The sequence below is a fragment of the Polaribacter marinaquae genome (genome assembly GCF_038019025.1).
Classification (GTDB): Bacteria; Bacteroidota; Bacteroidia; order Flavobacteriales; family Flavobacteriaceae; genus Polaribacter; species Polaribacter marinaquae.
Map to the genome: position 1 here is coordinate 1,610,687 of NZ_CP150496.1, position 230,686 is coordinate 1,841,372.

Genomic DNA, 230,686 nt, shown 5'->3' on the forward strand with positions numbered 1-230,686 from the left:
TGGTGTATTATAAACCAATTGGTAGTTTGTATGATAGAGTTATTGGTGTTGGCAAAGGCTATTTTAATCAAAATAACTAATTTGTAAATTGATTTGTAAAAACAAATCAAAAAAACTACTTTTACTATGTATGATAGAATTAGTAACAAAAGGCATAAAAATTTCTGTAAAAACTAACTACAATGGTTCTAGTTATAGAAACAACAGGCTTCATCATGTTTTTTCTTATACTATATCGATTACAAATCAAAGTGAAAACAAGGTAAAACTAACAGATCGATTCTGGAAAATTTTTGATTCACAAAATCAAACTGAAATAGTTAGCGGAGAAGGTGTTGTTGGACAAACACCAATTTTAGAACCAAACGATCATTACACATATAAATCTGGTTGTTTTTTAACATCTAATATCGGCGCAATGAAAGGTTTTTACACAATGATTAACTTAGAAACTTACGAGCAATTTAAAGTATATATCCCAACTTTTCAACTAACAACTACCGCCTTATTAAACTAGCTAAAAAAAAGAATAAAGTTGCTAAAATTCAAGATCCTGCTTGTTTAAATTGCGGACATCCATTTAGCGGTCACGAAAAATTTTGCCCAGAATGTGGACAAGAAAATAAAGGAGATAAAATAACTTTTGTAACTTTTGTTTACGAAATGTTTAATGGTGTTTTTAATTTTGATGCAAAGTTTTGGAAAACTTTAATTCCGCTACTTACCAACCCAGGTAAAGTTTCTAAAGACTACAAAGAAGGCAAAAGAAGTAGATATTCCAATCCTTTTAGATTTTACATTACCGTTTCTATAATTTCATTCTTAATTTTAGGTTTAAAAATTAATTACAAAAAATATCAGGCTTTAGTTAAGGCTGATGTTCAAAAAGAATTAAGTATTAACGAAAAGATTAACAATACAGAAATAGAAAGAGACTCCATTACTAAAATTGTGCAAAAGGAATTGGATAAGTCTATTATTCCGATTTCTAAAAAACAAAAAAAAGAAATTCTTGATGACATAGAAAAGGAAGAAAATGACAGTATAAAAAAGAAAAAAGCGAAAAAAAGAAATTTTAGTTTTGGAAAAGGAACTAGAATAGAAAAATTTTTAGAATTTCAAAAAGAACATCCAAAAACAGATGTAGATGATGCACTAGATTCTTTAAAATATAGTAAAAACTTTAACAATAGATTTCTATATCAAAGAGTAAAAGTGATGAATAAAGTAATGGACGACAATGATAGTTATGATAAGTTTGTTAACGAATCTCTGTCTTACATCTCTATTTCTTTATTTATATTTCTACCATTATTTACGCTCTTTTTAAAACTTTTATATGTTAGAAGAAAATTTACATATGTAGACCATCTAATATTTGTGTTTCATACACAAACTGTTTTTTTTATGCTGCTAACAATCGTATATATTTTAAGTTTTTTTATGAAAGTAGAAAACGCTTCTATTTTTATATTGATATTCTTAACCTACTTGTTTTTAGCGATGAAAAAGTTTTACAACCAAGGTTATATAAAAACACTATTTAAATTTCTAATGTTGAATTTTGTCTACATGATTATGGCAGTTTTAGGAGTAGTTTTAGTTACTTTAATCTCTTTTGCTATTTATTAATTTACAAAATCTAAATACAACATATTTACAGAAGAACTTTCTTTTTTTACTGAAGTTACACTTACTGTTTCTACAATATCACGTTTCATTTTTAAAGATATATCTGCAGTCCCTTTACTTTCATTCTGATGAAATTGAAGAATATTATCTTGCTCAAATACCGTATTAATATCCAACCACTCAGAAAACCAAATACGTCTTTGCGTTTTCATTTCATCAGTATATAATGTAGAAGAAGACCAAATTTTTGGCTCTTGAGGTAATTCTGTAAAATGTTTTTGTTCTCCGTCCCAAACCAATTCAAAAGTTTTTAAACAATTTTCCCAATCTACAAGAATCAATGTAAATGGCTCAATTCCTTCAAAATCAAATTGATTAATAAAAGAAACAGCATTAGCGTCTGTTAATATTTTTTTAACGATTACACCTCTACTCATCTTGTAAGAATCTTTTCTTTTATGAATCGTAAAACCGCCATTTAACAAACAAACCAATCGTTTTTTACCACTTAAACCAATCCATGTTCCGCCAGCAACTTCATCCTTAGGATATGTTAAAACCACACCATCTTCTACATAATCTTTAGGTGGTAATGTTTTTCTTAAAGGTGTTTCGTCTCTATTAGATGTTAAAATAAAATTCTTATTACCTAAAGGAAGGTACGTAACTGTGCACATATTATAATTTAAATTTAATTATTAAAATTTTTACATTGACGCTCTAAAATTAAATTATTCTCAATAAAAGAGATTAAAAATCGGCTTAATTTATTGAAACAAAAATTGTAACTTTGAAACTCAAAATTAGTAGATTAAAACTTAAAATCATACAATATGGCAAGAGGATTTTTTAATGTTCCAAAAGCAGTAAACGAACCAGTAAAAAGCTATGCTCCGGGTTCTCCTGAAAGAGAAGAATTATTAGCAACTTACAAAACCATGTTTAACGACAATATTGATGTGCCAATGCATATTAATGGAGAAGAAGTTAGAACTGGTAACACAAAAAACATTACACCTCCGCATGATCATAAACATGTAGTAGGTCAATATCATACAGCAGACAAATCTCACGTAGAATCTGCTATTTCTACAGCTTTAGCTGCAAGAGAGGCTTGGTCTTCTGTTTCTTGGATGGAAAGAGCTTCTATTTTCTTAAAGGCTGCAGAATTATTAGCAGGACCTTACAGAGCAAAAATGAATGCTGCAACAATGATTGCACAATCTAAAAACGTACATCAAGCAGAAATTGATGCTGCTTGTGAAATGATAGATTTCTTTAGGTTTAATGTAGAATATATGACTGATATTTTTAAAGATCAGCCTGCATCTGCACCAGGAATCTGGAACAGAGTAGAATATAGACCATTAGAAGGTTTTGTGTATGCAATTTCTCCTTTTAATTTTACTTCTATCGCTGCAAACTTACCAGCATCTGCTGCCTTAATGGGTAATGTTGTTGTTTGGAAACCTTCTGATCACCAAGCATATTCTGCACAAGTAATTGTAGACTTATTTAAAGAAGCTGGTTTACCAGACGGTGTAATTAACGTTGTTTATGGTGATCCTGTTATGATTTCTGATACCGTTTTAGAGTCTCCAGATTTTTCTGGATTACATTTTACAGGTTCTACTTTTGTTTTTAAAGAACTATGGAAACAAATTGGTACAAACATTCATACATACAAAACCTACCCAAGAATTGTAGGAGAAACTGGTGGTAAAGATTTTATCTGGGCACATAATTCTGCAAATCCGTTACAAATTGCAACAGCAATTACAAGAGGAGCATTTGAGTATCAAGGTCAAAAATGTTCTGCAGCATCACGTGCTTACATTCCTACTTCTATTTGGGGAGATGTTAAAAAACATTTAGAAGCACAAATTTCTGAATTAAAAATGGGTACTCCAGAAGATCCAACTAACTTTGTAAACGCTGTAATACACGAAGGTTCTTTCGACAAAATTGCTAAGTATATCGATATCGCAAAAGAAGATAAAGATGCAGAAGTAATTATTGGAGGTAACTACGATAAATCTGTTGGATACTTTATAGAACCAACTGTTATTTTAGCTAAATCACCAACATTTGCAACTATGACAACAGAGCTTTTTGGTCCTGTTATGACAATTTATTTATACGAAGATGCAGAATGGGAAGCTTCTTTAAAACTAGTTGATGAATCTACAGAATATGCTTTAACAGGTGCAATTTTATCTACGGATAGATATATTGTAGAAAAAGCATCGAAAGCTTTAGAAAATGCTGCAGGTAACTTCTATATTAACGACAAGCCAACAGGTGCTGTTGTAGGACAACAACCGTTTGGAGGAGCAAGAGCTTCTGGAACAAATGACAAAGCTGGTTCTGCTCAAAACTTATTACGTTGGACTTCTGTTAGATTGATAAAAGAAACATTTGTAACACCAACAGATTACAAATATCCTTTCTTAGGATAATATATTTTAAACAAAAAAAGCCTCATCAAATTGATGAGGCTTTTTTTATTATCTTTTTTTAATTTACAGAAAAAGTAGCAATCTGACCAATAGAAGTTGCACCTGAATTATCTGTAACATTCACTTTCCATGAATATGTTTTACCAGAAGCTACAGAAACATCATACATTTTTTCAGAGAGAGATTTAGTCACGGAATTAATTACATCATCTTCACCAAAAAACACTTCGTAAGTTAAAGTATCGTCTGTGTTGATATCCGAAGCATCCCAAGTTAAACTTAAATTACCAGCATTTACTGTTGCATTATCTGTTGGTGTTTTTAAATCTGCCATAAAAGGAGCATAATTTGTTACACCATCACCTTTGGTAAAAAAAGCAAAAACTTCTGATTTACTAGATAGATTATTGGTAACATCAATAGCACTTACTTGCCAATAAAAAGCTGTTGCCTTTTCTAAAGTTATGGTTGCACCTGTAGAAGAAATAGTTCTATTTTCTATTACTTCTACTAATTGCCTGTCTTTGGCAATTATAAGATTATATTCTAAATCGTCATTATCAGGATCGATAGCAGCACTCCAATTAAATGCAATTGTATTGTCTGTGCATAACAAATCTTTAGAAGGAAATGTTAATTGAACAATACTTGGCGCTTGATTAGCGGGTTGTTTTTTAGAACACCTTACCAAAAAAAAGCTAATGCAAAATGCGCAAAAAATAATTATTGATTTTCTCATTCTTTTAATAATTTAATTGGTTTCGCATCTATTGATAATTTTAAAATATAGATTCCTTTTGCATAATTTTTAAACGGAATAGTCACAGAATTATCTTGCACCTTTTCTGTATTCTGATATACCTTCTTACCTTGAACATCAAAAATTAAAACATCTATTATACTTTTTTCGGTTCCTATTGGAAGTAATAACTCTACAGCATCTACAACTGGGTTTTTCAACAATAAAACATCTTCTATCGTTGTCTTAAAAACGCCCTCACATTCTTTAGCCGTTTTTATTTCTAGTTTACCACCTTCTTTAAATTCAACTTCAAAATTAGTATCGTTAGAAACTCTAACAAGTTTTTCATTTAAAAACACATTGTAAGGCGCAGTACCCTTTGCAACGTTAAAAGTATATTTTCTTAATCCGTTTTCTGCAGTTGCTTTTAAAGAAATTTGTTGCGCTGCTACAATTTCTACTTCAAAACATTGTGTGTATTCTAGTTCTTCTGTTTCTATACAAACAGTGTAAATTCCTAGATTTAAATTTTCAAACATTGTTGAAGAACCGCTTATTTGAGAATTTAAAAGTGTTGAACTACCCGTTACAGTTACATTATAAGTAAAAGATGTTTGTTTTACATCAACTTTAATTATTCCGTCATTTTCACTTACACAAGTTTCTGACGTCGTCTGTACAGAAATATTACTTGTGTCTATTTCCGGCTCTGTTACTGTTATCGAGTAATCTTCTACTTCTCCCCACTCGGTTTTTTGATCTGCATCACATGGTCCGTCTCCAAAACCGTCATCAGGATCATCATATTCTATCAAAACTCTCATTGTTGTTTTACCAAACTTAGCATCCGAAGGAACATTTATACTAAACGTAGCCGTAGAAATATCTTCTAGTTTTGTACCTAAATCATATCTTTCTGTTTCTTTATCAAAAATAAAATCTCTATTCCAATCGATAAAAACATAACAGTGATCTTGAAAACCTGCCGTATCAAAAGTTACTGTAATTGTATAAGTTTCATTTCTAAAAACGTTGGTATTTATAGCAGTAAAGTCTTGGTAACCATCTACAGTATCGTTGCCAGAAGTGTTATTTATAGAATTAAAAGTTACGTTTGTAATATGTTCTGAACCACCTGCTTCATCTGTATAAGTAGCAGCACAATATTCTGGCGTTTCTGTAGTAAACCTAAAAGGAGTAGAAAACGCCCCTTCGTTACAATTGTTTACACCTTTAACTCTCCAATAATATTCTGTATTAGGATTTAAATTATTAACTTGATAGTTATTAGTGCTTGAAGTTCCTGAAGAAACTATATCTGTAAAATTAGAATTAGACGAAACTTCTACATTATAAGAACTTGCATTCACATCTTCTTGCCAAGTTAATATTTCTATTAACGAAACTTCCGTCGCCTGATTAGTTGGTGTTAACAAAGTAGTTACAGCCAAATTAGCATCAGTAATATTTAAACTTAAGTTTATTGTTTGATTAACACTTGTGCTATTTGCTGCTATATTAATTTCATAATCTCCTGCTGTAATTCCGTCTAAATTAGAAACAGACAATGTTACATTACCGTCGCTATTTATAGAAGTCGGATTAAAACTAACTACAGAACCAGAAGGATTATCGGTTGCTGCAAATGTTACGTTTTCTGAATATCCATTGATAAAATCTAAATTTAGAATATAATCTACTGTTTGATTTCCGGTGTTACAAACAGACAATTCTCCGCTGGTATTTGTAATCAAAAAAGAAGGCGTTGTAGATTCTATTTCGAAATTTACTGCGTTTACATTATAAAATATATTGTCTGCAGCTTCTACCAATATTCTAGCTTGTGTTGTAACATTATTGGGCACAGAAATCACTTCTGAACCATCGTTTGCTGTATTTGCTGCTAAAATTATTGGAAACGTTAATCCGCCATCTATTGACAGTCTTATATTAACGTTAGCACAATTTATTGGCGCAACATCTGTTGTCCCCTTATTCCATGTTATTGTTTGAGAACTACCAGCATCCCAAACAGTTGTAGTATTTTGAGAGGTAACAGTAAAAGCCTCTGCATCTTCAACAGTTACAATCATATCATCTCTAGAAGTTCCGCCACCTGTATTGTTGTTATCTCTAACCAATAAAGAAAAATTCATTTCTCTTGCTACGCTTGGTAAAACTTCCCAAGTAGAAGAAACGCTACCAGAAATAACTGTTGCTAAAGCAGGCATGTATCTATCCGAAGAAACCTTAGAAGGTAAAGACCTAAACATAGGACCTACATTGTTGGTGCTATTTGGTGGCATTGCACCAACCTCGTTATCTGTTTGTTCCCAATTATAAGTTAAAGAAGAAACGCCGTCTGCATCTGTAGCATTACCTCTTAATACAAAAGGTGTAGATTTAGGAATACTATAATCTAAACCTGCACTAGCAACTGGTGCACTGTTGTTATTACTTGTTAAAGTGGCACAACTTGCAGTAGAAGCAATTACATTTTGCATTTGTTTTATACTAACTGCATGAAAATAATCATCACTTTGATCTTGTACATTTGGCGCACAAATACCAGCATACCCCATAATTGTAGAAGCACTTCCTGGTTCTACAGCAGTGGTATTTGTTCTTTGGCAATCGTTATTTTGTGTATGAGTTGCACCAAATTGATGCCCCATTTCGTGTGCTACAAAATCAATATCATAAGGATCTCCAATAGGCGAACTTCTTCCTGTAACTCCTTTTGCTTTTTGACCAGTAACACAAACAACCCCTAAACCAGCTAAACCATCTCCGCCAATACTAAAAATATGCCCAATATCGTAATTGGCTGTTCCTATTCTAGCATCTGCAATGGTTTGTACTTCATCAATCATTTCATCAGGATCTCCATCTGTAATGTTATCTGTATCTGCATCTAAGAAAATTACTTCATCATTATTTTCAACAATAACCATTTTAACGGCTAAATCTTTTTCGAATAACCCGTTAACCCTTGTCATAGAAGTATTCATAGCAGATAAAACTGCCGCCTTTTTTTCTGAATCTGATGCAGCAGTAGAAATACCTTGATTATTTAAGTGAAACTGCGCATATTCTCCGCTACAAACCAAAGCCAATCTAAAAGTTCTTAAATTTCCATCGTTTAAAGATTTTGCAGCAATTTCTGGTGAAACTTGTTTGCTTGCAACTTCTTCTACATCACATTTAAAATGATGATCTTCTTCTTTTAAATCTGAGGTTTTATATACAATATATTTTTTATTATCTTTTGAATATGGATCTACGTATATCGTTTTACCGTTTGTAGAAAATATTACTGCATGAAATCCATCTAAACCAACACTTACTTTAGCAAAAGAGGTTGGATTTGTAATACCGATTGCTGTGTACGATTTTATCGAAGGAAACTTTTCGGCTAATCCTTTTTCAAAATTTGAAGATTCTTTTAATTTAAAAAGCTCTAGATCTCCTTCTGAATTGGGTAATTTTATGGTAGCAAAAGCCGTTTTAGCTTTAGAATTTAAATTCGTTTTTATCTGGTTTACATCTAAATTATACAGAGAAAATTTATCTGGAAAATTTTTAAAACTTCTTAACTCTTTCTTTTGTAAAGTACTGGTATTTTGATCTATTTTTTGCCAAATTTCTTGACCTTGTACACCAAACGATAAAGATACTAGAAAAGCAGTTATTAATAATTTATTTAGTTTTATCACCATAATAATATTTTGAAGATTAGGGGTTTCCAAATATAAGGAAATATTTATCTTTGTAGTCGATAATATGAACAGAAACATACTACTTAAAGACTTAAAAGTCAAAGATTACAAAGATACTTGGGATTATCAAACTAAACTTTTACAAGATATTGTAGATGTTAAAATTGCTAATCGAAGAAAAAACCTGAACCAAACTACGGATAACCACCTACTTTTTGTAGAACATCCGCACGTTTACACTTTAGGTAAAAGTGGAGATTTGAGTAATTTATTATTAAACGAGAAACAATTAGAAGAAAAAGGAGCTACATTTTATAAAATAAATCGTGGTGGCGATATTACGTATCATGGACCAGGGCAAATTGTAGGTTATCCTATTTTAGATTTAGAGAATTTTTTTACTGATATTCATAAATATCTACGTCTTTTAGAAGAAAGTATAATTTTAACAATTGCAGAATATGGTTTAAAAGGTGAAAGAAGTGATGGCGAAACCGGAGTTTGGTTAGACGTTGGAACACCGTTTGCACGTAAAATTTGCGCAATGGGAATTCGTTCTTCTCGTTGGGTTACCATGCATGGTTTTGCTTTAAACGTTAACACCAATTTAGGTTATTTCGACAATATTATTCCGTGTGGAATTAGAGGAAAAGCAGTTGCTTCGATGGAAGCAGAATTAGGTGAAAAACTAGATTTAGAAGAAGTAAAATCTAAAATTTTAAAACATTTTAAAAATCTTTTTGAGGTGAATGAGTTTGTAACCGCAGATTAATTCTTTTAAAATTAATTACATCTCTTTATCTAAGTCTTTGTTTAAAGACTCGACAATAGCTTGTTCTGTTTTTTGAATTATTTCTTTAATAATTAGCGTAAATTCTTCTAAAGTTTTTTCTTTAAAGTTAAAATACGGATCGTTAATATGATCAAATACATCTTTAACTTGGTGCTCTGCAATTAAAGAGTGTTTTGTATTGTCTGCAAACAAACGAACACAAAAACACTCTTCTAAATACCTATCAGTTTTCCAATTTATAGACCAAAATAGTTTTGGCTCGTGTATTTTTAACTGAAAATCTTTATTTGTATTACTTTTATTTAATTGTAAAACCAATTTTTTAAATTCAGTAGATAAATTAGACGCAAGTATGTTTTTCTTATCATTCATTGGTTCTCTTATTTATCTAGAAATTTAACAAATACAAACATTTTACAAATTTTACTTTTCTTCGTTAAAGTACACTTTGTAATATTTCATTTTTTTCTCTTCGTCGTAACCTCTTTCTATATATTCTGATGCTGCTTCTGGCGCATCTACATCTAATTTAATATTGATGTTAGTATCTAATTTTATTTCTGTTTTAAGTTTGCTTTTTTCTTTCTTTAAAACAACCCCAGAAACATCAAAATTATTTCTTATTAATACATCGTTTAAATTTTCGAAGTGTTTTTTGTAATCATCAAACTGCTCTTTGTGTTTTTCATCTGTAAAAACTTCGTCTTTAAAAGTAGCATAATCTACAGATTCATTTTCTTTGAAATAATCTACAGTATTTGCAAGAAAATTACCTTGCTGCTGCATACCTAATTCTGGTTTTATTACTTCTTCTGAAAACTCTTTACACATTTCTAAATAACTTTGCGTGTGCGAATTGTAATCGTCTGCAAGTTTTACATTTAAGAAATTATTGATCCAATATTGAGCATCGTAATTATGATTGTCTACAGAAAAAACCACGGTTCCTTCGGCGTCTGCAGTGTTTAAAACTAAACAACCTTTGTCTATTCTTTTTGTAGAAATTCCTTTTTGTACAACTACATCAAAACTCTCGTTATCGTCTAAATAGGTTTGAAAAAAGTCTACTTTATTTTCTATCTTAAAAACACCTACAGCTTCTGTTAAAACATCTTTATATTCTATACCTTCTATAAAAACTACAATAACGTCTCCTGTTTTTATTTGTGCCGAATTAGATTGTTCGAATAAATGATTTACAATACTTTTAGAGTAATCTACAAAAGCAGCTTCTTCTTTAAAAATTTCTGATGTAAAGTTATTTAAAGGATCTAAACGTGCATCTTCATGATTTACAAAACGATAACTTTGGGTTAAATTACCAAATGGTTTCATTAAGAAATTCTTCATTAAATCGTAACTTTCTTGATCGAAACGAATTAAGTCTTCTGAGAAAACATTTTGACCGCTATTAAATTTATTTGCTACTTTATGAAGAATGCATTTTGTAATTTCTGCTCTTGTTTTTTTAATCATCACTTAAATTTTGGAGCGTAAAAATAGAAAAACTTTGCCTATGATTAAGATATAAATTACGTTTCTGCAAAAAATTAGTTGGCAAAAATTCTTAGCCCTGATTGAGTGGCGTGTTTGAGCTCTTTTTTGTTTTTCTCAAAAAAAGCGAGTAACGAAAGCAGGAAATAGCTTCTAAAAAAATTAAAGATCTAATTTTATTTGTTCTGGCAGAAGTTTGAACGTTTTTCTGTGGTAATTTGTAGCGCCAAATTCTCTAATTGCATTTCTGTGCTCTTTGGTAGGATAGCCCTTGTTTTTTTGCCAATTATACATAGGAAATTCTTTATGAATTTTTGCCATATAATCGTCTCTATAGGTTTTTGCTAAAACAGATGCTGCTGCAATACTTAGGTATTTAGAATCTCCTTTTACAATTGTTTTATGCGGAATTTCTTTATAGTTTTTAAACTTGTTGCCGTCTACAATAATAAACTCTGGTGTAATATTTAGTTTTTCGATTGCTCTGTGCATACCTGTTATAGATGCTTGAAGCACGTTAATTTTATCGACTTCTTCTTGCCAAACAAAAGAAACGCCAAAAGCAATTGCATGTTGCTCTATAAACGGTCTTACTTCTTCTCTTTTTTTTTCTGATAATTGCTTTGAGTCATTTAAAAAAGGATGCGAAAAATTATCTGGTAAAATAACTGCCGCAGCAACTACTGGACCAGATAAACAACCTCTACCAGCTTCGTCTGTACCTGCTTCTAGGGCAAAACCACTATAATTAAGTTCTAACATAATGCAAAGAAAAGCAATTTTATTTTAGCTTTTTAAAAGAATGGTTTACTAGATTTTTATTGTTAAAAAAGTTATTTGGTAATTAACGTTTATAGAGATAATTAAACATTTAAATTTTCGTTTAATTATTTTACATTTGTTCACGAAGAAATTCTATATGAAAAGTAACATAATTTTCTCTTTTTTAATCTGTTTTTTACTAACTCAAAATCTATTTTCACAAGGTTTTGGACAAGGTGGTTTAAACGGAAACGCAGTTATATTAAGAGATTCTACAAATACAAGCCCAATTAATGTAACTTTATCGGGCAAAACAAAGTATACAGATTATAAGATTTTTTCTCATAAGAAAGACACCACTTATATTGATACTACATTAACGTTACAGAAAGAATATAAGTTTAATTACCTTAGAAAAGATTTATTTGAGTTTATAGAATTTCATAATCAAGGACAAACTTTAAATAATTTAGGTTATTCTTTTGATAACATTTACAGGTTTCCAGACCTTGGTTTTACCGCAAAACAAATAAGCTATTTAGATATAGACGATATTAAATATTACGAAGTACCAACACCAACTACAGAAATACTTTATAGAACTGGTTTGCAACAAGGGCAAGTTTTAGACGCGCTTTTTACACTAAACTTCTCTAAGAGATTAAATGTTTCTTTGTCTTACAAAGGCCTTAGATCTTTAGGTGCTTACAGGCAAGCATTGGTTAGTAATGGTAATTTTAGAGGTGCTTTTCATTACACAACAAAGCAAAATCAATACGAAATTAGAGGGCATTTAACAACACAAGATTTTTATCATCAAGAAAACGGTGGTTTAACAACGGCTTCTTTAGAAAATTTTATTACTGATGATGAAAATTTTCAAACAAGAGCTCGTTTAGACGTTAATTTAACCAATTCTGAAAGCGAGTTTGATGGCAATCGAGTGTATGTAGAACACAGTTATAAGCTCATTTCTAGCAAAGACTCTGTAAACAATAAAGATTTTAGCAATTTAAAAATCGGCCATGTTTTTACCAATGAAAATAAAAGTTACGAGTTTATACAAAATACATTAACAGAAGATTTTTTTGGTAGTGCAAGCTCTTCTAATCCTGATGACAAAAAAGCAATTAGCAAACTCACAAACAACCAATTAAATTTAGAATTTAACTCTAAATATGTTTTGGGTAAGTTTAAAGCGAAAGCAGAACTAACTAATTATTCTTATGGTTATGACACCATTTTAAACAGTAATAGTAACATCAATAAATTAAAAATAGAAGGTAACGCTATTTCTTTTGGTGCAGATTGGAATGCTAAAATTAAAAACTTTAAACTAAATGCAGATGCTTCTGTAACACCGGGTAACGGTAGACTTTCTGGTAATTATTTAAAAGGGGAAGCTGTTTTTGAACAAGATAGTATTTTTCGTGTGAAAGGAACCTTATTATTAAGCTCTAAATCGCCAAATTTTAACACATTATTGCATCAAAGTGAATATGATGCTTACAATTGGCAAAACGACTTTAGTAATGTAAACACAAGAGATTTAGGTTTTGATTTTGCTTCTAAATGGGGTAATGCCTCTTTAAACTTTACCAACATAGACAATTACACTTATTTTGATGAAGATAGCAAACCACAACAATTTGCAAATCAAATTACCTATCTTAAAGTAAAGGCTAACAGAGAGTTTAAGCTTGGTAAATTCGCTTTAGACAATACATTAATGTATCAAAATGTTACAAGCGGAAGTTCTGTTTTTAGAGTGCCAGAATTTGTTACTAGAAACACTTTTTATTACACAGATTATTGGTTTAAGGGTAAACCAATGTTGGTAAATATTGGTATTACTTTTAAATACTTTACAAAGTATAATGCAAATGCTTACAATCCGCTTTTAGCAGAATTTAGACTGCAGAATGATGAACAAATAGGTTTTCCTACTTTTGATGTATTTTTTAATGCTCAAGTAAGAAGAACTCGTTTGTATTTAAAAGTTGACAATGCAACGTCTAGTTTTACCGATAAAAACTATTTTTCTGCACCTAATTATCCGTATAGAGACTTTACTGTTCGTTTTGGTTTGGTTTGGAATTGGTTTATTTAATATAAGTATTGATGAAAAGCCAACTTAAAAACAATTGGAAACTTTTTCTTTTAGCTAGTTTAACATTAGGTTTAGCTCCTTTTAATCCGCCACATATTTGGGGGAAATTACAATGGATTTTAGGTGGAAATGCATTTTCTTCTGACACGGGAATGCAAGCTAAAGATTGGTTTGACGTACTTTTACACGGAACACCGTGGATTTTATTGATAATTTCTGGTGTTTTAAATATTCCGAAGAAAAAATAGCTTTTCGTATTTTTAACGAAGTTGTAATTCCATTTTTGGTAATAATCTCCCTGGAATACTACTTTTTATGTTATCAATAACTTTAAAACCATATTTAGTATAAAATGCTTCTGCATTAGGATCTGATAAAACTTGTAGTCTTTTTGCCTTTTTAGAAATAGCTATTGCATGAAGTAATAATTGATGACCGATTCCTTTTTTAATATAATTTGGATCAATGAACAAAAACTCTAAAATATATACATCTAAATTAGAACTATTTAAAACGTAAAAACCTACAATTTTAGAATCCAATACATATTTACAAATATAATTTTCATCAAAAATTTTAGGTGTAATTGTTAAGTCTTCTCTCCAAGTTTCTAAATCATCATTAGAATAACCCCAAACTGCTTTAGATTGCATTGCAATTTCTGATAACCTTTCAGCATCAGAAATAATGGCTTTTACAATCATGTTTTAAAGTCTATTTTTTAACTAATTGTTTAATTTTGATGTTAAATGCAGCAAATAACAACGTCATAAAAGGACTTAACCAATTAAAAATTGCAAAGAAAAAGTATTCTGCTACAGAAACACCCAAAACACCAGATTGGTATGCACCACAGGTATTCCAAGGAATTAAAACAGACGTTACAGTACCAGAGTCTTCTAAAGTTCTACTTAAATTTTCTGGCGCTAAACCTTTTTCTTCGTAAGCTTTTTTAAACATTTTACCAGGAACCACAATTGCTAAATATTGATCTGAAGCTGTAACATTTAAAGCCAAACAACTTGCTACTGTACTCGCAAAAAGTCCGAAAACAGAAGAAGCCAAACTCAATAACGCTTTGCTAATTCTAGACAAAGCACCTATTGCATCCATTACGCCACCAAAAACCATTGCACAAATTATTAACCAAATAGTTCCTAACATTCCGCTCATTCCGCCGGCAGTAAATAAATCATTTAACTCGGCACTTGTAGTTTCTACCGCAGAATCTACAGTAATTGCGTTCATAACACCTTTATAAGCCGAGTTAAACGAAAGTGTATCTGCACCTGCAACATTTAAAACAATTTCTGGCTGTGCAATAACTGCTACAACACCAGCTAGAAGTGTACCAACCAATAGTGCAATTAAAGGTTCTGTTTTTTTAACAATCATAAAAATTACAATTGCTGGCACAATAAAAAGCCAAGGCGAAATATTAAAAGCTGCATCTATTGCCATTAACTTATCTGACACATCTGGAGACCCTGTAGTTTCTATAGAAAAACCAATAATAATAAACACCAAAAGTGTTACCAAAATTGTTGGTACCGTTGTTAAAGACATGTATTTAATATGAGAAAACAAATCTCCACCAGCCATTGTTGGTGCCAAGTTTGTTGTATCTGATAATGGTGACATTTTATCACCAAAATAAGCACCCGATAATACAGCACCTGCAGTCATACCTGCAGAAATACCTAATGTGTTACCAATACCTATTAAAGCAATACCAACCGTTGCAGAGGTTGTCCAAGAACTACCTGTTGCAATAGAAATTATTGCACAAATTATTACAGAAGCTGCTAAAAATATCGTCGGATTTAAGATTTGTAATCCGTAATAAATCATAGAAGGAATAATACCACTTATTAACCAAGTTCCTGCCAAAGCACCAACCATTAATAAAATTAGAATAGCACCCGAAGTAGATTTTACATTTTCTGCAACCTCTTCTATCATTTGTTTGTAAGACACTTTATTTTTGAAACCAACTATAGCTGCAACTGCTGCACCTAATAATAATATAAATTGATTACTACCACTTAAAGCATCATCACCATACACATAAAAAACATTATAAAACAACATGCCCACCAAAGCAAAAACAGGTATTAAAGCTTCCCAAATATTGAGTTCTTTATTTTCTATAATGTTTTCGTCTTGAGGATTTGTTGGTTTGATATTTTGGCTTTCCATGTACTATAAATTTTGATGTGTAATGTTACGATTTTGTAAAGAATTACACAAATCTAAATTCTTGCTAAAACTGTAATTTAAAGCCTTTTTAAGATATTTTTTACTAATAAATTAAATTAGCTTTAATTACAGTTTACTATTTTAAAGAATTCGTTAAATATTTATAGAATACCAACTTCTTTCATACAGGTTTTCATCATTGCATATGTACGCTCGATATCATTATCTAAACCAATAGAAAAACGTATCAATCCGTCAGACAACCCCATTTCTTTTTGTTCTTCTTCGGGTATTTCTGATGATGTAGAGCTGCCTGGTGCAGAAAACAATGTTTTATAAAAACCTAAACTTACAGCCAAATACCCTAAGTTTTTGTGTTGCATCAACTCCATTAATTCATTCGCTTTTTCAAGAGAACCTGCATCAATAGTTAACATTCCACCAAAACCATATTCGGCATTCATCATGGACTTAAATAATTCATGTGACGAATGCGATTGTAAACCCGGATATACTGTTTTTAAGCCATCAGTCTCAAATTTATCAGCTAAAAAAGCAGCATTAAAGCTGTGTTGTTTCATTCTAATATGTAAAGTTCTTAAATTTTTAAGAATAGAAGAAGCTCTTAAACTATCCATAGTAGAACCTAGCAACATGCTTGCGCCATCATTTACGTTTCGTAAATCGTTAATAAAATCTTGCGTACCACAAACTACGCCACCAACAGTATCTGAAGAACCATTGATAAATTTTGTTAAACTATGTACTACAACATCTGCACCTAATTTAGCCGGAGAAATAGATAGTGGAGAAAATGTATTATCTACTACTAATTTTAAATTATACTTTTTTGCCAAAGCAGATAAACCTTCGATATCTGCAACCTCTAAAAGCGGATTACTTACAGATTCGCAATACAAAACCTTTGTTTTATCTGTAATTGCAGCTTCTACAACATCTAGCTTAGTGATATCTACAAATGAAGTATCTATACCTAATCTTGGTGTAAAGTTCTTTAAAAAAGCATACGTTCCGCCATAAATTGTTCTACTTGAAACAATGTGTTCTCCGGAGCCAACTAACTGCAATAAAACAGGAGTGATTGCTCCCATTCCGGATGCTGCTACATTTGCAGTTTCTGTACCTTCCATAGCCGCCAAAGCTTCTCCTAAATACAAATTACTTGGTGTAGAATGGCGAGAATATAAATAACATCCGTCTGCATTTCCTTCGAAAGTATCGAACATCGTTTTTGCTGATAGGAATGTATAAGTAGATGAATCTGAAATTGAAGGGTTAACGCCTCCAAACTCTCCGAAATATTGTAAATCTTGAATTTTATCTGCTGGATTGAATTTCATAAGTATAGTTTTATTTACACAAAAAGACGGTTTTTAAGAAATAAAAACAATTTAATATTCAAAATTTAGATTTTTTTTCTATTTTTAAATCAATTAGTAATTTTAATATCTAAAAAAAATTTAATTCATTTAAAATTTTAGAAAATTATATGTTAGACACGATAGACAAAAAACTTATAAATTTATTACAAGTAGATAGTAAACAAACTACCAAACAATTATCTTTACAACTAAATCTATCTATTACAGCTATTTATGAAAGAATAAAAAAACTAGAAAATCAAAATGTAATAGAAAAGTATGTTGCAATTGTAAATAAAAATAAAATTGATAAATCTTTTTTAGTGTTTTGCCATGTAAAATTAATTCAGCACTCTAAAGAATATGTACATACTTTTGAAAATGAAATTTTAAAATTAGAAGAAGTTTCCGAATGTTTTCATGTAAGTGGAGATTACGATTATATTTTAAAAATCTATGTTAAAGACATGGAAACTTATAGAAATTTTATGATAACAAAACTTACTGCTATCAAATACATTGGCAGTACGCATAGTACTTTTGCAATCGAGCAAGTTAAAAATACAACAGCTATAAATTTATAAATATGCAGACTAAAAACTACAAACTATTAGAGCTATTAATTTTATTTTTAATGATTCCTATTAGTTTTGTTTTTACTTATAATGCTATTATTAAACTTACAATTGGTCTGCTTGTTTTTTTTTACATTTTATACATTCTACTTAAAGTTGAAAACGTAAAATTAAGAATTTCGAAAAATATTGATTGGAGATTTTTTTGGAAATCAACCATGATAAAGCTGTTCTTGATAGCAATCATCACCTCTTTTTATGTTTACTTTACAGCTCCTAAAAACCTCTTTATAGTTGTTTTGAACAAACCACTTTTATGGATTTTAATACTTCTTTTTTATTCGGTTTTTTCTGTATACCCGCAAGAATTACTTTACCGAAATTTCTTTTTTAAACGCTATCTAGAATTGTTTAAAAATGAGAAATTATTTCTTTTTATAAATGCTTTTTTGTTTTCTCTTGCTCATTTACTATTTAAAAATACATTGGTTTTAATTTTAACTTTTATTGGAGGACTTCTATTTGCATACACCTACAATAAAACAAAATCTACCTTTTTAGTTAGTGTAGAACATAGTATTTATGGCTGCTGGCTATTTACTGTTGGCATGGGAAACATGTTAGGGTTTCCTTCTTAAAAAAACCATAAAAAAAGAAAACCCAAAACTTTCGTTTTGGGTTTATATAATTAACTTTTTAGCTTAAATTTTTATCAAAACAATTTTTTCAGTTTGCTTTTTCACTAAATCACCATAAAACTTTTTTAAACTTTCGTAATACTGCGGAGATACAATTGCTGTATTAAATTGCATACTACTAATCGTACTAATTTTACCTGCATTCTCTTGAATCTGATATTTAAAAACTCCTAAATTATCTGGTAAGCCAATCGCAAAACTTTCTGGTACAGCTTCAACCTTATAACCTTCGGGTATTTTAATTGAAACTACATTTTTCACTTTCCATGGTGTTGTAAAATCAACCGGAAACTTTCTTTCTTCTAATTTAAAAGGATTTCTACGTTCTGTTAAAAATAATAATGGTTCTATATATAATTTACCATTTATACTTTCTATCAATCCGTCGCTATTAAATTTTATAGTTCTTGTAGGTATCTTATAAATGTTTTTATCATTTAAAATTTTAATATCTTCTATTTCTACATTTGTTTTTTGCTCTAAACCTGTTACAACAGCTTCTTCTGTTAAGTGATTGTGGTTTTTTCTATAAGTTAAAGCACTTAAATTACTAAACTTTGTTCTGTAAAGACCGCTAATCATTAAATCATCAGAAATATTAACCATTATATTATTATCTTCTGTTGCGTGTTTTGTTGTAGCTAATTTTACCCAAGATGAGTTACCATCTTTTGTGATTCTTCTACCATTCCAATTCAATGCTCTTCTAGGTAAAATATTTGGCGTACTATATGGCTCTGTAGCATCAAGTAAAACTATACCTCCAGAATTTAGTTCTACAGCAGAAATAACATAATTAAAACCGTCTATTGTTGGAAAAAAAGGCACTCCGTTTGCCCTTGTACTTACTAAAACAGGGTCTGCATTTAAGCCAGAAGTACGCAACATAGATGTTAGCATTAAATTAATATCTGCAACATTACCTACTCTATCTTTAAAAGCTTTCCTTACACCTTTATCAGAATAAATACCATAATATTCATTCCATTTAACTCTTTGTTTAACAAAATTGTAAATATTCAATAATTTATCTACCTCTGTTTTACTTTCTGCTAAAATCTTATTTAAATCGTCTTTATAATAACTCGATTTTGACAACTCTCCTCCGAAGCTAGAAGATTTATAAATTTGCTTTGCGACTTGTTCCCAAGAGCTTGAGTAAGATTTAAAATCTCCACCGATACTAATAAAGTTTGTTTGAGTTAATTCGAATTTTAAACCAGATCTATAGTTTTTTACACTACTAACAAATGGTTCATCATTTTTTAAAGCCGGTATGTTTTCTTCCACGAAACTTGTAACTTCAATCTTATAATTGGTATCTCCAATCTTGCCGTTTTTAGAAGTTTTAATTTGTTTTACAGGATAATAACCAATTGTATTTTTCTTAAAAATATAATATTCTGGGATTTCTACACTGTAATCTAGTTTTTTAACTGGTATATGATACTGCAGTTTTAAATCTGATATTGATTGTACATAAGGCGAATAAACTTTATATCTTAACTCTATTATAGACCCCTCTTTAACTTTAGGCATGCTAATCTTTTTAACACTTCTAAATTTGCTAATATTTTCTGTAAAAATACTTTTGGTAGATAACTTTTCTTTTTCAATTTTATTACCATTTAAATTAAAAGTATATCCTTTAATAGAACTTACAGATTCACTTTCTCCAGATTCTGGTTTATAATAAACAACTTCTTTGGTTGCCATGTTAAAGCCTTCTTTATTATAAACCTTTATTCTTTCATGAAACTCTGTTACCAATTGAAAACCATTATTAGTTATATAATCATAATAAGTTCTTCTTTTTTTAAAGAGGTAAGCAGCATCTGCTGTAGAATCTAGAGGATAAAATTTTTCTTCTAGTTCTTCTTTACTCACTTTACCAAATTTATAATCTTGGGCAAGTATAGATAGTTGGGTTGTTAATAATAATAGTAGAGGTAATACTTTTTTCATTTTCATTAATTTTTATTTATTGCGATTCTTAAATTTTCATATTTGGCAATACTTCTTCTAAAAGTTCTGTAAGATTTATAATCTTCTTTAGAATAAGTACCTTCTTTTATAATTAGTGTTTTGTTATAGATAAAAGATTTTTCATTAATCTTTGTAAATGAAACTTTATACGTACCAAACTTTGAATTAATTATTTTTTCTGAAGGAAGCACGCTCAATACGTAATTTTCTGGCAAGGTTATTTTGTATGTGTCTTCGTCTTTATAGCCTCTATAAATTTTAAGTGGTAATTTTCTTTTTCGGTACCTTTTTGGCACATAATTATTTCTGTTGAATACATTTACTCTAAACAAATATTCAGATTGTGATGTAGATGCATAATTTTTTACATTTAAAATTATATCCTCTTCAAATATTATCTCTTTTTTATCATTCTTAAGCTTTACAGATTCTATATCAGTGTTATTATTATAAGACCAAATATTAGATTTATAAATTTTAATTAACTCTTCGTTCGTGTAAGAATCAAAATTTTGTTTATCATCATATTGTAATCCTTTTGAAACAATATTTAATGTAGCTTTTAAAGATCCATCTTTATTTAACTGAATATCAGCAGAAGTTACTTGTAAATTTTTTTCATCCTTATAAGAAGCTGTTCTTTTAATAACACCACCTTCTGGTGTTACAACTAGCACGTTTCTATCATGTGTAAAATCGCCTAAAAAACCAAAAGGCATATCTTGACTTGTACATTCTAACCAAACATCTTTATTTTTGGTAGGAATATTTAAAATCACATGATTTCCTTGTATAGATGTAAAATCTTTATCAATGTCCCTTTTCTCATCAGCATAAACAACTGTATAGTAAGATGTAACGCCAGCAACATTTAACAAAGCCTTTGTGTAATTGGTTAAACCCTTACAATCTCCATAACCGACTCTGTCTACTTCTTTCGCTGCTATTGGTTCCCAACCACCAATACCTACTTGTACACTTATGTATCTTGTTTTGTTTTGCATATATTGATACACTAGTTTTGCCTTTTCTATAGGATCTTCGATATCTTTTACTAAGTTTTTAATTATTGTAACTGTACTTTGGTCTAACGCATCTCTACCATTTAATAGTTTTGAATGCATCCATAACCCAAATTCTTGCCAATTCTTATAAGACCCTGGCACACCTTTTAAATAAAAATTATTTAATGCAATTAAAGCTTTTGGTAATATTTCTCTGTAATGAACTGCTGAATTTTCTTGTTTATAACCTGGTTGATTTTCTAGTGTAAAAAGTATTTCAGAATCATTTTCTAATTCTTTTACTGCAAAATCTTTAAAGTTTGTTTTTTTTGTTCTCCACGGAATTTTCTTTGGATTATTAATTTTATACGAACTTTTTTCGACTGAAACATAATAACCATTTATAGGTTGCCACCAAGGTATAAAACCCGTTGTTGATGTTTTATATTCGGATTCGAAAACAATTGTATAAGGATAAGATATTGGTGTATAATCTATGTATTTTACTCTAGAGTCTGAGTATAATGTACCGCCATCAACAGCACTTACATCTGTAAAATCTCTTTTTTTATACTTTTTGATTTCTGTACCATTAGCATCAAAAACTTTTACAGATAAATCTGTAATCTTTGTGTCTTCATCATAACCTTCTACTAATCTAGCATCTACATTACCTAATTTATTTAGAACAGTTACAACTTCTCTTATATGAACAGTCATTCTATCGAAATCTTCTATTGTAATTTCTATAGAATTATCTCTTACAACTGCATTTGCATTTTCTAATAAATTAACTGGTATAGATTGGTAAGAGTAATCAGTTTCTTGGGCCTTAATTATGTAAAAGGTAAAAAATAGGCAAATGAATGCCAGGTAAGAACTTTTTTTCATGCAACATTTTTTTATAGCGATGCAATATAAAAAGAAAACCCAAAACTTACGTTTTGGGTTTATAATTTTTTCGATTTAAAGTTTAAATCAAATTATGCTTTTGTGTTAACTGTAAAAGAAAACTCAATCATATCATCAATAAACTTATCTTTTAAGTTATCGAAGAATTTTTTAGAACCGTATTTTACATTAAAATCTGCTCTATCTACATTAAATTTTTCACTTTTAAATGTTGTTACATTTCCTTCTGTAGTTAACGTAGCAGGTATTGTTATACTTTTTGTAACATCTTTTACTGTTAAATTACCAGTTACAGCTAATTTACCTTCTGCTTCTTCTACATTAGTAATAACAAATTTAGACATTGGGTATGTTGCAACATCAAAAAAGTCTGGCGCAGATAAATGCCCAACTAATTTTGCACCACCTTCTGCATCTAAATCTTCGTTTTTCATAGAAGACATATCAACAACAAAAGTACCACCAACTAACTTACCTTCTTCTACGTTTAAAGAGCCTTCTTTTAACATAATTGTACCGTTGTGTGCACCTGTTGGCTTTGTACCTTTCCAAGTAATTACAGAACTAGCAACATCTACATTATTTAAATCTTGCGTAGCTTCTACTTTTACTTCTTCTTTAGCTTCTACTTTTTCTTTCTTTTCACTTTTACATGCAGTTAAAACTGATGCTACTAATACTAATGATAAAACTACTTTTTTCATATTACTTTAATTTAATTAGTTTAAAATATTTTCCATGGCAAATATACAACGCTTTTATTTTCCTTGGAAAATATTTTTTACTTTTTTATAATAAAATTAACAACATGTGCTGCTGCTTGCAAACCAAACGCTGCAGGCATAAAGCTTATTGTACCATAGTAAGATTTCTTAAAGTTGGTTCCGTCTGTAATTTTTACACTCTCCGGAATTTGAACTTCATCAGAAAAAACAGCTTTAACACCCTTATCTACCTTTCTTTCTTTTAGTCGTTTTCTTAAAACTCTTGCCATTGTACAATTTTTAGTTTTAGAAATATCTTTTACCTTAATTTTAGTTGCATCTAATTTACCACCGGCGCCCATAGAAGAAATAATTTTAACTTTTTTTCTTCTAGCTGCTACAATTAAATTAACTTTTGGTGTAATACTATCTATACAATCTAATACATAATCAAAATCTTTAGATACAATTTCATAAGCTCTTTCTGGAGATAAAAATTCTTGCAAAACTGTTAATTCTATAGTAGGATTGATATCTTTTAATCTTTCTGCTAAAACCGTTACTTTTGGCTTACCAATTGTAGAGTTTAAAGCTGGTAATTGTCTGTTTTTATTTGTTTCATCAAAAACATCACCATCTACAATTGTCATTTTATTTACACCTGCTCTAGCTATAAATTCTGCTGCATAAGAACCAACACCACCTAAACCAACTACTAAAATATTGGCATTTTTTAATTTTTCTAAACCTTCTTTTTGCACCAATAACTCCGTGCGCTCTAACCAACTCATTAAATAAATATATTTTTAAAATTTTGCTCTACTTGCTTTTGAAGTTCTGTTACTTCAATATTTTTAATTTCTGATGCTTTTTTGTAAACATCAAAAATAGTTACATCATTATTATCTGTTTCTAAAAGAATAGCGTTTAATGGCAATTTTTTAAAAACCTCTGCTACTTTATTTCTATTGATAATTGCCTTTCCAAAAGACAATATAATTCCGTTTTTAAGACAACTTTCTGCAAGTTGCAAGCTTTTATTAAATCCGTGAAGCACCCAAACCTGTTTAGGTTTTAATGTTTTTTTAAACTCAATTATTTCTTGATATGCTTTAACACAATGAATTATTAAAGGCTTTTTATATTTTTCTGACAATTGAATTTGTGTAACAAATACTTCTTTCTGAGTTTGAAAATTGACCTCTGTTAATTTATCTAAACCGCACTCTCCTATAGCTAAACAATTTTTATGCTGTATCTTTTCTTCTAAAACGGTAAATTCTGTATTAAGTGTTTTTACTTTAATAAACCAAGGATGAATACCAATTGAAAATGGATGCGAAAAATTTTCTGATACAGGAAATTTATTTACAACAGACAAAACATTTTCTTCTTTAGAAAAAGTATGCGTATGTGCATCGAAATAATTCATCAAAACTATTCTTTGTTTTTAGAATCTATGATAATTGTAACTGGACCATCATTTAAAAGTGCTACTTTCATGTCTGCACCAAACTCACCTGTTTGCACTTGTTTATCGATATTTTTTTGAAGAGTTTTTACAAAGTTTTCGTACAACGGAATTGCAACATCTGGTTTTGCAGCTTTAATATAACTTGGCCTATTTCCTTTTTTGGTCGAAGCATGTAAAGTAAACTGACTTACAACGATTACGTCGCCTTTAGCATCTAAAAGAGACTGATTCATTACACCGTTTTCATCATTAAAAATTCTAAGGTTTGTAACTTTACGCACTAACCAATTGATATCTTCTTGCGTGTCTTCGTTTACAATACCAACTAGAATTAAAAGTCCTTGGTTAATTGCTGCTACTTTAATTTTATTTATGGTTACACTTGCTTCTGTAACTCTTTGTATAACAACTTTCATAAGAATTTAAATTTTACAAAACAGCTATTCGTTGTCTTCTTCATTCCAAACATCTGTTCTAAAATGTTCTTTTTCTTCTTCTCCGTTTAATATTTGAAGGTAACTTTTATAGCGAGACCACGAAATTTCTTCATTTTCTAGAGCATCTTTTACCGCACATTGCGGCTCTTTAGTATGTATACAATTGTTAAATTTACAATCTTGCTTTAATGCAAAAAATTCAGGAAAATAATCGCCAAGTTCGTATTTGTCTATATCTACAACTCCAAAACCTTTAATTCCTGGTGTGTCTATAATTTTTGCATTGAAACTTAAATCGAACATTTCTGCAAATGTTGTAGTGTGTTTTCCTTGACTATGTTGATCGGAAATTTCTTTAGTTTTTAGGTCTAAAGTTGGTTCTACAGCATTTACTAATGTAGATTTACCAACACCAGAATGCCCAACAAACATAGATGTTTTGCCTAGCATTAATTCTTTTACTTGATCTACATTTTTGTTTTCGGTTGCAGAAACCTCTATACAAGTATAACCAATTGCTTGGTAAATGTCTTTTAAGTATAAAATTTCTGCTCTTTCTTCTATTTCGTACGAATCTATTTTATTAAAAACTAAAACGGTATCTATTCTGTAGGCTCTTGTAGAAACCAAAAAACGATCTATAAAAGTTGTGAAAGTGGGCGGATTATTAATTGTAATTAACAAAAAAACCTGATCTACATTAGCGGCAATAATATGTGTTTGCTTAGAAAGATTCACAGATTTTCTAACTATAAAGTTATCTCTGTCTAAAATCTTTTTAATAACACCTGTTTCTTCGTCTCCTTTTTTTTCGATATCGAATACAACATTGTCTCCTACGGCAATAGGATTGGTGCTTTTAATTCCTTTGATTCTAAACTTTCCTTTGATTCTACATTTATAAAAATCTCCTTCTGTAGATTTTACTTGATACCAACTTCCTGTAGATTTGTATACGATTCCTGTCATTAATACAAAGATGCAGAATTTTAAATTAATTTAGTTATCAGTTCTTATGATTTTCGAATTTATAAGATAATTGTATCGAGAACTTTAAGTTAAGTGTAAGTTTTTGATCTTTATTTTTAAATACTTAAGAATTTTAGATTGAATAAATCCATAAAAAAATCCTTCAAGTTTTTATGCTTGAAGGATTCTAATTTTTATGAACTTACTTTTATAGTTTGCGCTACGCGTTAAGGATTGAGTGGTTTGTTTGAGCTCTTTTTTGTTTTTTCTACAAAAAAAGCGAGCAACGAAAGCCTGACCCTTGTGGTAACGCCCAAAAACTATCCTTTAATAATTTTTTCTTGATGATTGATAGATTCTTGATGAATTGCTTTAAACATTTTTAAAACAAACTCTTCACTTAATCCTTTACTTTCACCTTCTAAAATCATGTTTCCTAAGATTTCGTTCCATCGTTTCGATTGTAAAACTGCAACGTTTTTATCTTTCTTTAAAGCACCAATTTGATCTGCAATTTTCATTCGTTTTCCTAAAGTTTCTACCAACTGGTTATCTACCACGTTAATTTGCGCTCTTAGGTTATCTAAACTGCTTTTGTATTCTGCTTCTGTGTTTGTTTCTTTTCTAATTTTTAGATCTTCCATGATTTGCTTTAACTTCGTTGGTGTAACTTGTTGTGCAGCATCTGACCATGCGTTATCTGGATCGAAATGTGTTTCTATCATTAAACCATCGAAGTTTAAATCTAAGGCAGTTTGAGAAACATCAAAAATCATTTCTCTGTTACCTGTAATATGAGATGGGTCGCAAATTAATGGTAAATCTGGAAATTTATTTTGAAACTCGATAGCAATTTGCCATTCTGGAACATTTCTATATTTTGTTTTTTCGTATGTAGAAAAACCTCTATGAATTGCTCCTAAATTTTTAATATCTGCTGTATACAAACGCTCGATACCACCTAACCATAAAGCCAAATCTGGGTTTATTGGGTTTTTTACTAAAACAATTTTATCTGTACCGTGTAAGGCATCTGCAATTTCTTGCATAATAAATGGTGATACAGCTGTTCTTGCACCAATCCAAAGTAAATCTACATCATGTTCTATGGCTAATTTACAGTGCGCTGCATTGGCAACTTCTGTACAGGTTTTCATGCCTGTTTGTTCTTTTACTTTTTTAAGCCAACCTAAACCTAATGCACCAACACCTTCAAAATTTCCTGGTCTTGTTCTAGGTTTCCAAATTCCTGCTCTATAATAGTTTACATCAGAATCTTTTAATTCGTGTGCGATTTTTAAAACCTGTTCTTCGGTTTCTGCACTACAAGGCCCTGCTATTACTAGTGGATGATCTAGTTTCATATCATCCAACCATGTTCTTAATTCTTTTGTATTCTTCATTGTTCTACTTGTTTTGGCTCTTATTTTATGCCGTTTAAAATTTGTTTTATATAATTTGTATTCTCCATTTCGTTAAAAATTTCAGAGAAATTATCTTGTTGCATCAATTCTTTAAATTTTTGTAAATTATTGATGTATTCTTCTAACGTTTCTATTACGTTTTCTTTGTTTTGTTTAAAAATTGGTGTCCACATTGCTGGCGAACTTTTTGCCAAACGCACTGTTGATGCAAAACCAGAACCTGCCATATCAAAAATATCGCGCTCGTTTTTTTCTTTATTTATTACTGTTTTACCTAACATAAATGCGCTAATGTGAGATAAGTGCGAAACATACGCAATATGCTTGTCATGCGAAACAGGATCCATGTAACGAATACGCATTCCAATAGCTCTAAAAAGGTCTAATGCTTTTTCTTGCAATTTAAAAGTTGTTTTTTCTACCTCGCAAATAATGTTCGTTTTCCCTTTGTATAAGCCAGAAATTGCTGCTGATGGCCCTGAATTTTCTGTTCCTGCAATTGGGTGTGCTGCTAAAAAATTTCTTCTTTTTGGATGATGTTCAACCACTTTACAAATTGCTTCTTTTGTTGAGCCTGCATCTACAACCAACGTATTATCAGAAATTTTATCTAAAATTATTGGTAATAATTTTACAGTTGCATCTACCGGAATCGACACAATTACCAAATCGGCATTTTCTAAATTATCTAAAGTTGCTTTTTCTTCTATTACACCTAATTTTAGAGCTTCGTCTAAATGGTTTTCATTGGCATCAATTCCGTAAATTTTAACTTCTGGATTGTTATTTTTTATATCGACAGCAAAACTACCGCCAATTAAACCAATACCAATCATGTATATATTTTTCATAATCTATAATCTTGATATTGCTTCTTTAATTATATCTGTTGTTACACACAATGAAAAACGAATATATCCTTCTCCTTGCGAACCGAAAATGGTTCCTGGTGTTATAAAAATATCTTTATCGTATAAAACTGCATCTGTAACTTCTTCAGATTTTTTTCCTTCGGGTATTTTTGCCCAAACAAATAAGCCTGTTGCATTTTTATTATAAGTAGCATCTAATTTATCTGCTAATTGCCAAATTAGATTTCTGCGTTCTTCATAAATTTTATTTTGATCAGAAAACCAACTATCAGATAATTGTAAAGCTTCTATTGCTCCTTTTTGAATTCCGTAAAACATACCAGAATCCATGTTCGATTTTACTTTTAAAACTTCGTCGATATATGTTGCATTTCCTAACAACATTCCAACTCGCCAACCAGCCATATTAAAAGTTTTACTTAAAGAATTCAATTCTAAAGCAATTTCTTTTGCGCCATCAACTTGTAAAATACTAATAGGATTATCATTTAAAATAAAACTATACGGATTATCATTTACAATTAAAATATTATGCTTTTTACCAAATGCTACTAATTTTTGAAAAGTTATTAATGTTGCATCTGTACCTGTTGGCATATGCGGATAATTTACCCACATAATTTTTACATTAGATAAATCTAGATTTTCTAATGTTTCAAAATCTGGTTGCCAATTAGTTGCATCACTTAAATTGTAAAACAATGGTTCTGCACCCACCAATTTTGTTACAGATGTATACGTTGGATAACCAGGATTCGGAATTAAAACTTTATCGCCTTCGTTTAAAAAAGCCATAGAAATATGCATAATCCCTTCTTTACTTCCCATTAAAGGCAAAATTTCATTTTCTGGATTTGCATCTACAGAAAACTTGCTTTTATAAAAACTTGAAATTGCATTTCTTAATTCTGGTAAACCTTGGTAAGATTGATATTTATGTGCACTCGAATCACCCAAACTATTAGAAATTGCGTCTAATACTTTTGTTGGCGGTTGTAAATCCGGAGAACCAATTCCCATATTAATAATTGGTTTTCCTGCAGCAGCTAAACCTCTAACTTCTCTTAATTTTTTAGAGAAATAATATTCTTGTACTGTATCTAATCTTTTGGCAGCTTTAATCATTTTCTCCCATTTTTATACGTTCCTAATATCTTAAATTCTTCTGCCATTATTTCTATAATAGCTTTTGCTTTTTCGTAATCTTTGTAAGCATCAAAAGTAACATCAACAAAAAATGAATATTTCCAAGGAGATTCTATAACCGGTAAAGATTGAATTTTAGTTAAATTCATTTTACAATCGCTTAACACATTTAATATTGCCGCTAAACTTCCTCTTTTATGATCTAATTGAAATTTTAAAGATGCCTTATTAACTTTTTCGTTTATTTCTGGCGCTGTTGTTTGTACAATTACAAATCTTGTTGCATTATCTTTTATTGTTTGAATTTCATCTTCTATTACCTCTAAATTAAAAATTTCTGCAGCAATTTTTGGAGCAATAGCTGCAATACCCACTAAATTTTCTTTAGAAATTCTTTTTGCTACTTCTGCAGTATCTACATCTTCTACTAATTTTATCTGCGGATATTTTTTAAAGAACTCCTTACATTGTAATAACGCCATCGGATGCGACCAAACCTCTTTGATGTCTTCTATTTTCTGACCTTCTAAAGCCATTAAATGGTGGTGAATATTTAGATATTCTTCACCGGTAATATGTAAATTATTTTTATCAATTAATGCATAATTTGGTATAATAGAACCTGCAATTGTATTTTCGATAGCCATAACACCAAGGCTTGCTGTTGCATCTAATAAGTTATCTACCAAAGTATCAAAAGACATGCATTCTATTAAATCTATAGATGCACCATAAAAGTCTCTTGCAACTTTATGATGATTTGAACCTTCGGCTCCTTGTATGGCGATTACTTTTTTCATGAATTGATATCAAAAAAAAAGTCTCGAATTAAATTCGAGACTTTATATATTTTTTATTCTGTTTAATAACATGATACAAAGTCTCTCCTCTTACTAAAAAAGTAAAAGTAAAAATAGAAACGTGCCCAAGTGTTATTTAACATATTGATTCTCTTTATTAATGTGACAAATCTAAAGATTATATTGAGACAAACAAATTATATCGCATTTTTTATAAAAGAATTGACAATTTGGTAAAATATACTTAATAAAAAGTACTGGTTTTATGAATTTCTTTAATAATTAATCAATGTATCGTAAAGTTAATATCTTAATATATTATTATCCTATTAAGATATAGGATATCAAGCCATTAAAATGAGATTACTGTATTGCAATTTCTTTATACAAGATTTATTTTTATCAGAAAAATAATAGTATATTTGCACCTTCAATGAAAAAATTTCGTTGATATACATAATAATCATTTAAATAATATTGGCATGTACTTAACTAAAGAAGTTAAAGAAAGCATTTTCGAAAAACACGGTAAAGGAAAAAACGATACTGGTTCTTCAGAAGGGCAAATCGCGTTATTTACGCACAGAATTAACCATTTAACAGAGCATTTAAAAAGAAATCGTAAAGATTTTAATACAGAGCGTTCATTAGTAATGATGGTAGGTAAACGTAGAAGTTTATTAGATTATCTAAAGAAAACTGAAATCAACAGATATCGTGCGATTATCAAAGAATTAGGAATTAGAAAATAATTCTTACAAAAAAGAGGCTCTATAAACGTGCCTCTTTTTTATTACAATAAATTTAAAAAGTCTGATGCTAACTACATCAGCAACAATATAAAAAATCAAAAATAGTAACAGCATTTTTGAATTTCCATTGCAACAACAAACAACAACACAACAACACAAAGTATTAAAAAATTAGAATTAAAATTTTATGATTCCAAAAGTATTTAAAGAGGTTATAGACCTTGGTGATGGAAGAACCATCTCATTAGAAACCGGTAAATTAGCAAAACAAGCACACGGTTCTGTTGTTGTTCAAATGGGAAAAGCAATGTTATTATGTACAGTAGTATCTAATTACAAACAAGCAGATGTAGACTTTTTACCTCTTACGGTAGATTATAGAGAAAAATTTGCAGCTGCAGGTCGTTATCCTGGTGGTTTCTTTAAAAGAGAAGCAAGACCAAGTGATGGTGAAGTATTAACAATGCGTTTAGTAGACAGAGTTTTACGTCCGTTGTTTCCAAAAGATTACCACGCAGAAACTCAAGTTATGATACAGTTAATGTCTCATGATGAAGATGTTATGCCAGATGCATTAGCAGGTTTAGCTGCTTCTGCCGCTATACAATTAAGTGACTTTCCTTTCGAATGCCCAATTTCTGAAGCACGTGTTGCAAGAGTAAACGGAGAATTCGTTATCAACCCAAGTAGAGCACAATTAGCAGAATCTGATATCGATATGATGATTGGTGCCTCTGCAGATTCTGTTATGATGGTAGAAGGTGAAATGGATGAAATTTCTGAAGAAGAAATGGCAGATGCAATTAAATTTGCACACGAATCTATTAAAGTTCAAATTAAAGCACAAGTTGCTTTAGCAGAAGCTTTTGGTAAAAAAGAAGTACGTGAGTACGCTACTGCAGAACAAAATGAAGAATTAGCAAAAAAAATACACGATTTAGCTTACGATAAATGTTATGCTATTGCAAAACAAGGAACTTCTAAAGCAGAACGTGGTGCTGCATTTGCAGAAGTAAAAGAAGAAGTAATTGCTACTTTTACAGAAGAAGAATTAGAAGAGTTTGGTGGTTTAGTATCTAAATACTACAGCAAAGCAGAAAAAGAAGCAGTAAGAGAGTTAACTTTAAGTGAAGGAATTCGTTTAGACGGAAGAAAAACTGATGAAATTAGACCAATTTGGTGTGAAGTAGATTACTTACCATCTACTCACGGTTCTTCTATTTTTACTCGTGGTGAAACCCAAGCATTAGCAACAGTAACTTTAGGAACTTCTAGAGAAGCTAACAAAATAGACATGCCATCTTATGAAGGTGAAGAATCTTTCTATTTACACTATAACTTCCCTCCTTTTTGTACAGGTGAAGCTAGACCATTAAGAGGAACATCTCGAAGAGAAGTTGGTCATGGTAATTTAGCACAACGTGGTTTAAAAGGAATGATTCCTGATGATTGCCCATATACAGTAAGAGTTGTATCAGAAGTATTAGAATCTAACGGTTCTTCTTCTATGGCAACAGTTTGTGCAGGTACAATGGCTTTAATGGATGCTGGTGTAAAATTAACGAGACCAGTTTCTGGTATTGCTATGGGATTAATTTCTGATGGTGATCGTTATGCAGTTTTATCTGATATTTTAGGTGATGAAGATCATTTAGGTGATATGGATTTTAAAGTAACTGGTACTGCAGAAGGTATTACTGCTTGTCAAATGGATATTAAAATTAAAGGATTAAGTTACGAGATTTTAGTAAATGCTTTAAAACAAGCTCGTGATGGTCGTTTACATATTTTAGGTAAATTAACTGACACTATTGAGGCGCCAAGTGCAGAAGTAAAAGCTCATGCACCGAAAATGGTTAACAGAAGAATTCCTAACGAATTAATTGGTGCATTTATTGGACCAGGTGGTAAACACATTCAAGAATTACAGAAAGAAACTGAAACTACAATTGTAATTACAGAAGACGCTGTAACAGAAGAAGGAATTATAGAGATTTTAGGAACAAAACCAGAAGGTATAGAGGCTGTTATTTCTAAAATAGAATCTATGATGTTTAAACCAGAAAAGGGTTCTGTTTACGAAGTAAAAGTAATTAAAATGTTAGATTTTGGTGCTGTTGTAGAATATACAGAAGCTCCAGGAAACGAAGTTTTATTACACGTAAGTGAACTTGCTTGGGAACGCACAGACAATGTTTCTGATGTTGTAAAATTAGGAGACATTTTAGATGTTAAATATTTCGGAATCGACCCAAGAACTAGAAAAGAAAAAGTTTCTAGAAAAGCTTTATTAGAAAAGCCCGAAGGTTATGTTGCTAGACCACCAAGAGACGATAAGCGTTCTGGAGGTAGAGACAACCGCGGAAGAGATAACAGACGTGATGACAGAAAACCTAGAGAAAATAAAAAAGATTAATTTTTAAACTTTTTTATCTAAATACTAAAAATCGCCAAAATTATTTTGGCGATTTTTTTTTGTTTAAAACGTAATAATCTAAATGCTTTTATTTTCTTTGTACTCTCTATATGAAAATTCAACGTATTACATATTTATCTTTAGGCACAAACCAAGGAAATAAGCTAGAAAACCTCCAAAAAGCGATCAACTTAATTGGAGACAAAATTGGCGCAATTCAAAAAATATCATCAATTTATAAAACTGCTTCTTGGGGTTTTGAAGGTAACGACTTTTACAATGTATGTATTAAAGTCTCAACATATTTACCACCAGACACTTTACTTAAAGATGTTTTATCTATTGAACAAGAGCTAGGTAGAGAGAGAAAATCAACAGAAAATTACGAAAATCGAAATATCGATATTGATGTTTTATTATTTGAAGATGAAATTATATTTTCTAAAAATCTAATTGTACCACACTATAAAATGTTACAAAGAAAATTTGTAATGGTTCCTTTGGAAGAAATAGCATCTAATGTAATTCATCCAATAGAAAAAAAACAAATCAATGTATGCTTACAAGGTTGCACCGATCAATCTGAAATAGAAAAAATAAGCGAACAATTGGTAAGACCAATACCAATTACAGAGAAATACAATTACATTGCAATAGAAGGTAATATTGGTGCTGGTAAAACTTCATTAGCTAAAATGATGTCTGATGAATTTAATGCAAAATTAGTATTAGAGAGATTTGCAGACAACCCGTTTTTACCTAAATTTTATGAAGATAAAGATAGATACGCTTTCCCTTTAGAAATGAGTTTTTTGGCCGACCGATATCAACAACTTAGCGATGATTTAGCACAATTCGACTTATTTAAGAACTTCATTGTTTCAGATTATTATATTTTTAAATCTTTAATATTCGCGCAAGTTACTTTATCTAATGATGAGTACTTATTGTATCGAAAAATGTTTAATCTAATATATAAAGAAATTACTAAACCAGATCTTTATGTGTACTTATATCAAAACACAGAGCGACTTTTAGAGAATATTAAAAAAAGGGGAAGAACATACGAGCAAAATATTGAATCTGAATATCTAAAAAAAATACACGACGGTTATAAAAGCTTTATATCAACGCAAGAAAACCTGAACTTATTAATTATAGATGTGTCTGAAATAGACTTTGTTAACAACAAAAAAGATTACAATTTTATCATAAATAAAATAAAGTATAATTAAAAAAAATATTATACTTTTGCACCGATATTAATTCCCCCCAAATTTGTTAAATATTATATACTATACCCACAATGAGGAGAATTTTTTTAATTGCAATTTTAACTTGTTTATCGAGCACTGCAATATTTAGTCAATTTACTACAGACGAAATTACTTACGGAAATAGAATAGATTTAGAAAACTCTAACAGTTGGGCTGTTGGTGGTGGTTTCAGTAACTTTATTATGCACGGAGATTTGCGTTCTATTGGTACAGGAGATGATACCAACTACTTTAACTTTGGTGGTTATGCTTATGTAAATAAAATGTTTAACCCACTTTTAGGTTTAGAATTTAAAGTTTCTTACAATAAAATTTCTGGTGGAGCTCAATATTTTTCTAATGAATCTAACTACTTTGTACTTTATTCAGAAAACAAAGTAGTAAATCAAGATAACTTAAACTTTGAAGGTGCAGCTTATGGTGCAGAACTAAATTTAATTTTTAGTTTTACAAACTTATATCAAACAGCAGCTTCAAAATGGCACGCAGCAGGATACTTTGGTGTTGGTTATCATCAATACAACTCTACATTATATGAAAGATTTTCTGATGGTAGAAATGTAGAAATTGTAGATTTCGGATTTAATCCATCAAGAAATAGCCAAAATGCAGCTAGTTCTATTTATTTATCTGCACAATTTGGTCTTAAAAGAAGATTAAATAAAAAACTAGATTTAGAATTTAGAACAGGTATGTACTTTAACTACGAAGATCATTTAGATGCTGCAATATCTAATAAACAAGATTGGGAAACATTTTTTGTTTCTAGTATAGGTGTATCTTTTAAATTAGGAAAAAAGAAAGTATTTACCATTTGGGGTGACGAAAACGGAGACAATAGAGGTAAATTTCAAATTGTTGATACCGACAAAGATGGTGTAATGGATGAATTAGACATAGAACCAAATACGCCTGCAGGTGTAATGGTTTATGGTAATGGTAAAGCTGTAGATTCTGATAAAGATGGTTTACCAGACCACAAAGACAAATGTCCTTTAGAATATGGTCCTGAATCTAACGAAGGTTGCCCATTAAATGTAGATTCTGATGGCGACGGTATTATGGATGGTAAAGATCTTTGTCCTGCAACTCCAGGAACTGTAGAGAACAGAGGTTGTCCTAAACCAGAACCAAATACTAACAATGCGTCTAACATTAACAATCAAATTGCATTATTAGCAACTAGTATATACTTTGATACTAACAGTGATAGAATTAAAACTATATCTTTTAGTACTATTGATAAGATTGTTAAATTAATGAAACAAGTGCCAAATGTTAAGTTCCTTATTGAAGGACATACAGATGACAGAAACAGTGATAGATATAACTTGTACTTATCTCAAAGAAGAGCAAATGCAGTTAGAAAATACATGATTAAAGAAGGTATTAGTAGTGATAACCTTAGCGCAAAAGGATTTGGAGAATCTAGACCTAAATTCTCTAACGAAAACGCTGGTGGTAGACAACTAAACAGAAGAGTAGAGATTAAACCTTCTGGTTCTTTAGAGTAATCTAAAACCATAAAAATTATAAAGAGAGCATATATTTTAATATATGCTCTCTTTTTTTTTTGAAGAAACTCCAAAAAAAAAGGATGTAAATAAATACATCCTTTTTAAATTAAAATACTTTTATAAAGTTACTACTTTTTAAGCTCTAATTTTTCTGCAAAATATTCACAAAAATCTCTCATTGTAGCACTCATTTTTTGATCATCTGTGGCACGTTCAAAAGTATCTGCCATTGATACCAAAGTTTGATGATAAAACTGTTTCATTTCATCTACAGGCATATCTTTTGTCCATAAATCCATACGTAATGTATCTTTCTTTTTATGATCCCAAACAGATATCATAATAGATTTAGAAGTTTCATTTTCTATGCCACCATCTTTGGCTGTCCAAGAAATTTCTTCTGGCACTTTATTTTCGTCTAAACCAACGTTAAATTTAATTTCTGAGTTATGTTTTACTGACATTATTTTCTAGGCTTATATTTAGATTTTTTATATAAATCTAATTCGTTAATTTCTAAAAGTTCTTGCAAAGATACATCATTCTGTTGCATATAAGAACGAACAATTTGCCAACCTAACCAAACACCAGCTCTACCAGGAGATAAATTATCTTGCCCCATATAAAACTTAGAAAAAGGTGCTACCTCTATAAAACGCTTATTCAATTTTGTATCGGTACTAAAAAGTAGTTTCTTTTCAATAAAATACGCCCAAATTTGCTCTTCATTTTCTTTAATCCACATAAATTTATCTTCTTGATATCCTATTTTTTCGATATCAGAAATATTTGGTAAATAAAAATCTAACAAGTACATTTTTTTTCCTTCATTAATCATTTTAGCAATAAAACTTCTTTCTCTAGAAGGTAGAACTTGCCTTTTGATTATCTCGTTAGCAACATCTACAATAATATGATTTTTAGTATTATTCGCTTTAATATAAGTTGGATAATCATTATAGAACCTGTGATTTTTGCCTAGATAAACATCTAAAGAAATAATAAGTAAACTATCTGCATAAATTACTCGACTATCATAATCTATGTTGGTTAACATCGTAACTACATTTGGCGCTTCAAATTTTGGATTGTAGTATTTTACATGCTTAAACAAAGAGGTTAGTTGCCTTTTAAGTGGATTAATATCTTTATAAAAAAGTTGAGTTTCATTAAAAAGTTCTAACTCTTCTTTATTTTTCATTTTTGAAATTGAAAGACTATCTGAAATTTCTTCTGGAAAAAAATAAGGATATGTTTCTTTTAATTCTTTTAGGTTTTCCTTTTTTGATGTGTAAAAATCTACATCAAAACGCTTCACATCAAAATTAACAGTAGTGTTAGAAACATCTATTTTATTTATACTATTACTAGTGTTACATGAATAAAAACTAAATAAAACCGCTAAAATCACTAGAAAAAATCTCATAAACTTTGTATATTGCTAATAGAATTATAAACGTTAAAAATACTAAAATAGTTTATCTAATGAATACAGAAAAAGTAGCAATTCATATTATTTCTTGGTTAAAAAGTTATGCTGAAAAAGCTGGTGTAAAAGGTTTTGTTGTTGGTGTTTCTGGCGGAATTGATTCTGCTTTAACATCTACACTTTGTGCCAAAACCGGCTTACCTACTTTATGCGTCGAAATGCCAATACACCAAGCAGAAAGTCAGGTTTCTAGAGCCGAAGAACATATTAAACAATTAAAAGAAAAATTTTCTAATGTTTCTGAAGTTAGAGTGAATTTAACATCAACTTTTGAAGATTTTAAAAAAGTTGTACCAAACACAGAGAGTTCAGCTAAACTAGATTTAACTTTAGCAAATACCAGAGCAAGGTTGCGAATGACTACTTTATATTATTTTGCAGGTTTACACAGTTATTTAGTTGCCGGAACAGGAAATAAAGTTGAAGATTTTGGTGTTGGTTTCTACACTAAATATGGTGATGGAGGCGTAGATTTAAGTCCTATTGCAGATTTAATGAAATCTGAAGTCTATGATTTAGCAGCTTATCTAAATGTACCAGAATCGATTCAAAAAGCGCAACCTACAGATGGCTTGTTTGGAGATAGCAGAACCGATGAAGATCAAATTGGGGCTTCTTATGATGAATTAGAATGGGCCATGAAAATGCAAGATCTACAAAAAAATGAAGATGATTTTACAGGAAGACAAAAAGAGGTTTTTAAAATATATGAAAGGTTAAACAGAATTAATCAGCACAAAATGGTACCGATACCAGTATGTGAAATTCCAGAAAATTTAAAATAAAAAAAATCCCGTAATTAAATTGCGGGATTTTTTTTTGCATTTTAGGGTAAAAATTACAGCAGATTTGCCGCAATCATCATTTTTTTAATTCTCATATACGCTCGTCTTTTAGAACCTTTAGAGATTTCGAATGGAAGAAGAATAAAAAGTTGAACAATTTTTAATAGTTGTAATACTCTTTTCATAATAAATTATTTTTCTTTAGCACGTGCAATATACAAAAATTCTATTCTGAAAAATGATACCTTAGTAGGGGAAAACACCCAATTTTACAATTTAATAACTTTAAACAACTCTATTTAACTTTTCGAACAACCTTATTTTTAGACCCGTATAGCTTTTTATTGTCTCTAAATCTATAGCGGCATCTTGACTTCCTTCTTTTATTAAGTCTTCTATTTTCTTCCCAATTAAAACGCGTCTTAAATTAAAAACAGCATCACTTACTAATTTCGGTAAAATATCTAAAGCACCTTTAACCTCTATATTTTGACCTTCCCAATCACTTAATTGGTGCTTTTCCTCATCCATAATAATAGAGGTAACAGTAGAAGAAATGTCTGAGTTTTTATGGTTCACCAAAGCATCTATTTCTAGTTTTTCATACTGATTTAATTGATAAATAACTTCTGTATAAATTTCTTGAAAAATAACATTTGTAAACTCTGTTTCGTCTTCTTGTAGATGCAAATATATTTCTGCAGAAACATTATTATTATATTTTCTTTGTGTTACAGTTATTCTACCCTCTTCATCCTCATTCTCAATTTCTTCTAAGAATTCAGCTTCTTCATTTCCAAATAAAAGTAAGATTCTAATAATTTCTTTTTCTAAAATAGAAAGTTGATCTATCTTTTCTGCAGCAGTTTTACCTTTAACCAAGCCCATAGGAGCCTTTTCTTTATTTGCAAAATATTCTGCTGGTGGTTCGTTGGGATCTTGCTGAGAATTGTTTTGTTTTCTATTTATCTTATTTCTGTCTTGAATTCCTTTTTTTAATAATTGCGCTAATTCACTAAAAAGCACTCGTTCAGAAATATCCATAATTCGAGCACATTCCTGCACGTAAACTTCGCGTTGAATACCATCTGGAATTTTAGAAATACTTGTTACAATATCTCTAATTACACCCGCCTTTTTTACAGGATCGTTATTAGATTCTTTTAACAGCAAAGAAACTTTAAACTCTATAAAATCTTTAGACGATTCTTCTAAATAGGTTTTTAACTCTGTTGTTGAATGCGATTTTGCAAAACTATCTGGATCTTCTCCATCTGGAAACTGTACAACTTTTACATTCATACCTTGTTCTAGAATTAAATCTATACCTCTTATAGAAGCTCTAATTCCTGCCGCATCACCATCAAAAAGAACGGTAATATTTTTTGTAAGTCTATTTACAAGTCTTATTTGATCTGGTGTTAACGCTGTACCAGAAGACGCAACTACATTTTCGACACCAGATTGATGAAATGATATTACATCTGTATAACCTTCTACCAAGTAACAATTATCTTGCTTTGCAATTTCTTTTTTTGCTTGATAAAGGCCATATAAAATTTTACTCTTGTGATAAATATCGCTTTCTGGTGAATTTAAATATTTAGCCGCTTTTTTATCCGCAGTTAAAATTCTACCACCAAAACCTAAAATTCTACCAGACATAGAGTGTATAGGAAACATAACACGACCTTTAAATCTATCGAATTGTTTTGTTTCTTTAACAATAGTTAAACCTGTAGAAGCTAAATATTTAAGATCATATCCTTTTTTTAAAGCTGCTTTTGTAAAACCATCCCACTCGTCTAAACAGTAACCAAGTTCAAAAGTTTTTATAGTATCATCTCTAAAACCTCTTTCTTTAAAATAAGAAAGCCCAATAGCTTTCCCTTTATTAGTGTTTAACATGATGTCATGAAAGTAATCTTTGGCATAATTAGATACCATAAACATACTTTCTCTTTCGTTCATCTGAGCTTTTTCTTCTGATGTTTGCTCAGTTTCTTCAATTTCTATATTGTATTTTTTTGCGAGCCATTTAATAGCTTCTGGATACGAGTAATGCTCATGTTCCATTAAAAATGATATAGCATTTCCTCCTTTTCCGGTAGAAAAATCTTTCCAGATTTGCTTTACAGGAGAAACCATAAAAGATGGTGATTTTTCATCTACAAACGGACTTAATCCTTTAAAATTACTTCCTGATTTTTTTAGCTGAACAAACTCACCAATAACCTCTTCTACTCTTGCAGATTCAAAAACGCGGTCTATGGTACTTCTAGAAATCATTTCTTTTAATTAATTAGTGTAACAAATATAATAAGAAGTTATTCTTATAAAAAAAGAGATCTCACAAGTTTAAAATAACTTGTGAGATCTTAAGTATAAAACAATATTTTTTAAGAAGCTGCTCTTAACTTTTTTAATGTTGTATTTGTCAATTTTGCTTCTGCGTACTCTTTTGTAACATTAAATTCTTTATCGTCGGAACTTGGTAACTCAAACATTGCATCTGTAAAGATAGCTTCACATAAAGAACGTAATCCTCTAGCTCCTAATTTATACTCTACAGCCTTTTCTACAATGTAATTTAAAGCATCTTCTTCTATTGTAAAAGATACATCATCCATCGTAAAAAGCTTAGAATATTGCTTAATGATAGAGTTTTTTGGCTCAGTTAAAATTGCTCTTAACGTTTTTGCATCTAAAGGATTCATATAACTTAATACCGGTAAACGACCAATAATTTCTGGTATTAAACCAAAAGATTTTAAATCTGAAGGAATAATGTATTGTAATAAGTTTTCTTCATCTACCTTGTCTTCATCTAAAGAAGCTCCAAAACCAACAGCTTGCATATTTAAACGCTTGCTAATTATTCTTTCTATTCCAGAAAAAGCTCCACCAGCAATAAATAAAATTTCTTTAGTATTTACTTCTATAAATTTTTGTTCTGGATGTTTTCTACCTCCTTTTGGCGCTACATTTACAACTGTACCTTCTAATAATTTAAGTAATGCTTGTTGTACTCCTTCCCCAGAAACATCTCTTGTAATTGATGGATTATCACCTTTTCTGGCAATTTTATCTATTTCATCAATAAAAACGATACCTCTTTGGGCTTTATCTACATCGTAATCTGCTGCTTGCAATAGTCTACTTAAAATACTTTCTACATCTTCACCAACATAACCCGCTTGCGTTAAAACTGTTGCATCTACTATAGAAAACGGAACATTTAACATTTTGGCAATTGTTTTTGCAACCAATGTTTTACCTGTACCGGTTTCTCCTACTAAAACAATATTAGATTTTTCTATTTCTACCTCATCTTCATCATCTTTGGTTTGTAATAATCTTTTGTAGTGATTATAAACCGCAACAGACATAGAACGTTTAGTTTCATCTTGACCAATTATATATTGATCTAAAAACTGTTTAATTTCTAAAGGTTTTTTTAATGTTAAATCTTTAGAAAGTCCGCTAGATTTTGCTTCAGTAATTTCTTCTTCTACAATACCATGAGCTTGTTCTATACATTTATCACAAATGTGCGCATCCATACCTGCAATTAACAAGTCTGTTTCTGCTTTTTTTCGTCCGCAAAACGAACACTCTAAGTTTTCTTCTTTCGACATTATATCAGCTTTTGATTCAGCTTAAAAATAAGCTGAAATTCTTTATACTTTTCTTGCTAAAACTTCATCAATCATTCCGTAAGCTTTCGCTTCATCCGCTTTCATCCAATAATCTCTATCAGAATCGTTGTGAACTTTTTCTATTGTTTGTCCAGAATGGTTTGCAATAATTGCATACAATTCGTCTTTTAATTTTAAGATTTCTCTTGCAGTAATCTCAATATCAGATGCTTGCCCTTGAGCACCACCTAAAGGTTGGTGAATCATAATTCTAGAATGAGGTAACGCAGAACGTTTACCTTCTTGACCTGCACACATTAAAACGGCTCCCATAGAAGCTGCCATACCTGTACAAATTGTAGCAACATCTGGTTTTATAAACTGCATTGTATCATAAATACCTAAACCTGCATAAACACCTCCACCTGGTGAGTTTATATAAATTGAAATATCTTTATTAGCGTCTACGCTTTCTAAAAATAATAATTGTGCTTGTATAATATTTGCAACTTGATCATTAATACCAGTTCCTAAAAAGATAATTCTATCCATCATTAAACGAGAAAAAACATCCATTTGAGTAATATTCATTTGGCGTTCTTCCATGATATATGGAGTTAAACTACTTGTAATTTTTGTATAATTTGTACTGCTTATTCCGTGGTGTTTTGTTGCGTATTTTTCGAACTCTTTTCCGTAATCCATTTTCGTGATTTTGTTTTAAGTTTAATACTGTAAATATAAGAACTATTTCTTACTCTTTTGCTTTGCGTTAGTTGCTAAAAAAACCTGAATAAAATAATTCAGGTTTTTTGTATATAATTATGCTATAATTTAAATCTTATAGTAAGATTCAAATGCGTTATAAACTATTATTTGTATGCTTCTTTTACAAACTCTTCGTAAGAAAGTTCTTTTGTCTTAAAAGTCATGTTTTCTTTATAAAAAGCTAACAATTTCTGACTAATTAATTGTGTTTGTAATTTTTGTGCTTCTTCTTGGTTTTGTAAAATTCTACCAGCAATTTCATCCAATTCTTTTTCTTCTGGATTCATGTTACCAAATTGAGCCATTTGCGTACGGATAAATCCTTTTGCATAGTCTACCAATTCTGCATAGTCTAATTTTATATCGTTATCTTTCATAATCTTACCTTCGATTAATTGATAACGTAAACCTTTTTCTGATTTTTCGTATTCTGCTGCAGCTTCTTCTTCTGTTAAAGGTTTTTCACCTGCAGTTGCTAACCATTTCTTTAAGAAATCTGCTGGTAAATCGAATTTAGTATTTTCGATTAAGTGCTCTATTACAGAATTTAATAAATGTTGATCTGATTGTTGTAAGAATTGCTTTTCTGCGTCTTCTTTAATTTTTTCTCTTAATTCTGTTACAGAAGAAACACTACCGTCTGCAAACAATTTATCAAACAATTCTTTGTCTAAATCTGCTGGTTCTGTTTTAGTAATTTCTTCTACAGTTAAAGTTACTTTAATATCTAAATCTTTAATTTCATCTGCAGAAACACCTAAAATATGTTGCAACTTGTTATTGTCTTCGAATAATTTTTTAGTTTCTAATTCGATTACATCACCAACTTTAGCACCTATAATTTTCTTTTCGTTTTTCTTTCCTTTAAGATCGTTTACTAAGAAAGTACTCTTTTTTTCGATTCCTTTTTCTTCGTTTACAAAAGTACCAGTTACATTAGAGTGCTCTGTTGCTTCTTCTAACGTAGACATTTTACCGTATCTAGTCTGAATGTTTTTTACCTCTTCATCTAACAAATCTTCTGTTGCAACAATGTTGTATTGATTAATCTTTTTCTTAGATTTTAAATCAACATCAAATTCTGGTGCTAAACCTAATTCGAATTCAAAAGAAAAAGTTTCTGCATCCCAGTTGAAATCGTCTTGTACTCTTGGTAAAGGATTACCTAAAATATCTAACTTTTCTTCTGTTAAGAATTTATTTAAAGATTCTTGTAAAAGCTTGTTAACCTCATCTACCATAATAGATTGACCATATTGCTTTTTTATCATACCCATTGGCACGTGTCCTTTTCTAAAACCAGGAACATCTGCTTTTTTACGGTAATCTGATAAGATATTATCTACTTTTGCTTGATAATCTTCTGCAACAATATCAACTTTTACAACTGCGTTTAACGCATCTATGTTTTCTTTTGTAATATTCATTTATTTGTTCTTTTATCTTGAAAAAATCGAGTGCAAAATTAATTATTTTTTTTTACTTAACAAGTATTTAAGTACTTCTATTTCAGTAGAAAAAAATTAAAATTACCTCTATAACTTATTATGTATTAATTTTTATTGTTGTCTTTTAATAAAGAAAATAATGCCGATCTAAAAATGGATAGTAAAATACTGAATAACAAGGCCGAAAAGAACCCAGAAACAGCAAAACCAGACACTAACTTATCTGCAAGTAAAATTATTATGGCGTTAATTACAAAAATAAACAAGCCAAAAGTTACAAGTGTGGCCGGTAAAGTAAAGAAAATTAACAATGGTCTAACCACCATATTTAACAACGCAATAACTGCGGCTACTATTATTGCAGACACGTAACCAGAAACCTCTACTCCTGGTAAAATATTTGCTAGCACTATTACAGCTAAAGCGGTTAGTAAAATTTTTAAAAATGTTTTCATCTAATGATTTTATATTATCAAAATAGCGAAAACTATACCAAATGTAAAAGACTGCTTTTTTGTCAGTAAAAAGTAAAATTTATACTTATTTACTTTTTTGCAACTCTGTAGCTTTTCTTTCTAATTCTGCCTGAAACTCTTCCATTACAGGCTTTACAGTACTTTCTGGAATATCAGAAACCTTAATATACATTAAACCATCTACAGCATTATTAAACTTAGGATCTACATTAAAAGCAACCAAACGTGCATTTTGCTTAACATACTTTTTAATTAAAACAGGTATTCTTAAAGCACCTGGCTCTATCTCGTCTATAATTTTATCAAATTTTTGCATATCAGATTTTGTTGCATCAAAAACAAAATCTTTATCACCATCTTTTAATTTAACCTTGTATTCTTTCTTCGGATAAATGTATTGTGCAATGTAAGGATCGTAATAATGAGATTTCATAAACTCTATCATTAACGATTTTGAAAAATCTGAAAACTGATTGCTAATAGAAACTCCGCCCATTAAATATTTATACTCTGGATGACGCAAGGTAACATGTACAATTCCTTTCCATAATAAAAATAACGGCATTGGTTTTTGCTGATATTCGCCAATAATAAAAGCTCTACCCATTTCGATGGTATTTTCCATCATTTGATGCAGTTCTGGCTCTACTCTAAATAAGGTCTGAACGTAAAAACCGTTAATTCCGTACTTTTTATAAATTTCTTTACCAAGACCCATTCTATATGCTCCAACCAAAACATTCGCTTCTCTGTCCCATAAAATTAAGTGATGATAATACCTGTCATATTTATCTAAGTCGATAGATTTATTTGTTCCTTCACCAACAGCTCTAAAAGTTATTTCGCGTAATCTACCAATTTCATGTAATAAATTAGGTACTTCTTTTGCACTTGCAAAAAACACTTCGTAGTTTTTACTTTCTAATAATCTACCGCCATTATCTCTAATAGCATTTACTTCTTTTACAAAAAGATCTGTGCTTCTTTGTGCTGTTATTTTTTTTGCTGGCTTTTTAATTTTGATATTCTGTGCAGAAATTAACTTGTGCGCTTTTTCAAAAGGATTCGCCAACATGTAGGTTTTCTTCCTTATAAATTCATAAAACGCAGGTATTTCTTTAAACTCGTTTTGATCTTTTACAGAAATTGGTTTTCCTATTCTAACTTTTACAACTCTACCACCTTGATTCATTACTTCCGAAGGTAATTTTGCTGTTCTTAGCGTATCAGATATTTTAGAAAGAAAGTAAAATAATCTACTATTTTTTGCATGAAAATAAATCGGAATAACTGGTACGTTTGCTTTTTTAATCAATCTAACAGCACCTTCTTCCCATGGTTTATCTACATTTAACTTACCGTCTTTGTATGTAGAAACTTCTCCTGCAGGAAAAATCCCCAATGGCTTTCCTTCTTTTAAATGTAATAAAGCACTTTTAATTCCGGCAACGCTAGATTTTGCATCCTTTCTAGTTTCAAAAGGATTAACAGGCATTACGTAAGGCTTTAATGGCTCTACTCGGTGCAATAAAAAATTAGCGATAATTTTGTAATCTGCTCTTTTTTCGATTAATAGTTTTAATAGTAAAACACCATCAATACCACCTAAAGGATGATTTGAAACAGTTATAAACGGCCCATCTTTAGGTATACGTTTTAAATCCTCTTCCGGAATTTCGAATTTTATATTACAATCATCTAAAATTCCGTTTAAAAAATCTAAATCAGATTTATTTTTGTTGTTATCGTAGATTTTATTGATAGCAGAAATGCGAAGAATTCTTAACAGAATCCAACCAATAAAAGTCCCTAAAAATCCAAACTTTTGTAAACCAATTACTTGCGCAATTTCTTTAGATGTTACTAATGCCATAAATTATAATTAAAGCGAACTGCAAACATACTAAAAAAACAGATATTGTCTTATTAATTTGTTGCCAAAACAATCTGTATAGTCTCTTTGTTTACCTGTGTTAATAAAGACGATCCTTTTTCTTCTATACTTGCAACGGCTTTATCATCAAAATGACGCACAGTAAATAAATCTACGCCTTTTTGAACATCAATTTTAAACTCGTTTTTAAGTTCATTGTAAAACGCCTCGAAGCCATTAAATTTATTATCAATACAAACAGAAAAACTAATTGCAGAGTTTTGTATTAAATTAACTTTTAATTGATAATCGTGTAATTTCTTAAATATATAACTAATGTTATTTTCTACCATAAAAGAAAAATCTAATGCTGAAATAGAAACTAAAATCTGATCTTTCTTAACAATAAAACATGGTATTAATGGTTCTAAATTAGATCCTTTAGAAATTCTGGTTCCAGCTTCTTTAGGGTTCACAAAAGAACGTACCAATAACGGAATTTCTTTTCTTTCTAATGGCTGTAATGTTTTTGGATGAATTACAGATGCACCATAAAATGCCATTTCTATAGCTTCTTCATAAGAAATTTGTTTTAACAAAGTTGTTTCTTCAAAAACTCTTGGGTCTGCATTTAAAACTCCTGGTACATCTTTCCAGATAGTTACATTTTCTGCATTTAAACAATAAGCAAAAATTCCTGCAGTATAATCAGAACCTTCTCTACCTAAAGTTGTAGTATTTTCTGTATCGTTTGCCGCTATAAAACCTTGTGTTATATTTAATTTGGTAGCATCAACTTTTTCTGTAATAATTTGTTGCGTTAAAGTCCAATCTACTTTAGCATCTCTATAATTACTGTCCGTTTTAATATAATTTCTAACGTCAAACCAATTATTTTGAATACCCACTTTTGTTAGATAAGCACTTACAATTTTTGTTGATAAAAGCTCTCCGAAACAAATAATTTGATCGTACACATAATTATACCTTTGTGATGTATTTCTGGCTAAAAACCAACTTAACTCACCTAATAAAATATCTATTTCTTTAAAAATAGCATCATCTTTATCAAACAAATCAGACATTAGATTTTTATGAAAATCTTCTATAACCCCTAAGTTTTCAGATAATTTATCTGTTTTATTATAGTAAGCTTCTATAACCTCTTCAAAAGCATTTGTAATCTTACCCATTGCAGAAATTACCACTAATGTATTTTCTGTTCCTTCGTTTTGTAAAATACTTGTTATATTTTTTACACTTGCGGCATCTTTTACAGAAGCTCCTCCAAATTTAAAAATCTTCATTTCTAATTATTTTGAATAAATTTTGCTAAATTTTCTTTGTTCATTTGTACTACAGACCAATCATTTAAATAAGTAGCACCTGTGCTTTTGTAGAAATCGATGGCATTTTTGTTCCAATCAATTACTTCCCAAGCAACTCTATTAAAATTATTATCAAACGCATATTTTAAAACTGCTTTATAAAGTGCTTTACCTGCGCCTATTTTTTGCTTGCTTTTAGTTACAATCAAATCTTCTAAATGTATTGTTCTTCCTTTCCAAGTAGAATATCGTTCGTAAAACAACGCAATACCGATAATAGTATTTTCTTGTTCTGCCACATAAATCTTAAATTTAGGATCTTTAGAAAAACCATCATTTATTAAATCTTCTACAGTTATCTCTACAGCATCTGGTTCTTTTTCAAAAACAGCCAATTCTGTAATTAAATCTAATACAGCTTGCATGTCTTCTTCTTGCCCTAATCTTATTTTAAAGTCCATGTTTCTAATTTTTTGTCAAAGATAGTCCTTTCGTTTTCGCTTAAAAATAATTAAATATTTTGCACAGTTATTTTTGATTTGTTTAAATTTTAAAATAATAAATAGTTAATATGCAAAAAACAAGTAAGATTTTTACCAAAAAAAAGCTGTACGAAAACGGTGTAGTTGTCTAAATTTTAGCATCTTTGTAACATTAACTATACACAACAACATGTTACCAAAAAAACAGACTTTAGGAGAATTTATTATTGAAAATCAGCACGCTTTTAAATACAGTTCTGGCGAACTATCTAGTTTATTAAACTCAATTAGATTAGCTGCAAAAGTTGTAAATCACGAAGTAAATAAAGCTGGTTTGGTAGATATTATTGGTGCTCATGGAGACACAAACATTCAAGGTGAAGACCAACAAAAATTAGATGTTTATGCAAATGATAAATTTATACAAACACTAACTAGAAGAAATATTGTTTGTGGTATTGCCAGTGAAGAAGAAGACAGTTTTATCTCTATAAATAGTATCGACGAGAACAATCAAAATAAATATGTTGTATTAATAGACCCTTTAGATGGCTCTTCTAATATTGATGTAAACGTTTCTGTAGGAACAATTTTTTCTATTTACAGAAGAGTTACACCAACAGGAAGCCCAGTACAACTAGAAGATTTTTTACAAAAAGGTATTGAGCAAGTTGCAGCTGGTTACGTGGTTTATGGTACATCTACAATGCTAGTTTATACTACCGGAGATGGTGTAAATGGTTTTACCTTGAACCCAGCAATTGGTACATTTTATTTATCGCACCCAAATATGACGTTTCCAGAAGATGGAAATATCTATTCTGTTAACGAAGGAAATTATTTCGATTTTCCAGAAGGTGTAAAAAAATATATAAAATACTGTCAAGAAGAAGAAGGAGAAAGACCTTACACAAGTAGATATATCGGTTCTTTGGTTTCAGATTTTCATAGAAATATGATAAAAGGAGGTATTTACATGTACCCAAAAGGTTCTAGAAATCCGAACGGAAAACTACGCTTACTTTACGAATGTAATCCTATGGCTTTTTTAGCGGAACAAGCAAATGGCTATGCTTCTGACGGTTACACTAGAACCATGGAAGTAGAACCAACAGAATTACACCAAAGAGTACCTTTTGTTTGCGGAAGTAAAAATATGGTAAACAAATTAGAGGAATTTATGCAGAAATACGGCGAATAAATCTTATTTATACTATTATAAGTTAACAAAAGGCTAATATTTTGTTCAACTGCATCATATTGAGTAAATTTACAGTATTAAAATAATACGAACTTTAAAACTTAAAAAAATGGCTTTTCAATTACCAGAATTAGGATATGCATACGATGCTTTAGAACCTAATATAGATGCTAGAACTATGGAAATTCACCATACAAAACATCACAACGGATATACAACAAAATTAAACGGAGCAATAGAAGGAACTGATTTAGAAGGAAAATCTATCGAAGATATTCTTGCTAATTTAGATATGAGTAACGGCGCTGTAAGAAATAACGGTGGTGGATTTTACAATCACTCTTTATTTTGGACAGTAATGAACCCAAACGATAGAGGTTATTTATCTGGAGATTTAAAAGACGCTATTGAAAGCGCTTTCGGATCTAAAGAAGCATTTATCGACGCTTTTTCTAAAGCAGCAGCTACTCAGTTTGGTTCTGGTTGGGCATGGTTATGTGTTTTACCAGGTGGTAAAGTAGAAGTTTGTTCTACACCTAACCAAGACAACCCATTAATGCCAGGTGTAAACTGCGAAGGAACTCCTATTTTAGGATTGGATGTTTGGGAACATGCATATTACTTAAACTACCAAAACAGAAGACCAGATTATATTAATGCATTTTTTAATGTAATTAACTGGAATGAAGTTGAGCGTAGATATGCTGCAGCAAAATAAATAGAAATCTTACTAATTAAGATAAAAAAAGCATCCTTTTTAAGGATGCTTTTTTAGTCTATATAATAAGGATTTAATCAATAATAATCTTTTTATTGAACAATCCCTTTTCTGTCTTAATAACTAAAATATATACCGCTTTAGACAGTTTGTTTAATTTAAAGTTTAACTCACTTTTATTACTATTTATATCCTGATTAAAAACTTCAGCTCCCAAAATATTAAACAACTTTACAGTTTCTATCTGATAATTAGATGTATTTTTAATTAAAAACTCGCCATTATCACCTCCTTGAATACTTAATAAAAATTCATCCTCTTTAAAATCTTCATTAGTTAATGTTTTATCTGTAAAAGTGATAAAAAACCTATCATCATAAGTACCCGATGCTAAATTTAGAGATTTTGGAGCTTCATCTAAATTATAGAATTTATTTAAAACTCTATCATTTAAATACACAGGTGTGTTAATTTTTATCTTTTCGCTTATAGAAAAAGTAACTTCTCGATCTTGATCTAACTGAACTACCATCGGTATTTCTAAAGATTCATCAAAATTAAACGTACCAGTAATAATATAAGGACTAGTAGAACCCTTAACTTTTAAATACAAATCTGTTGGTTGCAAGCCCCACATAACTGCATCGAAACCAATATCATACTCATCTGTTAAACCTCTAAACACTGTTGCTACTGTTCGGGTTCTAACTTCACTTTCAGATAAATTAAATTTAAAATCAATCTTTATGGTTGAAAAATCTCTAGTACTTTTTTGTTTTGATGATGTTTTAGCAACTATTACACCAGTATCAGATAAATCATTTAAGGTTCTTTGTGAATTTTTAAAAACTAAAGTACCAGAACCTGGTGTTTCTTTTGTCACAAAAAATCCCTGCCCAATCGGTAAATATCTTCCTCCACCGACTGTTACCCCACTAACAATAGTATTATAAGTTCCAGAATAATCTCCTCTAACATGAGTATTATCAGAAGAACCGTTATAAATATAAATTACACCATTAAATTCTGATGAATTATCATTTATAAATGCTTCTGCATCTAGTGCAGAAGGATACGGGTTACCTATTAAATTAAATTTATTTTGATCTAATGTAAAAGAATAATCTCCATCGTTTGGTATACCAGAAAAAGTAAATGTAGCACCAACACTTTTCATATTCCATCCTTCTCCTGGAAGAAAAATAGGATCTGTTGGATCTACAAATCTTGTCCAATCACTAGCATTTACAAACTTAGCCAACCACCTAGAACTAATACTTATAGGCTCTGATGACGAATCTCCATCAAAATTAGGAGTAAAATTAATGTCAGCAGCTTCACCAACAGTTGAAGTTGGAGATGTAGCTACATTTGTTCCGTCTTTTAAAACATCGTTTATTGAAAAAGGAGTGCCTGGTGTTGTACCAGAATTTCTTACTGGCGAAGACCAATAACCAGATTGATATACAGATGAGCTAGTTGCAGTTTGATCTACGAAAAGTTTACCTGTCCCTGAGTTTAAATTATTACCAGTTGTATGAGTTTGTACTAATTGAGAATTACCAACTAATCTTAGTTCACCGTTATTTAAAATACCATTTTTAACTTTTAGTAACACGCCAGAATTAACAGATAAAATTCCTCCGTTTTCAATCTCAATCTCTCTAACAACAGCATCCTCGGTTAACGTTAGCGAACCATTAGAAGTACTTTTTACCAACAATTTAAAACAGCCATCTGTTAAATCTGGCACATTTGTAATGGCAGAACCATTATAGTATTGCGTATCATCAACAACTATTAAATCTTGGTATTCTACAGCAAAATAATCATTATTAGAAAAAACCACATTATTAGCTTGATATAAACCACCACCAATATCTGCTAAATCATAAGTAGATGTAGGCGATAATAAATCACTGTCATTATCTATAACTAATTTAAGTACAGCACAATCTTCTTTACTAGAAATATCTACGGATGATAAATCTAATATAAAACTAACGTCACCAACATCATTTCTTTTACTAACTCGCCATTTAGTAGAAGTTCTTTGTTGATAATTATCTTCATTTGTTTCAAAAACGATATCCTCTTTATTATCTCTACCCCAAAATAAAAATTCATCATTTGCAAGACTACTTGGGTTATAAATTCTAACAATTCCTGTTCCTTGAGAATCTACATGATTAGAACCATCTGTTGCTTGACCAATACCCGCAACATCATAATCAAAATTACCAGCAGCTGAATCATCTTCATCGTAAAAATTATTTGAATTTAAGGTAATATTATATTTTGCAGATAAATAATTACTAACAATAATTCTCTCTGCTTCATTAATATATTTATTATACATAATTACCTCTGCAAAGTCTCCTTGATGCGCTTGTGAAGCTACATAATCACCATCATTTCCTCCTGCTCCATCATCTTCACTATCTTGTTCACCAGCCAAAGCTAAAGAACCGCCAGGAGTTATAATTCTACCACCAGGAAAATTAATATTTCTATCAGTTCCGTTAAGAGATGTATTTGCCGTTCCAGATGTATGCCATCTATAACCAATAACATTCCAGTTTGCAGTGCTTACATTTAAGCCAGAACCCCTTGCCTGATTAGTAACATACATAGACAAATTATTGCTATTAAATAATAGAAAATCGTTATTAAGAGCAGATGATGACGCATAAGATAACACTCCGTCACCTCCTTCATTTGCATTTTCAGTTTTATTCACATAGAAGCCAGAAATTGCTGTTGTTGGAAAGTTTGTGAAGTTAGTTTTTCTCAAACGTCTATTAGATTCTTCGAACCTAACCGCATCATAGCCGTTAACAATATTTTTCTTAATTATAGGCTGAAAAGTAACATCTTCTTGAGTTAAAGTTGAATTATAACCCGATAAATCTGACCAAGAAGCAAAAGGAGCATTGTCATTTTCAGAAATATCATCTGGGTTTGTCCATAGCACAAGACTCGAAGTACCATCAATACTACCTACACCGCCGGGACCTAAATATCCTTCTGCTACAGGAGGCGGAGCAGTATAATTCACAGTAATTATCCAACTATTATTATCAACCTTATTTTCATTAACACTACAGCCAGCTCCTGTACCTTCCCAAATTACTCTTAAAACATCCATTTGAAAAGTCAAAACCCCTGAAACACTTACGCCATTTGCGATTGTTAAACCCGATCGAGCGTAAGATAATGTTCCTGGACTATCTCCTATACCTGCAGTATAATTGTTCTCACTTACAGCACCTTCAACATAAATTAATCTAGATCTTTGGTCTGACATCCAACCTTGAACACGTGCCGTCATTTGATAAACAACATCTACACTCGTAACAATAGATCCTGGCGGTACAATAACTTGCAACTCTGACAACGGAGCACATTGACTAGAATTCTCAAAACCTGTTGGAATATCTCCTGAACTGTACGTTGCAGTTGAAGTTTGGGCACTTAAAATAGCACCATAAAAAAGATAAAAAATAAAAATTATTCTTTTTGCTTGTTTTAACATCTTTAAAATTTTTTAAACTTGTTAACACATTACATAAGGTAATTCTTGGGGGAATTTTTCTTACATCAATTTTAATATTGATAATGTTTATCTCACTAAAATAAGGATTTTATTTTGATTTTACAATTAATAAGCTCTTTTATCGTTTCCTTCATAGTAATTAATAAAAGCCTCATTTACAACTCTATGACCACCAGGTGTGGGATAATCTCCGGTAAAATACCAATCTCCTAAGTTATTAGGGCAAGCCTTATGCAAGTTCTCTACAGTTTGATAAATTACCTCTACATCTGCCTTAACATCTTTTGTTTTTAGCATTTGAGCAATTTTTGCTGATATTTCTTCTGTTGTAAATGGTGCGTAAATTTCTTTTACATAATTTACAATTTCTTCATCTGCCTTAGATTGTTGCTCTTTAGATTTTTTATAAACTTCACCTATAATACCTTCTTGATTTGTATCTTTTAATAATTCTATCGCAGCTTTAAACGCAATAAAAGCATCAATTCTGGCCATATCTATACCATAACAATCTGGGTAGCGTATTTGAGGCGCAGATGAAACAACTACTATCTTCTTAGGGCTAAGTCTATCTAATATTTTAATAATACTTTTCTTTAAAGTTGTTCCTCTTACAATACTATCGTCTATAATTACAAGATTGTCTGTAGGTTTTACAACACCATAAGTAATATCATAAACATGTTCTACAAGGTCATCTCTAGAACTATCATCAGCAATAAATGTTCTTAACTTTGCATCTTTAATAGCTATTTTTTCAAAACGAGCTCTTTCAGATAAAATCTCTGTTACTTTTTGAGCAGATAACTTAGTACCACCTGCTAAGATTTTTTGTGTTTTTTGCTGATTAAGTAAATCTTCTGCAGCTTCCGTCATTCCGTAGAAAGAAGTTTCTGCCGTATTTGGTATGTAAGAAAAAACAGTGTTAGAAATATCGCTATCTATCGATTTTAATATTTTAGGAAACACTAATTTACCTAAGTTTTTTCTTTCTTCATAGATTGATGCATCACTTCCTCTAGAAAAATAAATACGCTCGAAAGAACAAGCTTTGTTTTCTCTTGGTTCTAAAACTTGTTTAATAGCTGTTTTACCATTTTTCTTAATAATTAAAGCATGCCCTCTTTCTAATTCTTGTACTTTATCAATTTCGATATTAAATACTGTCTGAATTACGGGTCTTTCTGATGCTACAACTACAACCTCTTCATCTTCGAAGAAATATGTAGGTCTTATTCCGTTTGGATCTCTTAAAACAAAAGCATCTCCGTGACCAACTAATCCTGCCATTGCATAACCACCATCCCAGTTTTTAGAAGATCTTTTTAAAACTTTTTTTATGCTTAAATTTTCTTCGATATAAGGCGAAGCATTCTTTTTATTAAAACCTTTCTTTTTTGCTTTCTGATATAATTTAGCCACTTCATCTTCTAAGAAATGACCAATTTTCTCCATGACAGTTACTGTATCTGTAAATTCTTTTGGATGTTGCCCCAACTCTATTAACTCTTCTAATAAATGTTTAGAATTAGTCATGTTAAAGTTACCTGCAACAATTAAGTTTTGATGTTTCCAATTACTTTGACGTAAAAACGGATGCACACTTTCGATACTGTTTTTACCAAATGTACCATAACGAACATGACCTAAAAATAAGTTACCAATGTAAGGCATGTTTTCTTCTTGCCATGCTACATCATCTTTCTTATCTGGGTTTTGTTCTAAAACACCATTTAAGCGATCGTTAATTTGCCCAAAAACATCTTGTATTGGTTGCGATTTGTTAGAACGAACTCTGCTAATATATCTAGTACCAGGTTCTACATTAAATTTTACACTTGCAAAACCTGCACCATCTTGACCACGATTATGCTGCTTTTCCATTAATAAATACATTTTATTAATTCCGTAAAAAGCAGTACCGTATTTATCTTTGTAAAACTGTAATGGTTTTTTTAATCTAACAAGTGCAATTCCACATTCATGTTTAATAGCATCACTCATTTTTATAATATTTTTAGTTGTATTGTGTTGTTATTGTTGCAATTATATCAAAAAAAAATCCGCAGTTTAAACCGCGGATTTACATTAAGATAATTTTATATCAAATTGTGTTAAGTCTTTAAAAGCTTGTAAGCGCGTTTTAACTTCATCTGTTGTTAGCTCTTGCATGCGCTCTGTACCAAATTTCTCTACACAGAAAGAAGCTAAGTTAGAACCGTAAATTATCGCGTTCTTCATGTTTTCAAAAGATATATCTTCTGTTTTTGCTAGATATCCGCAGAAACCTCCTGCAAATGTATCTCCGGCACCAGTAGGGTCAAAAACTTCTGCTAATGGTAATGCAGGTGCAAAAAACATTTTTCCTTCATTAAATAATAAAGCTCCGTGTTCTCCTTTTTTAATTACTACATATTTAGGTCCCATTGCGTGGATTTTCTTAGCAGCATTTACCAAAGAATATTCACCAGATAATTGGCGGGCTTCTTCATCATTAATTGTAATTACATCTACTCTTTTTAAAACAGTATGTAAATCATCTAAAGCAATATCCATCCAAAAATTCATAGTATCTAAAACTATTAGTTTTGGTTTTTCTGTCATTTGATCTAAAACAGAAGCTTGCGTTAACGGGTGTAAATTACCCAACATTACAATACCTGCATCTTTAAAAGAATCTGGTACAACTGGTGTAAACGTTTCTAATACATTTAATTCTGTTACTAAAGTATCTCTAGAATTCATATCGTTGTGATATTTACCACTCCAGAAAAAAGTTTTACCTTCTTTATCTACTTCAATACCATCTGTATTAATTCCTTTAGAATTCATCATTTCTAAATAAGAATCAGGAAAATCTCCACCAACAACAGATACAACACCTGTTTCTACTCCAAATTGAGATGCTGCTAAACCTACAAAAGTTCCAGAGCCTCCTAAAATCTTATCTGTTTTACCAAAAGGTGTCTCAATAGCATCAAAAGCTACTGTACCAACTGCTAATAATTTACTCATTTCTTATAATTTATGCGTAATTTTGCTTTTTACAATAAAACGCTTTTTGAAAGCGCAAAAATAAGTTTTAAAAATGACTATCAAAGAAATACAAGAAGAAATTATTGATGAGTTTTCTATGTTTGATGATTGGATGGATCGTTACGAATACATAATAGAGCTTGGTAAATCTTTGCCTATAATTGAAGATACACATAAATTAGACGAAAATTTAATTAAAGGATGCCAATCTAAAGTTTGGTTATATTCTGAATTAGATGCAGATAAAATTAAGTTTACTGCAGATAGTGATGCTATTTTAACTAAAGGAATTGTGGCATTATTATTGAGGGTATTCTCGGAACAAAAACCGGCAGATATTTTAACTGCAGAAACCACTTTTATAGATCAAATAGGTTTAAAAGAACATTTAAGCCCTACGCGAGCAAACGGTTTGGTGTCTATGGTCAAACAAATAAAATTGTACGCAATTGCGCAACAAACTAAATTACAGAATTAAGAAATTATATAATGACAGATAAAGAATTAGAAGAAATTGGAGATAAAATTGTAGGTGTTTTAAAAACAATTTACGATCCAGAAATACCTGTAGACATTTATGAGCTTGGTTTAATTTATGATGTTTTTGTTTCTGATGAAAATAATGCAAAAATTTTAATGACTTTAACGTCTCCGAATTGCCCAGTTGCAGAGAGTTTACCAGTAGAAATTGAAGATAAAGTTAAGTCTTTAAAAGAATTAAATAACTGCGAAGTAGAAATTACGTTCGACCCAACTTGGACACAAGAAATGATGAGCGAAGAAGCAAAACTAGAGTTAGGAATGCTTTAAATACATATAAATTTAACAGAAAAAGCAATTATTAATAATTGCTTTTTCTGTTAATACAACTTAAGTTTTTATTTATTTTAAACAATAAAGTAAAATTATAAATGGCTGAAGAAATTATAAATAGAGTAGCAAATAGCAAGTTAAAAACCTTTGACCTAGAAGAGATTTATCCTGAAGGAAAAAGAGTCTCATTTGATATTAAAGATTGGCTATTTGAAGAAATAATTTTGAAAGAAAAAGATTTTAGAAATGCAGTAAAAAATCATGATTGGTCTCAATACAAAAACTGTTTTGTAGCTGTTAATTGCTCTGTAGATGCAATTATACCTTCTTGGGCTTTTATGCTAATTGCTGCAGAAGCTACACCATATGCCAACAAAGTTGTTATTGGTAATTTAGAATTATTAGAAACTGTTTTATACCAAGAACTTTTAAATTTTGTCGATCTTAGAGATTATACAGATTGCCCTGTAATAGTTAAAGGTTGTGCAGAAAAACCAATACCAGATTCTGCATTTGCTTTTTTAATTGCAAAACTACAACCTATAGCCAAATCTATTATGTTTGGCGAAGCTTGTTCTACAGTACCTTTATATAAATCGAAAAAATAAATTTACACATTTATAAATCAAAAAAAATTAACATTAAAAACACTTATAATGAGAAGACTAGCAACCCTTCTTTTATTTATTTTTATAGCAAGTAATTCTTATTCTCAAAAGAAGAAACTAGACACTTTACCAAAGCCAAAATGGAAAGTAAACGGTAGACTTGCCTTTGTTTTTAATCAATCTTCTTTTTCTAATTGGGCTTCTGGTGGTCAAAACACGGTTGCAGGAAATATCAATATAAATTACGATTTTAATTATAAGAAAAATAATGTAAACTGGGATACTCGATTATTATCTGGTTACGGTTTAAGTCATATCAGCGAAAAAGGCTACAGAAAAACAAACGATCGATTTGAACTAAATTCTTTATTAGGTATAAAAACAACAACTTATTGGTTTCTTTCTTTTATTGCCAATTTTAAAACACAATATACCAAAGGGTTCGATTATTCAAAAGAGCCTAAATTACTAGTGTCAGAGTTTTTATCTCCTGCTTATTTAACTTTTGGACCAGGAATGTTATGGAAAAAATCTGATGATTTAAATTTAAACATTGCACCAGCTACAGCCAGATATACATTTGTAAACGAGTTTTTCACAAAAGATTCTGGTAAATTTGGTGTAGACGAAGGTAAAACTCTTGCTTTTGGACTAGGTTTTAACCTTTCTGGTTACTATAAATTTGCCTTGATGAAAAACATTGAAATGGAAAACATCTTAACAATGTATACAGATTATCTTGCAAATGTTGGTAATGTCGATTTAGATTATCAAACAAATTTGCGTTTTACTGTAAACAAACATATTAAAATGCACATGACTTTTCATACAATTATTGATGATAACTCATCAAGTAAAATTCAATTTAGACAGCTTTTTGGTTTAGGCATGAATTATAGCTTCCACGAAAAAGTGACTTATTAATATTTTTATTGTCTAAAAGAATAAAAGTGTACTTTTGCACGCTTAAATTTAAAAATAGTCAACATGAAAAAATTATCAATCTTAATTTTATTGGTATTTATTAGCTTTTCTGCAAGCGCACAAACAGCAGAAGAATTAAAGAAAGAACAAGCTCCTAAAAAAGCTCAAATTGCTAAATTACAAGGAGAAGTTAATGCGATACAAGCAAAAATTGATGCTTTACCTGGTTGGAGAAAAGGTGCTTTTGGTACTATAGGTGCAAGTTTATCTGGTTTTAACAACTGGTACGCTAGAACAGCTCCTACTGCATCTGCAGGTAATATTGGTGTAACTGTAAATGGTTTTGCTAATTTAATTGAAGAAGACTTTTTCTGGAGAAACTCTGCTGCAATTAACTTAGGTTGGGTTAAGTTAGATGAAAAAGGTGTTGCCGGAGACGAAGGTTTTGATACTGCTACAGATGTATTTACAATCTCTTCTTTATACGGTAAAAGATTAAATAAAAAATGGGCTTTATCTGCACTTGCAGAATACAGAACTACAATTATAGATAATTTTAACGATCCTGGTTATTTAGATTTTGGTGCTGGTCTTACTTGGACGCCAACAAGTAACTTGGTAGTTGTTATGCACCCAGGAAACTACAACTTTGTATTTAGTAGTGGTGAAACAGTTTTCGAATCTTCTTTAGGTGCTAAAATTGTTGCAGATTACTCTAAAAAATATGGTAAATTAAGTGTAAAGTCTAATTTATCTGTTTTTCAAAGCTATAAAACTTCAGACTTATCTAACTGGACATGGACAAACTCTTTTGGTTACACTGTTTGGAAAGGAATTGGAGTTGGTTTAGAATTAGGTTTACGTAAAAACAAACAAGAAGCATTAAACAATGCATTAATTGACAATCCTGCAGAAACTTTTTCTACTGTAGACAACAAATTACAATCTTATTATTTAGTTGGTATGAGCTATGCTTTCTAAATAGAAAACAATATTTTAAAAGAAACCTCAAGAAGAAATTCTTGAGGTTTTTTTATTTTGTGTAAATTAGCATCTCAAATAAATAATACATGACTTTATTAATAATTTTTGCAACAATTTCTATTTTCTTTTCTTTTTTATGCTCTATTTTAGAAGCTGTATTGTTAAGTATTACACCGACTTTTATCAATCTTAAAAAAAGTGAAGGTGAACAATATGCTACACAATTAGAAACTTTTAAAAAGGATGTTGATAAACCTTTAATTGCTATTTTAACTATTAACACCATTGCACATACGGTTGGTGCAATTTTAGTAGGTGTGCAAGCAAAAGTTGCTTACGCAGAAATGTATGGTACAGATGTAAAAACAGTATTTGGCATTAAAATTACAGAAGATGTAATGGTTGGTTTAGTTTCTACTATAATGACAATTTTAATTCTAGTCGCATCAGAAATTATACCTAAAACCATTGGAGCTACTTACTGGAAACAACTTGCTAATTTTACAGCTAAAGCTTTAAACATAATGATTTTTCCGTTGAAATGGACAGGAATATTATGGATTTTACAATTAACAACAAAGTTAATTGGTGGCAAAGGTCATGGAAGTATTTTAAGTAGAGAAAGCTTTTTAGTAATGGCAGACATGGCAGAAAAAGAAGGTGTTTTTCAGAAAAATGAAAGTAAAGTTATTAGAAACTTACTTGGTTTTAAAGAAATTAAAGTAAACGATGTAATGACACCGAGATCTGTAATAGAAACCGCAGACGAAACTCAAACAATAAGTTCTTTTTATAACGATCATAAAAAATTAAGATTTTCTAGAATTCCTGTATTTTCTGAAAACCCAGATGCAATAACAGGTTACTTTTTAAAAGATAATTTATTGGAAGCAATTATTAATGGTAAAGGTGAAGAAACTTTAGCTACCATTAAAAGAGATATTGTTGTTACAGAAAGAGAATTATCTATACCAGATTTGTTTGACAAACTAATCAAAGAGAAAGAACACATTGCACTTGTGGTAGATGAATATGGTTCTGTTAGCGGTCTTGTTTCTCAAGAAGATGTGATAGAAACTTTACTTGGTTTAGAAATTATGGACGAAAGTGATTCTGTTGCAGATTTACAAGCTTTAGCAAGAAAATCTTGGGAAAACAGAGCAAAAAGAATGGGTATTATAAAAGAAGATGATTCAAAAGAATAATCTTTAAAATGAAAACATAAAAAAAATCCTACTGCAATACTTCGCAGTAGGATTTTTTTTATTCTTCCTCTTTATATTCGTAATATAAAAAGTCGTTATAAGGAAAACGCTGAATATGTATTTTCTTTACTTCTTCGTACGTTTTGTCTTTAAAATCATCTAAATTTTCTTTATTTAGAGCAGAAATAAATATTGATTCTACTTCTTTATCGTTCATCCAAGTTTTTTTCCAGTCTTGTAAAGTATAATGCTCTTTGCCTTTTTCTGTTTCTAAATCATCTGCATCAATTGTTTCATGCTCGTAAGCATCAATCTTATTAAACACCATTAAGGTAGGTTTATCTGCACATTTAATATCATCTAAAATTGTATTAACAGATGCAATATGATCTTCAAAATTAGGATGCGAAATATCTACAACATGCAATAGCAAGTCTGCTTCTCTAACCTCATCTAAAGTAGATTTAAAAGATTCTACCAATTGTGTTGGCAATTTTCTAATAAACCCAACAGTATCTGTCATTAAAAAAGGAATGTTTTTTATAACCACTTTTCGAACTGTTGTATCTAAAGTTGCAAATAATTTATTTTCTGCAAAAACATCACTTTTACTAATCACGTTCATAAGTGTAGATTTACCAACATTGGTATAACCTACTAAAGCAACTCTTACCATCTTACCACGATTCTTTCTTTGAATCGCCATTTGCTTGTCTATTGTTTTTAGACGTTTTTTTAATACGGATATTTTATCACGAATTATACGTCTATCTGTTTCAATTTCTGTTTCACCAGGTCCACGCATTCCAATACCACCTTTTTGTTTATCAAGGTGTGTCCAAAGTCTTGTTAAACGAGGTAACAAATATTCGCTTTGGGCAAGTTCTACTTGTGTTTTTGCAGAACTAGTTTGTGCTCTTTGCGCAAAAATATCTAATATTAAATTGGTTCTATCTAAAATTTTACAATCAAGAATTTTTTCGATATTTCTTAATTGTGCAGGCGATAATTCATCATCAAAAATAGCTGTACCAATTGCATTGGCATGTATAAAATCTTTAACATCTTCTAGCTTACCAGCTCCTAAAAAAGTTTTCGGATTTGGTCTTTCCATTTTCTGTACAAAGCGTTTAACAACAACACCGCCGGCAGTTTGTGTTAAAAACTCTAGTTCATCTAAATATTCATCAGATTGTGTTTCGTTTTGTTGCTGCGTAATTACACCAATTAAAACTGCTTTTTCTGAAATTGCTTCTTTTGCGTCTATCATAGAATGCAAAAATACAAACAATTCTTGTCTTTTAGGCCAAAAAAAACCTTAGCAAAAGCTAAGGTTTATATTACTAATTCAAATTCAAAACAGAAAGTTTACAACGTTTTCTGCGCAACAAAAGTAGCTTAATAATAAAAGAACTATGTATTCTTTACATTAAGAAACCCTTTAATTTTTGTTAATTTAGTTTTGTTTTAAAAATTTTACAGGCACTCTATATGTTTTTAAAATTTCTAATTTTTCTATAGATGCTATTTGGTAGTTTAATCTATTTTTTATGAAAGAAGCTACATTCGGTTTTTTAGAATCTACAGATACAACAATTATCTCTCCTTTTTTGTTTATGATAAAGTCTACAGTAGTTTTTATGTTTGAGTCTAGATTTCCTTTATAGTTTCCTAATAATTCGATAATTTTTTTTCTTAATTTTAAATCGATTTCTTTCACGTCGTCATTGTTGTTAGAAAACGTAGATACACTTGCCAATACTGCTACTAAAAATACAATTGCTAATTTTTTCATGATTAATTTTTTAAAATTTCTTTTTTTTGTGTTGCTAACTTGCACTGTAAAATTAGTTTAAGAGTTCGAAAAAAATCAAAATAAAATGTTATAAAAACAACTTTTTTAAGTTAGTAATCAGTTAATTACACCTGTTTTAACACTTAAGAAATATTGCTTATATTTTATTAAAAAAATTAAAATTTAAAGTGAGTTATCACTAAAAACCACAGTTTGATATCAATACTACAATACAAATAGCTTTTAGATTTTAATTCGATAAAATCACTAGTTAATTTAATGTAAAGTCTGTAGATTATTTTGTTACTTTTACCATTAAAATATTTATATGTTTCCTTCGATTAAGTCTTCTAAACAAAGTAAAAAAATTACAACAATTGGTTTTTACAATGTAGAAAATCTGTTTGATACAGAAGACAATCCTAAAACTTTTGATGATGATTACACAAGTGATGGAAAAAGAAAATGGACATACAAAAGATATAAAATAAAAATTAAAAAATTAGGCTCTGTAATATCTCAACTAGGCTTAAACAAATCTAAATATCCGCCTGCAATTGTTGGTTTGGTAGAAGTAGAAAACGCTAAGGTGGTTAGAGATTTAATAAATTCTTCTAACTTAAAAAAGCATCATTATGGTTTTGCACATTATGATTCTCCTGACGAAAGGGGTATTGATGTTGCCTTGTTATACAATAAAAGAGTTTTTGAATTTTTAAAATCAGAAACATTCCCAGTTTTTCTAGAAGATGACGAAGGCGAAAGAGATTATACAAGAGATATTTTAAAAGTTAGCGGTAATTTACATGGCGAACTTGTACATATAATTGTAAACCATTGGTCTTCTAGAAGAGAAGGTGCAACAGAAACAGAACACAAAAGAGTTACCGCAGCAATTACTGCTAGAAATATTATAAAAGACATTAAAGACAAACATTACGATGCAAAAATAATTGTAATGGGAGATTTTAATGACGACCCAACAAGTAAAAGTGTAAAAACCTTGGTTTCTGATGATTTTATAAATCCGATGGAAACTATTTTAGACAGAGAAAAGCTGGGTTCTTTAACCTATGATGGTAAGTGGAATTTATTCGATCAGATTATATTTTCTAAAAATTTTACAGAAAAGAAAGAAGGAAAACTTTACTTTAAACACGCAGAAGTATTTAATAAAGAATGGTTAAAGATTTTTAAAGGAAAATTAAAAGGTAGCCCGTTTAGAACTTATATTGGTCCTTGGTATCAAGGCGGATTTTCAGATCATTTTCCGGTATATGCTTTTCTTAAGAAAAAAGACGACTAACTACTCTTTACCTACATTTTTAAAGGCACTTCTTAGTTTTTCATCATTAATAATATACTTTTTGTATTTTCCATCTTTATATCTAAAATAAATAAATATTGGCATAAATATAAAAGACAAGTACAAAACGCCTAACCCCATTACAACTTGGGCTTTTTCGTGTTCTGTATTAATTAAATATGCTCCTAATGCCATCCAAACTAAAAAGATAACAAACATTATTTTTAACGCTAATTTCATGTTGCAAAATTACAAAAGTTCTATCTTTAATTTCTAATTTTATTAAAAATGAAATCGATTTTAGTATTTTTACTTGGTTTATTACTTATTTCTTGCACTTCAAACAAAAATAAATTTAAAATGAATAACAAAATTGTGATTGCTCACAGAGGCGCTTCTGGTTATTTGCCAGAACATACGCTAGAGTCTAAAGCCATGGCTTACGCAATGAAACCAAATTTTATAGAGCAAGATTTAGTACTTAGTAAAGACGATGTTCCTGTTGTTATTCATGATATTTATTTGGATGATGTTACAGATGTTGCAATAAAGTTTCCTCATAGAAAAAGACAAGATAATAGGTTTTATGTAATAGATTTTACTTTTGATGAATTGCAAACTCTTAATGTTTACGAGCGTTTTAACCCAAAAACTGGTAAGCAAGTTTATAAAGACAGATTTCCTACCAAAACAGGTAACTTTAAATTACATTCTTTGCAACAAGAAATAGAATTGATACAAGGTTTAAATGCTTCTACTGGCAGTAATATCGGAATTTATCCAGAAATTAAAGCTCCTGAATTTCATAAAAATGAAGGCAAAAAACTAACAGAAATTGTTTTAAAAGTTCTTACTGATTATGGCTACACAACAAAAAAAGACAATTGTATTTTACAATGTTTTGACGCCAAAGAATTAGAACGAATTAGAAAAGATTTAAAGTCTGAATTGTTTTTGGTGCAATTGATAGAGTTTACCGAAGAAACTAAGCAGTTAAATCATTTTGCAAGTTATGCCGACGGAATTGGGCCTTGGTACAAACAAATTTTAGATAAAAAAGTTAATGGTAAATGGCTGTTTACTTCTTTAGTTTCTGATGCACATAAATTAGATTTAAAAGTGCATCCTTATACATTTAGAGCAGATGCTTTAGATGAATTTTCTACATTCGAAGAAATGATGCAAACCTTAATTTATGAAGCAAATATAGACGGCGCTTTCACCGATTTTCCTGATAAAATGGTAAACTTTATAAACTCTAATAATTAATATGGATAAACTTGTTTATAAAATTAGTCATGCCACAAATAATTTACAGATTTATAATACTGAAGATGAGTTTGCATTTTTTTCTAGTTGGTTTTTAGAATTTGGTAAAACAACCGCAGAAATTTACAATACAGAAGAAGAAATTATTTATAAAATTACCAAGAAATTTAAATTCTGGAAATGGCGAATTTCTTATGAAATTGAAACTAAAAAAGGGAAAAAACTAGTTTTGATTTCTGGTAATAAGCAAAATTCAATTTTTAAACTTCAATTAAACGACTCTAATTTTGAGGTTAAAATTCACTATTTTGACAAAAAATCTATTTTTAAAAACGGAGTTAAAATTGCAGAAATAGACGAATCTTTTTTCTCCTCAAAAGAAAAAAACATTAGTAGTGTATTGCTTTCAAATAAAGAAGACTTAGAATTAATCTTTCTTATATTTTCTTGCTTAAAAACAGGCGAAACACATCAAAAGCCGATAATGAAATCTCAAAAAGAATGGATTTCTATAAAAGAGGAATGGTCTTAATCTAGAAGTTTTACAAAATTTTTAGCTAAAATTTTTAAATATGTTGAACTATTATTCATAGCGTCATCTAAATTTTTAGAATTGCTAATTATGTCTTTTCCGTAAACAATTCCAATTTCTTTTAATTCGTTTTTTGAAAGTTCAATTTTCCCACAAAAGGAAGCAACTTTTATATTTTGAATTTTAGCAGATTCTAAGACTCCTTGTATAGTTTTACCAGACAAAGTTTGGTTATCTAATTTACCTTCACCAGTAATAATCCAATCTGCATTTTTAATTTTCTCATCAAAATTAGCAAGATTTTTTATCAACTGAATCCCAGGCTCTAAAGATCCGTTTAAAAATAATTTAGAAGCAATTCCCATTCCACCAGCTGCTCCAGCACCTTTTACAGACTGAACATCGATTATAAAAACATCCTTTAAAATTTCAGCAAAATCTTCTAACCCTTTATTTAGTAAAATAATATCATTTTCTGATGCTCCTTTTTGAGCTCCATACACATAAGCAGCTCCGTTTTTTCCATGTAAAGGATTGGTTACATCGCAAGCAATTTTAAAGTTTACATTGCTTATTTCTTTATGAATTGCTGAAGCATTTATCGATTTAATTTTAGATAAATTGGCTCCAATTGGCTTTACTACATTATTATTTTCATCTAAAAATTTATACCCTAAAGCAGCAGCCATTCCTATTCCACAATCGTTAGTTGCACTACCTCCAATGCCTAAAATAATTGTTTTTGCTCCTTTATTTATGGCATCAGCAATCATTTCTCCAGTACCAAAAGTGGTGGCATTTAAACAATCGAATTCAGTTTTATCTAATAATTTAACGCCAGAAGCTTCTGCCATTTCTATAAATGCAGTTTTAGAATTTTCTGAATATAAATACGAAGCTTTAACCGGTTTAAAAAAAGGATTGTTTACCGTAACCTCAACTACTTTTCCTTGTAAATAGAAATTAACAACCTCGATTGTGCCATCACCACCATCTGCAAGCGGAAGTTTTACAACCTCTATGTTAGAATTTTTTGTTAGAATTTCTTTTTCTACAATTTCGCAAAATTCTAAACCTGTAAGCGAGTTTTTAAATTTATCTGGTGCTATAACAATTTTCAAAACAGAATGTTTTAACTTAAAATTTTTACTAAAGACATTGCTAAAATTGCAATAACTATAAAATAACACAATAAAAGCGCTACTTCTTTTTTACCTCCTTTATAAAAAACAACTTCTAAACCTTCTCTAGCTTCTCTTTTTATGATCAAACTCACCGTATAAGCTACAAACATAGTTACAAAACAGCCAATTGCATTCCACCAAAACCAAAATACATTTGGTACATATAACCATAAATACATGTTAAATGCAACACCTGCAATTATACCAATGTTGGCACCTAAAGCGTGAGTTCTTTTGGTTAAAATTGCCAAGATAAAAGCAGCTAAAATTGGCCCATAAAAAATAGAACTTATTTTATTAATCACCTCTATAACTGTACCTTCTATACTTCCTGCAAAAAAGGCAAAAAACAAACAAACTAGTCCCCAAAAAACGGATAACAACCTTGAATATGACACGTATTGTTTATCTGACATATTAGGTTTAAATCTTTTGATAAAATCTTCTAAAGAAACTGCAGATAAAGAATTTACTGTAGAACTTAATGATGACATTGCTGCAGACATTATAGCCACAATTAAAATTCCAATAATTCCATTTGGCAAATATTTAATGATAAAAACAGGCACCATTAAATCTGCCTTTTTACCTTCTAAACTTCCAATATTTGTTTGATAAACACTATCCATTAAAGATTGAAAACTTGCATCTTGCAATAATAAAGTTCCTAAAACCAAACCCATAATACAATAAGTTAGTGTTATTGGAAAACGCAATAAACCATTGGCTAATAACAATTTTTTAATGGTTGGCATTCCTTTAGCAGATAATAGTCTTTGCGATTGTGTTTGGTCTGTACCATAATAAGAAGCGTATAAAAAGAAACCTCCAATTACCATTGGCCAAAAACCAAACTCATCATTTTTATCAGCATTATTAAAACCCCATTTAGAAAAATCTACAGCTGTTAATCTTTCTTGATCTACATTAGTTAAAAAGTTTTCGAAACCGCCAAGTTCGCTAATACCATAAATTAAACATACAACAATACCAAAAAAGAGAATACACATTTGTATTACATCTCCCCAAATAACAGCTTTCATACCACCTTGAAAAGAATAAATCATTGTAATAATTCCGATGATTAATACTGAAATCCAAAAGTCGATACCCACAGTTGCTTGTAAAATTAAAGCCATTGTGTACACCATTACTCCTGTTGCAACAGATCTACTAATTTGAAAAACAAAACTGATTAACAATCGAGATGAAGCGTCAAAACGCTTTTCTAAATACTCGTAAACACTTACAATACCAGAATTATATAACGTAGGAATTATTGCAATTAACAAAAAAGCCATTGCTAAAGGCACACCAAATTCGTAGGTTAACCATTGTAAACCACCACCTTCTTTTAAACCCACAAAAGCAGGTGCAGAAATAAAACTAATCGCAGAAAGTTGAGTTGCCATGGTTGATAAACTCAATGGAAACCAACCCATAGATTGCCCGCCTAAAAAGTAATCTTTAGAGTTTTTGTTTTCTTTAAAAAAGTAACCTATTCCTAAAAACCCTAAGAGGTAAACTACAATAATTATGTAATCTATATAATTCATAATTCTAATTTTTGTGCTTGGTTAAAAGTATTGTTTAATTATTTAACATATCTAATAATAAAGCTGCACTCCACGAAAAATCTCCACCACCATAACCAGCTTTACCGTCAATATGCATTTCTTTTCTAGAATCAAAATACTCATAAAAACCATTTTTTTCTACAATACTAATGGTATCTTGTTTTACTCGTTCTGAAATATCATTGTAACCATAATTTTTTAATCCGTAGAAAAGCATCCAATTTAAATTTACCCAAACTGGTCCTCTCCAATATTTTTTAGGATTAAAACGATCGCTATCTGGATCGAAAGAAGCACATAAATATTGATGTTCTCCTCCAAATTTTTCTAACATCACTTTTACCATTTTGTCTGCTCTTTCTTGCGATGGAATATTTGCAAATAATGGTGCAAAAGAAGATGATGTTAAATACCTTAATGGTTTTTCATTTCTTAAATCGTAATGAATGTAAGCTCCTAATTCGTCATCATATAATTTTTCGTTAAATGATTTTATACTTTGTGCTTGCCATTTTTTAAGTTGATCAATTTTATCTGCATTACCACCAATTTCTTGATATAATTTAATTAAACTTTCGTTCGATTTTATAAGCATTGCGTTAAACAAAGGATCTTGTACTAAAAAAGGCGATAATTCTGCTATTTTTTCATCACTATAATTATTAGCTTTTGCAATTTCTATAATATGCAAATAATGATCATATTCTCTTTTTGATGGTCTTTCTGAAGCATCTACGTGTGTTGTATCTCTTCTTTCAAAAGTATATTCTGGCGGATTCATAGTTGCCCAAATATCATCCCAAATAGGAGAATTATCTGTACCAGATTCCCAATTATGATAAATATAAACTAAACCTTCATTTTTAGGATCTCTGTTGTTGTAAAAATACTCGTGATTAAAATATACTTTATCAATTACAGTTTCTAAATATTGTAAAGTTTGTGATTTATCCTTGCTGATTTTATACATATCTTCTAACACAAAACCTGTTACCGGTGGCTGTGTCATTCCTGTTGATTTGTATTTTTTTGATGCCAAAGGATGTAAATCTGACCTATGAAAACTAGCTCCAGGGAAATAACTATCATTCTCTGTATGAAAAACAATATGTGGAATAAATCCGTTTTCCCACTGAGCATCTAACAATGTTTCTATTTCTTTTTCTGCATTTTGCATATTAAAATGCGCCAAACCAATGGCTATAAAGCCAGAATCCCATTTCCATTGAAAAGGGTATAAATTGGCACAAGGAATACTAAATTCTCCTTTCCAGTTATTGTTTAAAATTTCTTTTGCTTTTTCTTGTAAGTTATTCATTTTTAAACTGTATTGAATTGTTTTTTCTAATTAAAACTCACTGCTTAACTACTTTATTAAGCAGTGAGAAATCTAATTAATAACTAATGGGTTAAAAGTTAAAAGTTAAAAGTTGCTGTTAAAAACATTCTTCTAGGTAAAATTGGTCTACCAAAGAAAAATTCTGCATCACCTGCTTGGTTTATATTTCTTGGATCTCCTTCTGTTACACCAGAATCATCGAATAAATTAAATACAGAAAAACCTATTCTTAAATCTTCATTTCTATCTTTATCATTATTTAAACTAAAAGTATAACCAGCTCCTATTCTAAATATGTTTATGGCGTCTAACTCTACATTATTGTTGTCTGCTGTAAACTTACTTCCTGTATGATTTAAAGTAAACTGACCATCAAAACTACTATTGTCAAAATGCAATCCCATACTCGTTAAAAAATTTGGTTGTCTTGCCAGTTCGTTACCCACGTTTACTTCTGTAGAACCACCAGCAACTAAATCTTCGTCTGTATTTTTAGTAATTTCATGGTTTTGATATGTTGCAGAACCTCTAAAATCGAAATTTTCAGTTAATTTATAAGACCAATTTGCCTCTAAACCTAAAGTAGATGTACTTTGTTCTGACCTTGTTAAATCTACTAAAGAGCCATTTACAAAACCTTGTGTAATTTTAATTCTATCTTTTAAACTTACATAATAAGTTGCTAAAGATCCAGATAACTTTTCTGTACCTAATTTTGCTCCAACTTCAAATTGAGTAATTTTTTCTGAATCATAATTTGTATTTGGTATGCCTGCTACTGGTGCAAAACCTCTAATTTGCGGAAAGAAAAATCCTCTAGAAAAGTTTGCATATAAATTTACATTATCGGTTAAATTATGCAATGCTGCTAATGATAATGCCCAATCTGTAGCTTCTACATCTGCTCTTAAAAAACTACCATCTGCATATTGTACGTTTGCCAAATCAGAAGTTAAAGTAGCATCATCATAAACAGTGGTGCTTACAATATTACCTTTACTAAAAGTACCTTTTGTACTCTCGATTCTTATACCAGCATCAAAACGCCATTTATCAAAAACCATTTCGTCTGTTATATAAAATGCGGTTTTAGATTGTGATAAAAAGTTGTTAGAAGTCATCCCTATTCTGTTGTATAAACCTCCTTCTGAATATGTTACATTATTACCACCTGCATCTACATAACTTAAATTTACCAAACGAGGATTATTATTAAATTCTGATAAAACTCTATATTGATAATTTACATCTTCTGCTTCTGTTCTTGCCAAGTAAACACCCGCAGTAATGTTATGACTACCTGCATCTGAGTCTATTATTTTTGTTAAAGATGCTTCACCAGAATAGTCTGTCATTGGTCTTAAACGATCTACGTGTAAATTTTCTACTACTAAATCATTTGCATTAACAGCTCCAATTCCTCCTTGATATTGCGCTGTATAACTTAAATTTCCTGGAGCAACGTTTTCGATGTAATTCCCTAAAGTTAACGGATTATTGTACGTTCCGTTTCCACCTACATACAAAGCAAAATTATGTTTATAGCTTGCATATTTTACTTTAGATTTAAACTTTAAATCATCAGCAAAATTATAGTCAAAATCTGCCATTACATATCCACCTTGTGTAGAAACACCATCTTCAATTGGACTTTCATAAGCACCACCAGCAGTTAAAAAAGAAGTATTTGCTAACTGACCTGATAATAGCTGAGAAACAGCTGCACCATCATTACCAGCAATTCTATTTCTGTTACCGTCTAAAGGTAAAGGCATAAAGAATTGTGCGTTATCATTAATCATTTGTCCGTGAACTGTAAAAGAACCATTTTCTAACTTCTTTTTAATATTCGCTCTAAATTGTACACCTTTAGTTGGCATTCCTGTTTCAATTGGCCCGTCATCTTTTCTTACGAAACCTGTAAAAGCATAGTATGTATTAGAATCTTCGCCACCTAATTTACCACCTGTATAAAAATCAGTTTTTAACCTTCCTTTATCTGCCCATTCTACATTTATTAGATTTTCTGCATTAGAATCACCTGTTTTACTTGTATAATTAATAATACCCGCAACAGAGCCCGCACCATATAGAACAGCTGCACCACCTCTTACAAATTCAACACCTTTAAAACCAACATCTGGTCTAGCATATACATCATGTGCAGAAGAGTTTAATCCGAAAGTACTCATTAATGGCATGCCATCATATTGTAAAGGATTAAACACATATTGACCACCAGAAGGCAAACCTCTTACAAAAACATTTGTAGCTGTTTCTCCACCACCACCTTCTGCAGTAATACCAGGAATACTTCTAATAATATCTGCCTGACTATTTGCCGAAAGTTTAGTAATTTCTTTCTGTTTAATAGAACTGATAGACATTGGCGTTTCTTTTTGAGATCTAAAAGTAGAAGATGCTGTTAGAACAATTTCATCTAATTGCGCTCCTCCTTCTTCTAAAACAACAGATACAGTTAAAGTTGTCCCATCTAAGTTTATTAATTTTTCAAAAGTCTTATATCCAATATAAGAAACTTGTATGGTTTGTTTACCTGTACTTTTTGTTGTAAAATTAAAGTTCCCATCAAAATCAGAAGATCCTCCAGAAGTAGTTCCTTTAATTATTACACTGGCATTAGGTATTATATTACCCAAGTTGTCTTTTACAGACCCTTTTACAACCGTCTGAGCAAACATTGCAGAAATGCTAATAATGCAAGTTAATGTTAATAATATTTTTTTCATATTTTAAGAATTAGTTAATTATGAAGTAAATTTATTGACAAATACATTATTTTTTTACGATTTAATTACGAAAAAATAACGCAAACGATTGCGGGAACGTTTGTTTTATTTATTTTTATAAAATAATTTATCAATTAGCATGAAAAAAGAAGTTACTACATTAAAAAAAATAGCTCAATTACTTGATATTTCTACATCTACAGTTTCTAGAGCATTAAATAATCATCCAGATATTAGTGAAGAAACGACTAACAAAGTAAAAAAAATTGCAAAAAAATTAAATTACATGCCTAACATTTTTGCAAAAGGATTTAGGCTACATAGAACTAATATAATAGGCGTTATTGTACCAAATGTTCTCTCATATTTTACATCATCTATTCTTAAAGAAATTTTATTACAAGCAGAAATTAAAGGTTATAGAGTTATTATTTCTGAATCTAACAATGATATAGACAAAGAAAAAGAAATGCTAAACACTATGCTACAATTTGGTGTAGACGGTATTTTAATGTCTTTAACAAAACACACTATTGATGTAGAGCCAATTTTATATGCTTTAAATCAAAAACCATTAATTTTATTTGATAAAGTTTCTAATAAAGTACCCTGCTCTCAAGTTATTATTGATGGAGAAGCTGCTGCGTTTAATGCTGTAGAACATTTAATTAATATTGGTAAAAAAAGAATTGCAATTCTTAAAGAATTTGAACAATCTTATAATTCTGAGAAACGTTTTCAAGGATATTTAAGAGCTTTAAAAACGTATAAAATTCCTGTTGACGAGAAGCTTATTTTAAGTACCGATGATATTTCACTGAAAAAAGGGAGAAGATTAACAAGTCAATTAATAACATTAAAAGAAAAACCAGACGCTATCTTTTCTATTACAGATGCAGCTGCAATTGGTGCTATACAGACATTAAAAAAGTTTAATTTTAAAATTCCAGAAGAAATTGCTGTAATTGGTTTTAGCAACTCATTAAGTTCAACAATTGTAGAACCTCAATTAACTACAATAGATCAACCTGGTAAAAGAATAGGAAAAATTGCTGTAGATTGTCTTATTGAAGAAATTGAAAAACCAAAAGAGCACTTAACAAGCAAAACAATTGAAATTAAAACTAATTTAATTATTAGAAACTCTACTTTGGTATCTCTTTAACTAATTAGTAACTTCTATTAATTTATTTCTATACGCGGTTAATAATTTCGATTTCGAGATAAAACCAACATATTTTTCGTTTTTTACAACGGGTAAATTCCATGCGTTGCTTTCTTTAAATTTTTGCATCACTTTTTCTACCGAGTCATTATGAAAAATTATTGCTGGTGCAGATTTCATAAAATCTGAAACAAAAGTTGTTTCGTATTGTGATTGATCGAACATCATTGGTCTAACGTCATCAAGTAATACAATTCCTAAAAAGCGTTTTTCGTTATCCAAAACCGGAAAAATATTACGTTTCGATTTTGCCACTGCATTTTTTAGCATTGCGCCAAATGTAGTTTCTGGTGTAATTGGTATAAAGTTTTTTTCTATTAATGTATCTATTCGCATCATCATTAAAACATTTTTGTCTTTGTTATGCGTAATTAATTCTCCTCGTTTTGCCAACTCTACCGTGTAAATAGAGTTAGAAATAAAGTATTTTGTAAAAGCAAAACTAATAGCAGCAACCAACATTAATGGTACAAATAAATCGTAACCACCGGTAATTTCTGCAATTAAGAAAATTGCGGTTAAAGGAGCGTGTAAAACTCCGGCCATCAAACCTGTAATACCAATTAATGTAAAATTAGATTCTGATACAGAAAAACCTAATTGATTGATAATTTTAGCTATTGCATTACCCAACACAGAACCCATAAATATTGTTGGTATAAAGATGCCTCCAACTCCGCCAGCAGCAAATGTGGTTGTCATTGCAATTGCTTTAAAAATGGCAATTATCAACAACATAAAACCTACCATATAAGCGTTATTTAAATCTACATTATAAGGTATATCTTTTAAAGCATTTGCTGTATTGCCATTTAACAAACTATTTATTAAACCGTAACCTTCACCATATAAAGGCGGAATTAAATACAACATAATTCCGATAGCAATACCGCCAATAATCAATTTTTTAAACGGACTTGAAAATCGCTCGAAAAAACGTGTTATTGCAAAATACATTTTAGAAAAATATACAGATGCTATTCCTGTAAAGAAAGCCAAAACAATATAAAAAGGAATATCTTTTACTTGAAAGACATCTACCAACTTAAACCCGAACAAAACATCTGTTCCTGCAAAAAAATAAGAGGTAATTATTGCCGAAACTGACGCTAACAATAACGGAACCAAAGATGCAAATGCTAAATCTAAACTAAAAATTTCGACTGCAAAAATGATAGCAGCTACAGGCGCTTTAAACATAGAAGACATTGCACCAGCAGTTGCACAACCAATTAACAACAATCTGGTTTTTGCATTCATATGAAACAATCTAGCAACATTAGACCCCAAAGCCGCACCAGTACTTACCGCAGGCCCTTGTAAACCTGCAGAACCACCAAAACCAACTGTTAAAGGTGCTGTTATTAAAGAAGCAAACATTTTGTAACGCTCTATAATTCCGTTTTTCTTAGAAATAGAATGCAATGTTGTAGATATACCGTGCCCAATTTCTTTTTTAATAATAAACTTTTTAATAGAGTACACTAAAAACAAGCCAATTATAGGAAAGATAAAGTACAACGAATAATGGTAGTCTTTTATTAAATTCCCTTCTAATAAATCTTCTATTACAAAGGTTAAATACTTTAATATGAAGGTTCCAATACCTGCTAAAAAACCCACAAAAACACTTAAAACATAAATAAACTGTCTTTCAGAAATATATTTATATCTCCAAATTAAAACCTTTTTAAGTATTTTATATTTGTTCGGCATTTAGTTTTTAGTAGATAGAAAATCTGTACCTAAATAAGTATTGTCTTTATTAAAATACCAAGCTCTTGCTTTTGGCATTTTAATATTATTTACGGTTTCTAAATCAGAAAGTATAATGTATTCACCATCATTTTTGGTCTCATCTTTAAAAAATTGATACACTTGCATTGCATACGTTTCAGGGTCAAAATAAAAGTACCAAGTATCTTTACCTACTTCTTTACTGTAAGTTGCTTTTAACACCAAATAGTCTTTTCCTTTAAAAGTTTTCTTTGCAACTTTTTGATCGATAATTGTACCATTATCTTTTAACTTCATTGGCAAACCGTACAAATAAGTGTAATAGTTTTTCATGAATTTTGCACGTTCGCAATTTAAACTGTATTTCTTTTTTTGTGCTTCGGATGGATTTGTGTTACCATTAATAGCAAAACTGCAATCTGTTTTATGCACTGCATATTCTGTAATAATTGTATCTTTTGCTGCTTTTAAAAAAAAGTATTGTTCTGGCAAATTAATTCTGATTCTACTTTTTCTAGGACTTCGTTTTGGGGTTTCCATCGTTACAAAAAATTCTCCAGAAAAGGTAGACCAATTACCATTTGGATCGTGAAAATTAATTGCTTTCTCCAAAAGTTCATCCCCAGTAATTTCTTGAGAAAATAGTGTTATAGAAGTAAAAAAAAATGTGATTATGAGTAAATTTTTCATTTATAAGGCTTTTTTTAATTGATTATAATCTTCTAAATACAATTGTCTTAAAGACTCTACATAAGGTCTTTTATTTATGTAACCATTTTCAAAATCAGCAATTGCATCAATAATTAAGTTTTGGGCATTTAAAACCTCGCCTTTTTCTTTTAAGATTAACGCTTTGTAATATTTTGCATCTGCATAATTTCCGTTGTTGTAGTGCAAAACTTTATCAAAATAAAATATTGCTTTTTCTGTATTACCAGATTCATAATAGGCAATACCAGTATATAAAAAAGCTTTTAATTCAATCCAATCTTCACCAGAATCTTTTATTTTTTTATTCATATGTTTTTGAAAATAAGAAATGGAATTTTCATAATCTTTCAATCCTAAATAGGCAATTCCTCTCCAATAATCAACACTATGACCTTGCGGAAAATCTATAAAATTTGGCGTTAAAGTGTCTGTTGTATCAAAATCTGCAATTGCTTTTTTATAATCTCTATAAAACCATAAATAATTATAACCTCTATAACCAATCCATTCTTCAGGATTAATCGCAACAGCTTTATCTAATTGATCTTTCCATTTAAAAGGAATTCCTCTTTTGAGATATGCTACAGAAAGCTCTCTTACACCTTTATCAAAAGTTGGATCTATTGCTACTGATTTCTCAATACCAAGCATAGAACTGACACTGCCTTGCTTAAAATTGCTAGCCTCTTTATAAATTTTTTCGGCTTTTACCCTTCTCTTTTCTATTGACAGACCTTCTTCTTTACAAGAAATCCCAACTAATAGAATATAAAAACTAAGGTAATATTTCAATAATTTTTCCATTTTCAATTCTATATAAAATGTACATATAATAGTCTATAAAACCTTCCTCGTAACCTAATTGATTCCAATTTTCTTTTTTAGAGGTTAATTCTAGTAGCTCATTTATCATTTTATCATCTAAATCTATTTCTTCTAAATCTAAATTCATTTCAATAATTTCGAACCAACCAGCTTCACCTTTACAGTTTACTAAAAACCGAAAACTTACATAACCAGAATCTTTATAAAGTTTTTCATTGTAGTTAGATAAAATAAAATCTCTAAATACTTTTTTACTTCCTTTAAAACCATAAGGTGCTGCTCCGCTATATGTGGTTTTAATATCATTTATATTACATAACGTTTTCCCCTCTTTTAAAAGTGCTTTTTCTGGATTGATATATCCTATATATTTTTCATACTTATTTTCAACTGTTTTTGACGTATCAGTACAACCACAAAAAAATAAAGTAAAAATAAATAGCGATAAAAAAAATTGCTTAAAATTCATAATTTAAAAATAGTGAAATTTCTATAACTCTGTTTTTTGAGTTCCAGAAACTACAACTCCATGTTGCGTTAGTGTAGCTACTTTTTTTGGATTATTAGTTAACATTTTTACAGACTTAACTTTTAAAAATTCTAAAATTTCTGCTGCAACTGTAAAATCTCTTGCGTCTTTTTTAAAGCCAACTTTTTCGTAAGCTTCCGCTTGCGGAATCCCATTTTTCTTATGCTCCATACTTTTAATCAATGCATAATGTCCATTTCCTTTTCCTTCTTGCTCTAACCAAATAACAATTCCTTTTCCCACTTTTTGAATTAGTTGTTGTGAAATTTCCATTTGTTCTCTGCAATCACATTCTATACTATTAAATTGATGTGCAAAAATACAAGAAGAGTGCACTCTACATAAAATATCTTCTTCTCCCTCTATGTCACCCATAACCAAAGAATGAGATTCTCTTTGCCCGTTGTAAAACAAGGTTTCCTTAAAATCACCAAACTTTGTTTTAATGTTTGTTTCTGCTAATTTTACAATCATACTTAAAAGTAATAAAAAATCCCGCAAAAGCGGGATTTCTAATTTTATTCTTTATCTTGAATATTTAATTTCAAACTTAATTCTGTTAGTTGCTCATCGTCTATAAAAGCCGGTGCATCTATCATTACATCTCGACCAGAATTATTTTTTGGAAACGCAATAAAATCTCTAATTGTTTCTTGTCCGCCTAAAATAGCAACCAATCTATCCAAACCAAAAGCCAAACCTCCGTGAGGTGGCGCTCCGTATTCAAAAGCATCCATTAAGAAACCAAACTGTGCTTTCGCTTCTTCCTCAGAAAAACCTAAATGCTTCAACATAGTCGCTTGAATTTGCTTGTCGTGAATTCTAATAGAACCTCCACCAATTTCGTTTCCGTTTAAAACTAAATCATACGCATTTGCTTTTACTTCTCCCGGTTTAGAATCTAACAATTCTAATTGCCCTGGTTTTGGCGAAGTAAATGGATGGTGCATTGCGTGGTAATGCCCAGTTTCTTCATCTAATTCTAATAATGGAAAATCGATTACCCAAAGTGGCGCAAATACTTTAGGATCTCTTAGGCCTAAACGTTCCGCTAACTCCATTCTTAAAGCAGACATTTGTGCTCTTACTTTGTTTGTTTCTCCAGACAATACACATACTAAATCACCTGATTTTGCACCTGTAATTTCTGCCCATTTTGCTAAATCTTCTTGATCATAAAATTTATCTACAGAAGATTTAAATGTTCCGTCTTCGTTTACACGTGCGTAAATCATACCTAAAGCACCAACTTGCGGACGCTTTACCCACTTTATAATATTATCTATTTCTTTTCTTGTATATGCGTTTCCGCCAGGAACTGCAATACCAATTACCAATTCTGCAGAATTAAAAACACCAAAATCTTTGTGTTGTGTAACAGCATTTAACTCGCCAAACTCCATACCAAAACGAATATCTGGTTTGTCGTTTCCATACAAACGCATTGCATCATCATACAACATTCTTGGAAATTTATCTACCTCTACATTATTTACTTCTTTTAGTAAATGACGTGTTAATCCTTCAAAAATATTTAAAATATCTTCTTGTTCTACAAACGCCATTTCACAGTCAATTTGTGTAAATTCTGGTTGTCTGTCTGCACGTAAATCTTCGTCTCTAAAACATTTTACAATCTGAAAATATTTATCCATTCCACCAACCATCAACAATTGTTTAAATGTCTGCGGAGATTGAGGTAATGCATAAAATTGTCCTTGATTCATTCTAGAAGGTACAACAAAATCTCTTGCGCCTTCTGGCGTAGACTTTATTAAATATGGCGTTTCGACTTCTATAAATTCTTGATCAGACAAGTATTTACGAACTTCCATTGCTACTTTATGACGAAAAATTAAACTGTCTTTAACAGGGTTTCTTCGAATATCTAAGTATCTATATTTCATTCGGATGTCTTCTCCTCCATCCGTTTTATCTTCAATTGTAAATGGTGGTAATTTTGCTTCGTTTAAAATTTCTAATTTAGAAACTAAAACTTCTACCTCACCAGTTGGTATGTTTATATTTTTAGATTCACGTTCTATTACCGTTCCTGTAACTTGTATTACAAATTCTCTACCTAAAGATTTTGCCTTATCCATCATTTCTTTTGGCGTACGCTCTTCATCAAAAATAAGCTGAGTAATTCCGTATCTATCACGTAAATCTACCCAAACCATAAAACCTTTATCACGTGATTTTTGAACCCAACCCGCTAAGGTTACCTCTGTATTTATATGCGATGCTCTTAACTCGCCACAAGAATTACTTCTATACATTATTTCTAAAAATTTAAGATGCAAAATTAAACAATTTCCTATTAATATTAGTTTTTTGGGCGTTCATTTCTTATCAGAAATGGCCCGCTTTTCGCACTCGCTTTTTTCGCACCTCAAAAGAGCTCAAACAAATGCTACAATCGGTAACGCAAAATCCGTCTTATTCTTTGTAAATTTGCTTTATGAGCGTAATAAATATTCAAGAAAAATTTAACTTGTTTCAAGACTTATGGTCTCCAAAAAAAGTTGGTCAATTAAACGGACAACAAGTATTATTGGCAAAATTAAAAGGCGAATTTGTTTTTCATAAACACGACAATGAAGACGAACTTTTTCTAGTTATAAAAGGAACTCTAGACATCGAATTACGTGATAAAACAGTAACTTTAAACCAAGGAGAATTTTATATTGTACCTAAAGGTGTAGAACACAAACCTATTGCAAAAGAAGAAGTACATGTTGTTTTATTTGAACCTTTAAATATAAAACACACCGGAGATGTTATTGCAGATATTACTGTAGAAACGTATGAGTCTATTTAACAATAAACTGTTATTAGTTTTTCTTTTTGATTACTGATAATTAAGAACCGATTAAAAACAATGAGTAAATTATATTTAGTACCAACACCAATTGGTAATTTAGAAGACATGACTTTTAGAGCTATAAAAGTTTTAAAAAAAGTAGATTTTATTTTAGCAGAAGATACACGTACAAGTGGTAAATTATTAAAACATTTTGAAATTGCGACGCAAATGCACAGTCATCATATGCACAATGAACATAAGTCTGTAAAAGGAATTGTACAAAGAATTCAAAAAGGAGAAACGTGTGCTTTAATTTCTGATGCCGGAACACCTGCAATTTCAGATCCTGGTTTTTTACTAACAAGAGCTTGTGTAGAAAATAATATTGATGTTGAGTGTTTACCTGGCGCAACAGCTTTTGTACCAGCACTAGTAAACTCTGGATTGCCAAATGACAAATTTGTTTTCGAAGGATTTTTACCCGTAAAAAAGGGAAGACAAACTCGTTTTCTTTTTTTAGCCGAAGAAAAAAGAACCATGATTTTTTACGAATCGCCACACAAACTAGTAAAAACTTTAGGCCATTTTATAGAATATTTTGGAGCAGAAAGACAAGTTTCTGTTTCAAGAGAACTCACAAAAATGTTTGAAGAAACTGTAAGAGGAACCGCAACTGAGGTTTTGGCTCATTTTACAAAAAAACCTCCAAAAGGAGAAATTGTAGTAATTGTTGAAGGAAAATCATCTAAATAAAACTAAAAACCTCAATAAATAGAAAAATTATTTATTGAGGTTTTTAATTATCGCTTAATAAGATTCTTAATTCTTCGTTGTAATTAATATAACACCATTTGGCGCATTATATTTTTTCAAAGCTTTTTCACCTTTTAAAACCTCCATTTTTTCAATATATCTTGGCGCTAAAGAGTCTAAAACTTTTCTACTTGAAACCACACCATCTATAATTACTAGCGGCTCCTTTTTAGAGTCTTTGGTTAATAATTTCTCTTTTTTTTCTTTATCAGACCAATCTATAGGTTTATAATGCTTTGTATTAATTATAATGACTCCATTTGGCGCATTATATTCAACTAACGCCTTTTCTCCTTTTAAAATATGCATCGATTCTATTTGAGATTGATCTATTAACTCAACAGGAAACTCAAACTTTTTTCCGTCTACTATAATTAGTGGCTTTTTATCATCTTTTACTTTTACATATAGGTTTTTCTTATTTGTATTTTGAGCTAAAACAGTAAAATTACACGCCATTAATAGCACTAATAAGATGGTTATTTTTTTCATGATATTTATTATTTTAATTTAGTTTTTATTCTTGTTTAGTATACACAATTATCAATTCGTCTTCAAAAATGATGGTTTCATTATCAGTAAACATACTTCTTGCTTCATTAAGTAAAAGTTCTTTTTCTTCAATGCTCTGCTTATTATTAGAAAAACTATAAAATGCTAACGTAATTAAAACCGCTACAGAAGCTACAGCTCCAAAAAATTTATATCTAAAACTGTATTTGTTTGCTATTTTAGGTTCAAAAGAATTCCATAGTTTGTCATTAAAATTATTTGGAGCAACTTTTTTGTTAGTTTTTACAAAATTTGCCCAATTTCCTAATCCTTCTTCGGTATTCTTTACACTATCAAACAAATAAGCTTCTTCTTCTAAAGTAGTATTACCTAACTTATATTTTTCTACTAAGTTTTTAATATTTTCCTCTTTCATAACTGTATGTTTTTTCTAAGGTTATACTAATTTGTTTTCTAGCTCTAGAGAGTAAAACTCTTACATGCGAGGTTTTAATTTGTAATGCAGCAGCTATTTCTTCAAAATCGAAACCATCTAAATCTCTCATTATAAATACTTCTTTCTGTTGCTCTGGTATCGTTTTTAAAATTGTACTTATGTGGCTATTCAACTCTTCCCATTCTAAATTTAGATGCTCATTTGTAGATTTTACTAATTTTAAAACATCCGAAGAATCTTCTAGTAAAACTTTCTTTTTTCTTAATAAATCTAAACAATAATTACGAGCAGTTAAGACTACAAAACCCTTAATATTAGGATGTTTACTTAACTGTTTGCGCTTGTGCCATAATTTTATCATTATTTCTTGTATTGCATCTTCTGCTTTAGAAGTACTGCCCAACATTCTACTTACCATAGGAAATAGCAATTCTGATAATGAAAAAACGCTATGTTTAAAGTCTTGTTTGGTCATTCTATATATATAACGTTAAAGTAGATATATTTATAACAGCGATTTGGTTTTTATTTGAAAATTCTTAAAAATTTGATTTTACTTATAGTATTTTTGACTTGATAATCTTATTTCATTCAAAAACAAAAAAATGATCATTCAAGAATTTAAGACAAAGTTAAAATCGAATCCTAGCGCTATATTATTTGCTGACACAATGCAAGTAATAGAAGACAACTATAATTTTACACCAACTGCTTTTAAAAACGGAACTATCGAAAATAAAGCAGGTGAAAATGCTGGTTCTTGTAAATTATTTGCTTTTGCAAAACTTCAAAAATTGACAAAAGAAGAAACTTTATTTTGTTTTGGTGAACATTATAAAAATGTTTTAGAGGATGCAAACGGTACTTCTCACCAAAACATTAGAAACTTTATGAACACAGGTTTTGATGGTTTAACTTTCGAAAGTGAGGCATTAACTTTAAAGTAAATAAGTTCATAAAATTAGTAATTGCATTAAACTTAGGTTTTATTCTGTTTTATTTTTGATGAAAATCTAATTTTATGGAATCTAAACATTACGACGTTTTTGTAATAGGAAGCGGAATTGCAGGACAAACAGCTGCTAAAATTTGTGCCAAAAACGGACTAAAAGTTGCTATTGCAGACAAACAAGCCTTTGGCGGCACTTGCGCTATTAGAGGTTGCGATCCTAAAAAGGTAATGCTTCAGTTTGCTGATATTTTAAAAAAAACAGCAGACTTAAAAGGTTTAGGTATTAAAAAAGTTCCAGAGATTAGTTGGAAAGACATCTTAAAGTTTAAAGATTCTTTTGTAAAAAAAGTTCCTAAAGAAACCGAAGAAAATTTAACGGAATTAGACATCGATTTATACCATCAAACTCCAAAATTTAAAAGTAAAAATGAAATTTTGGTTGAAGGAAAATTAATTTCCGCAGATAAGTTTGTTATCTCAACTGGCTTAACACCAAGAAAACTAAACTTTGAAGGTGCTAATTTCTTAAAAACATCTAATGATTTTTTCAATCTAAAAAAGTTACCAAAATCTGCAACTTTTATCGGCGCCGGTTATGTTGGTATGGAGTTTTCTTATCTTTTGGCTACACTTGGTTGCAAAGTTACAATTATCGATAGAGGTGAAATGGCATTGTCTCAATTCGAACCTTTTTTGGTTAAAAAACTTATAGATAAAATGCAAAAAAGTGGTATTAATTTCATTTTTGAGGCAGAAATTGATTCCGTAGAAAAACTTCGAAAAAACTATAGAGTTCATTTTAAACATAATAATAAGATAAAAAAGGTAAAATCTACTGTAGTTTTTAATACTTCTGGTCGTGTGCCAGCAACAAATTTATTAGATTTAGAAAACGCAAATATTAAAAACGACAATACTGGTGTTTTAGTAAATAATTATCTTAAAAGTAATACTAATAAAAACGTGTATGCTTGTGGCGATGTTTCTAGCAAATCTTTGCCATTAACACCGCTTTCTGGTTTACAAGGTTATATTGTTGGTAACAATATTTTAAAAAATAATTCGAAAAAATTTAGCAATCCACTGGTACCTTCTGTCGTATTTACAAATCCTAATTTGGCAACAGTTGGCTTAACAGAAGAAAAAGCTAAAGAGCAATATAATGCTATCAAAGTTTTTAAAGGTGATGCATCTCACTTTTACAATGCAAAAAAAGAAAATGCAGATTTGTATGCTTATAAAATAATTGTAAATGATAAAACAAAAGTTATTGTTGGTGCTCATTTATTATCCGCAGAGGCAAATGAATGCATTAATATTTTTTCGATGGCAATTCATCAAAAAATGACGACTAAAGAATTTAAAAAGCTTATTTTCACATATCCTTCTTTTGCTAGCGATTTAAAGTCGATGCTAAAAGATTCAGATTAATATACGTGAAACAACTTTTATCAGAAATAAAAAATTGCAGAATTTGCGAACCTCATCTAGATTTAGGAGCAAATCCTGTTGTTACTGCTCATAAAAATTCGAAAATTGTAATTATTGGGCAAGCTCCCGGAACAAAAGTGCACAAATCTGGAATTCCTTGGGATGATGCAAGCGGGAAACAATTACGTAAGTGGTTAAATGTTACTGATAAAGATTTTTATGATGTTGAAAAATTTGCCATAATTCCGATGGGTTTTTGTTACCCAGGAAAAGGAAAATCTGGCGACAAACCTCCAAGAAAAGAATGCGCTCCGCAATGGCATCAACAATTATTCGATTTTATGCCAAATTTAGAATTGGTTATTTTAATAGGCATGTATGCGCAGAATTATTACTTAAAAGAAAAAGCAAAAAGAACACTTACAGAAACGGTAGATAATTATCCAGAGTATTTACCAAGCTATTTTGTGCTTCCGCATCCTTCGCCAAGAAATCGATTTTGGTTAACAAAAAATCCTTGGTTTGAAAAAAATGTAATCCCTACCTTACAAAAAACAGTTTCTAAAATTATCAAATAAAAAAACTACATTTATAACTTCTAAATTTAGAGTTATGCTTAAAAAAATAGTTGCCTTTTTACTAGTATCAATACTTATAATCAATTGTAAAAAAGAAGGTGAAGTTGTTATACTTTCTACTGATAATTATTCTGATGTAATTAATAAAGAATTTACAGGAGATTTAGCTTACGAAACAACTGCTTTTGTAGAAAAATATTGGCGTGTAGTTGGTAATACCGGCTTTAACGAAAGTGTTTTTAATATTGCTAAAAACTTAGAAAAAGCAGGTTTTATTTTAGAAGAAAAGGCTACCGAAAGTAATTTATTAACCTATAGAATAGAAAAAAGACCTTTAAAAAGATCAACTTGGGAATCTGTAAATGCTAACGTAAAAATTAAAGGAGATGCTACTTATTTGTTAGAGCATGCAACTAACAGAAACATGATTGCATTAAACTCTTATAGCACACCAGAAAAAGGAATTGAAGCTGATGTTGTGTATATTAAAGATGTAAAAAATCTTGCTAAAACAGATGTAAAAGGTAAAATAGTATTTGCAGAAACGAGTCCGTATAGAATTTTTAAAACAGCAATTATTGATGGCAAAGCAGCCGGAATTTTAACCTATAATAATCCTGATTATTTACAACCAGAAAAAAACAAAACTTCTATTCAATTCAGATCTATTCCTTTAGATACCGTTCATAAACCTTGGGCAATTGCACTTTCTTTTGAAGCTAAAGAACGCTTAAAAAAGTCTTTAGAAAAAGGAAAAGTAACTTTAAATGTAAACGTAGAAACTAAAATTTATCCATCCGAAGAATTAACAATTGTAGCAGATATTAAAGGTACAGAAAGGCCTAAAGAACGTTTGGTATTTAGTGCGCACATACAAGAACCTGGCGCCAATGATAATGCTACCGGGGTTGGTGTTGCTCTAGAAATGGCAAGTTTAACAGCAAAATTCATAAAAGAAAAAAGCTATAATCCTAAAAGAACCCTAACTTTTTTATGGGGTGATGAAATTGTTTCTACAAGAAGATATGTTCAAGAAGATTCTATTAGAGCAAAAAATATAAAATGGGGAATTTCTTTAGATATGGTTGGTGAGAATACTGATAAAACTGGCGGAGTTTTCCTTATCGAAAAAATGCCAGATCCGAGTGCTATCTGGACACGCGGAAATGATAAACACACAGAATGGGGTGGTTCTAAAATGAGTTTAGACCAAATGAAACCGCACTATTTAAATGACTTTTTAATAAATAAATTTAAAGCTCAAGGTAAACTTGCTAATTGGCAAGTAAGTACAAATCCTTTTGAAGGTGGTAGTGATCACGTTCCTTTTTTAAGGGAAAATATACCGAGTGTTTTATTTTGGCACTTTACAGATCAATTTTACCATACAGATAATGACAGAATTGATAAAGTTTCTAAAACGACTCTTAAAAATGTAGGAACAACAGCATTAATTGCCGCATATACTTTACTAAATGCTGATGCGAAAACAGCAAAATCAATTATAAATGAAATTGAAACCGCTGCAAAAAATAGACTTAATGAAGAACTTAAGCAAAGTAAGATAGCTATAAACAACAATCAATCTCTAGAAACGCAAATAGAAATTATTACTGCTTGGAATAATTGGTATCAAAAATCAATAGAAACTACAACAGATTTAGTTATCAATAAAAATGATATTACTAAAGAAATCGATCGTTCTAAAAAGTTAATAGATTCGATATCTAAAACTATTATATTTAAGCTTACAAAAAATTAAAGCATTAATTTTTGTTTGCTCTTTTCTATTTTTTGATACATTTTATTAAAAAACATTTTTCTAGCAACAGAGCTTTCGCCAGAAATATTTGTAGAATATTGCAGTTGTTTATTTAAATGTTTTTCTACTTGAGCACTTGTTTCTAAATCTGTTACTTTAAAATAAGTTAAATTAGTATAGGGCACAAATGCTTTTTTTAAAGTATCTGTTTGCATAAAGATAGTATCTGATAAAGAGATAAGATTATTGCAATATAATTTAAAAGTATTATCGTTTACGGCTCTCTTTTCATTTTTAGCCTGTTGTTCTAATTGCTGTAATGTATTTACCAATCCTTCTAAAATTGCTATAGCTTCATCTTCTTTTAATAAGCCAATTTCAAAAAAGTAAGTTATTTGGTTTATTAAATTATCTATTGTAAAATCGTTCCAAATTTCTATTAAAGCTACTTTTTTATAATTTTCTACAAAAGAATCATAAGCATCTAAAATGGTATCTGAAGGGTTAAAATTAGCAAAAGAAATTGTTTTAACATTCTCTTTTTTTGGCAACATACTCACTAGCAGATATATTCTAAATTTTTTTAAAATACTATTATTAATATGATAACAAGGTAGGTCATTTGCACAGCTTATAATTTTTCCTTTTTTAGAATTTAGTACTGCCTGAATTTCAATATTACAAGTATTTAAATAATTGTATAAGAAATCTATAGAAATTTCACCGTGGGTTTTCTCTACACTTATCACCTTATTTTCTGATGAATTTTCTGATGATAAATTTTTAAGATCTAAATTGTAGTGTTTAGATAAAACAAGCGCTTCGTTTAAAGTAAGTGCTGTTTTACCTTTAATTCTTCTGTAAGCTGCATCGTAATTTATATCTAAAACACTAGCAACGTCTTCTATTAAAGAGACATTTTTTGGTAAGTTTTCTCTAATTAACTTAAATAATCTTTCTTCTGCCTTATTCATTCTGTCCTATCATTCACTTCTATCAAATTTTACAAAATATAATTTGCAATTTTGTGAAATTTGCAATAATAACCTTCTTTATTTAACTAAATTTGAAATTAAATTGAAGAGGTTGGGGGACCTTTACATTTTAAAAAACAAGCCTTTTCAGTATTATTTGAAAAGGCTTTCTTTTTGTAAATATAAAAAGTTTCTACGTAATTTTAAAATTAAACATGTTTACCAACTTCAAAACCATGTTTTCCTAAGTATTTATCGCCACTTTCAATTGCATCTTCTTCTAGGGTTGTTCCCATAGAGTCATTCCATCTATTTAAGTAGCCAAATAAAGAAATTACACCTAGCATTTCTACAATTTCTCCTTCGTTCCAATATTTATATAATTCTTCTTTAATTTTTGCATCTACAGCATTTGGTACCATTGATGCTGCTAAAGAAAAATCTAATGCTGCTCTTTCTGCATCAGAAAAAGCAGAATGCGTTTTATACTCCCAAATATTATCTAATTGCTCTTGTTCTGCACCATAACGCTCTGCAGCTCTAATTGCATGTGCTTGGCAATATCTGCAACCAGTAGCATTACTAGAAACCCAAGCAATCATTCTTTTTAACGCAGAAGTTACTTTACCTTCGTTTGCCATAACTGCTTTATTTAGATTGATAAAAGCTTTTGATATTGCAGGCCTACGCTGCATTGTTAGTACTGAATTAGGACAAAAACCTAAAGTTTCATTAAAAAATTCTGCTAACTTTTTTGTTTCTAAATCGTGCTCTGCTTCTAGAGGAGTTACTAATGCCATATTTTTATATCTTTAATTAATTTGTGCTTACATTTGTATTAAAGCACAATTTAATACTTCATTTTTAAAAAAATAGATTTTATGATTAAAAATACAGTTACAACGGTTTGGACACAGAAATCGCAATTTGAAACTGATAACCCAAGTGGGCATAAATTTACAATGTTTGATAAATCGCAAGATAACGGAGACGTAGTTGGTTTTGCACCAAAAGCATTAATGTTGTCTTCTTTAGCTGGTTGCTCTGGTTTAGATGTAGTTTCTTTATTAACTAAAATGCATGCAGAAGTTGCAGATTTTAAAATTGAGGTTACAGCAAATTTAACAGACGAACATCCAAAATTTTACGATAAAGTAAAAGTAGATTATCATTTTTCTGATGCAGAATTACAGCCAAAAAAAATACAAAAAGCGGTAAATTTATCGGTTACAAAGTATTGCGGTGTTATGGAAATGTTTCGTCAATTTGCAGATGTAGAGATAGAAATTCATTTGCATAATTTATAAAAAGTAGAAAAAATTGCTATGAGATGGACGCTAAAGCAAAATCCAGAAAAAGAAAAAGTAGAAAAATTAGCAAAAGACTTACAAGTAAATAAAACAATTGCTACCATACTTTGTCAAAGAAATATTGAAACTTTTGACCAAGCAAAAAGTTTTTTTCGTCCTAGTTTAGAAGATATTCACGATCCTTTTTTAATGAAGGATATGGATTTAGCAGTAGAACGTATAGAAAAAGCAATTGCCAATAATGAAAACATTTTAATTTATGGTGATTATGATGTTGATGGTACAACTGCAGTTTCTTTGGTTGCCTCTTATTTAAAAACTATTCATCCTAATATTGCAACTTATATTCCAGATCGATACGCAGAAGGTTATGGGGTTTCTTATATAGGAATTGATTTTGCGCATGACAATGATTTCTCTTTAATTATAGCTTTAGATTGCGGTATAAAAGCAATCGAAAAAGTTGCTTATGCATCAGAAAAAAACATAGATTTTATCATTTGCGATCATCACAAACCTGGTGATAAAATACCAGAAGCTGTTGCGGTTTTAAATGCTAAAAGAGACGATTGTACATATCCTTTTGATGAACTTTGTGGTTGTGGCGTTGGTTTTAAATTGATACAGGCTTTGGGTTCTAAAAGAAACCAAAACATAGAAGATTTTATACCTTATTTAGATTTAGTTGCTACTGCAATTGCTGCAGATATTGTACCTATGAATGGCGAAAACAGGGTTTTGGCATATTATGGCTTGCAAGTTATTAATGAAAATCCAAGAAACGGAATTAAAGCAATAATTCATCAAACCAAAAAAACAACGCTTACAATAACAGACGTGGTTTTTATAATTGCACCAAGAATTAATGCTGCCGGAAGAATGAAACACGGTAATTATGCTGTTGAATTATTAACAGAAATGGACTTTGACTCGGCAGTAGAATTTGCTGCAGCGATAGAAATTTTTAATGCCGACAGAAAAGATTTAGATAAAAAAATTACAGATCAAGCTTTAATTCAAATTATTGATAATGAAGAAGAAAATTGTTTTACATCTGTTGTTTATCAAGAAGATTGGCACAAAGGCGTTATCGGTATTGTTGCTTCTAGATTAATAGAAACCTATTACAGACCAACTTTAGTTTTTACAAAAAGTGGCGATAAATTAGCTGCTTCTGCAAGATCGGTAAAAGGTTTTGATGTTTACAATGCATTACATGAATGCGAAGAATTTATAGAGCAATTTGGCGGACATAAATATGCAGCCGGTTTGACTTTATTGCCAGAAAATTATCAGAATTTTAAAAATAAGTTCGAAGAAGTTGTAAAAAATACAATTAATAAAGAATTATTAACTCCAGAAATTTCTGTGGATGCCACAATAGAATTATCTGAAATTACTCCAAAATTTTTTAGAATTATCGAACAAATGGCGCCTTTTGGTCCAATGAACATGAAACCAACATTTGTTTCTACTTGCGTTAGAGATAATGGTTATGGTAAACAAGTTGGTGCAGATAAAAGTCATTTGAAATTAAATGTTTTTCAGGGAGATAATAAACAAACTTTTGGTGCAATTGGTTTTGGTTTGGGTAATAAAATTGAACACGTTAAAAACGATTTTGACATTGTTTATGCTTTGGATGAAAACGAATGGAATGGCCACAAATCGATTCAATTGGTTTTAAAAGACTTAAAATAGCTATTAAAAACTAAATTTAGCAAACAAGTTTAGCCCTGATTGAACGGCTTGTTTGAGCTCTTTTTTATTCTTTTTCTGAATAAAAAAAGCGAGTAGTGAAAGCAGGAAATAGCTTCTAAAAAAAAATAAAACCCACTTCTAAGAAGAAGTGGGAAAATTGCTATGAAAAAGAAATGATAAGAAGTTTCTTATCATAATTGTTTAGACGTATAACTTTATAAAAACTTTCAAAAAAAATTAAAAATTATTTTTCTATTGTCATTAAAACCATTCGTAACTCCATATAAGAAAACGATTTATCTACTTTTTCTTTAAGTTCTGTTAGGCTTTTAAATTCTATTTTCTCAATCTCGTCTACTAATTTTTTATATTTTTTTAACGGAATTAACTCTAAAATATCGACATCGCCAGAAGGAATATAGCTTGCCAAATGACTTTCTATTGTATTGGTTGTTAAACTACGTTCTTTAGCGATTTCTTTAACCGAAAGCCCCGATCTAAACAACTCTAAAGTGATTTGTTTGGTTGGTTTTTTGTCTTCTCTTTTTTGCTCGTTTTGCTTATTAATGCCATTTTCTTTGCAATATGTTTCTATAACTTCTAAAATTTCTTCTCCGTATTTAGAAACACGTGTTTTACCCATTCCTTTTACATTAAGCAACTCTTTTTCGGTTCTTGGTAAACTCTCGCAAATTGCATAAAGAGTTTCTTGTGTAAATATTTGAAATGCTGGTATGTTTTCTGCAACTCTAATTTCGTCTCTTAATTCACGTAATTTTAGCGCCAACAAAGGATCTTTTCTATTTGATATTTTTTTCTTTTTTGCTGTGGGTGCAGATTTTTGCAAAACTGCTTTTGCTCTAACTTCTAAATATTTATCTACCTTAAAGCTTTCTGTCATTTTATTTAAAGCAAATAGTTTTTCTAATAATTTTTCTTGAAGTGCATCAAATTGCTTTTTAAAATCTGTTTTTACCGATTTATTATCCGAAGAAAATGCAATGGTATTTAATGGTTTTAAAATGTTGTTTTTGGTTTGATTTAAAAAATAATTTACAGCTTTTGTAAAACGCTCTTGAATTTGAGAGCTGTTTTCTGGTAGAATATTGTCTTCTGATATTTCTGATAATTGCCTTTTAAAGCCGTTAGAAACTTTCATTAAAGCTACTACTCCATCGTCTTTTATTGTTTGTAAATGATCGATAACATCACCTTTTATACTTGTTTTATTTTTGTAATAAATATCGATTAATCGAGTGGTTGGATATAAAAATGGTTGGTAATCGAATAATTCTGCAATTAAATTTAATTGAAATTCCTTTTCAGAATTATTTAAAACAGTTTCGTCTGGATGATTTTCTTCTACACTCTCATTAAAAACACTTACGGTTCTATCGTTAATAATTGCGTTGCTGGTAATTGGTGTTTTTAAAACCAAACCCTCTAAAGAAGTACATCTACTTAAGGCAACATAGGTTTGCCCGTGTGCAAAAGATGCTTCTGCATCGATAATTGCTTTGTCGAAAGTTAAACCCTGACTTTTATGAATTGTAATTGCCCAAGCCAATCGTAACGGAATTTGAGAAAAAGAACCCGAAATGTCTTCTTTTATTTCTTTAGTTTCTTCGTTTATTGAGTAATTGATGTTTTCCCACTTTTCTCTTTCTGTAACAATTTCATCTAATTCATCACCACAATGCACTGTTACCGTTTCTCTAGAAATATCTGTTACTATACCTATTTTACCGTTAAAATATCTTTTTTCTGGCGAAGAATCATTTTTGATAAACATTACCTGTGCACCAATTTTTAATTCTAATTTTTCTGAATTTGGATATGAATTCTCGTTAAACTTACCAGATACTTCTGCATCAAAATAATAACTCTTATTTTTTATTTTATTTAATTCTGAATTGTTAATTAAATTGGCTCTATTATTATGAGTTGTTAAGGTTATATAACCATCGTCTTTTGTTGGAGAAAAAGATGGATTGTAATTTTTATTTAAAATTTTAGCAGATTCATCTGACAAAGTATCGGTTCTAATTTCATTTAAAATCTTAATAAAATCTTCGTTTTTCTGACGATAAATATGCTTTAATTCTATAGAAACAACGTTTGCTTCTTGATACGCTTTAGAACTAAAAAAGTACACTGTATTATAATGCTGTTGCAACAAACTCCATTCGTTTGGTCTAACAACTGGTGCTAATTGTTGTAAATCTCCTATCATTAAAACTTGTGCACCGCCAAATACTTTGTTTCTGTTTTTATAACGACGCATTACTTGATCGATACCATCTAACAAATCTGCTCTAACCATAGAAATTTCATCAATAATTACTAAATCTAAAGACTTAATAATATCTATTTTAGTTTTAGAAAACTTACGTTGTTGATTAGTATTTGCTATTTGATTTGGTAATATAGGACCAAATGGCATTTGAAAAAAAGAATGAATAGTAACACCTTTTGCATTTATTGCAGCAACACCTGTTGGCGCAACAATTACCATTCGCTTAAGAGAATCTGATTTTATTTTATGTAAAAATGTAGTTTTTCCAGTTCCTGCTTTTCCGGTAATAAATAAATTACGGTCTGTCTTTTTTATAAATTGTAAAGCAAGTTCTAACTCTGGGTTTTTTGGCATTGTAGCTTTTTATTGCAAGGTAAATAATTAAAATTCCTATTTTGAAAAGAAATCTAAATTAAATAATATCTTTATTCATCATTTTTTTTAGGTCACGTAAAATTTCAAATATTTTATTAAAATCATCTCGAATATTAAGATTTAACATACCATTTACATCAATATTACTATCTGTTTTAAATGATTCTCTTAAAAAATTAAATTGATATGTTAAGGAAGAAATTTTTCCTTCTAATTTTTCTGATATTAAAAAACCAAGAGTTGAAATCTTATTTAGTTCTTTAATTTTTTCTTCAGTACTTAAAATAAATTTATCAAAAAGAGTATTAGTTTCTTTTTTAACTTTATTTACTAATAACTCTCTATTTTCTATAAGTCTAACGTGTTTCCTATTATAATCTTCAAATTTCAGTTTTAAGTCCTTAATTTCATCAGTTGTCAATCCATTATCACCATCAATTTTATATATTTGATTTTCAATAACTTTAATGTTTTTATTTAAAGTTTGAAATGACTTTGAAATATCATTTAAGGACTTATCACCATTTAATATTAGTATTTTAAGATCAGATATAAATCTAATTAAGTTGAAGTCTATTTCAATAATTACTGAGTTTATATTCTTGAATACTTTTTTCTTTTCATCATTTTTTTTATCCTTTAAACTATGTTTTCTTTTTTGATAATACTGTACAACAGCCCAAGTTAGTCCTAATAGTGCAACAGGTGACAAATATTTAATAAATTCTAACATAACCAATTTAATTTTCTTTTTTGCTCTATGCAAAAATAACAATCTCTTATAATTTCATTAAGAACGTAAAATTTTCTCTATTTTTCTTCCTTTAGCAAGTTCATCTATTAACTTTTCCATTTGTCTACATTTTTTATAGACTTCAAATTCGTCTTCAATTTCTTCAATTCTATAACCACAAACAACTCCTTTTATTAAATGTGCATTCGGAGTCATTTCTGCTTGTTCAAAAAAAGTTCTAAAGGTTACTTTTTCTTCGATTAAAGATTGTAGTTTTTCTTCATTAAAACCAGTTAACCATTCTAAAACCTGATGAAATTCTTCTTTCGTTCGTCCGTTTTTTTCCAATCTATTCCAATAAAGCGGATAAATAGATGCGAAAACCATATTGGCTACTTTTTCATTTTTTTCTGGTGTAACTTTCATGTTTGTAGATTTAAATTAAAACAATCCTTTTATTCTTTTTCATAATCGTGTACAAATGTAATTTTAGAACTACTTGCCATTAAATTGGGATTTGTACCTTCAATTCCTTCTGGTATTGGTTGATTTCTTACTTCATAATACTTTACCCAACTTGCCATTGGTTTACCTGATTTATCATTAAACGTCATAGGATGTGTAAGAAAAGGCAAATCTTCTTTTGACAAATTTTGAGAAGAAAACATTTTGTAAACTAATTCAGAACAGTAATAAGAAGTATCATCCCATAAAAAAACTGCATCATAAGGTATTCCAATTCTTTCGATTCCGTAATTAATTGCTTTAGAAATATAAGGCTGATACATACTATCTAATCTTGCAACTGTAGTTTGAGATTTGTCTTGCTTATTTTTATTTCGATTCAAGAATTCAGTTATCGGTGTTTTGCTAATTCCTATTTTCGGAATTGCTTCTACCACAAACCATTTATCATCTTCTTGCATTGCAATACCAACATGAGAATAATTTTTAGCTTTAGAGGTTGCAGTTACATCTTTTATAGCATTATCTATTTCGTCTGTTCCTGTATTTTGAAATAATAAATCTCCTTGTTGTAGCTTAAACTCTTTCTTTTTTTTATCAGTATTACAACTAAGTAATACCAATATGGTTAATAAAGTTCCTATCGATGATTTTAATATTTTATGCATCATTATAATTTTATTATCTACTTAACAAAGTACGTGTTTTTTAATGAATTATTGCTAATTTGATGAATGCCAAACTAAGATGTTATTAGGAAGAACTTCAAAAAAAATCCCAAACTTAATAGCTTGGGATTTTTTAATATCAATAAAGTAAAATACTATTTTACATTTCTAATGCTTTCTTAGGATTGTTGTCCATTAACAATTCTACAGGATTTTCTAATGCTTCTTTAACTGCAACTAAGAAACCTACAGACTCTCTACCATCAATTATTCTATGATCGTAAGATAAAGCAACATACATAATTGGTTGTATAATAACACCACCGTTAACAGCCATTGGTCTGTTTACGATATTATGCATTCCTAAAATACCACTCTGTGGAGGGTTAATAATTGGTGTAGATAACATAGAACCAAATACACCACCGTTTGTAATTGTAAATGTACCACCGGTCATTTCATCAACAGTAATTTGCCCGTCTCTTGCTCTTAAAGCCAAACGTTTAACTTCACTTTCTACACCTCTAAAAGATAAGTTTTCTGCATTTCTAATTACAGGTACCATTAAACCTTTAGGTCCAGAAACTGCAATAGAAATATCTTGAAAATCATGTTTTATTTGAAAATCACCATCAATCATAGAATTAACATCTGGATACATTTTTAAAGCTCTAACAACTGCCAACGTAAAGAAAGACATGAATCCTAAACCAACACCGTGTTTTGCTTTAAAATCTTCTTTGTATTCTTTACGTAAATCAAAAATTGGCTGCATGTTTACTTCGTTAAAAGTAGTTAACATAGCTGTTTCACTTTTTACTGCAACTAAACGCTCTGCTACTTTTCTACGTAACATAGACATTTTTTTACGCTCTGTATTTCTAGAACCATTCGCTGGCTGAGTTCCCATAGAAGGTACAGCTTTAACTGCATCATCTTTAGTAATTCTACCATCTTTACCAGTTCCGTTTACAGATTTAGCGTCAATACCTTTTTCTGCCAAAACCTTTTTTGCTGCTGGCGATGCTACACCAGACGCATATGTGTCTTTTTTCTCTACTGCAGGCGAAACTTTTTCTGTTTGTGCAGGTGCTTCTTTCGTAGGTTTTGCATCATCATTAGAGGCATCTCCTTCTGGTTTAGCAGCACTTGTATCAATTAAACAAACTACAGCACCAACGGCCACAGCATCACCTTCTTCTGCCTTTAAAGTTATAATTCCACTTTCTTCTGCAGGCAATTCTAACGTTGCTTTGTCTGAATCTACTTCTGCAATTGGTTGATCTTTTTCAACATAATCTCCATCTTCAACTAACCAAGTTGCAATTTCTACTTCTGTAATTGATTCTCCTGGAGAAGGAACTTTCATTTCTAAAACACTCATGGTTTCTTATTTTACTTTTGCTAAATAAATAGCTTTTTAATTACTTTATTTTCTATTCTTTTTGGGCGTTTTAACAGGCTTTACACTATATCTTTTAATTTTTTGTTCTCGATACAAATTTGCTCATTCTTCTCAAATTTACTCGAACTGACAAAATTAAAAGGATGTCGTTTCAATCCTTAACGCGCTTACTCATTATCATTAAAAACGCTATCAATGACCGCTTTATGACGTTTTTTAAATCTTGTACTAGAACCAGCTGCTGGTACTGCATAATATTTACGAGAACGAACATTTAGTTTTACTAAATCAAATCGTTCTAACATAAAGCTCCATGCACCCATATTTCTTGGCTCCTCTTGCGCCCAAACATAATTTTCTACGTTTGGATACCTATCTATTACTTTTTGTAATTTATCTAAATGTAAAGGAAATAATTGTTCTATTCTAACAAGAGCAACATCTTCTCTACCTAATTTTTCTCTTTCTTCTAATAAGTCGTAATAGAATTTACCCATACAAAATACTAATTTCTTAACATTTTTAGGATTTAATGTATCATCTATTACTTCTTGAAATTCTCCTGTAGCTAACTCTTCGATAGTGTTAATCGCTTTCGGATGTCTTAATAAGCTTTTTGGCGTAAATACAATTAACGGCTTTCTAAAATCACGTTTCATTTGTCTACGCAATAAATGATAAAAATTTGCCGGAGTTGTACAATTTGCAACTGTCATGTTATCTTCTGCACACAACTGTAAATAACGTTCTATTCTTGCAGATGAATGCTCAGATCCTTGTCCTTCATATCCGTGAGGTAATAAAACAACAATTCCGTTTTGTAACTTCCACTTATCTTCTGCTGCAGAAATATATTGATCAAACATTATTTGAGCACCGTTAGAAAAATCTCCAAACTGAGCCTCCCAAATAGTAAGTGTATTAGGGTTTGCCATGGCATAACCATAATCGAAACCTAAAACACCATATTCAGACAATAAAGAATTGTAAATATACATCTGTCCTTTATTCTCTGGATTTGTGTTTAATAGGTTAATTCTTTCTTCTGTAATTTCATCTCTTAAAATGGCGTGTCTATGAGAAAAAGTTCCTCTTTCTACATCTTGACCAGAAATTCTTACATTAAAACCTTCTTCCATTAAAGATCCATATGCTAAATTTTCTGCCATTCCCCAATCTAACTCATTGGTTTCAAAAGCCATTTTTGCTCTACCTTGTAAGATACGTTCTGCTTTTCTTAAAAACTTAACACCATCTGGTACCGTAGAAACTACTTTTGCAATATGTTTAAGCTGTTCTGCTTTATAACTTGTATCTACAGGTTCTAACATTGTGGTTAGATCTTCTCTATCAAAACCTTCCCAAGTAGATTTCATAAATTCTTTTACCTTAGAATTTTTATCTTCTTTTGATAAATCGAATTCTCTTTCTAGCATTCCTTTAAACTCAGAAGTTATTTCTGTTAAATAACCTTTGTCTATGCTACCTTCTTCAATTAACTTATCAGCATAAATATCTTTAACATTTTTATGTTTAGATATTGCTTTATATAATTTAGGTTGTGTAAAACGAGGTTCATCACCTTCATTATGCCCATATTTTCTATAACCTAGTAGGTCAATAAAAATATCTGTCTTAAACTTCATTCTAAACTCTAAAGCCATTTGCATTGCATGACAAACTGCTTCTGTATCATCTGCATTTACATGTAAAACTGGTGATAATGTAACTTTACCAACATCTGTACAGTATGTACTAGAACGTGCATCTAAATAATTTGTAGTAAAACCAACTTGGTTGTTTACAACAATATGAATTGTACCACCTGTTTTATATCCATTTAGCTTTGCCATTTGAACAATTTCATAAGCAATACCTTGACCAGCAATTGCTGCATCACCATGAATAACTATTGGTAAAATCTTACTAGAATCTCCGTTATATTTTCTATCAATTTTAGCTCTTGTAATACCTTCTGCTACTGCTGCAACAGTTTCTAGGTGAGAAGGATTAGGAACTAAATTCATTTTTATTTCATTACCATCTCTATAAGTTTTACTTAAAGTTAAACCTAAATGGTATTTTACATCTCCATCAATGTCATCATCTTCAAAATCTTTACCCTCAAATTCGCTAAATAAATCTCTAACTGGTTTTTTAAAGATATTAACCAATGTATTTAAACGACCTCTATGAGCCATACCTAAAACACATTCTTTAACACCAAATGTTTCTGCTGCTTCTCTTAATGCAACACTAATACCTGGTATTAAAGCTTCACCACCTTCTAAAGAAAAACGTTTTTGACCAACATATTTAGTTTGTAAAAAACTTTCGAAAGAAACGGCTTGGTTTAATTTTGATAAAATATATTTTTTTGCATCTACAGAATATTTAGGATGATTATCGTTTTCATTCAAACGATTTTGCCACCACTTTAATTTTTCTGGATTTCGCATATACATGTACTCTACACCAATAGAATCGCAGTAAATGCTTTTTAAGTGATTTATAATTACAGATAGTTTTACTCTACCTAAACCTAATACATCTCCTGCAGAAAACTCTTTATCTAAATCGTTTTCGGTTAAACCAAAGTTAGATAATTCTAATGTTGGTTGGTATTGCCTTCTATCTCTAACAGGATTTGTTTTAGTAAATAAATGTCCTCTTGTTCTGTATCCATTTATTAAATCTACTACTAAAAATTCTTTTTTTACATCTTGAGGAATCTCTATCGAAGTTTCTTCATCAGAAAAAGAATAATTTTCATTTGCTAAATCATATCCCTGAAAAAAGCTTCTCCAACTTGGTTCTACAGAATCAGGATTAATTAAATATTGATCGTATAAATCGGCTATAAAGCCCGTATGTGCTGCGTTTAAGAACGAAAATTTGTCCATATAATAGTTTGTGCTTTATGTTTTAAGCATATTATTATAGCAAAAATACAATATTTTGAAATTAAAGAAGAATTTATTCCAAATATATTAAAATGAAAAAAAAATCATTTTTTTTTGAAATTTATTTGGTGAAGTATAAAAAAGGTGTATATTTGCACTCGCAAAACACAAATAGTGTCGCAAACTCCTCTTTAGCTCAGTTGGTTAGAGCATCTGACTGTTAATCAGAGGGTCCAAGGTTCGAGTCCTTGAAGAGGAGCAAAGTTCATAAACATTGACTGCGAAAGTAGCTCAGGGGTAGAGCATCACCTTGCCAAGGTGAGGGTCGCGGGTTCAAATCCCGTCTTTCGCTCTAATATGACAAGCATACCAATGCTGAAGTGGTGGAATTGGTAGACACGCTGGACTTAAAATCCAGTGGTCAGTAATGGCCGTATGGGTTCAAGTCCCATCTTCAGTACTAAAACCGTAACATTTATTTGTTACGGTTTTTTTTATGCCCTATTTTTAAGACTTTTAAAATACTTTACTACTAACTCCTAGATAAATTAAAACATTAAGAAAAGTATATATAAATACCAATTACTATTACACAAATAAAAACTCCTACTGGTTTTAAATATTTCCACGGAGTAATATCGACTTCTTTGGAATCAAACTGTATATACGCTTCTTTTCTTGGATAAAACTTTCCTATCAACAACATAATGATAACATTAAACAAAAAGAGTATAGCCAAAATATGTAAAAAATGTGGATATGTATTGCCTGTTACAGTTTCTACGCCATTTACAATTTCAATTACATCAAAATTAGGCTGAATAATAAACTGACTAATAGAATATAATACAACACCTGATATTAAACCAATTTTTGCTGCAATTGCAGGCACATACTTTGTAGTATAACCAACTACTACAATTGTTAAAATAGGGATCGAATATGTACCATTAATTTCTTGTAAATAACCAAAAACACTTCCTGCATTTGCTATAAATGGCGCAACAACCATCGCTAAAACTGCCAGAAAAACACCAAACGTTTTTCCTGCTTTTACAACCTGCTTATCTGTTGCATCTTTTTTAATGTATTCTTGATAAATATCAATACCAAAAAGTGTTACGCAGCTATTTAAGGCTGAATTAAAAGAACTTAAAATAGCACCAAATAAAACTGCTGCAAAAAAACCAACCAATGGTTTTGGTAATACTTCTGTTACTAAAGATGCGTATGCTAGATCTGGTTTTGCCAATTCACCTTTAAAAATATGAAAAGCTATGATTCCTGGTAAAACCAATAATAACGGACCTAATATTTTTAAAAAGGCAGCATATACCAAACCTTTTTGACCTTCTTTTAAGTTTTTAGCTCCTAAAGCTCGCTGAATAATTGCTTGGTTTGTTCCCCAATAAAAAAGGTTGATTAATAGCATACCCGTAAATAACGTAGATAAAGGAACGTATGAATCTTCTGAACCTGTAGAAATAAATTTCTCTGGATGCGTGGTCATTAAAGTATCTATACCCGCAAACATATCTCCATCACCGATGTAAGTTAAACCAAAATACGGAATCATTAAACCTCCAATAATTAATCCTATCGCGTTTATTGTATCTGAAACAGCAACCGCTTTTAAACCACCAAATACCGCATAAATAGAACCAATAATTCCAATACCAAATACTGTAAACCAAAGTGCTGTGTTTTCTGAAACTCCAAAAACTGCAGGTACATCAAACATTGTATTGATTGCAGATGCACCTGTATATAAAACTACGGGTAAAAAAATAGTTACATAACCAGATAAAAACAATCCAGAAACAATTGCTTTCGTGGTTTTATCATATCTACGTTCTAAAAATTGCGGAATTGTAGAAATACCACCTTTTAAATAACGAGGTAAAAGAAAAACTGCAATTATCACCATAGTTATGGCTGCTAAAGTTTCCCAAGCCATTACTAAAATACCTTGCTCGTATGCTTGCCCATTTAAACCAACTATTTGTTCTGTAGATAAATTGGTTAATAAAAGAGATCCCGCAATTACGATTCCGGTTAAACTTCTTCCACCTAAAAAATACCCATCTTTAGAGGTTTCATTAGTAGATCTTGTTGCTAAATAGGATATTAAAGCAACAAGTGCTGTAAAACCTAAAAATGTTAAAATTTGCATAGTTAATTGTTTAGTGTAATGTAATAATTTTATAGTTATTAAGAATTGCTAGCTCTTAAATTTTGTTTCCACTGCCATGAAGAACTTATCATTTCGTTTAAAGTTTTATTTGCAGACCAACCTAATTTTAATTTTGCTAAATCGGTAGATGCAAATAATTGAGGTACATCTCCTGGTCTTCTTTCTACAATTTCATAATTTAAATTATACTCAATAAAATACTACTATCAAATCTGTAATTTGATGTATTCTCTCTAAATTTTTTTTCCAAGAGTTAGATAAATCGTTTATAATAACTACTTCAAAGTTATTCTATCTATTCTATTACTTTATGAGAACCTATGTAACCGCAACCACCAGTTACTATAATTTTGTTATTAATGCTGTGTTAAATATAATTATGATATGCAATTATAGAAAATTAAAAACCCACAACAACCTACTAGTACATACTAGTTGATTTGTTTGAACGATAATTATATATTTGCAACATGAGTTTAGTTTCCTTAAATAAGAAATCTAAAATACCAAAGTACAAACAAATTATTGCATCTATAGAAGATGCTGTACAAAATGGTACGTTTAAAAAAGGAGATAAACTACCATCAATAAACAGTTTAAGAGATACTTATAAACTATCTAGAGATACTGTTTTAATGGCTTTTAATGAATTAAAAACCCGAGGAATTATACATTCTGTAGTTGGTAAAGGATATTATTTATCTTCAGAAAATGTAAGTGTTTCACAAAAAATATTTTTACTTTTTGATGAATTTAATGCCTTTAAAGAAGATTTGTACAATTCTTTTTTAAGTAATTTAGATGTTAGTATTAAAGTTGATATTTACTTTCATCATTTTAATCCTAAAATATTTAACGCTTTAATTCTAGACAATATTGGCGATTATAATCATTACATAATTATGCCAGCCAATTTAGAAAACACCGAGTTAGTTCTAGAAAATTTACCAAAAGAGAAAGTATTTATTTTAGATCAACTAAACCCAGAATTAAAAGCATATTCGGCAATTTTTCAAAATTTTGAAAAAAATATTTTTACTGGTTTAAATGATGCTAAAGATAAACTAGCAAACTACACCAAGTTGATTTTCGTGTATGATAAAAAAACTCAGCCTAAAGCAATGTTAGATGGCTTCGAAAGTTTCTGTGAAAAAGAAAATTTTGAAAATGAAGTTATTGACACTTTAACTACAAGAAAAATTGAAAAGGGTGAAGTTTATATTACTCCTGAAGATAAAAATCTAATACGAATTATTAAGAAAATTAAAGAGACCAATTTAATTCTTAAAAAAGATATTGGTATAATTTGTTATAACGATACTATGTTAAAAGAAATTGTAGAAGGCGGCATTACAACTATCTCTACAGATTTTACAGCAATGGGTAAAAATCTTGCATCAATTTTAACGACAAAAGAAAAAGTTCAAATAGAAAATCCATCAAAAATAATTATTAGAAACTCCTTGTAAATTATGATAACGCTTAAACATTTAGAAGATAATAAAATTATAGAGTTTAAAAACACGCTAAATAATTCTGTTGCTATTATCAATTTAGAATTAGGAGGAAGTTTACAAAAACTTCAAATTAATGGCGAACAAATTCTTGCAGACATGCATCCTGTTCCATACGAAACCTGCTATCACTCGGCAGTTCTATTTCCTTTTGTAAACAGAATTGATAACGGAAAATACATATTTAATAAAAAAGAATTTCAATTTAAAATAAATGAACCTGCCAATCAAAATGCATTGCATGGCTTAGTTTTTAATAAAGAGTTTATTTTTGAAAATCAAAATACATCAGTAAATAGCACTGCTATTACTTTAAGTTACACAGAAAAAGATAAAAATCCTGCATTTCCGTATGTATATAAAATTACATTAATCTACACATTTTCTAATACAAGTGTTGCTTTAGAAATTAAAGTTGATAATATAGATTCAAAGAGTTTCCCTTTTACCTTAGGTTGGCATCCATATTTCTATTCTAAAAACTTATCTAAAAGTACCCTTAAATTTAATGCTGATAAAAAAGTAAATCATAATAATAAAATGATTACAAAAAACTTAGAAGCAACCAATATAAACGAATTAAAAGATTTAGATTCTGGTAATTACGATGATTGTTTTAGTTTAAGAAGTAGTAAAGTTATTTTTGAAACTCCGACTTACAGTTTTACTTTAAATTCTAATTTAAAAGAAAATTATCTACAAATTTATACTCCGGAAAATAAAAATGCCATTGCTATTGAACCAATAACAGGTATATCAGATAGTTTTAATAATAAAGTAGGACTTCAACTATTAAAACCGAACAAAAGTTTTTCTTCAATTTATACCTTATCAGTAGATATTTAGCACATTATATTATGAAAAAAAAATTAATAAAAGAGGTTAAAAAAAGTTTCAAGAAACACTTTAATGTAAAACCAATTATGGTGTTTTCTCCTGGTAGAATTAATTTAATAGGAGAACATACAGATTATAATGATGGCTTTGTTTTTCCGGCTGCTATAGATAAAGGTATTGCATTGGCAATTGATAAAAATGACGAAAATGTGAGCAATGTGTACGCTTTAAATAAAGAAGAAATGTATTCTTTCGGTTTAGAGAACATAGCTCCTTTAAAAGATGGTGGTTGGCGAAATTATATTTTAGGTGTTGTTTCAGAAATTCAAAAATTAAATATTCAATTAGATAATTTTAATTGTGTTTTTGCAGGAGATATTCCTGGTGGGGCTGGTATGTCATCATCAGCAGCATTAGAAAATAGCGTTGTTTTTGGTTTGAATGAATTGTTTGATTTAAAACTCACAAAAGAACAAATGATTTTAATTTCTCAAAAAGCAGAACATAATTATGCCGGAGTAAAGTGCGGTATAATGGATCAGTATGCTAGTATGTTTGGCGAAAAGAAAAGTGCCCTTTTGTTAGATTGTAGATCTATAGAATCTACATCTTTTAAAATTGATTTTAAAAAATACAAACTCCTTTTAATTAATAGTAACGTAAAGCACGACTTATCTGAAAGTGCATATAATGATAGAAGAGCGGTTTGTGAAAAGGTTTCTAAATTATTAAACTTAACTGCTCTTAGAGATGCTTCGTTAGAAGATTTAAATTCAATAAAATCTAAAATATCTAATGTAGACTATGAAAAGACTTCTTATGTTATTGAAGAAAATTCTAGAGTAGAAAAATTTTCTGAAGCTATACAAAAAAATGATATTGAAACTTTAGGAGATTTAATTTATCAATCTCATGATGGTTTAAGTTCTAAATATAAAGTTAGCTGTAAAGAATTGGATTTTTTAGTTGATGAAACTAGAAACAATTCTAAAATTTTAGGTGCAAGAATGATGGGCGGTGGTTTTGGTGGATGTACAATAAACTTTATTAAAAAATCAGAAATTGAAGATTTTAAAAATGAAATTTCTAAAAATTTCAAAAAAGAATTTGACAAAGAATGTTCTATTTATCAGGTGAAATTATCTGAAGGAACAAGAATCATAAAAAAATAATTGCTATGAATACACACTTACAAGATTATTCACACAAGAGATTAAATATTTTAACTGGTGAATGGGTTCTAGTTTCACCACATAGATCTAAAAGACCTTGGCAAGGTCAAAACGAAGAAATTTCAAATGAGAAAAGACCTTCATATGATGAAAACTGTTATTTGTGCGCAACAAACACTAGAATTAATGGCGAAGTAAATCCAGATTATAAAGATGTATTTGTTTTTACAAACGATTTTGCTGCACTACAAAAAGATTCTCCATCTTTTAAAATAGACGATGGTTTATTTAAAGCAAAAAGCGAAACCGGAATTTGTAAAGTTATTTGTTTTAGTCCAGATCATTCTAAAAGTTTAGCAGATATGGACGTTAAAGACATTAAAAAGGTAGTGAATGTTTGGCAACAAGAATATATATCTTTAGGTAAAAATAAAGACATCAATTATGTTCAAATTTTCGAAAATAAAGGTGCAGTAATGGGCTCTAGTAATCCGCATCCACACGGTCAAATCTGGAGTCAATCTACATTACCTAATGAAGTTGAAAAGAAAGACAATCAACAATTAAAATATTACAATACTAAAAATAGCAACCTTTTAGAAGATTATTTAAAACAAGAATTAGAAGCTAACGAAAGAATTATATTTCAAAACAAAGATTTTGTTGTATTAACTCCATTTTGGGCCATTTGGCCATTTGAGGTAATGATTGCTCCTAAAAAAACACAAGAAAATATTACTAAGATGACAGATGAAGAAGCTTTAAATTATGCTGAAGCCATATCTGTAATAACCAAAGCTTACGACAAATTATTTAACACCTCTTTTCCTTATTCTAGTGGTATACATCAATCGCCAACTAATAATAAAGAGAACAAACATTGGCATTGGCACATGAGTTTTTATCCGCCATTATTAAGAAGTGCAACTGTAAAAAAGTTTATGGTTGGTTACGAAATGTTTGGATCACCGCAACGAGATATAACTGCAGAATTAGCAGCAAAAAGATTAAAAAATCTTATATAAAAAAAAGCCTTTGTAATTAAACAAAGGCTTTTTTTATTATCAATTCAAAAAAATAAATATTTTTATTTTTTTCTGTTTACAAGTTCCCCAACTCATAAACGTAACTAATTTTGATAAAATAACTCAACTTTTTATTATGAAAATGTATCTACCTCTAAATACTCTTCAAAGATACATCGTATATGTGTTGTTAAATTTAATTTTCGATAAGTGATTTAGAATTATCGACGAATAGCATTAGTTGTTAGACAAACTGTTTACAACAAGTTTAACCTTTTAATCAATTCGGTTTTATGAGACCTACTAATAGGAATCACGTGCTTTTTAATCAAAACGCTGTTATCTTCTATATCTATAATTTCTGAAGTATTAATAATATAAGACCTATGGATTCTAAGAAAAGAATCTAACGGAAGCTTCTTTTCTATTTTTTTTAAAGTAGAATGTACAATAAAACTTTTCTTATCTGTTCTAATACCAATATAATCTCCTTTAGCCTCTATTAAAAGTATTTCTGATATATTAATTTTAACCAAACGTTTTTCTACATTCACAAAAATGTAATCTTTATTTTCTATACTTTTACTAGGCTGTTTCTCTTTTGGTTTATCTGTATTTAAATTAATTAACTTATCTACAGATTTTAAAAACCTTTCTTTTGCTATTGGTTTTAATAAATAATCTACAACACTTTTATATTCAAAAGCTTCTAACGCAAAGTTTTTATCTGATGTTGTTAATATAATTTTTACGTTTGATTTAATTGTTTTAATAAAGTCAATACCCGAAAAAGTAGGCATATGAATATCTAAAAAAGCTACATCGATATTTTTATTTGAATTTAAAAACTTAATTGCTTCTATAGCAGAAGAAAACTCTTCTATTATTTCTAAATCTGTTTCTTTACATAACTGCCTAATTATTAATCTAGCAGATACATCATCATCTATTATTATACAGTTCATAGTGTAGTTAGTACTATTGGTTTTTTAAATATACGTTAATTCTCTCTAAAATAAATACTAGCTCTGTATATTGTTCAATATTACCTTTTTTTGCATCAATTTCTACTTTAGAAGCAAATTCTAAGGCCATTGGCATACCCAACATACCTATTTTGTGTTTTATTTTATGGATACACAAACTTAGTTCTTCATAATTTTTACGCTTGTAAAAATTTTTTAATGATAATAATTCTTCCGGAAAATCAGTTTTTAAAATAGTTAACATACTATTTTCAAAACTAGCATCACCACCAGAAACTTCTTTTAAATAATTTAGATTAGGGTTTTCCAAAGGATTAAATATTTATTTGTCTTTTAATTTGTTGGTCTAATGAAATAAATGTTTCTGTTCTTAATACATTTTTTATTGGCTGAATTTTATCATTTAAAATACGCATTAAACTCTCGTTATCTTTACATAGTATTTTAACCAAAATAGCATAATTACCAGTTGTATAATGGCTTTCTATAACCTCTGGTATTTCTTTTAATCTTTTTATTGATGATGATAGCTGGCTTGAAGAATCTAAATAAACCCCAACAAAAGCAGTCGTTGTATAACCCAAAGATTTGGGATTAATAATCATATTGTACCCTTCTATCAGTTTAGATTTTTCTAATTTTTTTAATCTTTGATGAATTGCCGCACCAGATATACCTACTTCTCGAGCAATACTTAAAATAGGTGTTCTAGCATCTTTAACCAAAGTTCTAATTATTGTTTTATCAATACCATCAATTTTCATAATTCAACATATATTAACTATAAAGGTAAAAAAAATAGAGAATACAAACTGTATTCTCTATTTAACTTTATTATTATAACTAAATAGTAAGATTTTAACTCATTGTAAAATCTTCCATAAACTTAGTTGTATAATTACCTGCAACATAATCTGGATGATCCATTAATTGTCTATGAAAAGGTATTGTTGTTTTAATTCCTTCAATAACAAACTCATCTAATGCACGCTTCATTTTATTAATTGCTTCTTCTCTTGTTTGAGCAGTCGTAATTAATTTAGCAATCATAGAATCGTAATTTGGCGGAATCATATATCCTGCATATACGTGCGTATCGATTCTTATTCCATGCCCACCAGGAGCATGAAAAGTAGTAATTTTACCCGGAGCTGGTCTAAAATTATTATGAGGATCTTCAGCATTAATTCTACATTCTATAGAATGCATTTTAGGATAATAATTTTTACCAGAAATTGGCACACCAGCAGCAACTAAAATTTGCTCTCTAATTAAGTCGTAATCTACAACCTCTTCTGTAATTGGGTGCTCTACTTGTATACGAGTATTCATCTCCATAAAGTAGAAGTTTCTGTGCTTATCAACTAAAAACTCTACAGTACCAGCACCTTCATATTTAATAAACTCTGCGGCTTTTACGGCTGCATTACCCATTGCTTCTCTTAATTCATCTGTCATGAAAGGAGAAGGTGTTTCTTCTGTTAATTTTTGATGACGTCTTTGTACAGAACAATCTCTTTCTGATAAATGACATGCTTTCCCGAAAGAATCTCCTACAATTTGAATTTCGATATGTCTTGGCTCTTCAATAAGCTTTTCCATATACATATCGTCGTTACCAAATGCTGCTTTAGATTCTTGTCTTGCAGAATCCCAAGCATCTTTTAAGTCTTCTGGTTTCCAAACGGCACGCATACCTTTACCTCCACCTCCGGCAGAAGCTTTAAGCATTACTGGGTAACCTGTTTCTACAGCTAACTTTTCACATTCTTCAAAATCGGTAATTACACCTTCACTTCCAGGTACACAAGGTACACCAGCAGCTTTCATAGTAGATTTAGCATTTGCTTTATCTCCCATTTGGTCAATCATTTCACCTGTTGCACCAATAAACTTAATATTATGCTCGTCACATAATTTAGAAAATTTAGCATTTTCAGATAAAAACCCGTAACCTGGGTGAATAGCATCTGCATTTGTTATTTCTGCAGCAGCAATAATGTTAGACATCTTTAAATAAGATTCTGAACTTTGTGCTGGACCAATACAAACGGCTTCATCTGCAAATCTAACGTGTAAACTTTCTGCATCTGCGGTAGAATATACTGCTACAGTTTTTATACCCATTTCTCTACAGGTTCTAATAACACGTAATGCTATTTCACCTCTATTGGCAATTAATATTTTTTTAAACATATTATAAAAAATTATGAATTATGAATTTGTAATTACAAGCTAGACATATCTTGTTCGTAATTTTAATTCATAATTAATTATTATGATGGGTCTACCAAAAATAATGGTTGATCAAATTCTACCGGAGAAGAATCGTCTACTAATACTTTAACAATTTTACCAGAAATTTCTGATTCAATTTCGTTAAATAATTTCATAGCTTCGATAACACATACTGTATCACCAACTTTAACCTCTGTACCAACTTCTACAAAATTTGGTTTGTCTGGAGAAGGCTTTCTATAAAAAGTTCCAATAATTGGAGATTTTATAGTAATAAATTTAGAATCATCATTATCAGACACAGGTGCAGCAGCTTGTTCTACAGCAGCAACTGGTGCCGATGGCGCTTGTTGTTGTGCAGGCATTTGAGGTAAACCTTGCATTGGTGCAGCTTGCACAATAGTAGTTTCTGTTTTACCAGAACCTGTTCTAATTGTAATTTTTACATCTTCCATTTCTAACTTTACCTCGCTTGCACCAGATTTAGCTACAAATTTTATAAGATTTTGAATTTCTTTAATATCCATTTCCTTATTGTTTAGTTGTTATTTTATATAAATTAGTAAGCCCATTTAAGGTACGCAGCTCCCCATGTGAAACCACCACCAAATGCGGCAAATATTAAATTATCTCCTTTTTTAAGCTTATTTTCGTAATCGGCTAATAATAATGGTAAGGTTGCAGAAGTAGTGTTACCATATCGATGAATATTCATCATTACTTTTTCTGCAGAAACACCAACTCTTTTTGCTGTTGCTTCTATTATCCTTTTATTAGCTTGATGTGCAACTAACCATTGAATATCTGGTTCTGTTAAGTTATTTCTAACCAACATTTTTTCTGCAACATCTGCCATATTAGAAACGGCATATTTAAAAACAGTTTTACCTTCTTGATAAACAAAGTGCTTACCATCTTCTACTGTTTGTTTTGTAGCTGGCATTTGAGAACCACCTGCTTCAATTCTTAAGAAATCTCTACCAATACCATCACTTCTTAAGTATTCATCTTGAAAACCTAAACCTTCTGTATTTGGTTCAAATAAAGCAGCTCCTGCTCCGTCACCAAAAATAATACAAGTTGCTCTATCTGTATAATCTATTATAGAAGACATTTTATCGGCTCCTATTAATAAAACTTTTTTATATCTACCAGATTCTATATAACTTGTAACAGTAGACATCCCATATAAAAAACTAGAGCAAGCCGCTTGTAAATCGTAAGCAAAAGCATTTGTTGCACCTATTTCTGTAGCAACATAAGCCGCTGTAGATGCAACTGGTAAATCTGGTGTTGCAGTCGCAACAATTACCAAATCTATTTCTTTAGGGTCTAAATTTTTCTTGCTGATTAAATCTTCTGACGCTTTAATAGCCATATAAGAAGTACCAAGACCTTCACCTTTTAAGATTCTTCTTTCTTTGATACCAGTTCTAGTAGTAATCCATTCGTCATTGGTATCTACATAGCTTTCTAACTCTTTGTTAGTTAAAACATATTCAGGAACATATTTCCCTACTGCTGTAATTGCTGCAGTGATTTTTGTCATAATACTTAGTTTGTTATCCCAATGTTAAGGAATTTCAAAGAAATGAAATTTATTTTACTTTTTAGAATAAAAAGTATTAAAACGATGGGATTTCGTATAAAAACGCAAAAAAACCCTCAAATTTGAGGGTTTTTTATGTAAAATAAAAATTTTCTATGCTTCTGCTGCTGCAGATTCTAATACTACTTGACCTCTATAGTAAAGTTTACCTTCGTGCCAGTGAGCTCTGTGATATAAGTGCGCTTCACCTGTTGTTGGGTCTGTAGCAATCTGTTGTGCAGATGCTTTATAATGCGTTCTCCTTTTATCTCTTCTCGTTTTCGATATTTTTCTTTTAGGATGTGCCATTTTATGTCTTTTTTTCTGTTATTAAATTCTTTAATTTATCCCATCTAGGGTCTGTTGTTTCAACAGTTTTTTCTTCTTTTATTTCTAACTCTTCTAATTTGCTCAAAGCTTCAGATTTCATCGTACCATCTAGTACTTTTGGATGAACTCTTTTACTTGGAACAGCTAACACAATCATTTCATAAATAAACTGTGCTACATTAAATTGATATACTTCATGTGGTAAAATTAAAATCTCTTCATTGTCATCATTATATTCTGGTCCAAATTTTACAACTAAAGGTAATTTAGAGGTAATTTCAAGGTCAAAATACTCATTTGTTACATCACAAGGCACATTAACTGTACCTGAAGCTGTAAATAAAAGCTCAAAAAAAGTGCTTTTTTTCACAAATTCTAAAGTAACATTTATAGAAGATTTTTTAAACTCACTATAATTATAAAACTCAAAGAACGTATTATCAATACTATACTCAAATAGATGTTTACCTTCCTTTAATCCTACAAACTGTATGTTGTATTGTTTCAAGTCTTTCATTATCAAACATCAATTGAGCGTGCAAAGATATAAAAAAATGTTTTTATACACTGTTTTCTTTAAAAAAAAGAAAATTATTTTTAATACTTTGCTAAAAGTGGGTTTTTAGTTAGTTCTTTATAATCGTTTCTGGTCTTGTAAATATGAATTGCAGAAAACAATGCTTCTTTAAAAGACGATGGGTTTGCTAGGTTTTTACCTGCAATATCAAAACCTGTTCCGTGATCTGGTGATGTTCTAATTTCACTTAATCCTGCTGTGAAATTTACACCATTACCAAAAGACAATGCTTTAAAAGGCGCCAAACCTTGATCGTGATAAGTTGCCAAAACACCATCAAACTGTTTATATGTTTCAGACCCAAAGAAACCATCTGCAGCATAAGGGCCAAAAACCAGCTTGCCACTTTCTTTAATTTCTTCTATAGTAGGTTTAATAATTTCATCATCTTCTTTACCAATTACACCTTTATCTCCACAATGAGGATTTAAACCTAAAACTGCAATTTTTGGTTTTGCAATACCAAAATCTTTCTTTAAAGAAGCATGCATTGTCGACACTTTTTCTTTAATAACTTCTGGAGTAATAGCTTCTGCTACTTTCGAAATAGGAATATGACCCGTTATCAAACCAATTCTTAATACATCTGTCATAAGAATCATTAAGCTTTTACCTGGCAAGTTTTCTTCTAAATATTCTGTATGACCCGGAAAATTAAATGTTTCTGACTGTATGGTTTCTTTATTAATAGGTGCGGTTAATAAAACATCTACACTTTTATTCTTTAAATGTTCTACAGCAGCTTCTAAAGATTTTGCTGCATACGAACCAGAAACTTTAGTTTCCTCTCCTAATTTAATAGAAACATCTTCTTTCCAAACATTTAAAACATTTATTTTAGAATGATTTATTTGATTAATTTGGTTAATTCCATGCACAGGAACCTCTAACTTTAAAGCTTTTTTGTGATAAGAAACAACTTTCATTGCTCCAAATAAAACTGGTGTACAGAAATCTAACATTCGTTTATCTTCAAATGTTTTTAAAATAACTTCAATACCTATACCATTTAAATCTCCTATTGAAATTCCGACGATTATTTTATCAGTTTTATCAGCCATAACTCTTGTAATATTCTTAATTTTGATGTTCTACAAAAGTAACTAAAATTTAGAGAAATGTTTACAGGAATAATAGAGACACTTGGTAAAGTAACAAACTTAGTAAGTGAGCAAGATAATCTTCATATAACAGTAAGTAGCAATATTACAAACGAGTTAAAAATAGATCAAAGCGTTGCCCATAATGGCGTATGTTTAACTGTTGTTGGTATCAACGAAAATGAATATACAGTTACCGCTATTAAAGAAACTTTAAACAAAACAAATATAGGAGCGTTAAAAATAGATTCTATTGTAAACTTAGAAAGAGCAATGAAACTTGGCGACAGACTAGACGGCCATATAGTGCAAGGACATGTAGATGAAACTGGGATTTGTACAAATATTGAAAACCAGAACGGAAGTACTGTTTTTACTTTTCGTTATAATGCAACAATAAATAATAATATTACAATTGAGAAAGGTTCTATAACAGTAAACGGAGTAAGTTTAACGGTTGTAAACTCGAAAGATGATTCTTTTAGTGTTGCAATTATACCTTACACTTTAGAAAACACTTCTTTTAAAACTTTAGCAGTAGATGATAAAGTAAATTTAGAATTCGATGTAATTGGTAAATACGTAAGTCGTCTTACCAAAAGAGCATAAGACATTTAAAAATTAAGATTAGTTTCTTAGTTTTGCTACACCATAAATTAAAGCAGAAGCTAGTAAAAATATTACACCGCCATCTACAGATAAACCCGGTGGTGGTGGTGGCACCATTTGACCACAAACCAATTGAGTAGAAAGGAGTACTATAATTAGCACTAAGTATTTTATTTTCTTCATTTTATATCCCCCCAGATTAAAATTTTGAAATTTTTTGTTTTTACAAATATCTAATTTTTATTTGATATATGCTAAAAAAATAAAGTGGTCCCACTTGGGCTCGAACCAAGGACCACCTGATTATGAGTCAGGTGCTCTAACCAACTGAGCTATGGGACCAAAATTATTGGATGCAAATGTACTATTATTTTTAATAATCTAGTAAAAAAAAATAAAAATCTTATACAGATCGATTCATCAACCAAAGACCAAAATCTTTAAGAGATTGTTTATCAACATCTTCGATGCTCATTTTAGCTAAAGTATCAAAAGCTTTTTCTGTATAATTTGCTATTTCTTGCTTAATTAAAAGCGGAATATCGTTCAATTCGAAGATTCTTCTTACCTCAGAAATCTTAACAGAGTTCTCGTTAAGCTTCTTTTTATAAAAATATTGCAACTTACCTTTCTCATCATCATTAGCAACTTCTAACGCTTTTAGATATAAATAGGTTTTTTTATTTTCAATAATATCGCCTCCAACTTGCTTACCAAATGTCTCTGGATCTCCAAAAGTATCTAAATAATCGTCTTGTAATTGAAATGCTAAACCTAGATTTAAACCAAAATCGTAAATTAAACTTGCATTTTCTTCTGTTGTTTCAGCTACAATTGCACCCATTTTTAATGCAGCAGCAACTAAAACTGATGTTTTTAAACGAATCATGTTTATATATTCCGGAATCGTAACATCAGATCTAGTTTCAAAATCAACATCCAACTGTTGTCCGTCACATACTTCTAAAGCGGTTTTGCTAAATAATTTGGCTAACTTCTGAAACACCACAGGTTCGTAATTCTCGAAATATTGATAAGCTAATATTAGCATAGCATCCCCAGAAAGTATACCTGTATTTATATTCCATTTTTCATGAACCGTTGCTTTACCTCTTCTCAAAGGCGCATCATCCATAATATCATCATGTACCAATGTAAAGTTATGAAAAACCTCTACCGCTAAAGCAGCTGGCAAAGCCTTACTTACATTGTTAGAAAATATATCTGCAGCCATTAAAGTTAAGACAGGTCTAATTCTTTTTCCGCCTAATTGCAAAATGTAATCTATTGGTTCGTACAAGTTTTTAGGCTCGTGAATCCATTTTTTTGATTCTAAATAAGAAAGAAATTCCTTTTGATATTGTAAAATGTCCAAATCTAAAATTTTTTGTAAAAATAATGTAAAGAAATTCTTATTTGAAGTTCTAACGTTAAAAAATGTTTAAAACTTTGGAAACTATTTTTGTTTCTAAAGTTTCCTTTTGTACATTTGCACCCGAATTATGAGAGAAAAAATATTAGACAAATCTAAAGAACTCTTCTTAAACCTTGGTTTTAAGAGTGTAACCATGGATGAAATTGCCAGTTCTTTAGGTGTCTCTAAAAAAACAATTTACAAGTATTTTAAAAACAAAACAGAACTTGTAGACGCTGTAACATTATACATGTTTGATAATGTATGTTGTGGTATTGACTCTATATGTGGTTTAGACCTTAATCCTATAGACGAACTTTTTACCATTAAAAAGTTTATCATGGAAAATTTAAAGGACGAAAAATCTTCACCTCAGTATCAACTTCAAAAATATTATCCAAAGATTTACGCTCCTTTAAAGAAAAAGCAATTTTTAATTATGCAAGGTTTTGTAATTAAGAATTTAAATGAAGGAATCAATAAAGGCTTATACAGAAAAGATATTGATGTAGAATTTATTTCTAGAATTTATTTTAACGGTATGATAGGTATTAAAGACAAAGACCTTTTTCCGTTAAGAGATTATTCTATGAACACATTAATGCAATATCACTTAGAATACCATTTAAGAGGTATTTGCACAGAATCTGGAATACAACAATTAGAAACCCAATTAAAACTGAAATAAATCTACCATGAAAAAAAGAATACTGGTATACTTTAGCACCTGTTTTTTCTTAATAACAAATGCCCAAGAAAAAACACAAACGCTATCTCTTAAAGAAGCAATTAACTTTGCATTAGAGAATAGTTATAACACCAAAGCTTCTAAAAACGACATTTTAGCTGCAGAAAAAAAAGTTTGGGAAACCACAACAATTGGTTTACCGCAAATTGATGGTAATATCGATTATCAAAACTTTATAAAACAACCAATTACGTTGGCAGATTTTGACCAAGACGGTACAAACGAAGAGTTTATTTTTGGTACAAAACAAAACATGAATGCAACCGTAACTTTAAGGCAATTGCTTTTTGATGGTTCTTATCTTGTAGGTTTACAAGCATCTAAAACTTATTTAAAAATTTCTGAACAAGCAAACGAGAAAACAGAAATGCTAACCAAAGAAGCTGTTATTAACGCTTACGGTAATGTTTTAGTTACAGAAAATAGTATTGCAATTTTAGAAGGAAACATTAAGATTCTTCAGAAAAATTTTGATGATGCTAAAAAGATTTACGAAAACGGTTTAAATGAAGAAGAAGATGTAGAACAGTTAGAAATTACATTAGGTAACTTAAAAAATCAGCTGAATAATACTAAAAGGATGAAAGAGATTGCATACCAAATGTTAAATCTTTCTTTAGGTAATCCTATTTCTACAAAATTAATTCTAACAGATTCTTTAGATTCTTTAGCTGAGGATAACATCAGCTTAAAACTAATTTCAGAAACATTTAACGTTAACAATCACATCGATTTTAAAATCTCTGAAAATGACATAGAAACTAAAAGATTAATGGTAAAACTAGAGCAAAGTAAGGCATTACCTACTTTAAGTGCCTTTTTAAATTATGGCGCACAAGCAAACTCAGATTCTTTTACTTTTTTAAATAGTAATCAGCGTTGGTTCGATTCTTCTTTATTGGGCTTAAGTTTAAAAATTCCTATTTTTAGTAGTTTTGGTAGAAGTGCAAAAACTGCACAAGCAAAAATTGCATTAGAAACTGCCGACTTAAGATTGCAAGAAATAAAGCAAAAACTGTCTTTAGAAGCTCAGAAAGCTAAAAACGATTACCAAATTAGCATAGACAATTATCAAACAAATAAAAAGAATGTTGGTTTGGCAGAAAGAATCGAAAAGAAACAACGTGTAAAGTTTTTTGAAGGAATTTCTTCTAGTTTCGATTTATTACAAGCTCAAAATCAATTATACACGCAGCAACAAAACTACATACAGTCTATGTTAGAAGTTATTGCTAAAAAAGCAACATTAGAAAACGCATTAAACCTACCAATCAAATAATACATTACAATGAAAAAAATATATTCATTATTCGTTATATCAGCTATTTTAGTTTCTTGTGGTAAAAACAAAGAAACATCTGTAGAAAGCATCATTTCTTCTGGTAATTTAACAGAATTAACAGCAAAGAAGAAAGAAATAACTTCTAAGTTAGAAGAAATAAACAAAGATTTAGAAGCTATAAACACAGCTATTTCAGAAAAAGACACAGTAAAAAAACTTCCTTTAATTACAACATTTGTAGCAAAAGACACAGTTTTTAATCATTATTTAGAATTACAAGGAAACGTAACTACCAAACAAAACATTTTAGTATATCCAGAAATGCCTGGTATTTTAAAAAGAGTTTTGGTTAAAGAAGGTCAAAAAGTTTATAAAGGACAGTTATTGGCTACAATAGACGATGGTGGTTTGGCAAATCAAGTTGCTCAATTAGAAGCAACTACGCAACTAGCTAAAACAACTTACGAGCGTCAAAAACGTTTATGGGAACAAAAAATTGGTTCTGAAATACAGTTTTTACAAACAAAAACAAATTACCAAGCACAAACAAGCAGTTTAAAGCAATTAAAAAGTCAGTTAGCAAAAGCTTCTATTAGAGCTCCTTTTTCTGGAGTTATAGATGATGTTTTTAAAGAAGCAGGTACAGTAATTGCACCAGGGCAAGGTTCTGAAGTTTTTAGAATTGTTAACTTAAACAATATGTATATCGAAGCAGAAGTGCCAGAAAGATATATTACAAGCATTACAAAAAACAAAGCTGTTAAAGTTAGTTTTCCTGTTTTAGGAATTTCTTTAGACAGTAAAGTTAATCAGGTAGGTAGCTACATCAATCCTAACAACAGATCTTTTAAAATAGAAGTTCCTGTTGCTAACAAAAGCGGAAATGTAAAACCTAACTTAACGGCAAAACTTCAAATTAATGATTATTCTGATGAAGAATCTGTATTAATTCCTCAAAGTATTATTTCTGAAAATGCTAACGGAGAGCAGTTTGTTTATGTGATTAGAGATAAAAATGATGCACAAGAAGCTACAGCAGAAAGAGTAATTATTAAAACTGGTAAAACACAAGGCAACCTTATAGAAGTTTTAGAAAACTTACCTGTTGGTACAGAAATTATTGATGAAGGTGCAAGAAGTGTAAACAATGGTCAAACTGTAAAGGTTATCAATAAATAAAAACTCATCTAAGATGTCAAAAGAAAAAAAGAAAGTAGACAAAGAGTTTAAATTATCTTCTTGGGCAATTAATAACAAAACTACCATTTATGTAATAATGGGTGTATTGTTTTTCTATGGTATTACTGCATATTTTAGTATGGCCAGAGAAAATTTTCCGGAAGTAAAAGAAACTAAAATATATATTAGCACAGTATATCCTGGTAACACTGCAGAAGATATAGAAAAACTAATTACAGATCCTTTAGAAGATAAAGTAAAAACAGTAAGTAATGTTGTAGAAGTTACCTCTACTTCTCAAGAAGATTATTCTATAGTAATTGTAGAGTTTGATGAAAACATTACCGTAGAACAGGCTAAACAAAAGATTAAAGACGAAATAGATACAGAAACTTCTAGCGAAGATTGGCCTACTTTTAATGGCGCAAAAGTAGAACCAAACGTATTTAATTTAAGTATGTCTGAAGAAATGCCAATTTTAAATATTAATATTTCTGGCGATTATCCTGTTTATAAATTAAAAGAGTTTGGTGAGTATTTGCAAGATGAAATTGAAGATTTACCAGAAATTAAAAAAGCAGATATTAGAGGTGCTCAAGAAAAAGAAGTAGAAGTTGCTGTTGATGTTTATAAAATGATGGCTAATAAAGTTAGCTTTAATGATATTACAACTGCAATAGGAAACGGAAACGTTACCATGTCTGCCGGTAATTTTATAAATAGCGGTCAAAGAAGAACTATTAGAATTATTGGAGAGATAGATAAACCTTCAGAATTAGAAAATTTTGTAATTAAATCTGAATTTAATAATCCTATTTACTTAAAAGATGTTGCAAAAGTATCTTTTAAAGACAAAGACAAAACAACATATGCAAGAGAACGTGGTGAACCGGTTGTAATGTTAGATGTTAAAAAGCGTGCTGGTAAAAACATGGTAGCCGCTGCAGAAAAAATTCAAGTAATTGTAAATGATGCTATTGCTAACGAGTTTCCAAAAGATTTAAAAGTTACAATTGCCAATGATCAATCTCCTAAAACTATTGGGCAAGTAGATGATTTAGTAAACAATATTATTTTTGGTGTAATATTAGTGGTTGTTGTTTTAATGTTTTTCTTAGGATTTAAAAACGCAGTTTTTGTTGGTTTTGCAATTCCTATGTCTATGTTTATGTCTTTAATGATTTTAAACATGTTAGGTTACACCATGAATACCATGATACTTTTCGGACTTATTATGGGACTTGGTATGTTGGTTGATAACGGAATCGTAGTTGTAGAAAACGTATACCGTTTAATGGACGAAGAAGGAATGAACAAAGTTGATGCCGCCAAAAAAGGTATTAGTGAAATTGCTTTTCCTATTATTATTTCTACTGCAACAACAGTTGCTGCATTTATTCCTTTAGGTCTTTGGCCCGGAATTATGGGAGACTTTATGAAGTTGTTACCAATTACATTATCTACAGTGTTAGGTTCTTCTTTATTAGTTGCTATTTTCTTTAACTCTGTACTTGTATCACAATACATGAGTGTAGAAGATAAAGATATGCCAGTAAAAAGAATTGTAATTATTACTAGTATTATGACAGCTTTAGGTGTTCTGGTTTTAATAACTGGTGGCGCTTATAGAGCTTTAGGTACTTTAATGATTTTTACTGCAATAATGCTTTGGGCTTACAGATTGTTTTTAAGAGGTTGGGCAAATAGTTTTCAAAATAAGGTATTACCTAAGTTAGAGTCTTGGTACGAAAGACAATTAAAAAGAGCATTATCTGGTTGGACTCCTTATGTTTTAACCGTAGGTACTTTTGTTTTATTAATTGTAGCTTTTATGTCTTTTGGTATGTCTTTACAATCACAAAGAACAAAAGTTGAATTTTTTCCAGACAACAAACCAAATCAAATTATTGTATATATAGAATACCCAGAAGGTACAGATATCGAAAAAACTAATAACATTACTAAATTAATCGAACAAAAGGTTTCTGATGTTTTATATAGTGATGATTATATGGATGGCGACTACAACTTTATGGTAGAAAGTTTAGTTTCTCAGGTTGGTGAAGGTGCCGGAAACCCACAAACAGATGGTGGTTCTGCAGCAGAAATGCCGCACAAAGGTAAAATTACCGCTTCTATGAGAGAGTACAAATATAGAAGAGGTTTAGATAGCGAACTTTTAAGACAAAAAGTACAAACTGCTTTGGTAGGAATTTATCCTGGTGTTTTAATTTCTGTTGAAAAAGATGCGAACGGACCACCTGTTGGAGCGCCAATTAATATTGAAATTCAAGGTGATGATTACGCAGAATTAATTACAACTGCGCAAAGAATGCGAGATTTTATTAATACTAAAAGTATTTCTGGTATTGATGAATTAAAAATTGATGTTAACAGAGACAAGCCAGCAATGAAGGTTGTTGTAGACAGAAAAAAAGCAGGTGAACTAGGTGTTTCTACTGGTCAAGTTGGGCAACAGTTAAGAGCTTCTATCTTTGGTAACAAAGCTGGTGTTTATAAAGAAGATGGCGAAGATTATGATATTTATGTTCGTTTTAATAAAGAAGATAGATACAATAAAAGTGCCGTTTTTAATCAAAATATAATCTTTAGAGACATGGCTTCTGGTAAAATAAAAGAAATTCCGGTTTCTACAGTGGCTACACAAACAAACAACTCTGGTTTTAGTGCAATTAAGCATAAAAAATTAAAACGTGTTGTAACGGTTTACTCTGCATTAGCTCCTGGTGAAACAGACGCAGGTGCTGTTGTTGGTAAAATTAGAGAAGAAATGAAAAACTTTAAAAATTTACCTAAAGGAATTAAAATAGATTATACTGGTCAACTAGAAGAACAAGAAAAGCAAATGAACTTTTTAGTTGGAGCGTTTTTTACAGGATTAGCATTGATCTTTTTTATCTTAATTTTCCAATTTAATTCAGTTTCGAAACCAGGAATTATAATGCTTGCTATCTTTTTAAGTTTTATTGGCGTGTTTGGTGGTTTGGTTATTTCTGGCGCTCCTTTTGTTATTATGATGACAATGATGGGAATTATTTCTCTTGCTGGTATTGTAGTAAATAATGGTGTAGTTTTACTAGATTACGCACAATTATTAATTGATAGAAGAAAAGATAGTTTAGATTTAGAAGAAGATGAATTTTTACCAAAAGAAGAATTATTTGCTAGTATTGTACAAGCAGGTAAAGCGCGTTTAAGACCTGTTTTATTAACTGCTATTACCACAATTTTAGGGTTGATACCTTTGGCAATTGGTTTAAACATTAACTTTTTTACATTATTTAGCGAGTTTAACCCGCATATTTATTTTGGTGGAGATAATGTTGTTTTCTGGGGACCATTAGCTTGGACAGTTATTTACGGTCTTGTAGTTGCAACTTTCTTAACGCTTATTGTTGTACCAATTTTATTCTTCTTAATTACGAAGTTTAAAATGAGAATTAAAGGACAATTGAACAATGATGTAGACAATACACAAATTGCTTACACAGAAGTACAAGAATAGCTTTTAGTAGAAAATGTAAATAAATAAAGGGATGAAATCGTTTAGGTTTCATCCCTTTTTATATTTTTGAACCAATGATGCAGAAAAAATCTTTTACCGTAGAAGAAATTAAACGCAAGATAGAACAGTATTGTGTCTACCAAGATCGTTGCCATAAAGAGGTAGAACAAAAAATGCGCGATTATAATTTAATTCCGGAAGCTAGAGAACTTATACTTTTAAGTTTAATGAAAGATAATTTTCTAAACGAAGAACGCTTTGCTAAAAGTTTTGCAAGAGGAAAGTTCAGAATTAAAAATTGGGGCAAACAAAGAATTGTTAGAGAGTTAAAGTTTAAAGATATTTCTGCTTACAATATAAAAACCGCACTTAAAGAGATTGATGAAGAAGAATATATTGAAACTATTTATAGGATTACCGAAAATAGAAATGCTGTAATTTCTGAAAGTGATATTTACAAACGTAAAAACAAACTAATAGGCTTTTTGATGCGAAAAGGTTTTGAAAATGAGCTTATTTTTAAAGTAGTAAACGAAGTTGTTAGTTCTTAAAACAAGCTAACAAACACACTTAGCCCTGATAGAGCAATTTGTTTGAGCTCTTTTGAGGAACGAAAAAAGCGAGTTGCGAAAGCAGGAAATAGCTTCTAAAATTAATTCTTATATTTTTCTAAGAATTTAGCATCGTTTTCTTTTTTTGCTTTTATAACATTTTGCACATCGTCGTTTGGTATTGCTACAGATAAAACATATTGCTTAATTTGCCATTTACCATTGCTGTTTTCTAAAACTCCAGAACCTCTACAAGTACCCATCCAAGTATTTAAAAGCTCGTCAAACCACACAAAATTTTTGTTTTGGTTTACATAAACATTTCTTTCTAAAGTTGTAAAAGACCATGCTTTACCTCTATCAAAAAAAGGTTTGCTAAAGCCAATAAATTCCTTTTTAGTCCAAATTTCTTCGGCTGCGGTACCAATATAAACTGCGTCTTTAGACATTGCATTAAAGTAATTGTCAAAATTTGCATCGGCTGCAGCTTTGTGCCAATTAACCATAAAAACATTTACTTCTTCTTTTATGGTTTCAACATCCTTTTTTATAATTATTGATGTAGAACAAGCGCTTAAAACTAAAATACTTATTAATAATACAACTGCTTTTTTCATGATGTTTACTGCCTTTTTCTAGAACCTTTGTCTAAATTATTTTTTTCTATTAACTTTTCTTTCATTCTTAAATCTATCGATTTTTTAGAAACGGTATCTAATCGCGTAGAATCTAAACCAATAAAATCTACATCGATATCAATTTCATTTTCGAATCTAATTTTAGCTAAAACGGTATTTATTTTTGTGTTGATATCAGAAAAAGCAGACATGGTTTTGTCTACTTGGTTATTAACTTCTGCTGCCTCTATTGCACTAATTTCTGTAATATCTGCAAGTCTTAAAACCTCATTATATAAAATATTGATTCTAGCATTTACAGACGGAATATCAAATTTTTTGGGTTTAAGGCTATCTTTTAAACTTTTAACCAAATCTTTTAACTCGACAGCGTTACTTAAGGCTTCGTTAGGCGATATTTTTTGATATTTAACAAAAAAAGAATCAACTTCTTTTAGGTATTTCCAGTCTTTTACTTCATCATAAAATGTAGGTAAAACTGGCGCTGTTTTGGCATGAGATTGCACCAAAGTCATTAATGGTTTCGGTTTAATTTCTTCTTTATTTTCTTGTTTATTTCCACAAGAAACTACAAAAACACTTAGTACTAAAAGGTATATATATTTCACGATGTTATTTAAAAAAGTAAAAATACACATTTTTAAGCGTAAATTAGATTTTAAAGAAATGATAACAAATTGGTTATATAAGCCATTAAATTACTGAATAATTATTTTATTAAATAATTATTACGAATACTTAAATTAAGTACCTTTGTTGTTGATTTTAATTCAATCTAAAAATGAGTGAAACTATTTTAGTTTTAGGCGCCAGCGGGCAAATTGGTAACGAGTTAACTCAAAAACTACGTACAGTTTACGGTAATAACAATGTTATTGCTTCTGATATTAGAGAAGGAAATGCAGACATGATGACTTCTGGTCCTTTTGAAATTATAGACGCCACAGATAAAGAAACCATTTTAAAAATGGTTAAAAAGTACGATGTTACTCAGGTTTATTTATTAGCGGCAATGTTGTCTGCAACTGCAGAGAAATTTCCACAAAAAGCTTGGGATTTAAACATGACATCTTTACTCGGCGTATTAGATTTAGCTAAAGAAAAACATATAAAACAAGTCTATTGGCCAAGTTCTATAGCCGTATTTGGACCAACAACTCCTAAAGAAAATACACCACAAAAAACAATAATGGAACCAAGTACTGTTTACGGAATTAGTAAACTTTCGGGTGAATTTTGGTGTAATTATTATCACGAAAAATTTGGGGTTGATGTTAGAAGCATTCGATATCCTGGTATTATTTCTTGGAAAACAAAACCTGGCGGAGGCACAACAGATTATGCCGTAGATATTTATTTTAAAGCATTAGAAGAAGGTAATTATGAGTGTTTTTTATCAGAAAAAACACGATTACCAATGATGTTTATGGATGATGCTGTAAATGCAACCATACAACTTATGCAAGCAAAACCAGAAGATGTAAAAGTAAGAACTGCATACAATTTAGCAGCTATAGATTTTACACCAGAAGAAATTGCATTAGAAATTAAAAAACATTTACCCGATTTTAAAATTTCTTACAAACCAGATTTTAGACAAGAAATTGCAGATAGTTGGCCTTCTATAATCGATGATTTTGAAGCCCGAAAAGATTGGAACTGGCAACATAAATTTAATTTAGAAACCATGACCAAAGAAATTTTAACTAACTTAAAAAAGTAAAATATAAGCGTTGTAAGTTTATTAAAAACACACGTCTAAACTCTTGAATTAAGTTAAGCAATTTTAGCATGAAAGAAATTATAGAAAATAGTCTTAAAAACACAATTTCTTACGCAGAGTACAGAAGTTTAGTTAGTAGTTTGTTAGAAGAAGGTAAAGCAACAGGACCAATACAATCTGAAGCTTTAACCAATTATAGTTTATTAAATGATAAACGTATGAAGCGTTTAGATAAAACTATTAAAATTTCTGAAGAAACAATATCTGAATTTCAAAAGGTAACCGTACCTCAAACTTGGTTGGTTATAACAGAAGGTTGGTGTGGTGACGCTGCACAAAATATTCCTGTACTTCAAAAAATTGCAGATTTTACAGATAAAGTAGATTTAAAAATAGTTTTAAGAGACGAAAACTTACCTTTAATGGATTTGTTTCTTACAAACGGAGGTAGAAGCATACCTAAACTAATTGCTTTAGATAAAGATAATAATGTTATCAATACTTGGGGACCAAGACCTTCTACAGCAACTAAAATGGTTGCAGATTATAAAGAAGAACATGGCAGTTTAGACGCACAATTTAAACAAGATCTACAAGTTTGGTATAATAAAAATAAAGGTAAAAATGTACAAGAAGATTTAGTTAAGCTTGCTACACAAATACCGGCAAAAAAAATATAATAATTATTCACCTTTTTAAAAACCGCAAACACATTTTCTGTTTGCGGTTTTTCTTTTGGTTATATTTGTACTCTAAATAAAATAGAATGTTTGTAGATTTTAAAGAAATACCAGAAGATGCAAAAGTTTGGGTATATCCTTCTAGTAGAAAATTTTACGCAAATGAAATTGAACCTTTAGAAGAAAAGGTAAAAGCATTTATTAGCACTTGGAAACAAGATGACGATACTTTTAAAGCTTCTTATAAAATTTTATACAATCGGTTTATTGTAATTACTGCAGACAATGTTACAACTCCTTTAAAGGGCGCAGATATAGATGCTTCTGTATCTTTTATTTTAGGTTTACAGCAAGAATATGAGGTAGAACTTTTAGACAGAATGAATGTTTGTTTTAAACAAGGAGAATTTGTACAATACAAAGATTTAAAAGACTTTAAAAAGTTATTAAAAAACAAAGCTTTAACAGGTAAATCTATTGTTTTTGATAACTTAATTACAACAAAAGAAGATTTTGAGAATTTTTGGAAAATCCCTATTGAAGACAGCTGGTATAACCGTTTTTTGAAATAACTATTGATGAAAAAATACGATTATATTATTGCAGGTTCTGGATGCGCAGGTTTAAGCTTGCTATATCGCATATTAAAAGAACCTACACTACAACATAAATCTATTTTAGTAATCGATAAAGACTCTAAAAAAAACAATGATAGAACTTGGTGTTATTGGGAAAAAGAAGCTGGTATTTTTGATGAGCTTGTTTCTTCAAAATGGAATAATCTTGCTTTTCTAACTACAGGTTTTGAAAAAAATCTAGATTTAGGCAGTTATACTTACAAGATGATTCAAGGGTTAGATTTTTATCAGTATGTATTAAATTATGCCCAAAAGTTTACTAACGTAACTTTTGTTCAAGAAAATATTCTTTCCATTTCTTCTGATGATAGTGTTGGCATTGTAAAAACAAACCTTGCTAGTTATACGAGTAAAGTAGTATTTAATTCAACAAGTTTATTCAATCCTGTTATAACAGAACAAAACTCTCTTTTACAACATTTTAAAGGTTGGGTTATTAAAACTGAAACTGCACAATTCGACAAAAATGTTGGTAGATTAATGGATTTTACCGTTTCGCAAGAACATGGCGCAACTTTTATGTACGTTTTACCTACTTCTAGCACAGAAGCTTTGGTAGAATATACTTTATTTACACCAAAACTTATAGAAAAAGAAGACTACAAGAAAGCTTTGGTAAAATATATTAAAGAAGATTTAAAAATAGAAAAGTACACAATTACTCACGAAGAATTTGGAATTATACCAATGTCTCTTGCCAATTTTAAAAGAACCGAAGACAAAACAATAATAAACATTGGTACTGCTGGCGGATTCACAAAAGCAAGCAGTGGTTATACGTTTCAGTTTATTCAAAAAAATCTATCAGAAATCATATTAGATTTAAAAAATAATCGTCCAATTTTAAATAAAACTACTTTTAAAGACAAACTTTATAATTGGTACGATAGAACTTTAATTGATGTACTACTTTCTAATAAATTAACCGGTAAAGAGGTTTTTACAAGAATATTCAAAAAGAATTCCCCAGAAAAAATTTTAGCTTTTTTAGGAAATGAAAGTAGTTTAAAAGAAGATGTTTTAATTATGAAAAACTTACCTCTTCTTCCTTTTTTAATGGCTGGTATTCGACAACTTTTTACCAAAAGATAATTTAAAACAAAAAAAAGGATAGATTTAAAATCTATCCTTTGGTGTTAACTATTGTATGCGCTATTAAGAATTATAATCTTCTATTGTTTCATTTAACTCTTCACGTAAATCATCAAACTTTTCGTTTAATTCTTCTAAATTCTGTTTTACGTTTTTAGCAGGTTCATTTCTTTCATCTAAAAGTTTTTTATACTCTTCTTGCACATCATCGATATCTTCTAAAACCTCTTCTGTTTTTAACCAAGCAGGAATCGTGTTTCCTAAATTGTTTACAGAATTATTTAAGCCTTCGATAATTTCTGAATTTACTGCTAAATCTCTCTCTTCAATTTCCATCAACTCACGGTTTGCATCGTTAAAACCATCCCAATCGTTAAATGCTAAATGTCCTTCTGAGTCTACTTTGTACTCAACTGTTTGTCCGTCTGCAATTTTAATTTCCATTGTTTTATATTCAGTATCTGTAGCATTATTACAAGACATAAATAATAAACCTGTAACTGTTAAAACTGCTGTAAATTTTTTAATAATTTTCATAATATGTGTTTTAATTTGATACAAAATTAAAGGAAACAAGCACTGTTTTTTAACGCAGATAAATCGATTATTAACTCTTTGCAAAAGAGCTAATAATCGATTTCAACAAAAAAGGTAGACCTAAAGTCTACCTTTTTAAAATTTTATTTAAGAAGTTTTATTATTGTTCCTTCTCAATCATTTTATCTAATTTTTTAATTTCTTCATTATATTCTTCTATTGCTGCATCGATCTTTCCTTTTTTAAATTCTTCATTAAATTCTTCGATTGCAGACTCATTTATTTTAGTATACTCTTCTACAGTTTCATCTAACTCTTCTCTTAAATCGTCAAATTTTTCAGATAATTCTTCTAAGTTTTCTTTCATTTCACTTTCAGAAGCATCAGCATCTTCTATTAATTCTAAATATTCTTTCTGCACATCTGCTACATCTTCCATCACCTCTTCAGTTTTTAACCAAGCCGGGATTGTGTTACCTAAGTTAGCAATTCTATAGTTCATGTTTCTTACTCTTTGGGCAGTTGTAACATAATTTGTTTTTCTAATCTCTGCTAATTCAGAATTAATAACTGTATAATCAGACCAATCATCAAAACCAACAATACCTTTTTCATCTAAATTATAAACAATCGCAGTACCATCTTTCATTTTGTAGGTTCTGGTCTTCACTTCCATTTCCTCATCCATCTCATTTACTCCTTCCTCTAAACCTTCTTCTGCAGAATCTATCATTTCGGCAACTTCTTCTTTAGCTTCCTCTGTTTTCTTTTTTGTATTATCACAAGAAACAAACATAAAACTAGATACTGTTAATGCTGTTACGAATAATTTTATCGAATTCATTTTTATATTTTTCATAATATTCATTTTAAGTTCGATACAAAACTATAAGATATGTAAACTATTTTTTAACGCATTCAAAAATTATGTTGACTCTTTCAATAAAGCTTATTTCTATACTATTATAAACATTCTTGTTACTGATAAACTAACTATCTTTGAGGTTTTAAAATAAATATGTTAAAGCACTTGCAATCTTTTAAGACAGATATTTCTAGCATACAACTGCCAGAGAAATTTACATTTCCGTTTTATTACGAACCACATCCTTTAGCTAAAATTGCGAGTAATGAGCTGCAAGAATATTTAATAAATCAGCAAGATTTTAAACACAATTTTGGTTTAAATAACGATACAACAACTTTACCAATAGGTAAAATGTTTGGTGTTTTAATAGTTAAAGACAAAGATGATAATATTGGTTACTTAGCAGCTTTTTCTGGCAAATTAGCAGATAAAAGTTTGCCAGAAAAATTTGTACCTCCTGTTTTTAACATGCGTACAGAAGGAAGTTTTTACATAAAAGGCGAATTAGAAATAGACGCTATAAATGCAAAACTTAGTGCAATAACAAATAGCAACGAATTTATAACTGCTAAAAAAAATGTAAAAAAATTATCTAAAGAAATAGAAGATGACTTGGCTTTTCAAAGAAAAAAAATGAAGTCTTTAAAGTCTGAAAGAAAAGCAATTAAAAAGAATGCTGAAAAGTCTTTAAGTAAATTAGAATTTGATAAGCTTACCAAAAAACTGATGCAAGAAAGTTACAACAATCAGTTTTTTATGAAAGAATTACAAGAGTATTATCAAGATAAATTATCAAAAGTTTGTAGCAATTATTTGTTACTTAAAGATGAAATATCAGCATTAAAAAAATCTAGAAAAGAAAAATCGAATTATTTACAGCAAACCTTATTTAGCAAATATGCTTTTTTAAATAAAGACAAAGAACTTAAAAACTTATTAGATATATTTAATGATCCAGCAATTAAACCACCTGCTGGTTCTGGAGAATGTTCTGCGCCTAAACTTTTACAGTATGCTTTTAAGAATGATTTAACCCCAATTACAATGGCAGAATTTTGGTGGGGAATTTCGCCAAACTCAGCAATTAGAAAGCATAAAAACTATTATCCGGCTTGTCAAAGTAGATGTAAACCCATTTTATCTCATATGTTGAAAGGTGTTAAAATGGATGACAATTTATTATTGGAAAATTTAGCCGAAAATAAAGAATTAGAAATAATTTATGAGGATGATGTACTACTTGCGGTAAACAAACCTGCAGAGTTTTTGTCTGTACCTGGTAAAGACATTAAAGATTCTGTTTACACCAGGATTAAAGATAAATATCCGGAAGCAACTGGACCAATAATTGTGCATCGATTAGATATGTCTACATCTGGTATTTTATTACTAACCAAAACGAAAGAAGCTAATAAAGTTTTGCAAAGTCAGTTTATTAATAGAACTATTAAAAAACGTTATGTTGCTTTGCTAGACGGCATTTTACCAAAAAATAAAGGAAAAATAAAATTACCGCTTCGAGTAGATTTAGACGACAGACCAAAACAACTTGTAGATTTTAAGTTTGGGAAACCTGCGGAAACCGATTGGGAAATAATTTCTGAAATTAATAACAAAACGAAAGTTTACTTTTATCCAATAACTGGTAGAACTCACCAGTTAAGAGTTCATGCGGCTCATAAAAACGGATTAAACACGCCTATTGTGGGGGATGATCTTTATGGAAACAAACAAAATAGATTGCATTTACATGCAGAATTTATAGAGTTTAATCATCCTGTAACTCTTAAAAGAATGAGCTTAAAAGTTGATGCCGATTTTTAAATGAACTTTATTCTTTTTTTAAATTTTCTATAAAGCTTTCAACAGAAAGAGCATTATCAACAGAAAAATCTCCAATTTTAGTTCTTCTTAATACTGATAAATGTGCACCAGAATTTAAAGCCTTTCCGTAATCAAAAGCTAAAGACCTTATATAAGTTCCTTTACTACAAACGATTCTAAATTCTACTTCTGGTAAATTTACTTTTGTTATTTCAAATTCTGAAACCGTAACAGTTCTTGCTTTAATTTCTGTTGTTTCTCCTTTTCTAGCCAATTCATACAAACGTTTTCCGTCTTTTTTAATTGCAGAAAAAATAGGTGGTTTTTGCTGAATTTCGCCAACAAATTGCTTTGTAGTTTCGTGCAATAAATCTTCTGTAATATGTGCTGTAGAAAATGTTTTATCGATTTCTGTTTCTAAATCGTAACTAGGTGTTGTTGCACCAATTGTAAAAGTACCTGTATACTCTTTAATTTGCCCTTGATATGTATCTATTTGCTTGGTTTGTTTACCTGTACAAATAATAAGCAAACCCGTTGCTAAAGGATCTAAAGTACCAGCATGACCAACCTTTATTTTCTTGATATTAAAGCGTTGTCTAATTTCCCAACGCAATTTATTTACTACTTGAAAAGAAGTCCAAGTTAGTGGTTTATCAATCAGTAAAACCTGTCCGTTTTTATAATCTTCTTCAGTCATTTATGCTGAATCGTTTTGTAAAATTAATTTAAAAGAGAATATCCTATTGCAATAAAACCTACAATAGCACAATACACAGAAAAGTAAGAAAGTTTGCTTTTCTTCACCAAAGAAATCATCCATTTACAAGCCAATAAACCCGCTAAAAAAGCAGCTATAAAACCTGCAATAATTGGCATCATTTCTGATGATTGAAAATTTAAATCTCCGCTTAAAACATCTTTCCCTATTTTACCAAAAATTAAAGGTACAACCATTAAAAAAGAAAATTTAGCTGCTCTAGTCCTATCAATACCTAATAATACTGATGTAGAAATTGTTGCACCAGATCTAGAAATACCTGGCAACATTGCAATTGCTTGCGAAACACCAATAATTACTGCATTAAAAAATGATACTTTTTTTTCTGTCTTTTTAGCTTTATCTGCCAACAATAATAACAAAGCTGTTAATAAAAGCATGCAACCTACAAGCAAAATTTTACCGCCAAAGAAAGATTCTAACTGTTCTTCAAATAATAATCCTATGGCTACTGCGGGAATCATAGAAATTATAATTTTAAGAGAAAACTTAAACTCTTCGTTCCATTTAAATTGAAACAATCCTTTAAAAATTTCTAAAATTTCTTTTCTAAAGATTACAATTGTACTTAAAGCTGTTGCAAAATGCAAAACCACCGTAAAGGTTAAACTTTCTTCTGGCACAGAAGTATCACCTAAAATAGCTTTTGCTAATTCTAAATGACCACTAGAAGAAACAGGTAAAAATTCTGTTAAACCTTGAATAATTCCAAGAATTATAGCTTCTAAAATATCCATATTTATTTATTAGGATTTAATAAGATTGCATAAATTTCTATTGCCAAACCAACAATTACTAATGTTGGCGCAAGTCTAATTCTTTGCCAATTATATATTTCTTTATTAAAAACCTCTGGGTTATCACTACCGCCACCAGACATAAAAATAAATCCTAAACTAATTACTGCAATACCAATAATCATAAAAATATAATTCTTCTTCCCAAAAAGAAATTCTGGATTTTGTACCTGTTCGTCTTTCATAGTATTAATAATAAAGTTCTTCTGTTTGTAAATTTAAAAGGCGCTGTGTTGCAAAAAACGTACTTAACCATGTTATAATAAAAGCAGATAATAACACACCTGCAACCAAATAACTAATAGTAACGTAATCTTTTAACAACCTTAAACTTGGTGCTAAACTATCTAAATAATAGATTACTAAACCTAAACCAATAAGCGCTAAAATTGCACCAATTATACCTAATTTTATACCTTGCCAAATAAACGGTTTTCTAATAAAACCTTTTGTAGCACCAACCATTTGCATGGTTTTTATATTAAACCTTTTCGAGTAAATAGATAATCTAATAGCACTATTAATTAATATAATTGCCACCAAACTAAAAAAACCACTTAAGGCTAATAACCAAAAGCTAATTCTTTTAATATTCTTGGTAAGTATATTTATTAAGGGTTTATCGTAAGAAACATCTGCAACAAATGCATTTTTTAAAAACCTAGATTCTAACTCTTCCATTTTTTCTGGAGTAACAAAATCTGCTTTTAAGTAGATGTCTATTCCGTTTTTAAGAGGATTCTCACCTAAAAACTTCATAAAATCTTCTCCAATTTCTTTACTGTATTGTTTTGCAGCTTGGGTTTTTGAAGTATAAATTACTCGTTTTGTAAACACTTCTTTTTGAATTGACTCTTTAAAAGAATTGATTTGCTTTCTGTTTACATTATCTTTTAAAAATAGTGTTATTGCTACTTTTTCTTTTACTCGATTAGAAACCAAAGTAGATTTTAAAAGTACCAAACCTAACACACCAACCATAAAAAGTACTAAAGCAATACTAATTACAACAGAAATGTAAGAAGATGCTAAGCGTCTTTTTTGATAAGATTCGAATTTTGAAGGCATTTACAATAACTTTTAAAACTGTGGCAAGATAATAATTAGTATGCAGTTAACAGTGTCTGTTAGCAGTATTTTAACTATTCTATCTCTTGACATAACTCAATTAAAACACCGTTTGTTGTTTTAGGGTGTAAAAAAGCAACTAATTTATTGTCAGCTCCTTTTTTTGGTGTTTCGTTTAACACAGTAAAACCTTCGTTTTTTAATCTAGTTATTTCTACATTGATATCTGCTACAGCAAATGCTATGTGATGAATTCCTTCTCCTTTTTTATCTATAAATTTGGCAATTGGGCTATCTTCTTTTGTTGCTTGTAACAACTCTACTTTATTGGGTCCTGTTTTAAAAAATGAAGTTTTAACACCTTCGGATTCAACTTCTTCTTCTTTGTAATGCTTTTCGCCAAAAAGTGATGCAAATAATTTATTTGAGACCTCTAAATCTTTAACTGCAATACCTATGTGTTCTATTTTATCCATAGGGTAAAAATAGTAAAAGCTATTTAACCATCATAACCAAAACCACTTTTGTCTTCAACCTCTAATTTTTCTATTTTTAGATAAACATTATTCATTAATAAGTTTTCTGAATTTAAATTTACTGCATTCAAAAACAAAGAATCTTTTTCTCTTAATAACAAAGTTATAGACTTATTAGTAGATTTTACAGCATGATAACTTTTAGTTTCTTTATTAATTACTGCAGTAATTTCAGATTTATAATTATTTACATATAAACTTAATTCTGATACAGCATCTTTATAAAATGTACTTAAAGAGTTTTGACTAAAACCCCAATCTATTTTATAAATACCATACACAGGAATAGTTAATTTCTTATTCGTAACAGAACCATGTTTAGAATTAAAATCTACATCACCAGATATTGTTAGTTCTTTTAATTCCTCATTAAATGTAAATCCGGTAGTTTTATCTAATACAATTTCCATAATTTTTTATTTCAAAAATACATGTAGATTTTTGTATTTATCTAAGGAAAAACACCCATAAATAGCAGTATTTTAATCTTTTGCTATAATTTTAATATTATCTAATTCGTAAGTTCCATCAAAGTTTACATTGCCATTACCTTTGTATTTAAAAGCGATATATGCAGTGCCCGAATAATTAGATAAATCTATATATGTAGAATGTATCCAATTTTTAAAACCTTCTCCATCAGAAACAATTTTTGCAGGTAAAACGGTCCAATTTGCTGTACTAATATTATTAGAATCACCATTAAAATCCGTAGAAACTAAAACTTCTAATTCGCTACCATTGGCAAAACTATTTGATGTTTCAAAAGAAAGAAACTCCTCTAAAGTAGCATCTAAATCAACACCTTTGGTTATCAGCCAAGTTATTGTACTTGCATCAGAAGAATTAGCAGAACCTATTCTTGCGGCTTTACTTTGCGAATAAGTATCAGTGTAAGATCGCCAAGATTTTGTACCTTCTTCTCTATAATTTAACCAATCTGCTACTCTTATTTCTCCAGAAGTTGTCTCAAAACCTTCTTCTAATAAAGTAATATTAAAATCTTGTTCGGTTTGCGTGGTACATCTTTCATTAGACATTAAAACATCTTCTGTAGAATTTAATACAAGTACTAAAAAATCGCCACTATAATCTTTAGAAACCAATGCGTTAATTGTTCCGCCACCAGTTGGTAGCGCATTATTTGCAAAGTTTGCAAAAGAACTTGTTTCTAAAACAAGATCTGCAAAACCTAATCTTTGGCAAGTTTGAATTTTTCTTTGTGTATCAAAATCTTCTGTAGGATCTACATAAGATTTACCTGCTAAATTTTCTGGAAAAATTACATTATTTACAGAAACAAAAGTACCTATATCATAAGCACTTAATGCTGCTAAAGAAACTGCTTTAGGTACAATTATTTCTGCTTTTTCTGAACGAAAAAAATGACCATCTATTTGTTTAGAAGAAACACTTTCTATTTCGTTTTCATTTGTAATACTTAATTTACCACCTATTGTTATAATTCCGTCACCAGAATTTAATTCGCCAATAAATAAATCTTTTAATCGAATGTAAACCTCTCTACCCAAATTAAATTTATTGAATGTATTGGTTAGGTTAACTGCTATTTTTATTCCGGCGGTAGGATTTTCTGGAGCATCTTGCATATAAAACTCTCTAAAATAATTCCCGTTTTCATCAGAAGAATTCACATAGCCTTTCACAACAATATCAGAAGTAATTTTTAATGGCTTGTTGCCAGAAATGTATAATTCTTTTAATGCTTTTATAGACTTCAATTCTAAGAGATTACTATCAATACTATCTAAAACTGCTGTAAGATTTTTGTTTTCTTCTTCACCTAAATTTTCTGGAACTGTATAATCGCTATCTGCTACACAAGTAATAAATAGCAAACTTGTAATAATTAATAAAGTTGTTAATGTATTTCTTTTCATTTTAAATATTTTTAGAAGCTGATGTTTAGGTTTAAAAAGTAAGTTGTACCTCTACCGTACCAATATTTATTACCAAACACCGGTTTTGCCAAACTTTTGTCTGCTTTTAATTCGTTGTAGTTTGCATTTCTACCTTGTTCAAAACCGCCAGATTTATATTCTTTATTTAATAAGTTATTAATGGTAGCAAATACACTTATGTAGTATTTTTTAATTTTATAAGATTTACCACCAACAATATTTACAACCTTATAACTATCAAATTTTTCTTGTTTTAATAATTCTCTAGCAGTTTCTGTGTTATAATTAGAAAAACTTAAACCATCCGAATCTGTATAAAAATTGCTTGTTCTTGTTAACGGAGCAATGTCTATATATGTATTTGAAAAGAAATTGGTTGTGGCACCAACCCACCAATAATCTGGATCTCTATATTCGAAGCCTATAGAATAGGCGTTATGTGGGCCAGCTGCAATTTTATAATTTTTAAGATTTGATGTGTAATTTTTAGATCTTCCGTTTTCATCGAAAATACCAGTATTAGAAATATCTGATGTTAAATATAAATCTGGATTATTATTGTAAACAAAACTACCCACAGAGGCTGCTCCTTTTAATTTTAAAGTCGCTGTAATTTGTGCTTCTAATCCTAATTCTAAACCTAATTGTCTTTTTTCTATTCCTGATAAAATTTCTTGTACAAAAGCTGTGTTATCACCACCTAAACCATCTGCAAAATAGAACGAAATTTCTGTAGCGTCTTTTATGCTTGTATAATAACCTGTTAATCTTGCTGTAATTACAGGACTCCTTCTAATATAACTTATATCTGTAGTTAAAATTTTTTCACTTTGTAAATCATCAACTAAATTGTTATTTTCTCTAGAATTGGAAAAAGAATTTCTTAATGTTGGTGCTTGAGTTAAGTAACCAAAATTAGCATTGATTATATTTCGACCGTTTATTTTATAAGTAGCACCAGATTTAAAACCATAATTTGTGAAATTTAGCTTTTCTGAATTGCCTAAAGAATTGTTTTCAAATCTTCCGTTTTTATAAAGACCTTCTCTATAACTAGCAGAATTAGAAATTTTTAATGCAGCAAAAAAATCTAACTTATTATATTTAAACTGTGCTTGTAAAAAAGCATTTATAACTGTTGAGTTTAAGTTGAAATTGTATTTAAATTTTTCTCCTACACCAACAATTCTATCAGGATTTTGTAAATCGTTTTGCATTTGAGCTTTAGAAGCTGCAAAATTATTTACATCTAAATAACCATTTCCGCCTAACAAATCTATTACTTCTGCAAAGTTTTCAGATTTTAACTGTTTATATTCTAACTTAGAGTTGATGGAAAAATTATCATTTATTTCTAAATTATAAATACTATTTAACGTAATTAATTTGTCATCATTTCTATCTTCATATAGAACAAAAGCACTATTAGAGTAGGTGTTTGCTGTAGTTACATTTGCATCAAAAATAGTTCTCCAATTTATTTGGCCGTCATCTAAAAAATTTTCTTGAGCAGTATATGCTTCTGCCAAATTATTGGTTCGTAAAAAATAACTTGGTAATTTTTGATAATAAGACGGACTCGGGTTTGCACCACCATTAAAATCGATTCTGCTGTTTCCTATATTACCAAATTGATAAGAAATATTTGTTTGTAAAGACGCTTTTTCAGAAATAGTCCAAAAATGATTCAGCATTAAAATAGGTTCTGCAACTTCTTTAATTCTCGCATTCAATTTATTACCATTTAAAAAACCCCAATATTCGTTGTATGCAATACCTTTTAAATCAAAAACTTCTTGTGTATTTGGTGAGGATTTACCTCTTCTATTTGGTGTAAAAATTCCTGTAAAGTTTAAACTATGTACTTCATTAAATTTTTTTTCTATGGATGCAAAAGCTGAATACGCATTGTAAGAAGTACCCTCATTAAACCCTTCTTTACCTAATCTTCTACTTCCAGAAAAAGTAAAAGACCAACCTTTTTTTGAAATCCCAGAGCTGTAAGTTGCCATTAATCTATGTACATAACTTCTATTAGAAGATGAATATGAAACTCTACTGCCGGGTCTTTGTAAAGACGCCCTAGCATCTATATTAGTTGCGCCTAAAATTCCGCCAAAAGTAAAATTAGAAGCGGCTAAACCGTTGGTAAACTCTTGATTTCTTAGCACATCATTCAATCCGCCCCAATTGCTCCATTGAGCTCTTCCGTCATAAATCTTATTCATTTCTATTCCGTTTATTAGAACTTTTCCGTTACCAGAATCTAAACCACGAACTCTAAAAAAAGATGAACTAAACTCAAATGCAGCAGTTCTTAAAAAAACATCTCTAGAAGATTGCAACAAACCCGCTATATTATCTGCAGAATTAGCATCATCATTTAACTCATCATCTGTAATTGTAATAATACTTAAGTCTTCTTGTTCTATATCTAACTTATAAAGTATAATTTCACCAAGATTGATGTTAATAGTATTTAAATCAATGGGGAAATTTTGAGTTTCGTAACCCAAAAAAGAGATTTGCAAAAGATGTTTTCCTTTAGGAATATTTTTTAGTTTAAATACTCCATTTTCTGTAGTTTTAGTTTCAATATTTAATTTCTTAATTCTTATTGAAACATTTTCTAAAGGCTCTTTAGAATGGTGACTCATCACAATTCCTTCTAAAATATTTTGAGTAAAAATTTTAGTATAGCACAATAGAAATACAACTATTAAAACAATAGTTCTATTCATAAAGTTTTCTTTTTCAGTTTTATAGCGCACTAAATTTAGAGTTTTTTTTCTAAAAAAGAATACTAAATTCTATTTTTCTTTTATTTGAATCTAAATGTTTTATAGATTTGTTTAAAAAAATGCGAAATTATTTATGTCTTTTCTTACTCTTTATTCTTTGTACTTCTAATTCTTTTTCTCAGAAAAACAGCAAAAAATATGCTATTAGAACTATTGCTTTTTACAACTTAGAAAATTTATTTGACACGATTAATGATGTTTCTTTAAATGATGAAGCTAGCCCCATAATGGAATTAAAATTTAATCGATCTAAGGTTTATTGGGATAAAATAGACAAACTTTCGAGCACAATTTCAAAAATTGGTTTCGAAAAATCAAATACAAGTCCGGCAATAATTGGTGTTTCTGAAATAGAAAATTTAAATGTTTTAGAAGATTTAATTAATTCGAAACATTTAAAAGATAAAAACTATGGTATTGTGCATTACGATTCTCCAGACAAAAGAGGTATTGATGTAGCGTTATTATATCAAAAAAGATATTTTAAACCCATTTACCATGAAGCATTCAACCCAAATATTTACAAAGAAAACAAGAAGATTTTTACTAGAGATCAGTTACTAGTTTCGGGTTATTTAGATGACGAGCTAATACATGTTATTGTAAATCATTGGCCATCTAGAAGAGGCGGAGAATCTAAAAGTAGACCTTTAAGGGAAAAAGCAGCGTATCAGAATTTAAAAATTATCGAAAAAATAATATCTGAAAATGAAAATGCTAAGTTTTTAATTATGGGCGATTTTAATGATGACCCTATAAATTCTAGTTTTAAAAACGTTCTTAAAACTAAAAGTAGAAAAAAGAATGTGCTAGAAAAAGACATTTATAATCCGTATGAAGATTTATACCGAAGAGGCTTTAATACTTTGGCTTATAGAGATAAGTTAAATCTTTTTGATATGATTCTAATTTCATCGACTCTTTTAAACAAGGGCAAAAAAGATTTTTCTAGTTATAAAATGTTTAAAGCTATGATTTTTAACAAGCAATTTTTAAGTCATAAAAAAGGAAAGTTTAAAGGATATCCGTTTCGAAGTTTTTCTAACGGATCTTATACTGGCGGATATTCTGACCATTATCCTGTTTACATGTATTTGTTAAAAGAAAAAAACTAAAATTTATTGTTTTAAAAACAGAAAAACCCGAAACTAAAGAAGTTTCGGGTTTTTTTTGATAATAAATTATTGCCTTTTACAGCTATTAATTAATCTCTAGGAGATTTAAATTTATAGTGTAAGTATGTGTAAGCATCTCTAGGTATAATAGTAATCCACTTTTTATGTTTTAAATACCATTTAAAACGTATAGAATTTACGCCTTTTAATAAATAGGCAGCAATAAAAGGATGCAAGTGTAATTGAATCTTTTTATTCTTTGGATTAGAAATAAACTTTTCTAAATCTGCTTCTATCTTGTCTAATAAGACAATTGGCGCTTCTACATCTCCGTTTTTGTTTGGGTTGGCTTCGGTAGTTTTTATACTTAACTCTGGTCTTACCCTTTGTCTTGTAATTTGTACCAATCCAAATTTACTTGGAGGTAATATTTTGTGTTTTGTTCTATCTAAAGCCATTTGCTCTTTCAAGTGCTGGTAAAGTTTGTTTCTGTTTTCAGCTTTATGCATATCAATAAAATCAACAACTATAATTCCGCCCATATCTCGCAATTGCAATTGACGAGCAATTTCTGTTGCAGAAATTAAATTTACTTCTAATGCAGTATCTTCTTGAGAGCCAGCTTTATTAGAACGGTTTCCGCTATTTACATCAATAACATGTAATGCTTCTGTGTGCTCTATAACTAAATAGGCACCTTTACTCATAGAAACTGTTTTACCAAACGATGTTTTTATTTGTCTTTCTATTCCATATTTTTCGAAAATAGGAGTTTCCGATCTGTGTAACTTCACTATTTTTTCTTTTTCTGGATAAATTTCTTGTAGATATTCTTTAATTTCTACTTTTAGAGTTTCATCATTTGTAACAATACTTGTAAAAGTTTCATTCATAACATCTCTTAATATAGAAGATGCTCTGTTTAACTCGCTTAAGATTTTAGTTGGTGTGTTTGTATTTGCTATACTTTTACACATTCTTTTCCAGCGATCTAATGAGTTTTGCAAATCTTTGTCTAGTTCTGCTACTTTTTTACCTTCGGCAACAGTTCTTAAAATAACACCAAACCCTTTTGGTTTAATGCTTTTTGCTAATCTTTTTAATCGTTCTTTTTCTTTTGGGTCTGCTATTTTTTGTGATACAGAAACTCTGTTAGAAAAAGGAACTAACACCAAAAATCTACCTGCTATAGACAACTCAGAACTTAATCTTGGTCCTTTTGTAGAAATTGGTTCTTTTACAATTTGTACCAACAGGTTTTGCCCTGTTTTAAGTACATCATTAATACTACCGTCTTTGTTAATGTCTTCCTCAAATCGGAAGTTTTTTAGAGTGAACTCTTTATACTTACCTGTGCTTACTTTCTTAATGAATGCATTTAATGAGTTTACTTGCGCTCCTAAATCATGATAATGTAAAAACCCGTCTTTTGGGTAACCTACATTTACAAAAGAGGCATTTAAACCTGTTAATACTTTTCCTATTTTGGCTAAAAAAATATCGCCAACAGAAAATTTATTCCCAGTTGTTTCATTATTTAATTCAATAAGTTTTCCATCTCTTAATAAGGCAAAATCAATATCAGATGAATTCGAACGAATTATTAATTCTGTTTTCATGCTGAATTTGGTTTTAACACTGCACTTAATTGTGCAGATGGATTAATATTGTAAGGTATTTTTAATACCGTGAGAAAATTTACAGCCTTACACAGCTAATAAATTTTCTAATGTCAATGAACTTTTTGTTTGTTTGGTTGATTGTTTTTTCGTCTAAATAATAAACGAAAAAGTAAGCGAATGCTTACTTTTTCTTGTGTCTATTTGCTCTAGCTCTTTTCTTTCTTTTGTGCGTAGAGATCTTAGCTCTCTTTCTTTTTTTACCACTTGGCATAATGTCTGTTGTTTTATAAACCTTTTTTTATTTAGGTTTAGATTAGTATTTTGTTATTTTACTACTACTTTACTTTTAACTCCTTCTGTAAAAGTTTTAGCTGGTTTAAAAGCTGGTATATTATGTGCAGGAATCTTAATAGTTGTATTCTTAGAAATATTTCTACCAGTCTTTTCTGCTCTTGTTTTGATAATAAAGCTACCAAAACCTCTTAAATAAACGTTATCGCCATTTTCTAATGCACCTTTAACTTCAGTCATAAATGCTTCCACAGTTGCCAAAACATCTGTTTTTTCAATTCCTGATTTATCTGAAATTTTCGATACGATATCTGCTTTCGTCATGTCTCTATTTTTACTATATTTTTATTAATTTACTTTCAAAAATGCGGATGCAAATATATGATAATTAATCAATTCCAAAAAGATAAAGACTTAAATTTATGTGAATTTTAAAATGTAATATTGCAAATCTATTTTTTATTCATGAAATTTTCTAACACATTAATATACTGGTACTTACAAAACAACAGAGAATTGCCTTGGCGCAAAACTAAGAATCCATATTTTATTTGGCTAAGCGAAATCATGCTACAGCAAACAAGAGTTGCGCAAGGTTTGTCTTATTATCTGAAATTTACAAGCAGTTTTCCAACAGTTTTTGACCTTGCAAATGCAGACGAAAGTACCGTTTTAAAAATGTGGCAAGGTTTGGGTTATTACTCTAGAGCAAGAAATTTACATTATTCTGCAAAAGTTATTGCAAATGAATTAAACGGCGAATTTCCTTCTACATATAAAGAGATCATAAAACTAAAAGGAATTGGAGATTATACAGCATCTGCAATTGCTTCTATTTGCTTTAATGAACCCGCAGCGGTTGTAGATGGTAATGTTTACAGAGTACTTTCTAGATATTACGGCATTAATACACCAATAAATTCAACAAAAGGAATTAAAGAATTTAAAATTTTAGCACAATCTTTAATAGACACAAAGCAACCAGGTACTTTTAACCAAGCAATAATGGATTTTGGTGCGTTGCACTGCAAACCTCAAAATCCGTTATGTGATTCTTGCCCTTTAGCAGACAGTTGTGTCGCTTTAGAAAAAAAACTTACTAAAGAACTACCTATTAAAGAGAAGAAAATTAAAATTAAAAAAAGGTTTTTTAACTTTATGGTTATTAAAACCCAAGACAACAAAACAATTATCGAAGAAAGAAAAGGCAAAGGTATTTGGCAAGGTTTGTATCAATTTCCTTTAATTGAAAGTAATAAAAACCTAAATAAAGAAGATTTAATAGCTACTGATGATTTTAAAAATCTTTTTCCTGATGAAACCACGATATCATTATTTAATCAAAAAGAAATTGTACATAAACTTTCTCATCAGCATTTATATACACAATTCTGGATTGTAGAAACCAACAAACATAAAAACGCAACCACACTTTGGCAAAATATTCAAGATTTTCCTGTACCTATATTAATTGCTAATTTTTTAGAGGCATTCGACGTTAAAAAGTAATTGATATTTTTAGTACATTTGATTAGTTAAACAATATTATTATGGCAGCAGGTACAATAAATAAAGTTATACTTATTGGTAATTTAGGTGACGATGTTAAAATGCATTATTTTGATGACAAAAATAGTGTTGGTCGCTTTCCTATTGCAACATCAGAAAGTTATACAAATAAACAAACCGGAGAAAAAGTAACCAATACAGATTGGCATAATATTGTTGTAAGAAATAAGTTAGCAGAAATTTGCGAAAAATACTTATCTAAAGGAGATAAGGTTTATGTTGAAGGAAAACTTAAAAACAGGCAATGGGAACAAGATGGCGTAAAACGCTACTCTACAGAGGTTCTTGTTTCTGAAATGACGATGTTATCATCTAAGAAGAATTCTGAAAACAACACAATGGCTGCACAACAAAATACACCAGTACAAAATACACCTAAGCCAATTGTTCAAGAAGAAGAAAGTGACGATTTACCATTTTAATTACTAATTAATAACACATAATTTTGGATCCAGATCCCAATCATATATTTATATTTTTAGCATCAATAGACCTTTTTACAACTTTAAATAGCATTGCTTTAATTGCATTACTAATTAGTTCTGCTTTAATTTCTGGCTCTGAAATTGCATTTTTTTCACTTTCTCAAACAGATTTAAACGAACTTTCTAATAACGGTAAAGAAGAAAACATAGTAGTTACATTATTAGAAAAACCAAGAAAGTTATTAGCAACAATTTTAATAACCAATAATTTTATAAATATTTTAATTGTTTTATTATTTGCTTCTTTAGCAGAAACACTTTTTGGCAGTTTTAACTTTACTTTAAACCTTTACTTATTTACAGTTTCTATTCGTTTTTTACTAGAAATTATTTTAGTAACCTTTTTAATTTTACTTTTTGGTGAAGTTTTACCAAAAGTTTATGCATCTAGAAATGCTTTAGGCTTTTCTAGGAAAATGTCTAAATTTATTAAGTCTGTTAGCTTTTTACTTACACCTTTTAGTATGCCTTTAATTGCTATTACAAAATGGGTAGAGAAAAAATTTGGTAGCAAAGCAAGTAATTTTTCTGTAGAAACACTTTCGCAGGCTTTAGAATTAACATCACAAGGCGCAACTAGTAAAGACGAACAAAAGATTTTAGAAGGTATTGTTAACTTTGGTAATACAGAAACGGTTCAGATAATGAAACCAAGAATCGATATTTTTGCAATTTCTGATGATGAGTCTTACGAAGAAGTTTTAAATAAGATTTTGGTAAATGGTTATTCTAGAAATCCTGTTTATAAAGAAAGTATAGACAATATTATTGGTGTTTTATATGCTAAAGACTTGTTAGCTCATTTAAATAAGAAGTCATTTAAATGGCAAAATCTACTAAGAGAACCATTTTTTGTACCAGAAAATAAAAAGTTAGACGATTTACTTAGCGATTTTAGAGCAAAGAAAAATCATTTAGCCATTGTTGTAGATGAGTACGGTGGCACAAGTGGTTTAGTAACTTTAGAAGATGTTATAGAAGAAATTGTTGGCGATATTAATGATGAATTTGATGATGATGATTTATCATATTCTAAAATAGACGATAATAATTACATTTTCGAAGGCAAAACTTCTATAAAAGATTTTTGCAAAGTTTTAGATGATGAAGACGAAGAAATTTTTGAAGAAGAGAAAGGAGAAAGTGAAACCTTGGCTGGTTTTATTTTAGAGATTTCTGGTAAGTTTCCTAAAAAAGGAGAAAAAATAATTTTTAAAAATTATACGTTTACCATAGAAGCACTCGATAAAAAAAGAATTAAACAAGTAAAAGCTACAAGAAATGCGTAATATTTTATTATTACTTTTTATAACAACTTTTCTTTCTTGTAAAGAAGATGTGTTGCCAAAACCTAAAGCTTATCTTAGTCTAAAATACCCAAAAAAAGAGTATAAAACTTTAGATCTTAAAAGACCATATACCTTTAACGTTTTAAAACACGCTAAAATAATTAACGAAAAAAACAATTGGATAACTATTAAATATCCGAAGTTAAAAGCATCAATAGACATCACATATAGACCTGTTAATAATAACATACAAGAACTATTAACAGAAGCAGAAAAACTAGTCTTTAAACACACTACAAAAGCAGAACAAATTATACCCAAAGACTTTTTAAACGACACAAAAAAAGTATACGGTAGCATGTACGAAATTACTGGTAATGCAGCGTCTAACATACAGTTTCATGTTACAGATAGTACAAAAAACTTCTTAAAAGGTTCTTTATATTTTTACGCAAAACCAAACTATGATTCTATTTTGCCTGCAGTAGATTATGTAAAAGAAGATATTTTACACTTAATAGAAACTTTAGAGTGGCAAAATTAAATTTCAAGTAAATTTACCTAGTTTATAAAACAGCTATAACAACGCTAATTTTCTAATAGATTTTTTCGGTTATTTGACAAACTAACCAAACTTATCTATCATGAAAATTAATTTATCAAAAATTTTTGGTGCTTTATTACTGATTTTCTTATTCAATTCTTGCAAAGAAAAAGTTTCTAATACTGTTTTTCCAGAATATGTTTTAAAAATTACGCAAGCAAAAAACACAAATGCACCTGCATTGCAATCTTTTACCCATGCCGAATCTTTAGATGGTAAAGAGTGGCTTTTGTTTGCAGGAAGAACAAACTCTTTAGACTCTTTAAACGGCGGAATTCATAATTTAAACGGAAACTATGCTGGTTCTTCTTTTACAAAATCTTCTTACAACGATGTTATTTATGTTTATAATCCTGCAAAAGATGAAGTTTCTGGTAGCTTAACACTTACAGATTTCATTTCTGTAATTGAAAACAAATACAACACAATTAGAGATGGTGTTCCTGCACAATCAAATCCACTTTATCAATTATTACAAACAGTAAAAGAAAACTCAACCATCTTTAAAAACTCAAATGCCTTGGTTAAACAAGATGGAAATTACTTATACACACTTGGCGGCTATGGACCTGCAGATTTTTCTGATCTTAAAAAAGGTTTTACAACTTACAATCATGTTGCCAAAATAAATGTTAGTAATCTAATAAAACTAGTAAAAGAAAAAACATTAAGCGAAAATGAGTGGGCAGATTTACTAAGAGTTGGTAAAAATGATACATTAGTTAGTACAGGTGGCGAATTGTATATTCTCGATGATGTTCTATACCTTTCTTTAGGTCATAGTTTTGGAAATAGTGCTCCAAAATTTTCTGAAGGTCAAAAATATGTAGATGCAGTTTATCCTTTCTCTTTAACTAATAATAGTGAAAACATAGCTACTTTAGACGTTAAGGTAAAAGAACCAATATCAGATATTAGTGACCCAACAAGTAATGCTTCAGACAATATTTCAGTTTTTAGAAGAAGAGATGGACCAATTTTACCATCACTATATAAAAACCCTGATAATAATTCAATAGAAAAAAGCATTGCTATTTATGCCGGAGTTTTTAAACCAGGAGAAACTTTAGAAGCATGGAATGATGCAATTTATGTGCATCCTAATTGGGCAAATAATAACAGTAAATTATACACATACGATACTGCTTACAATCAAAAAAACTTTAATGTTTATTCTTGTCCGAGTGTAGTTTTATTTGATGCTAATAACAATTATTTACAGTCTTTTTTAATTGGCGGAATTGGTGATGGCAAACGCGCTCCGAAACATCATTTATCTGGATTTACAAATTCTAGTGTTCAGATTTCTATGGATATTAGCAGTTTACCTTTAAAAAGCACTCCAAAAACGCTTGACTATAATGTTTTTACAGATCAAGATGAAAATTCGGCTCCATTTTATGGCGCAGAAGCAATTATGTTTCCTAATAGAGAAATAACTTACAGTAAATATTCTGATGAAATTATAGATGTTGCAAAGAGTTTTTCTTCGGATAAAAAAACAATTGAAGTTGGCTATATATTTGGCGGAATAGAAGCTTTTGAATCGAATCCAGGAACTTATGGTGCAAATAAATCGCAAGCATCTAACAAAATCTGGAAAGTAGAAATCACAAAAAACAGTATTTAAAAACCAAAAAAAAGGTAGCTTAACTAAGCTACCTTTTTTTAAATTATTTCCATTTTTTGCAACAAGAAAGAGGCGTTCATATTTTTACAAATTCCGTCTTTTAAAGTATAATCAAAATGCAACTCATTATTTACTATTTCTGCATCAAAATAATAGTTTTTTATATCTTTAAATTCATTTTCTAATGCGCATAAACTTACATCATGCGTTGCAATTATTCCTGTAGATTTAGATTTCGATAATTTTTCTACAAACTTTTTAGATCCAATTGCCTTGTCTTTACTATTCGTTCCTTTTAAAATTTCGTCTAAAATGATAAAATAATCTTCGTTTTCAATTTGATCTACTATAAATTTTAATCGCTTTAATTCAGAATAAAAATAAGACTCATCTTCTGTTAAAGAATCTGTGGTACGCATACTAGTAATAAGCTTAATTGGTGCATATTTATAACTTTTAGCACAAACAGGTAAACCACAATTTGCCATAACAATACTTAAAGAAACAGTTCTTAAAAAAGTACTTTTACCAGCCATATTTGCACCAGTAACAATAAAAAATGCTTCTTTTTTTATTGAAAAATCATTGTCAACCCTTTTTGAAGCATTTAACAAAGGATGCCCTAAATTTTCACCATCGATTACATTCTGATGAGAAACTATTTCTGGAAAAACAAAGTTAGGTTTGTTAAAAGTAAAATTGGCTAAAGAATTTTTAGCATCAAAAAAAGCAACCACTTCAAACCATTTTTCAACAACATGTTTATAGTTAGAAATCCATTTTTCTACTTTGCATGCATTGTAAATTTCAGTTAAAAACAAACCGTTACCTAAAACAGCAATTAAAATATTATTTCTTTGATCGAACGTATCTAAAATTCTTGCAAATTCTTTAAATATTTTTGATGCTTTTTTTGATTCAGAATTAATAATCGTTTGTTTTTCTACTAATATTTCTGAATCAAATTTTTCATTCTCTATCTCATTTAATAAAACATGATATTGCTTAAAGGTTTCTCTAACTTTATCGGTTTCAGAATATAGATTACTGGTTTTTTTTAAAAATCTACCTGTTATAAAAAGACCTATAAAAAACCAAAATATTAAATAAGAAAAGGGTAAAAATCCCAATGAAATTAAACCAATAAGTGCTATAGAAATCAAAGAAAATACTACCTGAACTTTCGATAAAACCTTAGGAAATAAACTTTTATAATTAGAAAACCACGATACTATAAAATTTGAATTTGTTTTAACAGAAACTAAACTTGCCAAAGCAGCAAAATTTTGTCTCCAAATAGCTTTTTCAGACAATTCTTTAATTGCTTTTTGTTTACTTTCAATAAAAGTTGTTACATTTTCTGATAATAACTTTGCTAAAAAACGTTTACCATCTATTGTTTTGGTTCTGTTTATATTCTGAAAAAAAGATCCTTTACCAAACAAATCGATGTCGTTACTATAAAAATGTGTAGGATTTATAAATTCCTCACCTGTTTCTAAATGATGAAATTCTCCATTTGCTACACTAATTTCATCTTTATTTATAGCTATTTTTGCATTTATAATTGCTCTTTTTCGTTGTAAATCTATGTGTTTAACTACTAAAAAGCTAAATAAAACTGCACCTAAAAACCCAACAATAAAAATATCTGGATAAGCGCCTAAAGTTAGATATATTAAAAGAAAAGTTCCTATAAAAACAGCAAATCTAAAAACACTTAAGTTGATAGATTTTCTTTTTAAACTAGCTGCTTCGTCTTCTAATTCCTTTTTTGTATTTATATAAAAATCTAGTACTTTACTCATTAATAATATTTATTTGTAAGAAGAAATTCCGCCAGTTAAACTTAAAACTTCTAAATCTGGATACTCTTTTTTTAATCTTTTAGTAGCTCTATAACTGTTTAAACCACGCTGACAAACCATAACATACGTTTTATTTTTATCAACCTTAATTTCTGATGCTTTAAATTTATTAATATGAATCGTTTGCTGTACTTTAAACGGTAATTTTAGATTATTTAAAACTGCAATAATTTCTAAATTCTCATCGCCCAATCTATTTTTTAATTGTTCTGATGTTATTTGCCAATCTAAATTCTGGCCAGAACAAGCGGCATCAACATACGTTTGAACCTTAAATAGTTTCGTGATTTTATCTTTTAAAACTGATGTTTTTAGCTTCATTTTTAATTGTGTGTTTTGCAACGAATTGTAAATTAACAATTCATTTATTAACGGATTTCCTATGCCAGTTATCAATTTTAAAACCTCATTAACTTGTGCAATCGCAATAATACCAACAATAGCATTTAAGGTACCTGCTTCTTCACAATTAGGTATATCTGTTGCCATTTTAGGAAAAGCATCTCTTAAATTGGCAGAATAACTACCGTCTTTTTGCTGTACATTAAACGTAGCCACATAACCATCAAACTTATATAAAGAACCATAAACCAAAGGCTTACTTTTAATTACACAAGCATCGTTTATTAAATATTTGGTAGGTAAAGAATCTGTACCATCAATAACAACATCTACGTTTTCTATCAGTTCTAAAACGTTATTTTTTGTAATTGGTTTGTTTGTAAAACTTACCTCTGTAAATGGCGCTCTTTTTTTTATAAATTCTGATAAAACTGCTGCTTTCGATTTTCCTAAATCTTCTAAACTATAAAAAACTTGACGATGTAAATTTGTAACATCAACGGTGTCAAAATCAATTAAATGCATTTTTCCAATTCCGCTTGATGCTAAATACACCGCAATCGGACTTCCTAAACCACCGCAACCAACTACTAAAACAGAAGCTTTTTGCAATTTTTCTTGCCCAATTTCACCAATTTCTGCTAAAGTAATTTGACGTTTAAAAAGTTGATTTTTCTCTATTTTCATTTATGAACTAATCTCTTCTTTAGCTGCTCTATATTCTTCTGGTGTATTTACATTTCTAATAAAATCATCATCAATTTCTACAATTTCAACATCAGAATTGATTAACATTTTTCTAGGACAAGAATACCCTTGCGCCAAATATTGTAATAATAATGGATATGCTTTTGGCTCGTAAATAGTAATTAATGGCTCTGGAAAATCTTTATTTTTCCCTTTAATTGCCGTGGCAACTTTAGACGAATTTCTACGTTCTAAAACTAATTTTATAATACTTTCATCTACAAAAGGAAGATCTGTTGCTAAAACAAACCAAGCAGAATTTGGATCTTTCTGAAAAGCAGAACAAATTCCGCCAAAAGGACCTAAATCGATAAATCTATCTGCTATCTCACTTTCATTTTCTGCTTTTTGTACAGAATAAAAAGTCTCTAAATTATTAATTTCTAAAAGTGTTTTTGCCACTTCTTTTTGAGGTTTTCCAAAATAATTGAGTTCAGATTTATCTTTACCCATTCTTGTACTTTTACCGCCAACTAAAACCAACCCTTTTATTGGTGCAATTTTTTCTTGAATTAAATTGTTTATGTGATTAGAAATTGCATCGACTTCATCAATCGAATAACATATTTTATTTTTAATATTTGGATATTTTTCAACTAAAAAGTCAAAAAATTCGGTCTCAGAATTCAGTTTTATAATAAACTGTATATTATCTAATTGCGACAACCTTTTTAATACAGAAGCTTCTTTAGCTTCGTCTAAAATTAAAATTTGTTTGGCTCCTTGGTAATGATTTCCGTTGATAAAAACATAATCAAACTGGGCAAAATCTAATCTTTGTTGATATTTATTTAAGTTTCCTGTAGTTGTAATTTGCAGGTTTCCTTGATGATGAAAGACATATTCTGACAATTGATTTCCTTCTACATTCTTCGCGTGAGAAGCATCAAAATAGGCCAATTTATAACTTGGCAACTTTCTAGATACTTGATGTACTAAATCTGAAATTACGCTACAATTTGCACCTAAAATAGAAATTTCATTAGGCGCATGGTTATCGTTATTTCTTCTTTCTAAATTTGTATGTTTGCTATGCTTTTTCATTTTTAATATCAGATTTTCCGCCTGTTTTTTCTAACAATTTCACTTCTTTAATTACCATTTTCTGACTGATGCTTTTACACATATCATAAATAGTTAAACACGTAATATTTGCGCCGGTCAAAGCTTCCATTTCAACACCTGTTTTACCTGTTATTGTCACTTTACACAACACTTCTATATTTTCTGAATCTACAATTTCAATATCTACATCGACTCCGTTAATTAGCAAAGGGTGACACATTGGAATTAAATCAGAAGTCTTCTTTACACCCTGAATTCCTGCAATAATTGCAGTTTGAAAAACGGGTCCTTTTTTAGTAACTAACTCATCATTTGTAAAATTCGCAATTACTTCTTTTCCTAAAAACATAGTTGCTTTAGCAATAGCTGTTCTTTTGGTAATTTTCTTATCAGAAACATTTACCATTTTAGGATTTCCTTTTTTGTTGATGTGGGTAAAATTGCTCAATATAATAGTTTTAAATGTTGAGTGCTTAGTTTTTAGTTAGATTCTGTTGAGATGTTTAAACTATAGAAGTTAAAATTCTAATCAATTCATCAATATCCAAAATTAATGAATTCACATTTAGTTTTGTTAATTCACTTTCATTTAATAATCGTAACCAGTATTTAGTTTCTCTTGCTTCTTTTGATGAAATTGACATTTTAGCTGTAAAATCTCTTTTACTTTGACCTGCAAGTGCTTCTTCTATATTTGCACCAATTGAAGTTCCACTTCTTAAAATTTGATTTGAAATTACAAATTCCTTCTCTTTTTGCAGCATTTTATAGAGTGATATTATTTTTAATGAAAACTGAAAACTCTTTTTCTGAACAATACTTTCTTTCATAGCCTTAATCTAACTGATCACTCAAAACTAAACATTAAAAACTATAATTAGCGATATCTTATAATTGGATAATTTTCTCCGGTTTTGAATTCAGTTTTATCGTTTGGTAATTGAATAAAAGCATCTGCATTAACCAAACTTGCCAAATCTCCAGAACCATTTCCTTTTACCGGAAAAGCTACTAAGTGTCCAAATTTACTTTTTAATTTTACTTGTAAAAAAAACTCTAAATTGGGTTTAAATGATACATTTTCACCTAAAATTGCAGTTTCTTCTTCTGTTTCTAATCCTGTAGATTTATAATACCAAGGATAAAAATACGCCAAACAATTTACAAATGTTGAGATGGGATTTCCAGGAAACCCAAAGATATTACATTCATTAGTTTTTCCATAGAAAAAAGGTTTTCCCGGTCTTTGCGCTACTTTATGAAACAATTTTTCAATACCCAATTCCTCAAAAACTTCTGGCAAAAAATCGTATTTACCTTTGCTAACTGCACCACTAAAAAGTAACACATCATAATCTTTTAAAAAACCTTTTATTTTTTGCTTTAAAATGGGTTTATCATCTGTAATATGAGCTGTATCGGAAGAAATTTTTAATCTTTCTAACAAAGAAACCAACGTAAAAACATTACTTCTTCTAATTTGATGTTTTAACGGAATTTCGTTTACGCCAACCAATTCATCTCCCGTAGAAACAATCATTACTTTTGGTTGTTTTGCAACTTTTACTGTTGATTTACCAACCGTTGCTAAAACACCAATTTCTGCCGCTGAAATTATTTTATTTTCTGATATTAAAACATCATCAACCTTTCTATCTTTTCCTTTTGCATGCACATTCTGACAATCATTTATTTTATTAATATTGATTGTTGCAATTCCGTTTTTAAGCGTAACATCTTCATAACGAATTACTGTATTTGCATTGTTTGGTAAAACAGCGCCTGTCATAACTTCAATACAATTTTCTTTGTTTTGAAGCGTCATTTGTTCAATTCCCGCAGCTTGTATTCCTTCTACTTTAAAATCTCCTTGTCCGTTTTTAAATGCGTTAAAATCGATACAAATTCCATCCATAGAAACTCTATTAAATGGCGGAAAGTCTCTATCTGCAAGAATATTTTCTTTTAAAATTCTACCCACAGATTTTAGAAACGGAACTTCTTCTACTCCGAAGTTATAGGCTGAATTTAAAATTATATCCTTTGCATCTTTAACTAAAATCATACGTTTAATTTATCTAGAATATTTTTTAATTCAACATTTCTGTTATTCACAACAAAACAATATTCATCACCCTTTTTGGTAGTTATTTTGATTCCATTATCTCTTAACTTGAAGGTTTTTCTTTTTGTAACAGAAACTATGTCATTATAATCAATATTTGTCTGTCCTTTTTGGATATTTAAAGAATGGCTTTTAAAAATCAATCTTTGATTCGTTAAAAATATTTTACCTCCAACCCCTTCAAACCCTCTAAATAAGTTTGCAAAAATTTCATCTTCAGAATTTTCATTATCAAGCAAATCAGGGATAATATTGTTAATTTTATTTCCAAACATTTTATTCATTACCCAAGGAAACAAGAGAACAAACAAAATTCCAAATAACAGACCTTGAATAATTGCACTAGTTATACTTAGGCTATCGTTTAAGAAATAAATTGATGTACCATATGCAAGAGAAGTTAAAAATATCCCGAAAACCTTCTGTTTCCAGGTCAAATCTAGCTTAAATTCTTTTTTAGAATATTGTTTTTTGTGACTAATATTATTTTCCATAATTATTTTTTTATCTTAATAAATTAGGATATGCAATTATATATAATGAGTTAAAAAATTAACCATTACCCACCAATTGTGCTCATACTTTCAGAAGCACCACCGTTTTTTCTATTTGCTTCTGCAATAAAACCATTTTCTGGTTTGTCTTTTACTAATCTTAAGAAAAGTTCTTTTAAATCTTCATTCGATGCTCCTTTTCTAATAAAATCTCTTAAATTAAAAACGCCATCATCAAACAAGCAGTTTTTAAAAGTTCCGGTACTTGTAATTCTAATTCTATTACAATCGTTACAAATAGTTCTTGTAAATGCAGGTATAATTCCGAAAGTCCCTAAGTGGTTTTCTACTTTATAATTTCTAGAGGTTGATGATTTCTCGGACTGAATTTCATCCACAGAAAACTCGGTTTTAACTTCATTTAAAATTTTAGTAAACGTCCAGTTTTCTTGCATATCTCTTTGCCCTTTTCCGTTAAAAGGCATTTCTTCTATAAAACGAACTGCAACATTTTTGTCTTTGGTTAATCTTACAAAATCTACAATTTCATCAGTATTAAAACCAGATTGTACAACCACATTTAGTTTTAAATTTAAACTGCTTTTTTCTAGTAGTTCAAAAGTTTTATAAACTTCAGGAAAAACATCTCTTCTAGTAATTTTGGCAAACTTATCTCTTTGTAAACTATCGATACTTAAATTGATATTCTTTACTTTTTTAAGTTTTTCAATTTTATCAATATGTTGTGAAATTAACGCACCATTTGTTGTAATATTTATAGCATCTAACAGATCGTTATAAGACAACATTTCTAAAAACCCAACAAAATCTTTACGCACAAAAGGTTCGCCACCAGTTAAACGTACTTTATTAACGCCTAATTCTGTTAAAACACGAATTAAACGATACATTTCTTTAAAGGTTAATAGCTCTTGTCTTGGCACAATGTCTATACCATGAGCAGGCATACAATATTGACAACGTAAATTACAACGGTCGGTTACTGCTAACCGAACGTATTCCATTTGTCGCCCAAAATTGTCTACAAGTTTACTCATTAAAAGATTTTAAATCTGGTTGTAAAATTTGTTGTTTTGCTTCTTTTGATGTAAAAATATTACCAGAATAAAACGAGGCAATAATTTCTTTAAAATTAGTTTTTAATTTTGAGAATTCCTTTATAAAATCTTGAAAATCGTAGGCATTAGAATTCTGAATGTACTTGTGCATAATTTCTATAGAAGCATAAGTAACTGTTGCATTGTATTTTCCGTCTGCATTATATTTATCTGCAAAAGCTTTTAATTGTTCACTGTATTTTTTAAAAGCAATTTCTTTACCATATTTTGTAATATAAATCCAAGCTAATCGCAAATGTGCCTCGTGCGTAAACCATAAAGGTTTAAAAGTATTATTGGTAAACTTTGTTTCAAATTCTGTGTCAGAAATTTTCCAATGACGTTCCATTAATTTGGTAGTTTTTTACTTAGCATACCATAAATTAAGGTACCTAATAAAGCGCCAACTAATAAGATTAATGCAGGCATCAATTTAAACCCAAGAATAACAAAAATTGGGGCTGCACAAGCACCAGAAATACCCCAACCTAAACCAAAAAATGTTCCTCCTAAAATTGTTCTTACAAAACCTTTTTTCTTTGGTTTTGGCACTATTTTATTACCGTTTATATCTTTAATTTTTCCGATTTTAAATAACTGCATAAAAATTGCAGAAATCAATACAGCACCGCCAATAATACCATACATATGAAAAGATTGAAACTTAAACATTTCGTAAAAGCGAAACCAAGAGATTGCTTGAGTCTTACTTAACACAATTGCAAAAAAGATTCCTAATATTAAAAATTTGATGTTTTTCATTTAATTATATTTTTATAACTTTTGATTTGCTTCTTGACTGAGCACAAAAAGATAAATTGAATTTTATTTATTGGTGATGTATCTACTAAAACAATAAAGGTACTATAAACCAAGTTGCTATTATTCCGCCAATAAAAAAGCCAATAACCGCTAATAAAGAAGGCAATTGTAGGCTACTTAAACCTGTAATTGCATGGCCAGAAGTACATCCGCCAGCATATCGCGTACCAAAACCTACAAATACACCAGAAATTAATAATATTAAAAAACCTTTTAGAGAAAAAACAGCAGCATCACCAAAAATTTCATCAGGAAAATATTGATTGCCAATATTAGAAAAACCTAGCTCACTTAACTCGTTTACAGTTTTCGGGTTTAAATCTATTGTTTGATTTGGTGTTAAAAAATATGCTGAAATAAAACCACCAATAATTAAACCAACTACAAATAGCAATGCAAAATCTCTATCTTTCCAATCTTTTTTAAAATAATCAGAAAATTTATCTGCACCAGCCATTGTACATAAGGTTTCAAAATTAGTAGAAGCCCCAAAGTTTTGACCGAAATAAAAATACAAAAGCAACGAAATTGCAATTAACGGCCCGCCAACATACCAAGCCCAAGGTTGTAAAATAATATCCATAATTAATCTATTTTTATTTATTCTATATTTTATCCAAAGAGATAAAAACAAATAAACTCTTATTAAATTTTATTGTTTAAATAATTTATAATTTGTTCTGTTGCACCAAGGTTGTCTTTTATATACCTCTTATTGATAACACCAGTTAAATTTCTAAAGCTTTGATCTTCTTTTAATTTTAACAAAGATTCTGTGAATTCTTTCTGATTATTTATTGACAAACAACCACCTATTTTGACCAAGTCTACTGCTTCTTTAAATTTGTCGTATTTATTTCCAATAACTACAGGAATTCCAAAAGTTGCAGGTTCTAAAATATTATGCAAGCCAGTTTTTAAACCTCCGCCAACATAAGCAACGTTTGCATTAGCGTAAATTTTAGTTAAAATACCAATTGTATCGATAATAAAAACTTGATATTCTGAAAGATTTTTATCTGATCTATTAGAAAATAATACTGTTTTTTTATTGATTGATTTTTGCAATTCTAAAACTGCATCTGCTTTAATATTGTGTGGTGCAATGATAAAATTCTCATCTTCTTCTGCATTATTGTTAATATAATTTACCAATAAGTTTTCATCTTCTTGCCAAGTACTTCCTGCAACAATTGTATATTTTCCATTTTTAAATTCTGTTATAAAATCTAAGGAATTATCTTGTTCTAAAATTTTTGAAACTCTATCAAAACGTGTATCACCAGCAACGGTTACATTGTTAAAATCAATTGAATTTAGTAATTTTTTAGATTCTTGATTTTGCACAAAAAAATGATGAAAAGCCTTTAAAGACTCTCTCATAAAACCTCCGTAACTTTTAAAAAATAATTGTTTTTCTCTTAAAATACCAGAAACTAAAATTGTAGAAATTTCTTTTGATTTTAACTCATTTAGAATATTTGGCCAAAATTCATACTTTATAAAGATTGCCATTTTGGGGTTTACAATTTCTATAAACTTTTTCGCATTTGACTTTGTATCTAAAGGAAGGTAACAAACAACATCTGCCAGCTTGTAATTTTTTCTTATTTCATAACCCGACGGTGAAAAAAAAGTGACTAATATTTTGTAATTATTATTACCTTTTTTTAACTCTTCTATAACAGGTCTAGCTTGTTCAAACTCGCCTAATGAAGCTGCATGAAACCAAATTGTTTGTTTATTCTTTAGAACTTCAATTTTAGAAAAGGTTTCTTTTCTTCCATTTATAAAAAGCTTAATTTTTTTATTAAAAAGACCAATTATTGGCAGTAAAATAGTTGCTTTAAAAAGTGCTAAATTGTATAGAAATTTCATGAGCGTAAAAGTACAAAATACAAACAAGTTCATTAACAACCGTAAGCACAAAAAAAGCTCAAACAAATTAATGTTTGAGCTTTTATACTTTTTGAAAACTTAAATCTTAAGCTTCAAATGGAGTTACAGATACGTAAGATCTGTTATCTCTTTTCTTTTGAAATTCTACAATTCCATCAACCTTTGCATGTAAAGTATGATCTTTACCCATGTAAACGTTTTCTCCTGGATTGTGCGTAGTACCTCTTTGACGAACAATAATGTTACCTGCAATTGCAGCTTGTCCTCCAAATATTTTTACTCCTAGTCGTTTCGATTCTGATTCTCTACCATTCTTCGAACTACCTACACCTTTTTTATGTGCCATGTTATTGAGTTTTTATAGGTTAAAGTTAAACTATAAGGATTTATTTTTCAATACCTCCGTCTAATCTATCTTGTAATTCTTTTAATTCATCCCATTTACCTTCTGCAGCTAAACCAGCTTGTTTTGGCCAAGTATCAGTCACAATGTGAGATAATCTTGAACTTGCTTCAGATAAAATTTCACTTAATTTAGATGCTTCAGTTTTAGCTACTTTTGCAAAAGTATCTAAACCTGCGTTTACTAAAGCTTCAGCAGCTTTAGGACCTGCACCTTCAATTTTCTTTAAGTCATCTCCTTTAGAAGATTTCTTTGGAGCAGCTTTTTTAGCTTCTGCCTTTGGAGCAGCCGCTTTTTTAGTTGCAGCTTTCTTAGTTGCTTTTTTAGCACCAGAAGCAGCAATAGATTCAATTTGAATCTCTGTTAAAGCTTGTCTATGTCCATTTTTCTTTTGGTAACCTTTTCTTCTTTTCTTCTTGAAAACGATTACTTTATCACCTTTTAAGTGACTTAAAATTTTGGCCGTTACTGCGGCTCCTTCTATAGCTGGGGCGCCAATCGATACACTTCCATTGTCATCAAGTAAAAGAACGTTATCAAAACTTACTTCTGATCCTTCTTCTCCTTGTAAACGGTGAACGTATACTTTTTGGTCTTTTGCTACTTTAAACTGCTGCCCTGCTATCTCTACGATTGCGTACATACTATTTGTTTTGCGTATTTATACTTATTATACACTTTCTCTATAGAAAATGCGGATGCAAATATACATATTTTTTGCAACTCTACAACATTGCTGTGAAAAAATAAACTATTTAATAATCAAGCAAATAAACACGGTTTGCTCTTTATATTTTATAAGATTCTCACTATTTTTGAAAATAACTTACAAAAAAAGTTAATTTGTTGTAACAAAGATAATTTATCTGCGTCATACAAAGCATCAACTATTAATTAAATAAAAAATAAATGAAAAAAAGTATTTTATCTCTTGCTTCAGCATTGTTGATTGCATTTTCTGCAAACGCACAAAAGGTTGAGTTTGAAGAGTACAAGTTAGACAACGGACTACATGTAATACTGCATCAAGACAAATCTGCCCCAGTAATTATTACTTCTGTAATGTATGGTGTTGGTGGTAAAGATGGTGACAGAAAAAGAACAGGTTTTGCACATTTCTTTGAACACTTATTATTTGAAGGAACTAAAAACATAAAAAAAGGAGAATGGTTTAAAATTGTTTCTTCTAACGGAGGAAGAAATAATGCAAACACATCTCAAGATAGAACTTACTATTATGAAATTTTTCCTTCTAATAAATTAGAATTAGGTTTATGGATGGAATCTGAACGTTTATTGCATCCAATTATCAAACAAGAAGGTGTAGACATTCAGAATGAAGTTGTAAAAGAAGAAAAAAGACAACGTACAAGACCTTATTCTAATCTTTTGCCAGAAATATCTAAAAACATCTTTAAAGTACATCCTTATAAAGATCCAAATGTTGGGTATATGGATCATTTAGATGCTGCTACCTTAGAAGAGTTTTTAGCTTTTAACAAAAAATACTATGTACCAAACAATGCAACTTTAGTAGTTGCTGGTGATATGGATATTGCTGCTACTAAAAAAATGATTGAAGATTATTTTGGGCCAATTCCAAGAGGTGAAGAAGTAGTAAGAACTTTCCCAAAAGAAGAACCTATTACAAAAGAGTTTAAAGCTAAAGCTTATGACGAGAATATTCAAATTCCTGCAATTGTAGCGGCTTATAGAACTCCTTCTTTTAAAACAAGAGATTCTAAGGTTTTAGATATGATTTCTACATATTTAAGCGGTGGTAAAAGTTCTGTTTTATACAAAAAAATTGTCGATAAAAAGAAAATGGCTTTAGCTGTACAAGCTGCAAATGTTTCTCAGCAAGATTATGGTGTGTACGCACTTTTTGGTATTCCTTTAGGAAAAACTCCTTTAATGGATTTAATCAAAGAAATTGATGAAGAAATTTTAAAAATTCAAACAGATTTAATTTCTGAAAAAGATTACCAAAAAATTCAAAATCAATTTGAAAACAATTACGTAAACTCAAATTCTAGTGTGGTAGGTATTGCAAATTCTTTGGCTAGATACCACGTAATGTACGGTGATACTAATTTAATAAATTCTGAAATAGATATTTATAGATCTATTACTCGTGAAGAAATTAGAGAAGTTGCAAAAAAATATTTAAACAAGAATCAAAGATTAATCTTAGAGTACTTACCAAAGAAAAAATAATTAAGAAAGATGAAGACAAAAATTTTATCAATTATAGCAGTTATAACCATGTCTTTTGCCACAAATGCGCAAATAGACAGAAGTAAAATGCCTACACCAGGACCAGATCCTGTTGTAAAATTAGGAAGTGCAGAAAAATTCTCTTTAAACAACGGATTAACAGTAATTATGGTAGAAAACCATAAATTACCTAGAGTTTCTGCTACTTTAAGAATAGACAATAAACCTTATTTAGAAGGAAATATTTCTGGTGTTTCTGGTATGATGGGAAGCTTATTAGGTAGAGGAACTACTAATATTACTAAGGATGATTTTAATGAAAAAGTAGATTTTTTAGGTGCAAGTGTAAGTTATTACAGTACTGGCGCTTCTGCTAGATCATTAAAAAAATATTTTCCAGAGGTTTTGGGTTTAATGGCAGACGGTGTTAAAAACTCTACATTTTCTCAAGAGGAATTCGACAAAGAAAAAGAAGTTACTTTAGAGAATTTAAAATCTACAGAAAAAAATGTACCAGCAATTGCAGGTAGAGTTCAAAATATTTTAGTGTATGGTAAAAATCATCCTTACGGAGAATTTACAAGCAAAGAAACTGTAAATGCGATTACGTTAGAAGATGTAAAAAACAATTACAATACATATTACAAACCTAACAATGCTTATTTAATTATTGTTGGTGATATCAATCCAAAAGAAACTAAAAAGTTAGTAAAAGATTTATTTGAAGGTTGGCAAAAAGGAGAAATCCCAACATCAACTTATCCTGCTCCAAAAAATTTACCAACATCAGCAATTAGTTTTGTAAACATGCCAAACGCAAAACAATCTGAAATTTCTGTAATTAATACTACAGATTTAACTTTAGGAGACAAAGATTATTACGCTGCTTTATTAGCCAATAAGATTCTTGGTGGCGGTGGTTCTGCAAGACTTTTTAACAACTTAAGAGAAGACAAAGCCTATACTTATGGTTCTTACTCTGGTATTAGCCAAAGTAGAGAAAACAACACAGCAACTTTTAGAGCAACTGCAAGTGTTAGAAACATGGTAACCGATAGCGCTATTGTAGAAATAAAAAAAGAAATTAACAAAATTCGTTACCAAAAAGTTACAGAAAAAGAATTACAAGATGCTAAAGAAGAATACATTGGTGGTTTTGTAATGGATGTTCAAAAACCTGCTACTGCAGCAAGTTATGCTTTAAACATTGCTTTGTATGATTTACCAGAAGACTTTTATGCTAACTATATTAAAAACATCAACTCTGTAACTGTAGATGATGTTCAAAATGCTGCTATCAAATATTTTAGAGGAGATAAAGCTAGAATTATGGTAACTGGTAGAGGAATTGACGTTCTTAAAAACTTAGAAAAAACTGATTACGTAATTAGTTATTTTGATAAAGAAGGAAATCCTACAGAAAAACCAGAAATGACAATGCCAATTCCTGAAGGAATGACTGCAGAAACTGTAGTTAATAAGTATTTAGATGCTATTGGTGGTAAAGACAAAGTTATGGCTGTAAAAACTACCATGATTGTTTCTAATGCGACTATACAAGGCACGCCTTTGGTTATGACAATGAAAGCTGCTGCACCTAATAAATCTTCTCAAGAAATTGCGGTTATGGGTAATGTAATGCAAAAAACTGTTTTTAATGGTGCCACAGGATATTCTTCTGCAAGAGGTCAGAAAAAAGATATGACTGCAGAACAAATTACAAAAGCTAAAAGCGGTAACGCACTTTTTAGTGATTTAGCTTACAGCGCTGGTAAACTTTTAAGAATAGAGCCTTTAGATGGTAAGAATGCTTATGTTTTAGGGTTTAATGACAAAGAAGTATTTTATGATGCAACTACCGGATTAAAAGTTAAAGAAATTACGACTACTAAAACTCCAGATGGAAAAGAAGTAAAAACACCAACTGTTTATTCTGATTACAAAGAAGTTAACGGAGTTAAGTTTCCGCATGCAATCGGAATTAAATCTGGACCAATGAACTTAGATTTTGTTGTAAAAGAAATTAAAATAAATGAAGGTGTTTCTGATGCAGATTTTAACTAATCAACTTTAGAATCATACATTTTACAAAGAGCCAAGATTAATTTCTTGGCTCTTTTTATTTTTTCTTATTTACTAGATAAACTCCAAAAAGTATAATTACACCAGCAAATATTTGAAGAGGACTTAACTTTTCTCCGTCTAAAACTCCCCAAAAAATAGCTACTAACGGAATTAAATATGTTACAGATGATGAAAAAACTGGATCTGAAATATGAACCAATTTATTGTATATTGTTTTTGCGATTCCTGTTCCTACAATTGATAAGATCGCTAAATAACCTAAAGACTGCATCAAAATCTTATTATTAAAATCAAAATTTTTAAAAAAATCTGTAAAGCTTAAAACGATAAAAGCAGGCACAATCAATAATAAAAAATTACCTGTAACAATAGACAAAGCATTTAAATCATTTAAATACTTTTTTACCATGTTAGCATTAAAAGCATAACCTATCGAAGCTATAATAATTAGAAACGCATACCAATAATTTTGATCAGGATTTAGAGCTGCTCCTTTTAAAATCAAAATTAATGTACCAATTAAACCAATTAAAATACCATATAGTTGTGTTCTTTTAAATCCGAAACCAAATACAATTGCACCAAAAATAAGCGTATTAAATGGCGTTAAAGAATTTAAAATTGAAACAATAGAGCTGTCTATTGTTGTAATTGCAAAAGCAAATAAAAAACCAGGTACAAAAGTGCCGGCAATAGATGTAAAAACGATGTATTTATAATGCTTTTTCTTGATTTTTTTAAGTGACGGAAAAGCGACTAACAATAAAAATATCGAAGTAAAAATCATTCTTAACGCACCCAACTGTATTGGTGTAACACCCAATAAGGCTTTTTTCATCAGAATAAAAGAACTACCCCAAACCAAAGAAAGTAAGGTTAAATACAACCATTTTTGTTGCTGATTATTCATGCTTCGTATATTTCTGAGTACAAAAGTGTAACAAATATTAAAATATAAACACGATTATTGATAAATTTGTAACATAATTTAATAATTAAATATTATGAACACTAAAAGAATATTATTTTCTCTAGCTATTACTTGTTTCGTTTTTATAGGATGTGCTAAAGATGTAAAAAAAGAGAATGTATCTCTAGCTATTTCTGGTATGACTTGCGAAATTGGTTGTGCAAAAACAATTCAATCTAAATTATCTAAAAAAGAAGGTGTAATAGATGCTAAAGTTGTTTTTACTGATAGTATTGCTAATATTGCTTACGATGCAAACACAACATCTAAAAGCGAATTGATTGCTTATGTTAACGGAATTGCTGGCGGAGATTTATATACGGCTTCAGAAACTTCAACAGAAGTAACTAAAACTAAAAAATCACATACTTGTTCTGATGATTGTAAAGAAAAGTGTGAATTAAAAGCAGAAAAAAAAGGCTGTTGTTCTGGTAAAACAATCGACGGTAAAATGGTTTGTGCAGAAGATTGTAAAATGGCTTGTTGCGACAAAAAAGAAACTGTTTAAAACAACAGTAATTCTATAAATTAAAAAAAGCAGGCTTAAAGCCTGCTTTTTAATTTTTATAAAAGTTTTAGATTATAAACCTGCACTTTTCCAAGTCCAAGTAGAAACATCTACTTTAGTTCCTGTTTTATAGTCTGCTGTAGTTGTTGCTGCAGCACCATCTATAATAACATTTGCTAAAGGACCATTGTCTTTCATATCGATGTTCTTAGCATAACCTTCTAACCAAATGTTAGTAATAGTTGCACCAGAAGTCTTTTTAAATTGTAAAGCAGTACCATCTACAGTAGAAATAGCAGTTAAGTTTACAAACTTAGGGTTTCCATTAGCTTTATCACCTTCAAAAGCAGTAGAAAAACCAGATTTTGTATGAGAAATGTAAGTATTAGTTACAGTACCATTCCATCCTTCTGTCCAGTCTACAGAATCATCTTCGTTATTTTCTAAGTATAAGTTTGAAGCAGAAACTGTTCCACCGAAAAACTCTACACCATCATCTGCACCATCAACTACAGAAATGTTTTCTACAGTTGTACCAGAACCTACAGCGTAAAAAGAAACTCCGTTGTATTGAGATTCAGAATTAATCTGAGCACCTGTTCCTTTAATTACTAAGTACTTGATAGATCCAGAGTCATCCGCATCTTCTGTTCCACCGTAAATAAAACCACCAACTTCTGCTTCTGCATTAACACCCGCAGATGTTGTTGCTTTACCACAAATTGTTAATCCACCCCAATCTCCTGGCTCACCAGAAGCAGAAGCAATAACTACTGGGTTAGTTGCAGTACCTTGAATATCTATTTTACCACCTTGTAAAACTGCAATGTAAACACCAGTTCCACCATTTCTTGCAGTAATTTTTGTTCCTGCAGGAATTGTTAAAGTTGCACCAGATTGTACAATGTAAGAAGAGTTTAATGTATAGTTAACAGAAGCGTCTAAAGTTACATCTGTAGTTACAGCACCTTGTAAAGCACTAGTTTCAAAAGATAAATCTGTTGGTACCCAATCGAATGCAGAAGCTGCAACAGTTGGTACAACAGTAGTGTTTAATGTATAGAAGTACTCACCTGAAGCAGTCATTTCTTCTTCTGTAGCTAAAGCAACTGGCGTGTATCCATCAGAAAAAACTACGTTAGAAGTAGCACCACCATCTGCCATATCTAAATCTACATCATAACCACTTAAAGATAATCCAGTGATTGTTCCTCCAGAATTCTTTTTAAATTGTAAAGCTTTACCACCAACAGTAGAAATAGCTGTAATATCGTTAAATTTAGGATTTCCGTTATCTTTATCTCCTTCAAAAACTGTAGAAAAACCAGATTTAGTATGAGAAATATAAGCAGTACTTACTGTTCCGTTCCATCCTTCTGTCCAATCAATAGAATCATCTTCGTTGTTTTCTAAGTATAAGTTAGAAACAGAAACTGTACCTCCAAAAAATTCTACACCGTCATCAGAACCATCTATAACTGCAACATTATCTACAGTTGTACCAGAACCTACAGCGTAAAAAGAAACTCCGTTATATTGAGATGTTAAGCTAATTTGAGCTCCTGTACCTTTAATAACCAAATAGCTAATAGAACCAGAACTGTCTTGATCGTTAGTACCCCCATAAATAAAACCACCAACTTCTGCTTCTGCATCTACACCCGCAGTTGTTGTAGCTTCTCCGCAAAGAGTTAAACCACCCCAATCACCAGGATTACCTGAAGCTGAAGACATAATTACTGGAGATGATGCTGTACCTTGAATGTCTATTTGACCACCTTGTAAAACTGCAATAAAAACACTTGTTCCGTTGTTTAATGCCTGAATTTTAGTTCCTGCAGGAATTGTTAATTTAGCACCAGAATCAATTGTAAAAGATGCATTTAAGTTATATGCTACACCAGGATCTAAAGTATAATCTTCATCTAAGTTACCATTCATTATTCCAACCTTTAAGTTTTCAATAACTTCAGATTCGTTACCTGGTAAAATAATACCTGGCTCATCACTACCACAATTGGTTAATGTTAAAGTAGCTATCGAAAAAGCTACGATGTTAAGAATTTTAAAAACTGATTTTTTCATTGTATTTTGTTTGATTTTTAATTTTCCACAAAGAAATCAACTATTCCTTTTCTTTTCTTTATGTAAATATTAATCCTATGTTAGTATTTGCTACTAAAACTACTCTTTTGTTAAGTAATCGTTAACCTCTATTAGAAACTGTATTTTATACTTAATGTAAGTCTACTTCCTTTCTTATAAGACAATACTGTTTGGTTTGTTTCTACCTCTGTAATTAAGTCTCTAACTTTTTGAGTTTGTTTAATTTCTGGGTTTAATAAGTTTCTACCTACAAACTTTACAACTAAATTATCTGTAAGTTTTTTACTTACAACTAAGTCTAAAGCAACAAATCCTTTTTCTAATATTTCGTCATTATATAATGATGCACTATTTGCAAAATCTTCTGGAGAACCCAATGCGAATATTTTATCTGAAGAATAGTTACCAGTTAAAGTCGTAATAAATTCCTTTTCTTCTTTATTGCTATAACTTAAAGAACTATTTATAATAAAATCTGAAGCGCCTTGTAAACTAGATTCTGTAATATTTTTGTATTGAAAATCTTTTAATAAATCTTGTTTTAACCACATTTTTGTAACGTTACCAGTTATGTTTAAAATACCTTCGTCGTCGTCATTTTTAATTAAATCTGTTTTAGCTTCAAATTCTAAACCATACACTTCTGCTTCATCACCTGTATTAGAATATACAAAGTTACCAGAAGAACCTCTTGCTTGCGCTAAGTTAATTGGGTTAATAATTTGCTTGTAAAATGCAGTTGCAGAAAATAACTGCCCTCTTTGAGGAAACATTTCATATTTTAAATCTAAGTTATAGATATCAGATTTTTCTAAATTAGGGTTTCCTTTGATTACACGACCTGTAGGAGAAACATACTCAAAAGGTGCTAATTCTTTAAATTCTGGTAAAGTTTGTGTAATACTAGATGCAAAACGTAAATATTGATTTTCTTTAATTTCATATTTTAAATTTACACTTGGGTATAAACTCTCGTAAACTCTATTAATTGTTCCAAATCTACCAACATAGTTTGTAACGTCCCAAGTAACATCTAACTCGTCTCTTTCATAACGTAAACCTAAATTACCAGAAAACTTTTCATTCAATTGAAAATCGAAGTTTACATAACCTGCCATAATATCTAAATCTGCATTGTATCTATCTACTTCACCAACTCTTAATCTTAAACCATTATTAAAATTAGTTGGTGTAAATGTTTCTGATAAATCATCTATAGAAGGTGCTGTAAAATCTTTAGCTCTAACCCCAACAAATAAAGATTTAAAAGTTCTTTCTTTATGTCTAAAGTTTACACCATAATTTAAAGAATATGGTTTGTCATCATCTTCATTTTTGGCACCTAAAGCCCATTTATTTTCTATAAAAGCAGTATATTCTTTATCTTGAATTTTCTGAGTAGATTTTCTTTGCTGATAATCACCAACGTGAGAATACTGAATTAAAGGTGAATTTGTAATATCTAAAATATTCACCTCGTTTCTAATTCTGTTTGGTTCTTCTGCTAATACAAAGTTGTAACCTCCGGCCCAATTTATTGTATTACTTTCATTCCATTTATGTTCTCCCATTAACTGGTTTACAAACATTGTTGTTTGCTTAAAGTTTTGATCTCTTACAAAAGCTCCTTCTTCTTGCGGATCTTGATCAAAAACATAACCCAAACCATTTCTACCTTGTTCGTACAAGTTTGTTGTACCTGTATTTACAAAAAGTGTGTTGTATTTAAGTTTGTTATTATCGTTTAATTTTATTTTAAAGTTTACATAACCTGTAGTATTTGCTACAGAACTATATTGTTCTGCATCAGAAAAACGATTATCTAATACATTAGATCTGTAAGAATTAAAAACACCTTTTTGGTGTGTAAAAGATTTTGAATGAGAACCTGTTAAGAAAACAGCTACATCTTTACCTAAAACCGTAAACTTATTTGCAGCAGTAAAAGAACCACTAAAATTAATTGGGGTAGACATTGCTTCTGTGCCCCAACCTTGGTTTGTTATTAAATCTTGTAAAGCAAATGTTTTTTTATGAAAACCTAAAGTTACATCGTTATTAATAACAGGAGTTCTAAAATCTTCTGAAAGACCTGCTACATTTGTATTTGTACCACCAGATACAGTAATAGAAAAACCTTTTTTTGTATATTCTTTAGAACCTATATCTACATTACCAGAACCCTGGTCTGCATAACTAAAAGTAGTATATGTTTTACTAATACCTACATTTTTAATAACACTTGTAGAAAATAAATTTAAATTGATGTTTTTGTTAGATACATCATCCGAAGGAATTGGCAAACCATTCATAGTAGTAGATAAATATCTATCTCCTAAACCTCTAATATATATACTTCCTGTACCTTCACTTTTAGTAACACCAGAAATTTTAGTTGTAGCATTTGCAGCGTTAGAAACACCAACTTTAGCCAATGTTTGTGCACCAATACTTTCTTTAATAACTGTTGCTTTTTTCTGCTCTAATAATAAAGCATTAGCAGATTCTTTACTTGTTGATGTTTTGATAACAACCTCATCTAAACCTACACCTTCTTCGGCAGACATAACCTGATTTAAAACTACAGTTTCACCAGACTTAATTGTAAATGTTTTCTCTACAGTTTTGTATCCTAAAAAACTAAAAGAAACTACATGAGTTCCGGCAGGAACTTTAATAGAATAATTTCCATCAAAATCTGTAGTTGCTCCAATGCTAGTTCCTTTTATAAATACATTTGCAAAAGGCAAAGGATCATTATTTGTTTCTTTATCGGTTAATAAACCTTTTAAAGTTCCTTTGTCTTGTGCTGTTAATACTTGACTTAATGCTATTAAAGCAATAAATAAAAATTTCTTCATTTTTGTATATTATTTACTTTGGCAAAAGTCCGTTAGATTTGTAAAGTCTATGTTAGTTGTAAATTATGATTCTATTACAGAAACATTAATTAAATGTTAATTTCAAGAAATAGTTAACAGTATTTTAATTTTTAAAAAACATTAATTTTAAGCTAATGAAAGATATTTGTAGAAATCTTTAAGATATAAGTCATCATATATTAATATGTTTTTGTCAACTATTATTTATGACTTACTGCCTTTGGCCAAGGCAGTTTTTTTGTTTTTTTAATACTACTTTAACATTAACTTAACATTGTTAATGGTTCTTTGTACCCGACAAAAACTATTAATTATGAAATTATTAATGCTGCGTAAAGTAGTAATATTAAGCTGTATTTACCTATGTATCAATACAAATGCACAAGAAACCAATGCACCTAAATTTGGAAAAGGTCTTTTTAATCTAGTAGGAAAAGACAGTACTTGGTCTATGAAAGTAGGTCTAAGATTTCAAACACTTGCAACTTCTAGTTGGGACGTTAATAATGGTCTTTCAAACCCAGAATCTTCTTTTTTAATTAGAAGGTCTCGTTTAAAATTTGATGGTTTTGCATATTCACCAAAATTAAAATATAAAGTAGAATTAGGTTTATCTAATAGAGATCAATCTGGTGCTTCACAATACACTAGTAATGCTCCTAGATATATTTTAGATGCTGTATTAAAATGGAATTTTGCAGGAAATTTTGTACTTTGGTTTGGACAAACAAAATTACCTGGTAACAGAGAGCGTGTTATTTCTTCTGCAAACATGCAACAAGTAGACAGATCTTTACTTAATAGTAGATTTAATATAGATAGAGATATTGGTATACAATTAAGGCATCACTTTAATCTTACAGAAACATTTATTGTAAAAGAAATATTTTCTATTGCGCAAGGTGAAGGTAGAAACATTACGACTGGTAATATTGGTGGTCATCAATACACAACTAGATTAGAATTGTTACCATTCGGAAACTTTGCAGGTAAAGGAGATTATAAAGGAAGTGATTTAAAGTTTGAACAAAAACCTAAGTTAGCATTAGGTATTGCTTATGATTTTAACAATGACGCTTCTAAAACAAGAAGTAACCAAGGCTCTTATATGTTAAACGATACAGGTTTTTATTCAACAAATATTTCTACATTATTTATTGATGCAATGTATAAACATAAAGGATTTTCTTTAATGGCAGAGTATGCTAACAGAACTGCAGAAGACGCTTTAGCAAAAAATTCTGATGGAACATTAACAGGGGATGAAGTGCAAGTTGGTAATGGCCTAAACTTACAATCTGGTTATTTATTATCTAAAACCTTAGAGGTTTCTGCACGTTACACCAATATCACCTTAGATAAAAACATCACGGGTAAAGGTGCAGAAAATCAATATACATTAGGTTTATCAAAATATATTTCTGGTCATCAATTAAAAGTACAAACAGATTTAAGCTACACAGACATAGGCTTTAAGACTAATAAATTACTTTATAGATTACAAGTAGATATTCATTTTTAATAACATAAAGGTAACATTCACAATATTTTGTGTTTGTAAATTTGCAAAACTTAAATTAATCGAAGAAAATGGGAGATCCATATATTTTAATGTTAGTCGCTTTAGCTGTTTTAGCTATAGTAGACTTAGTCGTAGGAGTTAGTAACGATGCTGTTAACTTCTTAAATTCTGCTATTGGTTCTAAAGCAATATCAGTAAGAAACATCATGATTATAGCCAGTGTAGGTGTTTTTATGGGGGCTATAACCTCTAGTGGTATGATGGAAGTTGCACGTAAAGGTATTTTCAATCCAAATATGTTTATGTTTCAAGACATCATGTTCATTTTTATGGCAGTAATGATTACGGATATTTTACTATTAGATATTTTTAATTCTCTTGGTATGCCAACCTCTACAACAGTTTCTATTGTATTTGAATTATTAGGAGCTGCAGTATGTATATCTTTAATTAAAATATCTGCAAATGACGCACAAACTTTTTCTGATTTATGGAATTATATAAACCATGAAACTGCTACAAAAATTATTTTAGGAATTTTACTATCTGTTGTTGTTGCTTTTTCTGTTGGGGCTATCGTTCAATTTATATCTAGACTTATATACTCTTTTAATTTTGAAAAAAGAGCAACATATATAAATGCTTTATTTGGTGGTTTTGCAATTACAGCTATTACTTACTTTATTATTATTAAAGGTATGAAAGGTACTCCTTTCTATAAAGATGTAAAGTTTTTAATTGAAGGAAATACTATCGCCATTATCGCTGGAAGCTTTGCCGTTTGGTCTTTAATCTCTCAGATTTTAATTAAAGTATTTAAAATTAATATATTAAAATTAATTATTGGTATTGGAACATTCTCTTTAGCTATGGCTTTTTCTGGTAATGATTTGGTAAACTTTGTAGGTGTACCAATTGCCGCTTGGAATTCTTATCAAGCATGGGAGGTTTCTGGTGTAGCCGCTGATGCTTTTTCTATGGGTGTTTTAGCCAAAAAAGTTCCATCAAATGTTTGGTTGTTATTAGTTGCAGGTGCAATTATGGTAGTAACATTATGGACATCAAGTAAGGCACAAAATGTTATAAAAACTGGTATAGATTTATCTAGACAAGGAGAAGGACACGAGAAATTTAAACCAAACCCTTTATCTAGAGTTACTGTAAGAGCAGCAATGGCAATAAATACTGGTATTAGTTATATTTTACCTAAATCTACTTTAAACTTTATAGACTCTAAATTTACTAAACCTGTTATAGAGTTACCTAAGGATAAAACTTACGAATTACCAGCTTTTGATTTGGTTAGAGCTTCTGTAAATTTAATTGTAGCTGGTATTTTAATTTCTGTTGCTACATCTATGAAGTTACCTTTATCTACAACATATGTAACATTTATGGTGGCAATGGGTACTTCTTTAGCAGATAGAGCTTGGGGAAGAGAAAGTGCTGTTTACAGAGTTGCAGGTGTTTTAAATGTAATTGGTGGTTGGTTTTTAACTGCAATAACTGCATTTTTAGCTGCAGCCATAGTAGCTTATTTAATAAGTTGGGACATGATTATGATTCCTATTTTGTTAGCAGTCGTTGCTTTTCTAATAGGTAGAAATACTTTAATACATAGAAAGAAAACAAAAGAAGATAAAAAACAAATTTACATTGAAAGAGCCGAGTTAATTACAATTAACGGAGTAATTGAAGAAAGCGCAGATCATATTTCTGGTGTTGCCAACAGAGTAAACAAATTGTATACAAATGTTGTTAACGATTTAGCTAATCATGATTTAAACAAACTTCGTAAAACAGATAAACACGTTGGAAAACTAAATGATGAAATAGATAACCTAAAAGATGGTGTTTTCTATTTTATAAAATCTTTAGACGATACATCTGTGCAAGCTAGTAGGTTTTATGTTATGGTTTTAGGTTACTTACAAGATGTTGCGCAATCTATTAGTTATATTTCTAGAGCAAGCTATAAACACGTAAATAATAACCATAAAAATTTAAAGAAAGGTCAGTTAAAAGATTTAAAACATATAGATCAAGAGTTATCATCTCTATTACTTAAGGTTGCAGATGTCTATGAAAAAAGAACTTTCGATAACTTAAGCGAAATTTTAATCGAAAAACAAGAACTATTTAAAAATGTTTCTGAATCTATAGAAAAACAAGTTTCTAGAATTAGAACAGATGAAACTAGCCCGAAAAACACAACTCTTTATTTTAGCTTATTGTTAGAAACAAAAGATTTAATTTCTGCTTTAATGAACCTTCTTAATACTTACGAAGAATTTTATTTAACAACAAAACAGAATAAATAAATAGTCTATCATAAAAAAAACCTGAATTTTTAATTCAGGTTTTTTTTATTCAATTTTTAATTTTCTGTTAAAACCAAAAACCTAGATTAAACAACCATTGCCCGTCTGTATGATCTGGTGTCCAACTATATTTTATTTCGATAGGCCCTAAAAAAGAATCGTAACTATAACCAACGGCATAACCAGATTTGATATTTTTAAATAAATCTAGATCTTCAAAAACATTATCCTCTAATCTAGCATAATTGGCTATCAAAGAAAAGTAATGAGAATCGCCTACCTTGTATCTAAAATCGAATTGAGATTTTATAAAAGAGTTATTAGATAAATCTGCCAATTCATATCCATATAAAGACACAAAAGTATTTATGTAATTTTGATTGTAACCACCTAGGTAAAAATCAAAAATATTAGAATTAGGATTCCCAATAGTAAAACCAGCTTCATTAGTATTTTGAAAAGTTAATTTATCAAAAAAAGTTGTTGTAAAACCAACAGTTCCTTTTGCTTGCGAAAACATCTTAAAGTCGTTATTATAATCTGTTGATGCGATGTACCATTTAAAATTTAAATCAGCAAAATACCCCTTGGTTACAAAGTATTTTTTATCATATGTGTCTAGTTTTATATATCCGAAGGCATTAAAGTAATTACTTCTATCAATAATAGTTTCTGGTGTATCATTAGTAGATAATGTTTCTGTTGATGCTTTTAACCATTTATGTTCTGCACCTACACCTAAAGCAAATTTTCTATTAAATGTAGTCTGAAAAAAGGCTTGATTGGTAATATCTGTATAACTTAAATTGATACTACTTACGTTGGGTAAATCTGATACTTGATTATATTTCGAATTACTTCTAAAGTGATTGTAACGAGATCTAAACCCATAACTTATATAAAAACCATTATCTACAAAATAATTTAAATTGTATCTTAAATTATCACCTAAAATCATGTCTAAAGAAAACAAATCGTTTTTTTTAAGTAAATGTTTCTGGTTATAACTAGCCAAAACACTCGACTTATATAACAAGTCGTAATGTACACCTAACTTTAAGTTTGCATTTTCGTTAGATTCTTTTAACTTAAAGTCTAACAAATAACTTCCGTCTACTTTTTTAATTAAATTATATTCTATTCGGTTATAATTTCTTGTTGCAGAAAGCAAATAAATCTTCTTTGTAATGTCGTTTCTAGATAAACTATCTCCATTTTTTATATTTAGTTTTCCCAAAACAAATGCTCTGGTATAATAAGAAGCTCCATCAATTCCAATATCAGAAATTAATAACTTTTCTGTGCTAAATTCTAAGTTTTTTCTTTTCTTTTTTGTTTGTTGTTTGGCCGCAATTTCATCAAAAACCTTTGCATATTTAGATGCTTCGATAACACCTTTTTTTAAAATTTCTTCTTTTTTATCAAAATCTACAACTGTATAATTATAAATTTCTGGATGAATATAAACATCTAACTTTTTTACCTCTTCATCAGATTTACTATACATTTTATAGCTCATAATCTGGTTTAATAAAGCAACAACAGAGTTTATTTTATCTTTCTGAAATAGTTTGCCTTCTACATCTACGCCAATCACAATATCCATTCCTTTTTGCTTTAAAATACTCACAGGAAAATTATTTGCAATACCACCATCAATTAACAGCTTATCATAAATCTCTACAGGATTTAAAAGTGAAGGAAAAGAACCACTTGCTCTTAAAGCTAATGGTAAAGAGCCTTTTTCTAAAATTACTGGCGATCCGTTTTCTACATCTGTTGCAATACAAAAAAACGGAATTGAAAGTTTAGAGAAATCTTGATTGCCATCTACAGAATCGAAAAGTTCTAACAATAAGTTTAATACATTTTGTCCTTTAGAAATTGCTCTTGGCAAACCTATTTTACCTTTGTTAACCGGCAGCGTAACTACAGATTTTTCACCATATTCTTTCTCGAAAAAGGTTTCTGAACTTCTAGGTAATCGGTCTCTTAACAGCGTTAAGAAATCTGTTTTTAGAATAATTTCTTCTATTTGATTTGCAGAATAACCAGCGGCATACAAACCACCAACAATTGCGCCCATACTTGTACCGCCAACATAATCTATTTGTATGCCAGCTTTATCAATTGCTTTTAAAACGCCAATATGAGCAAAACCTTTGGCACCTCCTCCGCTTAAAACCAATCCTACTTTTGGTTGTTTACTTTGCGTATAAATACTTAAGGTGATAAGAGAAACAAAAAAAAGTAGTTTTATTTTCATGATTATTGTTTGTGATAATAATTGTAGACTTTTAAAGCTCTAGAATTACCAATTGTAGCTTTTAAATCTTCTAGAGAAGCATCTTTTACACGTTTTGCCGATTTAAATTTACGCAATAATGTAGTAATTGTTTGTTTACCAATATCCGGAATTTGTTCTAACTCAGATTTTATAGCACTTTTACTTCGTTTATTTCTGTGAAATGTTATTCCGAATCTGTGCGCCTCATTTCTTAAATACTGCGTAATCTTTAAGGTTTCAGATTTTTTATCTAAATATAATGGTATTGGATCATCTGGATAATAAATTTCTTCTAATCTTTTAGCGATACCTATTATGGCAATTTTACCACGCAAACCTAAAACCTCTAAACTTTTTAATGCTGATGAAAGTTGTCCTTTACCACCATCTACAATAATTAATTGTGGTAACGGTTTGTCTTCTTCTAGCAAACGTTTGTACCTTCTAAAAACAACTTCTTCCATAGAACCAAAATCGTCTGGCCCAACAACAGTTTTTATATTGTAATGTCTGTATTCTTTTTTACTTGGTTTACCATCTCTAAAAACAACACACGCAGCAACTGGGTTTGTACCTTGTATATTCGAATTATCGAAACATTCTATATGACGAGGCTCTACAGAAAGGCGTAAATCTTTTTTCATTTGCGCCATTATTCTTTTTGTATGCCTTTCTGGATCTACAATCTGAACCTGTTTAAATTGCTCTTGTCTATAATATTTTGCATTTCTTTGAGACAGCTCTACAATACGTTTTTTATCGCCTAATTTAGGAATTGTAACTTTCAAATTTTCGCCTAAATCTACTTTAAAAGGCACATAAATTTCTGGTGATTGCGATTCGAAACGTTGTCTAATTTCTACAATAAATAATTCTAATAATTCTTTATCTGTTTCGTCTAACTTCTTTTTAATTTCTGTGGTATGTGACTGTATAATCGATCCGTTAGAAATTTTTAAAAAATTAGCATAACCATGGGTTTCATCAGAAATAATAGAAAATACATCTACATTATTTATCGACGGATTTATAATAGTACTTTTAGATTGATAATTGCTAAGTAAGTCTAATTTTTCTTTAATTTTTTGCGCCTCTTCAAACTCCATGTTTTCAGCAAAATTTAACATCATTCTATTAAATTTCTCTAGGCTTTCTTTAAAATTACCTTTTATTATGTTTCGAATTTCTTTTATAGACTCGTTATAATTTGTTTCGGTTTGCAAAGCTTCACAAGGGCCTTTACAGTTTTTTAAATGATATTCTAAACAAACCTTATATTTGCCTTCATTTATATTCTGATGACTTAAATCGTAATTACATGTTCTTAAAGGATATAATTCTTTTATTAAGTCTAATAAAACTCTTACTGTTCTTATAGAGGTGTATGGCCCGTAATATTCAGACCCGTCTTTTATAACTCTACGTGTCATAAAAACTCTAGGAAAACGCTCTTTTTTTATACACAACCAAGGGTAACTTTTATCATCCTTTAGTAAAACATTATAGCGAGGTTTATATTTTTTTATCAGATTGTTTTCTAATAATAAAGCATCTGTTTCTGTATTTACAACAATGTGTTTTATACGAACAATCTTTTTTACTAGAACTCTTGTTTTACCGCTATCGTGGTTTTTATTAAAGTAAGAAGCAACTCTTTTTTTTAGGTTTTTAGCTTTACCAACATAAATAATTACATCATTTTTATCAAAATATTGATAAACACCAGGTTCTTTTGGTAAGGTTTTTATTTGAAGCTCTAAAGAAGGTATAGACATAGCACGAAAATACCAATTTTTAGTACATATTTAAGAATGTATTACTAGATTATTTTTTAACACTTAACAAGTATAAACACCTAATTTTTAGTAATTAGTTAATAGTTAACACACAAGTTTACATTATTTTACATATTTTTATTGCCTAACCAAACTTAATATTAACACTTAAATTAACTACAAATGTCAACGAAACCAAACGACATACCAAAACCAAACCCAAGAAACACTATTAGTTTAAAAATTGCAAAAGACTGGGCTAAAAGATGGCGTAAACTAGAAAGCAGCTACAACAATTATAATGATTGTAGAGCATTTAACATTCCTTTAAAAGATTTACAAGAAGTTATAGATGAAGGCGCAGCAAGCGTTAGAGCATACATTGGCGTAGAAAAAACAATGGTTGATGGAGAAAAAGTATACATCGAAAAATTAATGATGGTTGGTGTAGACAAAAATGGAAAAGATATGATTTCTTCTAAAGACGGACTTACTTTAGATGATGAAGGTGGAAATATTTATGACTTCTCTGAACCTTGCCCAAATGTTTGTGATGAAGAAAGTCCTTTAAATGGAGGTTGATAAATTTATTACAGAGCTAGGTATTTATATTTTATTACTTAACACTGTATTATTTATAACTAGTTATAACAAGAAATACAAAGCACTAAAATACTTTATTATGTATTTGGTGCTTTGTTGCGTTATTCAAAAAATATCAAGTGATATTAGCGCAAAAGGTGATAATAATTTATACTTAAGCCATTATTTTTTTACTGGGCAATTTATTTTTCTAAGTCTTTTTTTTTCAAAAATACTTGAGTTTAAAAAAGTAGCTAAATTTATTTTAGGCTTTACTATTGCTCTTACGGTTATTATTATAACATATTTTTATTTACACGAAGAAGCTTATCGAAAATGGAGTGAATTCGAAATTGTTTTAACCTCAACACCTCTTCTAGTATATAGTTTTCTGTATTTTTTAAAAAAGATAGAAGTAAGTACAAGTAAAAGGTTTATCTATTTTAATTCTGGCTTCTTTGTTTATACACTTTGTAGTACACTTATTTTTTTGTTAGGTAACCTTGGTACTAAACACATTAAATCATATGTTTGGGATATTAATCAACTGCTGTATTTATTTTTTCAAATGGCAGTTTTAATAGAATGGATTAAAAACTTTAGAAAACAATTTTTATTTCGTTTCAATAAGAATAAAATCTAATCGCAGCATTTTACAATCTTAACAATTTATATGGATTCAATTTTTATAGTAAGAAAAAGCCTCATTTACTTAGGTTACGTTGTTTTATTTATAAATGTTATTCTGTATAGTATAACGTATAAGCAAAAATCTATTGCCTATAAATATTTGTATTTCTTTTTACTGTTAAGTTTAATCATTCAAATTATTAGTTCTTATTTAGCTTTTAAAAAAATTAATAATTTATTTTTCTTTCATGTATTTACCATTGGTCAATATATTTTAATGAGTTTGTTTTTTAGTACAGTTTTAACCAATCAAGTAATAAAAACAATCTTAAAATATAGCTGTGTAATTTTACCAATAACACTTATTGTAGTTTTTTGCTTTAAACCTGATTTGCTATTTCGGTTTAATAGTATAGAAATTCTTGTATTTTCAATTCCTTTAATCATTTCTAGTTTTGTTTTTTTTATCGAAAAAATTGATTCTAAAAACAAAAAGTACATCTACTTTAATTCAGGTTTTTTCTTATACCTAATTTGTAGTACCTTATTGTTTTCTGCAGGTAATATTCAAACGACAACCACACGTTTATTGTGGTTATTAAACTCTTTTATTTACTTATGTTATCAAGTTTTGATTGTAGTAGAATGGAATAAAATTTTTAGAAAAAACAAAAAACTAGAGCAACAAGTATAAATACCTGTTTTTTATCTTAGGTTTTTTATATCGCTAATTTTCAACTATTTTTAAATAAAAATTTTTCCTTAATTTCGTTTTTACTTTTCAAAAACCCCTTATGGAAGAATTCTTTGCTAAAGAAGATCAAGTGATTGTTATTGTACTAATAGGTGTTTTATTACTCCTCTTAATGGGAGCTGCCCTACTTTTATTTTTCTTTTTCTCAAGAAAAAAAATAGTAGCAAAAGAGTTAGAGAAAAAAACTTTGCAAATAAACCATCAAAAAGAAATAATACAATCTATAATAGTAACGCAAGAAGAAGAACGCAAAAGAATTGCACAAGATTTACATGACGATATTAGTTCTAAGCTAAATGTTATCAATTTAAACGCAAATCTTTTAAAAGACGGAGAATTAAGCCCAGAAGAATACTTATTTGTTAACGAAGGTATTTTAGATGTAACAGATAAAACTCTAGAAAGCGCTAGAAAAATTGCACACAATCTTTTGCCTCCAATTTTGGCTCAGTTTGGTTTAAAAGACGCCATAGAAGAACTGGCAGACAGCTTTAATAATAGTAGAAAAATTAATATTGATTATAAAATTTTATATCCAAAGAAACATTTATCACCACAAAATGAATTGCATTTATTTAGAATTACCCAAGAGCTAATTAACAACTCTGTTAGACATGGTAAAGCTAGAAATTGTACCATCAAAATTAATTATAACAGTAACAAATTATATTTTGATTATGCAGATGACGGTATAGGTTTTAATTCTGAAAACATAGAAAATAAAAAAGGCCTCGGCATTAAAAATATAGAAAGTAGAGTGTCTTTATTAAATGGTCAATTTCAATTAAAAAGTAAACAAAACGAAGGTTTTAAGATTTTAATTACAATATAATACCCTAAAGTTATGAGTAAAATTAACATAGTAATAGCAGATGACGAAGAACTTTTTAGAAAAGGCATGCGTTTTCTATTAGAAAGAGAACCTAATTTTAATGTTGTTTCTGAAGCCGGTAATGGTGAAGAATTACTTAATTTTATTCATACAACAGAAGAGTTTCCTGATGTGATTTTAATGGATTTAAAAATGCCAGAGATGAATGGTATAGAAGCTACCAAAGCCATACATAAATCGCATCCAAACATTAAAATTATAGCTTTAACAAGTTACGATGGTAAATCTTTTATAACAAACATGATCGATGTTGGCGCATCTTCTTACTTGCTAAAAAACACCAATCCAAAAACTGTAATACATACCATAAACGAAGTTTTTAGTAAAGGATTTTTCTATGATGAAAAAGTACTTAAAATAATACACGAAAACATAATTTCTTCGAGTGGTAAACGTATTAAAAGCGATTTAGATAAAAACTTACTATCTAAACGAGAATTAGAAGTTTTAGAACTTATTTGCGAGCAATTTACAACTGCAGAAATTGCAGAAAAACTTTTTATAAGTCCAAGAACTGTAGAAGGCCACAGAAATAACTTATTACTAAAAACACAATCTAAAAACGTGGCTGGTTTGGTAATTTATGGTATTCAGAAAAAACTGATAGAAATTACTCCAGATTTTAATTTATAATATAAAAACAAGTATAAATACCTGTTTTTTTACAAGAGTGCTTTCGCCCTTAATTAGAGCCACATTAATTAGTATGTTTGTTATCAATATTTTAACCAAACTAAAACTTTATTATTATGGCAGCAATAGACCCATTATTAGGATCAATTAGTATGTTCGCAGGTAACTTCGCCCCAAGAGGTTGGGCACTATGCCAAGGACAATTATTATCAATTGCACAAAACTCAGCTTTATTCTCAATTTTAGGAACCACTTATGGTGGAGACGGTAGAACAAGTTTTGCATTACCAGATTTACGTGGTAGAGCACCTGTTAGTTCTGGTAGAGGACCAGGACTGTCTGACAGAAGACTAGGATCTAGAAGCGGACAAGAAGTTCATACATTAACAACTCTTGAAATGCCTTCTCATAATCATTTAACTAGTAATACTGCTGCGGATCAACATGTTCTTTTAAGTACTGCACCTGCCGTAAATGAAACTCCAGCAGCTGGAGATATACCTGCTGCCCCACAATTTGGTAGTGGCTTAAACACTACTAAAGTAAAAGCTTTTGGCCCACCAACGAATGGAAACGTTGTAAATGGACAAACATTAAGCAATAATGCTGGACTAACCGTTTTAAACAATGGAGGTAGCCAACCACACAATAACATGCAACCTTATTTAACCATTAATTATATTATTGCTTTACAAGGTGTTTTTCCTTCTAGAAGCTAAGAGTATTAAATTACAATAATCTAAAACTTTTGTGTAAAGTAAAATTTATACGAAAGTTTTACTATTTTTTTATTAACCACCTCTATATCAACATAAAAACCATAATTAAAAAGAATCCTATGCAACAACTTTACAATTATTTATTTTTGAATAGTAAAAACATACAGTATCGTAAAATATTCTCCTTAACTATATTTCTAGTCTTTTTTTCCAATATAACCTACTCACAAACTTTTGATATTTCGGATGCTACTACTACGGATAACACAAGTGGGGCTAATCCTAAAACAGTAGTAGAAACTTTATCTGGTACCACAATGACTGTTAGAATACAAAACTCGAACAGTTCTAACCCAGATCAAACTTCCTATCTTAATTCTGCTGGCTTAGGTGGAGCATTAGGAACTACAAATGGAGCTGTATTTCATAGTGTATCTGCAGAAACTGGTGCTATGACTATTACATTTAATCAAGCAGTTAATGTAACTGATTTAAAGATGGCTAGTACTGCTAATACAGAATCCAGAATTTGGACATTCACTCCAACTGGTGGAAGTAATACAGTTGTTACTACAGCAAATTCTAACTTTAGTGGAAATGCATTTAACATAACATTAAATTGGACTTCAGTAACTGAAATTACAATTACATCTAATTACACAACATCAGAACAATTTGTTTTAGATAGTGTAACACTTGGTTCACCTAATACCGCACCAATAATTGCTGGCACATCAGCAAATCAAACAGTAAATGATAATAACACAATAACTCCTTTTTCTTCAATAACAACTACAGATGCTGATGGGGATAATTTAACAGCTACTATTACTTTAGATAATAATGCTAAAGGTGTAATAAACGGTGCAGATTCTTTTAACGGCGCATCGTACATAATGAATAATAGAGGGTTTACAGCAATGCAAACCGCATTAAGAGCTTTATCTTTTAACCCTACAGATAACAGGTCTAGTACCTCAGAAACTACAACTTTTACTGTTGTTATTGATGATGGAACTGCTACTGATACTAATAATACAACTACAGTTATTTCAAATGCAGTAGCACCTGTTGTAAATCAAGTAAACTCTTTTACTGCTAACGGCACATATAGTGTTGGTAGTGATATAATAATTAGTGTTGCATTCTCTGAAAATGTTACTGTAACAGGTACACCTCAATTAACTTTAGAAACTGGTGGTATAGATAGAACTATAAATTATAATGGAACTGGTAGTGGAAGTAATACTCTTTTGTTTACTTATACTGTTCAATCTGGTGACACAAGTACAGATTTAGATTATTTGGCTACAAATTCTTTAACTGCTGGCACAAGTATTCTAGATGCAGGTGGTAAAAGCGCTATATTAACTTTACCAGCTCCTGGTGCAGTTAATTCTTTAGGTGCTATTAAAGCAATTGTTATTGATGGTCTTGCTCCTACAGTAACTAGTATAAGTTCTTCAACTGCTAATGGAAGCTATAAAGCTGGAGATAATATTGCAATTATAGTTTCATTTTCTGAAAGCGTAGCTGTTACAGGAACTCCACAAATTACTTTAGAAACTGGTACTACAGACAGAACCGTAAATTACACTTCTGGTAGTGGTTCAAATACATTAACTTTTAATTATACTGTACAAGCAGGTGATTTAAGTGCTGACTTAGATTATGTCGCTACTAATTCTTTAGCTTTAAACAGCGGAACAATTAGAGATGCTGCAGGAAATAATGCTACTTTAACATTACCAACTCCTGGTGCTGCAAATTCCTTAGGTAATAATAAAGCAATTGTTATTGATGGACTTGCACCTACAGTAACTAGTATAAGTTCTTCTACAGTAAATGGAAGCTATAAAGCTGGAGATAATATTGCAATTACAGTTTCATTTTCTGAAAGCGTAGCTGTTACAGGTACACCACAAATTACTTTAGAAACTGGTACTACAGACAGAACCGTAAATTACACTTCTGGTAGTGGTTCAAATACATTAACTTTTAATTATACTGTACAAGCAGGTGATGTAAGTGCTGACTTAGATTATGTCGCTAATAATTCTTTAGTTTTAAATAGCGGAACAATTAGAGATACTGCAGGAAATAATGCTACTTTAACATTACCAACTCCTGGTGCTGCAAATTCCTTAGGTAATAATAAAGCAATTGTTATTGATGGTGTTAATCCTACTGTAAACAGTGTTTCTGTTCCTGCAAATGCAACTTACACTTCAGGTCAAAACTTAGATTTTACAGTTAATTTAAGTGAAAATATAACAGTAAATACTACTGGTGGTTCTCCACAAATTGCAATTACAATTGGTTCAACTACTCAGCAAGCTGTTTATCAAAGCGGTTCAGGAACTAGTGCCTTACTTTTTAGATATACTGTTCAAGCAGGCGACTTAGATACTGATGGAATTGCAGTTGGAGCCTTAAATGCTAATAGCGGAACATTACAAGATAATGCTGGAAATAATGCGAACTTAACTTTGAATAGTATTGGTAGTACTGCAAATATCTATGTTGGAAACCCTACAATAACTTGGACAGGTACTTTAAGTAACGATTGGGCAACTGCAGGAAACTGGGATACGAATACTATACCAACCAGTGCTGCTAGTGTTGTAATTCCTAATACCGGAATCACAAATTACCCAACAATTTCTTCAGCAGTTACAGTAAACTCTATAAACATTGCTTCTGGTGCTACTTTAATTGCAAATGCAGCAGTAACAACAAATAATAAAGTAACTTATAGTAGAAATTTACCTACCACCAATTGGTATTTAGTTGGCGCACCTGTTTCAGGAGAAACGCAACAAGATATTATTGCAAATCATACATTTGCTACAGGTTCTGGTGCTAATTTAGGTATTGGCTTATATACAAACAATGCAGTCGATCCTTGGACATATGCTAATTTATCTTCTACCGGAAGTGTAGTTCCTGGTTATGGATTTTCTGTAAAATTAGCTGCACCTGGAGATGTATCTATTACAGGAAATTTAATTACTACTAATTATGGTCTTCCTGTAAGTACTGGTTCTAGAAATAATTTTAACTTATTAGGAAATCCATATACTTGTTATTTTAATTCTGCTGGTTTAGCTAGTGATAATTCGGTTATTAGTAATTCAACATTTTGGTTCTGGAATGGCACACAATACGTAACTCATAATAATGCTAACCCTATTGAAATTGCTCCTGCTCAAGGATTTTTTATAGAGGCAAATGCAAATGATAATGTTATCTTTTTCACAAATAAGCAGAGTCATCAAGGTACAGAAACATTTATGAAAGAAGCACCAAAACCTTCTTTTAAATTATTATTACAAAGTGAAGAAAATACCTCATCTACACAAGTATTTTATATAGATGGAAAAACAACAGGACACGATAATGGTTATGACTCTAAAATGTTTGGTGGTACTACTTATGATTTTGCAGTATTTACTGAATTAATAAGTGATAACAATGGCGAAAAATTAGCTATACAAACCTTACCAAACAATGATTTTGAAAACATGGTAATTCCTGTAGGTGTAATTTCTAAAGCTAATAAAACATTAACTTTTTCTGTAGAAAGTTTAAATATACCAGAAAGCATCAATGTTTTCTTAGAAGATAAAATAAACAATCGTTTTATCGATCTATCAAATGAAAATTACAAAATTACACTTGCAGAAGAAGTAAATGGTGTAGGTAAATTTTACATTCATACCAAATCTGCTAAATCTTTAAGTGCAGAAACTAATTTAAATCCAGATAATATTAGTGTTTTTAAAACAGATAATTCTAATTTAAGAGTTACAGGTTTACCAGAAGGAAATACAAAACTAACTATATTTAACATGTTGGGTAAAAAAGTTAAACAAGTATCTTTTAACTCTACTGGTGTTAAAAATATTTCTTTACCTAAATTAGCCTCTGGTGTATACTTAGTAAATATAAAAGCAAACAACAGCAAGGTTAACAAGAAAATAATTTTAGAATAATAACAGTAATTTTAAAGACAAGAAATCATGAAAGACACAAAGAAAAATCAAGATATTGCTCAAGAAATTACTAGAAAAGAAGCAATAAAAAAAATAGGTAATTATGGTAAATATGCTGCTTTAACAGCATTAGGAACATATATGATTTTAAACCCACAAAAATCTCAGGCACAAAGTCCAGAAGATCCAGGTGTTGGTTTTTAAACAATACTTTTTTCAGAAAAAACCGATACTAATTGTATCGGTTTTTTTTATTGCCTTAATTTTGTAAAACCATCCAACAAATTTTCTTTTGTATTATCTACAACTTGCCAATTATAAATTGCAGTTAGTTGATATATCTTAGACAATTCTTCTAAGAGTCTTTCTTTTGCTTTTTGTTTTAAAGCAGTTAATTCTATAGTTTCTTCTATTTTAAGAATACTATTTTTATTGATTTTATTTAAATCAGAATTTGAAAAGGAATTGAAACTACTTTGCTGTAAATCGAAATATTTAATGTCTGGAGAAATATTTACTTCTTCTTTCGGTATTTCATTGATGTAAATAGTCTTACCAATAGAATCTATTTGAAGTTCTAATTTAGATAAATCATAACCAACTTCTACCGAAGCAGTAACAGTTACAATAGCTTTTTTATCAAATGAAAGGTAATTGTAAAAATATTTTTTTGAGTCAGAATAATTATAAACTTCAGAAAAAATACCTTTAGAAACAACAAGTTTACTTAGGTTTTTGATAGAATTTACTACAACCTGAATTTCTTCTTTCTTAACGGTACTGTTCTCTTTTTTATACCACAATTTTGCAAGAATAAAACCCAAGAGAAACACCAAAGCATATTTTAGAAAACGCATTTTTAAATCTTTTTCTAAAGATACTAAAAGTTTAGTCTTTTACTGTTTGCTCTTCTTTTGGAAACGCTTGTTTACTAAAGATAAATAAAAGTGCTACACCTATGCTAATAAAAGCATCTGCAGGATTAAATATGTATTGAAAAAACGTAAAAAAATCTCCACCAATTACAGGAATCCATTCTGGTAAAGTTCCTTGCCAAATAGGAAAATAAAACATATCTACAACTTTACCGTAAAACAAGTTTCCGTAAGGTTTATCTGCAAATAATGTTGCTACTTGATGGTTAGAATGATCGAAAATAACACCATAAAAAACAGAATCTATAATATTACCTACTGCGCCAGAAAAAATTAATGAAATCGCAATAATTACACCGTTATGCACTTTTCTTTTGATATTACCAATTAACCAATAAATTATTGCAGAAACCGCCACCAATCTAAATAAGGTTAAAAATAGTTTACCGGCTTTACCGCCAAACTCGAAGCCCATTGCCATACCATTATTTTCTGTAAAATGAATTCGAAACCAATCGAAAACCAATACCTCTTCACCTAAAGCAAAGTTGGTTTTTACATAAATTTTAATAATTTGATCTAATAAAATAGCGATTACTATTGTAAATATTGCCAGTTTCTTTTTTGACATTTTTTTTAATTTGTGCTCACAAAAATAACAATATTATTGTCTTTATAAGTGCGTTAAGTAAATATTCCCTTTATTTGATGTAATAGTAAGTTTTTTAAAGTTTTTACTATTTAATTCCTGATATTCTTTTTGATAAAAAGCACTATCTATTTTTATCTTTCCGTTTTTAGAAACTACGTTTATAGTTGCGTTTTTTATCTTTCCAAAAACATTACCAGCATAAATTTTTAATTCTAAACCTTTTTGAATGGTATCTAATTTTACAATACCGTTTTCTAAAAATACTCTAAGGTTTCCTTTAAAACTTTTGCTATGTATATTAACATATTCACCAAAAATGGCAACATTTCTATTTTTTGGTATTTTTATGGTTGCGGATGCTCTTTTTAACCTTTCTGTAATGTATTTTCTAAAAACCGCTTCTGGTGTTTTTAAATCAGGAATTTTAAATTTAATTTCTAATTCTTTATTTTTCTCATCAACAATAATATGTTGTTTGTTTGGGTTTTCTGCATACAAGAAGATTTCTAAAAACTTAGAGTCTGAGTTTTCTAAAGTAAAGCTATCTAAGCCTTCCGTAGAAATTGCTACTGCTGTCGATGTACTTGTAATTTTTTTTAAAACCTTTTTTTGACAAACAGTAACCGAAGAAATAAAACTTAATAAAAGCAAAAAAATTGCGCGCATATTATTTAGTTTGTTAATTAAAAAAAGCTTTCAAGTTATTTGAAAGCTTTTTTTAAATTATTGTTTGCGTTTTGCCTCGATACTTAGTGTAGCATGTGGCACTAGCTTTAAACGTTCTTTTTGTATTAATTTACGCGTTACTCTGCAAATACCATACGTTTTATTTTCTATTCGAATTAAAGCATTTTTAAGATCTCTAATAAACTTTTCTTGCCTAATTGCTAATTGCACATTTGCTTCTTTGCTCATTACTTCAGAGCCTTCATCAAAAGATTTAAAAGAATGCGAAGTATCATCTGTACCATTACTAGCATCATTTTTATAAGAGCTTTCTAACAAAGCTAAATCTGCCTTTGCTCTGGCAATTTTCTTCTCTATAATCTCCTTAAATTCTTGTAAATCAGCATCTGAGTATTTTAACTTAACATCTGACATATTCTTACATTTTTTCTATTAATATTCTACTTTTAATGGTATCAAATTCAATTTCTGTACCATTAGTTAACTCGTCTACAAAAACCAATTCTTTGGTTAATGTTTCACTCATAATGTAGTCTTTATTATCTAAAATAGATTTTTGTAAGTTTTCGAAATTTAAAACCGTTAATTTTATTTTATCTGTTACTTCTAAACCTGTGTCTTTACGTGCATTCTGAATTCTATTTACCAACTCTCTGGCAACTCCTTCTTTACGTAACTCTTCCGTTATTGTAACATCTAAAGCAACTGTTAACGACCCCTCATTTGCAACCAACCAACCTTCTATATCTTTAGATGATATCTCTACATCTGAAAGTTCTAAAGTAATATTTTTTCCATTAACGTCAAGAGAAATGTTTTTATCTTTTTCTATTTTGTTAATATCTTCTTGGTTAAATTTTTGCACTTCTGCCGCAATAAAACGCATATCTTTACCAAATTTTGGCCCTAAAGCTTTAAAGTTTGGCTTAATTTGTTTGATTAAAATATCTGAAGCATCGTCTAAAATAGTAATCTCCTTTACGTTTACTTCATTTTTAATTAAGTTGGCTACTGCTAAGATTTCTTCTTTTTGTTGCGCAGTATCAACCGGAATCATAATTTTTTGTAATGGTTGACGCACTTTTATCTTTTCTTTTGCTCTTAATGATAAAACTAAAGAAGATATTGTTTGTGCATTTTCCATCTTACGTTCTAAACTCTTATCTACGAAGCTTTCGTCGAATTTTGGGAAATCTGATAAATGAATACTTTCTGATGATTCTTTACCTGTTACAGAATTTAAATCTTGATACAATCGATCCATAAAAAACGGAGCAATTGGCGCACTTAACTTAGCAATTGTATTCATACAAGTATACAATGTTTGATATGCAGAAATTTTATCTGTTTCGTAAGTTCCTTTCCAAAACCTTCTTCTACTTAAACGCACATACCAGTTACTTAAATAATCTTGTGTAAAGTCTGATATTGCTCTTGCAGCTCTTGTTGGCTCGTATTCTGAATAAAACTTATCTACTTTTGCAATTAATGTATGTAATTCAGATAAAATCCATCTATCTAATTCTGGTCTATTATCTAAAGCGATATCGTCTTCTTTGTATGCAAAACCATCAATATTTGTATATAAAGTAAAGAATGAATAGGTGTTGTAAAGTGTACCGAAGAATTTACGCTTCACCTCTTCTATACCGTCTAAATCAAATTTTAAATTGTCCCAAGGATTTGCATTAGAAATCATGTACCAACGTGTTGCATCTGCACCGTATGTTGATAATGTTGTAAAAGGATCTGTTGCATTACCTAAACGTTTAGACATTTTATGTCCGTTTTTGTCTAAAACTAATCCGTTAGAAACAACATTTTTATAAGCTACAGAATCAAAAACCATTGTTGCAATTGCATGTAACGTATAAAACCAACCTCTTGTTTGGTCTACTCCTTCTGCAATAAAGTCTGCCGGAAAAGATTCGTTACCATCAATTTTCTGTTTATTTTCGAACGGATAATGCCATTGAGCATAAGGCATAGAACCAGAATCGAACCAAACATCTATTAAATCGCTTTCTCTTTTCATTGGTTGCCCAGAAGCAGAAACTAAAGTAATTTGATCTACAATGTTTTTGTGTAAATCTAATTTCGCATAGTTTTCATCAGAATTGTTATCAACTTCAAAATCTTCGAAAATATCTTTTGCTAAAACGCCAGCTTCTATAGCTTTTGCCATTTCTTGTTTTAATTCTTTTACAGAACCAATACAAATTTCTTCTTTACCATCTTCTGTTCTCCAGATTGGTAACGGAATTCCCCAATAACGAGATCTAGATAAATTCCAATCGTTTGCATTTGCCAACCAATTACCAAAACGGCCAGTACCTGTAGATTCTGGTTTCCAATTAATGGTTTTGTTTAACGAGTGCATTTTATCTTTTACATCTGTTACTTTAATAAACCAAGAATCTAATGGATAATATAAAATTGGTTTATCTGTACGCCAGCAATTAGGATAACTATGTTTGTATTTTTCTACTTTAAAAGCTTTATTTTCATTCTTTAACTTTAGCCCTAAACGTTCATCTACAGATAAATATTTATCTTGATTTTTTAGAACTTCTGTTAAATTCTCTTTCTGAATTTTTAATTCTTCTTCTAAATCTTTTTCATTTAAATACTCTGCTTTTACATATTCTCCTGCAAAACCATAAATATCATCTTTAATTTCTTTTCTAAATCTACCTTGTAAATCTACTAAAGGAACTAAATTATCATTCTCGTCTTTTATTAATAAAGGCGGAATCTCTGGTGAAGCTTGTTTTGCTACTAAAGCATCATCGGCACCAAAAGTAGGTGCAGTATGTACAATACCTGTACCATCTTCTGTGGTTACAAAATCTCCAGAAATTATTCTAAAAGCGTCTTGTTTGTTTTCAAACTTACAACCGTAATCTAATAATTGCTCGTATTTAATACCAACTAAATCTTTACCAACAAATTCTTTAACAATGTAAAAAGGAATCTTTTTATCACCAGCATTGTATGCTTTTAACTCTTCTAATGTTTCAACTTCAACATTGTTTTTACCACCAAATTGTTTACCAACTAATTTCTTAGCCAACACAACTTTTGTTGGTTTAAATGTATACTGGTTATAAGTATCTACTAAAACGTATTCTATTTTTGGGCCAACAGTTAATGCTGTATTACTTGGCAATGTCCATGGTGTTGTTGTCCAAGCAATAAAGTTAATTGCACCTTCATTTTGTAAAAATTCTGGCAATGTACTTTCTATTGCTTTAAATTGTGCAACAATAGTTGTATCTGTTACATCTTGGTAAGTTCCGGGTTGATTTAACTCGTGAGAACTTAATCCTGTACCAGCTTTTGGCGAATATGGCTGTATTGTATATCCTTTGTAAATTAACTTTTTACTGTAGATTTCTTTTAACAACCACCAAACAGACTCCATATATTTAGGTTCGTAGGTAATGTATGGATCTTCCATATCTACCCAATAACCCATTTTCTGCGTTAAATCATTCCAAATATCTGTATAACGCATTACTGCTTTTCTACATGCCGCGTTATAATCTTCTACAGAAATCTTTTTACCAATATCTTCTTTTGTGATGCCTAACTCTTTTTCTACACCTAATTCTATAGGTAGACCATGCGTATCCCAACCAGCTTTTCGCTTCACTTGGTAACCTTTCATGGTTTTGTAACGTGGAAAAATATCTTTAATAGCACGTGCTAAAACATGGTGAACTCCTGGAAGACCATTTGCAGACGGTGGTCCTTCGAAGAATACAAAAGGTTCTGCACCTTCTCTTGTTGTTACACTTTTTTCAAATATGTTATTTTCTTCCCAGTAGTTAAGAATTTCTTCTGCAACTTTTGGTAAGTCAAGACCTTTATATTCAGGAAATTTCGCGCTCATTTTCTTTCTTTTCTTATAAGAATGCGAAATTAATCATTTTCTTGTAATTCTTAGATTTATGGCAAAAAAAAAGAGCCTAATTAAAGGCTCTTCTAATTTGTTTGTATTTTTAGCTACATTTTTATGATAACAAACTCTGTTCTTCTATTTGCTTGATGTTGTTCTTCTGAGCATTTAACAGTATTTGTATGGCTATTATTATCTACACAATTGTTAACCAATCTTGTTTCTCCGAAGCCTTTTCCAGAAATTCTATAATTAGAAATTCCTTTATTAATTATATAAGCTACAGAAGATTTTGCTCTTCTATCTGATAACGCTTCATTGTATGCTTCATTACCTCTAGCATCTGTATGAGAACTAGATCTAATTACTAGTTTTTCATATTTTTTCATGATTTTAACAATTTTATCTAACTCTATTGCAGCATCTTCTCTAATGTTAGATTTGTTATAATCAAAATAAATTGGTCTAATTTTAATTATCAATTCTCCTCTTTCGTTATAAGTAAAGTCTGATATAACTTTTAAATCAAAATCTAATTTTAAATCTACTGTTTTATCTGATGTAGTATCAAAAGATACAGTATCTGGTTGGGAATACTCTTTTGTTGCTTTTAAAGTATATTTTTTATTACATGGCAAGCTAAATGTAAATTTTGCATTTGCGTCTGCATAAATTTCTTCTATAATTTCGCCTTTATCGTCTTTTAAAACAAGCTTAGCGCCGGGTAAAATATTATGAAATTTCTTATCTTTTACAAAACCTGAAACAATTTGTACGCATGGTGTAAATTCTGGCTCGATAAGCGATTCTACAGCATAAATATCATCATCTCCTAAACCACCTTCTCTATTAGAAGATAAATATCCTTTTTTTGTAATTGAATTGATAGAAAAAGCAAAATCATCTAATTTAGAATTTACTGGTGCTTTTAAATTTTCTGGCTTGGTGTATGTTCCATTTTCTTTTTTTGTTGAAAAAATATCTAAAGCTCCTATACCAAAATGACCATCCGAAGAAAAATATAGTACATCGTCATCAGAAATAAAAGGAAACATTTCTCTACCTTCTGTATTTACGGTAGTTCCTAAATTCTGAACTTCGCCAAAGCCACCATTTTCTTTAATTTCTACCACATAAATATCTGTACCTCCAACTCCACCAGGCATATCAGAAACAAAATATAATTTTTTACCATCTTTACTAACAGATGGATGACCCACAGAATATTCGCTACTATTAAATGGTAATTCTACTACGTTATCCCATTTATTGTAGTTCCATTCTGCTTTTAAAATTTTTAAATTATTATACCCTTCTTTGTCAACTTTATATTTACCTGCTACATAATTGTTTCTTGTAAAATACATTGTTTTTTTATCCGGAGAAAAACTAACAGAAGATTCGTGATATTTAGAGTTTACCTCATCAGAAAACATTGGTCTCACTTCAGAATCATCTCCTTCTACAGTTGTAATTTTTTCTTTAACAACTTTAAAAATATCTAGAAAATATTTATCGTTTCTTGTATGGCTTCTTTTTACAAATAAATTTCTTTCTCTTGGTGAAGAAAATAAAATTGTATTACCGTAGTCAGTCACTCCAAAATCTGAATATTTTGTATTGATACTTCTTTGGTTAACTACTGTAAAATTTGGTTTTCCGTTTTTTAATTCATCTAAGGTTACTTCTTTGTTTGTAAAGTTTTCTCCTCTAGAATCATTTTGCTTTTGTTCATGAAATTTTTTCATCCATAAATTAGATGCATCAAATTTACCAACACTTCTTAAGGTTTGCGCATATCTAAAAATGTGCTCTGGGGATTGATTAGGGTACTTATTAAATAAACGCTCATAAGCACTCGAGGCATTTTGCATATTCACATTAAAATAATAACTATCTGCAAGTCTTTGCAAAACATGCTCTGTTGCATTTTCTGATGCTAATTTCTCATAAGCTTCTGCAGCAAAAACATAAGATAAGTTTTCAAAGTAAGTATCTGCTTTTTTAGTTTCTTTAGTTTGCCCAAGTATGGTTAAAGAACTAAATAAAAGTACGATTGTAATTTGTATTGTTTTTTTCATAATTGTTGTGTTAAAACTAAAAGAATCTTGGAGATTTAATTTTATTTCTTTCAAAATCGAAATTAAATAGCACAAAAACTTCATGCGAACCAGAGTTAAAATTACCCAAGTTTGTTAATGTATAATCATAAGCATAACCTATTCTTAAACTTTTTGATGCTCTTACATTTATTAATGCAGAAACAGATTCATCTAATCTGTAAGAAAGCCCAAATTCTAATTTGTCATATAAAAGTACATTTCCAGAAAAATCTATTGATAATGGTGCACCTTCTGCAGCCTTTACCATCGTAGATGGTTTTAATTTAACATCATCAGATAAATCGAAAACATAACCTGTTGTTAAAAAAAAGTGTTTTCTTTCTGATGCTCTTGTTACTTGACCACCTTCTTTTTCGAAATGAAATGTTTGTAAAAGATTTGGTATTGATAAACCTGCATAAAACTTATCGGTATAATAAAATGCACCTGCGCCTAAGTTTGGTAAAATTTTATTTGCATTCTGATTTATAAATGCTTGATCATTATCATTTACAGTGTTTAAACACGGCAAACAAACATTAAAAAACGTAAAGCCTGCTTTAATACCTAAAGCTAAATTTGCATTTTCACCCACTTTTAATGTGTAAGAAAAATCTCCGTATACATTTTGTTCTTCTACCGGACCTATTTCGTCTACAATAACAGAAAAGCCTAAACCAACATTTTTACCTACTGGAGAATTTATCCCTAATGTTAATGTTCTTGGTGCTCCGTCTATACCAACCCATTGTGATCTACCTAAAAGATTTACACTTAGAACATCATATGACCCAGCATAAGCTGGGTTTATGATATTCATGTTATACATATATTGTGTATACTGAGGGTCTTGTTGTGCTTTTACAGAAACAGTAAATAATAGCACTGTAATTATTACAATTAATTTTTTCATTTTTATTGCCTTTATTTTTTATCTGTTATCTATTTAAATATACCCAACCTGTAATTGGTTTTCTAACGCCGTCATTAAAGTAAATAATGTAGAAATAAGTTCCTGTTGGTACTGGTTTACTATCGTTTAGAGTTAATCTACCCGTAGAGTAACCGTCCCACCAATCTGGACTCGTTTTACCATTATTACTATACTCGTACACTTTATTACCCCATCTATTAGATATTTCTAATTTAAAATTAGGATAATTAGCTAGTGCAGGTATTACAAACGTATCGTTGTTACCGTCTCCGTTTGGAGAGAATGCATTCGGAACCAAGTCACAATTTGTAACATCCATATGATCTTGAATTTGATCATTGTCACAATCGAACATGTATTCATCGATAGTTAATATTCCATCATTATCATCATCAATATCTTGGAAATCTTTTTTATCATCGGAATCCGTATTTCTAACAATATAACTTAAAATACCGCTATCATCAAACGTTTCTAAATCGTTAAATAATCCGTTCAATCCAGAACCTGTGTCAGAACCATCTATAACTCCGTCATTATTGGCATCTGTTGCACCAGAACCAGATTCTTCTAAATCTGTTAAACTATCTCCGTCTGAATCTAAATCTAAATGATCTGGAATACCGTCACTATCAGTATCTAAACTATTGTCACCTCCGTTTTCGATAAAATCTGGAATACCATCATTATCATCATCTAAATCTACACTATCAGGTACGCCGTCTCCGTCGGTGTCATCAGCATCTAAATAATCTGGAATTCCGTCTAAATCATCATCATCATTGTTTAAGTTAGAATCTCCGTTATTATCTTCATCTATAGTTTCAATACCATCGCCATCATCATCGGTATCTAGATAATTTGGTATACCATCTTTATCGGTATCATCATCTGTTGGATCTCCATTGATTAAAGCTACATCTTCATCCGAAGTATCAATACCATCTCCATCGTCATCTGTATCTAAGTAATTTGGTATACCGTCTTTATCAGTATCATCATCTGTTGGATCTCCGTTAACAGAAACAACATCTTCATCTATTGTATCAACTCCATCACCATCATCATCTGTATCTTGAAAGTCTGGTTTACCATCTTTATCTGTATCAACAGGTGTATAATCTATAGTTCCGCTTTCTGGCGTTACCTCAACTCCGTCGAATAATCCATTAGAACCAGAACCAGTATCTGCACCGTCTATTACACCATCATTATCAGCATCTAAAGCTCCATTACCAGCTTCTACAACATCGTTTACACCATCACCGTCTGAATCTAGATCTAAATGATCTGGAATGCCATCATTATCTGTATCTCTTAATGGATCACCATTTTGCTCAACTGAATCTGGTATCCCATCATTATCATCGTCTAAATCAATATTATTAGGAATTCCATCTCCATCTGTATCACCTTCTACCGTAATTGTTACCGTTTCAGTTTTACATACTGATGGACTTACAGCTGTATTACAAACTGTATAATCTATTGTTACTGTTGTTCCTTCTTCTCCTACGGCTGGTATATAGGTCATCTCTCCGGTTAATGGATCAAAACTTACAACACCTGCAGCAGTTCCTGTTCCGGCATCTGTTAGTGTCGTATTAGTTCCTGGTAAGTAATCATCATTTGCTAATACATTTACAACACCTGGTGTATTAATAGTTACTACTAGCACATCTGAACTTACGGTTGGAACTAGTGGATTTGGATCTGATGAATCTGGATTACCATCATTATCATCATCTAAATCTGTAACATCTGGATCGCCATCATTATCATTATCTGGTTGAACTGTAATTGTTACCGTTTCAGTTTTACATACTGATGGACTTACAGCTGTATTACAAACTGTATAATCTATTGTTACTGTTGTTCCTTCTTCTCCTATCGCTGGTGTATAAGTCATCTCTCCGGTTAATGGATTAAAACTTACAACGCCTGTAGCAGTTCCTGTTCCAGCATCTGTTAATGTTGTATTAGTTCCTGGTAAATAATCATCGTTTGCCAATACATTTACAACGCCTGATAAACCTTCTACAACCGTTAACACATCTGAACTTACGGTTGGAACTAATGGATTTGGATCTGATGAATCTGGATTACCATCGTTATCATCATCTAAATCTGTAACATCTGGATCACCATCATTATCATTATCCGATTGAACTGTAATTGTTACCGTTTCTGTTCTACATACTGATGGACTTACAGCTGTATTACAAACTGTATAATCTACTGTTAGTGTTGTTCCTTCTTCTCCTATCGCTGGTGTATAAGTCATCTCTCCGGTTAATGGATCAAAACTTACAACGCCTGCAGCAGTTCCTGTTCCAGCATCTGTTAATGTCGTGTTAGTTCCTGGTAAATAATCATCATTTGCTAATACATTTACAACACCTGATAAACCTTCTACAACCGTTAACACATCTGAACTTACGGTTGGAACCAATGGATTTGGATCTGATGAATCTGGATTACCATCATTATCATCATCTAAATCTGTAATATCTGGATCACCATCATTATCATTATCTGGTTGAACTGTAATTGTAACTGCTGTCGTTTTACATACTGATGGATTTACAGCTGTATTACAAACTGTATAATCTACTGTTACTGTTGTTCCTTCTTCTCCTACCGCTGGTGTATAAGTCATCTCTCCGGTTAATGGATCAAAACTTACAACACCTGCAGCAGTTCCTGTTCCTGCATCTGTTATTGTTGTGTTAGTTCCTGGTAAATAATCATCATTTGCTAATACATTTACAACGCCTGATAAACCTTCTACAACCGTTAACACATCTGGACTTACAGCTGGAACTAATGGATTTGGATCTGATGAATCTAGATTACCATCATTATCATCATCTAAATCTGTAACATCTGGATCGCCATCATTATCATTATCTGGTTGAACTGTAATTGTAACTGCTGTCGTTTTACATACTGATGGATTTACAGCTGTATTACAAACTGTATAATCTACTGTTACTGTTGTTCCTTCTTCTCCTTCAGCTGGTGTATAAGTCATCTCTCCGGTTAATGGATCAAAACTTACAACGCCTGCAGCAGTTCCCGTTCCTGCATCTGTTATTGTTGTATTTGCGCCTGGTAAATAATCATCATTTGCTAATACATTTGCAACACCTGATAAACCTTCTACAACCGTTAATGTTTCTGGACTTACAGCTGGAACTAGTGGATTTGGATCTGATGAATCTGGATTACCATCGTTATCGTCATCTAAATCTTCACTATCTGGTATTCCGTCATTATCTGTATCCAATGAATCTAAATAATCTGGTGTTCCATCATTATTATCATCATCATCATTAAAGTTACCATTGTTATTGTTGTCTTCATCCTTAGTTAAAACTCCATCATTATCGTCATCTTCGTCTAAATAATTAGGTATCCCATCATTGTCAGAATCGTCATCCGTTGGATCTCCGTTAATACTAACAACATCTTCTTCTAGAGTATTGATACCATCATTATCATCATCTATATCTTGGAAATCTAAAACTCCATCTTTATCTGAATCTTGCGGGTTATTGATTGTTGTACCGCTTTCTACGCCATCTTCTATTGCATCAAATAATCCGTTTGCACCAGAATTTGTTTCTGCACCATCAATTCTTCCATCGTTGTCTAAATCTACTTGTCCAAACCCTGACTCTATTAAATCGCTTATACCGTCACCGTCTGAATCTAAATCAAGAGAATCTGGAATGCCATCTTTATCTGTATCTCTTAATGGATCTCCATTTTGTTCTACTGAATCTGGAATTCCGTCATTATCATCATCTAAATCTACGCTATCTGGCACACCATCGTTATCATTATCTTTAATTTCTCTGTAATCTACTTCTGGTGTAGATGTATTATCAAGGTCTGGTAAATCTATTGCACCGTTATCTTGATCATCATTTACATCAAATAATGCACCTGCTGTGTTATTGTCATCATAACTATCTAATAAACCATCTGCATCAGAATCATTATTAACAGTTGCCTTAACAAAACCGGCTTCTTCTGTATCATTTAAACCATCATTATCTGAATCTAAATCTAAATAATCTGGATTAAAATCACCTTCTGTATCTACAGGTATTAAACCGCTTATTACAGCATTGTTATCGTAAGCATCTATTAAACCATCCATATCTGCATCTGCTGTTGCAGAAATTGGCTTGATATAACCTGCTGTAGTTTGTGCTTCTACGTTATCAGGAATTCCGTCGTTATCTGAATCAATATCCTTATCATCTGATATTCCGTCTCCGTCGCTATCAATACCATCATTTACTGTAAATAATGGGAATGTTCCAGGACCTGAGTTTTCTGAAGTTCCGTTGGTTTGTGATGGAGAGCTTGATGCTGTATTTCCTTCAAACAATCCGTTTATTGCACAACCAGAGAATAACACAGAACCTAAGTTTGTATTTGATGATGCTGATAATAATTCTGCAGAGAATCTAATATCAAAAGCAGAAGTATTATAGTAACCAAAGTAAGTTGCTAACCTTGGTGATACATCTACACCTGCATAAGTATCATCTGGTCCCTCAAAAGTTACTAAACCAGTTGCTGGGTTATCTGTAACATTTAATAATGTTTCATTATCTACCGCATATAAACCTGGTCTAGAAAGTATCACAGACTCTCTAGCGTTAGCTCCATCTATATCAAATATGGCACCACTAAATCTACTAATATTGTAAAGAGTGTTAGTATTATCGTTAACTAATGTAACTCTAAATGCCATTTCTGCTTTATTACCTGTTGGTGTTGGCACAGTGTATTCTGGTTGCCAAGCATCTGGATTACCTGTAGTAGAATTATCTATAGAAATTAATGAAGCTCCTCCTTTAATGTCTGTAATTTCTACAATTGCATCTAAAATTCCACCCGTTCCACCGAAACCTGTAACATCTACAACATTTTCAAAACGATATTTAGCTCCTATAGAACCCGAACCAGAAACACCTGTTCCTGCCACATAAGTTGGATTTTGGAAACTTACGTTAGGTAATATACATCTAGGGTCGTTTGCTGATGACGAAGGAATATATCCTAACGATTCAACTACATCTACAATTCCATCATTATCATCATCTATATCTATATCATCTGTTATACCATCACCATCTGTATCTATTTGCACTCCGAAAGTAATTTTATCTCTAAAATCTACTTCTGCTGTTCCTGGATCTTGATCATTAGGGAATAATGTAACATCTTGATTATTATTTGATGCTGCATCTTGATCTGATAAGCCGCCTGTGTTTAAATCAAACGCATCATCTAAACCATCTCCATCTGAATCTACTCCTGAAAATACATTTCCATTGTCTGCAACATTATCTCCATCTGTATCATAAGCTTCAACCGTATCTAGAACACCGTCGCCATCTGAATCTACATCTGTATAATCTGGCGGATCAATACCATCTGTATTTAATGGGAATCTAATTGGGTTACCAGATCCTGGTGCAGTTTCATAAACATCTGCTAAACCATTGCCATCTGAATCTGCTCCTGGTGCAATGTAACCCACTGTAGTTTGCCATTCGATGTTATCTACAATTCCGTCATTATCTGAATCTAAATCTAAATAATTTGGCAATGCATCTGAATCTGCATTTTCTGGATTATTTACTGGAGATCCTGTTATAGAACCACAAGGCGCACAGTCTAAATCGTAAGCATCATCGATACCATCTTTATCTGTATCTACACCTGAAGGAGCCACATACGTTAATGGATTTTGCGCTTCGATGTTATCTATAATTCCGTCTGCATCTGAGTCTAAATCTTTGTAATTTGGAACTCCGTCGCCGTCTGAATCTAATACTGGTAATGGATTGTTAGCAATTGCATCATCTAAACCATCATTATTAGTGTCTGTAAAGTTATCTACTTTACCGTCTCCATCTGCATCAACTCCGCCTGCTTCAACTAAGTCAGAAATACCGTCATTATCTGAATCATTATCAAACTGATCTATAATTCCGTCTTTATCTTTATCAAAGTTATCGTCAATTCCGTCATTATTTTCATCTAAAGTAATGTTGTCTGGATCTTTATAATCTGGAATTCCATCATTATCGGTATCTGCTAATGGATCATTTCCTCCATTTTCAACAACATCTGAGATTCCGTCATTATCATCATCTAAATCAACACTATCAATAATTCCGTCTCCGTCTGTATCTGGAAGAACTGTAACAGTTACTTGTGCTTCATTAGATAAAAGACCATTATTATCCTCTACCGTATAAATTACATTAGCCTCACCTGTAAATTCTAATTCTGGTGTAAATACTATATTACCAAGATTATCAACAGTATAAGTTCCTTCACCTGCAATAATTAATGGTGTAGTAGAATTACCTGTATTGCTAGCATTATTAGGATCTATTAATGTTATTGTAGATGCATCTATAGTACCATCAGTATCTGTATCATTTGCAGTTACAGTTGCTATTGTTACTGGTGTATTTTGAATTGTTGTTTCAGTATCATTACCTGCAACTGGTGCATCGTTTTCTCCTGTAACAGTAATATCTAATGTTGCATCACTATTTTCATTTCCATCTGAAACTGTATAAGTAATCTGAGGAACATTACCTGTAAAGTCTAATGCAGGTGTAAAAGTATAACTACCATCAGAATTTATAATTAAATCTCCTTCTGTTAAAGAAATTGTATTTCCTGCTGGTGTATCTACACCTCCTACAGTAAATTCTAATATTGTTAACGGAGTTCCTTCAACGTCATTATCATTAATTAATAATCCGTTTGAAGCGTTTACTGCTAATACAGTATCTTCTGCAGTTGTATTAACATCTGCAACGGCATTTGGTGCATCATTTACAGCTGTAATTGTTATTCCTATTACTGCTTCGTTAGAAACTAAACCTTCATTATCTTCTACTGTGTACTTAATATCTGCAACACCATTAAAGTTTGGCAACGGTGTAAAAACTACATTACCTAAAGTATCTACAGAATAACTACCAACACCAGATATAACTAATGGGTTAGAAGAGTTACCTGTATTTGCTGCGTTGTTAGGATCTATCAATATAATAGTAGTTGCATCGATAGCTGCACTATCATCGGTATCGTTATTAGTTATTAATGATACATTTACTGGTGCATCTTCATTACTAGTATTTCCTAAATCATCTACAGCAACTGGTGCATCATTAACACCTGTTACAGATATGTCTAAAGTACTTGTTGTTGATAATGAACCGTCTGTAACTGTATAAGTAACTTGAGGCACAGCACCTAAGAAATCTGTTGCTGGGTTATAGATATAACTACCATCTCCGTTTACAGTTATTGCACCTTCTACTAAGTTTACTGTTGTACCTGCAGCATAATCTGTTCCGTTTATAGTAAACTGTGTTAATGTTAAAGGCGTACCGTCTGTATCAGAATCATTAATTAACAATCCTGCAGAAGCGTCAACATTTAATTGTACATCTTCTGGTGTTGTTTTAGTATCTGCAATAGCAACAGGCACATCATTAACAGGAGTAATATTTAATGTTAATGTACTACTAGAATTGTCTGTTGGTGTTCCGTCTGAAATTGTGTAATTAATTACCGGAACCGAACCATTATAATTTGCTGTTGGTACAAAAGTATAACTACCATCTGCATTAATTGTTATTTGACCTTCTGTAATTGTTGCTGTTTCTCCGGCAGTATAGTTTGTACCATCAATCTGAAAAGTAACTACAGTTAATGTTTCTCCTGGATTCGAATCGGTATCATTATTTAATAAACCATTTACTGCATCTACTGTTAAAGTTACATCTTCTGATGTAGATTCTGCATCTGGATTTGCAACTGGTGGCAAGAATGATTTTGGCACTGTAATATTTACAGTTGCAGAGTCACACAAGCCATTAGTATCACAAACTTGATATTCGAAAGAATCTGACCCTTTGTTAAAACCAGGGTTTGGAGTATAAGTTATTGTATTATCTCCGTTAATTACCACAGTACCATTTGCTGGCTGAGTAACAATTGATGAAACATTTAACACGTCTCCATCTATATCTGTATCATTTGGTAAAACAGCTATTACTACTGCAACTCCAGGGTCTGTTGATGTTACGTCATTTGTTGCTACAGGCGCATCATTTATAGGAGAAACTGAAATATCTAATGTTGAGTTTGCTGTATTTGCACCATCTGTAATTGTATAGGCAATTTGTGGTAAAGAACCATTAAAATTAGCAATTGGTGTAAATGTGTAACTACCATCAGAATTTATTAATAAACTTCCTTCTGCTAAAGAAACTGTGTTTCCGGCAATATAAGTTGTACCGTTTACTGTAAATGTTGTAACACTTAGAGAACTGTTTTCTGTATCAGAATCATTAGTTAATAATCCGTTTGCAGCAGTAACCGTTAACGGCGTGTCTTCATTTGTAGTATTTGTATCTAAAACTGCAATAGGTGCATCGTTAATTGGATTTACAACTATATCTAGCGTACTCATCACAGAATTTAACCCATCATTTGCTGTATAAGTTACTTGTGGTACATCACCATTAAAATTAGCGGTAGGCGTAAATGTATAACTACCGTCTGATTCTATTTGTAAAACACCTTCTGTTAAGCTAATTGGAGCTCCTACAGTTTCTGAATTACCATTGATAGTTAACGCTGTAACAGTTAAAGTATCATTTTCTAAATCTGTATCATTAGCCAGAATACCGTTTACTGCTGATACTGTTAATGGAGTATCCTCATTCGTATCATTTGAATCTGCGATAGCAACTGGAGCATCATTTACTGCAGTTACAGTAATATCTAAAGTTCCTGGTACCGTTGCTGAACCATCTGTTACATTGTATGTAATTTCTGGTACCGTACCGTTAAAATTAGATGCTGGCGTAAATGTGTAACCTCCATCAGAAGTAATTTTTAAAACTCCTTCTGTAAAAGTTGCGGTTTCACCAGCGCCATAAGTTGTACCATCTACAACAAAAGCTGCTATACTTAATGGATCTCCGTCTAAATCTGAATCATTTGTTAACAATCCGTTTGCTGCAGTTACAATTAACTGCGCATCTTCTGTTGTCGAATTTACTTCGTCTACAACTACCGGATTATCATTTACTGATGTTACTGTAATTCCGATTGTTGCAACATTTGATGTCAATGGCGTTCCGTCGTTATCCTGAATTGTATAATTAATATTTGCTGGTCCGTTAAAATTATCTGCCGGATCAAATGTTACATTTCCTAAATTATCAACAGAATAAGTTCCAACTCCTGCAATTAATAATGGTATTGCAGTGTTTCCTGTATTTGTTGGATCGTTTGGATCTATTAAAGTAACTGTTGATGGATCTACAGCAACATCATCTGTATCATTATTACCAATTGTAGCAACGGTAACATCGGTATCTTCTAATGTTGTTGTTCCTAAATCATTTACTGCTATTGGTGCATCATTAACAGGTGTAACTGTTATATCTAAAGTTCCAGGAACTGTTGCAGAACCATCTGTAACATTATATGTTATTTGCGGCACTACTCCGTTAAAGTTAGTTGCTGGTGTAAAAATATAACTACCATCTGATGAAATTTCTATAGAACCTTCTGTTAAACTTACCGTTTCACCTGCTGTGTAAACGTTTCCTCTAACTTCAAAAGTTGCTATACTTAATGGATCTCCGTCTAAATCTGAATCATTGGTTAACAATCCGTTTGCTGCAGTTACAATTAACTGCGTATCTTCTGTTGTCGAATTTACTTCGTCTACAACCACCGGATTATCATTTACTGATGTTACAGTAATTCCGATTGTTGCAACATTTGATGTCAATGGAGTTCCGTCGTTATCCTGAATTGTATAATTAATATTTGCTGGTCCGTTAAAATTATCTGCCGGATCAAATGTTACATTTCCTAAATTATCAACAGAATAAGTTCCAACTCCTGCAATTAATAATGGTATGGCAGTGTTTCCTGTATTTGTTGGATCGTTTGGATCTATTAAAGTAACTGTTGATGGATCTACAGCAACATCATCTGTATCATTATTACCAATTGTAGCAACGGTAACATCGGTATCTTCTAATGTTGTTGTTCCTAAATCATTTACTGCTATTGGTGCATCATTAACAGGTGTAACTGTTATATCTAAAGTTCCAGGAACTGTTGCAGAACCATCTGTAACATTATATGTTATTTGCGGTACTACTCCGTTAAAGTTAGTTGCTGGTGTAAAAATATAACTACCATCTGATGAAATTTCTATAGAACCTTCTGTTAAACTTACCGTTTCACCTGCTGTGTAAACGTTTCCTCTAACTTCAAAAATTGCTATACTTAATGGATCTCCGTCTAAATCTGAATCATTTGTTAACAATCCGTTTGCTGCGGTTACAATTAACTGCGTATCTTCTGTTGTCGAATTTACTTCGTCTACAACCACCGGATTATCATTTACTGATGTTACAGTAATTCCGATTGTTGCAACATTTGATGTTAATGGCGTTCCGTCGTTATCCTGAATTGTATAATTAATATTTGCTAGTCCGTTAAAATTATCTGCCGGATCAAATGTTACATTTCCTAAATTATCAACAGAATAAGTTCCAACTCCTGCAATTAATAATGGTATTGCAGTGTTTCCTGTATTTGTTGGATCGTTTGGATCTATTAAAGTAACTGTTGATGGATCTACAGCATCATCATCTGTATCATTATTACCAATTGTAACAACGGTAACATCAGTATCTTCTAATGTTGTTGTTCCTAAATCATTTACTGCTATTGGTGCATCATTAACAGGTGTTACTGTTATATCTAAAGTTCCAGGAACTGTTGCAGAACCATCTGTAACATTATATGTTATTTGCGGCACTACTCCGTTAAAGTTAGTTGCTGGTGTAAAAATATAACTACCATCTGATGAAATTTCTATAGAACCTTCTGTAACATTTGCAGTAGTTCCTGCTGTAAAAGTAGTTCCTCCAATTTCAAATTCTTTTACAGAAAGTACATCTCCATCGATATCTGTATCATTATCTAATATTCCGTTTGCAGCATTTACTGTTAACGTAGTATCTTCTAAAGTAGTTTCATTATCTTGATTTGCTATCGGAGCATCATTAATAGGATTAACAGTTATATCTAAAGTACTAGTTGCGTTTGGCGTTCCTGTACCATCTGTAATTGTATAAGTTACTTGTGGTACTGCGCCATTAAAATTAGTTGCTGGTTCAAAAGTATAACCACCACCTGCATTAATTGTTAAATTACCTTGTGGTAAATTAGCTGTACTTCCTGCTGCATAATTTACACCTCCTGCAGTAAACTGTGTTACTGTAATAGCATCTAAATTTGCATCCGTATCATTCTTAATTAAGCTTTTTGCATCAGCATCTACTACTACTAAGTTAACTTCTTCATCTGTTTGATTAGTATCTGGATTTGCAACCGGAGAGAATGCAGATTGTGGTACTGCAATTGTTACAACAGCGGTATCTGTTCCTCCATTTCCATCAGAAATTTCATAAGTAAATGTGTCTGTTCCGTTGTTAAATCCTGGTTGAGGTGTATATGTAACTACATCGTCTGATGTATCTGCAGGAGTTCCGTTATCAAAAATTACAGCGGTACCTTTTGTTGGTGCAACAGTAATATTACTTATTGACAAAATATCTCCATCTAAATCAGAATCATTTGTTAATACCGGAATATTTACTGAAATATTTGGATCTGTAGATGATGTATCATCTAGCGCCACCGGATTATCATTTACAGGCGTTACAGTAATTTTTAATGTACTGTTTGCTGTATTTACACCATCTGTAGCTGTGTAAGTTACAGTAGGTACAGCTCCGTTAAAGTTTAAAGCTGGCACATAATCGTAACTACCATCTGTATTTAAAGTAATTGTTCCTGATGGAATTGTAGCAGTTTGTCCTGCTGTGTATGATGTTCCAGATACTGTAAATTTACTTACAGTTAATGCATCTCCATCAATATCAGAATCGTTGTTCAATACTCCATTAGCTGCGTTTACACTTAGCGTAACATCTTCTGATGTTGTATCTGTATCTGCAATTAATGTTGGTGTATCATTTGTTGGATTTACTGTAATAATTAATGTTGCTGTTGCAGAATCTGTTCCGTCTGAAACTGTATAAGTTGCTGTTTGTACAACCCCGTTAAAGTTTGGTGTTGGAACAAATGTATAACTGCCATCTGTATTAATTGTTAAATCTCCTTCTGCAACAGAAACTGAATTTCCTGCTAGAACAGTTGTACCTCCAATTTCAAATTGCGTTACGGTAATTGAATTTGTATCAATATCAGAATCATTTGTAAGAACACCATTTGTTGATGCTACATTTAAGGTTACATCTTCATTTGTTTCATCTGTATCTGCAATTGCAGTTGGCGCATCATTTACAGGATTAATAGACAATGTTAAAGTGCTATTTGCTGTATTGGCTCCATCTGAAATTGTGTAATTAATAAGAGGAACAGCTCCATTATAATTTAATGCTGGCGTAAAGTCATAACTTCCGTCTCCATTAATCTTTAAAACCCCTTCTGTTATTGTTGCAGTTGCACCCGCTGTATAAACTGTACCGTTTACGGTAAATTGAGTAACAGTTATAGCATCACCTTCTGGATCAGAATCGTTATTCAATAATCCGTTTGCAGCATTTACATTAATTGCAACATCTTCATCTGTTGAATTAGTATCTGTATTTGCAATTGGCGAATCATTAACAGCAGTTACGTTAATATCTAATGTTGTAGATGCTGTTAAGACACCATCTGTAATTGTATAAGTTACTTGAGGCACAGCTCCGTTAAAGTTACTAGCTGGCACATAAGTATAACTACCATCAGAATTTAATTTGATTGTTCCTGCTGATGTAGTTGCAGTTTCTCCTGCTAAATAAGATGTAGTTTCTACTACAAAACCAGTTAGATTAATAACATCTCCATCTAAATCAGAATCATTTTTAAGTACTCCGTCTGCTGGTACAACATTTAAAGCGACATCTTCTGTAGTTGAATTTGTATCTAAAATTGCTGTTGGTGCATCATTTGTTGCATTTATTGTTAACGTTAATGTACTATTAGCTGTGTTTGTACCATCTGTAATAGTATAATTAACTACAGGAACAGCGCCATTATAATTTAATGCTGGTGTAAAACTATAACTACCATCTGCATTTATTTGTATATCTCCTTCTATTATACTTGCTAAAGTTCCAGCAGTATATTCTGTTCCTCCAATTGTAAATTTAGTTACAGTTATTGGGTCATTTTCTGGATCTGAATCATTATTTAATAATCCGTTTGCTGCTGTAACATTTAATGTAACATCTTCGTTGGTTGCATTTGTGTCTACGTTTGCAAATGGCGAATCGTTTATTGGAGTAACATTAATATCTAAAGTTGATGTTGAAGTATCATCACCATCTGTAGCCGTATAAGTTACAGTTGGCACCGCACCATTAAAGTTAGTTGCTGGTGTATAAACATAACTACCGTCTGTATTTAACCTTAAAGTTCCTTCTGTTAAGTTAGCTGTATTTCCTGGTGTATAATTTGTACCACTAACTGTAAATTGAGTTACCGTTAAGCTATTATTTTCTTTATCTGTATCGTTACTTAAAACTCCGTTTATTGCAGATACATTTAATTGAATATCTTCTTGTGTACTATTTGTATCTACTACTAAATCTGGTGCATCATTAATTGGTGTTACTTCTATTTTTAAAGTTGTATTAGAAGTATTTGTACCATCAGAAACAGTATAAGTAACTGTAGAAACTGGTCCGTTAAAATCTGTTGTAGGTGTATATTCATAACTACCATCAGAATTTAATTTGATTGAACCTTCTGCAAAGTTTGCTGTTTCACCTGCATTGTAAGTTATACCAGCAACAGAAAATTGTGACACAGTTAATGGATCTGCATCAATATCAGAATCATTATTTAAAACTCCGTTTACTGCATTTACGGTTAATACTGTATCTTCTGATGTAGTATCTGTATCTAACACTGCCGTTGGCGCATCATTTACAGGAGTTACACTAATATTTAATGTACTTGTTTCTGTTAATGAACCATCAGAAACCGTGTAAGTTATTTCTGGTACATTCCCGTTAAAATTTAATGCTGGTAAAAATGTATAACTACCGTTTGCATTTAATTTTAAAGTTCCTTCTGTTAAAGCAATATCTTCTCCTACGTTTTTAGGTGTGCCTCCAATAGAAATTGCTGTCACTGAAATTGCATCACCATCAACATCAGAATCATTATTTAAAACTCCGTTTGCTGCTGCTACAGATAATAATGTATCTTCTAAAGTACTGTTTACATCTGGATTTGCATCTGGCCTATCATTAATAGGGTTTACTGTAATATCTAATGTAGATGTTGTAGTTGTTATACCGTCTGAAACAGTATAAGTAACTTTCGGAATAACTCCATTAAAGTTTGTTGCAGGAGTTAAAGTATAACTACCATCAGAATTAACTACTAAATCTCCTTCTGTAATAGAAGCTGTATTACCTGCTAAGTATGTAGTTCCATCAATAGAAATCTGTGTTACCATTAAAGGATTTCCGTCAACATCAGAATCATTACTTAGAACACCGTTTGTTGCATTTACATTTAGTGTGTTTCCTTCATCAACAGAATTTACATCGGCTGTTGCAACAGGAACATCATTTGTTCCGTTAATAGTAATTCCAATTGTAGCTTGATTTGCAGAAACTAAACCTTCATTATCTCTAATTGTATATTTAATATTTGCATTTCCATTAAAATTGGCTACTGGAGAAAACAAGACATCTCCGTTGTTATTAACCGTATAAGTACCCACATTTGCAATTATTAATGGATTCGTAGAGTCACCAAAATTAGAAGCGTTGCTTGGATCTATAAGTCTTATTGTTGATGGATCTACAGAACCATCATCTGTATCATTGGCACCAATTGCTGTTACAGTAATTGGGTTATCTTCATTTCCTGAATTCCCTAAATTATCTACTGCTACTGGCGGATCATTTACCGGTGTTACAGAAATATTTAATGTTGCATCTACATCAACAGTACCGTCTGTTAATGTATAAGTAACTTCTGGAAAGCTTCCATTAAAATCTGTAGCTGGTGAAAAAGTATAACTACCATCACTTAAAAGTGTTAGTGTACCTTCTGTAACCGTTACAGTTGTTCCTGCAGCACTAACTGTACCGTTAATTTCAAATTCTTTTACAGAAATTGCATCTCCGTCTAAATCATCATCATTATCTAAAACTCCATTTGCAGCAGTTACATTTAAAACTGTATCTTCATTTGTTGTATTAGTGTCGTTTTCTGCAACTGGTGTATCGTTTACAGGTGTTACTTCTATATCTAGTGTACCAGATGCATCTGTTGTTAAACCAGAATTATCTGTTACAACATATGTTACTTGAGGTATATCTCCATTATAATTTAATGCTGGTATAAATTCATAACTTCCGTCTGCATTAATTTTTAAAGAACCTACCGCTGGAATAACTGATGTTTCGCCTGCTAATTTAGAACCAGGAATACCATCTACAGAAAAACTTACAACAGATAAAGTATCTAAGTTACCGTCGGTATCATTCTTTAAAACTCCGTTTGCAGCTGAAACCGTTAATGTAACATCTTCTAAAGTAGAATTTGAATCTGGATTTGCAACAGGTGGAAATGGTGAAATAGGAACTGTTACATTTACAACTGCTGTATCTGTGCCTCCATTTCCGTCTGATATTTCATACGTAAAACTATCAGACCCGTTATTAAATCCAGCATTTGGTGTATATTTAACTGTACCATTAGGATTTATACTTGCAGTACCGTTCGCTGGCTGAACTGTAATTCTACTTACAGAAATCGTGTCTCCGTCTAAATCATCATCATTTGATAATACCGGAATATCTATTGCAACTCCTGGATCTGTACCTGCTGAATCATTATTAGCAACTGGCGCATCATTTATTGGTGTTACTGTTATATTTAATGTGCTATTTGCTGTGTTTGTTCCGTCACTTACAGTATATGTTACTTGTGGTACTGATCCATTATAATCTTCCTCTGGTACAAATGTGTAGCTACCATCTGAATTTACTGTCAACGTTCCTACATTTGGTATTACTCTTACTCCTGGTGAGCCTGCTGCAACCGCAACTGTTGTTCCGCCAACTACATATTGAGTAATTGATAATGGATTCGCATCTACATCTGAGTCATTATCATCTATTAATCCGTCTGCTTTTGCTACTGTTAATGTTACATCTTCATTTACTGTGGCAACATCTGGATTTGCTAGTGGCGCATCATTTACTGCATCAATTGTAATAATCTCATTCGCAGCGGCTGTTTGTCCGTTACCATCACTTATTACATAAGCAAATGTTGAGGTTCCGTTGTAATTCGCATCTCCTTTAAAACTAATCGCTCCTGCGGCTGAAACTGTTACGGTTCCATCTGGAACTGTAATGCTTTGTGCTGTTCCTGGTGTTAATGTTATTCCGTTGATACTTGTAATTGAAATCGTATCTCCGTCTACATCATCATCTCCTGTTAATGGTAATAAGGTTACAGCTGTATCTTCATTTGTTGTATATGTATCATCAACAGCTACTGGCGCATCATTTACTGGTGTTACTGTTATATTTAATGTGCTGTTTGCTGTGTTTTCTCCATCACTTACTGTGTATGTTACTTGTGGTACCGATCCGTTATAATCTTCCTCTGGTACAAATGTATAGCTACCATCTGAGTTTACTGTTAACGTTCCTACATTTGGTATTGCTCTTACTCCTGGTGAGCCTGCTGCAACCGCAACTGTTGTTCCGCCAACTACATATTGAGTAACAGTTAACGTGTCTGCATCAATATCTGTATCATTATCATCTATTAATCCGTCTGCTTTTGCTACTGTTAATGTTACATCTTCATTTACTGTGGCAACATCTGGATTTGCTAGTGGCGCATCATTTACTGCATCAATTGTAATAATCTCATTCGCAGTGGCTGTTTCTCCGTTACCATCACTTATTACATAAGCAAATGTTGAGGTTCCGTTGTAATTCGCATCTCCTTTAAAACTAATCGCTCCTGCGGCTGAAACTGTTACGGTTCCATCTGGAACTGTAATGCTTTGTGCTGTTCCTGGTGTTAATGCTGTTCCGTTGATACTTGTAATTGAGATTGTGTCTCCGTCTACATCATCATCTCCTGTTAATGGTAATAAGGTTACAGCTGTATCTTCATTTGTTGTATATGTATCATCAACAGCTACTGGCGCATCATTTACTGGTGTTACTGTTATATTTAATGTGCTGTTTGCTGTGTTTTCTCCATCAGTTACTGTGTATGTTACTTGTGGCACCGATCCGTTATAATCAGCTAAGGGCACAAAACTATAACTACCATCTGAGTTTACTGTTAACGTTCCTACATTTGGTATAGCTCTTACTCCTGGTGAACCTGCTGCAACAGGAACTGTTATTCCGTCGACTACATATTGAGTTATTGATAATGGATTGGCATCTACATCTGAGTCATTATCATCTATTAGTCCGTCTGCTTTTAAGACTGTTAATGTTACATCTTCATTTACTGTGGCAACATCTGGATTTGCTACTGGCGCATCATTTACTGCATCAATTGTAATAATCTCATTTGCAGTGGCTGTTTCTCCGTTACCATCACTTATTACATAAGCAAATGTTGAGGTTCCGTTGTAATTCGCATCTCCTTTAAAACTAATCGCTCCTGCGGCTGAAACTGTTACGGTTCCATCTGGAACTGTAATGCTTTGTGCTGTTCCTGGTGTTAATGGTGTTCCGTTGATACTTGTAATTGAAATTGTGTCTCCATCTACATCATCATCTCCTGTTAATGGTAATAAGGTTACAGCTGTATCTTCGTTTGTTGTATATGTATCATCAACAGCTACTGGCGCATCATTTACTGGTGTTACTGTTATATTTAATGTGCTGTTTGCTGTGTTTTCTCCATCACTTACTGTGTATGTTACTTGTGGTACCGATCCATTATAATCTTCCTCTGGTACAAATGTATAGCTACCATCTGAGTTTACTGTTAACGTTCCTACATTTGGTATTGCTCTTACTCCTGGTGAACCTGCTGCAACAGGAACTGTTGTTCCGCCAACTACATATTGAGTAACAGTTAACGTATCTCCATCAATATCTGTATCATTATCATCTATTAATCCGTCTGCTTTTAAGACTGTTAATGTTACATCTTCATTTACTGTGGCAACATCTGGATTTGCTACTGGCGCATCATTTACTGCTTGAATTGTAATAATCTCATTTGCAGTGGCTGTTTCTCCGTTACCATCACTTATTACATAAGCAAATGTTGAGGTTCCGTTGTAATTCGCATCTCCTTTAAAACTAATCGCTCCTGCGGCTGAAACTGTTACGGTTCCATCTGGAACTGTAATGCTTTGTGCTGTTCCTGGTGTTAATGGTGTTCCGTTGATACTTGTAATTGAAATCGTATCTCCGTCTACATCATCATCTCCTGTTAATGGTAATAAGGTTACAGCTGTATCTTCATTTGTTGTATATGTATCATCAACAGCAACTGGCGCATCATTTACTGGTGTTACTGTTATATTTAATGTGCTGTTTGCTGTGTTTTCTCCATCACTTACTGTGTATGTTACTTGTGGTACCGATCCGTTATAATCTTCCTCTGGTACAAATGTATAGCTACCATCTGAGTTTACTGTTAACGTTCCTACATTTGGTATAGCTCTTACTCCTGGTGAACCTGCTGCAACAGGAACTGTTATTCCGTCGACTACATATTGAGTTATTGATAATGGATTGGCATCTACATCTGAGTCATTATTTAATAAACCATTTACAGTATTTACATTTATAGTAACCTCTTCTTCTTCTGTTGCAGAATCTGGATTTGCAACTGGTGCGTCATTTACCGGTGTTACCGAAATATCTAAAGTAGCTTGATTAGAAACTAAATCATCATCATCTTTAACTGTATATAAAATATCTGCAGATCCGTTAAAGTTTTCTAAAGGAACAAAAGTTACTGTTCCTAAAGCATTTACCGAATAGGTACCAACATTTGCAATTACTAAAGGATCTCCATTAGAACCTGTATTCGCTGCATTATTTGGATCAATTAAAGTAACAGTTGAAGCGTCTATTGTACCGTCTACATCTGTATCATTTGCTCCTATTGTTGTTAAAGTTTGTGTTGCTCCTTCTAAACCAGAAGAAGTATCATTATTAGCAATTGGCGCATCATTTACATCAGTAACTGTTATTCCTATTACAGCCTCATTAGAAACATTATTATTACTATCTTTTACAGTATAATTAATGTTTGCCGCACCATTGTAATTTAAAACTGGTGTGAATTTCACATTTCCTAAAGGATCAACCTCATAAGAACCAATATTAGCTATAACTAATGGTGTACCTGTTGAACCTGTATTTGAAGTATTGTTTGGATCTATTAAAATTACTGTTGATGGATCTGGATTTGTATCTTCTACATCTGTATCATTGGCTACAATTGTTGCAACTGTTATAACTGTATCTTCATTTGTTGTATTGTTTAAATCATCTACAGCAACTGGTGGATTATTGTTTACCGTTAATGTTGCTGGTGGTGTTGATGGGGTTTCACAACTATAATCTGTTTTAGAAACAATTACCTGATATTGGTAATTATTTTCTGTTGTAGATAAGTTAGAAATAGTTAAAGAATTTGTAGTTGCTCCTGCATATTTACCTCCGTTGGTAATATTTGTAAAAGTAGAACCACCATCTGTACTTTCTTGCCATTGAAAAACATTACCTGTTGATGTTACTTCAAAAGTTACACTACCTTGAATAAAACCAGATTGATCTTGAGGTTGCTGACTAATTACTACTGGTGTACCAGCTGTAGTAACATTTGTATTACTACCTGAATATGAAGTAGTAGCACCTGTAACCGTACCATTTGTGGCATAACCTGTACCTGCTACTTCTCCTGATTTTGTAGTACTTTCTATATGACCTGCTTCTCTTACATCTGGACAAGAATCGTTGTCTGAATCTGTATCTTGATGATCAGGTGTACCATCTAAATCTGTATCGAAATTATCGTTAATTCCGTCTGAATTTGTATCAACAAAACCTAAATAATCTGGATCTTTATAATCTGGAGTTCCATCATTATCTGAATCTGCGTCTGGATCTACATTACCTGGCGTTTCAGCTGTATCTAAAATACCATCATTATCATCATCTAAATCTAAAGCATCAGCAACGCCATCATTATCATTGTCTAAAATGTCTCTGTAATCTACATCTCCACCAGTATTTAAATCTCCATCTTCATCTGCAAAATCTGTTTTTGGGTCATTATATATTCCATTAGTGTCATCATATCCGTCTATACTTTCAGAAGTGTTTTCTAATCCATTTACACCTGTAGTTCCGTTAGTTTTTCCATCTCCATTAGTATCTAATGCAGCATTTCCTACCTCTACAATATCTTTTAAAGTATCGTTATCTGAGTCTAAATCTAAATAATCTGGTGTTCCGTCATTATCTGTATCAACAGGAACAACAGCAGTTCCAACTCCGTTTGTAGAATCATAAGCATCATTTAAACCATCTTCATCTGTATCATTTGCTGCTGGTAGAATGTAACCCAAAGTACTTTGTGCCTCTACATTGTCTGGAATAGAATCATCATCTGAATCTAAATCTAGATAATTTGGTAAACTATCTCCGTCTGTATTAGGTATTGTTAATTTTTCACCTGGGTTTAAAGCAGTATCTGCGTTACCATTTCTATCATCATAAGGGTCAATTGCATCTATCAATCCATCAGAATCTACATCATTTAACAATCCTGCACCATATCTTCCATCTCCATCTGGATCTATTCCTCCGGCTTCAATTACATCTGTTATTCCGTCATTATCAGAATCTAAATCTACAAAGTTAGGATTGTCTGCTCCTGCAGTATTTGGTATTGTTAAACTTGAAGTCTCGCTAGTTCCTGTTGTTGCTGTGTCTGGTGAAACTGCTAAAGGAATTCCTTTAGAATTTACTTCTGTATTATCTAAAACACCTGTTCCAGGTTGTCCATTTCCATCTGGGTCAACTGTTCCTCCTGCTTCAATATAATCTGTAATACCATCATTATCTGTGTCTAAATCAAAATAATTAGGTATCCCATCTCCATCTTTATCAGACGGATTTGTTCTTGGATTATTGTCACCATCTTCATTAAAATCTTCATCAACATCTAAAATACCATCGTTATCATCATCTAAATCTACGATGTCATTAATTCCGTCACCATCATTATCTTGAGTAGAAGACTCTCTCCAGTCTCTATCTCCTCCAATAGGATCTGTATCTGGCTGTGTTTTTGCACCACCATTTACGCCAGATTGATCTCCGTTTGTTGCATTATTTGCTGTTGATATTCCTGAAACATTATCAAAAATATCTGCTAAACCATCATTATCTGAATCTGTAAAATTAGCTGGATCTATAATTCCATTTGCATCTGCATCTAAAACAGCATCTATAGAATTGTCTATATTGTTCTCAGAAATATCAAATATCCCATCATTTTCAGAATCTGTATCTGCGTAATCTGGTGCAGAACCACCATCTGTGTTTGTATAACCAATTCCTGTTCCACCGTTATCTACATCATAATTATTATCTAAACCATCGCCGTCTGTATCTACTCCTGAGGGAGCAATATAACCTGTAGTTGATTGTCCTTCTATATTATCAATAATTCCGTCATTATCAATATCTATATCTAAATAATTTTTTACACCATCACCGTCTCTATCTTGATTAAATCCAAAACCTCCTAAAATATTACCAGCAGAATCTGGGTCATTAGTATCTGCTAAACCATCTGCATCTGCATCTGCTGGTATTCCTGTACCAACAATACCATTATTATCTCCATCTGTTACTTGAAAATTACCTTCAAAAGTATCTGGTAATCCATCGCCATCTGAATCTAAATCTAAATAATTAGGAATTGTATCTGTATCTGAATTTAAAAATGTTGGAAAAGTTCCTTCATTATCTATAGTGTCATGCCAACCATTATTGTTTGCATCAACAAAACCATCTACAATACCATCATTAGTGGTATCATTATAAGTTACATTATTAGAAAAAGCTTCTTCTGTATCTGAAATACCGTCGTTATCTGAATCTCTATCTAAAAAGTTAAATAAGTTTGTATTTATATCTGATGCAGCATCTGTATTTATTGGATTATTTGCTGCAACACCACTTTCTGCGGCAGTTTCTAAACCATCTGCAAAACCGTTTGCACCAACACTAACTGCTGCTGCATCTGCAATACCATCATTATTTGTGTCTGCATAACCCGCTTCTAAAACATCTGGAATAGCATCGTTATCTGAATCTAAATCTAAGTGATTTGGAATTCCGTCACCATCAAAATCAAAACCTGCAGCAATACCGTTTCCGTCTAATGTTCCAGAATCTGCATCTAAGTAATTTGGAGTTCCATCATTATCTGCATCTGCAGTTGGATCTGTACCTAATCCTTCAACAGTATCTAAAATTCCATCATTATCTGAATCTAAATCTGCTATATCTGCTACACCATCATTATCTGAATCTACATTTATTGTAATTGTTAATGTTGATGAAGCTGTTCCTGGTGTTCCGGGGTTATTATCTGTAATGTTATATGTTGTTACTGGTACTGGTCCAGAATAATTTGCTGTCGGAACAAACTCATAACTACCATCAGAATTAATTTGCAAAGTACCAACTCCTGCAATAGTTGCTGTTTGTCCTGCGTTATAATTTGTTGCGTCTCCTGCAATAGTAAAAGTGGTTACATTTAAAGTGGTTCCTGCATCAACGTCAGAGTCATTATTTAAAACTCCGTTTGCAGCATTAACTGTTAATGTTGTGTTTTCTGTAGTTGAATTTACATCTGCATTTGCTTCAGGAACGTCATTTACAGATGTTATTGAAATATCTAGTAAAGCTTCATTAGATGCAAAACCACTATCATCATTTATTGTATAGTTGATGTCTGCATCGCCATTAAAATTATCTTCAGGAGTAAAAGTTACATTACCTGCAGCATCTACAGTGTAAGTTCCTTTACCTGCAATTACTAAAGGATTTCCTGTTTCTCCTGTATTTCCTGCATCTGTAGGATCTATTAAAATTATTGTTGATGGCACAACATTGCCATCTTCATCTGTATCATTATTACCAATTGTTGCAATATTAACAGGGTTATCTTCTAATGCAGTTCCTGCGTCTGAATTTGCAACTGGTAAATCGTTTACAGCTGTTATTGTTATATCTGCTGTACCTGTTACTGGTGCTGCTATTCCGTCTGAAACTGTGTACGTAAATTCTCCCGGATCTGCTACTCCGTCGTAAGCAGTTGGTGCATCATAAATTAAACCATCTACTTCTGCTGCAGTTAAATTAGAATTGTTTGCAACAACATCTCCGTTTGCTTTTTTAACAATTCCTAAATTTGGCAAACCTGTAACTGTTATTGTAATTGCATTTGCATCTGGATCTGTAGGTGCCGTTAAACCTAATGATGTACCCGTACTTTCTTCTGCAACAGTAATTGCGTTGCTACTTGCTACTGGCGGATCATTTGTAAAAACAGTTAATGTACCTGCATCTGAAATTGTAGGACAAGCATAAGTAGATTTAGAAACAACAACTCTATATTTGTAATTATTCTGCGCGCTTGTTACACCTGTAATAGTTAATGTATTTGTAGCTGTACCAGAATAAACACCACCGTCTAAAACAGTATTGTAAACTGTACCACCATCTGTACTAATTTCCCATTGAAAAATTGTACCATCTGTAGTTACCGTAAAAGTAGTGTTTTCTCCAACTAAAATATTTCTGTTTGGTGGCTGAGCAGTTATAGAAGCTGCTGTACCTGCCGTTGAAACATTTGTATTTGTACCTGTATATGCCGTTGTAAAACCTGTAACTCTACCGTTTGTTGCGTTATAACCTGAACCCTGAACTTCTCCGGGCATTGTTGAGCTTTCTGTATGACCAGCTTCTAATACATCGTTACAACCATCACCATCTGCATCTGTATCAAATTGATCTATAGTTCCGTCTAAATCTATATCATATCTATCGTCTATGTTATCAGAATTTGAATCTACAAAACCAGAAATTGCAGGATCTTGGTAATCTAAAACTCCGTTATCATTAGTATCAACAATCGGGTCTCCACTTGATGCATTTTCTGCCGAATCTAAAATACCATCATTATCATCATCTAAATCACAACCATCTGCAACACCATCATTATCGTTATCTAAATTATCATCAAAACCATTACATTCATCCACAGAATCTAAAACTCCGTCACCATCTGTATCTCCATCTACAACTACAATAATTTGTGCAGTTTCGCAATTATTTGCATTTGAACTATCACAAATTTTATAAACTAATGTATAACTTCCTGTTGCAGAATTTGCTGGTACAGATACTAAACCATCTGCATTAATTGTAGCACCGGTTAAGCCGTCTAAATCTATTAATGAGACTGTAACATTGGTAGAAGTTGCTGTTACACCATCTATTGTATCATTTGTAAAAACATTACCAGCAGTTCCACCATTAATACCATTTACAGCTGTTGCTGAAAAATCATCATTTGTTGCAACAATATTTGATATTGCAAATACTGATGCAAATGAAATATCATCTTCATGAACATTTTCTGTATGAGCTGCAGTTTCTGCCGTAGTAATTTCTGTACTTGTAACACTAAATACATTATCTACTTTTGTAGCTGTAATATCTGCTGCAGTAATTGTGTAAGAACCTGTGTACACCCAGCTCTCATCTGCATCTAAAATACTATTGTTATTTAAGTCTCCGCTATTTAATGTCATAGCAGTTCCTTTAGAGCTTGAAATCGCTACATTATTTAAAGGAATTGCACCAGAATTATATACCGCAACGCTATAATTAATTATATCGCCGGCATTTTTACTTCCGTCTGGAGTAGTTGCATTTGGCACAATTGTAATCGTTTGAGCGAAACTTGCGCTAATTGAAATAAATAAGAATGCGACAAGCAGAAATAACTGCCTTGTCTTTTTACTAAATTTATTTTTCAAGTTGAAAAGTGTGTACATTTTTTCCATCTTTTTAAATTTATTTTTTAATTATTACTGTTAGGTGTAGAATCTTTATCTGTTTCTGATGTAGAAAAGATTTCTGTATTGTTTGTAATAATTACACCTAAAGTATTTATTGTTGCTGCTATTTTAAGTTCTACAGAGTCATTAACTCCTATTGTAAGAGAACTTAAATCCCAAATACCAGTTGTTGGGTTGTAGGTTGTATTTGTTGCAATTACAGAACTTGCTGCATTGTATGTTAAACCTGCTGGAAGTAAATCTCTTACCTGAACATTTGTTGCAGGTTGAGGTCCCGAGTTAGTTAACACCAATGTAAATATTACTGTTTCACCAATCTTTAAAATTGGTTTATCAACCTTTTTTGTTATGTTTAAATCTATAGCACAAGCTAAACTTACATTTGCATCTTTAACATCGTTTGTAGAAGCTTGAGTAAAACCTGTTGCTCCTTGGCCACTAACAATAGGACTTCCGCTTGCATCTACATTAGCCCCTAAATTTTGTGAACTTCCACCAACACTACCACCTGTTAAAGTTGATAATTTATCTAAAGTTAATGTTGCTGCACCTTCAATTGCATCTGGACATCCGTCATTGTCGCTATCTGTATCGAATTTATCAGGAATACCATCATTATCGGTATCTATTAACTTACAGCCTTCAAAGATAAAGTCTATACCATCTCCTGCTGTAAAGTCTACAGCTCCTGTACTATTAAATTGTACAATATTAAATGTATATGAACTTACAACACCATTTATACTTATAGATCCTGCCCCCTCACCACCAGCACAATCAGGAGCTCCTTGGCCATTATCAGTTCCAGCATCAGCTCTTCTAAACGTTTTACCATTATTTACCATTTCAAAGCCATTAAAGGTACTTAACAATCTAGCAGTATTATCTGCTTGAAGTGTCCACTCAGAAGTATTAAGATCATTTCCATTAGTACCCCCAACACCGGCCCAATGCATTTTTGGGTTTTCTATTTTTACAGGATTACCGGCTGTATCTATATACTCTACAATAAAATTAGTGTTTAATACTGCTGGTTGAGCAGGTTGAAAACCTACTAAAACTTGAAGTCCGTCTTCACCTTGCAGTGGTCCATAATCTGAATCAAAATTAGCACATGTAGGATCGAAAGGACCATTTTGAGGAAAACCAGCTGCATCCCAATAAGTTGTGAAATTTTCCATAGTTACACGAACTTTTAAATCAGCTGACATAGAAGATTCCCAAACCCCATTACCTAGATCTGTCCATATTCCTGTTTTTCCACAATTTCCAATTTCATCCGCGTCTAAAATACCATCATTATCATCATCTATATCAACATTATCTGGCACACCATCATTATCATTATCATTGCATGCTACTACAGCTGCGTTTACATAATAAGGATTTAATGAACCATAAGAAGCACCCGAGACTCTACCTTGAGCATCTGAAGTAGGTGTTCCACTACCGTAAAACCCATCATTATCAATATCTGCTTTATCTATAGAACCAAAATATGCTTCATTGGCATCTGTACAACCATCATTGTCAGAGTCAAAATCTAAGTAATTAGGAATACCATCGTTATCTGAATCTGTAGCTTTACACGCAAATAATATAAATTCAATTCCGTCTCCACCAGCACCAGCAGGACCTAATTGTGTAAAATTAACGGTAAAAGTAGATACCAATCCATCAATTTCTACTGTACCTGCGGCAGTACCATCAATATCATTTTGAGAACTCTCTGCACTATATGTTGCAGATTGTTGTAAAGTTGCTCCGTCATCCTTTACGCTAGTAGATGTTGCTAAGAAGTCATCTGTACCTGCCAACTTCCTCCAGGTTAAACCATTTAAAAGATTTATTACTGCACTATTTTGCGTTGTTCCTTCAGAACCTCCAACTCTATCAAAATTTATAGTCGGATTTTTAACATATACCGGATCGCCATTAGTATCAACGTATGTAACTGTCATTACGGAGTTCCAATTAAAAACACCTTGTAAAGAAGCATCTCCTGCCAAATCTTGATCCCAAGCTGTTAAATTATTAAAAGCCCCTGTTGTAAAGTTATCTGTAGCAGTATTATTTGTAACCACAACGTTTGCTATAACTCCATTACCAAAATTATAAGATGCAGTTTGCCCAGACATTGCCCAAACACCAGATTGCGTTAAAGTACAACTACCTTCTGCAGTGTTTAAAATACCATCATTATCTGAATCTAAATCGTCTTTATCTGCAATACCATCATTATCTATATCGTCTTCTTTATCATAAGAGATAACATTTACATTATCAATGGCTAAATCTCCTGTAAAATTAGTACCTACAATACCCTCGAAATTAGGACCTACAATACCCTCGAACCTAATTGTAACATTTTGACCTGCATATGCACTTAAATCTATAATTTTTAACCTCCAAACATCACCTTGATTCCCGCTAATTGAATACACATTTGTAAAAGCACCTCCGTTTGCACTTACTAGTACATTTAAGGTACCAATGGTACTACCAAACAAGTGATGATTAAATGACATTTGAGGGCTAGCTCTTTCTGTAAAATCAAAAGTTTTCTGAAACCACGCTCTTTCACCAACTGCTCTAGGAAAACTTGTTTCTATATACATATAAAAACTACCTGCAGAACCAGTTGTTGGACCAGTAGCATTTGTTAGTGTTAAACCAGATAAGTTAGTCCAATCGAAATCATCTCCTGTAACATTTTCCCATCCATCTAAACTATTTTCAAAACTATCTTGCGCATATGTCTTTTGAACCACAATTAAAGTAAACATAAATACAATTGTAGCAACTGACTTAAAACTCTTTAAGTGCAAAAATATATTTGAAAATATTTCAAATATTTTAAATAAATATTTGAAATATTTTCAAATATATTTTTTCATAATCATATAGTATAATTATATAAACGCTTTAAACCGTAATTGTTAATATCAATTACAGGCTTTAATATATATATAGAAATGTATTTTAGTGTAAAAAAAATATACTCTGAAAACCTTAAAACCAAAGCACAAGAATAATTACTCTTCTTAAAAAAGGGAAGTGATGTAAGGAGTAGTTTTGATTTCATACGCTATATAGGGTTAAAAAGTACAATCTTTACAAATTTAATAAAACTTTACAACACTTGTTAATAAATGTTAATGTTTTATCACAGACAAAAATAATTAATATGGTCTTGATAAGATAAATCTATCGATAAAATACAATTTAAGACCGATGAAGTGCAATATTTACTAGTTTCCTGAATTTGGAAAAGAGTCTAAATCCTTTTGTTCTGTCTTAAAAACTTCTGTTTTATTTATTATTAAAACATTTAAATCTGTAACTTTTGCTCTGATTTTTAAAACAATTGAATTGTTTTGTAATAAATCTAAAGCAGAAACATCCCAAATTCCAGTAATGGAATTATAAGTTGTATTTACAGGTATTTCTGAATCTAAGGCTACATATTCTAAACCAGATGGTAATAAATCTTTGACTTGAATACCTGTAGCTGTATCTGGACCTTTGTTACTTAGAGTAAGCGTAAAAGTTACAATATCATTTAATTTTACAACTGATTTGTCAACTGTTTTATTTAAAGATAAATCTATTTTTTTAGAAACTAACGTAAAACTTTCTATTAAATCATCCGTAGAGTCGTTACTATCTACTTGATCTTGTGTATTAGAAACTACATTAGAAAAAACACCTTCTTCTGGCTTATTAGGTACTTTAGATACAAATTTTAAAGTAAACAATTCTCCAGCTTCCATAGTACCAATTGTCCAATCTGGACTTACCCAAGTACCTTGACTTGGAGTAACACTAATTAAATCTAGCTGTGTTGGAAAAATATCTCGAATCACTAAATTAGTTACAGGAAACAAACCAAAACTTTGAACCGTAACGGTAAAATTTACCTCGTCTCCGTCTGTTAAATCACCTGAAATATCGGAAGTTTTTTTCACTACAATATCCGGATCACAATTAAAAACGTCTACAGTTTTAGAAGAATAAGAACAGGTACCTTCTGTAACAACTAAATAATATTCTCCAATACTATCTGGTGTATAGACTGCAGATGTTGCACCCGCAATTATATTTCCGTTTTTATACCATTGGTAAGCATCAAAATTTTTAGTACTCTCTTCTAAATTTCCTGCCGGAAAACAACCACCACCAGTAATTTCAACTCCCACAACTGGCACTGTATCAAACCCAGAAAAATAACCTGCTAAACCTGCATTAGCCCCTAAACTCATAAAAGTACCAACAGCTATTGGACCAGAAGAAGTAACATCTATTTCACCTGACAAACCGTTTACATAAAAAGTTTTCCAATCTGAAGTTCCTGCAGGAAAAACAGGTGTTGGTAAAGGTACTAAAACACCATTTTCTCTAACTTTTATATTTGTGTTTGGTGTTAATGCAGATGCTATAATTGTAATTGCAGACTCATTTGTAAGTGACCCTGCAATTCTATCAATATCAGATATTTCATCCATTAAATTTGGAAGTAAACAATTAACAGGTGCAATAAAATTCATACCAATTGTTTGAATTTTATTTCCTGTAGCACCCTGTAAACATTGATAAGCATATGCCTCTCTAGATGTTGTAACAAACATACTTGCCCCAGCACTTGTAGAAGAGTAATTACTACCCGGAATCTCTAAATATTCGCCATCATTTATTGTTCCTATTAAATTTCCGCCAGCAAATACTTGTGTATTATTTTGTGTTGCAACAATTATAGGAAACTCTGTTTCATTTGCACCATTTCCTCTAACAAAAACATATTCTCTACCAAGATTTTCTACTGCTACAGGTTGATCTATACCAACATCTCTACTTTGGCTTCCGGTTCTTACACCTACGTTTAGTCCACCATTACTTATAACTATTGGTTTTGTTGCTTCAATCTTAGCACCTAACCAACCGTCTACATTAGAAGCACTTTGGTTCTTTACAGCTTCTAATACAAAAGACTGCCCTTTATTAAGACTTATGGTTTGAGAAGTACCTGTAATACCTCCTGCATTTGTTCCTTTTCTAAATCTAACACCACTATCATACCCCGAAACTGTTACAACTGTACCGTCTTCTGTAGCCATCATACCAAGGGTTGTAGACAATTTTCTATTATTATTATCTTCTGCTCTGTTTGGTATTCCTCCCCATCTAAACTCTGTTCCTTTAGCTTTTGAACCTTTTGAAGTTAAAGAACCAGCTTGTGCACCAGATCTTCCTCTATAATTTACATAAAATTTTTGCCCGCCAGGAGCAATAATTCTTAAACCTGCAGTTGATAAAACTTCTCCGGTATTTGCATTTGTTACTAAAGTTATATTATTATCTCCGTTACCTAAACCGTTAGAATTATCAAATATTTTACCAGAACCCTTAACTAAACCTGTAAGAGTTAACAATGGTGTTGTACTATTACCTCTATAAATTTCTATAGGAAAAGGTGTCGTTTCTGGAGTTGAAAAATATACCGCTTGCTGCTGTATACCTGCGTTATTAAAAACTTGTTTTAAAGGTGGTAAATAATGCTCACTATCTAATTGAGCATAATTATTTGACACAGAAAATAATACAATTATAAATGTAAAAAATAATTTTATTGAAGTAAACTTTAACAAAGGCACTTTTAAACTCAAACTAGTTTTTTAAATGATGATTCTAATTACATAAAGTTCAAATTTATGCATTTTTATTTACATAGGTCGGTAGCTTTTACATTCCTCGCTCTTTCTTTATTCGGTCGTAAGCTTCTTGTATCCTTTGAAATTTTTCATTTGCACCTTTTAAATGCTCTTCGCCCAAGTCTTGTAATTTATCTGGATGGTATTTTTTAACCATTTTTCTGTATGCCTTTTTAACCTCGGCGTCTGTTACAGATTTCGAAATTTCTAAAATCTTGTATGCATTATCAGACTCATCATAAAACATTGCTTTTATAGAAATATAATCTTTATCATTAATATATAAATAACCTGCAATTTTTCTAATTTCTTCTACTTCGCTCTCAGTAACAAAACCATCTGCTTTCGCAATACCAAATAAGAAATGTATTAATTGCAATCTAGATGCATGAGGCATGTGTTGCCTAATTTGAATACAGACTTGGCGTGCAGAAATATCTTTTTTAACAATACCGTTAAACAACTTAAAAGCACTATTTGCTCTTTGTTTACCATACATGTTTACAAACTGATTTCTTACAAAATCTAGTTCTTTCTCGTCTATTTTACCATCAGATTTTATTACAATAGACGCTAAAACAAGTAAACTCATTTCAAAATCTCCAGACTGTGTATTATTACCGCCTCTTGATTTACCAGAATTTCTTTGCCTTTCGTAATCTATTCTTTCTTGCTTTAAATCATCTTCAGAAAAACCATCTACAAAACTACCTATTGCAAAACCAATTGCAGCACCTATTGGCCCTCCAAAAGTAAATCCTAAACCTGCACCTAACCATTTTGTAAAATTTCCCATATTCTTTTTTTGTATGTTTTCAAAGATATGAAAACTACATTTTTTAAGACAAAAATTAGTGCATCAATTTTATTGATATATGCATTGAAACATCAATATCTATAAAGTTGAATTTTACTGAACTAATACTTATCTTTGTACTTTAAAATAAACAATTATGTATCCAGAAGAATTAGTAAAACCAATGCGTGATGAGTTAATTAACGCTGGTTTTGAAGCATTATATACAAGTGAAGACGTTGAAAACGCAATGTCTAAAGAAGGTACAACTTTAGTAATGGTTAACTCTGTTTGTGGTTGTGCTGCTGGTACTGCAAGACCAGGTGCAATTGCATCTTTAGGAGCAGATAAAACACCAACAAACTTAACAACTGTTTTTGCAGGTGTAGAGAAAGAATCTACACAAAAAGCACGTGAGTTTATGGTTCCTTTTCCTCCTTCTTCACCAGCAATTGCCTTATTTAAAGATGGTAATTTAGTACATATGTTAGAAAGACACCATATAGAAGGTAGATCTGCACAAATGATTGCTCAAAATTTAGCGCAAGCATACGAAGAGTTTTGTTAAGCAACTTATATTAAAGAATTCAAAAATCCATTCTAATTAAGAATGGATTTTTTATTTTTACTAAAATTATTAAAATGGCATTTACAACATATACTAAACAAGAGCTTACAAAAAAGCTAAAGACTCAAAAAAAAATGTTTGCAATAAAGTGTGTTGTAATTGTTTTAATGATTTTCTTTTCAATATTTTCTACTATAGAAAACGGTATGTCTTTTCATACATTTTTACCATTATTTTTTATACCGATGAGCATCTATATGTTTATAGAAATGAAAAAAATAAAAACAGAATTAGTTTCTAGAAAGTAAAAAATGAATCAAGAAAAAATTATTACAGCAACAATTGCATTTGTAAAAGAAGAATTAAAAAATGCTGAAGGTGGGCACGATTGGTTTCATATAGAACGTGTTTTTAAAAATGCAATATTAATTTCTAAAGAAGAAAATGTAGATGTTTTTGTTGTTTCTTTGGCTGCTTTATTACACGATATTGCAGATCCAAAATTTCATAACGGAGACGAAACAATAGGGCCCATAGTTGCAAACGATTTTCTTAAAAAACAAAACGTTGAACCTACAATCATTAAACACGTTGTAGATATTATAAATAACATTTCTTTTAAAAACTCTTTCGAAAATACTAAAGCCAATTTTAATTCTAAAGAATTAGATGTTGTTCAAGATGCAGATAGATTAGACGCAATTGGTGCCATTGGTATTGCAAGATGTTTTAATTATGGTGGTTTTAAAAATAGAGCGCTTTACGACCCAGAAATTATTCCTAATTTAAATATGACAAAAGAGGAATATAAAAACTCTAGCGCACCAACCATCAATCATTTTTATGAAAAACTTTTACTTCTAAAAGATAAAATGAATACTACGTCTGGAAAAAAGATTGCTGCAGAAAGACATCTTTTTATGAAAACTTTTCTAAAACAATTTTATGAAGAGTGGAATGGCGTTAAATAATTAAAAATTATAATTTAGACAAAATCAATAATCAGAATTTATAATTATTAACACCTTAAAATGGTTTGTAAAGCAGTTTTTATTTTATCAAACCCAATTACAAAACCCAACTCAAATAAAGCTTTTAAAATCCTTAATTTTAATTATTTTGATGAAATCGGATAAAAATCAAAAGTTCTAAACTAATTTTTTCTCTATTGAACTAAATTTAACATTTCACTTCTATACTTTGAAGCAGATTTACCCGTAAATTCTTTAAACAATTTATTAAAGTGAGAAAAATTGTTAAAACCACACTCATAACAAATATCTGTAATACTCATATTACTTTCTGATAATAATTTTGTTGCATGCACAACTCTATATTCATTTACCAACTTAGTAAATGTTTTAGAGGTTGTTTTTTTAAAGAATCTACAAAACGCCGGAACCGTCATACTTACTAAGCCCGCAATTTCATCTAAACTTATATGTTGATTAAAGTTCTCGTTAATATGTTTAAATATAATATCAATCTTACTGCTGTCTTGCGGCTGTGTTTCAAAAGCAAAACCATCTGCATTTAAAATGGTGTAATCATCTGTTAAAGCCAATTCTTTTAAAATATGCAAAAAAGAAATAATTCTACTTGCTCCTTCTAAATCTGCTAACTCTTCTATTTTAGCACCAATTCTCTTTTTAATTTCAATATTAAAACGGATTCCTTTTTTTGCACGCTCAAATAATTGATCAATGGCAATCATTTCTGGAATCTTAAAAAATTCTGCTCCTAAGAAATCTGGCTTAAACTGTATTAAGGTTTCAGAACCATTTGTAGTTAATCGATCTGTAAAACCTAAATGTGGCAAATTAGAACCAATAAGTACTAATTGACTATTATTAAAATAACTTATATGGTTACCAATATGTCTTTTACCTTTTCCTTTATTAACGTATACAATTTCTATTTCTGGATGAAAATGCCAAAATGCTTTATTCTCCTTTAAAAACTGTACGTGTTTTTTAACCAACAAAGAACTACCAAAACTTGGCGTAATTTTTTCTAAAGTAGGTTTTGTTTTCATTTAAATAATTTAAGCTACAAAATTACAACACTTAAATGTAATAAAATATATAAAATTAACTTTATTGTATACTAAATTAACCTACAACGAAATAGTCGGTATTTATGATGATAATTTAGCATATATATTAATCAATTTTGATGTTTTTGGGGTTGTAAAACCGCCATACATTTGTAGTGTTAATAATCATTAAATGAAAAACAATGAAAACAACAATTAAAAAGTACTTAGTAGTAGTAGTTATGATGTTAGGAACATTAATGAACTACGCAAACGTAAATAGTAACTCTATAGACGTTGTAAAAGGAAAGAGAGTAAGATTAGAGTATAGAACTGTAAAAAAGGGACATACTTTATCTATAAAGAACGAAAACGGAACAGTAATTTATACTCAGGTAATTAAAAATACAGGTTCATTTTCTCAGATATTTGATTTATCTAAATTAGAAAAAGGAAATTACACTACAGAATTAGAAAAAGATTTCGAAATAATAGTAAAATACTTTACTGTAAACGATGGTGAAATTTCTTTTAACGACGAAAAAACAATCTTTAAACCAGTAATTAGAGCAGAAGACGACACAGTTTATGTATCTAAAATTACATTCGACAAAGAGCCAGTAAAAGTAGAGTTATACTACGAAAACGAAATTATTTTTTCTGAAACTGTTACAAATACAGAAGATGTATTAAGTAGAGTTTATAAAGTATCAAAAGAAATAAAAGGAGACTACAAAGTGGTTATAAAAAGTGATAATAGATCTTACGAACAAGATTTTAATCTATAAAAATTTAGTTAATTGTTTCATCAGATTACTGCTATAATTTGATGCAAAAAGCGAACCTTAATTGGTTCGCTTTTTTTATGCTGTTTTTTAAAATTATTTTCCTGGAAAATTTGCTTTTCTTTTTTCTAAAAATGCAGTAGTACCTTCTTTAAAATCTTCTGTGCCAAAACAGTTACCAAAAGCTTCTATTTCTGTATTAAAACCATTTACACCATCTTTATAATTAGCATTTACAGCACTTATTGCTGCACTTATTGCAACAGATGAATTTCTTAAAATTTTAGATGCCAATTTTTCTGCTAAAGGCATTAATTCTTCTTGGGTAGTTACATAATTAACCAAACCATTTTGCTTTGCTTCTTCTGCAGATATCATACCGGCTGTCATAATCATTTCCATAGCTTTACCTTTACCAACCAATTGCGGTAAACGTTGTGTACCACCATAACCTGGTATTACACCTAAAGAAACTTCTGGTAATCCCATTTTAGCATTATCAGAAGCAATTCTAAAATGACACGCCATTGCCAATTCTAAACCACCACCAAGCGCAAAACCATTTACAACAGCAATTACAGGTGTTGCCAAATTTTCTACAAAATCGAATAACATTTCTTGTCCTGCTTTTGCCAAACTACCACCTTCTTCAATAGAAAAGTCAGAAAATTCAGAAATATCTGCTCCGGCAACAAATGCTTTATCTCCGCTACCAGTT

At 30.5% G+C, this 230,686-nt stretch carries 185 protein-coding genes and 4 tRNA genes (2 of these 189 cut by a window edge); 73 read left to right on the plus strand and 116 right to left on the minus strand.

All coding sequences use genetic code 11. The features are described from left to right. From WG950_RS07345 to WG950_RS07355, 3 genes are all read left to right on the plus strand, one after another. On the plus strand, positions 1–80 hold the end of the coding sequence (locus WG950_RS07345; RefSeq protein WP_340931336.1) for a DUF5103 domain-containing protein. 1,147 nt of this gene lie to the left of the window's left edge; 80 of the gene's 1,227 nt are visible here — the last part of the coding sequence; the start codon falls outside the window, past its left edge; the stop codon is at positions 78–80. Between the two features lie 50 nt (positions 81–130). Continuing rightward, positions 131–517: a Co2+/Mg2+ efflux protein ApaG gene (gene apaG / locus WG950_RS07350; protein ID WP_079738074.1), complete on the plus strand. Its 387-nt coding sequence runs from the start codon at positions 131–133 to the stop codon at positions 515–517. Between the two features lie 146 nt (positions 518–663). Next, on the plus strand, positions 664–1,632 hold the full coding sequence (locus WG950_RS07355) for a DUF3667 domain-containing protein (RefSeq protein WP_340931338.1): 969 nt from the start codon (positions 664–666) through the stop codon (positions 1,630–1,632). Here the strand turns inward: WG950_RS07355 and WG950_RS07360 are convergent. Further along, complete coding sequence (locus WG950_RS07360) at positions 1,629–2,309, minus strand: NRDE family protein (protein WP_340931340.1); 681 nt, start codon at positions 2,307–2,309, stop codon at positions 1,629–1,631. The two genes, WG950_RS07355 and WG950_RS07360, sit on opposite strands and share 4 nt — an antisense overlap. A 156-nt stretch (positions 2,310–2,465) precedes the next feature. On the opposite strand from WG950_RS07360, the gene pruA reads away from it, so the two are divergent. Continuing rightward, positions 2,466–4,091, plus strand: coding sequence for an L-glutamate gamma-semialdehyde dehydrogenase (pruA, locus tag WG950_RS07365; RefSeq protein WP_079738071.1), 1,626 nt, complete (start codon positions 2,466–2,468; stop codon positions 4,089–4,091). Positions 4,092–4,149: 58 nt separating this feature from the next. Here the strand turns inward: pruA and WG950_RS07370 are convergent, their stop codons facing one another. After that, complete coding sequence (locus WG950_RS07370; protein ID WP_340931343.1) at positions 4,150–4,830, minus strand: hypothetical protein; 681 nt, start codon at positions 4,828–4,830, stop codon at positions 4,150–4,152. Continuing rightward, positions 4,827–8,552, minus strand: coding sequence for a reprolysin-like metallopeptidase (locus WG950_RS07375; protein WP_340931345.1), 3,726 nt, complete (start codon positions 8,550–8,552; stop codon positions 4,827–4,829). The genes WG950_RS07370 and WG950_RS07375 overlap by 4 nt, the downstream gene beginning before the upstream one ends. A gap of 64 nt (positions 8,553–8,616) precedes the next feature. On the opposite strand from WG950_RS07375, the gene lipB reads away from it, so the two are divergent. Then, complete coding sequence (gene lipB / locus WG950_RS07380) at positions 8,617–9,324, plus strand: lipoyl(octanoyl) transferase LipB (protein WP_340931346.1); 708 nt, start codon at positions 8,617–8,619, stop codon at positions 9,322–9,324. A gap of 15 nt (positions 9,325–9,339) precedes the next feature. Here the strand turns inward: lipB and WG950_RS07385 are convergent, their stop codons facing one another. The 3 genes from WG950_RS07385 to WG950_RS07395 form a co-directional block, all read right to left on the minus strand. Then, on the minus strand, positions 9,340–9,717 hold the full coding sequence (locus WG950_RS07385) for a hypothetical protein (protein WP_340931347.1): 378 nt from the start codon (positions 9,715–9,717) through the stop codon (positions 9,340–9,342). 51 nt (positions 9,718–9,768) lie between these two features. Beyond that, positions 9,769–10,821: a nucleoid-associated protein gene (locus WG950_RS07390; protein ID WP_340931349.1), complete on the minus strand. Its 1,053-nt coding sequence runs from the start codon at positions 10,819–10,821 to the stop codon at positions 9,769–9,771. 180 nt (positions 10,822–11,001) lie between these two features. After that, a complete protein-coding gene (locus WG950_RS07395; RefSeq protein WP_077811019.1) occupies positions 11,002–11,601 on the minus strand; it encodes a ribonuclease HII in 600 nt (199 codons plus the stop codon). Between the two features lie 157 nt (positions 11,602–11,758). Between WG950_RS07395 and WG950_RS07400 the strand changes: the two genes are divergently transcribed. Together WG950_RS07400 and WG950_RS07405 are read left to right on the plus strand one after the other, a co-directional pair. Beyond that, on the plus strand, positions 11,759–13,711 hold the full coding sequence (locus WG950_RS07400) for a putative porin (RefSeq protein WP_340931353.1): 1,953 nt from the start codon (positions 11,759–11,761) through the stop codon (positions 13,709–13,711). A gap of 11 nt (positions 13,712–13,722) precedes the next feature. Further along, complete coding sequence (locus WG950_RS07405; RefSeq protein WP_077811017.1) at positions 13,723–13,959, plus strand: hypothetical protein; 237 nt, start codon at positions 13,723–13,725, stop codon at positions 13,957–13,959. A gap of 12 nt (positions 13,960–13,971) precedes the next feature. Here WG950_RS07405 and WG950_RS07410 read toward each other — a convergent pair whose 3' ends face one another. The 3 genes from WG950_RS07410 to WG950_RS07420 all read right to left on the minus strand — a co-directional run bounded on the left by WG950_RS07410 (position 13,972) and on the right by WG950_RS07420 (position 17,271). After that, entirely contained in the window at positions 13,972–14,415 is a 444-nt protein-coding gene (locus tag WG950_RS07410; RefSeq protein ID WP_340931354.1) for a GNAT family N-acetyltransferase, read from the minus strand. 10 nt (positions 14,416–14,425) lie between these two features. Then, positions 14,426–15,910 (minus strand): Na+/H+ antiporter NhaC, encoded by a 1,485-nt coding sequence (nhaC, locus tag WG950_RS07415; protein WP_079738063.1) that lies wholly within the window; start codon positions 15,908–15,910, stop codon positions 14,426–14,428. A gap of 161 nt (positions 15,911–16,071) precedes the next feature. After that, entirely contained in the window at positions 16,072–17,271 is a 1,200-nt protein-coding gene (locus WG950_RS07420) for an aminotransferase class I/II-fold pyridoxal phosphate-dependent enzyme (RefSeq protein ID WP_340931355.1), read from the minus strand. A gap of 149 nt (positions 17,272–17,420) precedes the next feature. Between WG950_RS07420 and WG950_RS07425 the strand changes: the two genes are divergently transcribed. Both WG950_RS07425 and WG950_RS07430 read left to right on the plus strand, forming a co-directional pair. Next, positions 17,421–17,876, plus strand: coding sequence for an Lrp/AsnC family transcriptional regulator (locus tag WG950_RS07425; RefSeq protein WP_079738061.1), 456 nt, complete (start codon positions 17,421–17,423; stop codon positions 17,874–17,876). Between the two features lie 209 nt (positions 17,877–18,085). Beyond that, complete coding sequence (locus WG950_RS07430; RefSeq protein WP_340931357.1) at positions 18,086–18,505, plus strand: CPBP family intramembrane glutamic endopeptidase; 420 nt, start codon at positions 18,086–18,088, stop codon at positions 18,503–18,505. 63 nt (positions 18,506–18,568) lie between these two features. Here WG950_RS07430 and WG950_RS07435 read toward each other — a convergent pair whose 3' ends face one another. The 11 genes from WG950_RS07435 to WG950_RS07485 all read right to left on the minus strand — a co-directional run bounded on the left by WG950_RS07435 (position 18,569) and on the right by WG950_RS07485 (position 30,293). Next, positions 18,569–20,530: a DUF3857 domain-containing protein gene (locus tag WG950_RS07435; protein ID WP_340931359.1), complete on the minus strand. Its 1,962-nt coding sequence runs from the start codon at positions 20,528–20,530 to the stop codon at positions 18,569–18,571. 5 nt (positions 20,531–20,535) lie between these two features. Continuing rightward, on the minus strand, positions 20,536–22,446 hold the full coding sequence (locus tag WG950_RS07440; RefSeq protein ID WP_340931361.1) for a DUF3857 domain-containing protein: 1,911 nt from the start codon (positions 22,444–22,446) through the stop codon (positions 20,536–20,538). A 92-nt stretch (positions 22,447–22,538) separates the two neighbouring features. Beyond that, positions 22,539–23,171, minus strand: a complete 633-nt coding sequence (locus WG950_RS07445) for a YceI family protein (protein ID WP_079738058.1) — start codon at positions 23,169–23,171, stop codon at positions 22,539–22,541. A gap of 77 nt (positions 23,172–23,248) precedes the next feature. After that, positions 23,249–23,962: a tRNA threonylcarbamoyladenosine dehydratase gene (locus WG950_RS07450; protein WP_077811009.1), complete on the minus strand. Its 714-nt coding sequence runs from the start codon at positions 23,960–23,962 to the stop codon at positions 23,249–23,251. Then, the gene (locus tag WG950_RS07455) at positions 23,962–24,603 is read right to left on the minus strand and encodes a TatD family hydrolase (protein WP_340931364.1); all 642 of its coding nucleotides are present in this window, start codon (positions 24,601–24,603) and stop codon (positions 23,962–23,964) included. Before WG950_RS07455 ends, WG950_RS07450 begins: the two co-directional genes overlap by 1 nt. Before the next feature lie 5 nt (positions 24,604–24,608). Continuing rightward, on the minus strand, positions 24,609–25,061 hold the full coding sequence (dtd, locus tag WG950_RS07460) for a D-aminoacyl-tRNA deacylase (RefSeq protein ID WP_340931366.1): 453 nt from the start codon (positions 25,059–25,061) through the stop codon (positions 24,609–24,611). Between the two features lie 24 nt (positions 25,062–25,085). Further along, positions 25,086–26,051 carry a ribosome small subunit-dependent GTPase A gene (gene rsgA, locus WG950_RS07465; protein WP_340931368.1) on the minus strand — a complete coding sequence of 322 codons (966 nt, stop codon included), beginning with the start codon at positions 26,049–26,051 and terminating at the stop codon, positions 25,086–25,088. A 320-nt stretch (positions 26,052–26,371) separates the two neighbouring features. Next, positions 26,372–27,454, minus strand: coding sequence for a bifunctional 3-deoxy-7-phosphoheptulonate synthase/chorismate mutase type II (locus WG950_RS07470; RefSeq protein WP_077811004.1), 1,083 nt, complete (start codon positions 27,452–27,454; stop codon positions 26,372–26,374). Between the two features lie 20 nt (positions 27,455–27,474). Then, positions 27,475–28,326 (minus strand): prephenate dehydrogenase, encoded by an 852-nt coding sequence (locus tag WG950_RS07475; protein WP_340931370.1) that lies wholly within the window; start codon positions 28,324–28,326, stop codon positions 27,475–27,477. A gap of 3 nt (positions 28,327–28,329) precedes the next feature. Then, positions 28,330–29,472, minus strand: a complete 1,143-nt coding sequence (locus WG950_RS07480; RefSeq protein ID WP_340931372.1) for a pyridoxal phosphate-dependent aminotransferase — start codon at positions 29,470–29,472, stop codon at positions 28,330–28,332. Then, the gene (locus tag WG950_RS07485) at positions 29,469–30,293 is read right to left on the minus strand and encodes a prephenate dehydratase (RefSeq protein ID WP_340931373.1); all 825 of its coding nucleotides are present in this window, start codon (positions 30,291–30,293) and stop codon (positions 29,469–29,471) included. Before WG950_RS07485 ends, WG950_RS07480 begins: the two co-directional genes overlap by 4 nt. Positions 30,294–30,775: 482 nt before the next feature. Between WG950_RS07485 and rpsO the strand changes: the two genes are divergently transcribed. The 4 genes from rpsO to WG950_RS07505 all read left to right on the plus strand — a co-directional run bounded on the left by rpsO (position 30,776) and on the right by WG950_RS07505 (position 36,252). Beyond that, positions 30,776–31,045, plus strand: a complete 270-nt coding sequence (gene rpsO, locus WG950_RS07490) for a 30S ribosomal protein S15 (RefSeq protein WP_077811000.1) — start codon at positions 30,776–30,778, stop codon at positions 31,043–31,045. A gap of 187 nt (positions 31,046–31,232) precedes the next feature. Continuing rightward, the gene (locus WG950_RS07495; protein ID WP_079738051.1) at positions 31,233–33,461 is read left to right on the plus strand and encodes a polyribonucleotide nucleotidyltransferase; all 2,229 of its coding nucleotides are present in this window, start codon (positions 31,233–31,235) and stop codon (positions 33,459–33,461) included. 110 nt (positions 33,462–33,571) lie between these two features. After that, the gene (gene folK, locus WG950_RS07500) at positions 33,572–34,696 is read left to right on the plus strand and encodes a 2-amino-4-hydroxy-6-hydroxymethyldihydropteridine diphosphokinase (RefSeq protein WP_340931376.1); all 1,125 of its coding nucleotides are present in this window, start codon (positions 33,572–33,574) and stop codon (positions 34,694–34,696) included. A 71-nt stretch (positions 34,697–34,767) separates the two neighbouring features. Beyond that, positions 34,768–36,252 (plus strand): OmpA family protein, encoded by a 1,485-nt coding sequence (locus WG950_RS07505; protein ID WP_079738049.1) that lies wholly within the window; start codon positions 34,768–34,770, stop codon positions 36,250–36,252. 131 nt (positions 36,253–36,383) lie between these two features. Here WG950_RS07505 and gldC read toward each other — a convergent pair whose 3' ends face one another. Next, a complete protein-coding gene (gldC, locus tag WG950_RS07510) occupies positions 36,384–36,719 on the minus strand; it encodes a gliding motility protein GldC (protein ID WP_077810996.1) in 336 nt (111 codons plus the stop codon). After that, positions 36,719–37,681: a gliding motility lipoprotein GldB gene (gene gldB, locus WG950_RS07515; protein WP_340931377.1), complete on the minus strand. Its 963-nt coding sequence runs from the start codon at positions 37,679–37,681 to the stop codon at positions 36,719–36,721. The genes gldC and gldB overlap by 1 nt, the downstream gene beginning before the upstream one ends. Before the next feature lie 59 nt (positions 37,682–37,740). On the opposite strand from gldB, the gene nadE reads away from it, so the two are divergent. Further along, entirely contained in the window at positions 37,741–38,529 is a 789-nt protein-coding gene (gene nadE / locus WG950_RS07520) for an NAD(+) synthase (RefSeq protein ID WP_340931381.1), read from the plus strand. A gap of 285 nt (positions 38,530–38,814) precedes the next feature. On the opposite strand, the gene dnaG is transcribed toward nadE, so the two are convergent. From dnaG to WG950_RS07560, 8 genes are all read right to left on the minus strand, one after another. Further along, a complete protein-coding gene (gene dnaG / locus WG950_RS07525; protein WP_340931382.1) occupies positions 38,815–40,818 on the minus strand; it encodes a DNA primase in 2,004 nt (667 codons plus the stop codon). A 110-nt stretch (positions 40,819–40,928) separates the two neighbouring features. After that, complete coding sequence (clpX, locus tag WG950_RS07530) at positions 40,929–42,167, minus strand: ATP-dependent Clp protease ATP-binding subunit ClpX (protein ID WP_079738045.1); 1,239 nt, start codon at positions 42,165–42,167, stop codon at positions 40,929–40,931. A 42-nt stretch (positions 42,168–42,209) separates the two neighbouring features. After that, on the minus strand, positions 42,210–42,872 hold the full coding sequence (gene clpP / locus WG950_RS07535; protein WP_077810991.1) for an ATP-dependent Clp endopeptidase proteolytic subunit ClpP: 663 nt from the start codon (positions 42,870–42,872) through the stop codon (positions 42,210–42,212). 167 nt (positions 42,873–43,039) lie between these two features. Further along, entirely contained in the window at positions 43,040–44,362 is a 1,323-nt protein-coding gene (tig, locus tag WG950_RS07540) for a trigger factor (protein ID WP_340931386.1), read from the minus strand. 125 nt (positions 44,363–44,487) lie between these two features. After that, positions 44,488–44,838 carry a phage holin family protein gene (locus tag WG950_RS07545; protein WP_079738043.1) on the minus strand — a complete coding sequence of 117 codons (351 nt, stop codon included), beginning with the start codon at positions 44,836–44,838 and terminating at the stop codon, positions 44,488–44,490. Positions 44,839–44,923: 85 nt separating this feature from the next. Next, the gene (locus WG950_RS07550) at positions 44,924–46,732 is read right to left on the minus strand and encodes a lysophospholipid acyltransferase family protein (protein ID WP_340931389.1); all 1,809 of its coding nucleotides are present in this window, start codon (positions 46,730–46,732) and stop codon (positions 44,924–44,926) included. A gap of 53 nt (positions 46,733–46,785) precedes the next feature. Beyond that, on the minus strand, positions 46,786–48,039 hold the full coding sequence (locus WG950_RS07555) for an aspartate kinase (RefSeq protein WP_340931391.1): 1,254 nt from the start codon (positions 48,037–48,039) through the stop codon (positions 46,786–46,788). A gap of 2 nt (positions 48,040–48,041) precedes the next feature. Then, on the minus strand, positions 48,042–48,521 hold the full coding sequence (locus WG950_RS07560) for a GNAT family N-acetyltransferase (protein WP_077810986.1): 480 nt from the start codon (positions 48,519–48,521) through the stop codon (positions 48,042–48,044). A 211-nt stretch (positions 48,522–48,732) separates the two neighbouring features. On the opposite strand from WG950_RS07560, the gene fbp reads away from it, so the two are divergent. After that, positions 48,733–49,743 carry a class 1 fructose-bisphosphatase gene (gene fbp / locus WG950_RS07565; protein WP_340931395.1) on the plus strand — a complete coding sequence of 337 codons (1,011 nt, stop codon included), beginning with the start codon at positions 48,733–48,735 and terminating at the stop codon, positions 49,741–49,743. Between the two features lie 109 nt (positions 49,744–49,852). Continuing rightward, entirely contained in the window at positions 49,853–50,461 is a 609-nt protein-coding gene (locus tag WG950_RS07570; RefSeq protein ID WP_079738039.1) for a superoxide dismutase, read from the plus strand. A 73-nt stretch (positions 50,462–50,534) separates the two neighbouring features. On the opposite strand, the gene WG950_RS07575 is transcribed toward WG950_RS07570, so the two are convergent. The 3 genes from WG950_RS07575 to WG950_RS07585 all read right to left on the minus strand — a co-directional run bounded on the left by WG950_RS07575 (position 50,535) and on the right by WG950_RS07585 (position 57,032). After that, entirely contained in the window at positions 50,535–53,996 is a 3,462-nt protein-coding gene (locus WG950_RS07575; protein WP_340931397.1) for a T9SS type A sorting domain-containing protein, read from the minus strand. A 126-nt stretch (positions 53,997–54,122) separates the two neighbouring features. Then, positions 54,123–56,021 carry an amidophosphoribosyltransferase gene (locus tag WG950_RS07580; RefSeq protein ID WP_340931399.1) on the minus strand — a complete coding sequence of 633 codons (1,899 nt, stop codon included), beginning with the start codon at positions 56,019–56,021 and terminating at the stop codon, positions 54,123–54,125. Between the two features lie 84 nt (positions 56,022–56,105). Next, positions 56,106–57,032 carry a PfkB family carbohydrate kinase gene (locus tag WG950_RS07585; protein ID WP_077810981.1) on the minus strand — a complete coding sequence of 309 codons (927 nt, stop codon included), beginning with the start codon at positions 57,030–57,032 and terminating at the stop codon, positions 56,106–56,108. Positions 57,033–57,105: 73 nt separating this feature from the next. On the opposite strand from WG950_RS07585, the gene WG950_RS07590 reads away from it, so the two are divergent. From WG950_RS07590 to WG950_RS07615, 6 genes are all read left to right on the plus strand, one after another. Next, positions 57,106–57,531, plus strand: coding sequence for a SufE family protein (locus WG950_RS07590; RefSeq protein WP_077810980.1), 426 nt, complete (start codon positions 57,106–57,108; stop codon positions 57,529–57,531). Positions 57,532–57,542: 11 nt separating this feature from the next. Beyond that, a complete protein-coding gene (locus WG950_RS07595) occupies positions 57,543–57,863 on the plus strand; it encodes a DUF59 domain-containing protein (RefSeq protein ID WP_077810979.1) in 321 nt (106 codons plus the stop codon). A gap of 101 nt (positions 57,864–57,964) precedes the next feature. Continuing rightward, positions 57,965–58,474, plus strand: coding sequence for a DUF2480 family protein (locus WG950_RS07600; RefSeq protein WP_340931403.1), 510 nt, complete (start codon positions 57,965–57,967; stop codon positions 58,472–58,474). A 48-nt stretch (positions 58,475–58,522) separates the two neighbouring features. Beyond that, positions 58,523–59,398, plus strand: a complete 876-nt coding sequence (locus tag WG950_RS07605; RefSeq protein WP_079738033.1) for a DUF3078 domain-containing protein — start codon at positions 58,523–58,525, stop codon at positions 59,396–59,398. Positions 59,399–59,461: 63 nt separating this feature from the next. Then, a complete protein-coding gene (locus tag WG950_RS07610; protein WP_077810976.1) occupies positions 59,462–60,379 on the plus strand; it encodes a DUF3078 domain-containing protein in 918 nt (305 codons plus the stop codon). A gap of 89 nt (positions 60,380–60,468) precedes the next feature. Beyond that, positions 60,469–61,587, plus strand: a complete 1,119-nt coding sequence (locus tag WG950_RS07615) for a CNNM domain-containing protein (RefSeq protein ID WP_079738032.1) — start codon at positions 60,469–60,471, stop codon at positions 61,585–61,587. Positions 61,588–61,645: 58 nt separating this feature from the next. Here WG950_RS07615 and hflX read toward each other — a convergent pair whose 3' ends face one another. Together hflX and WG950_RS07625 are read right to left on the minus strand one after the other, a co-directional pair. Continuing rightward, a complete protein-coding gene (gene hflX / locus WG950_RS07620; RefSeq protein WP_340931407.1) occupies positions 61,646–62,857 on the minus strand; it encodes a GTPase HflX in 1,212 nt (403 codons plus the stop codon). A gap of 186 nt (positions 62,858–63,043) precedes the next feature. Further along, positions 63,044–63,382: a hypothetical protein gene (locus tag WG950_RS07625; protein WP_340931409.1), complete on the minus strand. Its 339-nt coding sequence runs from the start codon at positions 63,380–63,382 to the stop codon at positions 63,044–63,046. A gap of 328 nt (positions 63,383–63,710) precedes the next feature. On the opposite strand from WG950_RS07625, the gene WG950_RS07630 reads away from it, so the two are divergent. After that, positions 63,711–64,688 carry an endonuclease gene (locus WG950_RS07630; protein ID WP_340931410.1) on the plus strand — a complete coding sequence of 326 codons (978 nt, stop codon included), beginning with the start codon at positions 63,711–63,713 and terminating at the stop codon, positions 64,686–64,688. Here the strand turns inward: WG950_RS07630 and WG950_RS07635 are convergent, their stop codons facing one another. Continuing rightward, complete coding sequence (locus WG950_RS07635) at positions 64,689–64,928, minus strand: hypothetical protein (protein ID WP_079738028.1); 240 nt, start codon at positions 64,926–64,928, stop codon at positions 64,689–64,691. It abuts the gene before it with no gap. A 48-nt stretch (positions 64,929–64,976) separates the two neighbouring features. On the opposite strand from WG950_RS07635, the gene glpQ reads away from it, so the two are divergent. Further along, positions 64,977–65,957: a glycerophosphodiester phosphodiesterase gene (gene glpQ / locus WG950_RS07640; protein ID WP_340931411.1), complete on the plus strand. Its 981-nt coding sequence runs from the start codon at positions 64,977–64,979 to the stop codon at positions 65,955–65,957. 1 nt (position 65,958) lies between these two features. Then, complete coding sequence (locus WG950_RS07645) at positions 65,959–66,489, plus strand: tubby C-terminal domain-like protein (RefSeq protein ID WP_340931413.1); 531 nt, start codon at positions 65,959–65,961, stop codon at positions 66,487–66,489. On the opposite strand, the gene WG950_RS07650 is transcribed toward WG950_RS07645, so the two are convergent. The 4 genes from WG950_RS07650 to WG950_RS07665 form a co-directional block, all read right to left on the minus strand. Then, the gene (locus WG950_RS07650) at positions 66,486–67,610 is read right to left on the minus strand and encodes a glycerate kinase (RefSeq protein ID WP_340931416.1); all 1,125 of its coding nucleotides are present in this window, start codon (positions 67,608–67,610) and stop codon (positions 66,486–66,488) included. The two genes, WG950_RS07645 and WG950_RS07650, sit on opposite strands and share 4 nt — an antisense overlap. An 11-nt stretch (positions 67,611–67,621) precedes the next feature. Further along, on the minus strand, positions 67,622–69,229 hold the full coding sequence (locus WG950_RS07655) for a sodium:solute symporter (protein ID WP_340931418.1): 1,608 nt from the start codon (positions 69,227–69,229) through the stop codon (positions 67,622–67,624). A gap of 34 nt (positions 69,230–69,263) precedes the next feature. Then, the gene (locus WG950_RS07660; protein WP_340931419.1) at positions 69,264–70,568 is read right to left on the minus strand and encodes an MGH1-like glycoside hydrolase domain-containing protein; all 1,305 of its coding nucleotides are present in this window, start codon (positions 70,566–70,568) and stop codon (positions 69,264–69,266) included. A gap of 98 nt (positions 70,569–70,666) precedes the next feature. Next, on the minus strand, positions 70,667–73,339 hold the full coding sequence (locus WG950_RS07665) for a TonB-dependent receptor (RefSeq protein WP_340931421.1): 2,673 nt from the start codon (positions 73,337–73,339) through the stop codon (positions 70,667–70,669). A gap of 139 nt (positions 73,340–73,478) precedes the next feature. On the opposite strand from WG950_RS07665, the gene WG950_RS07670 reads away from it, so the two are divergent. Continuing rightward, positions 73,479–74,504 (plus strand): LacI family DNA-binding transcriptional regulator, encoded by a 1,026-nt coding sequence (locus tag WG950_RS07670; RefSeq protein ID WP_340931423.1) that lies wholly within the window; start codon positions 73,479–73,481, stop codon positions 74,502–74,504. On the opposite strand, the gene WG950_RS07675 is transcribed toward WG950_RS07670, so the two are convergent. The 6 genes from WG950_RS07675 to aspS are packed head-to-tail and all read right to left on the minus strand — an operon-like array spanning position 74,505 to position 80,645. Further along, on the minus strand, positions 74,505–76,280 hold the full coding sequence (locus tag WG950_RS07675) for a chloride channel protein (protein WP_340931425.1): 1,776 nt from the start codon (positions 76,278–76,280) through the stop codon (positions 74,505–74,507). Beyond that, complete coding sequence (locus WG950_RS07680) at positions 76,281–76,991, minus strand: DUF6503 family protein (protein WP_340931426.1); 711 nt, start codon at positions 76,989–76,991, stop codon at positions 76,281–76,283. After that, entirely contained in the window at positions 76,992–77,816 is an 825-nt protein-coding gene (locus WG950_RS07685; RefSeq protein ID WP_340931428.1) for a tetratricopeptide repeat protein, read from the minus strand. Further along, on the minus strand, positions 77,788–78,306 hold the full coding sequence (locus WG950_RS07690; protein WP_340931430.1) for a hypothetical protein: 519 nt from the start codon (positions 78,304–78,306) through the stop codon (positions 77,788–77,790). The genes WG950_RS07685 and WG950_RS07690 overlap by 29 nt, the downstream gene beginning before the upstream one ends. 21 nt (positions 78,307–78,327) lie before the next feature. Beyond that, entirely contained in the window at positions 78,328–78,840 is a 513-nt protein-coding gene (locus tag WG950_RS07695) for a GTP cyclohydrolase (RefSeq protein ID WP_340931432.1), read from the minus strand. 44 nt (positions 78,841–78,884) lie between these two features. Beyond that, positions 78,885–80,645 (minus strand): aspartate--tRNA ligase, encoded by a 1,761-nt coding sequence (aspS, locus tag WG950_RS07700; protein ID WP_340931434.1) that lies wholly within the window; start codon positions 80,643–80,645, stop codon positions 78,885–78,887. Positions 80,646–80,827: 182 nt separating this feature from the next. Here aspS and WG950_RS07705 point away from each other — a divergent pair, with 182 nt between their 5' ends. Continuing rightward, positions 80,828–81,187 carry a cupin domain-containing protein gene (locus tag WG950_RS07705; protein ID WP_079738021.1) on the plus strand — a complete coding sequence of 120 codons (360 nt, stop codon included), beginning with the start codon at positions 80,828–80,830 and terminating at the stop codon, positions 81,185–81,187. A gap of 60 nt (positions 81,188–81,247) precedes the next feature. Further along, positions 81,248–81,925 carry a 16S rRNA (cytidine(1402)-2'-O)-methyltransferase gene (rsmI, locus tag WG950_RS07710; RefSeq protein ID WP_340931436.1) on the plus strand — a complete coding sequence of 226 codons (678 nt, stop codon included), beginning with the start codon at positions 81,248–81,250 and terminating at the stop codon, positions 81,923–81,925. 66 nt (positions 81,926–81,991) lie between these two features. Here rsmI and WG950_RS07715 read toward each other — a convergent pair whose 3' ends face one another. Genes WG950_RS07715 through WG950_RS07725 form a run of 3 tightly spaced genes read right to left on the minus strand, consistent with a single transcriptional unit; the run spans position 81,992 to position 83,409 of the window. Next, positions 81,992–82,477 carry a hypothetical protein gene (locus tag WG950_RS07715; protein WP_340931437.1) on the minus strand — a complete coding sequence of 162 codons (486 nt, stop codon included), beginning with the start codon at positions 82,475–82,477 and terminating at the stop codon, positions 81,992–81,994. 25 nt (positions 82,478–82,502) lie between these two features. Then, the gene (locus WG950_RS07720) at positions 82,503–82,913 is read right to left on the minus strand and encodes a hypothetical protein (protein WP_340931439.1); all 411 of its coding nucleotides are present in this window, start codon (positions 82,911–82,913) and stop codon (positions 82,503–82,505) included. Next, positions 82,894–83,409: an RNA polymerase sigma factor gene (locus WG950_RS07725; RefSeq protein WP_340931440.1), complete on the minus strand. Its 516-nt coding sequence runs from the start codon at positions 83,407–83,409 to the stop codon at positions 82,894–82,896. The genes WG950_RS07720 and WG950_RS07725 overlap by 20 nt, the downstream gene beginning before the upstream one ends. A gap of 130 nt (positions 83,410–83,539) precedes the next feature. Between WG950_RS07725 and WG950_RS07730 the strand changes: the two genes are divergently transcribed. The 4 genes from WG950_RS07730 to WG950_RS07745 all read left to right on the plus strand — a co-directional run bounded on the left by WG950_RS07730 (position 83,540) and on the right by WG950_RS07745 (position 87,657). After that, the gene (locus WG950_RS07730; RefSeq protein WP_340931442.1) at positions 83,540–83,881 is read left to right on the plus strand and encodes a HopJ type III effector protein; all 342 of its coding nucleotides are present in this window, start codon (positions 83,540–83,542) and stop codon (positions 83,879–83,881) included. 74 nt (positions 83,882–83,955) lie between these two features. Next, entirely contained in the window at positions 83,956–85,317 is a 1,362-nt protein-coding gene (locus WG950_RS07735; RefSeq protein ID WP_340931443.1) for an NAD(P)/FAD-dependent oxidoreductase, read from the plus strand. 5 nt (positions 85,318–85,322) lie between these two features. Continuing rightward, entirely contained in the window at positions 85,323–85,895 is a 573-nt protein-coding gene (locus WG950_RS07740) for a uracil-DNA glycosylase family protein (protein ID WP_340931445.1), read from the plus strand. A gap of 34 nt (positions 85,896–85,929) precedes the next feature. Beyond that, on the plus strand, positions 85,930–87,657 hold the full coding sequence (locus WG950_RS07745) for a M28 family peptidase (protein ID WP_340931446.1): 1,728 nt from the start codon (positions 85,930–85,932) through the stop codon (positions 87,655–87,657). On the opposite strand, the gene WG950_RS07750 is transcribed toward WG950_RS07745, so the two are convergent. Both WG950_RS07750 and WG950_RS07755 read right to left on the minus strand, forming a co-directional pair. Beyond that, positions 87,654–88,631 (minus strand): hypothetical protein, encoded by a 978-nt coding sequence (locus WG950_RS07750; protein ID WP_340931447.1) that lies wholly within the window; start codon positions 88,629–88,631, stop codon positions 87,654–87,656. The two genes, WG950_RS07745 and WG950_RS07750, sit on opposite strands and share 4 nt — an antisense overlap. A gap of 209 nt (positions 88,632–88,840) precedes the next feature. Continuing rightward, a complete protein-coding gene (locus tag WG950_RS07755; protein WP_340931450.1) occupies positions 88,841–89,431 on the minus strand; it encodes a carboxymuconolactone decarboxylase family protein in 591 nt (196 codons plus the stop codon). A gap of 81 nt (positions 89,432–89,512) precedes the next feature. Here WG950_RS07755 and WG950_RS07760 point away from each other — a divergent pair, with 81 nt between their 5' ends. Together WG950_RS07760 and recJ are read left to right on the plus strand one after the other, a co-directional pair. Next, entirely contained in the window at positions 89,513–89,938 is a 426-nt protein-coding gene (locus tag WG950_RS07760) for an OsmC family protein (protein WP_340931453.1), read from the plus strand. A gap of 18 nt (positions 89,939–89,956) precedes the next feature. Further along, positions 89,957–91,642: a single-stranded-DNA-specific exonuclease RecJ gene (gene recJ, locus WG950_RS07765; protein WP_340931455.1), complete on the plus strand. Its 1,686-nt coding sequence runs from the start codon at positions 89,957–89,959 to the stop codon at positions 91,640–91,642. Positions 91,643–91,886: 244 nt separating this feature from the next. On the opposite strand, the gene WG950_RS07770 is transcribed toward recJ, so the two are convergent. The 6 genes from WG950_RS07770 to WG950_RS07795 form a co-directional block, all read right to left on the minus strand. Then, the gene (locus tag WG950_RS07770; protein WP_340931457.1) at positions 91,887–94,292 is read right to left on the minus strand and encodes a helix-turn-helix domain-containing protein; all 2,406 of its coding nucleotides are present in this window, start codon (positions 94,290–94,292) and stop codon (positions 91,887–91,889) included. A gap of 58 nt (positions 94,293–94,350) precedes the next feature. Continuing rightward, complete coding sequence (locus tag WG950_RS07775; protein WP_340931459.1) at positions 94,351–95,046, minus strand: hypothetical protein; 696 nt, start codon at positions 95,044–95,046, stop codon at positions 94,351–94,353. Positions 95,047–95,103: 57 nt separating this feature from the next. Then, on the minus strand, positions 95,104–95,472 hold the full coding sequence (locus WG950_RS07780; protein ID WP_340931461.1) for a DUF2200 domain-containing protein: 369 nt from the start codon (positions 95,470–95,472) through the stop codon (positions 95,104–95,106). A 29-nt stretch (positions 95,473–95,501) separates the two neighbouring features. Further along, positions 95,502–96,182 carry a YiiX/YebB-like N1pC/P60 family cysteine hydrolase gene (locus tag WG950_RS07785; RefSeq protein WP_340931463.1) on the minus strand — a complete coding sequence of 227 codons (681 nt, stop codon included), beginning with the start codon at positions 96,180–96,182 and terminating at the stop codon, positions 95,502–95,504. A gap of 157 nt (positions 96,183–96,339) precedes the next feature. Beyond that, complete coding sequence (odhB, locus tag WG950_RS07790) at positions 96,340–97,563, minus strand: 2-oxoglutarate dehydrogenase complex dihydrolipoyllysine-residue succinyltransferase (protein WP_079738006.1); 1,224 nt, start codon at positions 97,561–97,563, stop codon at positions 96,340–96,342. 188 nt (positions 97,564–97,751) lie between these two features. Then, on the minus strand, positions 97,752–100,487 hold the full coding sequence (locus tag WG950_RS07795; RefSeq protein WP_079738005.1) for a 2-oxoglutarate dehydrogenase E1 component: 2,736 nt from the start codon (positions 100,485–100,487) through the stop codon (positions 97,752–97,754). A 185-nt stretch (positions 100,488–100,672) separates the two neighbouring features. Here WG950_RS07795 and WG950_RS07800 point away from each other — a divergent pair. The 3 genes from WG950_RS07800 to WG950_RS07810 all read left to right on the plus strand — a co-directional run bounded on the left by WG950_RS07800 (position 100,673) and on the right by WG950_RS07810 (position 100,947). Then, positions 100,673–100,746: transfer RNA gene (locus tag WG950_RS07800), tRNA-Asn, on the plus strand. A gap of 21 nt (positions 100,747–100,767) precedes the next feature. Beyond that, a tRNA-Gly gene (locus WG950_RS07805) sits at positions 100,768–100,839 on the plus strand. Between the two features lie 22 nt (positions 100,840–100,861). Further along, positions 100,862–100,947 (plus strand) — tRNA-Leu (locus WG950_RS07810). A gap of 96 nt (positions 100,948–101,043) precedes the next feature. Here the strand turns inward: WG950_RS07810 and WG950_RS07815 are convergent. Further along, on the minus strand, positions 101,044–102,660 hold the full coding sequence (locus tag WG950_RS07815) for a solute:sodium symporter family transporter (RefSeq protein ID WP_340931465.1): 1,617 nt from the start codon (positions 102,658–102,660) through the stop codon (positions 101,044–101,046). A 491-nt stretch (positions 102,661–103,151) separates the two neighbouring features. Here WG950_RS07815 and WG950_RS07820 point away from each other — a divergent pair, with 491 nt between their 5' ends. The 4 genes from WG950_RS07820 to WG950_RS07835 are packed head-to-tail and all read left to right on the plus strand — an operon-like array spanning position 103,152 to position 107,229. Next, positions 103,152–104,150 carry a GntR family transcriptional regulator gene (locus tag WG950_RS07820; protein ID WP_340931467.1) on the plus strand — a complete coding sequence of 333 codons (999 nt, stop codon included), beginning with the start codon at positions 103,152–103,154 and terminating at the stop codon, positions 104,148–104,150. A 3-nt stretch (positions 104,151–104,153) separates the two neighbouring features. Next, on the plus strand, positions 104,154–105,041 hold the full coding sequence (locus WG950_RS07825) for an aldose 1-epimerase (protein WP_340931469.1): 888 nt from the start codon (positions 104,154–104,156) through the stop codon (positions 105,039–105,041). 11 nt (positions 105,042–105,052) lie between these two features. Next, on the plus strand, positions 105,053–106,204 hold the full coding sequence (gene galK, locus WG950_RS07830) for a galactokinase (RefSeq protein WP_340931472.1): 1,152 nt from the start codon (positions 105,053–105,055) through the stop codon (positions 106,202–106,204). Positions 106,205–106,209: 5 nt separating this feature from the next. After that, positions 106,210–107,229, plus strand: a complete 1,020-nt coding sequence (locus WG950_RS07835) for a UDP-glucose--hexose-1-phosphate uridylyltransferase (protein ID WP_340931474.1) — start codon at positions 106,210–106,212, stop codon at positions 107,227–107,229. 257 nt (positions 107,230–107,486) lie between these two features. Here the strand turns inward: WG950_RS07835 and WG950_RS07840 are convergent, their stop codons facing one another. The 9 genes from WG950_RS07840 to pdxA form a co-directional block, all read right to left on the minus strand. Continuing rightward, complete coding sequence (locus tag WG950_RS07840; RefSeq protein WP_340931475.1) at positions 107,487–108,194, minus strand: LytTR family DNA-binding domain-containing protein; 708 nt, start codon at positions 108,192–108,194, stop codon at positions 107,487–107,489. A gap of 13 nt (positions 108,195–108,207) precedes the next feature. Beyond that, positions 108,208–108,525 (minus strand): Hpt domain-containing protein, encoded by a 318-nt coding sequence (locus WG950_RS07845; protein WP_340931476.1) that lies wholly within the window; start codon positions 108,523–108,525, stop codon positions 108,208–108,210. A gap of 4 nt (positions 108,526–108,529) precedes the next feature. Then, positions 108,530–108,979 carry an Lrp/AsnC family transcriptional regulator gene (locus WG950_RS07850; protein WP_077810914.1) on the minus strand — a complete coding sequence of 150 codons (450 nt, stop codon included), beginning with the start codon at positions 108,977–108,979 and terminating at the stop codon, positions 108,530–108,532. A gap of 94 nt (positions 108,980–109,073) precedes the next feature. Further along, positions 109,074–110,411 carry an acetyl-CoA carboxylase biotin carboxylase subunit gene (gene accC / locus WG950_RS07855; RefSeq protein WP_079737997.1) on the minus strand — a complete coding sequence of 446 codons (1,338 nt, stop codon included), beginning with the start codon at positions 110,409–110,411 and terminating at the stop codon, positions 109,074–109,076. Positions 110,412–110,491: 80 nt separating this feature from the next. Further along, a complete protein-coding gene (gene accB, locus WG950_RS07860) occupies positions 110,492–110,980 on the minus strand; it encodes an acetyl-CoA carboxylase biotin carboxyl carrier protein (protein ID WP_079737996.1) in 489 nt (162 codons plus the stop codon). Between the two features lie 32 nt (positions 110,981–111,012). Then, positions 111,013–112,002 (minus strand): beta-ketoacyl-ACP synthase III, encoded by a 990-nt coding sequence (locus WG950_RS07865; RefSeq protein ID WP_077810911.1) that lies wholly within the window; start codon positions 112,000–112,002, stop codon positions 111,013–111,015. 153 nt (positions 112,003–112,155) lie between these two features. Continuing rightward, positions 112,156–112,350, minus strand: a complete 195-nt coding sequence (gene rpmF, locus WG950_RS07870) for a 50S ribosomal protein L32 (protein WP_068361688.1) — start codon at positions 112,348–112,350, stop codon at positions 112,156–112,158. A gap of 1 nt (position 112,351) precedes the next feature. After that, on the minus strand, positions 112,352–112,888 hold the full coding sequence (locus WG950_RS07875) for a YceD family protein (RefSeq protein WP_077810910.1): 537 nt from the start codon (positions 112,886–112,888) through the stop codon (positions 112,352–112,354). 80 nt (positions 112,889–112,968) lie between these two features. Then, a complete protein-coding gene (gene pdxA, locus WG950_RS07880) occupies positions 112,969–114,009 on the minus strand; it encodes a 4-hydroxythreonine-4-phosphate dehydrogenase PdxA (RefSeq protein WP_340931487.1) in 1,041 nt (346 codons plus the stop codon). 57 nt (positions 114,010–114,066) lie between these two features. Here pdxA and WG950_RS07885 point away from each other — a divergent pair, with 57 nt between their 5' ends. After that, entirely contained in the window at positions 114,067–114,657 is a 591-nt protein-coding gene (locus WG950_RS07885) for a riboflavin synthase (protein WP_340931488.1), read from the plus strand. Between the two features lie 18 nt (positions 114,658–114,675). Here WG950_RS07885 and WG950_RS07890 read toward each other — a convergent pair whose 3' ends face one another. From WG950_RS07890 to WG950_RS07900, 3 genes are all read right to left on the minus strand, one after another. After that, the gene (locus tag WG950_RS07890; protein ID WP_340931490.1) at positions 114,676–114,840 is read right to left on the minus strand and encodes a PID-CTERM protein-sorting domain-containing protein; all 165 of its coding nucleotides are present in this window, start codon (positions 114,838–114,840) and stop codon (positions 114,676–114,678) included. Between the two features lie 85 nt (positions 114,841–114,925). Beyond that, a tRNA-Ile gene (locus tag WG950_RS07895) sits at positions 114,926–114,999 on the minus strand. A gap of 61 nt (positions 115,000–115,060) precedes the next feature. Further along, complete coding sequence (locus WG950_RS07900) at positions 115,061–116,032, minus strand: polyprenyl synthetase family protein (RefSeq protein WP_079737994.1); 972 nt, start codon at positions 116,030–116,032, stop codon at positions 115,061–115,063. A 127-nt stretch (positions 116,033–116,159) separates the two neighbouring features. Here WG950_RS07900 and WG950_RS07905 point away from each other — a divergent pair, with 127 nt between their 5' ends. From WG950_RS07905 to WG950_RS07925, 5 genes are all read left to right on the plus strand, one after another. Then, on the plus strand, positions 116,160–116,759 hold the full coding sequence (locus WG950_RS07905) for a TetR/AcrR family transcriptional regulator (RefSeq protein ID WP_340931492.1): 600 nt from the start codon (positions 116,160–116,162) through the stop codon (positions 116,757–116,759). 7 nt (positions 116,760–116,766) lie between these two features. After that, complete coding sequence (locus WG950_RS07910) at positions 116,767–118,098, plus strand: TolC family protein (RefSeq protein WP_340931493.1); 1,332 nt, start codon at positions 116,767–116,769, stop codon at positions 118,096–118,098. A gap of 9 nt (positions 118,099–118,107) precedes the next feature. Then, on the plus strand, positions 118,108–119,280 hold the full coding sequence (locus WG950_RS07915; protein WP_340931494.1) for an efflux RND transporter periplasmic adaptor subunit: 1,173 nt from the start codon (positions 118,108–118,110) through the stop codon (positions 119,278–119,280). Positions 119,281–119,293: 13 nt separating this feature from the next. Continuing rightward, on the plus strand, positions 119,294–122,806 hold the full coding sequence (locus WG950_RS07920; protein ID WP_340931495.1) for an efflux RND transporter permease subunit: 3,513 nt from the start codon (positions 119,294–119,296) through the stop codon (positions 122,804–122,806). 74 nt (positions 122,807–122,880) lie between these two features. After that, positions 122,881–123,357 carry a regulatory protein RecX gene (locus tag WG950_RS07925; RefSeq protein WP_231963573.1) on the plus strand — a complete coding sequence of 159 codons (477 nt, stop codon included), beginning with the start codon at positions 122,881–122,883 and terminating at the stop codon, positions 123,355–123,357. Positions 123,358–123,458: 101 nt separating this feature from the next. On the opposite strand, the gene WG950_RS07930 is transcribed toward WG950_RS07925, so the two are convergent. Then, entirely contained in the window at positions 123,459–123,974 is a 516-nt protein-coding gene (locus WG950_RS07930; RefSeq protein ID WP_340931497.1) for a nuclear transport factor 2 family protein, read from the minus strand. Positions 123,975–123,979: 5 nt separating this feature from the next. Continuing rightward, positions 123,980–124,603 carry a hypothetical protein gene (locus WG950_RS07935; protein WP_340931499.1) on the minus strand — a complete coding sequence of 208 codons (624 nt, stop codon included), beginning with the start codon at positions 124,601–124,603 and terminating at the stop codon, positions 123,980–123,982. A gap of 173 nt (positions 124,604–124,776) precedes the next feature. Between WG950_RS07935 and WG950_RS07940 the strand changes: the two genes are divergently transcribed. From WG950_RS07940 to WG950_RS07955, 4 genes are all read left to right on the plus strand, one after another. Further along, on the plus strand, positions 124,777–125,718 hold the full coding sequence (locus WG950_RS07940; RefSeq protein ID WP_340931501.1) for an NAD-dependent epimerase/dehydratase family protein: 942 nt from the start codon (positions 124,777–124,779) through the stop codon (positions 125,716–125,718). 68 nt (positions 125,719–125,786) lie between these two features. Next, positions 125,787–126,398, plus strand: coding sequence for a thioredoxin family protein (locus tag WG950_RS07945; RefSeq protein WP_340931502.1), 612 nt, complete (start codon positions 125,787–125,789; stop codon positions 126,396–126,398). Positions 126,399–126,484: 86 nt separating this feature from the next. Then, on the plus strand, positions 126,485–126,970 hold the full coding sequence (locus WG950_RS07950; protein WP_340931503.1) for an ABC transporter ATPase: 486 nt from the start codon (positions 126,485–126,487) through the stop codon (positions 126,968–126,970). 6 nt (positions 126,971–126,976) lie between these two features. After that, complete coding sequence (locus WG950_RS07955; RefSeq protein WP_340931504.1) at positions 126,977–128,128, plus strand: lycopene cyclase family protein; 1,152 nt, start codon at positions 126,977–126,979, stop codon at positions 128,126–128,128. A 63-nt stretch (positions 128,129–128,191) separates the two neighbouring features. Here the strand turns inward: WG950_RS07955 and WG950_RS07960 are convergent, their stop codons facing one another. Together WG950_RS07960 and WG950_RS07965 are read right to left on the minus strand one after the other, a co-directional pair. Beyond that, the gene (locus WG950_RS07960) at positions 128,192–128,665 is read right to left on the minus strand and encodes a hypothetical protein (protein ID WP_079737983.1); all 474 of its coding nucleotides are present in this window, start codon (positions 128,663–128,665) and stop codon (positions 128,192–128,194) included. Positions 128,666–128,825: 160 nt separating this feature from the next. Next, positions 128,826–129,524 carry a hypothetical protein gene (locus WG950_RS07965; protein WP_340931506.1) on the minus strand — a complete coding sequence of 233 codons (699 nt, stop codon included), beginning with the start codon at positions 129,522–129,524 and terminating at the stop codon, positions 128,826–128,828. Between the two features lie 159 nt (positions 129,525–129,683). Between WG950_RS07965 and WG950_RS07970 the strand changes: the two genes are divergently transcribed. Then, entirely contained in the window at positions 129,684–131,357 is a 1,674-nt protein-coding gene (locus tag WG950_RS07970; protein WP_340931507.1) for an RluA family pseudouridine synthase, read from the plus strand. Between the two features lie 7 nt (positions 131,358–131,364). On the opposite strand, the gene truB is transcribed toward WG950_RS07970, so the two are convergent. The 8 genes from truB to WG950_RS08010 all read right to left on the minus strand — a co-directional run bounded on the left by truB (position 131,365) and on the right by WG950_RS08010 (position 139,202). Beyond that, the gene (truB, locus tag WG950_RS07975) at positions 131,365–132,057 is read right to left on the minus strand and encodes a tRNA pseudouridine(55) synthase TruB (protein ID WP_077810892.1); all 693 of its coding nucleotides are present in this window, start codon (positions 132,055–132,057) and stop codon (positions 131,365–131,367) included. 23 nt (positions 132,058–132,080) lie between these two features. Continuing rightward, positions 132,081–132,875 carry an undecaprenyl-diphosphate phosphatase gene (locus WG950_RS07980; protein ID WP_340931508.1) on the minus strand — a complete coding sequence of 265 codons (795 nt, stop codon included), beginning with the start codon at positions 132,873–132,875 and terminating at the stop codon, positions 132,081–132,083. Positions 132,876–132,877: 2 nt separating this feature from the next. Beyond that, complete coding sequence (locus WG950_RS07985; RefSeq protein WP_079737978.1) at positions 132,878–133,120, minus strand: DUF3098 domain-containing protein; 243 nt, start codon at positions 133,118–133,120, stop codon at positions 132,878–132,880. Between the two features lie 4 nt (positions 133,121–133,124). Then, positions 133,125–134,003 (minus strand): cell division protein FtsX, encoded by an 879-nt coding sequence (locus WG950_RS07990; RefSeq protein ID WP_077810889.1) that lies wholly within the window; start codon positions 134,001–134,003, stop codon positions 133,125–133,127. A 74-nt stretch (positions 134,004–134,077) separates the two neighbouring features. Beyond that, on the minus strand, positions 134,078–134,479 hold the full coding sequence (mce, locus tag WG950_RS07995) for a methylmalonyl-CoA epimerase (protein WP_340931511.1): 402 nt from the start codon (positions 134,477–134,479) through the stop codon (positions 134,078–134,080). Between the two features lie 23 nt (positions 134,480–134,502). Then, a complete protein-coding gene (locus tag WG950_RS08000; RefSeq protein WP_340931512.1) occupies positions 134,503–134,949 on the minus strand; it encodes a hypothetical protein in 447 nt (148 codons plus the stop codon). Positions 134,950–135,021: 72 nt separating this feature from the next. Then, a complete protein-coding gene (locus WG950_RS08005) occupies positions 135,022–136,440 on the minus strand; it encodes a DUF5689 domain-containing protein (RefSeq protein WP_340931513.1) in 1,419 nt (472 codons plus the stop codon). Positions 136,441–136,451: 11 nt separating this feature from the next. Further along, a complete protein-coding gene (locus tag WG950_RS08010) occupies positions 136,452–139,202 on the minus strand; it encodes a TonB-dependent receptor (RefSeq protein ID WP_340931514.1) in 2,751 nt (916 codons plus the stop codon). A 119-nt stretch (positions 139,203–139,321) separates the two neighbouring features. Between WG950_RS08010 and WG950_RS08015 the strand changes: the two genes are divergently transcribed. Continuing rightward, positions 139,322–140,377: an endonuclease/exonuclease/phosphatase family protein gene (locus WG950_RS08015; RefSeq protein ID WP_340931516.1), complete on the plus strand. Its 1,056-nt coding sequence runs from the start codon at positions 139,322–139,324 to the stop codon at positions 140,375–140,377. A gap of 89 nt (positions 140,378–140,466) precedes the next feature. Here the strand turns inward: WG950_RS08015 and WG950_RS08020 are convergent, their stop codons facing one another. Both WG950_RS08020 and WG950_RS08025 read right to left on the minus strand, forming a co-directional pair. After that, on the minus strand, positions 140,467–141,996 hold the full coding sequence (locus WG950_RS08020) for an Rne/Rng family ribonuclease (protein ID WP_077810883.1): 1,530 nt from the start codon (positions 141,994–141,996) through the stop codon (positions 140,467–140,469). 327 nt (positions 141,997–142,323) lie between these two features. Continuing rightward, positions 142,324–142,614: an HU family DNA-binding protein gene (locus WG950_RS08025; protein ID WP_077810882.1), complete on the minus strand. Its 291-nt coding sequence runs from the start codon at positions 142,612–142,614 to the stop codon at positions 142,324–142,326. Positions 142,615–142,755: 141 nt separating this feature from the next. On the opposite strand from WG950_RS08025, the gene mutY reads away from it, so the two are divergent. The 5 genes from mutY (at position 142,756) to WG950_RS08050 (ending at position 147,867) form a co-directional block, all read left to right on the plus strand. Beyond that, positions 142,756–143,799: an A/G-specific adenine glycosylase gene (gene mutY / locus WG950_RS08030; protein WP_340931518.1), complete on the plus strand. Its 1,044-nt coding sequence runs from the start codon at positions 142,756–142,758 to the stop codon at positions 143,797–143,799. Between the two features lie 41 nt (positions 143,800–143,840). Continuing rightward, on the plus strand, positions 143,841–144,281 hold the full coding sequence (locus WG950_RS08035) for a single-stranded DNA-binding protein (RefSeq protein WP_340931519.1): 441 nt from the start codon (positions 143,841–143,843) through the stop codon (positions 144,279–144,281). A gap of 23 nt (positions 144,282–144,304) precedes the next feature. Further along, on the plus strand, positions 144,305–145,633 hold the full coding sequence (gldE, locus tag WG950_RS08040) for a gliding motility-associated protein GldE (RefSeq protein WP_172830874.1): 1,329 nt from the start codon (positions 144,305–144,307) through the stop codon (positions 145,631–145,633). After that, on the plus strand, positions 145,626–146,177 hold the full coding sequence (gene gldD / locus WG950_RS08045) for a gliding motility lipoprotein GldD (RefSeq protein ID WP_340931520.1): 552 nt from the start codon (positions 145,626–145,628) through the stop codon (positions 146,175–146,177). The genes gldE and gldD overlap by 8 nt, the downstream gene beginning before the upstream one ends. A gap of 100 nt (positions 146,178–146,277) precedes the next feature. Further along, on the plus strand, positions 146,278–147,867 hold the full coding sequence (locus WG950_RS08050; protein WP_340931521.1) for a hypothetical protein: 1,590 nt from the start codon (positions 146,278–146,280) through the stop codon (positions 147,865–147,867). 38 nt (positions 147,868–147,905) lie between these two features. Here WG950_RS08050 and WG950_RS08055 read toward each other — a convergent pair whose 3' ends face one another. From WG950_RS08055 to rplU, 14 genes are all read right to left on the minus strand, one after another. Next, positions 147,906–149,675, minus strand: a complete 1,770-nt coding sequence (locus WG950_RS08055) for a MutS-related protein (protein ID WP_340931522.1) — start codon at positions 149,673–149,675, stop codon at positions 147,906–147,908. Positions 149,676–149,684: 9 nt separating this feature from the next. Beyond that, positions 149,685–150,764, minus strand: a complete 1,080-nt coding sequence (locus tag WG950_RS08060; RefSeq protein ID WP_340931524.1) for a HesA/MoeB/ThiF family protein — start codon at positions 150,762–150,764, stop codon at positions 149,685–149,687. After that, positions 150,765–151,868 (minus strand): NTP transferase domain-containing protein, encoded by a 1,104-nt coding sequence (locus WG950_RS08065; RefSeq protein ID WP_340931525.1) that lies wholly within the window; start codon positions 151,866–151,868, stop codon positions 150,765–150,767. It lies immediately after the preceding gene. Beyond that, positions 151,855–152,337, minus strand: a complete 483-nt coding sequence (moaC, locus tag WG950_RS08070; protein WP_340931527.1) for a cyclic pyranopterin monophosphate synthase MoaC — start codon at positions 152,335–152,337, stop codon at positions 151,855–151,857. The genes WG950_RS08065 and moaC overlap by 14 nt, the downstream gene beginning before the upstream one ends. A gap of 55 nt (positions 152,338–152,392) precedes the next feature. Continuing rightward, a complete protein-coding gene (locus tag WG950_RS08075) occupies positions 152,393–152,719 on the minus strand; it encodes a four helix bundle protein (protein WP_340931529.1) in 327 nt (108 codons plus the stop codon). 47 nt (positions 152,720–152,766) lie between these two features. Then, positions 152,767–153,954 (minus strand): molybdopterin molybdotransferase MoeA, encoded by a 1,188-nt coding sequence (locus WG950_RS08080; RefSeq protein ID WP_340931531.1) that lies wholly within the window; start codon positions 153,952–153,954, stop codon positions 152,767–152,769. Then, on the minus strand, positions 153,951–154,508 hold the full coding sequence (locus WG950_RS08085; protein WP_340931533.1) for a GRAM domain-containing protein: 558 nt from the start codon (positions 154,506–154,508) through the stop codon (positions 153,951–153,953). The genes WG950_RS08080 and WG950_RS08085 overlap by 4 nt, the downstream gene beginning before the upstream one ends. Positions 154,509–154,573: 65 nt before the next feature. Beyond that, positions 154,574–155,566, minus strand: a complete 993-nt coding sequence (gene moaA, locus WG950_RS08090) for a GTP 3',8-cyclase MoaA (RefSeq protein WP_340931535.1) — start codon at positions 155,564–155,566, stop codon at positions 154,574–154,576. After that, on the minus strand, positions 155,559–155,975 hold the full coding sequence (locus tag WG950_RS08095) for a hypothetical protein (protein WP_340931536.1): 417 nt from the start codon (positions 155,973–155,975) through the stop codon (positions 155,559–155,561). The genes moaA and WG950_RS08095 overlap by 8 nt, the downstream gene beginning before the upstream one ends. After that, positions 155,975–156,388, minus strand: coding sequence for a DUF6691 family protein (locus WG950_RS08100; RefSeq protein ID WP_340931538.1), 414 nt, complete (start codon positions 156,386–156,388; stop codon positions 155,975–155,977). The genes WG950_RS08095 and WG950_RS08100 overlap by 1 nt, the downstream gene beginning before the upstream one ends. Positions 156,389–156,473: 85 nt before the next feature. Beyond that, positions 156,474–157,031 (minus strand): YeeE/YedE family protein, encoded by a 558-nt coding sequence (locus WG950_RS08105; protein WP_340931540.1) that lies wholly within the window; start codon positions 157,029–157,031, stop codon positions 156,474–156,476. 62 nt (positions 157,032–157,093) lie between these two features. Next, positions 157,094–158,326 carry a 3-deoxy-D-manno-octulosonic acid transferase gene (locus WG950_RS08110; protein WP_340931542.1) on the minus strand — a complete coding sequence of 411 codons (1,233 nt, stop codon included), beginning with the start codon at positions 158,324–158,326 and terminating at the stop codon, positions 157,094–157,096. A 106-nt stretch (positions 158,327–158,432) separates the two neighbouring features. Next, positions 158,433–158,693 carry a 50S ribosomal protein L27 gene (gene rpmA / locus WG950_RS08115; protein ID WP_015481656.1) on the minus strand — a complete coding sequence of 87 codons (261 nt, stop codon included), beginning with the start codon at positions 158,691–158,693 and terminating at the stop codon, positions 158,433–158,435. Positions 158,694–158,733: 40 nt separating this feature from the next. Continuing rightward, positions 158,734–159,393, minus strand: coding sequence for a 50S ribosomal protein L21 (gene rplU / locus WG950_RS08120; protein ID WP_077810866.1), 660 nt, complete (start codon positions 159,391–159,393; stop codon positions 158,734–158,736). Positions 159,394–159,659: 266 nt separating this feature from the next. Between rplU and WG950_RS08125 the strand changes: the two genes are divergently transcribed. Both WG950_RS08125 and WG950_RS08130 read left to right on the plus strand, forming a co-directional pair. Then, positions 159,660–160,967, plus strand: coding sequence for a M16 family metallopeptidase (locus tag WG950_RS08125; protein WP_077810865.1), 1,308 nt, complete (start codon positions 159,660–159,662; stop codon positions 160,965–160,967). A gap of 9 nt (positions 160,968–160,976) precedes the next feature. Then, positions 160,977–163,031 (plus strand): insulinase family protein, encoded by a 2,055-nt coding sequence (locus WG950_RS08130; RefSeq protein ID WP_340931548.1) that lies wholly within the window; start codon positions 160,977–160,979, stop codon positions 163,029–163,031. Positions 163,032–163,086: 55 nt separating this feature from the next. Here the strand turns inward: WG950_RS08130 and WG950_RS08135 are convergent, their stop codons facing one another. Beyond that, the gene (locus WG950_RS08135; RefSeq protein ID WP_340931549.1) at positions 163,087–163,962 is read right to left on the minus strand and encodes a DMT family transporter; all 876 of its coding nucleotides are present in this window, start codon (positions 163,960–163,962) and stop codon (positions 163,087–163,089) included. A gap of 94 nt (positions 163,963–164,056) precedes the next feature. Here WG950_RS08135 and WG950_RS08140 point away from each other — a divergent pair, with 94 nt between their 5' ends. Continuing rightward, entirely contained in the window at positions 164,057–164,530 is a 474-nt protein-coding gene (locus WG950_RS08140) for a cation transporter (RefSeq protein ID WP_340931550.1), read from the plus strand. 72 nt (positions 164,531–164,602) lie between these two features. Here the strand turns inward: WG950_RS08140 and WG950_RS08145 are convergent, their stop codons facing one another. Both WG950_RS08145 and WG950_RS08150 read right to left on the minus strand, forming a co-directional pair. Continuing rightward, on the minus strand, positions 164,603–166,615 hold the full coding sequence (locus tag WG950_RS08145; protein ID WP_340931552.1) for a hypothetical protein: 2,013 nt from the start codon (positions 166,613–166,615) through the stop codon (positions 164,603–164,605). 131 nt (positions 166,616–166,746) lie between these two features. Further along, entirely contained in the window at positions 166,747–169,497 is a 2,751-nt protein-coding gene (locus WG950_RS08150; protein WP_340931554.1) for a TonB-dependent receptor, read from the minus strand. A gap of 334 nt (positions 169,498–169,831) precedes the next feature. Between WG950_RS08150 and WG950_RS08155 the strand changes: the two genes are divergently transcribed. Together WG950_RS08155 and WG950_RS08160 are read left to right on the plus strand one after the other, a co-directional pair. Then, positions 169,832–171,040 carry a porin gene (locus tag WG950_RS08155; RefSeq protein ID WP_340931555.1) on the plus strand — a complete coding sequence of 403 codons (1,209 nt, stop codon included), beginning with the start codon at positions 169,832–169,834 and terminating at the stop codon, positions 171,038–171,040. Between the two features lie 68 nt (positions 171,041–171,108). Beyond that, complete coding sequence (locus tag WG950_RS08160) at positions 171,109–173,361, plus strand: inorganic phosphate transporter (protein ID WP_340931556.1); 2,253 nt, start codon at positions 171,109–171,111, stop codon at positions 173,359–173,361. A gap of 67 nt (positions 173,362–173,428) precedes the next feature. Here the strand turns inward: WG950_RS08160 and WG950_RS08165 are convergent, their stop codons facing one another. After that, positions 173,429–175,627, minus strand: coding sequence for a patatin-like phospholipase family protein (locus tag WG950_RS08165; protein WP_340931557.1), 2,199 nt, complete (start codon positions 175,625–175,627; stop codon positions 173,429–173,431). A gap of 2 nt (positions 175,628–175,629) precedes the next feature. Then, positions 175,630–177,423, minus strand: a complete 1,794-nt coding sequence (gene uvrC / locus WG950_RS08170) for an excinuclease ABC subunit UvrC (RefSeq protein ID WP_340931558.1) — start codon at positions 177,421–177,423, stop codon at positions 175,630–175,632. A 183-nt stretch (positions 177,424–177,606) separates the two neighbouring features. Here uvrC and WG950_RS08175 point away from each other — a divergent pair, with 183 nt between their 5' ends. From WG950_RS08175 to WG950_RS08200, 6 genes are all read left to right on the plus strand, one after another. Next, on the plus strand, positions 177,607–178,005 hold the full coding sequence (locus WG950_RS08175) for a hypothetical protein (RefSeq protein WP_340931559.1): 399 nt from the start codon (positions 177,607–177,609) through the stop codon (positions 178,003–178,005). A gap of 1,424 nt (positions 178,006–179,429) precedes the next feature. Further along, positions 179,430–180,221, plus strand: a complete 792-nt coding sequence (locus WG950_RS08180; RefSeq protein WP_079737946.1) for a sensor histidine kinase — start codon at positions 179,430–179,432, stop codon at positions 180,219–180,221. Positions 180,222–180,233: 12 nt separating this feature from the next. Next, positions 180,234–180,914, plus strand: coding sequence for a response regulator transcription factor (locus tag WG950_RS08185; protein ID WP_340931562.1), 681 nt, complete (start codon positions 180,234–180,236; stop codon positions 180,912–180,914). A 125-nt stretch (positions 180,915–181,039) separates the two neighbouring features. After that, on the plus strand, positions 181,040–181,633 hold the full coding sequence (locus tag WG950_RS08190) for a phage tail protein (protein WP_422894382.1): 594 nt from the start codon (positions 181,040–181,042) through the stop codon (positions 181,631–181,633). Between the two features lie 119 nt (positions 181,634–181,752). Then, positions 181,753–185,628: a T9SS type A sorting domain-containing protein gene (locus WG950_RS08195; RefSeq protein ID WP_340931564.1), complete on the plus strand. Its 3,876-nt coding sequence runs from the start codon at positions 181,753–181,755 to the stop codon at positions 185,626–185,628. 27 nt (positions 185,629–185,655) lie between these two features. After that, positions 185,656–185,832, plus strand: coding sequence for a hypothetical protein (locus WG950_RS08200; RefSeq protein ID WP_340931566.1), 177 nt, complete (start codon positions 185,656–185,658; stop codon positions 185,830–185,832). Between the two features lie 47 nt (positions 185,833–185,879). On the opposite strand, the gene WG950_RS08205 is transcribed toward WG950_RS08200, so the two are convergent. The 11 genes from WG950_RS08205 to WG950_RS08255 all read right to left on the minus strand — a co-directional run bounded on the left by WG950_RS08205 (position 185,880) and on the right by WG950_RS08255 (position 226,580). Continuing rightward, positions 185,880–186,485: a DUF4230 domain-containing protein gene (locus WG950_RS08205; RefSeq protein ID WP_340931569.1), complete on the minus strand. Its 606-nt coding sequence runs from the start codon at positions 186,483–186,485 to the stop codon at positions 185,880–185,882. A 31-nt stretch (positions 186,486–186,516) separates the two neighbouring features. After that, positions 186,517–187,134, minus strand: a complete 618-nt coding sequence (locus tag WG950_RS08210; protein WP_340931571.1) for a lipoprotein signal peptidase — start codon at positions 187,132–187,134, stop codon at positions 186,517–186,519. Between the two features lie 42 nt (positions 187,135–187,176). Continuing rightward, positions 187,177–187,821, minus strand: a complete 645-nt coding sequence (locus tag WG950_RS08215; protein WP_340931573.1) for a hypothetical protein — start codon at positions 187,819–187,821, stop codon at positions 187,177–187,179. 57 nt (positions 187,822–187,878) lie between these two features. After that, positions 187,879–188,256, minus strand: a complete 378-nt coding sequence (locus tag WG950_RS08220) for a TraR/DksA family transcriptional regulator (protein WP_077810847.1) — start codon at positions 188,254–188,256, stop codon at positions 187,879–187,881. Positions 188,257–188,260: 4 nt separating this feature from the next. Continuing rightward, positions 188,261–191,737, minus strand: coding sequence for an isoleucine--tRNA ligase (ileS, locus tag WG950_RS08225; RefSeq protein ID WP_340931574.1), 3,477 nt, complete (start codon positions 191,735–191,737; stop codon positions 188,261–188,263). A gap of 113 nt (positions 191,738–191,850) precedes the next feature. Then, on the minus strand, positions 191,851–193,824 hold the full coding sequence (locus WG950_RS08230) for an OmpA family protein (RefSeq protein WP_340931575.1): 1,974 nt from the start codon (positions 193,822–193,824) through the stop codon (positions 191,851–191,853). A 16-nt stretch (positions 193,825–193,840) separates the two neighbouring features. After that, positions 193,841–194,758: a PorP/SprF family type IX secretion system membrane protein gene (locus WG950_RS08235; protein ID WP_079737939.1), complete on the minus strand. Its 918-nt coding sequence runs from the start codon at positions 194,756–194,758 to the stop codon at positions 193,841–193,843. Between the two features lie 25 nt (positions 194,759–194,783). Further along, entirely contained in the window at positions 194,784–220,034 is a 25,251-nt protein-coding gene (locus WG950_RS08240; RefSeq protein ID WP_340931576.1) for a tandem-95 repeat protein, read from the minus strand. Positions 220,035–220,078: 44 nt separating this feature from the next. Beyond that, positions 220,079–222,862 carry a hypothetical protein gene (locus tag WG950_RS08245; RefSeq protein WP_340931578.1) on the minus strand — a complete coding sequence of 928 codons (2,784 nt, stop codon included), beginning with the start codon at positions 222,860–222,862 and terminating at the stop codon, positions 220,079–220,081. A gap of 465 nt (positions 222,863–223,327) precedes the next feature. After that, positions 223,328–225,739: a DUF11 domain-containing protein gene (locus WG950_RS08250; RefSeq protein ID WP_340931580.1), complete on the minus strand. Its 2,412-nt coding sequence runs from the start codon at positions 225,737–225,739 to the stop codon at positions 223,328–223,330. A 76-nt stretch (positions 225,740–225,815) separates the two neighbouring features. Further along, positions 225,816–226,580, minus strand: a complete 765-nt coding sequence (locus WG950_RS08255; RefSeq protein WP_077810843.1) for a TerB family tellurite resistance protein — start codon at positions 226,578–226,580, stop codon at positions 225,816–225,818. A gap of 157 nt (positions 226,581–226,737) precedes the next feature. Here WG950_RS08255 and WG950_RS08260 point away from each other — a divergent pair, with 157 nt between their 5' ends. From WG950_RS08260 to WG950_RS08270, 3 genes are all read left to right on the plus strand, one after another. Next, a complete protein-coding gene (locus tag WG950_RS08260) occupies positions 226,738–227,148 on the plus strand; it encodes a BrxA/BrxB family bacilliredoxin (protein ID WP_077810842.1) in 411 nt (136 codons plus the stop codon). A gap of 74 nt (positions 227,149–227,222) precedes the next feature. After that, complete coding sequence (locus WG950_RS08265; protein ID WP_340931582.1) at positions 227,223–227,456, plus strand: hypothetical protein; 234 nt, start codon at positions 227,223–227,225, stop codon at positions 227,454–227,456. 3 nt (positions 227,457–227,459) lie between these two features. Beyond that, entirely contained in the window at positions 227,460–228,119 is a 660-nt protein-coding gene (locus WG950_RS08270) for an HD domain-containing protein (RefSeq protein ID WP_340931584.1), read from the plus strand. A gap of 194 nt (positions 228,120–228,313) precedes the next feature. Here the strand turns inward: WG950_RS08270 and WG950_RS08275 are convergent, their stop codons facing one another. Continuing rightward, positions 228,314–229,183: an AraC family transcriptional regulator gene (locus tag WG950_RS08275; RefSeq protein ID WP_079737935.1), complete on the minus strand. Its 870-nt coding sequence runs from the start codon at positions 229,181–229,183 to the stop codon at positions 228,314–228,316. Between the two features lie 203 nt (positions 229,184–229,386). Between WG950_RS08275 and WG950_RS08280 the strand changes: the two genes are divergently transcribed. Continuing rightward, positions 229,387–229,971: a DUF3244 domain-containing protein gene (locus WG950_RS08280; RefSeq protein ID WP_340931586.1), complete on the plus strand. Its 585-nt coding sequence runs from the start codon at positions 229,387–229,389 to the stop codon at positions 229,969–229,971. Positions 229,972–230,064: 93 nt separating this feature from the next. On the opposite strand, the gene WG950_RS08285 is transcribed toward WG950_RS08280, so the two are convergent. Further along, positions 230,065–230,686, minus strand: partial view of an enoyl-CoA hydratase-related protein gene (locus WG950_RS08285; RefSeq protein ID WP_340931588.1) — the 3' portion only. It continues 161 nt past the right edge of the window; the window shows 622 of its 783 coding nt (coding positions 162–783); the start codon falls outside the window, past its right edge; it ends in the stop codon at positions 230,065–230,067.

Bases quoted from the DNA above. Each gene is read 5' to 3' on its own strand.
- WG950_RS07585 (WP_077810981.1), bottom strand. From the start codon at position 57,032: ATGAGTAAATTATTAGCAGTTGGTACAGTAGCTTTTGATGCTATTGAG.
- WG950_RS07410 (WP_340931354.1), bottom strand. From the start codon at position 14,415: ATGATTGTAAAAGCCATTATTTCTGATGCTGAAAGGTTATCAGAAATT.
- WG950_RS07940 (WP_340931501.1), top strand. From the start codon at position 124,777: ATGAGTGAAACTATTTTAGTTTTAGGCGCCAGCGGGCAAATTGGTAAC.
- apaG (WP_079738074.1), top strand. From the start codon at position 131: ATGATAGAATTAGTAACAAAAGGCATAAAAATTTCTGTAAAAACTAAC.
- WG950_RS07470 (WP_077811004.1), bottom strand. From the start codon at position 27,454: ATGAAGAATACAAAAGAATTAAGAACATGGTTGGATGATATGAAACTA.
- WG950_RS07595 (WP_077810979.1), top strand. From the start codon at position 57,543: ATGACAGATAAAGAATTAGAAGAAATTGGAGATAAAATTGTAGGTGTT.
- rpsO (WP_077811000.1), top strand. From the start codon at position 30,776: ATGTACTTAACTAAAGAAGTTAAAGAAAGCATTTTCGAAAAACACGGT.
- WG950_RS07615 (WP_079738032.1), top strand. From the start codon at position 60,469: ATGACTTTATTAATAATTTTTGCAACAATTTCTATTTTCTTTTCTTTT.
- WG950_RS07625 (WP_340931409.1), bottom strand. From the start codon at position 63,382: ATGAAAAAATTAGCAATTGTATTTTTAGTAGCAGTATTGGCAAGTGTA.
- WG950_RS08015 (WP_340931516.1), top strand. From the start codon at position 139,322: ATGCGAAATTATTTATGTCTTTTCTTACTCTTTATTCTTTGTACTTCT.
- WG950_RS07455 (WP_340931364.1), bottom strand. From the start codon at position 24,603: ATGAATTATTTCGATGCACATACGCATACTTTTTCTAAAGAAGAAAAT.
- WG950_RS07505 (WP_079738049.1), top strand. From the start codon at position 34,768: ATGAGGAGAATTTTTTTAATTGCAATTTTAACTTGTTTATCGAGCACT.
- rpmA (WP_015481656.1), bottom strand. From the start codon at position 158,693: ATGGCACATAAAAAAGGTGTAGGTAGTTCGAAGAATGGTAGAGAATCA.
- WG950_RS07725 (WP_340931440.1), bottom strand. From the start codon at position 83,409: ATGACCAAACAAGACTTTAAACATAGCGTTTTTTCATTATCAGAATTG.
- WG950_RS07355 (WP_340931338.1), top strand. From the start codon at position 664: ATGTTTAATGGTGTTTTTAATTTTGATGCAAAGTTTTGGAAAACTTTA.
- WG950_RS07495 (WP_079738051.1), top strand. From the start codon at position 31,233: ATGATTCCAAAAGTATTTAAAGAGGTTATAGACCTTGGTGATGGAAGA.
- WG950_RS07600 (WP_340931403.1), top strand. From the start codon at position 57,965: ATGGCTGAAGAAATTATAAATAGAGTAGCAAATAGCAAGTTAAAAACC.
- WG950_RS07835 (WP_340931474.1), top strand. From the start codon at position 106,210: ATGAATACACACTTACAAGATTATTCACACAAGAGATTAAATATTTTA.
- WG950_RS07480 (WP_340931372.1), bottom strand. From the start codon at position 29,472: ATGATTAAAGCTGCCAAAAGATTAGATACAGTACAAGAATATTATTTC.
- WG950_RS07605 (WP_079738033.1), top strand. From the start codon at position 58,523: ATGAGAAGACTAGCAACCCTTCTTTTATTTATTTTTATAGCAAGTAAT.
- aspS (WP_340931434.1), bottom strand. From the start codon at position 80,645: ATGTATAGAAGTAATTCTTGTGGCGAGTTAAGAGCATCGCATATAAAT.
- gldC (WP_077810996.1), bottom strand. From the start codon at position 36,719: ATGTCAGTAAAACATAACTCAGAAATTAAATTTAACGTTGGTTTAGAC.
- WG950_RS07580 (WP_340931399.1), bottom strand. From the start codon at position 56,021: ATGAGTGATGCTATTAAACATGAATGTGGAATTGCACTTGTTAGATTA.
- WG950_RS08130 (WP_340931548.1), top strand. From the start codon at position 160,977: ATGAAGACAAAAATTTTATCAATTATAGCAGTTATAACCATGTCTTTT.
- WG950_RS07395 (WP_077811019.1), bottom strand. From the start codon at position 11,601: ATGTTAGAACTTAATTATAGTGGTTTTGCCCTAGAAGCAGGTACAGAC.
- WG950_RS07370 (WP_340931343.1), bottom strand. From the start codon at position 4,830: ATGAGAAAATCAATAATTATTTTTTGCGCATTTTGCATTAGCTTTTTT.
- WG950_RS07825 (WP_340931469.1), top strand. From the start codon at position 104,154: ATGATAACGCTTAAACATTTAGAAGATAATAAAATTATAGAGTTTAAA.
- WG950_RS08080 (WP_340931531.1), bottom strand. From the start codon at position 153,954: ATGATTTTAGTTAAAGATGCAAAGGATATAATTTTAAATTCAGCCTAT.
- WG950_RS07815 (WP_340931465.1), bottom strand. From the start codon at position 102,660: ATGCAAATTTTAACATTTTTAGGTTTTACAGCACTTGTTGCTTTAATA.
- WG950_RS07695 (WP_340931432.1), bottom strand. From the start codon at position 78,840: ATGATTGTAAAATTAGCAGAAACAAACATTAAAACAAAGTTTGGTGAT.
- pruA (WP_079738071.1), top strand. From the start codon at position 2,466: ATGGCAAGAGGATTTTTTAATGTTCCAAAAGCAGTAAACGAACCAGTA.
- WG950_RS08150 (WP_340931554.1), bottom strand. From the start codon at position 169,497: ATGAAGAAATTTTTATTTATTGCTTTAATAGCATTAAGTCAAGTATTA.
- WG950_RS07780 (WP_340931461.1), bottom strand. From the start codon at position 95,472: ATGAAAGTTACACCAGAAAAAAATGAAAAAGTAGCCAATATGGTTTTC.
- WG950_RS08205 (WP_340931569.1), bottom strand. From the start codon at position 186,485: ATGCGTTTTCTAAAATATGCTTTGGTGTTTCTCTTGGGTTTTATTCTT.
- WG950_RS07820 (WP_340931467.1), top strand. From the start codon at position 103,152: ATGAGTTTAGTTTCCTTAAATAAGAAATCTAAAATACCAAAGTACAAA.
- WG950_RS07755 (WP_340931450.1), bottom strand. From the start codon at position 89,431: ATGGCATTAGTAACTCCTCTAGAAGCAGAGCACGATTTAGAAACAAAA.
- WG950_RS07655 (WP_340931418.1), bottom strand. From the start codon at position 69,229: ATGAATTATATAGATTACATAATTATTGTAGTTTACCTCTTAGGGTTT.
- WG950_RS08075 (WP_340931529.1), bottom strand. From the start codon at position 152,719: ATGAAAGAAAGTATTGTTCAGAAAAAGAGTTTTCAGTTTTCATTAAAA.
- WG950_RS08275 (WP_079737935.1), bottom strand. From the start codon at position 229,183: ATGAAAACAAAACCTACTTTAGAAAAAATTACGCCAAGTTTTGGTAGT.
- truB (WP_077810892.1), bottom strand. From the start codon at position 132,057: ATGACTGAAGAAGATTATAAAAACGGACAGGTTTTACTGATTGATAAA.
- folK (WP_340931376.1), top strand. From the start codon at position 33,572: ATGAAAATTCAACGTATTACATATTTATCTTTAGGCACAAACCAAGGA.
- WG950_RS07720 (WP_340931439.1), bottom strand. From the start codon at position 82,913: ATGAAAGAGGAAAATATTAAAAACTTAGTAGAAAAATATAAGTTAGGT.
- accB (WP_079737996.1), bottom strand. From the start codon at position 110,980: ATGGATATTAAAGAAATTCAAAATCTTATAAAATTTGTAGCTAAATCT.
- WG950_RS07680 (WP_340931426.1), bottom strand. From the start codon at position 76,991: ATGAAAAATTTACTCATAATCACATTTTTTTTTACTTCTATAACACTA.
- WG950_RS07690 (WP_340931430.1), bottom strand. From the start codon at position 78,306: ATGAATTTTAAGCAATTTTTTTTATCGCTATTTATTTTTACTTTATTT.
- WG950_RS08135 (WP_340931549.1), bottom strand. From the start codon at position 163,962: ATGAATAATCAGCAACAAAAATGGTTGTATTTAACCTTACTTTCTTTG.
- WG950_RS07550 (WP_340931389.1), bottom strand. From the start codon at position 46,732: ATGGCATTAGTAACATCTAAAGAAATTGCGCAAGTAATTGGTTTACAA.
- WG950_RS07730 (WP_340931442.1), top strand. From the start codon at position 83,540: ATGATCATTCAAGAATTTAAGACAAAGTTAAAATCGAATCCTAGCGCT.
- moaA (WP_340931535.1), bottom strand. From the start codon at position 155,566: ATGAGTAAACTTGTAGACAATTTTGGGCGACAAATGGAATACGTTCGG.
- gldD (WP_340931520.1), top strand. From the start codon at position 145,626: ATGCGTAATATTTTATTATTACTTTTTATAACAACTTTTCTTTCTTGT.
- WG950_RS08175 (WP_340931559.1), top strand. From the start codon at position 177,607: ATGTCAACGAAACCAAACGACATACCAAAACCAAACCCAAGAAACACT.
- WG950_RS07450 (WP_077811009.1), bottom strand. From the start codon at position 23,962: ATGAGTTGGTTAGAGCGCACGGAGTTATTGGTGCAAAAAGAAGGTTTA.
- WG950_RS07485 (WP_340931373.1), bottom strand. From the start codon at position 30,293: ATGAAAAAAGTAATCGCCATACAAGGAGCCGAAGGTTCAAATCATCAT.
- WG950_RS07980 (WP_340931508.1), bottom strand. From the start codon at position 132,875: ATGGATATTTTAGAAGCTATAATTCTTGGAATTATTCAAGGTTTAACA.
- WG950_RS08105 (WP_340931540.1), bottom strand. From the start codon at position 157,031: ATGGATATTATTTTACAACCTTGGGCTTGGTATGTTGGCGGGCCGTTA.
- WG950_RS07665 (WP_340931421.1), bottom strand. From the start codon at position 73,339: ATGAAAAAAATATTATTAACATTAACTTGCATTATTAGCATTTCTGCA.
- WG950_RS07555 (WP_340931391.1), bottom strand. From the start codon at position 48,039: ATGAAGATTTTTAAATTTGGAGGAGCTTCTGTAAAAGATGCCGCAAGT.
- WG950_RS07920 (WP_340931495.1), top strand. From the start codon at position 119,294: ATGTCAAAAGAAAAAAAGAAAGTAGACAAAGAGTTTAAATTATCTTCT.
- WG950_RS07990 (WP_077810889.1), bottom strand. From the start codon at position 134,003: ATGCCTTCAAAATTCGAATCTTATCAAAAAAGACGCTTAGCATCTTCT.
- WG950_RS08100 (WP_340931538.1), bottom strand. From the start codon at position 156,388: ATGAAAAACATCAAATTTTTAATATTAGGAATCTTTTTTGCAATTGTG.
- mce (WP_340931511.1), bottom strand. From the start codon at position 134,479: ATGGATAAAATAGAACACATAGGTATTGCAGTTAAAGATTTAGAGGTC.
- mutY (WP_340931518.1), top strand. From the start codon at position 142,756: ATGAAATTTTCTAACACATTAATATACTGGTACTTACAAAACAACAGA.
- tig (WP_340931386.1), bottom strand. From the start codon at position 44,362: ATGAATATTACAAAAGAAAACATAGATGCGTTAAACGCAGTTGTAAAA.
- gldB (WP_340931377.1), bottom strand. From the start codon at position 37,681: ATGAGATTTTTTCTAGTGATTTTAGCGGTTTTATTTAGTTTTTATTCA.
- WG950_RS07675 (WP_340931425.1), bottom strand. From the start codon at position 76,280: ATGCCGAACAAATATAAAATACTTAAAAAGGTTTTAATTTGGAGATAT.
- WG950_RS07960 (WP_079737983.1), bottom strand. From the start codon at position 128,665: ATGAAAATTATTAAAAAATTTACAGCAGTTTTAACAGTTACAGGTTTA.
- WG950_RS08065 (WP_340931525.1), bottom strand. From the start codon at position 151,868: ATGAAAAAGCATAGCAAACATACAAATTTAGAAAGAAGAAATAACGAT.
- WG950_RS07715 (WP_340931437.1), bottom strand. From the start codon at position 82,477: ATGAAAAAAATAACCATCTTATTAGTGCTATTAATGGCGTGTAATTTT.
- WG950_RS07445 (WP_079738058.1), bottom strand. From the start codon at position 23,171: ATGAAAAAAGTAGTTTTATCATTAGTATTAGTAGCATCAGTTTTAACT.
- WG950_RS07635 (WP_079738028.1), bottom strand. From the start codon at position 64,928: ATGAAATTAGCGTTAAAAATAATGTTTGTTATCTTTTTAGTTTGGATG.
- WG950_RS08005 (WP_340931513.1), bottom strand. From the start codon at position 136,440: ATGAAAAGAAATACATTAACAACTTTATTAATTATTACAAGTTTGCTA.
- ileS (WP_340931574.1), bottom strand. From the start codon at position 191,737: ATGAGCGCGAAATTTCCTGAATATAAAGGTCTTGACTTACCAAAAGTT.
- WG950_RS08165 (WP_340931557.1), bottom strand. From the start codon at position 175,627: ATGAAAATAAAACTACTTTTTTTTGTTTCTCTTATCACCTTAAGTATT.
- WG950_RS07375 (WP_340931345.1), bottom strand. From the start codon at position 8,552: ATGGTGATAAAACTAAATAAATTATTAATAACTGCTTTTCTAGTATCT.
- rplU (WP_077810866.1), bottom strand. From the start codon at position 159,393: ATGTACGCAATCGTAGAGATAGCAGGGCAGCAGTTTAAAGTAGCAAAA.
- WG950_RS08035 (WP_340931519.1), top strand. From the start codon at position 143,841: ATGGCAGCAGGTACAATAAATAAAGTTATACTTATTGGTAATTTAGGT.
- WG950_RS08200 (WP_340931566.1), top strand. From the start codon at position 185,656: ATGAAAGACACAAAGAAAAATCAAGATATTGCTCAAGAAATTACTAGA.
- rpmF (WP_068361688.1), bottom strand. From the start codon at position 112,350: ATGGCACATCCTAAAAGAAAAATATCGAAAACGAGAAGAGATAAAAGG.
- WG950_RS07645 (WP_340931413.1), top strand. From the start codon at position 65,959: ATGGATAAACTTGTTTATAAAATTAGTCATGCCACAAATAATTTACAG.
- WG950_RS07965 (WP_340931506.1), bottom strand. From the start codon at position 129,524: ATGAAAAATATAAAAATGAATTCGATAAAATTATTCGTAACAGCATTA.
- WG950_RS07390 (WP_340931349.1), bottom strand. From the start codon at position 10,821: ATGATTAAAAAAACAAGAGCAGAAATTACAAAATGCATTCTTCATAAA.
- WG950_RS07435 (WP_340931359.1), bottom strand. From the start codon at position 20,530: ATGAAAAAAGTATTACCTCTACTATTATTATTAACAACCCAACTATCT.
- glpQ (WP_340931411.1), top strand. From the start codon at position 64,977: ATGAAATCGATTTTAGTATTTTTACTTGGTTTATTACTTATTTCTTGC.
- WG950_RS07660 (WP_340931419.1), bottom strand. From the start codon at position 70,568: ATGAATAACTTACAAGAAAAAGCAAAAGAAATTTTAAACAATAACTGG.
- WG950_RS07405 (WP_077811017.1), top strand. From the start codon at position 13,723: ATGAAAAGCCAACTTAAAAACAATTGGAAACTTTTTCTTTTAGCTAGT.
- nadE (WP_340931381.1), top strand. From the start codon at position 37,741: ATGAATACAGAAAAAGTAGCAATTCATATTATTTCTTGGTTAAAAAGT.
- WG950_RS08220 (WP_077810847.1), bottom strand. From the start codon at position 188,256: ATGTCAGATGTTAAGTTAAAATACTCAGATGCTGATTTACAAGAATTT.
- WG950_RS07545 (WP_079738043.1), bottom strand. From the start codon at position 44,838: ATGAAAACATTTTTAAAAATTTTACTAACCGCTTTAGCTGTAATAGTG.
- WG950_RS07970 (WP_340931507.1), top strand. From the start codon at position 129,684: ATGTTAAAGCACTTGCAATCTTTTAAGACAGATATTTCTAGCATACAA.
- rsgA (WP_340931368.1), bottom strand. From the start codon at position 26,051: ATGACAGGAATCGTATACAAATCTACAGGAAGTTGGTATCAAGTAAAA.
- WG950_RS08110 (WP_340931542.1), bottom strand. From the start codon at position 158,326: ATGAAATTTCTATACAATTTAGCACTTTTTAAAGCAACTATTTTACTG.
- WG950_RS07840 (WP_340931475.1), bottom strand. From the start codon at position 108,194: ATGAACTGTATAATAATAGATGATGATGTATCTGCTAGATTAATAATT.
- WG950_RS08280 (WP_340931586.1), top strand. From the start codon at position 229,387: ATGAAAACAACAATTAAAAAGTACTTAGTAGTAGTAGTTATGATGTTA.
- fbp (WP_340931395.1), top strand. From the start codon at position 48,733: ATGTTACCAAAAAAACAGACTTTAGGAGAATTTATTATTGAAAATCAG.
- WG950_RS07750 (WP_340931447.1), bottom strand. From the start codon at position 88,631: ATGAATAAGGCAGAAGAAAGATTATTTAAGTTAATTAGAGAAAACTTA.
- WG950_RS07770 (WP_340931457.1), bottom strand. From the start codon at position 94,292: ATGCCAAAAAACCCAGAGTTAGAACTTGCTTTACAATTTATAAAAAAG.
- WG950_RS07910 (WP_340931493.1), top strand. From the start codon at position 116,767: ATGAAAAAAAGAATACTGGTATACTTTAGCACCTGTTTTTTCTTAATA.
- WG950_RS07885 (WP_340931488.1), top strand. From the start codon at position 114,067: ATGTTTACAGGAATAATAGAGACACTTGGTAAAGTAACAAACTTAGTA.
- WG950_RS07360 (WP_340931340.1), bottom strand. From the start codon at position 2,309: ATGTGCACAGTTACGTACCTTCCTTTAGGTAATAAGAATTTTATTTTA.
- WG950_RS08145 (WP_340931552.1), bottom strand. From the start codon at position 166,615: ATGAAAAAATCAGTTTTTAAAATTCTTAACATCGTAGCTTTTTCGATA.
- WG950_RS07560 (WP_077810986.1), bottom strand. From the start codon at position 48,521: ATGGACTTTAAAATAAGATTAGGGCAAGAAGAAGACATGCAAGCTGTA.
- pdxA (WP_340931487.1), bottom strand. From the start codon at position 114,009: ATGGCTGATAAAACTGATAAAATAATCGTCGGAATTTCAATAGGAGAT.
- WG950_RS08215 (WP_340931573.1), bottom strand. From the start codon at position 187,821: ATGCGCGCAATTTTTTTGCTTTTATTAAGTTTTATTTCTTCGGTTACT.
- WG950_RS08020 (WP_077810883.1), bottom strand. From the start codon at position 141,996: ATGAAAACAGAATTAATAATTCGTTCGAATTCATCTGATATTGATTTT.
- WG950_RS08050 (WP_340931521.1), top strand. From the start codon at position 146,278: ATGAAAATTAATTTATCAAAAATTTTTGGTGCTTTATTACTGATTTTC.
- WG950_RS07400 (WP_340931353.1), top strand. From the start codon at position 11,759: ATGAAAAGTAACATAATTTTCTCTTTTTTAATCTGTTTTTTACTAACT.
- WG950_RS08230 (WP_340931575.1), bottom strand. From the start codon at position 193,824: ATGAAAAAAACAATACAAATTACAATCGTACTTTTATTTAGTTCTTTA.
- uvrC (WP_340931558.1), bottom strand. From the start codon at position 177,423: ATGTCTATACCTTCTTTAGAGCTTCAAATAAAAACCTTACCAAAAGAA.
- WG950_RS07705 (WP_079738021.1), top strand. From the start codon at position 80,828: ATGAGCGTAATAAATATTCAAGAAAAATTTAACTTGTTTCAAGACTTA.
- WG950_RS07475 (WP_340931370.1), bottom strand. From the start codon at position 28,326: ATGAAAAATATATACATGATTGGTATTGGTTTAATTGGCGGTAGTTTT.
- WG950_RS07630 (WP_340931410.1), top strand. From the start codon at position 63,711: ATGTTTCCTTCGATTAAGTCTTCTAAACAAAGTAAAAAAATTACAACA.
- WG950_RS07915 (WP_340931494.1), top strand. From the start codon at position 118,108: ATGAAAAAAATATATTCATTATTCGTTATATCAGCTATTTTAGTTTCT.
- odhB (WP_079738006.1), bottom strand. From the start codon at position 97,563: ATGAGTGTTTTAGAAATGAAAGTTCCTTCTCCAGGAGAATCAATTACA.
- WG950_RS08125 (WP_077810865.1), top strand. From the start codon at position 159,660: ATGAAAAAAAGTATTTTATCTCTTGCTTCAGCATTGTTGATTGCATTT.
- WG950_RS08265 (WP_340931582.1), top strand. From the start codon at position 227,223: ATGGCATTTACAACATATACTAAACAAGAGCTTACAAAAAAGCTAAAG.
- WG950_RS07865 (WP_077810911.1), bottom strand. From the start codon at position 112,002: ATGACAAAAATCACTGCAGCAATTACAGCAGTAGGGAAATATGTTCCT.
- WG950_RS07385 (WP_340931347.1), bottom strand. From the start codon at position 9,717: ATGAATGATAAGAAAAACATACTTGCGTCTAATTTATCTACTGAATTT.
- clpP (WP_077810991.1), bottom strand. From the start codon at position 42,872: ATGGATTACGGAAAAGAGTTCGAAAAATACGCAACAAAACACCACGGA.
- dnaG (WP_340931382.1), bottom strand. From the start codon at position 40,818: ATGATTTCTAGAAGTACCATAGACCGCGTTTTTGAATCTGCAAGAGTA.
- WG950_RS08160 (WP_340931556.1), top strand. From the start codon at position 171,109: ATGGGAGATCCATATATTTTAATGTTAGTCGCTTTAGCTGTTTTAGCT.
- WG950_RS08195 (WP_340931564.1), top strand. From the start codon at position 181,753: ATGCAACAACTTTACAATTATTTATTTTTGAATAGTAAAAACATACAG.
- WG950_RS08270 (WP_340931584.1), top strand. From the start codon at position 227,460: ATGAATCAAGAAAAAATTATTACAGCAACAATTGCATTTGTAAAAGAA.
- WG950_RS08025 (WP_077810882.1), bottom strand. From the start codon at position 142,614: ATGACGAAAGCAGATATCGTATCGAAAATTTCAGATAAATCAGGAATT.
- WG950_RS07785 (WP_340931463.1), bottom strand. From the start codon at position 96,182: ATGATGCATAAAATATTAAAATCATCGATAGGAACTTTATTAACCATA.
- WG950_RS08180 (WP_079737946.1), top strand. From the start codon at position 179,430: ATGGAAGAATTCTTTGCTAAAGAAGATCAAGTGATTGTTATTGTACTA.
- WG950_RS07945 (WP_340931502.1), top strand. From the start codon at position 125,787: ATGAAAGAAATTATAGAAAATAGTCTTAAAAACACAATTTCTTACGCA.
- rsmI (WP_340931436.1), top strand. From the start codon at position 81,248: ATGAGTAAATTATATTTAGTACCAACACCAATTGGTAATTTAGAAGAC.
- WG950_RS08140 (WP_340931550.1), top strand. From the start codon at position 164,057: ATGAACACTAAAAGAATATTATTTTCTCTAGCTATTACTTGTTTCGTT.
- WG950_RS07760 (WP_340931453.1), top strand. From the start codon at position 89,513: ATGATTAAAAATACAGTTACAACGGTTTGGACACAGAAATCGCAATTT.
- WG950_RS07430 (WP_340931357.1), top strand. From the start codon at position 18,086: ATGATAAAGCTGTTCTTGATAGCAATCATCACCTCTTTTTATGTTTAC.
- recJ (WP_340931455.1), top strand. From the start codon at position 89,957: ATGAGATGGACGCTAAAGCAAAATCCAGAAAAAGAAAAAGTAGAAAAA.
- WG950_RS08055 (WP_340931522.1), bottom strand. From the start codon at position 149,675: ATGAGTAAAGTACTAGATTTTTATATAAATACAAAAAAGGAATTAGAA.
- hflX (WP_340931407.1), bottom strand. From the start codon at position 62,857: ATGATAGACGCAAAAGAAGCAATTTCAGAAAAAGCAGTTTTAATTGGT.
- WG950_RS07930 (WP_340931497.1), bottom strand. From the start codon at position 123,974: ATGAAAAAAGCAGTTGTATTATTAATAAGTATTTTAGTTTTAAGCGCT.
- WG950_RS07775 (WP_340931459.1), bottom strand. From the start codon at position 95,046: ATGTTAGAATTTATTAAATATTTGTCACCTGTTGCACTATTAGGACTA.
- dtd (WP_340931366.1), bottom strand. From the start codon at position 25,061: ATGAAAGTTGTTATACAAAGAGTTACAGAAGCAAGTGTAACCATAAAT.
- WG950_RS07575 (WP_340931397.1), bottom strand. From the start codon at position 53,996: ATGTTAAAACAAGCAAAAAGAATAATTTTTATTTTTTATCTTTTTTAT.
- WG950_RS08155 (WP_340931555.1), top strand. From the start codon at position 169,832: ATGAAATTATTAATGCTGCGTAAAGTAGTAATATTAAGCTGTATTTAC.
- WG950_RS07925 (WP_231963573.1), top strand. From the start codon at position 122,881: ATGATGCAGAAAAAATCTTTTACCGTAGAAGAAATTAAACGCAAGATA.
- WG950_RS08255 (WP_077810843.1), bottom strand. From the start codon at position 226,580: ATGGGAAATTTTACAAAATGGTTAGGTGCAGGTTTAGGATTTACTTTT.
- WG950_RS07745 (WP_340931446.1), top strand. From the start codon at position 85,930: ATGCTTAAAAAAATAGTTGCCTTTTTACTAGTATCAATACTTATAATC.
- WG950_RS07685 (WP_340931428.1), bottom strand. From the start codon at position 77,816: ATGGAAAAATTATTGAAATATTACCTTAGTTTTTATATTCTATTAGTT.
- WG950_RS07570 (WP_079738039.1), top strand. From the start codon at position 49,853: ATGGCTTTTCAATTACCAGAATTAGGATATGCATACGATGCTTTAGAA.
- galK (WP_340931472.1), top strand. From the start codon at position 105,053: ATGAAAAAAAAATTAATAAAAGAGGTTAAAAAAAGTTTCAAGAAACAC.
- accC (WP_079737997.1), bottom strand. From the start codon at position 110,411: ATGTTTAAAAAAATATTAATTGCCAATAGAGGTGAAATAGCATTACGT.
- WG950_RS08000 (WP_340931512.1), bottom strand. From the start codon at position 134,949: ATGGAAATTGTATTAGATAAAACTACCGGATTTACATTTAATGAGGAA.
- WG950_RS07670 (WP_340931423.1), top strand. From the start codon at position 73,479: ATGAAAAAAGAAGTTACTACATTAAAAAAAATAGCTCAATTACTTGAT.
- WG950_RS08235 (WP_079737939.1), bottom strand. From the start codon at position 194,758: ATGAAAAAATTAATTGTAATAATTACAGTGCTATTATTTACTGTTTCT.
- WG950_RS07795 (WP_079738005.1), bottom strand. From the start codon at position 100,487: ATGGACAAATTTTCGTTCTTAAACGCAGCACATACGGGCTTTATAGCC.
- WG950_RS07735 (WP_340931443.1), top strand. From the start codon at position 83,956: ATGGAATCTAAACATTACGACGTTTTTGTAATAGGAAGCGGAATTGCA.
- WG950_RS08260 (WP_077810842.1), top strand. From the start codon at position 226,738: ATGTATCCAGAAGAATTAGTAAAACCAATGCGTGATGAGTTAATTAAC.
- WG950_RS07420 (WP_340931355.1), bottom strand. From the start codon at position 17,271: ATGAAATTCAATCCAGCAGATAAAATTCAAGATTTACAATATTTCGGA.
- WG950_RS07950 (WP_340931503.1), top strand. From the start codon at position 126,485: ATGTTTGTAGATTTTAAAGAAATACCAGAAGATGCAAAAGTTTGGGTA.
- WG950_RS08210 (WP_340931571.1), bottom strand. From the start codon at position 187,134: ATGTCAAAAAAGAAACTGGCAATATTTACAATAGTAATCGCTATTTTA.
- WG950_RS07985 (WP_079737978.1), bottom strand. From the start codon at position 133,120: ATGAAAGACGAACAGGTACAAAATCCAGAATTTCTTTTTGGGAAGAAG.
- WG950_RS07610 (WP_077810976.1), top strand. From the start codon at position 59,462: ATGAAAAAATTATCAATCTTAATTTTATTGGTATTTATTAGCTTTTCT.
- WG950_RS07875 (WP_077810910.1), bottom strand. From the start codon at position 112,888: ATGAAAGACTTGAAACAATACAACATACAGTTTGTAGGATTAAAGGAA.
- clpX (WP_079738045.1), bottom strand. From the start codon at position 42,167: ATGTCGAAAGAAGAAAACTTAGAGTGTTCGTTTTGCGGACGAAAAAAA.
- WG950_RS08185 (WP_340931562.1), top strand. From the start codon at position 180,234: ATGAGTAAAATTAACATAGTAATAGCAGATGACGAAGAACTTTTTAGA.
- WG950_RS07425 (WP_079738061.1), top strand. From the start codon at position 17,421: ATGTTAGACACGATAGACAAAAAACTTATAAATTTATTACAAGTAGAT.
- nhaC (WP_079738063.1), bottom strand. From the start codon at position 15,910: ATGGAAAGCCAAAATATCAAACCAACAAATCCTCAAGACGAAAACATT.
- WG950_RS08010 (WP_340931514.1), bottom strand. From the start codon at position 139,202: ATGAATAGAACTATTGTTTTAATAGTTGTATTTCTATTGTGCTATACT.
- WG950_RS08085 (WP_340931533.1), bottom strand. From the start codon at position 154,508: ATGGAAAATAATATTAGTCACAAAAAACAATATTCTAAAAAAGAATTT.
- WG950_RS07905 (WP_340931492.1), top strand. From the start codon at position 116,160: ATGAGAGAAAAAATATTAGACAAATCTAAAGAACTCTTCTTAAACCTT.
- WG950_RS07850 (WP_077810914.1), bottom strand. From the start codon at position 108,979: ATGAAAATTGATGGTATTGATAAAACAATAATTAGAACTTTGGTTAAA.
- WG950_RS07590 (WP_077810980.1), top strand. From the start codon at position 57,106: ATGACTATCAAAGAAATACAAGAAGAAATTATTGATGAGTTTTCTATG.
- WG950_RS07440 (WP_340931361.1), bottom strand. From the start codon at position 22,446: ATGAAAAAAAGTTCTTACCTGGCATTCATTTGCCTATTTTTTACCTTT.
- WG950_RS08060 (WP_340931524.1), bottom strand. From the start codon at position 150,764: ATGAAAATAGAGAAAAATCAACTTTTTAAACGTCAAATTACTTTAGCA.
- WG950_RS08095 (WP_340931536.1), bottom strand. From the start codon at position 155,975: ATGGAACGTCATTGGAAAATTTCTGACACAGAATTTGAAACAAAGTTT.
- WG950_RS08245 (WP_340931578.1), bottom strand. From the start codon at position 222,862: ATGTTTACTTTAATTGTGGTTCAAAAGACATATGCGCAAGATAGTTTT.
- WG950_RS07890 (WP_340931490.1), bottom strand. From the start codon at position 114,840: ATGAAGAAAATAAAATACTTAGTGCTAATTATAGTACTCCTTTCTACT.
- lipB (WP_340931346.1), top strand. From the start codon at position 8,617: ATGAACAGAAACATACTACTTAAAGACTTAAAAGTCAAAGATTACAAA.
- WG950_RS07955 (WP_340931504.1), top strand. From the start codon at position 126,977: ATGAAAAAATACGATTATATTATTGCAGGTTCTGGATGCGCAGGTTTA.